The organism is Lysinibacillus sp. FSL M8-0355, assembly GCF_038008985.1.
Classification (GTDB): domain Bacteria; phylum Bacillota; class Bacilli; order Bacillales_A; family Planococcaceae; genus Lysinibacillus; species Lysinibacillus fusiformis_D.
Window position 1 is genome coordinate 4,496,435 of sequence record NZ_JBBPAI010000001.1, and the last position, 230,686, is coordinate 4,727,120.

227 protein-coding genes, 7 tRNA genes, 3 rRNA genes, 4 pseudogenes, 1 riboswitch and 2 other annotated features (2 of these 244 cut by a window edge) are annotated in these 230,686 nt (G+C 37.6%); of the genes and pseudogenes, 48 read left to right on the forward strand and 193 right to left on the reverse strand.

The annotated features are described in order from the left end of the window. From MKY46_RS21985 to MKY46_RS22015, 7 genes are all read right to left on the reverse strand, one after another. Positions 1 to 684, reverse strand: partial view of an erythromycin esterase family protein gene (locus MKY46_RS21985; RefSeq protein ID WP_230593982.1) — the 5' portion only. It extends 579 nt beyond the left edge of the window; only the first 684 of its 1,263 coding nucleotides appear in the window; it begins with the start codon at positions 682 to 684; the stop codon falls past the left edge of the window. 20 nt (positions 685 to 704) lie between these two features. Continuing rightward, positions 705 to 1,442, reverse strand: a complete 738-nt coding sequence (locus MKY46_RS21990; RefSeq protein WP_036128704.1) for an ABC transporter permease — start codon at positions 1,440 to 1,442, stop codon at positions 705 to 707. Further along, positions 1,442 to 2,152: an ABC transporter permease gene (locus MKY46_RS21995; RefSeq protein ID WP_036128706.1), complete on the reverse strand. Its 711-nt coding sequence runs from the start codon at positions 2,150 to 2,152 to the stop codon at positions 1,442 to 1,444. The genes MKY46_RS21990 and MKY46_RS21995 overlap by 1 nt, the downstream gene beginning before the upstream one ends. Further along, entirely contained in the window at positions 2,149 to 3,060 is a 912-nt protein-coding gene (locus tag MKY46_RS22000) for an ABC transporter ATP-binding protein (protein ID WP_036128707.1), read from the reverse strand. Before MKY46_RS22000 ends, MKY46_RS21995 begins: the two co-directional genes overlap by 4 nt. Positions 3,061 to 3,230: 170 nt before the next feature. Beyond that, entirely contained in the window at positions 3,231 to 4,613 is a 1,383-nt protein-coding gene (locus MKY46_RS22005) for a sensor histidine kinase (RefSeq protein ID WP_036128710.1), read from the reverse strand. Then, the gene (locus tag MKY46_RS22010) at positions 4,610 to 5,278 is read right to left on the reverse strand and encodes a response regulator transcription factor (RefSeq protein WP_036128711.1); all 669 of its coding nucleotides are present in this window, start codon (positions 5,276 to 5,278) and stop codon (positions 4,610 to 4,612) included. Before MKY46_RS22010 ends, MKY46_RS22005 begins: the two co-directional genes overlap by 4 nt. A 279-nt stretch (positions 5,279 to 5,557) precedes the next feature. Then, positions 5,558 to 5,998: a VOC family protein gene (locus MKY46_RS22015; RefSeq protein ID WP_036128713.1), complete on the reverse strand. Its 441-nt coding sequence runs from the start codon at positions 5,996 to 5,998 to the stop codon at positions 5,558 to 5,560. A gap of 351 nt (positions 5,999 to 6,349) precedes the next feature. On the opposite strand from MKY46_RS22015, the gene MKY46_RS22020 reads away from it, so the two are divergent. Further along, on the forward strand, positions 6,350 to 7,195 hold the full coding sequence (locus MKY46_RS22020; RefSeq protein WP_036128715.1) for an aldo/keto reductase: 846 nt from the start codon (positions 6,350 to 6,352) through the stop codon (positions 7,193 to 7,195). Positions 7,196 to 7,250: 55 nt separating this feature from the next. Here the strand turns inward: MKY46_RS22020 and MKY46_RS22025 are convergent, their stop codons facing one another. Continuing rightward, the gene (locus tag MKY46_RS22025; protein WP_036128717.1) at positions 7,251 to 7,634 is read right to left on the reverse strand and encodes a winged helix-turn-helix transcriptional regulator; all 384 of its coding nucleotides are present in this window, start codon (positions 7,632 to 7,634) and stop codon (positions 7,251 to 7,253) included. A gap of 109 nt (positions 7,635 to 7,743) precedes the next feature. Between MKY46_RS22025 and MKY46_RS22030 the strand changes: the two genes are divergently transcribed. The 5 genes from MKY46_RS22030 to MKY46_RS22050 all read left to right on the forward strand — a co-directional run bounded on the left by MKY46_RS22030 (position 7,744) and on the right by MKY46_RS22050 (position 13,811). Next, positions 7,744 to 8,928: an MFS transporter gene (locus tag MKY46_RS22030; RefSeq protein WP_141904202.1), complete on the forward strand. Its 1,185-nt coding sequence runs from the start codon at positions 7,744 to 7,746 to the stop codon at positions 8,926 to 8,928. A 159-nt stretch (positions 8,929 to 9,087) separates the two neighbouring features. Then, entirely contained in the window at positions 9,088 to 10,038 is a 951-nt protein-coding gene (locus MKY46_RS22035) for an ABC transporter substrate-binding protein (protein ID WP_340835391.1), read from the forward strand. A gap of 654 nt (positions 10,039 to 10,692) precedes the next feature. Next, a complete protein-coding gene (locus tag MKY46_RS22040) occupies positions 10,693 to 12,261 on the forward strand; it encodes a helix-turn-helix domain-containing protein (protein ID WP_036128726.1) in 1,569 nt (522 codons plus the stop codon). A 123-nt stretch (positions 12,262 to 12,384) separates the two neighbouring features. Further along, positions 12,385 to 12,783, forward strand: coding sequence for a hypothetical protein (locus tag MKY46_RS22045; RefSeq protein WP_036128728.1), 399 nt, complete (start codon positions 12,385 to 12,387; stop codon positions 12,781 to 12,783). A 95-nt stretch (positions 12,784 to 12,878) separates the two neighbouring features. Beyond that, positions 12,879 to 12,985, forward strand: a riboswitch (SAM riboswitch). Positions 12,986 to 13,073: 88 nt separating this feature from the next. Continuing rightward, a complete protein-coding gene (locus MKY46_RS22050) occupies positions 13,074 to 13,811 on the forward strand; it encodes a cyclase family protein (protein ID WP_036128730.1) in 738 nt (245 codons plus the stop codon). 42 nt (positions 13,812 to 13,853) lie between these two features. On the opposite strand, the gene MKY46_RS22055 is transcribed toward MKY46_RS22050, so the two are convergent. Both MKY46_RS22055 and MKY46_RS22060 read right to left on the reverse strand, forming a co-directional pair. Next, positions 13,854 to 14,450, reverse strand: a complete 597-nt coding sequence (locus MKY46_RS22055; protein WP_036128732.1) for a DedA family protein — start codon at positions 14,448 to 14,450, stop codon at positions 13,854 to 13,856. 100 nt (positions 14,451 to 14,550) lie between these two features. Beyond that, positions 14,551 to 15,324, reverse strand: coding sequence for a Cof-type HAD-IIB family hydrolase (locus tag MKY46_RS22060; RefSeq protein ID WP_340835393.1), 774 nt, complete (start codon positions 15,322 to 15,324; stop codon positions 14,551 to 14,553). A 336-nt stretch (positions 15,325 to 15,660) separates the two neighbouring features. Between MKY46_RS22060 and MKY46_RS22065 the strand changes: the two genes are divergently transcribed. The 3 genes from MKY46_RS22065 to MKY46_RS22075 all read left to right on the forward strand — a co-directional run bounded on the left by MKY46_RS22065 (position 15,661) and on the right by MKY46_RS22075 (position 18,281). Next, positions 15,661 to 16,344, forward strand: a complete 684-nt coding sequence (locus MKY46_RS22065) for a DUF2225 domain-containing protein (protein ID WP_036128736.1) — start codon at positions 15,661 to 15,663, stop codon at positions 16,342 to 16,344. Positions 16,345 to 16,366: 22 nt separating this feature from the next. Further along, positions 16,367 to 16,720: a hypothetical protein gene (locus MKY46_RS22070; RefSeq protein ID WP_036128737.1), complete on the forward strand. Its 354-nt coding sequence runs from the start codon at positions 16,367 to 16,369 to the stop codon at positions 16,718 to 16,720. Positions 16,721 to 16,862: 142 nt separating this feature from the next. After that, positions 16,863 to 18,281, forward strand: a complete 1,419-nt coding sequence (locus MKY46_RS22075; protein WP_340835394.1) for an erythromycin esterase family protein — start codon at positions 16,863 to 16,865, stop codon at positions 18,279 to 18,281. A gap of 49 nt (positions 18,282 to 18,330) precedes the next feature. Here MKY46_RS22075 and MKY46_RS22080 read toward each other — a convergent pair whose 3' ends face one another. From MKY46_RS22080 to MKY46_RS22095, 4 genes are all read right to left on the reverse strand, one after another. Then, positions 18,331 to 19,506, reverse strand: coding sequence for a DUF4272 domain-containing protein (locus tag MKY46_RS22080; protein ID WP_340835396.1), 1,176 nt, complete (start codon positions 19,504 to 19,506; stop codon positions 18,331 to 18,333). 1 nt (position 19,507) lies between these two features. Then, positions 19,508 to 20,176 carry a hypothetical protein gene (locus MKY46_RS22085; RefSeq protein WP_340835398.1) on the reverse strand — a complete coding sequence of 223 codons (669 nt, stop codon included), beginning with the start codon at positions 20,174 to 20,176 and terminating at the stop codon, positions 19,508 to 19,510. A gap of 78 nt (positions 20,177 to 20,254) precedes the next feature. Next, the gene (locus MKY46_RS22090; protein WP_340835716.1) at positions 20,255 to 20,677 is read right to left on the reverse strand and encodes an SMI1/KNR4 family protein; all 423 of its coding nucleotides are present in this window, start codon (positions 20,675 to 20,677) and stop codon (positions 20,255 to 20,257) included. Between the two features lie 315 nt (positions 20,678 to 20,992). Next, positions 20,993 to 21,823 (reverse strand): MerR family transcriptional regulator, encoded by an 831-nt coding sequence (locus tag MKY46_RS22095; protein ID WP_036128745.1) that lies wholly within the window; start codon positions 21,821 to 21,823, stop codon positions 20,993 to 20,995. A gap of 86 nt (positions 21,824 to 21,909) precedes the next feature. Between MKY46_RS22095 and MKY46_RS22100 the strand changes: the two genes are divergently transcribed. Both MKY46_RS22100 and MKY46_RS22105 read left to right on the forward strand, forming a co-directional pair. Then, a complete protein-coding gene (locus MKY46_RS22100) occupies positions 21,910 to 22,377 on the forward strand; it encodes a GNAT family N-acetyltransferase (protein ID WP_340835399.1) in 468 nt (155 codons plus the stop codon). Next, a complete protein-coding gene (locus MKY46_RS22105; protein ID WP_058845250.1) occupies positions 22,364 to 23,707 on the forward strand; it encodes an MATE family efflux transporter in 1,344 nt (447 codons plus the stop codon). Before MKY46_RS22100 ends, MKY46_RS22105 begins: the two co-directional genes overlap by 14 nt. Positions 23,708 to 23,737: 30 nt before the next feature. Here MKY46_RS22105 and MKY46_RS23855 read toward each other — a convergent pair. Both MKY46_RS23855 and MKY46_RS22120 read right to left on the reverse strand, forming a co-directional pair. Then, positions 23,738 to 24,262, reverse strand: a pseudogene (locus MKY46_RS23855) (GNAT family N-acetyltransferase). 73 nt (positions 24,263 to 24,335) lie between these two features. Then, positions 24,336 to 25,379 (reverse strand): AI-2E family transporter, encoded by a 1,044-nt coding sequence (locus MKY46_RS22120; protein WP_058845249.1) that lies wholly within the window; start codon positions 25,377 to 25,379, stop codon positions 24,336 to 24,338. A gap of 442 nt (positions 25,380 to 25,821) precedes the next feature. On the opposite strand from MKY46_RS22120, the pseudogene MKY46_RS22125 reads away from it, so the two are divergent. Continuing rightward, a pseudogene (locus MKY46_RS22125) lies at positions 25,822 to 26,210 on the forward strand (RidA family protein). 114 nt (positions 26,211 to 26,324) lie between these two features. On the opposite strand, the gene MKY46_RS22130 reads toward MKY46_RS22125, so the two are convergent. Further along, the gene (locus MKY46_RS22130) at positions 26,325 to 26,906 is read right to left on the reverse strand and encodes a TetR/AcrR family transcriptional regulator (RefSeq protein ID WP_036128759.1); all 582 of its coding nucleotides are present in this window, start codon (positions 26,904 to 26,906) and stop codon (positions 26,325 to 26,327) included. 295 nt (positions 26,907 to 27,201) lie between these two features. Between MKY46_RS22130 and MKY46_RS22135 the strand changes: the two genes are divergently transcribed. The 4 genes from MKY46_RS22135 to MKY46_RS22150 all read left to right on the forward strand — a co-directional run bounded on the left by MKY46_RS22135 (position 27,202) and on the right by MKY46_RS22150 (position 31,736). Beyond that, positions 27,202 to 28,362, forward strand: a complete 1,161-nt coding sequence (locus MKY46_RS22135) for an MFS transporter (RefSeq protein ID WP_445299965.1) — start codon at positions 27,202 to 27,204, stop codon at positions 28,360 to 28,362. A 22-nt stretch (positions 28,363 to 28,384) separates the two neighbouring features. After that, positions 28,385 to 29,458, forward strand: a complete 1,074-nt coding sequence (locus tag MKY46_RS22140) for an LLM class flavin-dependent oxidoreductase (RefSeq protein WP_340835402.1) — start codon at positions 28,385 to 28,387, stop codon at positions 29,456 to 29,458. Between the two features lie 29 nt (positions 29,459 to 29,487). After that, a complete protein-coding gene (locus MKY46_RS22145; protein WP_058845244.1) occupies positions 29,488 to 30,429 on the forward strand; it encodes an alpha/beta hydrolase in 942 nt (313 codons plus the stop codon). Between the two features lie 344 nt (positions 30,430 to 30,773). After that, complete coding sequence (locus MKY46_RS22150; protein WP_340835403.1) at positions 30,774 to 31,736, forward strand: MerR family transcriptional regulator; 963 nt, start codon at positions 30,774 to 30,776, stop codon at positions 31,734 to 31,736. A gap of 37 nt (positions 31,737 to 31,773) precedes the next feature. Here MKY46_RS22150 and MKY46_RS22155 read toward each other — a convergent pair whose 3' ends face one another. Continuing rightward, positions 31,774 to 33,207 (reverse strand): alpha/beta hydrolase family protein, encoded by a 1,434-nt coding sequence (locus MKY46_RS22155; RefSeq protein WP_340835405.1) that lies wholly within the window; start codon positions 33,205 to 33,207, stop codon positions 31,774 to 31,776. Between the two features lie 258 nt (positions 33,208 to 33,465). Between MKY46_RS22155 and MKY46_RS22160 the strand changes: the two genes are divergently transcribed. Both MKY46_RS22160 and MKY46_RS22165 read left to right on the forward strand, forming a co-directional pair. Further along, positions 33,466 to 34,218 (forward strand): IclR family transcriptional regulator, encoded by a 753-nt coding sequence (locus tag MKY46_RS22160; protein ID WP_340835406.1) that lies wholly within the window; start codon positions 33,466 to 33,468, stop codon positions 34,216 to 34,218. Between the two features lie 142 nt (positions 34,219 to 34,360). Further along, positions 34,361 to 35,293: an aldo/keto reductase gene (locus tag MKY46_RS22165; RefSeq protein WP_036128769.1), complete on the forward strand. Its 933-nt coding sequence runs from the start codon at positions 34,361 to 34,363 to the stop codon at positions 35,291 to 35,293. A gap of 162 nt (positions 35,294 to 35,455) precedes the next feature. Here the strand turns inward: MKY46_RS22165 and MKY46_RS22170 are convergent, their stop codons facing one another. From MKY46_RS22170 to MKY46_RS22190, 5 genes are all read right to left on the reverse strand, one after another. Further along, the gene (locus MKY46_RS22170) at positions 35,456 to 36,394 is read right to left on the reverse strand and encodes a ring-cleaving dioxygenase (protein WP_340835409.1); all 939 of its coding nucleotides are present in this window, start codon (positions 36,392 to 36,394) and stop codon (positions 35,456 to 35,458) included. 73 nt (positions 36,395 to 36,467) lie between these two features. After that, positions 36,468 to 37,061, reverse strand: a complete 594-nt coding sequence (locus MKY46_RS22175) for an NADPH-dependent FMN reductase (RefSeq protein WP_036128773.1) — start codon at positions 37,059 to 37,061, stop codon at positions 36,468 to 36,470. 138 nt (positions 37,062 to 37,199) lie between these two features. Beyond that, positions 37,200 to 37,544 carry a YunG family protein gene (locus MKY46_RS22180; protein ID WP_340835411.1) on the reverse strand — a complete coding sequence of 115 codons (345 nt, stop codon included), beginning with the start codon at positions 37,542 to 37,544 and terminating at the stop codon, positions 37,200 to 37,202. A gap of 22 nt (positions 37,545 to 37,566) precedes the next feature. Next, positions 37,567 to 38,091, reverse strand: a complete 525-nt coding sequence (locus tag MKY46_RS22185) for a GNAT family N-acetyltransferase (RefSeq protein WP_340835414.1) — start codon at positions 38,089 to 38,091, stop codon at positions 37,567 to 37,569. Between the two features lie 14 nt (positions 38,092 to 38,105). Further along, positions 38,106 to 38,525 carry an Lrp/AsnC family transcriptional regulator gene (locus tag MKY46_RS22190; RefSeq protein ID WP_036128778.1) on the reverse strand — a complete coding sequence of 140 codons (420 nt, stop codon included), beginning with the start codon at positions 38,523 to 38,525 and terminating at the stop codon, positions 38,106 to 38,108. 106 nt (positions 38,526 to 38,631) lie between these two features. On the opposite strand from MKY46_RS22190, the gene MKY46_RS22195 reads away from it, so the two are divergent. After that, on the forward strand, positions 38,632 to 39,036 hold the full coding sequence (locus MKY46_RS22195; protein WP_036128779.1) for a carboxymuconolactone decarboxylase family protein: 405 nt from the start codon (positions 38,632 to 38,634) through the stop codon (positions 39,034 to 39,036). A gap of 96 nt (positions 39,037 to 39,132) precedes the next feature. On the opposite strand, the gene MKY46_RS22200 is transcribed toward MKY46_RS22195, so the two are convergent. After that, positions 39,133 to 39,555, reverse strand: coding sequence for an Rrf2 family transcriptional regulator (locus tag MKY46_RS22200; protein WP_340835415.1), 423 nt, complete (start codon positions 39,553 to 39,555; stop codon positions 39,133 to 39,135). 102 nt (positions 39,556 to 39,657) lie between these two features. Next, positions 39,658 to 40,185, reverse strand: coding sequence for a cupin domain-containing protein (locus MKY46_RS22205; protein WP_445299956.1), 528 nt, complete (start codon positions 40,183 to 40,185; stop codon positions 39,658 to 39,660). A 121-nt stretch (positions 40,186 to 40,306) separates the two neighbouring features. Here MKY46_RS22205 and MKY46_RS22210 point away from each other — a divergent pair, with 121 nt between their 5' ends. Beyond that, the gene (locus tag MKY46_RS22210) at positions 40,307 to 40,765 is read left to right on the forward strand and encodes an SMI1/KNR4 family protein (protein WP_340835419.1); all 459 of its coding nucleotides are present in this window, start codon (positions 40,307 to 40,309) and stop codon (positions 40,763 to 40,765) included. Between the two features lie 31 nt (positions 40,766 to 40,796). Here MKY46_RS22210 and MKY46_RS22215 read toward each other — a convergent pair whose 3' ends face one another. The 7 genes from MKY46_RS22215 to MKY46_RS22245 all read right to left on the reverse strand — a co-directional run bounded on the left by MKY46_RS22215 (position 40,797) and on the right by MKY46_RS22245 (position 48,209). Continuing rightward, positions 40,797 to 41,918: a serine hydrolase gene (locus MKY46_RS22215; protein ID WP_340835420.1), complete on the reverse strand. Its 1,122-nt coding sequence runs from the start codon at positions 41,916 to 41,918 to the stop codon at positions 40,797 to 40,799. Positions 41,919 to 41,931: 13 nt separating this feature from the next. Continuing rightward, positions 41,932 to 42,450, reverse strand: coding sequence for a DUF4303 domain-containing protein (locus MKY46_RS22220; protein ID WP_340835717.1), 519 nt, complete (start codon positions 42,448 to 42,450; stop codon positions 41,932 to 41,934). A gap of 538 nt (positions 42,451 to 42,988) precedes the next feature. Then, positions 42,989 to 43,432, reverse strand: coding sequence for an SRPBCC family protein (locus tag MKY46_RS22225; protein ID WP_080717176.1), 444 nt, complete (start codon positions 43,430 to 43,432; stop codon positions 42,989 to 42,991). A 120-nt stretch (positions 43,433 to 43,552) separates the two neighbouring features. Continuing rightward, entirely contained in the window at positions 43,553 to 44,701 is a 1,149-nt protein-coding gene (locus MKY46_RS22230) for a sensor histidine kinase (protein ID WP_058845238.1), read from the reverse strand. Next, a complete protein-coding gene (locus MKY46_RS22235; protein ID WP_036128792.1) occupies positions 44,694 to 45,386 on the reverse strand; it encodes a response regulator transcription factor in 693 nt (230 codons plus the stop codon). Before MKY46_RS22235 ends, MKY46_RS22230 begins: the two co-directional genes overlap by 8 nt. Before the next feature lie 792 nt (positions 45,387 to 46,178). Further along, positions 46,179 to 46,496, reverse strand: a complete 318-nt coding sequence (locus MKY46_RS22240; RefSeq protein ID WP_340835422.1) for a hypothetical protein — start codon at positions 46,494 to 46,496, stop codon at positions 46,179 to 46,181. Positions 46,497 to 46,760: 264 nt separating this feature from the next. Then, positions 46,761 to 48,209 (reverse strand): Msr family ABC-F type ribosomal protection protein, encoded by a 1,449-nt coding sequence (locus tag MKY46_RS22245; protein ID WP_340835425.1) that lies wholly within the window; start codon positions 48,207 to 48,209, stop codon positions 46,761 to 46,763. A 538-nt stretch (positions 48,210 to 48,747) separates the two neighbouring features. On the opposite strand from MKY46_RS22245, the gene MKY46_RS22250 reads away from it, so the two are divergent. Further along, positions 48,748 to 49,587 carry a YitT family protein gene (locus tag MKY46_RS22250; RefSeq protein ID WP_036128798.1) on the forward strand — a complete coding sequence of 280 codons (840 nt, stop codon included), beginning with the start codon at positions 48,748 to 48,750 and terminating at the stop codon, positions 49,585 to 49,587. Between the two features lie 50 nt (positions 49,588 to 49,637). Here MKY46_RS22250 and MKY46_RS22255 read toward each other — a convergent pair whose 3' ends face one another. From MKY46_RS22255 to MKY46_RS22280, 6 genes are all read right to left on the reverse strand, one after another. Beyond that, on the reverse strand, positions 49,638 to 50,546 hold the full coding sequence (locus MKY46_RS22255; RefSeq protein ID WP_340835426.1) for a D-alanine--D-alanine ligase: 909 nt from the start codon (positions 50,544 to 50,546) through the stop codon (positions 49,638 to 49,640). 4 nt (positions 50,547 to 50,550) lie between these two features. Beyond that, positions 50,551 to 51,999: an aminotransferase-like domain-containing protein gene (locus MKY46_RS22260; RefSeq protein WP_036128802.1), complete on the reverse strand. Its 1,449-nt coding sequence runs from the start codon at positions 51,997 to 51,999 to the stop codon at positions 50,551 to 50,553. Between the two features lie 401 nt (positions 52,000 to 52,400). Beyond that, positions 52,401 to 52,616, reverse strand: a complete 216-nt coding sequence (locus MKY46_RS22265) for a GrpB family protein (protein WP_340835428.1) — start codon at positions 52,614 to 52,616, stop codon at positions 52,401 to 52,403. Further along, the gene (locus MKY46_RS22270; RefSeq protein ID WP_340835431.1) at positions 52,598 to 53,368 is read right to left on the reverse strand and encodes a class I SAM-dependent methyltransferase; all 771 of its coding nucleotides are present in this window, start codon (positions 53,366 to 53,368) and stop codon (positions 52,598 to 52,600) included. Before MKY46_RS22270 ends, MKY46_RS22265 begins: the two co-directional genes overlap by 19 nt. 138 nt (positions 53,369 to 53,506) lie before the next feature. Next, complete coding sequence (locus MKY46_RS22275) at positions 53,507 to 54,622, reverse strand: DUF4179 domain-containing protein (RefSeq protein ID WP_340835434.1); 1,116 nt, start codon at positions 54,620 to 54,622, stop codon at positions 53,507 to 53,509. Next, positions 54,594 to 55,184, reverse strand: coding sequence for an RNA polymerase sigma factor (locus tag MKY46_RS22280; protein ID WP_340835437.1), 591 nt, complete (start codon positions 55,182 to 55,184; stop codon positions 54,594 to 54,596). The genes MKY46_RS22275 and MKY46_RS22280 overlap by 29 nt, the downstream gene beginning before the upstream one ends. A gap of 222 nt (positions 55,185 to 55,406) precedes the next feature. Here MKY46_RS22280 and MKY46_RS22285 point away from each other — a divergent pair, with 222 nt between their 5' ends. Together MKY46_RS22285 and MKY46_RS22290 are read left to right on the forward strand one after the other, a co-directional pair. Continuing rightward, a complete protein-coding gene (locus tag MKY46_RS22285; protein ID WP_340809599.1) occupies positions 55,407 to 56,189 on the forward strand; it encodes an ABC transporter ATP-binding protein in 783 nt (260 codons plus the stop codon). Beyond that, positions 56,186 to 57,808, forward strand: coding sequence for a hypothetical protein (locus MKY46_RS22290; RefSeq protein WP_340835440.1), 1,623 nt, complete (start codon positions 56,186 to 56,188; stop codon positions 57,806 to 57,808). The genes MKY46_RS22285 and MKY46_RS22290 overlap by 4 nt, the downstream gene beginning before the upstream one ends. 46 nt (positions 57,809 to 57,854) lie before the next feature. Here the strand turns inward: MKY46_RS22290 and MKY46_RS22295 are convergent, their stop codons facing one another. The 8 genes from MKY46_RS22295 to MKY46_RS22330 form a co-directional block, all read right to left on the reverse strand. Then, positions 57,855 to 58,469: an ABC-2 transporter permease gene (locus MKY46_RS22295; protein WP_036128808.1), complete on the reverse strand. Its 615-nt coding sequence runs from the start codon at positions 58,467 to 58,469 to the stop codon at positions 57,855 to 57,857. 4 nt (positions 58,470 to 58,473) lie between these two features. Continuing rightward, positions 58,474 to 59,331 carry an ABC transporter ATP-binding protein gene (locus MKY46_RS22300; protein ID WP_340835441.1) on the reverse strand — a complete coding sequence of 286 codons (858 nt, stop codon included), beginning with the start codon at positions 59,329 to 59,331 and terminating at the stop codon, positions 58,474 to 58,476. Beyond that, positions 59,331 to 59,708, reverse strand: a complete 378-nt coding sequence (locus MKY46_RS22305) for a GntR family transcriptional regulator (protein ID WP_036128812.1) — start codon at positions 59,706 to 59,708, stop codon at positions 59,331 to 59,333. The genes MKY46_RS22300 and MKY46_RS22305 overlap by 1 nt, the downstream gene beginning before the upstream one ends. Positions 59,709 to 60,007: 299 nt before the next feature. After that, positions 60,008 to 60,439 (reverse strand): MarR family winged helix-turn-helix transcriptional regulator, encoded by a 432-nt coding sequence (locus MKY46_RS22310; RefSeq protein ID WP_036128813.1) that lies wholly within the window; start codon positions 60,437 to 60,439, stop codon positions 60,008 to 60,010. Then, the gene (locus MKY46_RS22315) at positions 60,429 to 60,710 is read right to left on the reverse strand and encodes a transporter suffix domain-containing protein (protein WP_036128815.1); all 282 of its coding nucleotides are present in this window, start codon (positions 60,708 to 60,710) and stop codon (positions 60,429 to 60,431) included. The genes MKY46_RS22310 and MKY46_RS22315 overlap by 11 nt, the downstream gene beginning before the upstream one ends. A 163-nt stretch (positions 60,711 to 60,873) precedes the next feature. Beyond that, positions 60,874 to 62,517 (reverse strand): DUF4179 domain-containing protein, encoded by a 1,644-nt coding sequence (locus tag MKY46_RS22320; RefSeq protein ID WP_340835444.1) that lies wholly within the window; start codon positions 62,515 to 62,517, stop codon positions 60,874 to 60,876. Further along, entirely contained in the window at positions 62,504 to 63,037 is a 534-nt protein-coding gene (locus MKY46_RS22325; protein WP_340835446.1) for an RNA polymerase sigma factor, read from the reverse strand. Before MKY46_RS22325 ends, MKY46_RS22320 begins: the two co-directional genes overlap by 14 nt. 178 nt (positions 63,038 to 63,215) lie before the next feature. Next, positions 63,216 to 63,761 carry a TetR/AcrR family transcriptional regulator gene (locus MKY46_RS22330; RefSeq protein ID WP_036128821.1) on the reverse strand — a complete coding sequence of 182 codons (546 nt, stop codon included), beginning with the start codon at positions 63,759 to 63,761 and terminating at the stop codon, positions 63,216 to 63,218. 164 nt (positions 63,762 to 63,925) lie between these two features. Here MKY46_RS22330 and MKY46_RS22335 point away from each other — a divergent pair, with 164 nt between their 5' ends. Beyond that, positions 63,926 to 64,843 carry an alpha/beta hydrolase gene (locus tag MKY46_RS22335; RefSeq protein WP_340835447.1) on the forward strand — a complete coding sequence of 306 codons (918 nt, stop codon included), beginning with the start codon at positions 63,926 to 63,928 and terminating at the stop codon, positions 64,841 to 64,843. Between the two features lie 102 nt (positions 64,844 to 64,945). On the opposite strand, the gene MKY46_RS22340 is transcribed toward MKY46_RS22335, so the two are convergent. From MKY46_RS22340 to MKY46_RS22370, 7 genes are all read right to left on the reverse strand, one after another. Beyond that, complete coding sequence (locus MKY46_RS22340) at positions 64,946 to 66,157, reverse strand: MFS transporter (protein ID WP_340835451.1); 1,212 nt, start codon at positions 66,155 to 66,157, stop codon at positions 64,946 to 64,948. A 155-nt stretch (positions 66,158 to 66,312) separates the two neighbouring features. Then, positions 66,313 to 67,674 carry a TraB/GumN family protein gene (locus tag MKY46_RS22345; protein WP_340835453.1) on the reverse strand — a complete coding sequence of 454 codons (1,362 nt, stop codon included), beginning with the start codon at positions 67,672 to 67,674 and terminating at the stop codon, positions 66,313 to 66,315. A 232-nt stretch (positions 67,675 to 67,906) separates the two neighbouring features. Continuing rightward, entirely contained in the window at positions 67,907 to 68,599 is a 693-nt protein-coding gene (locus MKY46_RS22350; RefSeq protein WP_340835454.1) for a stalk domain-containing protein, read from the reverse strand. A 210-nt stretch (positions 68,600 to 68,809) separates the two neighbouring features. Then, a complete protein-coding gene (locus MKY46_RS22355; protein WP_340835457.1) occupies positions 68,810 to 70,471 on the reverse strand; it encodes an AraC family transcriptional regulator in 1,662 nt (553 codons plus the stop codon). 137 nt (positions 70,472 to 70,608) lie between these two features. After that, complete coding sequence (locus MKY46_RS22360) at positions 70,609 to 71,607, reverse strand: ABC transporter substrate-binding protein (protein WP_340835458.1); 999 nt, start codon at positions 71,605 to 71,607, stop codon at positions 70,609 to 70,611. Between the two features lie 318 nt (positions 71,608 to 71,925). After that, positions 71,926 to 72,414, reverse strand: a complete 489-nt coding sequence (locus MKY46_RS22365; RefSeq protein WP_340835460.1) for a VOC family protein — start codon at positions 72,412 to 72,414, stop codon at positions 71,926 to 71,928. Between the two features lie 375 nt (positions 72,415 to 72,789). Continuing rightward, the gene (locus tag MKY46_RS22370) at positions 72,790 to 74,082 is read right to left on the reverse strand and encodes a CitMHS family transporter (RefSeq protein ID WP_058845225.1); all 1,293 of its coding nucleotides are present in this window, start codon (positions 74,080 to 74,082) and stop codon (positions 72,790 to 72,792) included. 363 nt (positions 74,083 to 74,445) lie between these two features. Here MKY46_RS22370 and MKY46_RS22375 point away from each other — a divergent pair, with 363 nt between their 5' ends. The 3 genes from MKY46_RS22375 (at position 74,446) to MKY46_RS22385 (ending at position 78,173) form a co-directional block, all read left to right on the forward strand. Further along, positions 74,446 to 76,050 carry an AraC family transcriptional regulator gene (locus MKY46_RS22375; protein ID WP_340835462.1) on the forward strand — a complete coding sequence of 535 codons (1,605 nt, stop codon included), beginning with the start codon at positions 74,446 to 74,448 and terminating at the stop codon, positions 76,048 to 76,050. A 98-nt stretch (positions 76,051 to 76,148) separates the two neighbouring features. Continuing rightward, complete coding sequence (locus MKY46_RS22380) at positions 76,149 to 77,126, forward strand: ABC transporter substrate-binding protein (RefSeq protein WP_340835465.1); 978 nt, start codon at positions 76,149 to 76,151, stop codon at positions 77,124 to 77,126. Next, the gene (locus MKY46_RS22385; RefSeq protein WP_036128836.1) at positions 77,127 to 78,173 is read left to right on the forward strand and encodes an NAD(P)/FAD-dependent oxidoreductase; all 1,047 of its coding nucleotides are present in this window, start codon (positions 77,127 to 77,129) and stop codon (positions 78,171 to 78,173) included. Between the two features lie 119 nt (positions 78,174 to 78,292). Here the strand turns inward: MKY46_RS22385 and MKY46_RS22390 are convergent, their stop codons facing one another. Continuing rightward, a complete protein-coding gene (locus tag MKY46_RS22390; protein WP_340812354.1) occupies positions 78,293 to 79,258 on the reverse strand; it encodes an ABC transporter substrate-binding protein in 966 nt (321 codons plus the stop codon). 340 nt (positions 79,259 to 79,598) lie between these two features. Between MKY46_RS22390 and MKY46_RS22395 the strand changes: the two genes are divergently transcribed. Next, positions 79,599 to 81,347 (forward strand): methyl-accepting chemotaxis protein, encoded by a 1,749-nt coding sequence (locus tag MKY46_RS22395; protein WP_340835466.1) that lies wholly within the window; start codon positions 79,599 to 79,601, stop codon positions 81,345 to 81,347. 774 nt (positions 81,348 to 82,121) lie between these two features. On the opposite strand, the gene MKY46_RS22405 is transcribed toward MKY46_RS22395, so the two are convergent. The 16 genes from MKY46_RS22405 to MKY46_RS22480 all read right to left on the reverse strand — a co-directional run bounded on the left by MKY46_RS22405 (position 82,122) and on the right by MKY46_RS22480 (position 93,894). Then, positions 82,122 to 82,514: a glyoxalase superfamily protein gene (locus tag MKY46_RS22405; RefSeq protein WP_170829929.1), complete on the reverse strand. Its 393-nt coding sequence runs from the start codon at positions 82,512 to 82,514 to the stop codon at positions 82,122 to 82,124. A gap of 245 nt (positions 82,515 to 82,759) precedes the next feature. Next, positions 82,760 to 83,686 carry a helix-turn-helix domain-containing protein gene (locus tag MKY46_RS22410; RefSeq protein WP_101967025.1) on the reverse strand — a complete coding sequence of 309 codons (927 nt, stop codon included), beginning with the start codon at positions 83,684 to 83,686 and terminating at the stop codon, positions 82,760 to 82,762. 423 nt (positions 83,687 to 84,109) lie between these two features. Next, positions 84,110 to 85,912 (reverse strand): glutamine--fructose-6-phosphate transaminase (isomerizing), encoded by a 1,803-nt coding sequence (gene glmS / locus MKY46_RS22415; protein WP_340835720.1) that lies wholly within the window; start codon positions 85,910 to 85,912, stop codon positions 84,110 to 84,112. Positions 85,913 to 86,524: 612 nt separating this feature from the next. Further along, positions 86,525 to 87,040 (reverse strand): type 1 glutamine amidotransferase domain-containing protein, encoded by a 516-nt coding sequence (locus MKY46_RS22420; protein WP_101967026.1) that lies wholly within the window; start codon positions 87,038 to 87,040, stop codon positions 86,525 to 86,527. A 122-nt stretch (positions 87,041 to 87,162) separates the two neighbouring features. Continuing rightward, positions 87,163 to 88,515: a phosphoglucosamine mutase gene (gene glmM / locus MKY46_RS22425; RefSeq protein WP_101967053.1), complete on the reverse strand. Its 1,353-nt coding sequence runs from the start codon at positions 88,513 to 88,515 to the stop codon at positions 87,163 to 87,165. Between the two features lie 226 nt (positions 88,516 to 88,741). After that, on the reverse strand, positions 88,742 to 89,818 hold the full coding sequence (locus MKY46_RS22430) for a CdaR family protein (protein ID WP_340835470.1): 1,077 nt from the start codon (positions 89,816 to 89,818) through the stop codon (positions 88,742 to 88,744). Then, positions 89,811 to 90,647, reverse strand: a complete 837-nt coding sequence (gene cdaA, locus MKY46_RS22435; protein ID WP_089935020.1) for a diadenylate cyclase CdaA — start codon at positions 90,645 to 90,647, stop codon at positions 89,811 to 89,813. The genes MKY46_RS22430 and cdaA overlap by 8 nt, the downstream gene beginning before the upstream one ends. A 149-nt stretch (positions 90,648 to 90,796) precedes the next feature. Further along, positions 90,797 to 91,423 (reverse strand): anti-sigma factor family protein, encoded by a 627-nt coding sequence (locus MKY46_RS22440; protein ID WP_058845282.1) that lies wholly within the window; start codon positions 91,421 to 91,423, stop codon positions 90,797 to 90,799. A 13-nt stretch (positions 91,424 to 91,436) separates the two neighbouring features. After that, complete coding sequence (sigW, locus tag MKY46_RS22445) at positions 91,437 to 92,000, reverse strand: RNA polymerase sigma factor SigW (RefSeq protein WP_004225410.1); 564 nt, start codon at positions 91,998 to 92,000, stop codon at positions 91,437 to 91,439. A 133-nt stretch (positions 92,001 to 92,133) separates the two neighbouring features. Further along, entirely contained in the window at positions 92,134 to 93,039 is a 906-nt protein-coding gene (gene rocF, locus MKY46_RS22450) for an arginase (RefSeq protein WP_058845283.1), read from the reverse strand. Between the two features lie 185 nt (positions 93,040 to 93,224). Next, positions 93,225 to 93,297: transfer RNA gene (locus MKY46_RS22455), tRNA-Lys, on the reverse strand. Between the two features lie 12 nt (positions 93,298 to 93,309). Continuing rightward, positions 93,310 to 93,384: transfer RNA gene (locus MKY46_RS22460), tRNA-Gln, on the reverse strand. A 14-nt stretch (positions 93,385 to 93,398) separates the two neighbouring features. Beyond that, positions 93,399 to 93,482 (reverse strand) — tRNA-Tyr (locus tag MKY46_RS22465). A gap of 15 nt (positions 93,483 to 93,497) precedes the next feature. Beyond that, positions 93,498 to 93,573, reverse strand: a tRNA-Val gene (locus MKY46_RS22470). A gap of 56 nt (positions 93,574 to 93,629) precedes the next feature. Continuing rightward, positions 93,630 to 93,704 (reverse strand) — tRNA-Glu (locus tag MKY46_RS22475). Positions 93,705 to 93,817: 113 nt separating this feature from the next. Beyond that, positions 93,818 to 93,894, reverse strand: a tRNA-Asn gene (locus tag MKY46_RS22480). 269 nt (positions 93,895 to 94,163) lie between these two features. On the opposite strand from MKY46_RS22480, the gene mbcS reads away from it, so the two are divergent. Beyond that, complete coding sequence (gene mbcS, locus MKY46_RS22485) at positions 94,164 to 95,750, forward strand: acyl-CoA synthetase MbcS (RefSeq protein ID WP_271911417.1); 1,587 nt, start codon at positions 94,164 to 94,166, stop codon at positions 95,748 to 95,750. Between the two features lie 127 nt (positions 95,751 to 95,877). Here the strand turns inward: mbcS and rrf are convergent. The 3 genes from rrf to MKY46_RS22500 all read right to left on the reverse strand — a co-directional run bounded on the left by rrf (position 95,878) and on the right by MKY46_RS22500 (position 100,903). Continuing rightward, positions 95,878 to 95,993, reverse strand: a 5S ribosomal RNA gene (rrf, locus tag MKY46_RS22490). Positions 95,994 to 96,183: 190 nt separating this feature from the next. Next, positions 96,184 to 99,111: ribosomal RNA gene (locus MKY46_RS22495) — 23S ribosomal RNA — on the reverse strand. A gap of 240 nt (positions 99,112 to 99,351) precedes the next feature. Continuing rightward, a 16S ribosomal RNA gene (locus MKY46_RS22500) occupies positions 99,352 to 100,903 on the reverse strand. The 16S, 23S and 5S rRNA genes sit together here, the layout of an rRNA operon. Positions 100,904 to 101,170: 267 nt before the next feature. On the opposite strand from MKY46_RS22500, the gene MKY46_RS22505 reads away from it, so the two are divergent. Beyond that, on the forward strand, positions 101,171 to 101,827 hold the full coding sequence (locus tag MKY46_RS22505) for a hypothetical protein (RefSeq protein ID WP_058845115.1): 657 nt from the start codon (positions 101,171 to 101,173) through the stop codon (positions 101,825 to 101,827). 35 nt (positions 101,828 to 101,862) lie between these two features. Here MKY46_RS22505 and MKY46_RS22510 read toward each other — a convergent pair whose 3' ends face one another. Beyond that, positions 101,863 to 102,537, reverse strand: coding sequence for a KinB-signaling pathway activation protein (locus tag MKY46_RS22510; protein WP_009374014.1), 675 nt, complete (start codon positions 102,535 to 102,537; stop codon positions 101,863 to 101,865). Positions 102,538 to 102,688: 151 nt separating this feature from the next. Between MKY46_RS22510 and gerD the strand changes: the two genes are divergently transcribed. After that, positions 102,689 to 103,297, forward strand: a complete 609-nt coding sequence (gene gerD, locus MKY46_RS22515) for a spore germination lipoprotein GerD (protein WP_036129059.1) — start codon at positions 102,689 to 102,691, stop codon at positions 103,295 to 103,297. A 54-nt stretch (positions 103,298 to 103,351) separates the two neighbouring features. Here the strand turns inward: gerD and MKY46_RS22520 are convergent, their stop codons facing one another. From MKY46_RS22520 to MKY46_RS22555, 9 genes and pseudogenes are all read right to left on the reverse strand, one after another. Beyond that, on the reverse strand, positions 103,352 to 104,407 hold the full coding sequence (locus MKY46_RS22520; protein ID WP_340835472.1) for a P-loop NTPase: 1,056 nt from the start codon (positions 104,405 to 104,407) through the stop codon (positions 103,352 to 103,354). 72 nt (positions 104,408 to 104,479) lie between these two features. Further along, positions 104,480 to 105,193 (reverse strand): N-acetylmuramoyl-L-alanine amidase, encoded by a 714-nt coding sequence (locus MKY46_RS22525; RefSeq protein ID WP_036129063.1) that lies wholly within the window; start codon positions 105,191 to 105,193, stop codon positions 104,480 to 104,482. Between the two features lie 131 nt (positions 105,194 to 105,324). Further along, positions 105,325 to 106,149 (reverse strand): annotated as a pseudogene (locus MKY46_RS22530) (DUF4822 domain-containing protein); the annotation flags it as partial. A gap of 526 nt (positions 106,150 to 106,675) precedes the next feature. After that, on the reverse strand, positions 106,676 to 106,765 hold the full coding sequence (rpsI, locus tag MKY46_RS23860) for a 30S ribosomal protein S9 (protein ID WP_445299957.1): 90 nt from the start codon (positions 106,763 to 106,765) through the stop codon (positions 106,676 to 106,678). 186 nt (positions 106,766 to 106,951) lie between these two features. Further along, positions 106,952 to 107,953, reverse strand: coding sequence for a hypothetical protein (locus tag MKY46_RS22535; protein WP_340835474.1), 1,002 nt, complete (start codon positions 107,951 to 107,953; stop codon positions 106,952 to 106,954). Next, positions 107,946 to 108,485 (reverse strand): hypothetical protein, encoded by a 540-nt coding sequence (locus MKY46_RS22540; protein ID WP_340835475.1) that lies wholly within the window; start codon positions 108,483 to 108,485, stop codon positions 107,946 to 107,948. Before MKY46_RS22540 ends, MKY46_RS22535 begins: the two co-directional genes overlap by 8 nt. A gap of 20 nt (positions 108,486 to 108,505) precedes the next feature. Continuing rightward, a complete protein-coding gene (locus tag MKY46_RS22545; protein WP_340835477.1) occupies positions 108,506 to 109,717 on the reverse strand; it encodes a hypothetical protein in 1,212 nt (403 codons plus the stop codon). Between the two features lie 182 nt (positions 109,718 to 109,899). Next, on the reverse strand, positions 109,900 to 112,521 hold the full coding sequence (locus MKY46_RS22550) for a Spaf_1101 family AAA-like ATPase (RefSeq protein WP_340835478.1): 2,622 nt from the start codon (positions 112,519 to 112,521) through the stop codon (positions 109,900 to 109,902). Positions 112,522 to 113,056: 535 nt separating this feature from the next. After that, positions 113,057 to 113,704, reverse strand: coding sequence for a GIY-YIG nuclease family protein (locus MKY46_RS22555; protein ID WP_340835480.1), 648 nt, complete (start codon positions 113,702 to 113,704; stop codon positions 113,057 to 113,059). A 306-nt stretch (positions 113,705 to 114,010) separates the two neighbouring features. On the opposite strand from MKY46_RS22555, the gene MKY46_RS22560 reads away from it, so the two are divergent. Continuing rightward, positions 114,011 to 114,631 (forward strand): hypothetical protein, encoded by a 621-nt coding sequence (locus tag MKY46_RS22560; protein ID WP_340835481.1) that lies wholly within the window; start codon positions 114,011 to 114,013, stop codon positions 114,629 to 114,631. Positions 114,632 to 114,950: 319 nt separating this feature from the next. Here MKY46_RS22560 and MKY46_RS22565 read toward each other — a convergent pair whose 3' ends face one another. The 6 genes from MKY46_RS22565 to MKY46_RS22590 all read right to left on the reverse strand — a co-directional run bounded on the left by MKY46_RS22565 (position 114,951) and on the right by MKY46_RS22590 (position 121,311). After that, positions 114,951 to 115,922: a transglutaminase-like domain-containing protein gene (locus MKY46_RS22565; protein WP_340835483.1), complete on the reverse strand. Its 972-nt coding sequence runs from the start codon at positions 115,920 to 115,922 to the stop codon at positions 114,951 to 114,953. 21 nt (positions 115,923 to 115,943) lie between these two features. Then, a complete protein-coding gene (locus MKY46_RS22570) occupies positions 115,944 to 118,061 on the reverse strand; it encodes an Ig-like domain-containing protein (RefSeq protein WP_340835485.1) in 2,118 nt (705 codons plus the stop codon). A 19-nt stretch (positions 118,062 to 118,080) separates the two neighbouring features. Next, on the reverse strand, positions 118,081 to 119,319 hold the full coding sequence (locus tag MKY46_RS22575; RefSeq protein WP_340835486.1) for an S-layer homology domain-containing protein: 1,239 nt from the start codon (positions 119,317 to 119,319) through the stop codon (positions 118,081 to 118,083). 14 nt (positions 119,320 to 119,333) lie between these two features. Further along, the gene (locus tag MKY46_RS22580; RefSeq protein WP_340835487.1) at positions 119,334 to 119,921 is read right to left on the reverse strand and encodes a hypothetical protein; all 588 of its coding nucleotides are present in this window, start codon (positions 119,919 to 119,921) and stop codon (positions 119,334 to 119,336) included. Positions 119,922 to 119,938: 17 nt separating this feature from the next. After that, complete coding sequence (locus MKY46_RS22585) at positions 119,939 to 120,871, reverse strand: phage replisome organizer N-terminal domain-containing protein (protein WP_340835489.1); 933 nt, start codon at positions 120,869 to 120,871, stop codon at positions 119,939 to 119,941. A gap of 170 nt (positions 120,872 to 121,041) precedes the next feature. Next, on the reverse strand, positions 121,042 to 121,311 hold the full coding sequence (locus MKY46_RS22590) for a helix-turn-helix domain-containing protein (RefSeq protein WP_036121575.1): 270 nt from the start codon (positions 121,309 to 121,311) through the stop codon (positions 121,042 to 121,044). A 146-nt stretch (positions 121,312 to 121,457) separates the two neighbouring features. Here MKY46_RS22590 and MKY46_RS22595 point away from each other — a divergent pair, with 146 nt between their 5' ends. Both MKY46_RS22595 and MKY46_RS22600 read left to right on the forward strand, forming a co-directional pair. After that, positions 121,458 to 122,162, forward strand: a complete 705-nt coding sequence (locus MKY46_RS22595) for a helix-turn-helix domain-containing protein (protein ID WP_340835492.1) — start codon at positions 121,458 to 121,460, stop codon at positions 122,160 to 122,162. 54 nt (positions 122,163 to 122,216) lie between these two features. After that, positions 122,217 to 123,425 (forward strand): tyrosine-type recombinase/integrase, encoded by a 1,209-nt coding sequence (locus MKY46_RS22600; RefSeq protein ID WP_340835494.1) that lies wholly within the window; start codon positions 122,217 to 122,219, stop codon positions 123,423 to 123,425. Positions 123,426 to 123,525: 100 nt separating this feature from the next. On the opposite strand, the gene rpsI (MKY46_RS22605) is transcribed toward MKY46_RS22600, so the two are convergent. The 72 genes and pseudogenes from rpsI (MKY46_RS22605) to MKY46_RS22960 form a co-directional block, all read right to left on the reverse strand. Beyond that, the gene (rpsI, locus tag MKY46_RS22605) at positions 123,526 to 123,918 is read right to left on the reverse strand and encodes a 30S ribosomal protein S9 (protein ID WP_004233744.1); all 393 of its coding nucleotides are present in this window, start codon (positions 123,916 to 123,918) and stop codon (positions 123,526 to 123,528) included. 25 nt (positions 123,919 to 123,943) lie between these two features. After that, entirely contained in the window at positions 123,944 to 124,381 is a 438-nt protein-coding gene (rplM, locus tag MKY46_RS22610) for a 50S ribosomal protein L13 (RefSeq protein ID WP_004233742.1), read from the reverse strand. Positions 124,382 to 124,559: 178 nt separating this feature from the next. Next, positions 124,560 to 125,300 carry a tRNA pseudouridine(38-40) synthase TruA gene (gene truA / locus MKY46_RS22615; protein WP_036129067.1) on the reverse strand — a complete coding sequence of 247 codons (741 nt, stop codon included), beginning with the start codon at positions 125,298 to 125,300 and terminating at the stop codon, positions 124,560 to 124,562. A 14-nt stretch (positions 125,301 to 125,314) separates the two neighbouring features. Continuing rightward, positions 125,315 to 126,112, reverse strand: a complete 798-nt coding sequence (locus tag MKY46_RS22620; RefSeq protein WP_036129069.1) for an energy-coupling factor transporter transmembrane component T family protein — start codon at positions 126,110 to 126,112, stop codon at positions 125,315 to 125,317. Continuing rightward, positions 126,109 to 126,981 carry an energy-coupling factor ABC transporter ATP-binding protein gene (locus MKY46_RS22625; RefSeq protein ID WP_036129071.1) on the reverse strand — a complete coding sequence of 291 codons (873 nt, stop codon included), beginning with the start codon at positions 126,979 to 126,981 and terminating at the stop codon, positions 126,109 to 126,111. The genes MKY46_RS22620 and MKY46_RS22625 overlap by 4 nt, the downstream gene beginning before the upstream one ends. Further along, the gene (locus MKY46_RS22630) at positions 126,957 to 127,802 is read right to left on the reverse strand and encodes an energy-coupling factor ABC transporter ATP-binding protein (RefSeq protein WP_340835496.1); all 846 of its coding nucleotides are present in this window, start codon (positions 127,800 to 127,802) and stop codon (positions 126,957 to 126,959) included. Before MKY46_RS22630 ends, MKY46_RS22625 begins: the two co-directional genes overlap by 25 nt. A gap of 426 nt (positions 127,803 to 128,228) precedes the next feature. Further along, positions 128,229 to 128,609 (reverse strand): 50S ribosomal protein L17, encoded by a 381-nt coding sequence (gene rplQ / locus MKY46_RS22635; RefSeq protein WP_012296051.1) that lies wholly within the window; start codon positions 128,607 to 128,609, stop codon positions 128,229 to 128,231. 56 nt (positions 128,610 to 128,665) lie between these two features. Further along, the gene (locus MKY46_RS22640) at positions 128,666 to 129,610 is read right to left on the reverse strand and encodes a DNA-directed RNA polymerase subunit alpha (RefSeq protein WP_004233733.1); all 945 of its coding nucleotides are present in this window, start codon (positions 129,608 to 129,610) and stop codon (positions 128,666 to 128,668) included. 139 nt (positions 129,611 to 129,749) lie between these two features. Beyond that, entirely contained in the window at positions 129,750 to 130,139 is a 390-nt protein-coding gene (gene rpsK, locus MKY46_RS22645) for a 30S ribosomal protein S11 (RefSeq protein ID WP_004233731.1), read from the reverse strand. A 25-nt stretch (positions 130,140 to 130,164) separates the two neighbouring features. Continuing rightward, entirely contained in the window at positions 130,165 to 130,530 is a 366-nt protein-coding gene (gene rpsM / locus MKY46_RS22650) for a 30S ribosomal protein S13 (protein ID WP_004233729.1), read from the reverse strand. 24 nt (positions 130,531 to 130,554) lie between these two features. Continuing rightward, on the reverse strand, positions 130,555 to 130,668 hold the full coding sequence (gene rpmJ / locus MKY46_RS22655) for a 50S ribosomal protein L36 (RefSeq protein ID WP_000868344.1): 114 nt from the start codon (positions 130,666 to 130,668) through the stop codon (positions 130,555 to 130,557). Positions 130,669 to 130,705: 37 nt separating this feature from the next. Then, on the reverse strand, positions 130,706 to 130,924 hold the full coding sequence (infA, locus tag MKY46_RS22660) for a translation initiation factor IF-1 (protein ID WP_004233690.1): 219 nt from the start codon (positions 130,922 to 130,924) through the stop codon (positions 130,706 to 130,708). Positions 130,925 to 131,010: 86 nt separating this feature from the next. Continuing rightward, positions 131,011 to 131,085, reverse strand: a pseudogene (locus MKY46_RS22665) (type I methionyl aminopeptidase); the annotation flags it as partial. Positions 131,086 to 131,337: 252 nt separating this feature from the next. Beyond that, positions 131,338 to 131,991 (reverse strand): adenylate kinase, encoded by a 654-nt coding sequence (locus MKY46_RS22670; RefSeq protein ID WP_036129077.1) that lies wholly within the window; start codon positions 131,989 to 131,991, stop codon positions 131,338 to 131,340. A 70-nt stretch (positions 131,992 to 132,061) separates the two neighbouring features. Next, on the reverse strand, positions 132,062 to 133,357 hold the full coding sequence (gene secY / locus MKY46_RS22675; protein ID WP_036129079.1) for a preprotein translocase subunit SecY: 1,296 nt from the start codon (positions 133,355 to 133,357) through the stop codon (positions 132,062 to 132,064). After that, positions 133,357 to 133,797, reverse strand: a complete 441-nt coding sequence (gene rplO, locus MKY46_RS22680) for a 50S ribosomal protein L15 (RefSeq protein WP_036129082.1) — start codon at positions 133,795 to 133,797, stop codon at positions 133,357 to 133,359. The genes secY and rplO overlap by 1 nt, the downstream gene beginning before the upstream one ends. Before the next feature lie 34 nt (positions 133,798 to 133,831). Continuing rightward, on the reverse strand, positions 133,832 to 134,014 hold the full coding sequence (gene rpmD / locus MKY46_RS22685) for a 50S ribosomal protein L30 (protein WP_004233668.1): 183 nt from the start codon (positions 134,012 to 134,014) through the stop codon (positions 133,832 to 133,834). A 13-nt stretch (positions 134,015 to 134,027) separates the two neighbouring features. Then, positions 134,028 to 134,531, reverse strand: a complete 504-nt coding sequence (gene rpsE, locus MKY46_RS22690) for a 30S ribosomal protein S5 (RefSeq protein ID WP_008181711.1) — start codon at positions 134,529 to 134,531, stop codon at positions 134,028 to 134,030. A gap of 21 nt (positions 134,532 to 134,552) precedes the next feature. Then, complete coding sequence (rplR, locus tag MKY46_RS22695) at positions 134,553 to 134,912, reverse strand: 50S ribosomal protein L18 (protein ID WP_036124657.1); 360 nt, start codon at positions 134,910 to 134,912, stop codon at positions 134,553 to 134,555. Between the two features lie 32 nt (positions 134,913 to 134,944). Then, positions 134,945 to 135,484, reverse strand: a complete 540-nt coding sequence (gene rplF, locus MKY46_RS22700; protein WP_008181715.1) for a 50S ribosomal protein L6 — start codon at positions 135,482 to 135,484, stop codon at positions 134,945 to 134,947. Between the two features lie 30 nt (positions 135,485 to 135,514). Further along, positions 135,515 to 135,913: a 30S ribosomal protein S8 gene (gene rpsH, locus MKY46_RS22705; RefSeq protein WP_008181717.1), complete on the reverse strand. Its 399-nt coding sequence runs from the start codon at positions 135,911 to 135,913 to the stop codon at positions 135,515 to 135,517. A 29-nt stretch (positions 135,914 to 135,942) separates the two neighbouring features. Further along, a complete protein-coding gene (locus MKY46_RS22710) occupies positions 135,943 to 136,128 on the reverse strand; it encodes a type Z 30S ribosomal protein S14 (protein WP_004233656.1) in 186 nt (61 codons plus the stop codon). Between the two features lie 22 nt (positions 136,129 to 136,150). Continuing rightward, entirely contained in the window at positions 136,151 to 136,690 is a 540-nt protein-coding gene (gene rplE / locus MKY46_RS22715; RefSeq protein WP_008181719.1) for a 50S ribosomal protein L5, read from the reverse strand. A 29-nt stretch (positions 136,691 to 136,719) separates the two neighbouring features. Next, the gene (rplX, locus tag MKY46_RS22720) at positions 136,720 to 137,028 is read right to left on the reverse strand and encodes a 50S ribosomal protein L24 (RefSeq protein WP_004233652.1); all 309 of its coding nucleotides are present in this window, start codon (positions 137,026 to 137,028) and stop codon (positions 136,720 to 136,722) included. Between the two features lie 35 nt (positions 137,029 to 137,063). Continuing rightward, positions 137,064 to 137,432 (reverse strand): 50S ribosomal protein L14, encoded by a 369-nt coding sequence (rplN, locus tag MKY46_RS22725; protein WP_004233650.1) that lies wholly within the window; start codon positions 137,430 to 137,432, stop codon positions 137,064 to 137,066. 42 nt (positions 137,433 to 137,474) lie between these two features. After that, on the reverse strand, positions 137,475 to 137,738 hold the full coding sequence (gene rpsQ / locus MKY46_RS22730; protein WP_008181723.1) for a 30S ribosomal protein S17: 264 nt from the start codon (positions 137,736 to 137,738) through the stop codon (positions 137,475 to 137,477). An 18-nt stretch (positions 137,739 to 137,756) separates the two neighbouring features. Beyond that, complete coding sequence (gene rpmC / locus MKY46_RS22735; RefSeq protein ID WP_004233646.1) at positions 137,757 to 137,957, reverse strand: 50S ribosomal protein L29; 201 nt, start codon at positions 137,955 to 137,957, stop codon at positions 137,757 to 137,759. After that, the gene (gene rplP / locus MKY46_RS22740) at positions 137,947 to 138,381 is read right to left on the reverse strand and encodes a 50S ribosomal protein L16 (protein ID WP_025116437.1); all 435 of its coding nucleotides are present in this window, start codon (positions 138,379 to 138,381) and stop codon (positions 137,947 to 137,949) included. Before rplP ends, rpmC begins: the two co-directional genes overlap by 11 nt. Before the next feature lies 1 nt (position 138,382). After that, positions 138,383 to 139,036, reverse strand: coding sequence for a 30S ribosomal protein S3 (gene rpsC, locus MKY46_RS22745; protein WP_025116438.1), 654 nt, complete (start codon positions 139,034 to 139,036; stop codon positions 138,383 to 138,385). A 3-nt stretch (positions 139,037 to 139,039) separates the two neighbouring features. Beyond that, positions 139,040 to 139,384 carry a 50S ribosomal protein L22 gene (gene rplV / locus MKY46_RS22750; RefSeq protein WP_004233639.1) on the reverse strand — a complete coding sequence of 115 codons (345 nt, stop codon included), beginning with the start codon at positions 139,382 to 139,384 and terminating at the stop codon, positions 139,040 to 139,042. Positions 139,385 to 139,406: 22 nt separating this feature from the next. Continuing rightward, entirely contained in the window at positions 139,407 to 139,685 is a 279-nt protein-coding gene (gene rpsS / locus MKY46_RS22755; RefSeq protein WP_008181911.1) for a 30S ribosomal protein S19, read from the reverse strand. 60 nt (positions 139,686 to 139,745) lie between these two features. Then, positions 139,746 to 140,576 carry a 50S ribosomal protein L2 gene (gene rplB / locus MKY46_RS22760; protein WP_036124661.1) on the reverse strand — a complete coding sequence of 277 codons (831 nt, stop codon included), beginning with the start codon at positions 140,574 to 140,576 and terminating at the stop codon, positions 139,746 to 139,748. A gap of 48 nt (positions 140,577 to 140,624) precedes the next feature. Continuing rightward, positions 140,625 to 140,909, reverse strand: a complete 285-nt coding sequence (gene rplW, locus MKY46_RS22765; RefSeq protein WP_036124663.1) for a 50S ribosomal protein L23 — start codon at positions 140,907 to 140,909, stop codon at positions 140,625 to 140,627. Then, the gene (rplD, locus tag MKY46_RS22770; RefSeq protein WP_004233626.1) at positions 140,909 to 141,532 is read right to left on the reverse strand and encodes a 50S ribosomal protein L4; all 624 of its coding nucleotides are present in this window, start codon (positions 141,530 to 141,532) and stop codon (positions 140,909 to 140,911) included. The genes rplW and rplD overlap by 1 nt, the downstream gene beginning before the upstream one ends. 26 nt (positions 141,533 to 141,558) lie before the next feature. Next, on the reverse strand, positions 141,559 to 142,188 hold the full coding sequence (rplC, locus tag MKY46_RS22775; RefSeq protein WP_036124665.1) for a 50S ribosomal protein L3: 630 nt from the start codon (positions 142,186 to 142,188) through the stop codon (positions 141,559 to 141,561). A 46-nt stretch (positions 142,189 to 142,234) separates the two neighbouring features. Further along, positions 142,235 to 142,543 (reverse strand): 30S ribosomal protein S10, encoded by a 309-nt coding sequence (gene rpsJ, locus MKY46_RS22780; protein ID WP_004233624.1) that lies wholly within the window; start codon positions 142,541 to 142,543, stop codon positions 142,235 to 142,237. 351 nt (positions 142,544 to 142,894) lie between these two features. Continuing rightward, on the reverse strand, positions 142,895 to 144,205 hold the full coding sequence (locus MKY46_RS22785; protein WP_340835499.1) for a Na+/H+ antiporter family protein: 1,311 nt from the start codon (positions 144,203 to 144,205) through the stop codon (positions 142,895 to 142,897). Positions 144,206 to 144,364: 159 nt separating this feature from the next. Further along, positions 144,365 to 146,344, reverse strand: coding sequence for an ABC transporter permease (locus tag MKY46_RS22790; RefSeq protein WP_340835502.1), 1,980 nt, complete (start codon positions 146,342 to 146,344; stop codon positions 144,365 to 144,367). Beyond that, the gene (locus tag MKY46_RS22795; RefSeq protein ID WP_036123701.1) at positions 146,334 to 147,095 is read right to left on the reverse strand and encodes an ABC transporter ATP-binding protein; all 762 of its coding nucleotides are present in this window, start codon (positions 147,093 to 147,095) and stop codon (positions 146,334 to 146,336) included. The genes MKY46_RS22790 and MKY46_RS22795 overlap by 11 nt, the downstream gene beginning before the upstream one ends. A gap of 96 nt (positions 147,096 to 147,191) precedes the next feature. Then, positions 147,192 to 148,208 (reverse strand): sensor histidine kinase, encoded by a 1,017-nt coding sequence (locus MKY46_RS22800; RefSeq protein WP_036123704.1) that lies wholly within the window; start codon positions 148,206 to 148,208, stop codon positions 147,192 to 147,194. Positions 148,209 to 148,213: 5 nt separating this feature from the next. Beyond that, positions 148,214 to 148,903, reverse strand: coding sequence for a response regulator transcription factor (locus MKY46_RS22805; protein WP_080717086.1), 690 nt, complete (start codon positions 148,901 to 148,903; stop codon positions 148,214 to 148,216). 155 nt (positions 148,904 to 149,058) lie between these two features. Further along, complete coding sequence (gene tuf, locus MKY46_RS22810) at positions 149,059 to 150,246, reverse strand: elongation factor Tu (RefSeq protein ID WP_036123706.1); 1,188 nt, start codon at positions 150,244 to 150,246, stop codon at positions 149,059 to 149,061. A 136-nt stretch (positions 150,247 to 150,382) separates the two neighbouring features. Then, positions 150,383 to 152,461 carry an elongation factor G gene (gene fusA / locus MKY46_RS22815; RefSeq protein ID WP_036123709.1) on the reverse strand — a complete coding sequence of 693 codons (2,079 nt, stop codon included), beginning with the start codon at positions 152,459 to 152,461 and terminating at the stop codon, positions 150,383 to 150,385. Positions 152,462 to 152,541: 80 nt separating this feature from the next. After that, positions 152,542 to 153,012, reverse strand: coding sequence for a 30S ribosomal protein S7 (gene rpsG, locus MKY46_RS22820; RefSeq protein WP_036123710.1), 471 nt, complete (start codon positions 153,010 to 153,012; stop codon positions 152,542 to 152,544). 149 nt (positions 153,013 to 153,161) lie between these two features. Continuing rightward, a complete protein-coding gene (gene rpsL, locus MKY46_RS22825) occupies positions 153,162 to 153,581 on the reverse strand; it encodes a 30S ribosomal protein S12 (RefSeq protein ID WP_010860613.1) in 420 nt (139 codons plus the stop codon). 98 nt (positions 153,582 to 153,679) lie between these two features. Next, positions 153,680 to 153,928, reverse strand: a complete 249-nt coding sequence (locus tag MKY46_RS22830; RefSeq protein WP_036123715.1) for a ribosomal L7Ae/L30e/S12e/Gadd45 family protein — start codon at positions 153,926 to 153,928, stop codon at positions 153,680 to 153,682. A 137-nt stretch (positions 153,929 to 154,065) separates the two neighbouring features. Beyond that, complete coding sequence (rpoC, locus tag MKY46_RS22835; RefSeq protein WP_036123718.1) at positions 154,066 to 157,749, reverse strand: DNA-directed RNA polymerase subunit beta'; 3,684 nt, start codon at positions 157,747 to 157,749, stop codon at positions 154,066 to 154,068. Positions 157,750 to 157,952: 203 nt separating this feature from the next. Next, a complete protein-coding gene (gene rpoB / locus MKY46_RS22840) occupies positions 157,953 to 161,528 on the reverse strand; it encodes a DNA-directed RNA polymerase subunit beta (RefSeq protein WP_170829859.1) in 3,576 nt (1,191 codons plus the stop codon). A gap of 241 nt (positions 161,529 to 161,769) precedes the next feature. Further along, positions 161,770 to 162,372 carry a class I SAM-dependent methyltransferase gene (locus tag MKY46_RS22845; protein WP_058845123.1) on the reverse strand — a complete coding sequence of 201 codons (603 nt, stop codon included), beginning with the start codon at positions 162,370 to 162,372 and terminating at the stop codon, positions 161,770 to 161,772. A 76-nt stretch (positions 162,373 to 162,448) separates the two neighbouring features. Next, entirely contained in the window at positions 162,449 to 162,808 is a 360-nt protein-coding gene (gene rplL, locus MKY46_RS22850; RefSeq protein WP_004233598.1) for a 50S ribosomal protein L7/L12, read from the reverse strand. Between the two features lie 74 nt (positions 162,809 to 162,882). Continuing rightward, positions 162,883 to 163,383, reverse strand: a complete 501-nt coding sequence (gene rplJ / locus MKY46_RS22855; RefSeq protein WP_004233596.1) for a 50S ribosomal protein L10 — start codon at positions 163,381 to 163,383, stop codon at positions 162,883 to 162,885. Positions 163,384 to 163,415: 32 nt separating this feature from the next. Next, positions 163,416 to 163,562 (reverse strand) — a sequence feature (ribosomal protein L10 leader region). Between the two features lie 53 nt (positions 163,563 to 163,615). Further along, positions 163,616 to 164,314, reverse strand: a complete 699-nt coding sequence (gene rplA / locus MKY46_RS22860) for a 50S ribosomal protein L1 (protein ID WP_036123728.1) — start codon at positions 164,312 to 164,314, stop codon at positions 163,616 to 163,618. Positions 164,315 to 164,430: 116 nt separating this feature from the next. Further along, positions 164,431 to 164,856 carry a 50S ribosomal protein L11 gene (gene rplK, locus MKY46_RS22865; protein ID WP_004233593.1) on the reverse strand — a complete coding sequence of 142 codons (426 nt, stop codon included), beginning with the start codon at positions 164,854 to 164,856 and terminating at the stop codon, positions 164,431 to 164,433. Positions 164,857 to 165,086: 230 nt separating this feature from the next. Beyond that, a complete protein-coding gene (gene nusG / locus MKY46_RS22870; protein ID WP_036123731.1) occupies positions 165,087 to 165,620 on the reverse strand; it encodes a transcription termination/antitermination protein NusG in 534 nt (177 codons plus the stop codon). Positions 165,621 to 165,969: 349 nt separating this feature from the next. Next, positions 165,970 to 166,155: a preprotein translocase subunit SecE gene (secE, locus tag MKY46_RS22875; RefSeq protein WP_036123733.1), complete on the reverse strand. Its 186-nt coding sequence runs from the start codon at positions 166,153 to 166,155 to the stop codon at positions 165,970 to 165,972. A 48-nt stretch (positions 166,156 to 166,203) separates the two neighbouring features. Continuing rightward, positions 166,204 to 166,350 (reverse strand): 50S ribosomal protein L33, encoded by a 147-nt coding sequence (rpmG, locus tag MKY46_RS22880; RefSeq protein ID WP_004233588.1) that lies wholly within the window; start codon positions 166,348 to 166,350, stop codon positions 166,204 to 166,206. 77 nt (positions 166,351 to 166,427) lie between these two features. Continuing rightward, positions 166,428 to 167,075: an RNA polymerase sporulation sigma factor SigH gene (sigH, locus tag MKY46_RS22885; protein ID WP_036123738.1), complete on the reverse strand. Its 648-nt coding sequence runs from the start codon at positions 167,073 to 167,075 to the stop codon at positions 166,428 to 166,430. A gap of 68 nt (positions 167,076 to 167,143) precedes the next feature. Beyond that, on the reverse strand, positions 167,144 to 167,656 hold the full coding sequence (locus MKY46_RS22890) for an NYN domain-containing protein (protein ID WP_036123742.1): 513 nt from the start codon (positions 167,654 to 167,656) through the stop codon (positions 167,144 to 167,146). 2 nt (positions 167,657 to 167,658) lie between these two features. Further along, the gene (gene rlmB / locus MKY46_RS22895; protein ID WP_036123745.1) at positions 167,659 to 168,411 is read right to left on the reverse strand and encodes a 23S rRNA (guanosine(2251)-2'-O)-methyltransferase RlmB; all 753 of its coding nucleotides are present in this window, start codon (positions 168,409 to 168,411) and stop codon (positions 167,659 to 167,661) included. Further along, the gene (locus MKY46_RS22900; protein WP_036123747.1) at positions 168,411 to 168,830 is read right to left on the reverse strand and encodes a Mini-ribonuclease 3; all 420 of its coding nucleotides are present in this window, start codon (positions 168,828 to 168,830) and stop codon (positions 168,411 to 168,413) included. The genes rlmB and MKY46_RS22900 overlap by 1 nt, the downstream gene beginning before the upstream one ends. Before the next feature lie 5 nt (positions 168,831 to 168,835). Continuing rightward, a complete protein-coding gene (gene cysS, locus MKY46_RS22905; RefSeq protein WP_036123749.1) occupies positions 168,836 to 170,236 on the reverse strand; it encodes a cysteine--tRNA ligase in 1,401 nt (466 codons plus the stop codon). Next, positions 170,233 to 170,883, reverse strand: coding sequence for a serine O-acetyltransferase EpsC (epsC, locus tag MKY46_RS22910; protein ID WP_036123753.1), 651 nt, complete (start codon positions 170,881 to 170,883; stop codon positions 170,233 to 170,235). The genes cysS and epsC overlap by 4 nt, the downstream gene beginning before the upstream one ends. A gap of 197 nt (positions 170,884 to 171,080) precedes the next feature. Further along, positions 171,081 to 171,300 (reverse strand) — a binding site (T-box leader). A gap of 50 nt (positions 171,301 to 171,350) precedes the next feature. Continuing rightward, a complete protein-coding gene (gene gltX / locus MKY46_RS22915; protein ID WP_340835504.1) occupies positions 171,351 to 172,811 on the reverse strand; it encodes a glutamate--tRNA ligase in 1,461 nt (486 codons plus the stop codon). Between the two features lie 90 nt (positions 172,812 to 172,901). Beyond that, positions 172,902 to 173,378 carry a 2-C-methyl-D-erythritol 2,4-cyclodiphosphate synthase gene (gene ispF, locus MKY46_RS22920; RefSeq protein WP_036123777.1) on the reverse strand — a complete coding sequence of 159 codons (477 nt, stop codon included), beginning with the start codon at positions 173,376 to 173,378 and terminating at the stop codon, positions 172,902 to 172,904. 272 nt (positions 173,379 to 173,650) lie between these two features. Next, a complete protein-coding gene (gene ispD, locus MKY46_RS22925; protein WP_036123781.1) occupies positions 173,651 to 174,346 on the reverse strand; it encodes a 2-C-methyl-D-erythritol 4-phosphate cytidylyltransferase in 696 nt (231 codons plus the stop codon). An 11-nt stretch (positions 174,347 to 174,357) separates the two neighbouring features. Next, positions 174,358 to 175,443 (reverse strand): PIN/TRAM domain-containing protein, encoded by a 1,086-nt coding sequence (locus MKY46_RS22930; protein ID WP_036123784.1) that lies wholly within the window; start codon positions 175,441 to 175,443, stop codon positions 174,358 to 174,360. A 285-nt stretch (positions 175,444 to 175,728) separates the two neighbouring features. Then, entirely contained in the window at positions 175,729 to 177,105 is a 1,377-nt protein-coding gene (gene radA / locus MKY46_RS22935) for a DNA repair protein RadA (RefSeq protein ID WP_036123854.1), read from the reverse strand. A 91-nt stretch (positions 177,106 to 177,196) separates the two neighbouring features. Then, a complete protein-coding gene (locus MKY46_RS22940) occupies positions 177,197 to 179,641 on the reverse strand; it encodes an ATP-dependent Clp protease ATP-binding subunit (RefSeq protein WP_036123786.1) in 2,445 nt (814 codons plus the stop codon). Beyond that, a complete protein-coding gene (locus tag MKY46_RS22945) occupies positions 179,631 to 180,740 on the reverse strand; it encodes a protein arginine kinase (RefSeq protein ID WP_036123789.1) in 1,110 nt (369 codons plus the stop codon). The genes MKY46_RS22940 and MKY46_RS22945 overlap by 11 nt, the downstream gene beginning before the upstream one ends. Further along, positions 180,737 to 181,279: a UvrB/UvrC motif-containing protein gene (locus MKY46_RS22950; protein WP_036123855.1), complete on the reverse strand. Its 543-nt coding sequence runs from the start codon at positions 181,277 to 181,279 to the stop codon at positions 180,737 to 180,739. Before MKY46_RS22950 ends, MKY46_RS22945 begins: the two co-directional genes overlap by 4 nt. A gap of 10 nt (positions 181,280 to 181,289) precedes the next feature. Next, entirely contained in the window at positions 181,290 to 181,763 is a 474-nt protein-coding gene (locus tag MKY46_RS22955; protein WP_036123793.1) for a CtsR family transcriptional regulator, read from the reverse strand. 265 nt (positions 181,764 to 182,028) lie between these two features. Next, the gene (locus MKY46_RS22960) at positions 182,029 to 182,334 is read right to left on the reverse strand and encodes a DUF4870 domain-containing protein (protein WP_036123796.1); all 306 of its coding nucleotides are present in this window, start codon (positions 182,332 to 182,334) and stop codon (positions 182,029 to 182,031) included. Between the two features lie 124 nt (positions 182,335 to 182,458). Between MKY46_RS22960 and MKY46_RS22965 the strand changes: the two genes are divergently transcribed. Both MKY46_RS22965 and corA read left to right on the forward strand, forming a co-directional pair. Further along, the gene (locus MKY46_RS22965; protein WP_036123799.1) at positions 182,459 to 183,142 is read left to right on the forward strand and encodes a class I SAM-dependent methyltransferase; all 684 of its coding nucleotides are present in this window, start codon (positions 182,459 to 182,461) and stop codon (positions 183,140 to 183,142) included. A gap of 37 nt (positions 183,143 to 183,179) precedes the next feature. Then, positions 183,180 to 184,142: a magnesium/cobalt transporter CorA gene (gene corA, locus MKY46_RS22970; RefSeq protein WP_036123803.1), complete on the forward strand. Its 963-nt coding sequence runs from the start codon at positions 183,180 to 183,182 to the stop codon at positions 184,140 to 184,142. A gap of 51 nt (positions 184,143 to 184,193) precedes the next feature. Here the strand turns inward: corA and MKY46_RS22975 are convergent, their stop codons facing one another. Next, on the reverse strand, positions 184,194 to 184,403 hold the full coding sequence (locus MKY46_RS22975; protein WP_036123806.1) for a hypothetical protein: 210 nt from the start codon (positions 184,401 to 184,403) through the stop codon (positions 184,194 to 184,196). Between the two features lie 283 nt (positions 184,404 to 184,686). Between MKY46_RS22975 and MKY46_RS22980 the strand changes: the two genes are divergently transcribed. Then, positions 184,687 to 185,997, forward strand: a complete 1,311-nt coding sequence (locus MKY46_RS22980) for a globin-coupled sensor protein (RefSeq protein WP_036123811.1) — start codon at positions 184,687 to 184,689, stop codon at positions 185,995 to 185,997. A 44-nt stretch (positions 185,998 to 186,041) separates the two neighbouring features. Here MKY46_RS22980 and MKY46_RS22985 read toward each other — a convergent pair whose 3' ends face one another. The 5 genes from MKY46_RS22985 to adh all read right to left on the reverse strand — a co-directional run bounded on the left by MKY46_RS22985 (position 186,042) and on the right by adh (position 191,264). Then, positions 186,042 to 186,521, reverse strand: a complete 480-nt coding sequence (locus MKY46_RS22985) for an acyl-CoA thioesterase (protein WP_016992152.1) — start codon at positions 186,519 to 186,521, stop codon at positions 186,042 to 186,044. Between the two features lie 69 nt (positions 186,522 to 186,590). Beyond that, positions 186,591 to 188,018: an aldehyde dehydrogenase family protein gene (locus MKY46_RS22990; protein ID WP_036123816.1), complete on the reverse strand. Its 1,428-nt coding sequence runs from the start codon at positions 188,016 to 188,018 to the stop codon at positions 186,591 to 186,593. Between the two features lie 43 nt (positions 188,019 to 188,061). Continuing rightward, on the reverse strand, positions 188,062 to 189,030 hold the full coding sequence (locus MKY46_RS22995; RefSeq protein WP_340809611.1) for a DUF4003 family protein: 969 nt from the start codon (positions 189,028 to 189,030) through the stop codon (positions 188,062 to 188,064). Between the two features lie 332 nt (positions 189,031 to 189,362). Continuing rightward, positions 189,363 to 189,722, reverse strand: a complete 360-nt coding sequence (locus MKY46_RS23000) for a DUF779 domain-containing protein (protein ID WP_036123819.1) — start codon at positions 189,720 to 189,722, stop codon at positions 189,363 to 189,365. 21 nt (positions 189,723 to 189,743) lie between these two features. Continuing rightward, on the reverse strand, positions 189,744 to 191,264 hold the full coding sequence (adh, locus tag MKY46_RS23005) for an aldehyde dehydrogenase (protein WP_036123825.1): 1,521 nt from the start codon (positions 191,262 to 191,264) through the stop codon (positions 189,744 to 189,746). Positions 191,265 to 191,504: 240 nt separating this feature from the next. On the opposite strand from adh, the gene rluF reads away from it, so the two are divergent. Continuing rightward, positions 191,505 to 192,206: a 23S rRNA pseudouridine(2604) synthase RluF gene (rluF, locus tag MKY46_RS23010; RefSeq protein ID WP_036123828.1), complete on the forward strand. Its 702-nt coding sequence runs from the start codon at positions 191,505 to 191,507 to the stop codon at positions 192,204 to 192,206. Positions 192,207 to 192,229: 23 nt separating this feature from the next. Beyond that, positions 192,230 to 192,949, forward strand: a complete 720-nt coding sequence (locus MKY46_RS23015; protein WP_036123832.1) for a DUF6904 family protein — start codon at positions 192,230 to 192,232, stop codon at positions 192,947 to 192,949. 41 nt (positions 192,950 to 192,990) lie between these two features. On the opposite strand, the gene MKY46_RS23020 is transcribed toward MKY46_RS23015, so the two are convergent. The 12 genes from MKY46_RS23020 to MKY46_RS23075 form a co-directional block, all read right to left on the reverse strand. Continuing rightward, positions 192,991 to 193,491, reverse strand: a complete 501-nt coding sequence (locus MKY46_RS23020; RefSeq protein ID WP_036123834.1) for a cupin domain-containing protein — start codon at positions 193,489 to 193,491, stop codon at positions 192,991 to 192,993. A 146-nt stretch (positions 193,492 to 193,637) separates the two neighbouring features. After that, on the reverse strand, positions 193,638 to 194,345 hold the full coding sequence (locus MKY46_RS23025; RefSeq protein WP_036123837.1) for an ABC transporter ATP-binding protein: 708 nt from the start codon (positions 194,343 to 194,345) through the stop codon (positions 193,638 to 193,640). After that, positions 194,345 to 195,124 (reverse strand): ABC transporter ATP-binding protein, encoded by a 780-nt coding sequence (locus MKY46_RS23030; RefSeq protein WP_036123840.1) that lies wholly within the window; start codon positions 195,122 to 195,124, stop codon positions 194,345 to 194,347. The genes MKY46_RS23025 and MKY46_RS23030 overlap by 1 nt, the downstream gene beginning before the upstream one ends. Continuing rightward, on the reverse strand, positions 195,124 to 196,059 hold the full coding sequence (locus tag MKY46_RS23035; protein WP_036123842.1) for a branched-chain amino acid ABC transporter permease: 936 nt from the start codon (positions 196,057 to 196,059) through the stop codon (positions 195,124 to 195,126). The genes MKY46_RS23030 and MKY46_RS23035 overlap by 1 nt, the downstream gene beginning before the upstream one ends. 12 nt (positions 196,060 to 196,071) lie before the next feature. After that, positions 196,072 to 196,947 carry a branched-chain amino acid ABC transporter permease gene (locus tag MKY46_RS23040; protein WP_036123845.1) on the reverse strand — a complete coding sequence of 292 codons (876 nt, stop codon included), beginning with the start codon at positions 196,945 to 196,947 and terminating at the stop codon, positions 196,072 to 196,074. A 146-nt stretch (positions 196,948 to 197,093) separates the two neighbouring features. Further along, the gene (locus MKY46_RS23045) at positions 197,094 to 198,314 is read right to left on the reverse strand and encodes an ABC transporter substrate-binding protein (RefSeq protein WP_036123848.1); all 1,221 of its coding nucleotides are present in this window, start codon (positions 198,312 to 198,314) and stop codon (positions 197,094 to 197,096) included. 366 nt (positions 198,315 to 198,680) lie between these two features. Beyond that, positions 198,681 to 199,283 (reverse strand): SAM-dependent methyltransferase, encoded by a 603-nt coding sequence (locus MKY46_RS23050; protein WP_036123850.1) that lies wholly within the window; start codon positions 199,281 to 199,283, stop codon positions 198,681 to 198,683. Between the two features lie 87 nt (positions 199,284 to 199,370). Beyond that, positions 199,371 to 201,164 carry a CotH kinase family protein gene (locus tag MKY46_RS23055; RefSeq protein ID WP_058845135.1) on the reverse strand — a complete coding sequence of 598 codons (1,794 nt, stop codon included), beginning with the start codon at positions 201,162 to 201,164 and terminating at the stop codon, positions 199,371 to 199,373. A 42-nt stretch (positions 201,165 to 201,206) separates the two neighbouring features. Beyond that, positions 201,207 to 201,890, reverse strand: a complete 684-nt coding sequence (locus tag MKY46_RS23060) for a DUF4956 domain-containing protein (protein ID WP_036123865.1) — start codon at positions 201,888 to 201,890, stop codon at positions 201,207 to 201,209. Positions 201,891 to 201,910: 20 nt separating this feature from the next. Continuing rightward, on the reverse strand, positions 201,911 to 202,612 hold the full coding sequence (locus tag MKY46_RS23065) for a polyphosphate polymerase domain-containing protein (RefSeq protein WP_271911903.1): 702 nt from the start codon (positions 202,610 to 202,612) through the stop codon (positions 201,911 to 201,913). A gap of 295 nt (positions 202,613 to 202,907) precedes the next feature. Continuing rightward, complete coding sequence (locus tag MKY46_RS23070) at positions 202,908 to 204,323, reverse strand: HAMP domain-containing sensor histidine kinase (protein WP_340835516.1); 1,416 nt, start codon at positions 204,321 to 204,323, stop codon at positions 202,908 to 202,910. Beyond that, on the reverse strand, positions 204,307 to 204,993 hold the full coding sequence (locus tag MKY46_RS23075) for a response regulator transcription factor (RefSeq protein ID WP_340835518.1): 687 nt from the start codon (positions 204,991 to 204,993) through the stop codon (positions 204,307 to 204,309). Before MKY46_RS23075 ends, MKY46_RS23070 begins: the two co-directional genes overlap by 17 nt. Before the next feature lie 220 nt (positions 204,994 to 205,213). Between MKY46_RS23075 and MKY46_RS23080 the strand changes: the two genes are divergently transcribed. Then, positions 205,214 to 205,546 carry a heme oxygenase gene (locus MKY46_RS23080; RefSeq protein WP_036123876.1) on the forward strand — a complete coding sequence of 111 codons (333 nt, stop codon included), beginning with the start codon at positions 205,214 to 205,216 and terminating at the stop codon, positions 205,544 to 205,546. A gap of 86 nt (positions 205,547 to 205,632) precedes the next feature. Here the strand turns inward: MKY46_RS23080 and MKY46_RS23085 are convergent, their stop codons facing one another. After that, positions 205,633 to 206,652, reverse strand: coding sequence for a YeiH family protein (locus MKY46_RS23085; RefSeq protein ID WP_058845139.1), 1,020 nt, complete (start codon positions 206,650 to 206,652; stop codon positions 205,633 to 205,635). A gap of 113 nt (positions 206,653 to 206,765) precedes the next feature. Between MKY46_RS23085 and MKY46_RS23090 the strand changes: the two genes are divergently transcribed. Then, complete coding sequence (locus MKY46_RS23090; protein ID WP_036123879.1) at positions 206,766 to 207,647, forward strand: LysR family transcriptional regulator; 882 nt, start codon at positions 206,766 to 206,768, stop codon at positions 207,645 to 207,647. Positions 207,648 to 207,664: 17 nt separating this feature from the next. Here MKY46_RS23090 and MKY46_RS23095 read toward each other — a convergent pair whose 3' ends face one another. Next, positions 207,665 to 208,582 carry a LysR family transcriptional regulator gene (locus tag MKY46_RS23095; protein WP_340835521.1) on the reverse strand — a complete coding sequence of 306 codons (918 nt, stop codon included), beginning with the start codon at positions 208,580 to 208,582 and terminating at the stop codon, positions 207,665 to 207,667. A gap of 122 nt (positions 208,583 to 208,704) precedes the next feature. Between MKY46_RS23095 and MKY46_RS23100 the strand changes: the two genes are divergently transcribed. Beyond that, positions 208,705 to 209,895: a coenzyme F420-0:L-glutamate ligase gene (locus MKY46_RS23100; protein ID WP_036123886.1), complete on the forward strand. Its 1,191-nt coding sequence runs from the start codon at positions 208,705 to 208,707 to the stop codon at positions 209,893 to 209,895. A 52-nt stretch (positions 209,896 to 209,947) separates the two neighbouring features. On the opposite strand, the gene MKY46_RS23105 is transcribed toward MKY46_RS23100, so the two are convergent. The 3 genes from MKY46_RS23105 to MKY46_RS23115 form a co-directional block, all read right to left on the reverse strand. Further along, a tRNA-Ser gene (locus MKY46_RS23105) sits at positions 209,948 to 210,015 on the reverse strand. 94 nt (positions 210,016 to 210,109) lie between these two features. After that, entirely contained in the window at positions 210,110 to 210,745 is a 636-nt protein-coding gene (locus MKY46_RS23110; protein WP_036123890.1) for an RNA ligase family protein, read from the reverse strand. A 20-nt stretch (positions 210,746 to 210,765) separates the two neighbouring features. Beyond that, entirely contained in the window at positions 210,766 to 211,722 is a 957-nt protein-coding gene (locus MKY46_RS23115) for an AAA family ATPase (RefSeq protein WP_058845143.1), read from the reverse strand. Between the two features lie 220 nt (positions 211,723 to 211,942). On the opposite strand from MKY46_RS23115, the gene MKY46_RS23120 reads away from it, so the two are divergent. Then, positions 211,943 to 213,403: an IS1182 family transposase gene (locus tag MKY46_RS23120; protein WP_340833939.1), complete on the forward strand. Its 1,461-nt coding sequence runs from the start codon at positions 211,943 to 211,945 to the stop codon at positions 213,401 to 213,403. A 156-nt stretch (positions 213,404 to 213,559) separates the two neighbouring features. On the opposite strand, the gene MKY46_RS23125 is transcribed toward MKY46_RS23120, so the two are convergent. Both MKY46_RS23125 and MKY46_RS23130 read right to left on the reverse strand, forming a co-directional pair. Further along, entirely contained in the window at positions 213,560 to 214,738 is a 1,179-nt protein-coding gene (locus MKY46_RS23125) for a M20 metallopeptidase family protein (protein ID WP_340835523.1), read from the reverse strand. A 22-nt stretch (positions 214,739 to 214,760) separates the two neighbouring features. After that, on the reverse strand, positions 214,761 to 216,173 hold the full coding sequence (locus tag MKY46_RS23130) for a YfcC family protein (protein ID WP_036123899.1): 1,413 nt from the start codon (positions 216,171 to 216,173) through the stop codon (positions 214,761 to 214,763). 580 nt (positions 216,174 to 216,753) lie between these two features. On the opposite strand from MKY46_RS23130, the gene helD reads away from it, so the two are divergent. Continuing rightward, on the forward strand, positions 216,754 to 219,057 hold the full coding sequence (gene helD, locus MKY46_RS23135; protein WP_340835525.1) for an RNA polymerase recycling motor HelD: 2,304 nt from the start codon (positions 216,754 to 216,756) through the stop codon (positions 219,055 to 219,057). 372 nt (positions 219,058 to 219,429) lie between these two features. Here helD and MKY46_RS23140 read toward each other — a convergent pair whose 3' ends face one another. The 5 genes from MKY46_RS23140 to MKY46_RS23160 all read right to left on the reverse strand — a co-directional run bounded on the left by MKY46_RS23140 (position 219,430) and on the right by MKY46_RS23160 (position 223,769). Next, entirely contained in the window at positions 219,430 to 220,185 is a 756-nt protein-coding gene (locus tag MKY46_RS23140; protein ID WP_036123911.1) for an amino acid ABC transporter ATP-binding protein, read from the reverse strand. Positions 220,186 to 220,198: 13 nt separating this feature from the next. After that, positions 220,199 to 220,900: an amino acid ABC transporter permease gene (locus MKY46_RS23145; protein ID WP_036123914.1), complete on the reverse strand. Its 702-nt coding sequence runs from the start codon at positions 220,898 to 220,900 to the stop codon at positions 220,199 to 220,201. A gap of 15 nt (positions 220,901 to 220,915) precedes the next feature. Continuing rightward, complete coding sequence (locus MKY46_RS23150; protein ID WP_036123917.1) at positions 220,916 to 221,623, reverse strand: amino acid ABC transporter permease; 708 nt, start codon at positions 221,621 to 221,623, stop codon at positions 220,916 to 220,918. 82 nt (positions 221,624 to 221,705) lie between these two features. Continuing rightward, positions 221,706 to 222,569, reverse strand: coding sequence for a transporter substrate-binding domain-containing protein (locus MKY46_RS23155; RefSeq protein ID WP_340835527.1), 864 nt, complete (start codon positions 222,567 to 222,569; stop codon positions 221,706 to 221,708). 30 nt (positions 222,570 to 222,599) lie between these two features. Further along, positions 222,600 to 223,769 (reverse strand): acyl-CoA dehydrogenase family protein, encoded by a 1,170-nt coding sequence (locus tag MKY46_RS23160; protein WP_340835529.1) that lies wholly within the window; start codon positions 223,767 to 223,769, stop codon positions 222,600 to 222,602. A 281-nt stretch (positions 223,770 to 224,050) separates the two neighbouring features. On the opposite strand from MKY46_RS23160, the gene MKY46_RS23165 reads away from it, so the two are divergent. Continuing rightward, positions 224,051 to 224,797: a hypothetical protein gene (locus tag MKY46_RS23165; protein ID WP_340835531.1), complete on the forward strand. Its 747-nt coding sequence runs from the start codon at positions 224,051 to 224,053 to the stop codon at positions 224,795 to 224,797. 87 nt (positions 224,798 to 224,884) lie between these two features. On the opposite strand, the gene MKY46_RS23170 is transcribed toward MKY46_RS23165, so the two are convergent. Next, positions 224,885 to 225,265: a VOC family protein gene (locus tag MKY46_RS23170; protein ID WP_089933349.1), complete on the reverse strand. Its 381-nt coding sequence runs from the start codon at positions 225,263 to 225,265 to the stop codon at positions 224,885 to 224,887. Between the two features lie 226 nt (positions 225,266 to 225,491). On the opposite strand from MKY46_RS23170, the gene MKY46_RS23175 reads away from it, so the two are divergent. Both MKY46_RS23175 and MKY46_RS23180 read left to right on the forward strand, forming a co-directional pair. Further along, positions 225,492 to 227,441 carry a methyl-accepting chemotaxis protein gene (locus tag MKY46_RS23175; protein ID WP_340835534.1) on the forward strand — a complete coding sequence of 650 codons (1,950 nt, stop codon included), beginning with the start codon at positions 225,492 to 225,494 and terminating at the stop codon, positions 227,439 to 227,441. 268 nt (positions 227,442 to 227,709) lie between these two features. Continuing rightward, entirely contained in the window at positions 227,710 to 229,659 is a 1,950-nt protein-coding gene (locus MKY46_RS23180; protein WP_340835535.1) for a methyl-accepting chemotaxis protein, read from the forward strand. Positions 229,660 to 229,760: 101 nt separating this feature from the next. On the opposite strand, the gene MKY46_RS23185 is transcribed toward MKY46_RS23180, so the two are convergent. Continuing rightward, positions 229,761 to 230,180, reverse strand: coding sequence for a VOC family protein (locus MKY46_RS23185; RefSeq protein ID WP_036119456.1), 420 nt, complete (start codon positions 230,178 to 230,180; stop codon positions 229,761 to 229,763). Positions 230,181 to 230,416: 236 nt separating this feature from the next. Between MKY46_RS23185 and guaC the strand changes: the two genes are divergently transcribed. Beyond that, a protein-coding gene (guaC, locus tag MKY46_RS23190) for a GMP reductase (RefSeq protein ID WP_340835537.1) crosses the window boundary here: on the forward strand, positions 230,417 to 230,686 show its 5' end (the start). 714 nt of this gene lie beyond the right edge of the window; the window shows 270 of its 984 coding nt (coding positions 1-270); its start codon is at positions 230,417 to 230,419; its stop codon lies beyond the right edge, outside the window.

Here is a 230,686-nt window from a genome sequence, read left to right on the forward strand (position 1 = left end):
AGCAAAGGAGAAGGCATCCTTTGATGATTTTTTCTCATATATCGCCTTGTTTGATTGTAAATCGTTGATGATTGTATCAATCGTTTTATCAAGCTCTATTAGCTGATTATTCGATAAATCTCTCATCGTTTTGTTGGAAACATGCTCTAGCTCAGTCGTAAATTTCTTAGCATTGTCAGCATGTACCTGTGCATAATAATCAAGCAATCCCTTTTTGCTATAATCATAGCGTTGCATATCATTTCCGTAAAAATAAATTTTATCTTGTTCATCGACTGTTAAGTTATAATCATGCATCCATTGAACAAGTTCAATCATTTGTTCTGTTTTATAAATGCCATAATCAAGAGCCTTTATAGCTTCCTCCGCCGTTCCAACACCGTTTAAAATAAATTGATTAATCTGCTGGGCTCCACCAAAATCTCCTTCTAAGACAAAAACATGGACATTTTCATTCTTAATCATCGCTTTAAATAGGTCTTTTTTTAATGTTTGAAATTCGATATTGCCATGTGTTGCTTCTCCAAACCCAATAATTTTTACATCATCAGGGATATTGATATCTTTTATTTCACTAGTATACTGCGAGACATTTTTTATAGACTCCCCCTGCCCACATCCAGCTAAAGCTACTAGTAGCATTGATGCAGTTAAAAATTGGAAGCTTTGTTTCATTATTCTCATGTCAATTCTCCTTTAAGATGTTAAATGGCTTTTCGTTGGAAATAGTAATATCCTCCGAGGAAAAATAGGATGAACCCACCACCTACTACTGTTAACAATTGCTCCCATGGCACAAAGAATATATCGTCTGTATTGCCACCTATGTACATCATTGAAAAAGGCTGTGCCCAGGGATAATATGGACCAATTCGTTCAGAGTTCACCGCTAAAATTGATGGCAGCGTAAATATGACATTGACAGCAAATGGAGCAGCAAAGCTTTTAAACATTATGGATAACCATAATTGAAGGGCCACTAAAGGCAATGTTGCTACCCATCCTCCAACAATACTTTTCCATACGATTCCCATTGGAAAAGGATCTGTATAGCCCTTCAGCATACCTACAGCAAAGATGGAGCCTAAATACAAGAGCTGCATCGCTAGAACAAGCAGCATAATTAACACATATTTTGCTACAAATACTTTCCCTCTCGTTACCGGTAATGCTAAAAGCTGCTTCCATCCGCCAGACTGATGTTCATATCTACAGATGAGACTCGCAAAAACGGCCGTAATAAGAGGTAAAAATAATAATGCGTATGTTAAATTCATTGAAAATAAGGCAATATACCATTCATTTATTTCCAGTCCCTGCATATTGTCCTCTAAATTTGCTGATAGTCCAATGAAAAGCCCAATCATGGGCCCCGCCAAAATAATAGGTACCATTTTTGATTTACGCAATTTAAACCATTCAGCTTGCAGTAAAGCGTTCATTATTTCACGTCCCTTCTTGCAAAATCGACCATGCCAGCAATATAGAGTAAAATACCAATCCCTACACCTAGCATGACATTGATTATCGGCTCATCCCAGTGGTTCATCAATGATGGCCATTTCCATATCATCCAGTCAGGTAGAACATAGGAGGAATAAGCAAATATCACCCCAAAAATGCCTACTGTAATAGGAATTCCTTGATTATGGCTTACACTCGCAATCCACAATTGAAGTGCCAAAATAGGCAATGCTGCAAGCGCAGGGAAGTAACTAAATTTAACTAACTCCATATAAGGAATAGATTCACCTAGATTTAAAAACAGCCCATAACTCAGCGTAAAAATCATGAGTAGTGTTGAAGACAAAAATAGTAGAATAGCTAACACAGTATATTTAGATAAATACACGGTTAATTTGGATACAGGTAATGCGATAAGCTGCTTCCAAGCGTTAGTCTCGTTTTCAATACTCGCCATGAAGGACGTTAAAATGGCAATGCCCAACACAATGGCAAGCGGTGTAAATGAATGAACATTTAGTAAATAATAGCCCCAATCATCTTCACTTTGCTGTAAGAGGTAATCCTTTCTTACTCCATAATTGACCATTTGTAGAGCGACAACACCTAAGGGACCTAAGAGCGTTAAAAACCATAATCCTTTGCGTTTGATTTTTAAAAAATCAGCAGTTAACAGCTTGCCCATCATATCGCCTGCTCTCCCATCGTCATTTGCAGGAATATATCCTCCAATGAGCGTTTCTCTTCCTCCACTCGGAATACTGAAATACCCTCCTGAACAAGAACATGGACAATATGAGCAACTTTTTCATCTGAGCATTCCTCTAATAAAATAACCCCATCTTGATAATCTGCTTTAATTCCATGGGCTAATAGAGAGCGCCATCCTTTTTCACCATCGTTCACTTTAAATAGAATCTTTGGTTGAGCAAACCTACGCATCGCCTCAATAGAATCTTGGAAAATCAATTTCCCCTTAGAAACAATCCCTACTTGAGTCGCCATTTGATCGATCTCTGATAATAAATGGCTGGAAATAATAATAGTCATGCCGTATTCCTTTGGTAGCCTTTTAATTAAATTGCGAATTTCAATAATTCCTGAAGGATCCAGACCATTGGTTGGTTCATCTAAAATAAGTAATTCAGGATTATGCAGTAGAGAAGCAGCAATACCTAGACGTTGCTTCATCCCTAACGAAAAGCCCTTTACCTTTTTATTAGCAGCTTCCTTCAAACGGACAATTTCGAGAACTTCATCGATTCGAGATTTCGGTACACCTACTATTTTTCTTAGTGCCTCCAAATTCTCGTATGCTGTTAAATGTGGGTAGTAGGAAGGATTCTCTACTAATGAACCTACATTGGCTAAGATTTGAATACGCTCCTTCGTAATGTCTTTTTGAAAAATTTTAATGGTACCTGTGGAAGGCTTCATTAAACCAAGAAGCATACGAATGGTAGTCGTTTTCCCTGCTCCATTTGGCCCTAAAAATCCGTATATTTCACCTTTTTGTATTTGTAAATTCATATTTGATACAGCTTGCTCTTTCCCAAAGTGTTTTGATAAGTTTTGTGTTTGTACGATATATTCCAATGTTCTCACCTCATTTACTATCATAAGAAGAAAAGGTTAAAAACAGGTATGGACCAAGTTTAAATTTTGTTTAAAAAACTTCTACTCTTTTTATAAGAGCCTTTCTTTTTCTGCTGCTATGCTTTCGATACAAAAAATTGTTGCATCAACATAAAAAAATCTGCGAGCTTTTACTTCTCAAGCTTCGCAGATTGAATCACATTTTTTATACTAATTTTTGTGCCCGAGTGATTGGAGTTTATGTCCCATTCTAAACCCATACCCTTTACCATTACATCAACAATGGATAAACCAATTCCTGCCCCCTTAGCATTCGATTCATTTTTCATCCCTTGACCATGGTCCTCAATCAGAAATGCTCTGTAGCTCTCCGTTGATTCCGTTGTCACCTTTATATATTTCCCACTGTTAGCGTGACGCAATACATTTTGGAATATATTATCAAATATTCGTCCTAACCATAATGGATCAACACGCCATTCATTAGGTTCAAATGCTTGCAGTTCAATGTCGATCGTAAAACCTTCTCGCTCAAAAACTGGATACCAGGTTGTTAGATGTTCCCGCACAAACCGAATAACATTGATGTTTTTCGGTTCGAAATTATATTTACTTGCCATTAACAATGTATAGGACATTAGATTTTCGATCAAAGCATCAATATTCACTATCGATGTTTCCATTGCCTTCAAAGCTTGTTTGCCTTCCTCTGACAAGGTTTCTTTGCTAATCGTATAGGACTGGGCTCTTACTTTTGTTAACGGTGTCCGTAAATCATGTGATAAATTGGCAATCAGTTCACGTCTTAGCTGTTCTTCCTTCTGTTGACGCTGTTTACTATCTCTCAGCTCGCAAACCATTCTGTTAAAGCTATGCTCTAATTGCCCAATTTCATCCCGCTTTTTCACATGAATCTCAATAGGTAGACCGTCTACATCACGTATCTCCATGGCCTCTTGGAGATGTAATAATCTTTTTCGGATTCCTTTGAAAAATAAAAGCGAAACGACAATAAAAAATAAAATAACGGCAATTACACCAAAAAGTAAGAAGCTACCATAGTTATCATAGACCTTAATAAGCGGTGGATTAAAGGCTTCCCTTGAAATCTCTAATACAATAAAGCCATTTGATACATCACCGCCTACGAAAGCCATAACAGTAAATGGATTACCTCCATAGCGTTCCTTTATAAATTGAGTTGTATAGGCTGGTGTCCATTTTGTTGGTAACTGCTCCTTCACATTGACAGAAGTCAGGAGATTGCCCTCTTCACTTACCCAAAACATAGAGGCTGTAGGATATTGCTCTTGCCATTTTTGAAAAAACTCGGCAACAGTATGATCTGAAGCTTGTTTTATGCTGTTGGCCTCTGTATGCCATTGCTCCTCGATTTCACTTTCCAGAAGAACATCACTTGAAAATTCTCCAGACGCTGTTTTTGTAATGCCTAACACGAAAATCGCAACACCCAGATAGGATATTTGCACAATTGATATGGCTAATAAAATAATTAGCATATATTTTGCTAATAGTGATCGGAAAAATTTCATAGTTTCACCCTATAGCCTATACCTCGAATTGTTTCGATAATCAGAGGCTTTGCAGGATTTACTTCAATCTTTTCTCTTAAGTAACGGATATGTACCATCAATGTTTTATCACCTTCTATATAACTCTCACCCCAAACACCCTCATAGAGTTGTTCCTTCGTTAAAATTTGATTGAGGTGACGTATAAAATACTGCAATAAATAAAATTGTTTACCAGTCAAAAGAATTTCTTCTTCATCCAATGTATTGATAATTCGCATATCTTTCGTATAAATTTTTAGGTGCTTCAATGCTAGGACATCATCATTTTTTTGATATCTTCTCAGTAATACTTCAAGCCTTGCTACTAGTTCATCGGGGTGGAATGGCTTTGTTACATAATCATCAGCGAAGTGGAGCCCTTCAATTTTATCCTCAATAGCCGTTCGAGCTGATAACATTAATATTGGCAAGTCCTTATTTTCTCGTTTAATTCTTTTGCCAATGGAGAAACCATCTAAGCCAGGTAGCATCACATCCAATATAGCAATATCCTTTGAGGCAATATGTTGCTCAAGATCTTCTCCAGACTCTAACCAGGTTACTTCATAGCCTCTTTCAGTTAATTCCTTACTGACCCATTGCCCTATTTCTTTTTCATCTTCTATGTACAATATACGAATCAATGGTCACCCTCCTTATTACTAATTAAAAATTATATTAAAATACCATATTTTGCATTATACATTTAATTAGAAATTAAAAACAATATAAATCCCATACATGGTTATTATAGGGTAAAATCTTATTAATTGTGGGAATAGGCAGGTATACATACAAAATCCTACTGCCCTGTGGATGAAAAGATTCTTTACTTGTCTAAAGCTGCTCAAAACTTAGGATATTTAACAGTTCATGCAAAAGAGAGCAAACTAATGTTTCTAGTTTGCTCTCTTTTTGGATTATTATTGAATAATCAGCATATCATTTTCATCAAACTGCCACATGTCACCATAGGCTACTTCCCAGTAGTAGCCATTTGGATCTTGGAAATAGCCACTATAGCCTCCCCAAAACACAGTTTCTGGCTCTTTCACAATTGTCGCTCCAGCCTCTTTTGCTAATGCAAATACACGATCTACTTCTTCTTTTGTTTTACCATTATAGGCAAGTGTAATTCCGCCAAAGCCACGGCTAATTTCTGGTGGGTTGGCTTCATTGATGTCTTTGACTAAGCGTTCAATTGGAAAAAGCGATATTTTCGTTCCTCCATTATTAAAGAACATCACATCTGGATTCGTTTCGTCTCCGTACACGACTACCTCAAAGCCAAGCCCCTCTCGATAAAATGCTAGTGATTTCACCATATCTATAACACCTAATGTGATTAAATTTAACCGATTCATCTTCCAATTCCCCTTTATAAAGTTTTACTATTTTTAATTTAAATTCGCTATCCAACAAAAATTCCCTTTATTACAGAAAAAAAGTCATTCGTTTACTTCAGTCCAAATACTCTTTGTACAGGCAATTGTCATTCCATAGCGCCCCATATTTTTCTGATTAGAAGATGCGTGACCAATTAGGGGCTTACCATTTTGTTTAATAGCAAAATTTTTTATTCCTCTAACCATTGTCAGCTCACAAAAGTTACCTCGACGTTTCTATGAAACAAAAATGTGCGTACTTTTTTTCACCTTATCGAAACATCATAATGAAAAAGCAATCAAGCAAACTCACATATTGGAGGAATAAAAATGATTACTCATTTACAAGATACAATCACATTAAATAATGGCTTACAAATGCCTGGTATGGGTTTAGGTGTTTTCCAAGTCGAGAATGGCGCTACTGCAGAAATGGTCAAAAACGCCATCGAGGTCGGCTATCGAAGCATCGATACAGCTGCTATTTATGGCAATGAAGAAGGTGTAGGAGAAGGTATTAAACAGGCACTAACATCCACTAGTTTACAACGTGAAGACCTGTTTATTACATCAAAAGTGTGGAACGATGGATTAAGCTATGAGGAAACTATTACAGCCTATGAAAAGAGTTTAGAAAAACTGGATTTAGATTATCTAGATCTTTATCTTATTCATTGGCCAGGTAAAGATAAATATACTGACTCTTGGAAGGCTCTAGAAGACTTATATGATCAAGGTAAGATAAAAGCAATTGGCGTATGTAATTTCACAGCCTCACACTTGCAAAACTTACTATCATTTGCTCGCATTAAACCTGTTATTAATCAAGTGGAATTTCATCCACGCTTACAGCAAGCTGAGCTTCATTCATTCTGTAATAACCACCAAATTCAACTGGAGGCTTGGGCACCTTTAATGCAAGGTGGGCTTCTTGAAGATGAAACGATTTCGAAAATCGCAATAAAATATGGAAAATCTAATGCTCAAGTTATTTTGCGCTGGGATGTACAAAACGGCATTATTGCGATTCCAAAATCTGTGCGTCGAGAACGCATGCTACAAAATGCTGATATCTTCGACTTCCTTCTAACAGACGAAGAAATGGCTACAATCAATGCGATGAATCTTGAACAGCGTGTCGGACCGAATCCAAATGAATTCGACTTTGCTCTATAAGCATAAAAAGAGGAAAAGAGACTGTCTTACATGTGACAGTCTCTTTCTCCCCTCATTACGATGTTTGCTGCATTGCGATATCTTCATCACGTTGTTTTAACAGTACATCTTCACCTTTATCCTGTAATAATTCAACATGCTTTTCGCCCCAAGTGCAAAGCATGTTCAGAATAGGTTCCATCCCTTGTCCATAGGTCGTTAATGAATATTCGACTTTTGGTGGTACTTGATTGAAGACCTTTCGATGAATTAATCCAGCCTGCTCTAACTCTCTTAATTGACTTGTAAGCATTTTTTGAGAAATACCCGGAATTAATCGGCGAAACTCATTTGTTCGAATTTTACCATGGTGGTTTAAATGACAAAGAATGACTGGTTTCCATTTACCGCCGATAACTTCAAGCGTAGCTTCAACACCAATATTATAAACTTTTTGCATTGTGACCCCCTGTAATATTCAAAAGTAACTAAAAGTACCGTACATATCTTTTAGGTATGTATGAATAGTACTACACACAATAAAAAAAATCAAAGGAGATTTTAATAGTATGTCAAAATCAAAAGAGTCAAGTGCTAAATTAACCTTACTAGCTCTTGCAATCAGTGCATTCGGTATAGGTTCCACTGAATTTATTAGCGTTGGACTTCTACCATTAATTACAGATGACTTTGGTATCTCTCTAAGCACAGCTGGCTTAACCGTTTCTATATATGCACTAGGGGTAACTGTTGGAGCTCCATTATTAACAGCCTTAACATCACGCCTTAGTCGAAAAACCGTATTATTGCTTGTCATGACCATCTTTATAGTAGGTAACTTAGCAGTCGCTTTAGCACCTAATTTCTCTTTATTATTAATCGGACGTATTATTTCAGCATTAGCACACGGTGTGTTTATGTCCATCGCTTCCGTTATAGCGGCTGATGTAGTGGAACCAAATAAACGAGCCAGTGCTATTGCCTTTATGTTTACAGGCTTAACTTTGGCTACTGTAACAGGTGTTCCACTTGGTACATTTATTGGTCAAGTAACAGACTGGCGGATGTCGTTCATCTTTATCGTCGTCATTGGGATTATCGGTTTAATTAGTAATGCGATCTTAGTACCTAACCAATTGTCGAAAGGCAATCCTATCTCTATTCGTGATATTGGCAAAGTATTAGGCAATATTCGCATGATTTTAATATTGTTCATTACCGCAATTGGATACGGTGGTGCCTTTGTTGTCTACACATATATTTCACCTATTTTAGAGCAATATATGGGGTATTCTCCTCATGCAGTAGTCATTATTTTAGTGGTCTATGGTATTTGCGTTGCGATCGGTAATACATTAGGTGGTCATTTTGCTAATCATAATCCGCTACGTTCTATCTTTATTATTTTTGTAGGACTTGCCTTGGCGTTGCTCGGCATTGGCTTCATGCTCGAATCACCTATTATCGGATTAATCATGGTATTAGTAATGGGCTTATTTATGTTTATGAATGTCCCAGGATTGCAGCTATATGCTGTTCTACTGTCTGAAAAATATGTACCATCAGCTATTTCTATGGCCTCAGCATTAAATATTTCTGCCTTCAACATTGGTATATTTTTAGGGTCCTATATTGGGGGCTTTATTATTCACCATCAATCATTAGCGCATACTCCCTTGTATGGATTTTTAATGGTTATGCTTGCAGCAATTGTTACATTAGTCTGGTACATTTTCGATAATAAAAAACAATAGGAAGTCAAATTTCATTTTGTATAAAAAAGAAGTAGAGAATGTGTATTGTTTGTTGATATGTTGTGTCCTATAATTTACTTGAATCAAACGAGAATGATTATCATTATAGGTTAAGATGACATTCTTACTGTTTTAGTAAATTAATAGGAGTGAATAGCAATGTGTAGAGGTCGATATTTTTCATTTGTCCTTTTACTTGCACTAATGTTCGTGTTAGGTGCCTGTGGCTCAAATGAAGTAAAAGAGGATACAGCGAAAGAAGATCAATCAACTAAAGATACAAGAATTGTAGAAGATGAGTTTGGAAAAGTAGAAATTCCTACAAACCCACAGCGTGTAGCTGCTATCTATATGGAAGATTATTTAACTGCCTTGGATGTAAAACCTGTTGTGCAATGGTATCACCCATCATGGGGTAAACAGGACTATTTAGGATTAGATGTTCCTGAGTTCGACATTACTGGTAGTATGGAAACATTACTACAAGCTAAGCCTGATTTAATCATTGTGGATGGCGCCGCGGATAAGGCAAAATATGAAGAATACTCAAAGATTGCACCTACTTACCGCTTAAAAGAAGATATTCTACAAAATCCACGTGAAATTGTAAAAACAATAGCTGATGTTTTAAATATTCCTGATAAAGCAAAGGAAATCGTTGATAAATATGAGCAACGTGTATCCGATTTAAAAGCAAAATTAGATGAATCAATTGGAGACGAAACAGTTGCTGTTGTACGTCTAAATGTCGCAGATAATACATTAGCTTTATTTGGCATTAAAAATCGCTACACTGGCTATATTTACACAGAAACGGGCTTGACACCACATCCGTTAGCACGTGATATGACAGAGTTTCATGAAGTCTTATCAGAAGAGGCTATTCCAGAGCTAGATGCGGATCATATCATCCTTTTCCCTTCAAATGGCACTTGGGATTCGAAAGAAAATCAAGAAGCGATTAAATGGTTAGATAGTACACTATGGAAAACAGTACCTGCTGTTAAAAATGGGCATGTCTATATTGCGGATCGAACATATTGGCAGTCTGGAGCTATCACAGCTAACCTGCTGAAATATGATGATCTTGAAAAATGGTTCGTGAAATAATTTTCAAAAGAAAGCTCTATGAGGGCTTTCTTTGCATAGCGTTGAAAAACAAAACCATCCATAAAATTTTTGTGAAAGATGAAAATGGATTTCTGTTGCAGGCTACTTGCTTTCCTGTGGGCGAGCGCTGAGCCGCTTCCTCCGTGCAGGGGCTCGCCTGTCTCGCTATCCCATGGGAGTCAAGTAGCCTTCCACTCCAACCCACAAAAATGGTACCTTTTTAGCAAAGGTTTTCAAATAAAGTGAAGGTGTTTGCTACTTATTTTATGGAGGATGATTGTCATTCATCACTTCTCCATATTGAAAATAAGAGCCTATCCCCTCTAAGAATACAGATAATGGGCTATTTGATCGCTATACTACTATGAAAAAAAGTAAAGACACTTTGCAGAATGGTTGATTGGAGTGGAGCCAGCGTCACTCCTAGAGGATTTAGCGTCACAGATGAGACCCTGGAGCGAGCGTAAGTGAGTGAAGCGGCTCATCGGACGCCCCCTGGAAAGGGCGCTGGCGGAACGGAAATCAACCTTTCACCTTGCAAATTTGCTTTTTCTGCCGTTGACATCATCTTTTTTCAACAACATGAAAGAAAGCTCTTCAGAGAGCTTTCTTTGTGTTGTTCTCCAAATTCAATTATAAAGGGGTGAATCATCAATGGGTAACTTAACACATGTCTATACGTTACAAACTATTTCTTATGTGATTCAATCAACGAACAAGCAGCAGTTTAATAGTGATTTCTATACACTTTTCATCGTAATGAGTGGCAGCGGAAAGCTAGAAATAGATCATAACACCATTCATCTTAGTGAAGAAAAGTGCATATCGATTCCTCCTAATAACACGGCTAATATACGCATTCAAAACGAGCACCTTTGTTTTTATCAATTACAGTTCAACATTGTCCATCTTAGCAATAAACAGACTACTAGCCCTTTTAAGCGTGTCAAAGAGCAACGTCTCCTCCCCTTTTCGCAATGTCGTAGACTGCTAGAAGCCATTTATCAGAACCGTCTAGCGGAGGATGAGCACACCATCTTTGAGCAGCATGTACACTTTCAAGAGCTGATGTTATTGCTCTTACATCAAACAATACCCAAGCTGGTGCAAAAAAATGATCGTCAATCTGTTGAGCAATCCATTAACTATTTGCATAAACATTTTGAAAAAGAGTGGACTGTCGAGCAGTTGGCAGAGCTAGCTGATGTTCCAAGATGGAATTATACCCGTATGTTCAAAGAGATTACAGGGCAAATCCCTCTTCACTATTTAAATAACATTCGCATTGAAAAAGCCAAGCAATTATTAATGACAACAAATGATCGGGTATTTGAAATTAGTCAGTCTATCGGATTTAATAATGAATATTATTTCAATCGTCGTTTTAAAGAACATGTCGGCATCTCTCCAGGACAATATAGAAGAAACCAAAGCAGCAATCTACGTGTATTTGCACCATTCTTAGAAGACTTCTTTGTCGCCCTTGGGATTACACCAATTGCTCAATTCAGTCATCCAAAATGGGGAAAACAAGACTATTTAGGTCTTCAAGAAGTGCCGGATATCGATGTACAAAATGGAGAAATGGATCGACTCCTTCACTATAAACCAACATTAATTATGCTAGATGCAGGTATAGAGCGATGGGAATCCTGTCATCATTTAAATGAAGTAGCTCCCATCTGTCATATCTCACATCCTGGAGAGAACTGGCAGTCTACTTTGTTTAAGATTGCTGATTTAACAGGAAAAACCGCCTTGATGCAAGACGTGATCCTACAATATGAGGATAAGGTACAGCAAGCAAAAGGAATTCTTAGTAAATCCGTTTATGGGCAAAGTGTGGCATTTCTCCGCATTTCAGCTATTGGCATTACTCTATATGCGGGTCCTGAATGTGGCTATACGGGGCCAATTTTATATCGTGACCTCGGTTTAATGCCACATCCACTTGTCTGGAGTATTCCGCACAATCAACGTAAAGCACCACTGACATTTGATCAATTGCTGCAATTAGATGCGGATCATTTATTTATTACTTTTGATAAACAACATTCCATTTACGAGAACGAGGAGCGTACGATTTTAAAAACTTCTATGTGGAAAAATCTAGCTGCAGTTAAAACCAACTGTGTATATGAAGTGGATTTTTTAACATGGATGAATTACGGTATTCTGTCTCATAGTAAAAAAATTGATGATGTCTTACATGTTCTCGGCTAAAAGAGGAAGCTCACTTTGGCTTCCTTTTTAAATGATTAGGACAGACATTGCACTGCAAAATAACACCTAAAGACGTTTAGCTACATAAGATAAGATATCAGCTATAGGATAGGAGGAATTACATTGTATTACAATCCTTATCCGTACTTTGTTCATCCTTATCATTACCCAACGTCGCCACTTGCCCAGCAGCTTGCCGTTAGACCTATTCCTCAACATTTAGCAATGCCGAACACTACCCCCTTTCCACCTGTCGACACACATAAATTAAAAATGTCAGCTACACGGATAAAGGCGATCATGCAACAGGCTCAATTGCTTACGGATAAAATTGATAGCTCTCAACAATTTGCACATGATCTAATGAATGCTGCACAGCTTTCAAATAAAACAGAGGTTGATAAATTAATCACATCAACAGGCATTACGATGAAATTTGATGCAAATTATACACCAGACAATTTCAGAATACGTCTTATGGATAATGGTTGTTGTGGCATAACCATAAATTTAAGTTGGTAAAAAAATTTACCCTTATATCTCTATCGAACTTGTAAACTATAAAATTCTATGCTAAAGTGTTTTTATTATTATTTCTGAAAATTCTTATATCACTTTTCTTATCAAGAGAGACGGAGGGATTGGCCCGATGAAGTCTCAGCAACCAGCTCAACAGTATGGTGCTAATTCCAATTGGCAAAATTTTAAGCCTGAAAGATGAGAAGAAGAACTACCGTTGCTTATTCTGGAGTCCTCTTCTAAGAGGACTCTTTTTTATGTTCTACTAATTTTAACAGAAAGCAGTGAAATCAATGTCAAACCAACTTTTACAAGCATTACAATTATTAAAATCAAAACAATGGGTTGATTTAACACATACATTCGGCCCTAATTCCCCACATTTTTTTATGTTTGAAGATGCTAAATTTGAAACATTATTCTCTCATGATGACGGGTTCTTCGCACAACAATTCACGTTCCCAGGACAATATGGCACACATATCGACCCACCCATTCATTTTGTGCGAGACTCCCGCTATCTAGAAGAATTAGAACTAAAAGAACTAGTTCTTCCTCTTGTCGTCATTGATAAATCACGAGAAGCTGCTAGCAATCATGACTTCTCGCTAAGTGTGCAAGATATTTTTGATTTTGAAGCACAACATGGAGTAATTGAAGCAGGTACCTTTGTAGCGCTACGTACGGATTGGAGTAAGCGCTGGCCAGATAAAGAGGCATTTAGTAACCAAGATATGGATGGACATAACCATATACCAGGCTGGGGCTTAGAGGCTTTACAATTTTTATTGAAGGAACGTCAAATAAGTGCACTTGGCCATGAAACATTTGATACTGATTCAGCCGCTGATTTTCACAAAAATGGTAAGCTAGATGGCGAATACTTCGTGCTTGAACAAAACATCTATCAAATTGAGTTGATGACTAACTTGGACAAGCTACCTGCGAAGGGGGCAATTATCTTCAATATCGTCCCTAAGCCTGAAAAGGCATCTGGATTCCCTGTACGCTCATTTGCTATTTTGCCATAACACAAAGGTCTGTACGATTCATATGTTGAATCATACAGACCTTTATTTTCGTATATTTCTTTTTTTGAATAGATAGTAAACGATGAGCATTACGAGGCCAAACAATAGGATGAGATAAATACTATAATGGGATAAATAATAACCAACAAACCGCCACTTCTCCCCAAGCATCCTCCCTAACGTTATAAATGTGAAAGTCCAGATAAATGCCCCTGTATAGGCAAAAAAAGCAAACTTTCTATATGGATAATTATTAATTGCCGCAATATAGGCTGTCAGATGCCGTACACCAGGTATAAAATAGCCTATTAATAATAAAGTTGGCCCAATTTTAGTAAACAGTTGTTTTGTAAAATCAATTTTTTGCTCCGTAATATGAATTTTGGGTCCATATTTCTGCAATAATGGTAAGCCAAAACGATAGCCGATATAGTAGCTTAAGGTAATACCGCCAACTGCACCAATCATTGCACTTACTAAAGCGGGAATGTGTTCAAGGCTTTCTATATAAACACTGTAGCCAACATATGTTAGAAAGACCTCATCAGGTAGTGGCAACCCAACAATGCCTCCAATTAGGATCACGATAATACCCAAATACCCGTAATGTTCAATTAGAGATTGCACATGATGTGCCATATAACATCCCACCCAAAATTTATTAAAACGCATTGATTAACAAGTTCCTTCAATAGATCTAAGAGAACCTGAAGCATCGACTTTAAGACCTTCAGCAGCTTTATATCATTTGAAACTGCCGTAAAGCAAAGTCAATACCACCTTCAGTGGAACTCTTTGTAACAAAATTCGCAACTGCTTTTAGAGCTGCGCTACCATTTCCCATAGCGATACCTAGCCCTACATGCTCTAACATATCAATATCATTATCCCCATCTCCAAAAGCAATAGCATTTTCAGGACCAATGTTAAAATAGTCTAGTACCGCTTTAACAGCTATCGATTTGGCAACATCCTGCTGTAATACATTCACAATATAAGGATGCCATCGCTGCCAAAATATATGCGGAAATTGGCTAGCATATCTTTTTTCAGCCTCCTCATCTGCATATAGACACATGAGAAAAACTTCTTCATCCACAATTTTTTCATTCACAACCGGAAAATTTCGTAAAGATAGAGTTGCCTGCATCGCATTGAAAGCAGCTGGATGCTGAATGCCATTCATCGATAGTTGCTCTGTAAAAAATGTGAGGCTATGCTGCTGTTCACGTGCAAAAGCTTGTACATTTTGAACAATATCTTTAGCAATAGGTGTTTTATGTATGATTAAATCCTTGTGTTTCACATATGCCCCATTTGCTGTAATAAAGGTTTCAATCCCCAGCGCTTGTATCTCCTGACACATCGATAAAGGTCTTCCTGTAGCCGCTACAAGGTGAATTCCTCTCTCCTGCAAAAGTTGAATGGCCTGCTTTGTGCTTTCTTCCACACAGCCATCCTCGTAATTAATCAGTGTTCCATCCACATCAAAAAATATGATATTATAATTCATCTTAAGCCGCCTTTATAAAACAGTACTTTAGAATCACAAACATTTAATTCATTCCTTATACTTAATGAAAAGTATGAAAGTATTTTGACAAACTTTCAGCAAACTCTACAACTTACATTAACAGCACCGATAAATACTATTACAAGCATAGATTTAATGACAATTAACTATAAAACAGATGAATATTTTTATTTTAATAATTCTAAAGGAGTATACCAAAGAACACAGAATTGTTAAAATAAAAGATATCTACTTAAATACATTGAACGATAAACATTTACGTATAAATAGAGCAAAAGAAACAAAATTTTAGATCCTGCAAAGGAGTTGATTCTTATGGCATTTAACATTTACTACTATGAAAGTAGTGTAGATTGTAAATTTTGCAAAAAGCATTTTACAACTTATAAAGTACGCCCGAATCGATATAAAATCATCGAGGAGCAAACAGATTTCATGCCTGTTTATGATGGCTTAAATCCTTTGCTGTATGAGGTTGCTGTTTGTCCCCATTGCGGCTATGCCTACCATAAGTCTATGACACGGACATATGGACCTTTCATGCAACTCATTGATGAAATTTACATTAAAGAGCTCCAGAAGCCGATGGATATTTGTCAGGAACGTACAATCGATGATGCCATTGTCAGTTTTAAGCTTGCTTATTTGGTATCACGTGCTTCCATGGAGGAATCCCTTTTAATGGCGAATTTCGCCTTGAAAATTGCTTGGCTTTATCGTTTAAAAACCGATGAGGAATCCGAAAAGCGTTACCTTTTTGCAGCTAGAGACTTTTATAGTAAATCCTTTGCATCCAATCAGGAGGGTGGAGAAAGAATCCAGTTTTTACATGCTGAATTAAGCCTTCGACTCGGTGATATTGTAGAAGCTAAAAAAGGATTCTCACGTTTAATTGCCGATCGAAATGTATCACCAAAATATCGAAAGCTTGCGCGTAATCGTTGGGAAAATTATAAATATGACGAACAACCTATAACAGTTAATGAAATCATTAATTGATTTGACGAGGAGAGGACTAGTTATGTTGCTATTCCATAAAAGAATTGATGTGAGAGAAGAGGACATATTTTCAGAGTTACATCATTTTTTATTAAGAAAAAATAATCGCTACTTAACAAACGATGAGATAGTCGCTTTAACAGGAGTGTCACCTGAACTCCTTTACAAATGGGTAAAAGCAGGAAAGTTAAAAAAGTCCATTTTCCCTAATTTAGGAGCGCCCTGTGAACGATGTGGACAAATTACACAAGCTAAAATTTGTGTGAGCTGCTCCTCCTCCATTGTTGGTACATTAAAGCAAGAAGAAAAGGATCGTGCATGGTTCAATCAAATTCAACGTAACCATGTTAGAGCAAGCACCTATCACTATAAATAATGATAAACATCTCCACTTTACAAATGGGGATGTTTTTTTGCCAATATAGGCAAATTTAAACAAAATTTAAACAAACTCTTCCTAAGCTTTAAACTTCGCTCCTTATAATAAGTATCAATATAAGAAGAAGGGCTGATTATTAATGAAAAAAGATAGGAAACGTAAGGTTTTATTAAGTATTGCACTGACAAGTTTAATGGCACTAAACGGAGTAACTAGTGTCTCTGCGGCTGTCACTGCAAATGAAGAACAGCTCAATATTGAACTTAATTCAACAGTCAAACAGGTTAGGTCTTCTAATGAAACGTTATTAGATTGGAAAAAATGGGTAAACGATCATGCCTATAGCCTGTCCTCCATTCAACCTGAAACATTTAATGGACAAAAAATTCCATCTAGTGAATTTGAGGATTTAGAGATGCTAAAGCCATTATTACATGATAAGCGCATTGTCTTTTTAGGAGAGAGCTCTCATGGTGTTGCACAATTTAATCTAGCTAAAACACGGTTAATACAATTTTTACATCAAGAAATGGGCTATAATGTTCTCGCTTTTGAAAGTGGCATGGGGAATGTGATGAACGCCCAAGGAAAAATTGACAAACAAGCGGCTCTACAAACAATGAAGGATGGTATTTTCGGTGTATGGTGGACAAAAGAAACCCTTCCTCTGTTTGAATACGCCAAAACAACTTATACAACAAAGCAACCCCTTGTTCTCACGGGCTTTGATATTCAACAGCAAGGGGCATTTACGAATGGAGATTGGCTGTACAATCCCCAATTAGCTCAACAATTCAGTGAAGCAGAGAAACAACTCGCTGAATGGAGCTCAGGAAAAGATTTAAAGGGCTATCAAAAAGAAAAGGCAACAATTATCAATGTGTATAAACAAGTAAAGGCACAAGTACAGTTAAAAGAAAAAGAGTTGCAAGCAGCATATCCAAATGAACCCCACATTGTAAAACTGATGGAGCGTACTTTAGCAGATCGTATTCGTTTAGCAAATGAATATGTTGAACTAACTATTCAGGCCAATATTGACCTTGAACAAAATAATATAGAGTCATTTTTACAAACAATGGAATGGCGAGATCAGGCAATGGGTGAAAACTTACTTTGGTTAGCTGAAAAGGTTTATCCAACAGAAAAGTTTATCGTGTGGGCACATAATGACCATATTCGTAAAGCACAATCGGATGTAATGGGTTCCCCTTATCCAGTCAAATTAATGGGCGAACGTTTACCAGACATCTACAAGAAATATAGCTATGTACTAGGCCTATACATGGGAAGTGGCGAGACAGCAAATAATATGGGTGAACCGATGGCTGTATTACCACCTATCAAGGGATCTATTGAGGATATTCTGTCTACAAAAAATAAACCATATACATTCATCGATATGCGCAATCGTCAAAATGAGCGAGGCAACTCATGGATGTTTGAGCCTCGCATAGGCTATAGCTGGGGCGTTATGCAGGAAAGCTTTGTTCCACGCGATCAATACGATGGTATTCTCTTGATCGATAAAGTAAGTAAACCGCATTATGTAAAATAACCTCCCTTATAAAATAATCGCAAACTAGATTCCCTAGTTTGCGATTACTTTATGTATCCATGGATATCGTATCCCATTCTTCGTCTTGATACCCAATCATCCAAAATAAGCCTCTGCGCCTTTCCATCACAACACTTTCATTTAACGCTAAAGGAGCTGTCTGTCCATTAATTCGACTATCTACACAAGCCCAATGCAATCTATAAATTTTATCAGCCTCGTCTAAAATTTCTTCCTTACTGCGCATAATTGTTTGTTGGTAAAACTGTTCAAACGTTTCGCAGCTTGAAACAGCTTGAATCGCATATTCACAATCACAAACATCTTCCGGAAAATCTAACTCTTCCACCATACCTAATGCCCAAATGAGTGTCCAATAGGCTTCATATTGCCATGAAATATTGACAGCCTCTTGCGTACTAGGATGCTGCGCCCCCAGAAAGAGCCTTTCTTGCTCCGTTAAGAATGGTTGTACTTTATATTTATGTAGCATATCGGTAAAGAATTCCCTAGACCCTTCAATATCGCCATTTTGTGCTACGTCACAGGCGAATTGAATAACAATCAATAGGGCAACTGCTCTTTTTGCGATATCCTCTTGACTTTTAAAGTGGAGATTTTCTAATGGTGATAGCTGAGGAAGAGAAGCAGCGTAAGGAATCTCTCGTTCTGTTAAAAAAGCGATCGTTTTATTTTTTCGCACTTCTCCCTGTGCTGATGCTACCTCATGCGTATTTATTTTTCTTGTACAAGCATGGGGTCTAAAGTCAGATGGACCCGATTCCCCGTTAGGATAAACAATCACGCTACCGTTTTGATCCAGCAAAGTACCGTCTGGTAGAAAACCAATACCGCCTATCCTTGTTAGTAGTCTTGTAAATAGCTGCATATGCTCGTCTGTCATAGCTCTATCCATCTCGATTGCAATGACTGTATTGAGCACAGCTATTTGAATCATTACTCGTTCTTTTAGCTGTTCATCTTTAAAGGGAATGGTATCGTAATAGCCCATCATCCCAGGGATATTTTTTGCAAAATAATCAGGGTTCATATCTTCAGTTAAAATGTTCATCGAGCATCTATATTTTTTAAAAAGCCCTTTAGATTTCAATAAATATCCGCTATCTTGTTTTTCAATAGCAAAGCCTTTGGCAAATACGTCGGCTATTTTAGCATGCATATCATCTAGATCATTTTTGGAAGCAAATATCGTAAAATGATTCAAACTACTCTCTCCTTTGTAACATATAGCATTTCAGTATCCAATTTTCCAAACCATTCAGTACTTGGCTAAATAATTGTTTATTTTTTCGTAATACCTCATGTTCCATCCAATAAGCCAGCAAAGAGCGCCATTCTTCCTCATTTATCATTGTTGTTGGTGTGATTCCCTGCTGCATCATATAGCAAACAGCTCGGATAGCTGTCAGTCTCTCTACTTCACTACCATCTAACCACTCAAATAGTGTCCCTGCACTTGGCTGTGATACTGCTAAAAGCGAGTCCCAGCCATCGATCGGAAATGCAACATAGGGCTTCATCCATGTAATAATGTTTGGGTGCTGGAAATGGCGTAATCGATGTAATGCCGTATAGGCATCCATGTTATCTTTTTCAATATCCTGTAGGATAAGAGCCAGCCCTTCGTCTACTGGTAAACAATGCGCCGTTAAATAATCACGTAGCCAGGCTGGAAGTTCAGCATTCCCTTGCCAAAGTTCCTTTACCCATCTTTCAGCCTCGTCAGCACACACCGTTACTAGAACTTCACCCCAAGCTTTTTGTTGTGCTGGAGTCTGTGCTTGTTCAACTCTTTGTTGAAGTGCCTCATATATCCTTACCTTATCAAATTGCCAAAAAGCCTCTTGAATGCTTGTTTCTCTTACGCCATGCATGGAAACATAATGAAGTAAAGATTCTAAGCTTGATTTAGCCTGCTGTAAATTAGAGCTTAAATATTGTTCCAGCCACGTTCACCATATTTGTGACCTAGTCAGATTAACACCCAATCCCTCCCCACTACAAAATTGTTGATGCTGTCCACAGTCTACACTAATACAGCCTAGCGTGGTCGCAATGTCGACATACGCAGGAAAGCTTAAGGCAAGCAAATTAAATTCATCTTCTTCATGACTCCAATACCAAATCGATTCGTCCTCAAGTTTGAGGAGAAGGGCATCTCCGTTACCTGCCGTAAAAAATTGTAAGTATTGCTGTTCATGCAATTCATCATCCCCTCCAAAATAGGGGAAATCCAAATCATTTAAGCTCCAGCCAAAATCTCCAGAAGGCGTATCCAGCAATTCTGTAGGCAAGATAGCTTCGTCAGGGAGAGACCAATAAATAGTTACTTGCTGCGAGCAATTTAGTAAGAGATGACGGAACTCATTAGGGATTTGTACGCCAAGTCGTGCCTCTACCTGCGTAAATCATGTTCAGTAGCGACTGCTCGTATTTCAATCGGATGTACATAAGCTCCTTGCCACTTCAATCGCTTTATTAAATGTTGCCAACGCTCAATCCACATTGCAGCTCACCTCCACATAGGCTAAAATGATTTCTTTCGTCTTATTTTTATCGTCAGAAAATCATCTACTGATTAGGTTCATTTCCAACGCAATAAAAAATGCTATTATTTTACTGATATATAAGCCTTCAAATATGCTAAATTACTTAACTCTATACGGTCTTTTTTAGTAAGTAACAGTGAATTATTTGACTTTCTTTACTTCCATCATAATTTTTGTCACATACTCTTCTTCTCGATTTTTTATAACAGCATCATAAACGTATTCCTCATAAACGTATTGACCAAGCTCATAGCCTTTTTCATGCATGACATTAAATAAACGTGTATAGGTCTCTCCAAGCTTCGCAGAGGGCCCAACATGATAACCAATAACGAATTCCCCCTCTATTGCTTTAAAGTAAGGATGACCTTCTCTTGGATTAGGCTGCTCAATATATAAATAGCTGTAATTATCGTAATTGCCAGCTAATACTTGTTCTCTCCTCGTAATCCCTCCGATTGGATAACCTGTATCTAATTGAGAGCGATCTAATTCCTCGATAAAATCCGATACAGCCTTCACAAACTGCTCTTCAGTAGAATCTTCGATATTTTTACTTAGGTATAATGTATCTTCAGGAAAGTACTCAATCGTGATGTCATCAAAATGTAGATGTAGAGCTTCCTCAGTCGTTTTGATTTTGACATCAATAATATTTTCAATCATTTCGAGCTCTCGACGTTTCTTCGCAACAATTTCTTTTTGTTGATGCATCAATTCTAAAAAATTCTCTGGTGATTTCTCTGCCATATACTGCTGAATATCCTTCAAGGACATTCCAACTGCTTTTAATAACTCAATAACACTAAAAAAATCATATTGAGCAAGTGAATAATACCGATAATCTTTACTATCCTTCATGATGGGAGATAATAATCCAATTTGATCGTAATAAATGAGTGTTTGCTTATTAACCTTACAAATTTTAGCAAATTCCCCAGTTGTAAAATATTTTACATTTTTATTAAGCATTTTTTGAGCTTCCTCCCTTGACTATATAGTAACTATATACTTTAAATTGTACCTATTCACAATAAAAATAGAAAGGTTTTGACATTATGTTCACGGAGATTCGTGACATTACAGCTTTCAACAAGAAAGAAATTTTAGCTTTACGCATCGCAGACAATCAGCAACATTTTATTGAAACGACAGACCAATGCTTAGCAGAGGCAGAAATGGATCGACGCTTTACTCCTTTAGGTCTGTATAAAGATAACACCGTTATAGGCTTCGCTATGTATGGATTATTCCCTCATGAAGATTACAGTCAACGCGTTTGGCTCGATCGCTATCTAATTGATGAACAATACCAAGGGCAAGGTTTAGGTAAACATTTTTTACAGCAACTTATTCATTACTTAACAGTAAAGTTCAACAGTTCACAAATATATTTAAGTGTTTATGACAATAATGCAGTAGCTATTCAGCTGTATAAACAATTTGGTTTTATATTTAATGGTGAACTAGACGACAAAGGGGAAAAAGTAATGGTGTTGGAGGTGTATGGACATGACAACCATTAATCCCATTGAAACAAGACCACTGAAACCATTATTTCTTTCATACTTATTCCCCGCAATGATCGGTATGCTTTTGATGTCCGTCAATATTTTGGTAGATGGTATTTTCGTTAGTCATGGCGTGGGTCCTACAGCGTTAGCTGGGGTTAATATAGCCGTTCCCATTTTCTCTATTTTACTTTCAATTTCTCTATGGATTGGTATGGGAGGAGCTACGCTTTTCTCAATTTCTCTCGGAGAGGGCAATAGGCAACGAGCTCATCAGCTCTTTACATTAGCGTTTATAATGATGTTACTAGTCGTGCTAACGATTATCGGATTCCTTGCGTTCAATTTAAAAGATATTTCTTATATATTTGGGGCAAGCGATGATACGTATCCCTATGTACAGGAATACTTACATGTTATTTTACTGTTTGGCGTGTTTTACACACTAGAAAATCTACTAAGTATTTTCATTCGAAATGATGGTAACCCAAAGCTTGCTATGCTGGGCTTAATTACAACATCAGTATTGAATATACTCTTAAATTATATCTTTATCTTCGTACTAGATTATGGTGTGACTGGCTGTGCCTTAGCAACAGCAATCGCCACTATTATAGGTACGTCTGTACTTTGTCTTCATTTTTTCCGTCCACAATCTGAGTTAAAGTTTGTCTCTTCATTTTTTAATCTATCAGATCTCAGAAAAATATTTGCTATTGGACTACCCAGCTTTATCGTTGAAGCTTCCGTAGCAGTTATCGTTATTTTGTATAATGTTACCTTCTTGCACTACTTAGGGGCAAATGGCGTAACAGCCTATGCAATGGTCAACTATATCCATACTGTATTGTTAACGATTTTCCTTGGCATCGGTATGGCACTACAACCATTAGTGAGCTATCACCATGGGGCGAGATTACTAGAACGATTAACAGCATTATTAAAAATAGGGCTAGCTACTGCATTTATTTTAGGGTTAACGACGGCACTTATCGCAATGCTTTTCCCTTCTCAATTAATGGCATTATTTGGAGATAGCTCCTTTGAAATTCGTAGTTTGGCAGCACAGGGCTTTGTTCACTTTGCCATTGGCTATGTATTTTTAGGAATCAATATGGTGTTCGCAGAATTTTTTCAATCCATTGAAAAAATTCGTATTGCCACAACCATTATGTTACTACGCAGTATTATTTTATTTATCCCTACCCTCATCGTACTACCCAAACTACTTGGCTCTCAGGCCATTTGGTGGACCTTCCCGGTAGCAGAGGGCATTACAGCATTGCTCATTTACTTGTATATTAAAAAAAATCCAAGAACCATTTCCTCTCTAAAAAATGCTTAAATAGAAAGGGGCCTCATCATGGCCCCTTTCTTACTTTTTATTCAAATATTCATCACGCAACATACTCATAATAATCCCATCCGAAAATGCATTGTTCATAAACAAAGCCTGTCTTAAAATAACTTCTGTATTTGAAACCGACCTTCTCATAGGATTTAATGGCTCTACTATTATGGAAATACACCTGTAATTCTAAGCGGTTCAGGTTTAGCTCCTCAAATATAAATTTTTGAGCAAGTTGTACGGCTTCAGAGCCATATCCCTCTACCGCACTTCTCGATACAATGTAAGGCTATACGAAACATTGCTTTTTTATTAGTTAAGTCGATCTCGATAATCGCCAATTACTTGATCGTTGTCAATTGAACAAATAGCAAAATCATAGCGCGAGGCATCTTCTTTAAAACGTTGAATCGCCTCTTTAATGTGTTCTTTTGTAAATATGTTACGCGTTCCTGTCATATACATGATTTCTTCATTTTGAAAGCACCTTGCAATACGATCGATATCATCCTCACGAATGGCTCTTAAATAGACTCTTTGACCTTTTATCATGATAGACTCCTCTTTCACATGAAATAAGGAACCATCTTGTACGTAGATGATTCCTTTGTCAAAACTATTCCATTTACTTTTCATTGGGTATTGGTACTGATTTCTTTACAGGCTCTTCCGAGGAGGTTACACCTAGAATATCGAGCAGGAACATAAACAGCGGAATACCAATGATTAATCCCCATACACCAAGGAAATGCTCTGAGAAGAGGATGACCATAAACGTATAGAAAATCGGTAAATCTGTCTTTGCGGACATCAGCTTTGGATTTAAGAAATAAGCTTCAATGGCATGTAATACCATGACAATGACTAAAATATAGACAATGTACATTAAGCCACCGATACTATATGCGATAATACTTAGTGGAATTAGTGAAATAATAACTCCTGCGACTGGCACTAAACCTAAAATAAAGAGCATAATCCCAAGAGCAATCAGATGTGGAAAGCCCATTATAGAAAGGGCAATCACTGATAACACACAGTTGACAGCAGCAATAATAAATTGAGCCTCAATTACTTTACCAAATGAGCGGATGAAAATTCTTGAAAAATAATGAAGTTCATCATAAAGTGGTCCAACTTTACTATCCTTAAACTTGGCTGTAAACTCAATAATGCGTTTCTTTTCCAACAAGATGAACAAGCTCAATATTAGAGAAATCAGAATTTGCATAATGATTTTACCAATATTCGTAATATTTTTAAGAGTTAAATCCACACCCTGCTCTAAATATTTTCCAAGTTCGATTTTCTCAAAAGTTGGCGCTAAATATCTGGCAATCTCATTGTCATCTGGATCGAGATTAAAGCTGGCAATAAGATCGAAAAGCTGGGTAATTTGCTGGGTTACAATCGGCAAATACTTGTAAATTACCGCAACAATACCTGCGACAAGTAAAAGGTACAATGTTACTGTAACAGCCTTTTCATTCATCGGTGTATATTTTCTTATGCTTTTCGTTGTCTTCGTAGTAAGCTGATTCATCAAATAGGTAATAATAAACGTCAGCAAAATTAAGTTGATCATACTACGCATTAAATACAATGCAACTGCAATCCCAACTAGAAGAATAATACGTTTAAATCCATTACTCCGAAAGAAATTACTCATTTATTCACTCCTTCTACAAAACGGCCTCGCTGCCTCTGCTACCTAGGGCTACACTATCAACTAAACATAAGCAGTATAAAATTGATTTACAACAATACGCATCATTCTTATGTAAAAATTTCCCTCTCATTTAATGAGTATAGCCATCTACCTTCAAAATAAGACGAAATTCATGTTTCTTTAGAAGTGTCTGTATAAAACCTTAGGCGTGGGTGAAGTGAATTGTATGTCTTGTCAAATTAAAAAATCAATACTTTTATCCTTTTTGAAAGCTTTATCAGCGTATAAGCCTAAATTCTATGAATCTATTATAACCCTATAAAACCAGCATATCCAATTTGAAAGTTCTTTTATAATGGTATTTGCATAGAACTTTTATCAGATGGTACATTATGCTATTTTGATTACAGAAACAAATTAAAAATAGACAAGGACTGATTCTATGAAAATTGCGAGGAATCCTGAGAACATTCACCCACCTGTTGCTCCTTATGTACATCAAATTGAAGTCACTGGCCCCCATAGGTGGTTAACCCTATCAGGTCAAATCGGTATGATGGCAGATGGGACTATCCCTGAAGATGCAGCAGTACAATTGAATGTAGCACTAGAAAATATAAAAAAAATTTAGAAAGCGCCAATACGGAGGTTCAAGATCTGACGAAGATCGTTTTCTATTTGGTAGGAGAAATGGATGCAAGTCAACGACAGCAAATCATCCATAACTTTTTTGGGGGACATCTTCCATGCACAACATTGATATATGTGGTTGCACTCGCTACTCCTGCCTTAAAGGTTGAGATAGACGCATGGGCTTGTAAGAAATTATAAATCATACTATGTTATATATAATCAAGATGTGCTGTAATTATGTATTTTTCTAGTACCCCTTTAACCCTTCTAAAGGGGTACAGTTTCATCTACTTTTACATAGATAGTAAAGTATTATTTAAGTAATGTGAGCGTTGTTGCAATTGCATTATCAACAAAGGCTTGTTGCGGCTGTGATTTCAGCATGACCGTTAATCCGATTAGTGCCACAAGTAGTGCTTGTGCTAAAGATTTCGCATCCGTGTCAGCATCTAACTCGCCTGATTGGATTCCTCGCTCAATCGTCTCCTGAAAAATAACAGCTAAATAAAGTTGATGCTCTCTCGTTAAAATTTCAAATCTCTCGTCATGAGGAGCTAATTCAACCATTGTATTGATACAAAAACAGCCGTTACTAAGATCTTTCGTATATTCAGCTGCAATCACTTCTTCAAAAAAAGTAGCAAATGCCTGCTTTACAGACGTATGGCTTTGGAGTCTTGCTCGTATATCAGCTGCACGAGATGTCGTATATCTTCGAAGTGCTGCTTCGAAAAGCTCTTTTTTGTCACCAAAGGTTGAATAAATACTAGGACGTTGAATGCCCATTCTAGCAGTGAGATCACTTAAAGAAGTAGCTTCATATCCCTTCTCCCAAAATAACTGCATGGCAGCCTCTAATACTTTTTCTTCATCAAATTCACGGGTTCTTGCCATAAAAAACCCACCTCCTTTATGTAAGGATTAATAAGCTGGTCACTACAATTTAAATACCAAACAGTATGTAATAATTGTATAACCTGCTCTTTATATTGTCAATTTCCGTTTTATTTATAAAAATAAATTCAAAAAATACATTGACACAGCAAATAAAACTAAGATATATTTACCAATAATTATTTCATACCGAACAGTAAGTTATAATGACAATTCAATTATGAATGGAGGATATCGTGTGGACAATGATCTGAAGCGAGAAAACGATGCGCCTACTATAAATCAACAGTCTTCCATGTCTCGAGCTATAACATTATTATTCGCAACAGCCTGTGGAATGTCTGTAGCCAATATTTATTTTGCACAGCCGCTGCTCGATCAATTGTCAAATGAGTTTACTATTGATCACTCGATTATTGGTGTTGTTATTACCATCACGCAAATCTTTTATGGCTTAGGTTTATTACTCTTAGTGCCTCTAGGGGATTTACTCAATCAGCGCCGATTGATTATTGGACAGATGCTACTGTCCATAACGGCTTTGGTTATAGTAGGCACTGCCTCCTATAGCGCAGTACTTTTCACAGGTATGGCTTTGGTAGGTCTACTTGCGGTTGTGACGCAGACACTTGTGGCATTTGCGGCTACTATGGCTTCCCCTACAGAACGAGGTCGTGTTGTTGGTATTGTCACGAGCGGAATCGTCATTGGCATACTGCTCGCTCGGACCTTCGCTGGTCTCTTAACTGATCTTGCTGGCTGGCGGTCCGTTTATCTAGTCTCTGCCACTCTTATGTTTTTAATGGTCTGTATATTTCTAAAAGTGTTACCTAAAGTGGAGCGTGAAGTAAAAGCCCTATCCTACTTTCAGCTAATTAAATCCGTATTTATGTTGTTCATTCAAGAAAGAACTTTACGTATCCGCTCGGTTTTAGCCATGCTAATTTTTGCTGATTTCAGTATTTTATGGACGCCACTTGTTCTGCCACTTAGTGCCCCACCGTTAACACTGTCACACAGTGTCATTGGTGCTTTTGGTCTTATTGGAGTGGCTGGTGCATTAGCTGCCGCACAGGCAGGGAAATTTGCTGACCGGGGTTATGGACAAAAAACAACAGGGATTGCTTTAGTGCTACTACTCATTTCATGGTTGTTTATAAATTATCTAGAAAAGTCGTTATTTGCATTAGTTGTTGGTATTATCTTGCTGGATTTGGCCGTACAGGCAATTCATGTCACTAATCAGACGATGATTCTTCCATTGCGTGCAGAAGCGCGAAGTCGACTTACCGCTGGTTACATGGTGTTCTACTCCATCGGCAGCGCTGGCGGTTCAATCGCTTCTACACAGACATATGCACACTTTGGCTGGGAAGGGGTTTGCTTACTTGGAGCTTTTATCAGTACAATTGCCCTTATTTTTTGGGTAATGACTAGACGATTCACAAAATATTGATTTAACTTAGGAGAGATAACAAATGGAAATAGGAATTACTTCTTTCGTAGAAACAAAACCAGATGTTCATAGTGGCGAGGTAATTAGTCATGCACAGCGTTTACGTGAAGTCGTGGAGGAAATCATTCTTGCAGATCAAGTAGGATTGGATGTGTTTGGCGTTGGCGAGCACCATCGAGAAGATTATGCTGCTTCCTCCCCAGCAATGGTGTTATCAGCTGCCGCTCCACAAACGAAAAAAATTCGATTAACAAGTGCCGTGACAGTTCTTTCTTCTGCCGATCCCGTACGTGTCTTTCAGGATTTTTCTACTTTAGACGGACTATCAAATGGGCGTGCGGAGATTATGGCTGGCCGTGGATCCTTTATCGAATCTTTCCCCCTATTTGGCTACAATTTAAATGATTATGATGAACTGTTTGAAGAACATTTGGACTTATTACTCAAAATTCGCGAGTCAGAAAAAGTAGGATGGGAAGGGAAGCATCGACCAGCCATCAACAATTTAGGTGTGTATCCAAGATCTGTTCAAAACTCCTTACCCATATGGATTGGAAGTGGAGGAAATCAACAATCTGCCATTCGGGCCGGACTTTTAGGATTACCCCTTATGCTAGCAATCATTGGAGGCAGTCCTATGCAGTTTGCTCCAATCGTACAACTTTATAAAAAAGCTGCTGCTCATGCAGGTCATGATTTATCTAAGCTTCGGGTAGGCTCCCATTCGATAGGTTTCGTTGGCCCGAATAACGAGTGGGCAGCAGATACATTTTTCCCATCTACACAGGCGGGCATGAATAAACTGGGCAAAGAACGGGGTTGGTCGTATTATGATCGTTCTAGCTATGATGCTGCACGTAGTTTTGAAGGGGCATTATATGTCGGTGATTCAGAGACAGTTGCTCAGAAAATCATTCATCTTCGTAAACATGTAGGGATCACACGATTTATGTTATACGTACCTTTAAGTACAATGCCACATGATCAAGTCATGCAAGCGATAGAACTTCTTGGAACAGAAGTGGCACCCCGTGTGCGTGAGGAAGTTGTTAAATGGGAGGCGGAAATGGCACTAGAAGGACATCCATTTATTTAAAAATTCATTACTTTACAGGGAGAATTTATATGACAATCAATGACCGAATCTTACCCGAATTAAGGCAGGCTTACTCGCAATTTCCAGGCTTTCGCCTAGACGAAGATTTAGAATGGAGTCGTCGTCTCTTAGCCCAATCACCATTAGAGGAGTCAGAACTTGTATTTACAACTAATCGTACAATTCCTAGAGGTGATGGAGGTGAAATGCTAGTTAAAATATATGAACCCGTTAAACGGAGCAACGATAAACTTCCAGCTATGCTTTGGATTCATGGTGGTGGTTTCGTTATGGGACACCCCGATATGGATGATCTTCTATGTGAACGTTTTGTTCAGACCGCTAACTGCGTTGTCGTTTCTGTTGATTATCGACTTGCTCCTGAGCATCCTTATCCAGCCGCGATTGAAGATTGTTATGCAGGGTTAGTATGGATGACAGCTGAGGCTCCATCACTAGGCATTGATGTTAAACGAGTGGCAATTGCTGGTGCAAGTGGTGGCGGAGGGCTAACAGCAGCACTAGCATTAATGGCTCGCGATAAGGGAGGGCCTTCAATTATATTTCAAATGCCATTATATCCAATGCTTGATAACCGAAATGAAACGCCATCTAGCTATGAGATTACCGATGCTCATGCAACATGGAGTAGATCAAATAATTTGACCGCTTGGCGTATGTACTTAGGAGAAGAAAAGGACACCAACGAACTTTCTCCGTATGCGGTTCCTTCAAGAGCAGATAATTTAGCAGGATTACCACCAACCTATACATGTATAGGTCAACTTGATTTATTTCGAGATGAAACCTTTGATTATGTAACACGTCTTGCCCAAGCAGGAGTAGATGTTGAAATAAATCTCTACCCTGGTAGCTTTCATTGCTTTGAAGTCTTTGTACCTGAAGCTGAGGTAAGTCAGCGTGCAAGTCAGAACTATTTAGATGCAATGGCTCGCGCTCTTCACCCTTAATCTACCTTACTGAGAATGTGAAATAGCCCTTATCATAGTCGTTAAGTAGTTCAGTTGCAATCATAATTGGCAGGAGCATAATTTTCTAAATGAAAGTTGCTGCTCTTGGAATGTTTGAATATGAAAATTTAAAATGCGAAAATGCTTTGACGGTATTTTCGCATTTTATAATTATAACAATTTAGTTATGATGACTTTGTTGATAAAAACTTCACAGCTATGCAAGTCCAATTCCTCAATTTATGGCAAGTTTATCGTAAAATAAAATAATGACTTTTTTTATCATCAAATGAACTATGATGTTAAAATTACTATAAAGTGATCCAATCAGGAGGTGTAATCATTTGGAAGAAAAATATACTATAGGTGAAACAGCTAAAATAATAGGTTCTACTATAAAAACAGTTCGTTACTATGATGAAATTGGGTTGCTAAAACCTACAAGTTATACTGATGGTGGACATCGATTATACACAGTGAAAGATATATGGCGTCTTGAAATGATTACAAACCTGCGTTATTTGGATTTTGGAATTGATGATATAAGCAAAATGATATCTGAGGAGCTATCAGTCACTAGAATACTTGATTGGCAGATTGAATCGATGGAAACACAGGTTAATACGCTTATGGATATGATATCAATTTTGCGTCAAGCAAAGGAACATAATGGGGATTCATTGCAGTGTATTCATGATTTAGTGAATGCACGAACAATTAAAGCTGAAAATAAAAAACAATTTATCGATAAAAAAGTGCAAGAAATACAATTCTTAAATGGCATTCCAAAAGAGTGGAAAGATTCGTTTTTTTATTATTTTGACAAATACATTATTAATCAGGTGAAAGGCTCCGCCAAACAAACCGCTGCTTGGCATGAGTTGCAGGAGCTCATAAATGATCCGCAGTTTATAAAAGACCTGAAAAATACTGAATTTCTGTACATGAATATTGTTCATCAGCCAAAATACAATGCTACAACACTGGTCAGAAAGCTCGAAAACATCCATGATCGATTGAATAAGGCGTTGAAACAAAAATCGCCTGCCAGCAGTCCGGTTGTACAGGCCATTGTCGATGATACTGCTAGGCTGTATGCGAACTCAGAGCATTTGGACAATAAAGAAGATTACTTCCATTACTTTGTAAAATATATTCAAAGAACCAAAACCAAACGACTCGAACGATGTGAAACGTTATGTGCCATTCTAAGCCCACAATACTACCAACTCTCAAAAGCTAATCAATTACTATTTCATGGAATAGAATGGCGACTTGAACATATGGAAAACTCAGAACGAGAATAATTGAGGGCTAAACACCCTCAACTATTCTCTTTAGCAGTCAACCTTTCTGCAACGTAAACTCTGGATAATCCCCAATATTTTGCTCTAATAGTTTAAATGGCTGATGCTTTAAATAATGATTAAAGAAATCCAATGAATAGTCGTTAATCAAACGGTAAGCCTTTTGGATGTCGCCCCCTTCCATCCGTTCATAAAGTGGTGAAAACAGATATAAATCAGAGAAGCCCATATGCTTCATATTTTTAATCTTCATCCAATAGTTCCCACCCACAGTTACATACTCATACCGTGGTAGAGTTTCGTTTACAAACTCAATGAACTCCTTACTATCCGTTTCCTTCGCTTCTCTGATTGAGTCATCCGCACTCATCATCATAAATGGCTTCTTCAGCCCATCTGCAGGAACTCGGAGTTTTCCATATAGAACGCCGTCCATATTAAGAGCTGCTTTTATTCTTGAATCTGTCATTAGCATTTGGGTGCTCGTTGCCCCACCAAAGGAATGGCCAAACATACCTATATTCTCCATATCCATTCGACCTGTAAAGCGGTTTTCAGAATCGTTTTGAGCCAACTGCTCTACTTGATCCAGCACAAATTTAGCATCTTCAACCCAACCCTCATTTGCTTTATCTAAATATGCGATTGATTCCGTTTTTTGTGGGACGTAATTTGCTATACGACCATCAGAAAAAACGGAAGTAGTGCTACTATAAGTATGATCTATACCTACCACGATGTAGCCTTGACTGACTAGTTGCTCAATTTGAAAAGTGTTCTGATTTTTATGCCCACTAAAGCCATGAGAGAAAAGGAGTACCGGATAGGTTGTTTCCTGATTAGAAATCTCAGCGTTCTCAATAGCATGTGTCTTGACATAACCAAAATTTGTGAATAAAAACTTCGGTAAATTTAGAATTTTACTATACCCCTCTGCAAAAACAGCAGCATCGGAAATATAAGGAGCCGTATTACCTTTAACATTCGTATCAGCAGGATACCAGATCTGTACCATTAATTCGCGTTTGTCGCCAAGCTCTGGTGTGAGAGTCTCTTCCCTCTTAGTATCTTCCCAATCGTAGGTGACTGTTCCAATTTGGTACGGACCCGCTGGTTTTTCAAAGGTAAATACCGGAAGAACGATAGGCAGACTAACTGCTATGGCAGAATAAAGTACAGCTAATGTTGAATTCAGAACAACGCGTAATCGGCGCATACTTGATTGTTGTTCTTTTTGAACTTTTGGGTTAAAAAAGGGCCTTATCACAACAACAACGAGAAAAAATAATGTCATCAAATAAGTCGGTATCATTTGCCACCGCATCCCTTCAATGATTCCATGGACAAGTAGAAATAGCATAGACATACCACCAGCTATCAGTATTCCTCGCTGTGACTTGTTTCTACCAAAAACTAACCAACCTAGTAAAACAATATTAAAGATGACATAAAACAATTCAATAGACCTCATAATAAAAACCTCCTTGTTTTTTTGATCTTGCTGATTCAAATCAAAGTGTATTACCTCCAGTAAGAGGAGAATCAACAATCAATACAAAAAAACACTGACATTTTTTATAATTGTCCACCATTTTACAAATTTGAGGTTGTATATTACTGAAATAAAAATTGAGCAGTTATAAAAAATTGTCTTTATAATATCAATAAAGAACTATGAATATTTCACAGGTACAGGTTAAATTATTTTAGAAGTTAGGAGAGGATAGAAATGGATTCCTATGAAGTATCGACATTAAAAAAGGGCCTTTTGATATTGGATATATTACGACAAAAGCATGCTCTTACATTGACTGAAATTATGGAAGAGTTATCACTGAATAAGACATCGGTTTTTCGCATGCTTTATACTTTGGAAAAAATGAATTATGTTAATAAATATAATAAATACTATCAATTAAATCCTCATATTTTTAGAGATGAACATCTATATTGGCATCAAGATATTGAATGGACTTCTCTTGTAGCACCCTATCAATTAGCCCGACAAGAAGAAATAACTACTTATATTGGTATTTTGGAAGATTGTGAAATGGTGATAAAAAATGTCATCAGGGAGCCATTTGAACAACCTTTTTTTCAAGCAATCGATACTCGAACACCCATGCATTCAAGTGCACTTGGAAAAGTAGTCTTAGCTCACCTCCCCACAGAAACGCAACATGACATGTTAAATAGTATAAGACTTCATCCACTTACAACAAAAACCTTCTATGATTATGGTTTATTAATTCCTCACTTACAGGTTATTAAAGCACAAGGATACGCTGTTGATAATGAAGAAACCAATCTAGGTAAATGTTGTATTGCAGTACCTATCTATGTCAATAAAGAAGTAATAGGTGCCATTGCCCTACACGGTTCGACGGAGCAAATAAAGAAAGCGGCCATTCGTTCTTTTGTAAAAAAATTAGTCGAGGCAAGTAAAAAATTAACAGCGGAAATTGATTATCTTTTAACATAGTTTTGTATCTTAGAAGATTAATAAGCTATGCTCCTTTGCAATAAAAATGCTTTTGTTTCTATATATGAAACTATTAGTATAGATGTTTGTAAAAATAGGTTTTTATCCTATTCTTGTTATAGAAAAACGAGGAGGTAAGAAGATGAAATTCCATACATTAAAGAAAACTAATATCCGTATTTCAGAAATTGGTCTTGGAACAAATGCTGTTGGTGGTCATAATTTATTTGAAAGCTTAAATGAACAAGATGGAAAGGAGCTAGTGACAACAGCCCTAGATCTTGGAATAACTTTTATTGATACAGCAGACATTTATGGTAAAGGGCGTTCAGAGGAAATCGTTGGGGATGTTTTGAAAAACTATCGTAGGGAAGATTTCGTTTTGGCAACAAAGGCAGCTAAACGTTGGTTTGAAGATGGTACAGTAACAGTAGATAATCATCCAAAATATCTACGACAAGCTTTTGAAAATAGCTTAAATCGCCTCCAATTGGATTATGTAGATCTATACTATTTGCACTTCCCTGATAACGAAACACCCCTTGTTGAATCGATTGGAGAATTATCGCGCTTAAAAGAAGAAGGTAAAATCGGAGCAATAGGAATTTCTAACGTAACATTAGATCAATTAATCGAAGCAAATATGCATAATGATATTTCAGTCTTACAATCTCCTTATAATATGTTAAACCGTTCAGCCGAACAAGATTTACTGCCATACTGTATAAAAAATGATATTTCATTTATTCCTTATGGACCACTCTCATATGGTCTACTTGGTGGCAAGTATACAAAAGATTTTAAACTAGGCGCAGGGGACTGGCGAGTTTCAAACCCCTTATTCCACGGTGAACTGTTTGAACAAACATTAGTTAAAGTAGAGGCGTTAAAGGAAGTAGCAGCAGAAAAACAAACAACATTACCAAATCTGGCTCTTGCTTGGTTATTAGCCCAAGACGGTGTTGATGCCGTTATCCCAGGAGGAAAGCATAAAAGCCAAGTAGCTATCAATGTGGAAGCAACGGATGTCCTGTTAACAAATGAAGATTTAATGAAAATAGAAGGAATTTTATAATAAAAAATGAGAAAAGAGAGGATTTTTGCAAATTCGCTCTTTTCTCATTTTTATTATATTTTAGCTTTGTGCTCTATCGCAATTTTAGCGTAGTTTGACTGTGCAATTCTGCTAACAGCCTGTCATTTTCTTGGATTATTGGAAATTAAGCGACCCCTCTTCTTAATCCAGTTTACGCACTTTAATCGGGATTAATGTTCTTTCTAATTGTTCACGATGCTGTTCGTACTGAAGTGGCAACATTAATTGGCTACCCATTGTCTCAGGTGTTTCGTCATGAGCAAATCCAGGAGGATCTGTAGCGATTTCAAATAGAATTTCGCCAGGCTCACGGAAATAAATCGCATTGAAATAATTACGATCTTTGACTTCCGTTACATGCTGTCCATGGTTCATCACATACTCTTGCCATTCTAAATGATCCGTATTATCTTGAGCTCTCCACGCAATATGGTGAACCGTTCCTACACCCATTTGACCACGTACACCTGCTACTGTTTTTAAATCTACAGTATTACCAATAGCTGCACTTGATTTATAACGAGTATAGTCACCCTCTGTCGCTACCTGTTCAAGGCCCATCACTTCTGTTAAAACTTTTGCCGTTTCTTCAGGATGACTTGAGTATAGTGTAGCTCCACCAAAACCTTTAATAGCAACCTCGGGTGTTACCTCACCAAATGTCCATTCATTGAGCTCGCCTTCCGCACGTGCAACGAGTTCAATATGCAAACCATGTGGGTCGTCCAATTGAATGACTTGCTCACCAAAGCGTTCAGCTTTTTGGAAGGGAACCGAGAATTTTGCTAAGCGATTAATCCAAAATGGAAGTGCCCCTTCTGGTACAACATACGTTGTAACGCCAACTTGGCCATCACCAATACGTCCTTGATAAGCATCTGCCCAAGGGAAGAAGGTAATGATTGTGCCTGGTTTTCCACCTTTATCGCCAAAATATAAATGATATGTGCCAGGATCATCAAAGTTTACAGTTTGCTTCACTAAACGTAAGCCCAACACACCTGCGTAAAAATCAATATTCTCTTGTGGATGCCCTACGATGGCTGTGATATGGTGAATACCTGCTGTATGTTTTTTCATGTTAACAAGCCCTTTCGACTATTTTTCTCACCTTTACTGTGCCCAACTACGTCCTACCTCAAACTGGATAAGCTTAGCGAATTGTATATAAAGCTTTAGACCATGGGATTAATTGATCTAACATTTGGTTCACTGAATCTGATTGTACTTCCTTTGGTTTAAAGTCTGTTCCATTTTCAAAATCTGTGAATAAGGATAATGCTGGGTGAACACGTACATCTGCAATTAATAGCTCTCCCATAATGCCACGTAGATGTTCTGCTGCACGAGCTCCACCTACAGAACCATATGACACGATTCCTGCTGCCTTGTTATTCCACTCAACACGTAAATAGTCTAGTGCATTTTTTAAGGCCCCTGTAATAGAGTGATTATATTCTTGTACGATAAACACAAATCCATCTTGTTTAGCAATAATTTCTGACCAAGCCTGTGCACCCGAAGCATCTTGCCCTGGTTCGCCTAATAATGGCAATTTATAATCAGCAATATCGATCACTGTATAGTTTGCGTCACCACGTAGATCTGCAATTTCCTTTACCCATTGTGCTACTTGAGGGCTTACACGTCCCTCACGTGTCGATCCAATAATAATGCCGATATTTAATTCTGCCATTGTTTGTTCCTCCTCTTTTTTTGAACTAAATAATTTATTCAAAAAACCCATAATTGTACCTCCTGACGAAAGCTAAAGGTTCGAATTCATTTATCTTGAAATTATTTATCTTGAATTCGAGATAATAATAACACGATATTTTTATCAACGTCAACAACTTTGTTTTTAAATTTAAAAAGGCAGAGAAAACTAACTCTCTACCTTCCCTAAAAGCTTATAAACCTGTGATTTTAAATAGCTATATTGCGCATCATTGGTATCATGTAAAGCCTCATTCCTATTTGAATCAATATCCTGATAGTCGATTATGTATGAAAATTGCTCCTCCGTAAAATCCATTTTTACGCCATTAATGACATTATAAAAGTGCCAGCCCTCCTTGAGAAAGGTCTTTCTAATTTCTCCGCCAAGAATATCCTGCACGACTAATGAAGTAACGCCACATTGCCCTTTTGCAAGGTTATCCAAGCTCCATTTAGAACTTGATTGGCTTGACCATAATTTTCTTAAAGCATTTAAAATGTCTTTTTTCATACTATAACTCCTCTCAAACACTTTAAAATGGGACTTCATCCATTTTTATTGGTGTTGAGTTCCCTGTAATCCAATCATCTTTAATAGCACTATAGACAATACTATCTGTCACGGTACCGTCCTCATTTTCCCAAGCATTTCTTAAATAGCCCTCTTTCACAAAGCCAGCTTTACTAAAGCATTTTCGCATCCCCATATTATCGGCTCTAGTATAGCCTTCAATACGAATCTTACCTTTTTCGCCAAATAGATAATCTTGTAACCAACGGAGGGCTTTGACCCCATAGCCTTTACCCCTACACTTTGCATCTAAGCGAATATCAAAAAGTGGAATCGTATCACTTATATCATGAATAAAGAGAATCCCGACTTTTTCCCCTTCCTCAAGTAGCCAATGTGTTTCACGATCGTTCTTATAGTAACCCTCCACATATGCAGCTCGAATGGACTCTTCTTTTACCAGTGGATTCGTGTGATACAACCATTTATTTTGAGTGAGTAACTGTACTAAATCATCAATTTCTTCTTCAAATAATTTGAATTCCATTAATAGCTCCTTTCTTAAATGTCCTCACATATATCAGAAAAAATAAAATTGGTTTTTGTATGTGCATATGGCTGTAATACATCAATAAACTGCTCAACATCAGAAAAAGTTTGAAAATGCCCTTTTAATAAAAAACATGCCTCACCTGATATTCGATAACAAAAATCTATCGTTGTATACGTCTTAATAAGATCTTTAAAATCTGCATAGCGGTTGTTTTTTATTGTCGCCTCAATGATAGCCTCAACTGGATAGCCTAATGCCTTTTTATTAATAGCCAAAGTATATTTTTTTATGACTTCCTGTTCCTCTAATTGCCTTACTCTTTCACGAACAGCTGGTGCCGATAAATGTACTCGTCTCCCTAATTCACTCATAGAAATACGACTATCCTCTTTTAATTCTTTCAGTATCCTTTCATTAATGAAATCCATTATGGCAATACCCCTTCTTTTTAAAAGGAAACGATTATAATTTCCTTCGAATTCGCATGTTAACTTCGTTATTCATATTTTACACTAATGAAAGGAGGGATGTTTGATGACACTTATTCATTTACACGACAAGGGCTTAACGCCATTTCAACAACTATTAGGCTATAACGAGGGAATTCAGCTGCACTGGCAACAGTTGGGGGAGGTACTCGAAAAAGACGGGCATCTATCCGCTTCATTAAAAGAAGAGGTTCGAAAAACATTAGCTCAAAAAAATGGCTGTCAGTATTGTAAGGCAAAAGGCAAACCAGATCCACAATACTATGATGAGAAAACAGCCGTATGTACAGGTTTTGCAGAAGCATTCTTAGCTTCAAAAGGTCACACTGCGGCCAATGTCACAGCTGTATTAAAGGATTATTTAACAGCAGCCGAGATTAGCGAGCTACTAGCATTTATTTGCTTCGCGACAGCACAGCAATATTTTGGTGCTCTTATGCAATTAAAATAACGGAACTAGGGGTCTTCCCTAGTTCCTATCCACCAATTTGAACGTTCTATCCATCACATTTAGTGCTGTATCCACCGCTTTTTGCATGCTATCCATCTAAATCGATTTTCTATCGATTTTATTAGCTATATCTATAATAAATTGCTTACTAAGCTCCTCTTTCATATTATTCTCAGCACCCACCATCACTTGTTCAATAAGACAGCCTTGATGATGAAAGACATCTTCATGATCTGAAGTACAACTAAATAATGAGGTTTGTCCTTCAATCGCATAAATCACATCTAAGAAAGAAATTTCTTGTGGACGCTTAGAAATACGGTAACCACCGTTGACACCTGGATTCGACTCAATTAAACCTGCCTTCACAAGCTTTGTTAATATTTTCGAAAGATAGGTTGGTGATAATTTCTGCATTTCTGCTAGAGACTCTACGCTCATTGATTTCCCTTTAGGATTGAGCGTTAAAAACACCATCGTATGTAACGCATAATTTGTTGCTTTTGAATATTTCATCATTAATCACCTCCATTCAGGACTATTACTATCTGTAATTAAAACACATTCTACCATATATCAAGAAAAAAGCATGTTTTGCAGAAAAACACGCTTTATGATTTCTTATTCACGCTGCCCATAGCCTTCTTCTTCAGCCATGGCATCAGCCTTTGTCATATGAACAGTTCCAAATGGATGGTTTGGTGGTGCATAAATTGTGTAAAGCTTTAGCGGTTTATTGCCTATATTCGTAACATTATGCCATGTCCCTGCTGGCACCATAATGGCCATATCTTCAGACACGTGTCTTTGGAAGTTTAAATAATCTTTACTTGGTCCCATCTGTGTAACGCCATGCCCTTCCTCAATACAAATAAATTGATCGACGTGAGGGTGTACTTCTAAGCCAATATCTTCCCCAACGTTAAGGCTCATCACAGTTACTTGTAAGTGTGGCCCTGTCCATAGTACTGTTCGATAATTTTTGTTGTGCTTTGTAGTCTCTTCAATGTTGACAACGAATGGTCCTGATCCAAAATCATTCTGGACATTACTTCTTGGCACTCGTTCTTCCTGATTTGGATAGGCCCAATAAACAGGTTGATAACCGTAATTATACAGTAGATAATTACCGTAATAAGGGTGGTACATGTAACTCAATCCTCTCATACATGATAACGCTATATTATGCAGTTGAATGAAAGAAGGTACTCCGTTTGCACGTTGAATTATTAATGGAGTGCTATTTATAAACAGATTGGAGGTAGCTGCCATGTACGCTAGATTAGCAGAAATGCTAGCAAGTACTACGGTGATTAAATGGTTTCCTGGACATGATGTTGAAGATGATTGGATTGTAGAAGCTGAAGTGGAATTAGGGTACAGCTTACCACCATCCTATTGCTGGTGGTTAAAAAATTATGGCAATGGGCAACTGAATGGTGGATCTATTCTCACAATCGGTCAACTAGCATACAGAGACATCGATCATACAGATATTCTTTATATACATCGTCTTAACTTGGCTGACAAGGATTGGTGTAAACAATATCCGAATAGGGTAGATCTATTTGTTCCAGACGCAGACGAACTATATTTTTTTAATACATCATCAAAAGATGAACATGGTGAGTTTTCAGTTATGTGCTTTGACTTATTGAATGACATGATTTATGAATATGCTTCTACTTTCTCAAAGTTTCTCGAAAAATTAATGGATGAACGGAGCTAATAATGTAAGTTGCCTTATCTATAGAGGCAACTCACAACTCAGAAAACTCTTTTTTAAGACGCTTGCGAAACTTATCATCTGTCAGAAATCTCAATTGAAAACTATTCATACTATTAGATAGTTTAATTTGTTCCAATGTATTTAAGTTGTTAGCAAAAAAGGCAATTTCCGTTTGATTCCCTTCTTTATCTTCCGCATAGGCTGCTAGTGTTAAGACAAATGCAGTCGATCCACCCTTTTGACCTGCATGTGTTAGCCATTCTTGATTTTTAGGATTCTGCATCAACTGTTCCATTACGGGATCTAAGTATTTATGTACCTCTGCACTGAAGAAATTTTTATTATTCAATTTTTCTAAAATAGAGATGTAATCGTTTGTAGTGGCCCTTATTAAACGGTCAGACCATATCTTTTGAAAATCCATATTGAGCAGTTTTTGTGCCTCTGCTTTCTCCTCGTAAGTCAAAGGTTGCTCTATCCAACTGGCGTGAATAGACGATGCACGCTCACGATATTCAGCCATATCCATTTCTTGCAAAGCCGCTAATGTTTCTTTTTTCGTTAAATTTTTTTCTTTCAAGACTTGAACCGGGATATGGAGTGCACTGACGATTGGATATAATGGTTCATGATCCTCTACATGTAGCTGTGTAAGCACATCATTAATCGCTTGAAAACCTAATACATGCATTAAATATTCCGTATTCGCATTGGAACTATAAGCAATCATACCACTTGCGACTTCACTTAAAGGCACATGATCCACACCCTGAAGGTTTAACTGCGCTAACCATGCTTCATGTGCACCTCCATCCGTTTTAGGAATATAAAATACCTCTAACTCCTTTAGATCAACCTGTTGCTGAGGATTAATGCGACCCTCTGCTGCTTGCTGTGCATAGGCTATAGCGACGATGATTTTAACTGTACTTGCTAATGGCAGCTGTTCCTTAGTGTTTAATTCCACCCAATATTGTTGATTGCGTTGAATGGCTACGGAAACATTTTTATCAGCTCTATGTTCCTTTATAAATTGAACAATATATTCTGGGTCGTCCTTCTTAATCTCTTTTTGAAACTTCCAAAAGACAATACCTATTACTAACCCTGCACAAATTAAAATGCCACCCATCATCCAATATAATTTTTTCACTTTCATCCCTCCATCACTCGTCTGCTTCCACCAACCATTGCTGCAATGCTGTAGACGACTGGTTTAATTGCAACGCTATTTCTATGTTTACTTCATCTGGGGGCATCACTTCCACGAGTATACAAATAGCGTCTCTTGTTTGATTCAAGGCAAATAGTCCCTCCTCATCAAGCTTTTTCATGGCTAATTCCATTGCTGTTAGCCGGAATGTCAATTCTTGCTGCCATTTTTCACCCCCAAGGACATTGATATTAGGTCGGTCATTCAAGTACTGACATACATTTGTAAAATACTCTTCACCGAAGCAACAATAAGGAGAATCTGCATAAGACCATTTGATAAGAGCAGCCTTTTCAGATTGAGAGTTGTTGCTATTTCTTGCCTGTTTAGTAGCTTCCCGCTCCAATGCTTCCCACGACCAAGCTGAAACGTTCGGAGCATGCCCTTCGCCAGTTGTATATAGCGTACAGTAATAGTCCCGCTCACCATTTTTAAATAAATTCGGAAATGATTTTCTTGCAGCATTAACAATTTCCTCTACTAAAGTCTCCGGTAGGCATCATAACTATGAATATCTCCTTTAACTTGCTTTAGGTATATAGAACGTGTTATCGACGGATAGCACCTTTTTCAATTTGATAGTAAGACACAAAAAACCATCTCTAATCTTCATTTAGGTGGTTTTAAATGTTTCAATTTAGTCATCGACCCTTCTTGAGAAATAAGACTAATGCTAATGAAGCCAAAAAGAATAAACTTAGATGGAAACTAACCAAATTAGCAATGTATTGAATGTAATAATGAGTATTAAGTATTGTACTTTGTTGTCGCATTAAAGTAGAAATAATTGTTGGACTAAATAACGAAATAACAGCGATAACAATTATACAACTTGAAAACATTTTCTTATCCAAAAAATCACCTACCAATTCTGTTCAGAAGTATCTATAGGTTTTTGAATAAGATGCTCCCACTAGTTTTCCTGCAACTCCACTCCCAAGACTCATCTCTCCTATAGTGGTAGCAGCATTTAATAAAGTTTAAGGTCATTGCATTGTAAGCTACATACACTAATGAATTAACGAAGCTCTTAAACTGCTAATGCCATTTTCTAAATATCCTTTGAGGCATGTTAACATATAAACCCAACCCTCTTTTTGCCCCATCATTTTTGCCATAATCTCTGGGTCATGGGCATTAAACCCTGACTCTACTACAGTAATAATGGTTTCGCCTTGTAATTCTTCAAGAGTGATGGTAACCATCGTCACTTCACCATGCTCTTCACCCCATACAAACATAATTTTTTCATTAGCCTCCATTTCCAGCACAGTGATTACACCCTCAGCATGATACTCATCATATCTAAGCGTAATCCTTTTACCCGCTCCCCATCTTTCAGAGCTATCAGAGAACCAATAATGCCCAATTTCAGTAGGAGAAATAATGGCTTCAAAAACTTTATGGACTGGCTGCCTGATTTTTAATTTCGTCGTCACATCCGTATTCATCATCGATCATCATCCTTTTTGTAATATTTATCTACACATTCTTCGCCAAATTTTCCCTTTTACCTCTCTAATAATAAAAATTAACTAAAAAAGTGTGATTCCCCTAATGGTAAAATCACACTTTTATATTGGTAAAATGATCTCAAATGTTGTACCGACATTTAATGTACTTTGGACGTTTACTTTCCCATGATGCTTTTCAACGATGGTTCTGACAATAGATAAACCTAACCCAGAGCCACCCAACTCACGGGCTCGGGAGTGATCGACACGGTAAAACGGCTCAAAAATATAGTGTAGCTGATCATTTGGTATCCCAATTCCTGAATCTGTAATTGTAATATGAGTAGCTCCATTCTTAACCTGTCCACGAACTTCAACCATTCCATTCTTGTGGTTGTACTTAATCGCATTTTCAATCATATTAGAAAAAACTCTATAGAGTAATGTTTGATTTCCCGTTATCGTTTTCACATCAATATCTACAGAAATAGCGATATTTTTTTCTATACATAAAGGCTGTAATTCTTGGGTAATCGTGTCTAACATTGCTTTGAGCTCAATATCATCAGAAAAATGTTCCGTTTGCTCATAAGCTAATGTTAACAGATCGTTCACAACCTGGATGAGCCTTTGTGTGCCTTGCTCTGTCACCTCTAAATTTTCCTTATAATCTTCTACTGTTGGTGATTTTTCCAGTTTTAAAACCTGGATACCTGCCTTCATGGTTGTTAGTGGTGTTTTCAATTCATGTGCTGCATTTGCGGCAAAGCTCTTTTGGTACAGAAACGATTTTTCTAGTCGATCTAGCATGTGATTAAATGAAGCTGTAAGATCCCCTATTTCATCTTTTGTAGAAATATGTTCGATACGTTGAGCTAAATTATGTTCGCTTATATTTCCGATTTTTTGACTAAGATCATGAACTGGCTTTAAAGCCCGACCAGCCACTACATAAATGGTAGCTATCCCTGCTACAATAATAATTAACATCCATATGACACTCTGATTGATAAATTTCTTTTTCGCTTCTCTTACATCCGTAATCTTTATTTGAGCAACGATATCATGATTCATCTTGGTTTCTACTGTCGCCTCATCTATGATTTCTTTGTGAAGCCTATTTTCTTGATTGAGTATCGTTGTCGTAATAGGTTGAACAATTTTTTCCTCGGCACTATAAATCGATAGGAACGTTAACAAAATTGTAACCACTACAAAAATACAGCCAGTTAAAAGGGTCAGCCTCATTCTTAATGTTAAGTTATTCATATGAACCTCTATCATTTTCTGCAATGATATAACCTTGTCCTCGGATTGTCTGAATCACTTCTATTTCCCCCAAAACATCTGCCATTTTTTTTCGTAATGAATGGATATGGAACTTGAGTGAATTTGAAAATAAATCCGTTTCACTGTCCCATACATGCTCTATCAACTCCTCTGAGCTAATGACTTTATTTTGATGTAGCATGAGATATTCTAGAATAGCATATTCCTTTTTGGTAACATGTATCATCTCACCATCCACTAAAACTATTTTCTTTGAGCTATCAAGTGTTATATTTTCAAAAGATATAATGGCGCTTTTTTGACTAAAAGACCGCCTTAATAAGTTGCGTATACGCGCATCCAACTCTTGAAAATCAAAGGGCTTTATTAAATAATCATTGGCTCCACAATCAAGACCCAATATTTTATCATGAATAGCTGAACGTGCTGAAAGGATAAGTATTTTCACATCCTCGCTCTGAACTCGAATCTGCTCTAACACCTCTATGCCATCCATTTTGGGTAGGTTTAAGTCCAATATAATAAGGTCATATTCATTGATTTCGAATAATTCTAATGCTTCCTTACCATCAAAAGCTGTATCAACGGCATAGCCAGATTTCTTTAACCCTTTAGAGATGATCCTGGATAAGACAGCCTCATCTTCGACCAATAAAAGTTTCATTCGTTCTATCCACCTTTAAAAATCAGACTTTTTTAACGAACCGTTAGTTTCATAAATTTTGCTAACAAACAAGTCCTACCCCTTTGTACTAGAATAGCCTACTTGAATTAGCTTTTAAAATAATTTAAGTCAACTAACACTTGTCTCTTTTACCTTTACATAGTAAGAAGCTAGTTTTGATTTTTCAAAACAAGCTTCTTCATAGTGTTGAAAAACAAAACAGTCAATTGAAAGGTAGAAATGGATTTCCGTTGCAGGCTACTTGCTTTCCTGTGGGCGAGCGCCGAGCCGCTTCCTCCGCTACCGCTCCGTGCAGGGGCTCGCCTGTCTCGCTAGCCCACGGGAGTCAAGTAGCCTTCCACTCCAATCCATAAAAATGTTTCTTTTGAGCAAAGGCAAATAAAGTGAAAGTATTCACTACTCTTTCTGGAGGGGTGTTGTCACTCACCACTTCTTCACGTTGAAAATAAGGAGCTATCCTTTCTCTCACCAGACAAATAAGGAGCGATTTTGATCGTGACGGCTCGTATGAAAGAGAAATAAAATCCACTTTTGCCAAATGGTTGATTGGAGTGGAGCCAGCGTCACTCCTAGGGGATCTAGCGTCATAGCTGAGACCCTGGAGCAAACGGAAGTGAGTGAAGCGGCTCAGCTGACGCCCCCTGGAAAGGACGCTGGCGGAACGGAAATCAACCCCTCACCTTGCAAAGTTGCTTTTTTTCCCTTTGACATTATCTTTTTTCAACAACATGAAGAAGCTTGTTTTGATTTTTCAAAACAAGCTTATTTTCATTACTTATCCTTTTCCCCGCCATCAACTATTGTTTTTGTCATCATCACAGCACCCTCAGGAATAGCTGGCATTTCACCAGGTTCAAAGGTTTTTACACCCATTTTGACTGATTCTTTTTCATTTAATTTTGCTTTTTTCATTAACAAGCCTTTAGGAACCTCCTTTTTCTCTCCAGGCTTAAGTATCTTCATATCAGCCTTGATTGATTGTGCCCCTTTTTCATTCTCATCATTTGAAGAAGCTAATGCAGAAAATGAAAAACCACCTGTTAATAAACCTAATGCTAGTGTTCCTACCCCTAATGCTCTTAATTTCATAAATATCCCTCCAAGAAAATGATTTGTAACAATGGTTACAGACCAAGTATATCGATTGCTAGGTTAGAGGAAGGTTAGATTTTATAATAATTGATGATTTCTTTTACATTCCTATAATGTTCAAAATTTCGCTGACACATTTGTTTTGAATATCGATCATCATTCCTTTTTATAGTGTATTGACGTTTTATATACTCTTCTTATGAATATAAATTCAATAAAAAAAGGTGCGATTCTCCTGCTGATAGAATCGCACCTTCCCATTTAAAATATTTTATTACTTTCTATAGTAAACTGTAAATCTGCTACATTTGCGATAAAATTCTTATCATGTGTCACGAAGATGATTGTTCCCTCATAAGCCATTATAAATTGCTCTAGCGCCTCTAATGCTTGAATATCTAAGAAGTTGGTTGGCTCATCCAGTAACAGTATATTAAAGTTCCCCAAAAACAGATAACAAAGCTGGAGTCGTATCGCTTCACCACCACTTAATAACTTCACACTTTTTTGTATATCATTTCCTACAAACTGCATGGAATTTAGAACACTTCGTAGAAAACCCTCATCGTAATCAGAGCGATTTTTTAAAAATTGGAGGACCGTTTCCTCACTTTTAAATTGGTAGCTCATCTGATGAAAATAGCCTATTTTGGCCTTAGGGGAAATGGTTAACCCATCCCCATAGTTTGCAATATGTTGTAGTAATGTACTTTTTCCACAACCGTTACTACCTGCAAGCGCAATCTTTTTACCTAATGGTATTTGGAAGTTTACTTTATTCAATAGTAGTTTCCCTGGTACGTGTAAAGTGAATTGCTCTGCCATAATCGGAAATTTATTGTGTAGTTCCAAAGCTTTCGATTGTCGAAAAACTATTTTTCTCTCTACCTGTACCGCATCTACTTTCTGAAGCTTCTCTATGCGATGTTCTATCGCTTTGGCTGCACGTTGTACGCTTTTTTGACTCGTACCTTTGGACTTTGTCATAAACATACGATTCGGTTTTGCATGAGCTTCTCTTTTTGACATGCTCCCTGCTTGGGTAATTTTTTCAGCTTTTCTCATTTTTTTATCAACAGCTCGTTCAAGACGACTTCTTTCCTTCAAGTATAAGTCATGCGCCTGACTTTGTTGATCTCGCTCTACCTGCTTTTGCTGAGCATAATTACTATAATTTCCAGAATAAATATTTATTCTGCCTCCATCAACCTCCCAGATCGTTGTGACCAATTCATCTAGTACAGCACGATCATGGCTAATTAGTACAAGCGCGCCATAATAATAACGCAATTCATCCAGTAAAAACGAAATACCCTCTTGATCTAAATGTGTTGTTGGTTCATCAATGAGCAGTGCTTCCTCATAAGAAGAAAGTAATTGTGCTAACTTCAATCTCGTTTGCTCCCCACCACTTAGTCCTTCAGAATATGGAGGAACAGCTAATTTTCCTAATAACTGTGCCTCTACCTCTACGAACGTTGGTGCTTCCATTTGTTCAAAATATCCAAAATGAACATGACTCTTTAACATCCCACTCGTCGGCTGAATTTTGCTAGCAAGTAACTTCATTAATGTACTTTTTCCAGCACCATTTTTCCCAACGATGCCGATCCAATCGAATTGGTGAATAGCTAATTTTTCAATGTTTAAAATTTCTTTATCTAAATAATTTACGATTACATGCTCTAATTCAAAGCAAATTTTCTCCATATTGCTACCTCCCGAAAATAAATCATTTCGTATCGATAGCTATGGTATCGATACGAGCTTTTAGTTAAAGCCCGTATCAAAAGAATAATAGCATATGCATTATATCTTCCCCCTTATTGGGTAAATAAAAAACACAGACAATGTGCCTGTGATCTAAGTAACTGAGATATATTAGGAAAGTTGGCTCACTAAATAAAGGCGTGAGCTCCCTTTGTTGTGTTATGAAAGATGATTAAAAAAGGACAGACTATCCCGTATACTCTGGTTTCACAAACAGAGTTATTGACCCTATTCAGTTATTGGTTCAAAACGGTAAAACGTAGTCTCATTGAATAGCCCATTTTTTTTAATCCTCCTTAAAAGTGTTATGATTATTATAAATATTTTTCCCAATTAGTCAAGGTCTCCCAGACTAAAGACATACAAAAAAAGGTCGATATATCATAAATGAACATTACAAAAAGTATATCATTTGGTGAAAACCTGATATAGTATGGATTTAAGAAAAAATCTAAATTGATATGGTGGTGTTATGTGAATGAAAAAATACGTAATGGATATTTTAATGATTATGCTTGGATCACTGCTCTTTGCCCTTGCAGTTAACTTATTTGTCATTCCGAATGATTTGGGTGAAGGCGGCGTAACAGGCTTAACAATTATTGCCTATTATCTTTTCGGATGGTCTCCGAGTATTGTCAGCTTTATCATGAATGCAGCTTTACTAATGGTTGGCTATAAATTCCTAAATAGACAAACAACAATCTATACTATCATTGCGGTCTCTTTCCATTCTTTATTCTTACATTTAACAGAATCTTGGTCTATTTCCTCAGATGAGATTATCGTAAATACGATTTTTGGTGGCGTATTTGCCGGGGTTGGTATCGGCTTAATTATTAGAGTTGGTGGTACAACAGCGGGTTCTACGATTTTAGCTAGAATTACCAACAAATACCTTGGCTGGAGTATTAGCTATGGACTTTTATTCTTTGATTTAATTGTTGCTTTTTCATCTTATTTTATCATCGGTGCAGAGGCATTAATGCTAACGATTATTATGCTCTATGTTGGTACAAAGGTGATGGAATTTGTGATTGAGGGCGTTAACCCTAAAAAAGCTGTTACCATTATCTCAAAGAAACCAGAAGACATTGCTGGACAGGTGACTGCTTATATGAACCGTGGAGTTACTGTTCTTTCAGGTCATGGCTATTATACAAAGGAACAAAAAGAAATTCTGTATATCGTCATTAGTAAACAAGAAGTTGTGAAGCTCAAAAAAATTGTCAAAGAAGTCGATAAAGATGCCTTTATTGCCATTCATGATGTAAGGGACGTTTTTGGAGAAGGCTTTATTGAACTAGCAAAATCTTAAGACAGTCAAAACACCTTTTGTAAGTTACAACAAAAAGGTGTTTTTTCTATTTACCTATTTCTATCGATCTGTAAGGAGCTTTCAATAATACTGTCCAATAGTGCTGGATAACTGATGCCAGCAGCCAGTGCACTTTTTGGTAGAAGGCTATTTTGCGTCATTCCAGGCAATGTATTAACCTCTAACACATAAGGGACGCCATCCTTAATTAACATATCTACTCTAGCATAAACACTGCATCTTAAAGTCTTGTAGCTTAGCATCGCAGCTTTTGCCACACGATCATGAATCGCAAGTGGGAGTTCCACAGGCTCCTCTATCGTAGAAGCATCATCATATTTCGCCTGGTAGTCAAAAAATACTGCCGTATGTTTGATTGAAAGGACTGGCAAAAGCTTCTCATTGAGGATTGGGCATGTTATTTCGTCACCAATCAAGTACTGCTCAATAATGATTTCGTTATCCCACCTAAATACCTCTGCTACAGCAGTCAATAAGGCACTCTGATTATGGACAATTTGAACACCTACACTAGAGCCACCAGCATTTGGTTTCACTACAAGCGGATAACCAATATGTTCTATATCCTGTAAGGGCAGCTCCTCTCCTTTGATGAGATGTATCCAATCTGGTGTTGCAACACCTTCATATCGCAATATTTTTTTAGCCATATTTTTATCCATGCACAAGCTACTTGCTAGAAGACCACTTCCTGTATAAGGAATACCCAATGTTTCTAGTACCCCTTGAATCGTACCATCCTCCCCAAACTTTCCATGCAGTGCTAACAAAGCGACATCAATGCCACCTAGCCTGTCAATTACCTCTTTGTTGTCATCTAAAGTAATGGCAACAACCTCATATTTTTGCTTATCTAATTGAGCGACCATTTCTTTACCTGTCATAATGGAAACCTCCTTTTCAGAGGAAGTACCTCCCATAATTACGCCAACCTTCATTTTCTCAACCCCTCATATCATTTTTCAATGTATCACCTATGATTTGAATACCACGAACAATATCGTCATCTGCTAAACGAGAAAAACCTAAACGAAATGTATTACTGCCTTTCCCATTTGTGAAAAATACATCTCCTGGGTAAAACACTACGCCCTTGTCATAGCACTTCTCCAGTAGCAGACGTGCATCAATTCCCTCTTCTAGCTCTATAAAAAGATGGAGCCCACCATCTCCTGTGATTCTACTAAACGGAATGAATTGCATACAGGCTTGACGAGCAAGCTCATATTTTTTTTTATAGACAGACCTTGCCTTCTTTAAATATTTTTCAAAATAGCCATCCTGCAAATATTGATATAATACCGCCTGATCAAGTGTTGACGTATGAATCGTTCGAGCTCTTTTCATGCTTTCTAAGCAGTCGATTAACGCCTTATCTGCTAAAATCCAGCCAACACGTAAGCCTGGGAAAAGTATTTTAGAAAAGCTGCCAATATAGACAATGTTATTACCTTTACCACTAAAAGCGATCAGCGGCGCCAAATGAGCGCTTAAATACCTTAATTCCTCATTAAAGCCATCCTCTACGACGGGAATTTGATATTTTGCAAAAAGCTGAAAAATAGCATTCCGTTTTTCTGAGGAAGTAACAATTCCAGTAGGATTATGATAAGACGGAATGAGATAGGCAAAATCAAATTCTTTTGCTGCTAAGGCTTTTTCCACCTGATCCATATCAATGCCATCATCTTTCATATCAATGCCATGTATCTCTAACCCATGCAAACGGAAAAGCTTTAATGCTGCGTGGTGTGTAGGATTTTCACATAGTACACGCCCTGATTTTTTAGCTAAAGAGGACAATAAAATATCTAGCCCCTCTGTAAAACCATTTGTAATGACAATATCTTTATTAGAAATGTCTACACCCTTCAATTCCATATAACTGAGAAGATAGTCAATTAAAGGCTTATAGCCCTTTGCATAGCCATAGTTTAAGACAACATCTCCTTCAATCGACATTCTTGTAAGAAACGCCCTTTTGAAATTTTCAACATCAAAAAGCTTTTCTTCCGGGGCAATACTAGTGAAGGAGATCATTCCTTTTTGCCACTGTATATCTTGTCGTAATAAATCAATTTCATCTGCTAATAAAGTGGTTGCATTCAGCCTTTGCTTCCAGTCCATTTCAATAGACGCTGTTTTCAATGGCGTGACCTTCCCTACAAAATGCCCTATTCCCTTCTTTGCATAGATGATGCCATCTAGCTCTAATTCGGCATATGCGTTCAAGACCGTATTTCTACTGATTGATAATAGCTTACTAAGTTCACGGGTAGATGGAAGCTTTTGATGTTCTAACAGATGCCCTTTGACAATCATATCTTGAACATAATCCTTCAATTGCACATAAACCGGACGTTCATCCATAAGCTTAAAATCACTAAACACTTCCTAACCCCCTTGCTTCATTTTTTCATAACCCTTGCCAACCTAAAAGGTCCACCTAATATGTAATTTCCAGTTAGAGTGGTTGCTCCTCTTTCTATCATATTTCAATAGTATAGCGAGCATAAAAAGAAAACTCCTATTCTATGTAGAATTGAATACAGGAGTTAAATTTTATATTGCCTAAGGGTACAATAAAAATTTAGAAGTGGTACAAAATCAGTTTATTTTACGTGAAGGACAGTGTCACTTTCAAATGAAAGAGTGATTGTCATGATTAATGGAGATAGACTTTTACAACAGCTTCAAGACTTGAGCCGAATTGGCCGCAATGAAGCAACAGGCGGCATTCATCGCTTTTCATTCACACAAGAAGAAAAGCAGACTATTGAATTAGTCACAACTTATATGGAACAGTCTGGAATGAGCGTAACCATCGATGTTGTTGGAAATCTTATTGGCCCTATGGTGATGGAAATGAAACGATTATGCTGGGTTCCCACATTAGGTTTTGCCTTTACACCTTTAATAGATGTACTGCCAATATGCTCAATCCCTAAAACAGCAAACCCGATTACTTCTAGAATTCTGTTTTTCTCATCTAAAATTGTTCTTTCCAATTTGAATTATACTCAGACAATACCACTTCAAAATTTTCCATCTGACGCTCACCTAGCTTTTTTTGGAATAAGCCTACTATAAATCCTTCTAATCCAAAATGCGGATCTACCGTAGACATAGGAAGCATTTTTCGTATTTCAATCTCTTCTAAAAAGTGAAATATTTCTTGTAGTTGGCTTTTGGTATAACCAAGCCCACCCTCTAAACTGCGCTTTAAATATACTTCTTCATCTGTCATGGTAGAGCCGCCATATGCTCCATTTTCCTCAAACGAACATAAGGCAAAATATCCTTCTGGCTTTAATAATTTATCAATCATAGCCGTATAATTGACACGACGATGTGGCGCTATATGATGAAAACATCCCGAATCATAAATAAAATCAAAGCTGTTCTCTTCAAAATCTGACTCGAAAATATTAGCACATACTAATTCTACATCTATGTTTTCTTCATCCGTTCGTTTTTTTGCCCATTCCAGTGCTTTATCTGATATGTCCACGCCAACCACTGAACATCCTTTTTTAGCTAAATAAATAGCATTGCGTCCAGCACCACAACCTAATTCTAAAACTCTACCAGGAAAAATCATTTCCTTTTCAAAATAGTTTACTAGATTTTCATCAGGCTTATTAACAAAGAAAGGAATATTTTTACATGTATCATCATAAAAATCATTCCAAAAGTTTTGTGGTTCTCGTAACAAATGATCTAATAAAATAAGCAAATCTTCATTGGATTTAATTAACATGCCACACCTCAATTCCTTCTTATTAGGGCGTTCATTCTAATTATATAAGAAATAATAAATACAATACTAACTTAAAAACAACTAAAATATTCCAATTAAAAAGTAGAGAAAAGGGGGATTTTCTCTACTTTTTATTAGTTATGATTGAACTGGTATTGTCACCTCTAGTTCAGGAATATATTGAATTATAGGTTCATTATTCTCATCCATTTGAAATTCTCCCTTTGGGTATTCTTTAAAAAGATGTATATAAGGCTTGATCGTAATGGATTCTGGTACGAATTCAAAAGGAGTAAAGCGCTGTTCCATAATTTGTTCACTACCATTGCTCTCATGCCAACCACTGCCATTAATTTGTTCAAGTTTATGCCCTAGCTCATCAAAAATATCTATCCCCATTGTTAACCAAGGATCTACGAAAGTTGAGTTGTCTGTCAATATGGTTCTTGTCGTGATATTGGTTGTAATAGGGGTAACCTTAATTTGTTCAACTGAAAAATGAACATTATTATAATGTCGACTTATATTTGGCTGTAAAGTCACAGAGCCTGCAATTTTATTTTTCACAGGAACATCAATTTTTATAGGGTCCTGTATGCCTGTTACGTGAGCGTATATAGTTAATTCAAATTGCTCTGGGAAGGGTAGCCCCCCCTGATTGCTCTTATCAGAAAACTCTATTATTGTAGAATCCTTATCTTTTCCTGGGTGCAAAAAAATTCCAATATGATTCGACTCACTAGGAGCAAAATCATTGATTGACGCACCATTAATAAACAATTCAATATTCCCGAGGCGCTCTTTTAGTGTCTCCATTTCATTAGCAGTTCGAGGTCGTTCTATCCCAATCGAGACACGTGTACCGTCATATGCTACCTCCGATACATTTAATGTAAATCCGTCATGAGTGACGCTTGTATTGGGTTTCGTAGAAAGTCCCTTTTCATCAGCCATTTTCAGACCAAGGTCACCAGCTAGGCTAAAAATAGAGGATAATATGGGAACTTGCTTTATTGTTGCAGCCATTGTAGGAGAAATGAAAGGTGTGATCAAAAGCAGATATACCATCATAACTGCCAGAGCTGTCACCATCACCATTTTATGAGGCTTCTTCTTATTAGTAATCAAACTTTTCGGGTTATGTTCGTATTTATGCATAATACTTCCCACTAAATCTATTTCTACAGGCGTTTCTCGAATAGACTTCTCTAGCTGTCTCATTTCTTCATCCTTCAGTTTTGAACGAGTGCTCATAAAACTTCCCTCCTAGCTTATATTCATGCGCCAATTTCTTCCTTAGTCGTTCATATTTTTTTCGTACAGTAGCTGCTTTCACATCCATAATTGAGGCAATTTCATCAAAGCTATATTCTTCAATGGAGCGAAGTAATAAAATTCTTTTTTCATCAGCATTCAATTTCTCTAATAACTGATGAATTGTATCTTCGTAGCAATAGGCTTTATTTGCATGCTCAACCATTTGCTCCTTCTTAAATCCTGTCCAAAATTGAAAACCCTTATTTTTCTTTTTTAGTAAGTCGATACAATGATGATGGGCAATTTTATAGAGCCATGCTGAAAATGATACCGTATAAGAAAATTGACGAATATTCTCTAAGCCTTTTATAAAAACATCTTGCGAGGCGTCCTCCGCTTCTTCTTTGCTTCCTAATAGATAGTAGCAATAAAGATAGATTTGCTTTTGAAAGCAACGGATAATTTCAGTATAGGCTTGGATATCCCCTGCTTGAACTTGCTCTACTATAGCTTTTATATCTCGGCTCTTATTCTTATTGGATTTACTTGGTATAGTCACAAGCTTCCCTCCTCTCTATCTGTATAACTAAATTCATTACTGTTTTGTGACAGTACAAAATAAAAAAATGAAAGAGAAATAAGGTTTCTTAAATATATTCATATACTGTTAGATAAGTTTCGAAACGAACTGTTTTCATTTTAACAAGAGGAATAACCTCCTGTTTATTATGCTATAGTGTATTTATGGGTAATTTTTCAAATATTAGAAAGGAGCTATGAAATGGATGAAATTTTAACGATTACGAATTTAACGAAGAGTTATGGAAACAAGGAAATCTTGAGGGGGATTGACCTTCATGCAGCTAGAGGGGAAATCATCGGTTACATTGGTCCTAATGGCGCTGGTAAAAGTACGACTGTAAAACTTATTCTAGGGCTAGAAGGTGATTATGGCGGAGAAATTAAGCTCTTTGGAAAAAGCATAGGGCAAGATCATATTGATTATAAACGAAAAATTGGCTACGTTCCCGAAATCGCTGATGTTTATGACAATTTAACAGGCTATGAGTATTTAACCTTTATTGGACAGCTTTATGGTTTAGAGCTAGAAGAGGCGGCTGACAAATCCAAATCACTAATGGAATTATTCGGGGTTGGTGAAGCATACCATTCTAGAATTTCCTCCTATTCAAAGGGGATGCGCCAAAAACTACTCATCATTGCAAGCCTTATACATAATCCAGACCTACTATTTTTAGACGAACCTATCAATGGCTTAGATGCAAACAGTGTCATGATTTTTAAAGAAATTTTAACGCAGCTGGCTGCCAACGGAAAAACCATATTTTACTCATCTCATATTATGGATGTGGTTGAAAAAATCAGTAGCCGTATCATTCTTCTGTATGATGGAAAAATTGCAGCAGACGGAACATTTGCCCAACTACAAGCAGATAATACCGAAGGAACATTAGAAAGAATTTTTAACCAGTTAACTGGATTTCATGAGCATCAGGAAATCGGAGAGAAATTTGTGTCCATCGTCCGAGGAGTTCAATCATGACAGATTTCAAAACGCTACAATTGCTTGATAAATTCCGACTGCTCTTTGTAAAAATGGGCATTGATTATGACGTGATGAGAAAAATCCTTCATATTAAATTAACGATGGATGAACGTAAAGTACCAACAATATTTAATCAGAATAAAAAGAAAGAGAACCAAAAATACGGCTATATTAAATCATTGTGGATTTATGTTTTATTTGGACTTGTACTCATCCCACTTATGGGATTTGGTGAAAACTTTCTTTTTCAACTGAGTATTGCCTATGCCATGATCATATTTTTAATTATGACATCCCTGATTTCTGATTTTTCTTCTGTACTTTTAGATGTACGGGATAAAAGCATACTTTCAACCAAGCCTATTTCAGCTAAAACAATCAATGCAGCTAAATTTATGCATATTTTTATTTACTTATCTTATTTAACACTTGCCTTAACAGCTATCCCACTGATAGTCAGCCTTTTTACTCAAGGAATTGTATTTTTTATTTTAACGGGTCTTGAGATTCTACTCATGAATTTACTGATTGTGGCATTCACAGCCATTTTATATATTGCTATTTTACGCTTCTTTGATGGCGAAAAACTGAAGGATATGATTAACTATGTACAAATTGCTTTGTCACTCATGCTGATGATTGGCTATCAGGTTCTTATTCGATCCTTTGAATTCGTCGATTTAAATATGACCGTAACATTTCATTGGTGGAGCCTCTTCCTTGTACCGATGTGGTTTGCCGCTCCATATGAATTAATACTACATGGTGATACATCCTTATTAACAGTCATATACAGTATTTTAGCACTGATTATTCCTATAATCTCAATTGGAATCTATATCAAGCTCATTCCAACCTTTGAACGCAATCTTCAAAAGCTACTTAGTACAAGTAAATCAAAAAAAGAGAAGAACAACCGACTTAAGTCCTTTCTATTAACACTCGTGTGTAGCACACATGAAGAACGAGCTTTCTATCGCTTTGCCACTCTTATGATGAAGCAGGAGCGAGAGTTTAAGCTAAAGGTCTATCCGTCTTTAGGTTTTTCATTTATTATTCCTTTTATTTTCATGTTTACGTTTAATAGGTCCGAAGAAGTTGATTATGCTATTAGTATGAGTTACTTAAATATTTACTTTAGTATGCTCATTATTCCTTCTGCTGTGCTTTTTCTTGGTCACTCTGCTAAATATAAAGCGGCGTGGATTTATAAAACACTCCCGCTTAAAGATTATACAGACTTACAAAAAGGTAGCTTGAAGGCATTTTTAATCAAATTGTATATTCCGTTATTTTTAGTACTAAGTGTAATCTTTAGCTATATTTACGGCATTCGAATTATCCCAGATTTACTAGTAGTTTTAGTAACAAGCTGGTTGTATACTATTATTTGTTTCGTCACGATGAGCAATAAAATACCTTTTACTAAACCATATGATGAAGTTGGAGATGCTCAAGGCTGGAAAACTATGTTGTTATTCATCCCTTTAGGTATGCTGGCAGGTCTACATTATTTAATTGCTAGTCAGGTACCATTCGGCTCTACTGTATATTTCATTGTGCTTCTCCTCATCAATATCGTGATATGGAAGCTGGTTTTTAAATCGGAAAAATAACTACAAAACGGCTTGAGTCCCTTAATAGGATTCAGCCGTTTTTTCATTAAAAAGCCTTTCGCTCATAAATACGTATAGACAGTAACCATGACCCCGTATATAAGATAATAATGATGACTGTTGCAATGAGATATAGTTGTAGTTCCTGTACCGCCATAAATTTTTGTACAAGTGCTCTTACTTGATTATTAAAGTCCGGAACAAAATAATTTACCATCACCATATAAATTCCAAATAAAGTTACACTAACAATAGCTAAGTGCTTTGTTTTAAATTGATAGGATATCGGCAGAATAAATGACATCGCAATCATGACTAATCCCATAATTAGTAGTATTTCTTTCCACAGTACTAATACTTCTTGCCCGTTCAAAAGAAAGTCGAGCAGATACGTATAGCACATAAATAACCCTGTAAAAATGAATGCCCCAATATATTTTGAACTAACAATTTCCTTCCTTGTATAGGGTAATGAATTCAGTAAAATATTAGCATTATCTTTTTCATCACTGGAAAATGCATTCATAATAAAAACAATACTATAAACAAATACGATAAATACTGGAGAAACACTGACCAATAAGTAAAGTATAATAGTAGCTATGTAGATGATGAGCATGTTTTTTTGAATTAAAATATCCTTCAGAATAAGGTTCACCATATCCTTATCTCCCCTTTTTTGTATAATACATAATGTCTTCAAGCGTAGGTTTTTCGACAACAACGGCATCACCAAATATTGTGTCCACTCTATGTTTATGAGCTGTCAGTGCTTCAAAACCTCTGTTTGTTTTGCGAATGGCCAAGAACTCCTGCTCTGTTTCACGATCTAATAGCTCAAGCGTTCCCTTGACGATAGCGTAATCCTCTTCAATTTTATAAAACTCCTTCGTGAAGATATGCTCGCCATTATGAATAAAGGTAATATAATCTGCAATACGATCTAAATCTGTTGTAATATGTGTAGAGAAAAATATAGTTTTGTGTTCATCTTGCATTAACTCATGTAAAATATTTAGAAGCTCTCTACGAAATATAGGATCAAGACCTGATGTTGGCTCATCCATAATGATTAATTCAGCATGATGAGCTAAAGCCATGGCTAATGATGCCTTCATCTTCATCCCCTTTGAGAATGTCTTCATATTTTTGTTCAATGGCAGTTCAAACTGATTAATATAATGTTGAAATGTTTTTTCATCCCAGTTTTTATAAGCTGGTTTAATGATCCTTTTCATATCCTTTAGCGTAATATTTTCATAAAAAATATTGTCATCATAGACAAAACCGATGCGTTCTTTTATTTCCTTTTCGTTTCCCTTATAGGGCTTACCAAAAATAGAGATAGTCCCGCTATCCTGCTGCATTAAATTCATAATCATTTTAATCGTCGTCGATTTTCCTGCCCCATTTCCACCAATAAACCCTGTCACAAAACCCTTTTTAACTTTGATCGAAAGATCTTTTATTTCAAACCCATTAAAGGATTTTTGTATATGCTGTAATTCAATAACATTTTCCATCACTCATCCTCCGTATACAATAAAGTAAGCATTTCCTTTAACTCTATTAAGCTAATATTCATTTCCTTCGCATTTTGAATCGCCACCAACAACTTTTCCTCAATGGCCTTCATTTTTCTTTCCTTCATCATTTCTGTATTTTGTTCAGAGATGAACGAGCCTTTCCCAACAATAGAGTAAATAAAGCCGTTTTTTTCAAGTTCTTCATAAGCACGCTTTGTTGTGATGACACTAATTTCCAAATCTTTTGCTAGTTGACGCATGGAGGGTAATGGTTGGCCCTCTTGTAATTCACCCGTTAAGATTCGTTTTTTGATTTGTGCATATATTTGTTCATAAATAGGCTCTTTTGAACTGTTAGAAATAATAATTTGCATGCAAATACCTCTTTTAAAATATTGTATATATACTTTATATACAATATATACACATTTACAGTTATTTGCAAGTAAAAATTTCCTTTTAGTTAACCTGAGAAGATAGTTACCTGCAAACACCAAAAAAGCATATAGCCTAATGAATGACTATATGCCCTAAAACTTAAAATATAAATGCTTTCATTTCTTCCTCGTCTTCTCATCTGCTAAAAAGATTTCATGAAGACTAATGGTCATGTTTATTCCCCCTTTAATATTAAGGGTTACTATAAACACGGGTGTTAAAATGTAACATTTCACTAAAATTTATGCAGTATTATGTTTAATTTTTCAAGAGTGTCTAACATTTCGGCTAGCTCGTCAGATGATAAATAGGCATGGTATTTTTCAGTAATCTGTTGGTTAAATGCTTCCACTTCTTGTTGATAAAGTAATCCCTTTTCACCTAATTCTATAGAAAATGCTCGCTTATCTTCAACATGCTGCTTTTTTGTAATGTAGCCATCCTTTTCAAGCTTTGCTAACTGCTGACTCACTGCACTTTTCGTAATTGCCATTTTTTCAGCTAGTTCCGAAGGTGAGCAGGATGGATGTCGAATCACTAATGTTAAAAGAACATATTGCTGATTATTTAAGGAGAATTTAGTATAGGCCCTTTCCATTTTCTCAAGGATGATCCAAATATCTTCTATCGTTTGATTAATTTGCTCCGCTACATTGTTAGTCTTCATTTTTTTGAGTATCACCTTTTTCACGCCATTTTTTAGGATTTAGATAGCTTTTAAATTTGTTCGCTACTTCTTTCCCAACAAGTAAAGCACCCAGCCAAAACATGATTTCAGCAACTATAATACTTCCTGGTATTATACCTGCTTTTACTTTTGTAGGTATCGGTGTGAATGGTGTAATGATTGGGATTAACCACAGTGAAAGGGAAAAAATAATAATGCCTATTCCAAGCTTATAAGCAAAGGATTTTTGTGTTTTTTCATTAGAGGTCATATGTCTTCTCCTGTATAATAATTTATTTAAGTTAACTAAACTATATGATAAATTTATTTTTATGTAAAGCCGTTTTATCTTTACAAGAAAATAAAAACCCCTATCTATTTGAATACTGATGAGCCAAATAGATGGGGTTAGACTATCATACTTTAAGTATTTATTATTTCCCAGATGTAAGCGGCACACGTAGCTCTGCATCTGGATCATTCGTAGTATATTTCCAAATATAAATATCGAGCTCTTTATCCTTGAAGTTCTTATACTCATCCACGTGCTTATTATTCCCATTACCAAGTATTTTAGCAATCAGAGGCATTCCATAGTTACGATCTTTATGATCTAGATAATAGGTTTGAGAGACACCACCAAATGCAGGATCAGTGCTAAAGGATTCAACGTAGAGGTTGCTATCTTTCTTATAGTAAGTCCACGTTATTGAATACTCTCCAATCGTAGATGTCTTACTTTGAGGTTTCTCTGATATGTCAGTTAACCGAATCGGTTGTTGATCACCGTCTTTTACATCAACACGATGTTTAGCTACCAATGTCACAGATTGATTCGACAACGAGGACACATCCACTCCCGTCAATTCAAAACGAAGCTCTGTTTTATACGGATCTTTTTCTATATCCCATCTCCCTCCATCCAAAAATACTCCTCCAATATCCAGCTGATAATCAATGTAAGGAATATGTGCATATTTCTCCTTATGTGTCAGTATTAAACGTACTTGTGTAGGAGTAACTTTCATTTCATGAATTTTGATCCCATCAGGTGCATTTTCTAAAGGAATATTGACTACTTTTTTAAATGATCCCTGCTTCAATTCTTCTTTGGATAACTTCATCTCTATATTCCAAGTATCCTTTGCAATATTTAATGTATGTTCATAAGTTAGTTGGAACTTTGTACCTTTCGCTCGTAAGTTGTGTGATGTGAAAATTTGCTGACTAAAGTATTCACCTGTTGCACCAGGAGTTCCAAATACAGGTGTTTCCTCTTCTTTAATAGGCTGATTTTTATCATCAATAGCCTTGATACGTACCCATTTGTTCTTCATTTCAGAATCTGTAAATTTAACCGCTGACTGAAGCATTACTTTCCCTTCTGATTGTTCAAAGGTTTGTAGAATTACATTGCCGATTCCATCCTTTTGAATAGCGAAATTCTGCGTATGAGAGTCATTAGGGTTGTAAGGAATAGGCAGTTCTTCATCACCTATGGAATGAATGTTCTTCATTAAAAATTTAATGTCTGATTTCTGATCATCTGCTACCCAGTCTGTCTCAAAATACCCTTGGAAAAGACCAAGATCTTCATTCCATCGATGTGAGTAATTCCCTTTAATAAAATCGTCATTAGAATCTTGAAGTCCAATTTGATCAAAGCTCACATTCTTTCCATCCCAAGATGCTTCAGGTTTCAAACTATATAGCAGAAATGTTCTGTTATCATCGATAAACGCTGTATGTACAGTTAGCGTGAACCCTTCCTTCGTAACAGATTGTTCAATCGTCTGCCCTAAGCCTTGTTCTAATGCAGACTGAATACCAGCTCTATAAGAAAGAATATTGGACCAATCATAATTCAGTGCTGCATAGACGGGTGTAGCCATTAAAGCGACAGCTAGTCCCGCAACCAAAACAAATCTTTTTCTTTTACGAGGTCGAAGTTCGATGGGTTCAGCTGCAATCTTTAACTTATCCTGCTGGATACTATTCCACATTTGATCAAAGTCAGGATACGACATGTTATGGTCTGCCTTCATTTCATTGTTAAGCTTCTTTTCAATGCGTTCCAAATTGTTTCTCTCCCTTCAACGATAGGTTTTGATTTTGTTCCAACTTTTTGCGCATTATTTTCAATGCCTTATGAAGTCTCGATTTCACTGTACCCACTGGAATCCCTAGAGCTTCAGCAATTTCAGCTAACGATAGCTCACCGATATAGCGAAGGGTGACGACAGCCATTAATTTTTCAGGTAATTGCTTAAATAGCCCCTCCCATTCTTCCTCCTCTACCTTTTCCAATACAATGGTGTCTACAGATTTAACTGATTCTGTAGTTTGCTCATGAAGCAATAGAATCTGACTTTGTTTTTTTAACTGTGCCTGTTTTCTTTTAAGCATATTTAAGCATTGATTCATTGCAATTCGTAAAATCCAAGCACGCGTATGCTCAACATCCCTCCAATCCTGACGAAAAACGGTGACAAATACGTCATGGCAGAAGTCCTCTGCATCTTGGGTGTTCCGTAGCATGTAATAGCAGGTACGGTAGACATCTTTGTTGTATGCATCGAATAATTCACGTTCTGTCAATCTAAGGCACTCCTTTCTGATTGTTCTACTTTATAAACAAATGACTACTAGAAAAGGTTCATCTTTTTGGAAAAAGCCGTTACTTCACTTTAAAGATCCAACACGATAACCCTGCTCTAATGAAAGAGCAGGGTTTATCTACTTGCATTGTTTCTTTTTTGAACAGTGAAACAGGCATTTATAAATTTCTTTTCACTAATCTTCCTACTTGTTTTGCTACTAATTCGATATCACCATCGACCTCTTCTAAAACATAAGACTCTAAAACACCTAAGACAGCTGTTCCTAAAAACTTTAAGATAATATGTTTATCAATCCCCTGATTTGAAGGAGCATTTACATCTAATTTCTTATCGATTTCTCCCATAATAAAGACTAATAATTTTTTTCGAAATGAGAGTGTACTTTCACTTCTAAATAACGATGCAAAAAAAAGCTTGTGCTGCTGAAAGTAGGTAAACCATATAACGGTTCCTTCTATAAAGCCCTTCTCTTTCTTCTGATCACATATTTCTCTCAGACATGCTAAATGATCCTCAACAATTTTGTCTAATAAATCATATTTATCTGTGTAATGAAGATAAAATGTTTTTCTTCCGATGTCCGCTTTTTCACTTATATTTTTTACAGTAATATCATCAAAACCTTCATTTATCAACATTGCTAAAAATGAGGATTGTATCGCCTGTTGAGATTTCGTTTTTCTTCTATCCATTTTTTCCACGTTAAAACCTCCACGTTTTAATACACAGTTTTCATTTTATGTGTCATAACACACAATTGCTTGAATATGGTCATTGTTGGGACTACCTGTCTTTATTATTATAAATATACACGAGTGTAATAAAACTCACAAGTGTATATAAAACGTATAAAGGTGGTCTTCATATGACAGTTACAAAGAATAATGTAAGATTCAATGCAAGGGGAATAAAGCTTGCTGGTATTTTATACTTACCGGGGAAAGCTAACGAAAAGGAATCAAACCCTGCCATCGTTTGTGTACATCCAGGTAGTAGCTGTAAAGATCAAACAGCAGGTCTCTATGCTGAGAAGCTAGCAGAGTTAGGCTATGTCACAATTGTATTTGATGCCTCCTATCAAGGAGAAAGTGAAGGAGAGCCTCGATATATAGAAGAACCAGCTGCACGTGTTGAAGATATTCGTTGTGCGGTAGATTACTTGACTACACTTGCGTATGTAGATAAAAACCGTATTGGTGTCTTAGGGGTTTGTGCTGGAGGAGGTTATGCAGTGAATGCAGCAATGACAGAACGCCGCATTAAATCGGTTGGTACAGTCGTTGGTGCAAATATTGGTCGATTAAATCGTGAAAGTGATCCTATTAAAGCGTTAGAGGCAATCGGTCAACAGCGTACTGCTGAAGCTCGGGGCGCCGAGTCCATGATAACAAATTGGATTCCTAAAAACCAAGCAGCGCTAGAGCAAGCTGGGATTACTGATATTGATATTATAGAAGCAGTTGATTATTACACAACCCCAAGAGGTCAAAGTCCAAACTCTCCGAATAAGTTAAACTTTACAAGTATGGGATCTGTCATTGGTTTTGATGCTTTTCATTTAGTTGAGGAATTACTAACTCAGCCGTTACAAATTATTGTTGGTAGTGTACAAGGGGCATTCGGGTCATATAAAGATGGTCATGAGCTATATAACAGAGCAGCTTCACAGAATAAAGATTTACTTGTCGTTGAAGGGGCAAGTCACTATGATTTATACGATCAACCAGAACCTGTTCAAATTGCTGTTGGAAAATTAGCCGCATTCTATAATGTATACCTTTAACTAATGATATTAATTGAACCGAACTTTATATAGTAAACACTATTAAAAGTGCTCCTATTCAAAGTTCGGTTCATCTATTATTTGAAATGAAGGGATAACATCCTAAACAATCTTTTCCTCCAAGCCCCCATAGGCTGATTTCGAATGCATAAATACATATAAAACGATAGAGATAAAAATAGCTATGATACCAAATACAATACATACCATCTGTAGCGAAAGCCAGTCCGCTAGCACTCCTAAAGCTAACGTAAAGACAATCTGTAGCACATTCATGACCATTGTTGAAACACTACCAAAGTGCCCCATAATGGCTGACGGTACACTCAATTGATAAAATGTACTATATCCCGCATTACAAAATGACATACATATCCCTAAGGCATTAAAACTAATAATCGCCATTGTAACATTCGGTGATAAATAAAATAAGGTGTAACAAATCGTTGTCAAAAGCAGACCATAAACAATATATTGTCTAGTTGAAAACCTTTTAGCATACCGAGCAGCCATTGCTCCACCGATAATCGCCCCAATCCCTGCAATACTAACCATTACACCATATAGGCTATCTGAGGCTTGTAAGTTCTGTTTAATAAATGTAGCTTCCTGTGAATCTAATGCAAAAGCAATCATTAAAGCACCTTGAAAATAGAGAAAAACTTTGGCAAAGGCTCGCTCCTTTTTAATATAGGCATAGACAACACCATAATCCTCTTTTAGCATCTGCCAGGTAATCGGTTGTCGGTGCATGTTCTGACGATCATCTACTGTGGGAAGCTTGAAAATGGACAATGCACATATAAAGAACGTTAAAGCATTAAACCAAATCGCTATGGATACATCTGATATAGCAATGATAAACCCAGCCAGGGCAGGTCCAATTAAAAATGAACCTGAGCTAAACATTCCTAAAATGGCATTAAAGGATTGTTTATCTTCGTCTGGCACATATTTTGAAATATAATAGGTACTGCTTGGTCCAAAAAAGCTACTCGCTATATTAGATAAAAATAATACGCCATAAATAAGCCAAATAGAAGATGTGAATGGTAACAATAAAATCAATATGCCGCGAATGATGTCACTATAGATCATTAATTTTTGTTTATTGGAACGATCAATAATAGAGCCTGCAAAAAAGCTTGTTAAAATACGAGCGATTGGCCCTACAATAAATATGCTAGCCATAGCAGTAGGTGACTCTGTTAAATGCCAAACTAATAAATTGAGCGCAACAAGATTTACCCAATTCCCTAAATATGAAAAACCAAAGCCAAACAGAATGAGACGATATTTCCTAATAATGCGCATAGGTCTCCCTTCTAGCTCTCAAAAATAGATTTTTGGTCATTTTTTACACAAAAGTATTCTTTTGGACAATCATATCTATTGAGGAATATTGGTGCAACTAAAAATAGCAACCCTTAGCTAGACTCATAGCTTTGGGTTGCCTTTTTAGTTTTTCTTTATTGATAAAATGGTTTTACATTGTATCCGCTTTTCTCCAAGTGATAACGAATATTTTTATCGACTAGGAAGTGACCAGAACCAACTACAACAAAGTACTTACCTTCTTTTTCTTCAAGTACATTCATGATTTTCTTTGCCATTTGTTCATCACGTAAACCAAATAGCATTTCATTGAACTCTGATGATGTACCTTCCATAGCTTGGAAGCTTTTTGCGAACTCTTCAACGTTCCCTTTATTCCAGCTTGTAAACCACTCTTTAAGAAGTTTTGATTGATTTTCATCAGATGGATTAATGATACTATCCAACACTGCGACTAATGACTGCTCCTGTGCTTCTGGTGATAATGCATCAAACATATCAACTTGTGCTTTTATTCCTTCTAATTCAATGACTGGCTTTTGTTGCAACTGTGCATTCAATAAGAAGTATACATCAATACCATGCATCGTCATCTCTTGTGGCGTCAATCCAAAGGAATCGTCCATTGCCAGCATTGATAATGCACTAGATAGCATCCAAGGCTTTTGCATTGTCAGCTGATCCATCGGAAGATCGTAAAGCTTTGCAACTTGCTCAAGCTTTGCATATGTTTCTGGTGCCACAGCATCTTTTAATGTTTTACCTTCTGTATACAGTGCCTTTTCTGAATAATATTCAAGTGCTTTTGTATCCAAAATATTTGCCTCAACTAATAGCGCATCCGATTCATTGAACGCTGTTACTAATTTTTTATCGAAAGGATATAAGTCTGGTGTACCTAAATGGATGGAGCCTAATAAGTACACAGTCGTATCCTCATCCTCTACTACCCAGGCTACTCCCTTCGATCCTTGTTCTGCAAGAGCATATGTACTATTAATGAAACGAACAGCTAGTATAACAGCCTGCTGTGTTGTTGCCTTTTTTTCTAAATGCAGTCCGTTTGGAGAACCTTGTAATATATTTTGTTCTTTCATAAATTGAATGGCATCTTTGCCAACTGGTAAATCATAGCGTGCTACGATATTGTACAGGCGCTTCACAATATCACCACGTGTATTATCGTTTTTTACACTCACTGGCTTGTATTGTTTATTTTCAGCTAAACCTAGAGTAGCAATTTTCTTTTCCGTCAAAGCTAGTAATTCATTTACTTTATCCACCGAGATTTCTTCAAGGAAACCATCGTAATACCATTCCATAGGGAAAATACCATATTTTTCTCCCTCATTTAATGTTTCAATGGCCCACGGACTAATCGATGGAACTTGAGGCTGTAATTGCTCTTCAGCATGAATCACAGGTACAACCGTTGTCAGCATTAACGAAGCACCAAGCAACACTGCACTTGTTCGTTTCATCATCTTTTTCATCATACTCTTTTCTCTCCTATCTCCTATTTTATGTATCAACACCGCTTGAAATTATACCATATAAATAACAACTATATTATACTTAAATGTGAAAAAATTAACAAAATTGTATTACCATTAAAGTTATGTCGAAATAGTTATCTATAAGCTACGTAATGGGACGCAGTGAATGCTGTTCACGCAAATAAATAAGACGATGACAGCTATTTATGTCATCGTCTTACTTGTGTATAGTTTATTGAATAAATTTAGGATCTAATATACCTAAACCACTACCTTCAAGTTCAAATTTCACTTTTGAAGCTCCATCTAAATTAACATGAACCTTTACCTTGTCTTTGATTGCTCCACTATCATAAATCAATTTACCATCTGCGTAAATTTTCAAGAAACCTACTCCGAAAGAGTTAGCTGCTAACTTTTTAATTGGTGCCAAATTGGTTTCGAATCCTTTGTAATTTCCATTGGCTAAGTATTCCACTGTATGGTCTTGAACAGCACCGCCCCCATGGTAACCACCAAGTTGATAAGAACGCTCGAACTTTTCACCTGTATGAATTACGATAGAACTTGGATTATGGAACAATGGGTCCTCATCACGCCCAATAGGTTTTACATCTTTCAAAGAGGTGAATTGGGGAACCTCACCAATATAAACGGATTTTGTTTTTCCGTCCCATGTTACCTTTTCACCTAAAGATTCCGCAACAAAGCGCATTGGAACATATATTGTACCTTGATAATTAAATCCAGATTGACCTTTTTGCGGCACTTTTTCAACCTTATTAACATAGTAATTGATTGGATCCTGATACACGCTGATCTTTTTCAAGTCGCTTGCCGCTTCCGTAGTTGTGAAGTACGTAAACGTCAAACCTCCTAATATAAAAAATCCTAAATAACTTGTTATTATCAATAACTTCTTCACAAAATCACTCCTTAAAATTAATATAGATATATGTAATTATACCAGAAATTTCATATAAATTTTATACCAGGATATTTTTAAACAAACTTTTTTCTAGTAGAATTATTTTTTCTGTACTAGTTTATTTGTACGCTATTTGAATATTAATGGAAAAAACTCGAACCATAGCTAATGGATCGAGTTTTACAGCAATTTTATTTCTTCTGCTTATCAAATAATGTTCTTTTTGAAAATAGATGGTAGCACATCTAACAACCGTTCACGTGTGATAGGGTCACAATGATTCCATGTAAAATCTACGAAATGAGTCTTACCAGGAGTTAACTTGGCTAAAGTGACGATCTGTGGACATTGAGTAATCGTTTGTAGTTCTTGAGGAGAAGCCAAGATAAAATTACGTTCTCCAGCATAGTGATTTATTTGATGCTGCTGGATTTCTATCCATGCTTGCCCTTGCTCAATTAGGTGCATTACTTTGGGAGTGGGACGGAAGCCAAGTGATTCATACAAGCTAGCAGCCAATCCTGTCTGACACATAACGTAAAATTTTACACCAAGCTTGAGATAAACCGTAGCCGTCTCTCCAGCAACATAAGCATCCACTAATTGCCTACGTACCATTCTTACTTTGTCCTCATATGTAGTAATCCACTTCTCCGCCGATTTACTCCGCTCAACTAGTTGAGCGATATATCGTAACCGCTCAAACAATCTAAACTTCTTGTCCAGTACAACAGTTGGAGCAAGCGCATCCAGTTCCTGCAAGTCTTGCGGATAATAGCTAAGCAATATGAACTCTGGTTGCAGCTGTGCTATTTTATCTGGATCTGCCCACTCCCCGATACTATGAATATTTCGCAACTTATTGTGATAAACCACGTTATCTCTCATGATGGAGATGGCTGCTCCTATAGGGGGTATGCCTAGAACGAGTAATTCCCCAAGTGTAAATTTTCCATCAGTCACAATACGTGTTGCACTTGTAGGAACAAGAACCCTTCTACCCAGTGAATCAATAACTGTTCTTTCTGGCGTATGAAGATGAATGTTTGCATATTCACGTGGGGTGTTTCCAGTTAATTTATGAAAGCACCGACTGAAGTAGTATTCATCTTTAAAACCAATTTGTCGAGCTATTTTGCTCAATGGATCGGTCGTATTACGTAGAAGTTCTTTTGCCTGATTTATACGTAAATGAGCCACATAATCAGTCGGCTTTTTGCCAGTCAACGTTTTAAACTTTTGACTATATTGCCATCTCACCATTCCAGCCATGTTAGCCAGTTGTTCTACTGTCAAGTCCTCATCATAGTGCTGTTCTATGTACTGTACAGTTTTTTGAACCAATTGTATCTTTTCTTCATTCAACAACTCGTTAGCTTGCTCATCTAACTGGACCATCATAGCTAGTATCTGCTGAAGTCTACCTTGCATCATCGCCATTTCTGATGTGGATAGAGAGGAACAAAACTGATTATCTATCCATGCTTCATTTCCTAATACTTGCTTGACTTGAGAAAATAACAGATTATAGGGATAACCACAAAGTAGGGGTGGATGGGCAACCTGATTCAACGTCATCCCTTCCACTTTAAAAGTTTCAAAGGTAAAGTGTGCCAGCTGTGCCTCTTTGTTACTTGATTCTACAGTGTAGCTTTGTGTAGGTAAAATTAGAATGCAGCTTCCTTGTCGTAGATCAATAGCCATTTTGTCTACATACAGCCGTATGCCATGACTCAGTGCTATTAATAATGCGCATACATTTATTTCATTATCCTTTATTCCCTCATTGTAGCTACTAGCTAGCATTATTTGATCAACTTGAAATCGTTCATAATGTTTTAGCCTAATATATAGGGGTGCTAGATTCATAAGCAACTCTCCAACCATTGAAAATGATTATCATTATCGTTATTGTAACATATAATGACCCTCTATCAACTATTGTTCGATTATGTACTATTTTAAAATACAAACAGTTTAAAAAATTGATTAGGTAAATACAATTTTTACTGTTTGTGCATCCATTCTGGTAACTTTTTATACAATTGCTCCAAAGCTAATAAATTATCTGTATTCCATTCATTAGGAACAACATAAACATTTCCCTTTTTGACTGCAGGTAAAGTTCCCCATATTGGGCTTTGTAGTAGTCGATCCGCCTCTGCTTCACTTTCACCATCCTCTTGTACAATGACAAACAAATGATCACCAGCAAACTCTGGAAGCACCTCTTCGGAAACCTCAAGGAAAGATACCCCTTCTACATCAATAATATTCTTCTGTACAGCTGGTGGGACGGCAAAACCGTTTTCTCCATATATAATGGCGCCAAAGTTACGATCGCCCATAACATAAAGTATTTTACCTAACTGGTAGAATACCGTTGCGGTCTCCCCTTTTGCTAATTGAAGCTTATCAAACATTTCTTTAGATTGCGTTTCAAACTTAGCAATCATTTTACCCACTTCTTCCTGTTTACCCGAGATATTGCCCATCTCCTTTACACGTTCTGTATAAGGAAGAGCTGGGTTAAAGGGAATAGTCGTTGCGATTTTTGACAATTCCTCGTTAAGATTTGGATCGGACTTGTAATAACCATTAATAATCAGATCAGGTTTTAAAGTCAGAATCGTCTCTAAGTTAGCAGGATTTCCAATATCAACGATGCCTTCAAGTTTATCTCCATAGTAACTTGCAGGATCTTGAGGAAGATTATTACCAACAAGGGGAATATCCATCGCCAAGAAATCACCCGTCGTCTGACCAATATAAACTACTCGTTTTGGATCTGCAGGTATTTCAACTTGTTCGCCTGTAATCGTTGTATATTGAACCGTTGTCTCACTTTCCTCTGCTTGCACATCAGATTGAGCTGTTTTCTCATTTTCCTTACCCTGCGCATCAGACGCACTGCCATTAGAATTACTGCATGCCGATAGCATCAACAGCAACAGAAGGAAACTCTCTCCCCATAGTATAAATTGCTTTCGTAGAAGCTTTTTCACATTTATTACCCCTTTCCTTTTTATCTTCAATTGAAAATGGTTATCATTTACAGCACTATTATAGTTTGTATGAAAAGGGTAAACAATGGAAAAAACGCAATGATTTATTTGGATAAATGTCAATAGCTTCCCCAAAAAAACGCACGTTCTCTTATTTCACTTATTAAGTAGCAGAAAGAAGTTTTACATTTATTTAATTATCTCTACACAGCCGTGTTTAATGACAATAACCCAGAAGAGTTTCAATAAAGTTGGATACTAATACGCAAACAGCAATAAGATTATTCAATTCAAATTTGATAAAAAATCTTAGGTTTTCTATTTAATTTCCTCAGCCAGCTCCAAAATAATTCCTTCTGGTCCGCGAACGTAGCATAATTTATAAGCATTTTCATAGTTAGATATCTCACCAATTAGTTCTGCGCCTTTCTTTGTCAATTTGGTAACAAGGGCTTCAATATCTTCAACAGCAAAGGCAATATGCTGGATACCCAGCGTATTTGCTAAAGGATGCCGTATCCCTATTTCATTTGTTGGCGCGTTAAATTTTACTAGTTCAATATTTGTATCACCATCTGGCGTTCGCAACATTACTATTTCTAAATTTGCGTCACTATCCGATCGTCGCCATATTGCCGTTTCCTCTTTAACGTCTTGAAGCCCTATTATCCGCTCCATCCTCTTTACCCACTCACCCTCCACTTTTCCTTCCCCTAGCATCTCAAGGCCAAATTCAAGGAAAAATGCTTTTGCTGCTGGAAGATCATTGACGATTATCCCCACATGATCGATCTTACGGATTTTCATATTTCATACCACCTTTCTCCTAATTTTAATAATTTCTTTTTGATTGTTGAATAGCTTTTCCCCTATACTCAACAAACTATCCACCATTGGCAAATATCTATAACTAACATGAACTAATAATCCTAAGTCTTAATCTTTTTCATCGTATATTTACGATAGTCCTTTTTACGAACAAAAACGTTTTTCTGAAACAACTCCATAGACCTTAAACATCTAATTTTTGATTAAGGGTGGTTTTAGACTCTTTTCATTTCCTCCAATATCAATCTACAAAAGAAGCCCATTACTTTTGTAGATTTAATACAGATAAACAATTTTTCACTTGATCATCTCTTTAACCCCATGGACAATAGATTTTAAACTTATTTTGTTAATTTAAAGAGGGAAAATCCCTAATACTACACAGACGATCATCATGACAATGGTAGAACCGAAAGCCCACTTTAAGAAGATACGTTGTAATGTGCCGAAATCCTCTCCAACCATACCTACTAATAAATAAGTAGATGGAACAAGTGGACTTAGAAGATGGACTGGCATCCCTAATAGAGAAGCTCTACCAATTAAGGCGGGATCGATGCCATATACTGCTCCTGCTTTGGCAAGTAATGGCAGCACTCCATAGTAAAAGGCATCGTTGGACATAAAAAATGTAAAAGGTGCGCTAAGGATGGCTGTAACTACTGCAAAATGAGAACCCATTGCATCTGGAATATAATGAATTACTGAGTTTGCCATCGCATCTACCATTGCTGTTCCTGAAAGAATCCCTGTAAAAATCCCAGCTGCAAAAACCATTGAAACAACTGATAATGCATTGTCAGCATAATTCGCAATACGTTCCTTTTGGTCTTTCAATTTTGGATAGTTTACAGTAATCGCAATCGCAAAACCAAGCATAAATAATGTAACAGGTGGTAATAGCTCCATAATTAACGCTATTAAAAGAATGATTGTTAGTGCATAGTTAAAGATAATTAGTTTTGGACGTTTCAAAGAGTCATCCTCGACTGTAGCAGCAGGCTGAACTGCAGTTTCATAATCATATTCTATAACACCAATTCGCTTCCGCTCCTGTCTTCCGAACATAAATGCCATGAGCAGAACAAAGATAGCGCCGCCAATCATCGCGGGAATCACGGGTGTAAAAACTTCAGACATTTCAAGATTCAATGCTGTCATAACCCTTGCAGTTGGCCCTCCCCAAGGTAGGAGGTTCATAACACCTGAGGCTGAAACGGCAATACCGGCTAATACAATTGGTCGCATGCCAATTCTTTTATAAAGCGGTAAAAATGCTGAAATAGTAATCATGTAGGTTGTTGTACCATCACCATCTAAAGAAATCAGAAGGGCTAATACGGCTGTTCCGATGGCAATTTTTACAGGATCACCTTTTACTAACCTAAGAATTGTTTGAATGATTGGATCAAATACTCCAGCATCAATCAAAATACCAAAGAAAAGAATGGCAAATAAAATCATAATCCCGGTTGGAGCCACACTTTTAATCCCATCCAACATCATAGGACCCATTTCACTTCCGAATCCACCAATAACTGCAAACGTAATGGGAACTACAATTAATGCAATCATTGCTGTAAGACGACCAGTCATAATCAAAATCATAAATACTATTATCATTAAAAAACCTAAAATTGCTAGCATTCTAATCCCCCCAATGACCCTTTTAAGTTATTTATCAATTCTATAAATAACTAATTTTCCGAATATTAAACCTTATAGTAAAACAACATCGAGCAAATGTAATCGTTTTCAAATTAATGTTTATTAATTTCTTTATATCTATTACATACATTTTGTTCACTAAAAGTAATACCTTCCATTTCAATAGCTTCTTAAGATGCCTATTGTACACATTAAAAATACCTCCCTTATCAAAGGGAGGCTATACATTTTGATGTTCTGTAAGGATTTTTTATTTCCTATGTTTGAACTTGTCTTTTTTATGCCGTCTGCTGTGATATTCCGTAGTATACTTTTATCACAACAAACTAAAGGAGTACATAAATGCTTGATTCTAATCCTAATTGGCTGGCACATTGCACAGAAATAAAAGATTTAGCCAAATCCTTATTTCAAAAGTCTACGATACATCTTGAAAGTGCGGCTCTCTTATTGATTACGGATGGCCAAACCACCCTGTCCATTAATGGGCACAAAGAGCATATTGTTTTTGGGCATTTGATTGCCCTCGAAAGTGATGCGGTTATCCAACTTACAAATACAAACCGTCTTGATTTTTCAGGCTATTTAATTAGCTTTGCACTGTATGATACAGCAATGAAATTAACCCGTAAATGGTCTATCAATACAATGAATGGTTACTATATTCAGCGAGTGCCTGAAACGATCATAGCTGATATTCGGATGTCGCTCGCTAAAAATATAGACCCTCTCCATAACACCATTAAACAATTTATTTTATACAGTTTGTTGAAGGAATTACAGCAAGAGCAATCAACAGATGAATACACACTTGAGGAAAGAATGGAACAGACAGTTATTTATATGCAAAAAAAATATAACCAAACAATGACAAGAGATGAACTAGCAGCCATCGCTGGATATAGCCCATGGTATTATTCGAGAAAGTTCATTGAGTTATATGATAAAACACCGATAGCTTATTTAATTAGTTATCGTATTTACCGTGCGCAAGAAATGCTATTAACAACAGATGATTTATCACAAAATGTCGCAAAAAAAGTTGGTTTTGATGATGTGCAGCACTTTAGTCGACAGTTTAAACGCATTGTAGGTCGTCCACCTAAGAAATTCAAAAAGACCGTTGGTGAATATCGTGTTTGCTTTCTATCACCTGCACACGCAGAAATTGCAATCGCATTAGGGGTTATACCAAATTGTGTTACTGTGACGAGCTCCCTCACTCCAAAATATCAAAAGAATCTTTTTCATGAAGTTGGTACAACCATCTTAGAAATGCCTCAATATGTGATTCAACAAGACATCATTGTACAACAGCAACCCGATTTAATTATCGGTGTCGACTTAACGGAAGAGACAAAACAACACTTCCAAACGATCGCACCTGTAATTACCGGGCTACCTTATGATTTAAATTCATCAATTCGTTACTTTGGTGAATTGTTTAATAAAGAGAATGAAGCTACACAAATTATTCACGAACTTACGACACATGTAGATGTTCTAAAAAATAAAATACAACACCATCTTGTAAAGAATGCTACTGTACTTTACTTACGTGTGGAGGAGTTGGGTTATCGCTATGTCGGTGAATCTTCTAGTGACTCCGCTACCCTTTTATATCAGGAACTTGGCTTAAAAATGCCTGAATCATTGCGCACAAATAAAAATAGTTTCAACATATGTTCTTTACAACAATTAGTGGTAGCCAATCCTACTTATTTGTTTATTGAAAAACGCATAATGGATTATTATACAGCCGACCTTAGCTTAGCTACTTTACAAAAAAGTGAGCAGTGGAAAAATTTAGATGCTGTGAAAAATAAGCATGTGTTTTATGTGGATACGGGTTTATGGATAAACAATTGCAGTGTGTTTGGCAAAAGAAAAATTATGCAACAGATTGAGCAGTCGATTTTGGATGGTGTTTGCCCTAAAACACAATAATCCAATTTTTAAGGCACTTTACGCTATAGTAGGCACTCTCATTCCCTGTTATTATTTGATAGTGATAATCATTATCAAATAAAAAGGAGCTATAATCAATGAAAAAAACGATGCAATATATACTTTTTATGTTAGTAGCTTTAACATTAGTTGCTTGCTCAAGCACTAATAAAGAGAGCGGAAATGAGACAAAGGATCAAGAAGAACAAAGTGAGCCTACAACGCGTATTGTAAAAGATGCCTATGGTGATGTCACGATCCCTACTGAACCTAAAAATATGTTAGTTCTTAGTTCTAACTATGCTGAAAACTTAATTGAAATCGGTGTAACGCCTCAAATGGTGACAGTTGTTGAAGAAATTGAACCTGAGTATCGCTTCAAATTATTCAATGACAACAATGTTAAAATTATTCCGACTGTGCAATATGAAGATAATTTAGAAGTTATTCTTGAAGCTGCACCAGATGTCATTATTGCTCAGGGTGCAGCGATTGATGCTAAAAAATACGAAGCTTTAAGTAAAATTGCTCCTACTGTTGCTGTTGAGGCAGGCGTTGCAATAGATGAATATGTTCCTGTGCTTGGTGAACTGTTCAAGAAAGAGAAAGAAGCTACACTTGCTCTCGAGAAGTATAGGGAAAAAATAGAAGAAACCAAAGAAAAACTACACGATGCTATAGGTGACGAAAAAATTCTTGTATTACGGGTAGAACAAAATCAATACCGTGTACTAGGCACTGAAAAAGGTAGCCCTGGTAGTGATATGCTATACACACAACTTGGGTTAAATATGCCAACTATGTTGAAAGATAATAATGAGTGGTTCACGCCCATTTCCTTAGAGGTTTTACCTGACATTGATGCAGACCATATTTTTGTCGAACAACGTCAAATGCAAAATTATAGTAGTGAACAATCTATGAAAGATTTAGAGAAGAGCCCGATGTGGCAAGCAATGGATGCTGTGAAAATCGGCAATGTTTATCCATTAAAAACAGCAGATTACGTTGTAGGTGAAGGTTTAATTGGCTCTCCACTATTCCTTGATTATTTAGTTGAAAAGTTGGTGCCTTAAATGGAACAAGAGATTTATGATGTAATTATAATCGGTGGTGGGCCGGCTGGCATGTATGCTGCCTTTTACAGTGGTATGCGTGAAATGAAAACGAAAATTATCGAAGTAAAACAGGAATTAGGTGGTTTTATGCGCACCTATCCTGAGAAATTGGTATGGGATGTCGGTGGTATTGAACCTATTCGCTGTGAAGAAATTATTCATTCCTTAATCAAGCAAGCTATGACATTTAATCCAACAATCGTATTTGGTCAAGAAGTTGTTGGCATGGAAAAACGCGACGATGGCATTTTCGTCTTAACAGCTAAAACAGGCGAGAAACATTATACGAAAACGATTATATTAGCTACAGGACGTGGTATTACACGCATTCAAAAATTAACGATTGAAGGCGCTGACCGTTATGAACTAAACAACCTTCACTATACGGTAACGAACATCAATAGGTTTAAAGATAAACGTGTACTCATTTCTGGTGGCGGCGACTCAGCTGTAGATTGGGCTATTGAAATGGCTCCTATTGCCAAAGAAGTATACGTTGTTCATAGACGAGATGACTTTAGTGCCTTTGAATCATCTGTAACACGTATGAAGTCTATCGCAACAACCTATGTTCCGTATACAGTTTCTCGTTTACATGGCAATGGCAATAAAATTGAACATGTCACATTACAGCATGTTGATTCTAATGATATGACAAAAATTGAAGTAGATGAAGTGCTTGTCAATCACGGATTTGACCGACACTTTGGCGGCGCCATTTTAGATTGGGGCTTGGCCTCTGAAGAATGGGGCATTTCCGTTACTCCCAAAATGGGTACAAGCATGCCAGGCATCTTTGGCGCAGGCGATATTGTAACGAATGAAGGGAAAATAAGACTGATTGCAGGCGCATTTAACGATGCTGTCCTCGCTGTCAATAGCGCCAAATTATACATTGACCCAACAGAATCAAAAATGGCGGGCGTTTCTTCTCATAATGACCGCTTCGCTGAAAAAAATGAAGCGTTACAACAAAAGAATAAAGCTGTAACTACACATAAGTAATCAGCTAATACCTTCCCCATTAGATAAACAAATCATCTGTTTATCTAATGGGGTTTTTTATTGAAGCAAGAAAGGTCTTCGTGGAGCTTAAGAAAAACGCAACTGCTTGAAGTTTTACTTTATTGTTTTTGTACTAATTCAATAATTTGTTCTGCCATGTGCTCTGCTTGATGGATAACAGAGATTGGATCTGCTGAGAAGAAGTACTTCCCATCGAATGTAATCACTTTATTATTTTTCACAACCTCTAAATTATCCCATGTAGAAGTCGTTTCGTATTTTTGACCATAATCTAAAACACCTACATAATCACCTACATAGTCACCTACCGTTTCCCATGAAATACGTTGCTTCTGCCAATCTCCCTTGCTATCTTCAATTAGCTTTTGTATAGATGTTGGTGCTGTAAGTTTTAACAAATCATACATCGCTTCACCACCTGAGTTACCACTAGGAATCACAACAATCTCTTTGTCTGTTAACGTAAAGAGTGAGAATGTTATGCCTTCTGGGATTACGGCTTTGATTTTTTCTTCAGCTACCTTTGCACGCGCCGTATAATCTGCCATAAACTTCTTCGCCTCTTCTTGGTGATTTAACATTTCGCCAATTGCTAAAATTTCTGCTTCCACACTATCGTAGCTATCCGTACTGAACACAATAGTAGGTGCAATTTTTTCATATTGTTTTATATTTTCCTCTGCAAACGTAATAATTAAATCTGGTTTTAGACTAGTAGCTGTTTCTAAAGATACAGTATCTTCATTCCCAAGATCTACAATGTCCTGCCCCTGATAGTAATCCTTTAAAAATTCACCATAATCAATGACCTTTGTCGTTGAAGCAACTGGTACAATGCCTACAGCTAATACGTGACCTAAATCCCAATCCACAATAACACGTTGTGGGTCTATGGGAACTTCTACTTCACGTCCTACCGAATCTGTTACAATACGTGTTGTTTCAGTCGTTGTAGATTCCTTGTCATCCTTTGTACCTTCTGTTTTACTACTACAAGCCGCTATTATTAGCAGTAGACTCATTACCAACATTACTAGAACGGCTTTTTTTATGTATTTATTCATAATCCTTCTCCTTTAAATACTAATTGTTCCCTATTATATTGAAAATGATAATCATTTTCAATTATTGTAGCTGTAAAAAAGTTTGCTCCAATAATATTCACCTATTAGACTTGATAAACAAGAATGATTAATCCAAACATGTTATATATGAATTTCTTTTCTTAACATCCTTTATCCAGTTTTTAATTTGGTTAATCATGTAATAATACCCACCCTAATAATAAGAAGAATTTGCTTCTAGCTTTTCATATACAGCGTAATATAAAAAATAATTCTGATACCATTGAATTATGTAGATTACTGTCGAAATATACCTATATATAGTTGTGGGAGGAAGCAAATGATGAAGAGAATTTTACAGTTACGAAGCATTTCAAGAAAGTTAATGCTACTAATCACAATTATTATACTTGTAACAGTTGTGATTATCGGCTCAACAAGTTATGTTGTTGCCAAAAATCAGCTCTTAGAATCCGGTCAAAGAGAACTACAAAGCATTGTCAAGGGGGCTTATACTTCATTAGAACTGATTAATGAAGAAGTGGAAATTGGCAAAATAACACTAGAGGAAGGTAAAGAACAAGCGAGAATTATTCTAAATGGGCCAGTAAATGAAAATGGAGAGTATGATTATCAAAAATCCCATTTTACTTACAAAGAAAATGGTTATATATTAGCTTTTGACGAGGATTTAGTGTTACAACTCCATCCCTCTAAAATAGGTGGAGCTCCTGTCGATGACCTCAACAGAAGTAATCGAGAAAAGATCGTTGCAGGCGGCAAGTCCCAAAATGAATCAGATCGCTATGTCGTTTATTCTGATAAACAGCCAGATGGTTCTTTTAAAGATAAAACAGCCTATACAGAATATTTTGAGCCTTGGGGTTGGACTCTTGGAATTGCTGTTTTTCAAGATGAATTTTATGAAGGATTAAACATCTTACAATATATTATCTTTGGTGCAACGATTGTACTCATTATTTTAAGTTCAATTGTGTTTTATTTAGGTATTCGGAGGAAATTAAATACACTAAAAGAAGTAGCTGAAGCATCAACAAAAATTGCTGATGGTCATATAATTGTTACCAATCTACCTGAATCAAGTGATGAAATTGGGCAACTTGCGACTGCTTTTAATAAAATGTCACAGCAATTACGTACACTCGTCGAAAAGACTAAAAATACTAGTGAACATTTATTGGATTCAGCGACCAACTTATCAGCAATTTCAGAAGAAACATCTGCTAGTAGTGATGAAGTTGGTAGAGCAGTTAACGAAATTGCTACTGGTACACAAGAACAAGCCCATGATTTGGACAAGATAAACCGAACAGTAGAGCTATTATCAAGTTCTATAGAAACTACGGAAAAACAAAGTAAAGTGATGTACGACATTACAAAACATGCTGAAAAAATATCAGCCGAGGGAATTGCAATAGTTCATCAATTACAACAATCCAATACTGATTCATTGGCAGCATCAGAAGAAGTCAGTTATGAGATTAAAAATTTAAATAGTAAAATCAATCAAATCACACAGGTAATGGAAACAATTGAAACAATCGCTGAACAGACGAATTTACTCGCTTTAAACGCAAGCATTGAAGCAGCAAGAGCTGGTGAATATGGTAGAGGTTTTTCAGTTGTTGCCGATGAAATAAGGAAACTAGCAGAACAATCGAAAAATGCTACTCACCAAGTACAAGGAGTGGTTTCATCCATTGTTTCAGAAACAACTAAAACAGTTGAAACTGTAGAAGGAACAATGGAGACTGCTAAAAAGTTAAATGATGATGTAGTGCTAACACAAAGTAAATTCAATCAAATGTCTGATTCTGTTAAGCAAATTGTGGAATCGATATTAGCAGTTAATAAAGAAATGGACGTTATGACCTCCTATAATAAGTTGATGAGTGAAGGAATCGAAAGTGCGTCCAGCGTATCAGAACAGACGGCCGCTTCCGTACAGGAAATTGCTGCTTCCATAGATGAGCACATTAAAGCAATTGCTGATGTTGCTAATGCTGCTGAAAAACTAACGGAATTAAATCGTGAATTAAATTCTTTAATGGAGCGATATACGTTATAAAAAGCTAACGATATTATGAATATGGTCTAAAATGACTACAAAAGATAACTGATTTCAAACTTTATAAGGTATTGAAGGTATTCCAGAGTTTTTGGAACTCTTGATGAAACATATAATAGATTATAATACCAAAGCATCGAATCAAATGATTCGATGCTTTTCATGTTGTTGAAAAAAGGTAATGTCAACGGCATAATAAGCAATTTTGCAAGGCGAGGGGTTGATTTCCGTTCCGCCAGCGTCCTTTCCAGGGGGCGTCCGATGAGCCGCTTCACTCACTGCGTTCGCTCCAGGGTCTCCTCTGTGACGCTAAATCCCCTAGGAGTGACGCTGGTTCCACTCCAATCAACCATTCTGCAAAAGTGTCTTTTCCTGAACAAAATAGCCCATTATTTATATTATAAGAGAGGATAGCCTCTTACTTTCAATTTGGAGAAGTGATGCGTGACAACACCCCTCCACAAAAGAGTAGTGAATACCTTCACTTTTTTATGGATTGGAGTGGAAGGCTACTTGACTCCCGTGGGAATAGCGAGACAGGCGAGCCTCTAAACGGAGTGGTAGCAGAGGAAGTGGCTCGGCGCTCGCCCACAGGAAAGCAAGTAGCCTGCAACGGAAATCCTTTTTCACCTTTCACATAAATTCTATGGATGGTTTTGTTTTTCAACACTATGCAAAGCCCAACCCTCTTGCTCGATTCCAAGTGCCTTCATCCATATTTAATGTATTTTTGAATACTTTTCTACTTGTATCATCAAAATAAGTTACCCAATGTTATTTTCGAAGGTTCTCAAAAAAAACAATTCTATTTCCAAATGGGTCTCCAATGCAAACTTCCTGAGAATTCCAAGGGGTTGTTTCGATGCCAGGACGCGTATATTTGTATTTCTTTGATATAAGGTTTGTATGGAGTAACTCTAGGTTTTCTACTTCAATTCTTATAGCACCCCCTGGACAGCAATCTCCATGATGCTCTGAAAGATGAATAATACAATTTCCATAAGAAATTTGCATGTATAAAGGTAGATCATCCTCAAATCGATGTTCCCAATCCAATGCAAACCCCAAAAATGTTAAATAAAATTCTTTCGCTTTCTCCTCATTAAAAATACGGAATATTGGTATGGTGCTTTTCATAAATATTTCAGATGTACTCATTACATACATCACCTTTCCTTAATTTTTTTCACTAAATGATACCATAAATATTCAATATTACTTGTGATTCTTCCTCCATTAAATGGCCCGATTGCGGTATAGTTAAGCAATATTTTCACCAAAACTTTAAGTAATGAACAAGCGTGTTAATTCCTACAAACTTTACAGCCATAATTGCAATTATAACTATAATACTTAATACTACCTCGGTATCTTTTATACCAAAATTAGCCATGTTATCACCCTTCCTTAAATCATATTTCCTCGTCAAACGATAAATTTATTGGCTCGTCCAGCAGTTCACCATGCATCTCTAAATTAGTTGTTGGAATACTTTCATTCACTTCTTCAAAAGTAAATTGATCTGCCCATACAGTTCCTTGTCCAGACAGGATGATACCAAACGAAATAACAGCACTTTGGGTTGGAACATCTAAAATAATAGAATAATGGTTCCAGTTTGTTGTTCCTTTAATGGGGCGATTACTCATATTATCAAATTGAAGAACATCTTCCATTGTGTCGTCTACTCGCATCCACATCCCAGCGTACGTATCTACCTCTTCTGTACGGATGAAACAAGAGAGTCTAATGCGCTTTCCAACAAACTGATTAGCCTTAAATGTTTGCATCATGGTAGCGAATTCAGTTGAATCTAACACTGTTTTGGATTTTAAATAACCTGATGCTTTCCCCTGATGAACAACTTCATGGTCAATTCCCATTTCGTAATTAAATGGATTTGATCCACTTAAAAACCAACCTTTCACCTTTGTATCCATATATGTTTCCTCCTTAATTTTAAGTACGTCTGACATCATTCTGCGATATTTGCCAGGTGGTAGCTTATAAATCTCTTTAAATGCTCTTGTAAATGATTCTTGTGATTCAAACTGATAATATAAAGCGATATCAAGAATGCGTTCACTTGTATAAAGTAAGGCGGAAGAAGCATTAGCCAATCTTCTTAACCGAATATATTCAGTTACTGTCATGCCAATCGTGGATTGGAATATTCGATGAAAGTGATACTTTGAAAAATTTGATTGTGCTGCTATATTTTCCAAAGTAAGTGGTTCGTATAGGTTTTCTTCCACATACAAAATGATTTTCTTAATTATAATTTCATGGTTATACAACGAAGGCACCTCCTTTAAATATAGGATATCAAGGTTCTTCATTCATTTTTTGATATATCTTGCGAAGTAATCGCTGCATCCTAAAAATCATTAAAAAGAGGTTGATGTAATATCAGCCTCTTTTTATATCTGCAACAATATTGGCCCGATTGTGGAATAAGAAAAGATCCTACGTATCAACACAGGATCTTTAATCAATCTTTATTTTAAATAAGCGAACTTTGTTATAAATGATCAATCTTTTTTATAAAATTACACCAAGAACCTTTTCCATATTAATGTTCTAACCAATTAAATTCATTCCTATAAAATTACCTTTTTCCAAAGAATCAAAAATGACCTCTTCTGGATACCAAATCCGAAGAGGTCATTTTTAACCAAACTTTATTTCAAATGGTCAAACTTTGTTATAAACAATCAATATTTTTTATTAGACTACACTAGCATAAATGCTTAAACCTAATCCTATTCAACAGTCACCGATTTAGCCAAGTTACGTGGTTTATCCACATCACAACGACGGTGAAGTGCTGCATAGTAGCTAATTAATTGTAATGGCACTACAGATACAAGTGGTGTTAGTAATTCGTGAACATGCGGAATGACTAGACGGTCACCATCTTCATCAATGCCTGCCATTGCAATGATACAAGGATATGCGCCACGCGCTGCTACTTCTTTGACATTACCACGGATATTTAATCCTACTGATGCTTGAGTGACAAGTGCAAACACTGGTGTACCTTCTTCGATTAAGGCAATTGTTCCGTGCTTCAGTTCGCCACCAGCAAAGCCTTCTGCTTGAATGTACGAGATTTCTTTCAGTTTTAAGGCCCCTTCTAGGCTGACATAGAAGTCCATATTACGGCCAATGAAGAATGCGTTACGCGCGATTTTTAAGTAGTCTTCTGCAATATCTTCTAACACATCTTTTGAATCGATAATTGTTTGGATTCCATTAGCGGCAATCGCAAGCTCTTGTTTTAAATCAAATTCTAAGCCTTTGCCATTTGCCTTTGCCGTTACATACGCTGCTAACGCAAGTACTGCTACTTGAGCAACATAAGCTTTTGTAGAAGCCACTGCAATTTCCGGGCCTGCATGTAATAACAATGTATAATCTGCTTCACGTGATAGCGTTGAGCCAGGTACGTTTGTAATCGTTAATGTTGGATAGCCAAGTTCTTTAATTTTTACAAGTACTTGACGGCTGTCAGCTGTTTCACCTGATTGTGTAATAAAGATAAATAAAGGCTTTTCTGATAGTAATGGCATGTTATAGCCGAATTCACTAGAAATATGAACCTCTACTGGGATACCCGCCATTTTTTCGAAATATTGTTTACCGATGAGACCTGCATGGTAGCTCGTGCCTGCCGCAATAATATATAAGCGATCCGCTGCTCTCAATGCCTCTAAAATCTCTGCGTCAATTGTTAAAACGCCATTGTCGCCTTCATATGCATGAATAATTTTACGAATTACAGTTGGCTGCTCATCCATTTCTTTTAACATATAGTGAGGATAAGTTCCTTTTTCAATATCGCTCATATCAAGCTCCGCTGTATATGGTGCACGCTCTACTACAGAACCATCTAATTTTGTAATTTCGACACTTGCTTTGTGTACAATTACAACCTCTTTGTCATGAAGCTCCACGTATTGATCCGTTACTTGTAGCATAGCCATTGCGTCCGAAGCAACAACATTGAAGCCTTCACCAATACCTACTAAAAGTGGTGATTTATTTTTTGCAACAAAAATAGTATCTGTCGCTTCAGCATCTAATAATGCAAGGGCATATGAGCCATGTAATAGAGATAAAGTTTTACGGAAAGCTTCTGCTGTGCTAAGACCTTCTTTCACAAATAACTCTACTAATTGCACGATAACCTCTGTATCTGTATCAGATTTCATCGGAATGCCTTTTAAATATGTTTTTTGTAATAAATGATAGTTTTCAATAACCCCATTATGCACAAGTGTAAAGCGTCCTGATGCACTTTGATGTGGGTGAGCATTTAAACGATTGGGTACACCGTGTGTTGCCCAACGTGTATGACCAATTCCAATTTTTGCTGCAACTTCCTCGTCCACCGCTTCACGTAAGTCTGCAATACGTCCTTTTTCTTTAAAAACTGTTACACCTTCTTCATTACGTACTGCAATACCAGCTGAGTCATAGCCGCGGTATTCAAGCTTCTCTAAACCCTTTAATAAAATTTCCTTTGCATCTGATTCACCAATATATCCTACAATTCCACACATAAATTCTCGTCCTCCGATATTGTCAATTTCATGCAATGACAAACTAGACCTCATCCTATCGAAGTTTTTTGAATGTACGAGCGATGCTTTATTTTATATTTAAAATAAGCACTCCCTTACATGCAAGCCACCCACTCATTCAGCCAACTGATTAGAGTTTTTTTCGATAGGTGAAGCTTCTTTGATTTATCTATTGCTTTTACTATACCTTCTCCATTTTCTGTACATTCAATCACTTAAATGCTTTCAAAATGAAAAATGACAATCGGGTATGTCGATTGGGAGGCATCCGCCGAATTTTCGATAAACCTCCACCTCGTCTGCTGAAGATCTTGTCGTCCGATTTCTTCAGCTCAGGCGCTATAATTGTTTTCCGATTTTGCGCTTTCTTTCCTCCTTAGCGCTCGTTAAAGGATAAGGTCGGACCTCGTCATCTTCAACTTCTCCATCATACTCAATCATATGCTATCCGTCAAATTTTCGTTATAAAAAACACCTAATCCCCATGCTTTTTCGTGACAAATATGTAGACAAATAATTAGTTGCTATGCTAAATAAAGCGGAGTAAATTCCACAAAAAGGCACAAGCAATTGACTGCTTGTGCCTATCTTTTATTTATTGTCTAATAATTTAACTATTTCTCTATTAAATGCTGGAAGATCGTCTGGCGTTCTACTTGTTACGAGCTGCTTTTGACAGACGAATACTTCTTCATCATGGAATATTGCCCCTGCATTTTCTAAATCCACTTGAATGGATTTATAGCCTGTGGCATCACGACCATTCAGTGTCTTAGCTGTAATTAGCAGCTGTGGTCCATGACAAATAGCAAAGGTCGGCTTCATGTCATCCATAAAGGATTTTACAAATGCCACTACACGATCATCTGCACGTAATATATCAGGTGAAAAACCACCAGGAATAAATAATGCATCAAATTCTGAGGCATTTACTTCCTCAATTCCTTTATCTATTTTCACTGGCTTTCCATGTTTCCCCTTAACTTCCTTACCTGCTTCGGTATCAATTGTTACGAGCTGATGCCCAGCTGCTCCTAGAGCTTCTTTGGGGCTTGTAAACTCAATGTCCTCAAACATATCGGTTATCACTGTAGCAATTTTAGCCATATCAATTAAACACTCCTTGTTATTGTGACTCCTTACTACTGTTCCCCATCTCATTCATTTCAAACATTCTTTTTAAACAAGAAAAACTCGATTTCCTGTTATGGAAATCGAGTTTCTATATATTATTCTGCTAAGCCCATTTCTGCACGTACTACGTCCGCAATACGCTCAACAAAACGCTCACAATCTGTTTCTGTTGCTGCTTCTACCATTACACGTACAAGTGGTTCAGTCCCTGAAGGGCGCACTAGAACACGACCATTGCCGGCCATTTCTGCTTCTACCTCTGCAATGACAGCAGCCACCTTCGCATTGTCAGTCACAGCATGCTTATCTGTTACACGTACATTAACAAGACGCTGAGGGAAGATTTTCATTTCAGCAGCAAGCTCTGAAAGCTTTTTACCAGTCGCTTTCATAATGTTGACAAGCTGAATGCCAGTAAGTAATCCATCACCTGTTGTATTAAAGTCTAGAAAAACAATATGCCCTGATTGTTCGCCACCTAAATTGTATTCTTTGGCACGCATTTCTTCTACAACATAACGATCACCAACAGCAGTTTGTACACTTTGCATACCGTTGTCAGCAACAGCTTTGTAGAAGCCCATATTGCTCATAACTGTTGAAACAATCGTTTGCTTTTTCAAGCGTCCTACCGCATTTAAATACTTACCAATGATAAACATAATTTGATCGCCATCAACAATCTTACCGTTCTCATCTACAGCAATTAATCGGTCACCATCTCCATCAAATGCTAAACCAACATCTGCACCCTTTTCAGTAACAAATTTAGCTAGTCCCTCTGGATGTGTAGAACCTACACCATCATTAATGTTTAAGCCTGTTGGAGAAGCTCCCATTGTAGAAATGTCAGCTTCTAGGTCCGCAAATAAATGTGTAGCCAATGCTGATGTAGCTCCATGAGCACAGTCTAGTGCTACCAGGATACCATCAAATTCCTCATCCACTGTTTGCTTTAAGTATTGAATATATTTTTGACCACCTTCGAAATAGTCACTTACAGATCCTAAATCGGCTCCAATTGGGCGTGGTAGTGTATCCTCTTGTGCATCAAGCAACACTTCAATTTCCGCTTCTTGAGCATCCGTTAACTTAAAACCATCGGGACCAAAAAATTTAATGCCATTATCAGCAACTGGGTTATGTGAAGCTGAAATCATAACGCCTGCATCTGCGCTCATAATTCGAGTAAGGTATGCCACACCTGGTGTTGAAATAATACCAAGACGCATTACTTCTACCCCAATCGATAAAAGACCAGCAACAAGTGCACCTTCAAGCATCTCACCTGAAATACGTGTGTCACGACCAATTAAAACCTTTGGACGATCAGTTGCATCTTTTGTTAAAACATAGCCACCGATACGACCTAGTTTAAATGCAAACTCTGGTGTTAATTCACTATTCGCGACTCCACGGACGCCATCTGTTCCAAAATATTTACCCATTCTACTTATTCTCTCCTTCAATGCAAGACTGTGTCTCATGAGTTACTATCGCCCAAAAGACACTTGTCCGCTTACTTTTGGAAAAGTCTGTTTTTATTCATTCATTCGGTAATTATTAATATCCCCTCAATCGATTTGTTGGTGACTCCTGTCCTTACTACTCACCAGCACAAACCACGATTGGATTTTGATTTAGAATCAAAATAAAATTATAGTCAGATATTGTTTAAGAATCAATATCTTCCGTTTCCTCAGATGATGTATTTTTATCAGTAGTAGTACTATCATCCGTCACATCTGGTTCTTCAGTTGGAGGTGGCGTTTCCTCTGTAGAAGCTGGCGTTTTCTGTTGTTCTTCTTGCTCTACTTTTGTAATATCTGCCTTCACTTTTATTTTCTTGTCAGATATTTTTGTCACACCATCTGGTAATTTTACATCAAATTCATAAGTTTGAGACTCAGTAATTTTTGACAGGTCAACTATAACTGGAATTTCTGACAAACCGTCAATAATTGATTTTCTACCATACACTTTTATCATTCTTGGCGCAAATGTTAACGAATTGATCGTAATGTCTTGTGCTGCTTGCCCTGTTTCTTTCAGGACCACTGGAATTTCTCGACTATATTCTGCTATATCAACTTGAACCTTCACAGTTTCAGGCTCTATCGTCACATCTAACTTGTTTAGATCTCGATCCAATACTTTTACTGCCGCATCCTGCGAGAAGGATTGCTTCAAGCCTTGCTCACCTGCAACAGTAGCTTTTACATAGCTAATGCTTTCAATAGCACTTTTTGCACCTGTTACGTAAACGGTTGGTGGATCAGCAGTCATATCTTTTAAAATATAACCTTCTTCGATTAGTCTATTATTCATTTCAGGGTCCACTCGGAACTCTTTCGTGACCTTTTCCTCAATATTCACATGAATAGTTGCAGGGTCTAATGTAACCTTTAACTTATCAGAAATATTTTCGTATTGTAGCTTTACATCATGCTCCCCAATCAATAGATTACTTAAATCGACAAATACAGAGAAATCTTTTGTAGCTCTTGTTTTTATAACAACAGGCATTGGCCCTTTTATCTTCACATCTACTGTTTCAGGTAAGCCTGTTACAATCAGATTTTCATTATCATAATAAACATCTACTGGTACATCACGAATAATATCCGTCTGTTCAGTCGTTGTTGTTGTATTGATTGGAGATAACTCGGTACGAACTGAGAAAAAAAGCAAAAATGCCAAAAATAGCGCTATGATTCTTAATACCCAAGGGCTATCCATCATTTTATCCATTCTTTTTCCCCCTCCAAGTCAACTTAGAGGCAGCATTTGACTCTTGTGCTGAACCGAACCACATTTTTCGTAATAGTGTTTCAAACTCCTCTAGAGAAAGATTACGGTGGAGATTACCATTTAACGTAATACTAATTGCACCTGTTTCTTCTGAGACAACAATTGTAATAGCATCCGTAACTTCACTTAAGCCAAGTGCAGCACGGTGACGTGTCCCTAACTCCTTTGAAATAAATGGACTTTCAGATAGGGGTAAATAACAAGCTGCTGCTGTAACTTTATCTTTTTGCATAATAACCGCTCCATCATGAAGTGGTGTATTCGGTATAAAGATATTAATCAGCAGTTCTGATGAGATTTCAGCATTTAGTCCTATACCCGTTTCAATATATTCATTAAGACCTGTTTCTTTTTCAATAGAAATTAACGCACCGATTCGACGTTTAGCCATGTAACTAACAGACTTCTTCATCGCCTCAATGAGCCTTGTTTGTTCTTCTTCTTCTTGACTTGATGAACGCTGGAATAGCTTTCCTCGCCCAATTTGTTCTAAACCACGTCTGATTTCTGGTTGGAATATGATAATAATCGCTAAGAAACCAAACTCAATGACCTGTTGTAACATCCAGCCTAGAGTTTGTAACCCTAAAAGGTCTGTTGCAAGTCGGGCAATAATAATGACAAATATTCCCTTAAGTAATTGGACAGCCTTCGTACCTTTAATGAGGGTTAAGACTTTATAAACAACGTACCACACGAGCAGTACATCAATGAAGTTAATAACAATATTCACAGGTGTTAAATCCGTGAAATGTTCGATAATTTGCACGTGGCATCCCCCACTTTTCATTGCGAATCCATACACATTCAAGTATATCACATTCTTAACAAATGTAACTTTTTTCAAATAAAAAGTCTACTCATAAGAGTAGACCTTTCAGCCTCTCACGTGCACTATTTTTTAGGACGTATAGAGTGTTATTTAGTTTCATCTTTTTCCTCAAATGTCATGGCCGTTTTTACAGAATTTTTAATCGTATACCATAACCATTCAAATACTTCGTCAATTTCCTCAATTTTGCCTGAAACTACCGCTGAAGATGCCATATATTGCCCGTTAATTACTGTGACATTGCCATCAACTTCACCTTCAACAACCAAATCACCATTTTTAACAACAATATCGCCCTTCACTACTTCTCCTTCAGGTACAATCACCGTTTGACCATCAACAACTAAGTTTGGTTGTTTGGTCACTGAAAAATGCTGGTCATCCATAAAGCTACCCATCAATGTAGCACTCATGAATAAGCAAAATACTGCTGCTGCCACAAAGAACGGATGCCGGCGTATCCATTTTTGTATACCTACTCGACTTTTTGGTTTTGGTAAACGAGCCATCACTGCTGCTTCAAAATCCGGAGGCGCTGTAATATGGGAAGCACTCTTCACAAAGGCGATTGTTTCACTCAATTCTTGCATCAACTGTTTACAATCATTACATGTATGCAAGTGTTGTTTCAACTCTTGCTCATGCTCACGACTAATGTCACCGTCTAAATAATCATGCATATAGTCTATAATATGCTCTGGACAAGTATTCATGACGCTCCCCCTCCTACAGATTGTTTAATTGCTTACGTAATGCCTCACGTCCGCGGTGAATCCTCGTTTTCACCGTTCCAAGCGGCATATCTAAAATCTCGCTAATCTCTTGTAACGATAACTCTTCTATATATTTCAATACTATAACCGAACGGTATTTATCCGGCAATCGTCCAATTTCATATTGAATGCGATCTTGCAGCTCCATTTGCTCTAACTGCTCCTCTGGTAGCTGGTCGTCTGCTGCGATTTGCGAATACATATCAAGCCCTTCTGTACCAGCTACTTCTGCATCTAAATAATAATCCGGTTTCTTTTTGCGAATACGGTCAATGCAGAGGTTTGTCGCTATGCGATAAAGCCACGTCGAAAACTTTCTTTTCTGATCAAAAGTATGCAAATTCATATAAGCACGCACAAAAGCTTCTTGAGCAATGTCTTCAGACTCTTGTTTGTTGCCTAACATTCGATAGCATACTTGGTACAGTTTGTGCTGATAGAGACTCACAATATCGGCAAATGCGTTTTGATCGCCTTTAAGCACTTGTTTTATTCTCTTGTTTACTAACGCATCCATTGTGTTGACTTCTCCACCTTTACAACTGTCTTATACTATACGACCCATCGATAAGAAAAGTTTCGTTTTAATTCAATTATAACAAAAGATTTTTATGCAATGTGGCAACAGGCAATTTTTTGTCAAATTTTCTTTAAACCAGTGTCTCTCCGAATAAAGATCCCATTAATGCAACAGCCACATTTGCTGTTGTATTCTTTTCATCTAAAATCGGGTTTACTTCTACAAACTCTGCTGATGTTAGCATCCCTGATTCTTGTAACATTTCCATTGCTAAATGACTTTCTCGATACGTAATTCCTCCAGGAACGGGTGTACCAACTCCTGGCGTGTAAAGCGGATCTAAGCCATCTAAATCAAGTGATAGATGTAATCCATCAACATTACGTTCTTTCAAGTAAGCAAGTGCATCTTCCATGACACGCGTCATACCAAGTCGATCAATCTCGTGCATTGTATATACTTTAATCCCCTGTTGACGAATTAACTCACGCTCACCAGGATCTACTGAACGAGCTCCGATAATAATAACGTTCTCTGGTTTAATTTTCGGTGCATAATTACGAATTTGCACTAAGCGCTCATGACCTAGTCCAATACTAACTGCTAATGGCATCCCATGGATGTTGCCAGATGGTGTTGTTTCAGGTGTATTTAAATCTGCATGAGCATCATACCAAATAACGCCAAGATTTTTATAATGCTCACCTAATCCAGCTAGTGTGCCAATAGCAATACTATGGTCTCCACCAAATACAAGTGGGAACTTATTTTGTTCTACTACTTCATGCACGCTATTAGCTAAAGCCGTGCTAACATCTACAACTTCCTCTAAATTCAGTAATTTCTCATCGACAGGTGCGTCTGCAAGTTTTTGACTGACACGAATATCCCCTTGGTCTTGTACTTCATGTCCAATAGCCTCCAAACGTTCCACAACGCCTGCATAGCGAATCGCGCTTGGCCCCATATCTACGCCACGACGTGTTTGTCCATAGTCTGTTGGTACTCCAATAATAGAAATATTAAGTTTATTCATGTTTTTATACCCCCTAAAAGTTATAATATTATTGTAAAGCCTAGATACCACTTGGCTCAACTAGACAAAAAAGTGCATATTTATTCAATTTTTGATAACATAAAAAAATCTCCTACTGTTTTCAGTAAGAGATTAGTTATCTATAGTTATTATAACACTTTTGAATATACTTTATTCTAAAAAAGTGAGCCATGAAGGACTCGAACCTTCGACCCTCTGATTAAAAGTCAGATGCTCTACCAACTGAGCTAATGGCTCATCAAAGAAAAATGGCTGGGGTACTAGGATTCGAACCTAGGCATGACGGAATCAAAATCCGTTGCCTTACCGCTTGGCTATACCCCAATCATTTATAAAACTGGTGGAGGGGGACGGATTCGAACCGCCGAACCCTAAGGAGCGGATTTACAGTCCGCCGCGTTTAGCCACTTCGCTACCCCTCCGAAATAACACAATAATGGTGGAGGATGACGGGCTCGAACCGCCGACCCTCTGCTTGTAAGGCAGATGCTCTCCCAGCTGAGCTAATCCTCCATAGAAACAGGTGTTATATCACAGTTTATTTTTCTTTATAAAGCCTATGTTTTAAATGGTGACCCCTACGGGATTCGAACCCGTGTTACCGCCGTGAAAGGGCGGTGTCTTAACCACTTGACCAAGGGGCCAGTATCACGTCTCAAACAAGACAATACTTATAATAACATCATTTCTTAATAGTTGCAATACTTTTTTATAACTTTTTTTATGTATAACAGCTTCTTAAAAATGGGCAAAAAAATGGCTCCGAAGGCAGGACTCGAACCTGCGACAACCTGATTAACAGTCAGGTGCTACTACCAACTGAGCTACTTCGGAACGATACTATTCACTTCGGTTTTAGACAACCTCTTAAGTACATTTATTATTATAGCAAGCATTATAAATTATGCAACATATTTTATGAAAATTTTTATATTTTTTGTCGAAGTAGGTTTAAAAATTAATCCAAAAGCATAATAGTTCTCTATTAAATCTAATATTTCTATTTTGCGTGCTAAATATTCTTGCCGTATATTATTGCAATTGTTAAAATAAAAATAGTTTTAAGAATTTTCTATCAAATTTCCTGAGGGAGGAATATTCGGATGGTAACAAATGATTTAATTGCACCTGAATTTTATAATATCACAGAGGAATTAGAAAAGTTTTCACAAGATAGTGATCGCCAAGCAATACGCTGGTTAAATACGCAACAAGAGAGACGAACAGTTTCCTATGTAGAGCTTGTCCAAAAAATGAATCAATACGCAAATGCTTTTACAGAGACAGGACTTCGAAAGGGAGATCGCGTTCTAGTTATTATTCCTCGCCTACCAGAAGCCTATTTTGTTTTTCTTGGCTGTTTAAAGGCTGGCATCGTGCCTATTTCATGTTCAGAAATGCTACGTGCAAGTGACTTAGAATATCGCATGGAGCACTCTTCTGCTAGTGCAGTTATTGCCTATGAAGCATTTACAGGTGAGGTTGACCAAATTTCTTCTACTGTAGACACATTAAAGAACAAATTAGTTATTGGTACTGCAAAAGGCGATTGGGCTTCTTTAGATGTACTGGCAAGCACACAGCCAACTACATTTACAGCAGTAGCTACTAAACGTGATGACATGGCGTTCCTTTCCTATACATCTGGGACAACTGGGAAACCTAAAGGTGTAGTACATTCACATGGCTGGGGATATGCGCATATTCGAACAGCTGCTTCAAAATGGCTCTGCGTACGTGAAGGCGACTTAGTATGGGCTACAGCAGCTCCTGGCTGGCAAAAATGGATTTGGAGCCCTTTCTTATCTACAATCATGCTCGGTGCTACTGCATTTGTTTATCATGGTGGATTCGATGCAAAAACGTACCTTCAGCTCATACAAGATGAAAAAATAAATGTCCTTTGCTGCACACCAACTGAATATCGTATTATGGCGAAAATTGATAATTTGCAAGACTATAATCTTTCATCCCTCCGTAGTGCAGTCTCTGCTGGTGAACCGTTAAATCGCCCAGTCATTGAAACATTTATGAATCGTTTCAGGCTAAAAGTACGTGATGGCTATGGACAGACAGAGAATACATTATTAATTGGTACACTCGAAAACACTGAATTACGCCCTGGATCCATGGGTGTTCCAACTCCAGGTAATATTGTACGTATTATCGACAATGAAGGAAATGAAGCACCTGTAGGAGAGGTTGGCGATATTGCCATCCACAAATCCTCACCAGCTCTATTTAAGGAGTATTACAAAGAGCCAGAACGAACGCAAGCTGCATTTCGCGGTGATTGGTATATTACTGGCGATCAAGCTAAATGTGATGAAGATGGTTATTTCTGGTTTGAAGGTCGTGGAGATGACATTATTATATCTTCTGGTTATACGATCGGTCCATTCGAAGTTGAAGATGCATTAAACAAACATGAAGCTGTACAAGAATGTGCAGTTGTTGCTGCACCAGATGAAATTAGAGGCCATATTGTGAAGGCTTTTGTTATCTTACGAGAGAGCTTCAAAGAGCGAGATGAAGCCGAGTTAACAAAGGAGTTACAAGAGCATGTAAAGGCGTTAACAGCACCGTATAAATACCCTCGTAGTATTGTTTTTATTGATGAGTTACCAAAAACAACATCCGGAAAAATTCGCCGCATTGAACTACGAGCTGCCACTGTTCAAACACATTAAATATCAAAAAAGAAGGCATTCCACTTAAGGCATGCCTTCTTTTTTATATTTTTATAAATCATCTCAATTTATTAGTTAGCTTAAGTAAAAAAAGCCACTACTGAGTGTATCAGCAGCGACTTTTTGCGCCTAGCGACGTCCTACTCTCACAGGGGGAAGCCCCCAACTACCATCGGCGCTAAAGAGCTTAACTTCCGTGTTCGGTATGGGAACGGGTGTGACCTCTTTGCCATCATCACTAGACTATGGTCGACCTTCAATACACGGCGTATTACTGCGTCAGCTGCTCTCGTTCAATCAGTCACGTACAGAAGTACGCTCCTTCAATCACTCGTTTGCTTCCTTGTTCTACTTGTGTCTTGAAGCTCTTTTTTTATTGAAAGTTTTGTTCTTTCAAAACTGGATAAACGGTTCATTGAATGGTTCAAACGTTTTGGTTAAGTCCTCGATCGATTAGTATTCGTCAGCTCCATGTGTCACCACACTTCCACCTCGAACCTATCTACCTCATCGTCTTTGAGGGATCTTACTTACTTGCGTAATGGGAAATCTCATCTTGAGGGGGGCTTCATGCTTAGATGCTTTCAGCACTTATCCCGTCCACACATAGCTACCCAGCGATGCCTTTGGCAAGACAACTGGTACACCAGCGGTGTGTCCATCCCGGTCCTCTCGTACTAAGGACAGCTCCTCTCAAATTTCCTACGCCCACGACGGATAGGGACCGAACTGTCTCACGACGTTCTGAACCCAGCTCGCGTACCGCTTTAATGGGCGAACAGCCCAACCCTTGGGACCGACTACAGCCCCAGGATGCGATGAGCCGACATCGAGGTGCCAAACCTCCCCGTCGATGTGGACTCTTGGGGGAGATAAGCCTGTTATCCCCGGGGTAGCTTTTATCCGTTGAGCGATGGCCCTTCCATGCGGAACCACCGGATCACTAAGCCCGTCTTTCGACCCTGCTCGACTTGTAGGTCTCGCAGTCAAGCTCCCTTGTGCCTTTACACTCTACGAATGATTTCCAACCATTCTGAGGGAACCTTTGGGCGCCTCCGTTACCTTTTAGGAGGCGACCGCCCCAGTCAAACTGTCCGCCTGACACTGTCTCCTGCCCCGCTAAGGGGCATGGGTTAGAATTTCAATACAACCAGGGTAGTATCCCACCGACGCCTCCTTCGAAGCTGGCGCTCCGAGATCTCTGGCTCCTACCTATCCTGTACAAGTTGTACCAAAATTCAATATCAGGCTACAGTAAAGCTCCACGGGGTCTTTCCGTCCTGTCGCGGGTAACCTGCATCTTCACAGGTACTATAATTTCACCGAGTCTCTCGTTGAGACAGTGCCCAGATCGTTACGCCTTTCGTGCGGGTCGGAACTTACCCGACAAGGAATTTCGCTACCTTAGGACCGTTATAGTTACGGCCGCCGTTTACTGGGGCTTCAATTCGCAGCTTCGCTTGCGCTAACCACTCCTCTTAACCTTCCAGCACCGGGCAGGCGTCAGCCCCTATACGTCACCTTACGGTTTTGCAGAGACCTGTGTTTTTGCTAAACAGTCGCCTGGGCCTATTCACTGCGGCTCTCATGCGCTTGCACGCTCAAGAGCACCCCTTCTCCCGAAGTTACGGGGTCATTTTGCCGAGTTCCTTAACGAGAGTTCTCTCGCACACCTTAGGATTCTCTCCTCGACTACCTGTGTCGGTTTGCGGTACGGGCACCTCTCACCTCGATAGAGGCTTTTCTTGGCAGTGTGAAATCAGGAACTTCGTCCATACGGACTCGCCATCACAGCTCAACGTTACAGTGTGCGGATTTGCCTACACACACGCCTTACTGCTTGGACGCGCATAACCAACAGCGCGCTTACCCTATCCTACTGCGTCCCCCCATTTCTCAAACGGTGAGGAGGTGGTACAGGAATATCAACCTGTTGTCCATCGCCTACGCCTATCGGCCTCGGCTTAGGTCCCGACTAACCCTGAGCGGACGAGCCTTCCTCAGGAAACCTTAGTCATACGGTGGACGGGATTCTCACCCGTCTTTCGCTACTCATACCGGCATTCTCACTTCTAAGCGCTCCACCAGTCCTTCCGGTCTGACTTCAACGCACTTAGAACGCTCTCCTACCACTGACATCGTAGATGTCAATCCACAGCTTCGGTGAATCGTTTAGCCCCGATACATTTTCGGCGCAGCGTCACTCGACCAGTGAGCTATTACGCACTCTTTAAATGATGGCTGCTTCTAAGCCAACATCCTGGTTGTCTGTGCAACGCCACATCCTTTTCCACTTAACGATTACTTTGGGACCTTAGCTGGTGGTCTGGGCTGTTTCCCTTTTGACTACGGATCTTATCACTCGCAGTCTGACTCCCGTGTATAAATATCTGGCATTCGGAGTTTGTCTGAATTCGGTAAACCGGGATGGCCCCCTAGTCCAAACAGTGCTCTACCTCCAGTATTCTCATCACGAGGCTAGCCCTAAAGCTATTTCGGAGAGAACCAGCTATCTCCAAGTTCGATTGGAATTTCTCCGCTACCCACACCTCATCCCCGCACTTTTCAACGTGCGTGGGTTCGGGCCTCCAGTAAGTGTTACCTTACCTTCACCCTGGACATGGGTAGATCACCTGGTTTCGGGTCTACGACCACGTACTATTTCGCCCTATTCAGACTCGCTTTCGCTGCGGCTCCGCCTTCTAAAGCTTAACCTCGCACGTAATCGTAACTCGCCGGTTCATTCTACAAAAGGCACGCTATCACCCATTAACGGGCTCTAACTACTTGTAGGCACACGGTTTCAGGATCTCTTTCACTCCCCTTCCGGGGTGCTTTTCACCTTTCCCTCACGGTACTGGTTCACTATCGGTCACTAGGTAGTATTTAGCCTTGGGAGATGGTCCTCCCGGATTCCGACGGAATTTCACGTGTTCCGCCGTACTCAGGATCCACTCAGGAGAGAACGAACTTTCGACTACAGGGCTTTTACCTGCTCTGGCGGACCTTTCCAAGTCGCTTCATCTAACTCGCTCTTTTGTAACTCCGTATTGAGTGTCCTACAACCCCAAGAGGCAAGCCTCTTGGTTTGGGCTCTTCCCGTTTCGCTCGCCGCTACTCAGGGAATCGATTTTTCTTTCTCTTCCTCCAGGTACTTAGATGTTTCAGTTCCCTGGGTCTGCCTTCAAGACGCTATGTATTCACGTCAAGATACTACGCGATTAAACGTAGTGGGTTCCCCCATTCGGAAATCTCCGGATCAAAGCTCACTTACAGCTCCCCGAAGCATATCGGTGTTAGTGCCGTCCTTCTTCGGCTCCTAGTGCCAAGGCATTCGCCGTGCGCCCTTAATAACTTAACCAAGTTATTAAGCCTATAAAAAACTTAAAAATAAATGTGTTTGTTACAATTTCAATGTCGTTTTATCCAGTTTTCAAAGAACAAAGCTACTGCCTGCTTCTACATCTCGCAGCTTTGCGACGAAAGCGTAGCGACAGGAGCACATAATTAGAAGTAATTCATTCAGAAGAATGAACCTTCAAAACTGAACGCAAAACGTAATCTTACAAACCCTAGGTTTGTATTCCGAAATAATCCTTAGAAAGGAGGTGATCCAGCCGCACCTTCCGATACGGCTACCTTGTTACGACTTCACCCCAATCATCTATCCCACCTTCGGCGGCTGGCTCCAAAAGGTTACCTCACCGACTTCGGGTGTTACAAACTCTCGTGGTGTGACGGGCGGTGTGTACAAGGCCCGGGAACGTATTCACCGCGGCATGCTGATCCGCGATTACTAGCGATTCCGGCTTCATGTAGGCGAGTTGCAGCCTACAATCCGAACTGAGAACGACTTTATCGGATTAGCTCCCTCTCGCGAGTTGGCAACCGTTTGTATCGTCCATTGTAGCACGTGTGTAGCCCAGGTCATAAGGGGCATGATGATTTGACGTCATCCCCACCTTCCTCCGGTTTGTCACCGGCAGTCACCTTAGAGTGCCCAACTAAATGATGGCAACTAAGATCAAGGGTTGCGCTCGTTGCGGGACTTAACCCAACATCTCACGACACGAGCTGACGACAACCATGCACCACCTGTCACCGTTGCCCCCGAAGGGGAAACTATATCTCTACAGTGGTCAACGGGATGTCAAGACCTGGTAAGGTTCTTCGCGTTGCTTCGAATTAAACCACATGCTCCACCGCTTGTGCGGGCCCCCGTCAATTCCTTTGAGTTTCAGTCTTGCGACCGTACTCCCCAGGCGGAGTGCTTAATGCGTTAGCTGCAGCACTAAGGGGCGGAAACCCCCTAACACTTAGCACTCATCGTTTACGGCGTGGACTACCAGGGTATCTAATCCTGTTTGCTCCCCACGCTTTCGCGCCTCAGTGTCAGTTACAGACCAGATAGTCGCCTTCGCCACTGGTGTTCCTCCAAATCTCTACGCATTTCACCGCTACACTTGGAATTCCACTATCCTCTTCTGCACTCAAGTCTCCCAGTTTCCAATGACCCTCCACGGTTGAGCCGTGGGCTTTCACATCAGACTTAAGAAACCACCTGCGCGCGCTTTACGCCCAATAATTCCGGACAACGCTTGCCACCTACGTATTACCGCGGCTGCTGGCACGTAGTTAGCCGTGGCTTTCTAATAAGGTACCGTCAAGGTACAGCCAGTTACTACTGTACTTGTTCTTCCCTTACAACAGAGTTTTACGAACCGAAATCCTTCTTCACTCACGCGGCGTTGCTCCATCAGGCTTTCGCCCATTGTGGAAGATTCCCTACTGCTGCCTCCCGTAGGAGTCTGGGCCGTGTCTCAGTCCCAGTGTGGCCGATCACCCTCTCAGGTCGGCTACGCATCGTCGCCTTGGTGAGCCGTTACCTCACCAACTAGCTAATGCGCCGCGGGCCCATCCTATAGCGACAGCCGAAACCGTCTTTTAGTGTTTCACCATGAGGTGAAACAGATTATTCGGTATTAGCCCCGGTTTCCCGGAGTTATCCCAAACTATAAGGTAGGTTGCCCACGTGTTACTCACCCGTCCGCCGCTAACGTCAAAGGAGCAAGCTCCTTCTCTGTTCGCTCGACTTGCATGTATTAGGCACGCCGCCAGCGTTCGTCCTGAGCCAGGATCAAACTCTCCATAAAAGAAATTTGAATAGCTCAATTTGTTTTGCTGGCATCATTTTGATGTCCAAAATTTTGTTTTGTTCACTAACCAAGGTTAGTTACTAAAAACTTTGTTGATTACGTTTTGCTTGTTCAGTTTTCAAGGTTCATGTTTTTTGTTTCACTGTCACCTCTTGGCGACTTATACATAATAACATCGATTATTCATGAAAGTCAACACTAAATCATAAGTTTTTTTAAAGAGATTCATTTTTTATTTAAAATCTTAGAAATGAGGTTATTATTATGGTCCGCAAAACGTTGATTTCACTGCTTTTAATCGTAATCCTTTTTGCTTTTCTAAAGCCTATAAACTCAACGATGATTTCTGTATTTAATATTGCGAATGCACCAGTAGTGGTCACGAAAGGACATTATGGCACATCTCTTATAGTAGAGATTTCTTTCTCTGATGACTCTCTATTAGAATGGCTTCAAACGGTGAAAGAGCCTTATCCTCTTCTACTTTTAGATACCGACTGGATTAAACGTTCACCCGAACATTTAAAAATTATACAACAACGAAAATTGCCTACAGGACTACTTGGTCCAGATGATTCAATAGAAGAACCCGTTGACATTGCGCTCATTCAAAAAGATATTGATATCTATGAAAAGTATTTAAAGGAAAAACCTTTATGGTTTGCTACCCGAAATCATCAATATTCGCAGGATTTACAGAAATCTTTATTCCAACAACAAATGAATTTACTGTCGCCTTCTCTTATTTGGCAGGGTGAGAAAACACCTAAATTACAAAAAGGTGATTTTGTATTTTTCCCACTCCATCAAAATAATCAAATATCCTTTAAAGAGCTTAACGCCCTAATACAACAACATAAGTTTATGTCAATTGAAGAAAATATATTTGGTTATAAAGTTCAAACTAAAAAAGCCCCATAAAAAAATTGCCTCCACTAAAGTGAGGCAATTTTTTCTTATGCATTTTTAGCCTGTTCACGACGAGCTTTGCGGCGTGCTTCTAATTTTTGACGATCTTCATCGGATTTTGCATTATATTTAGGCAATACTAATAGTTGATACGCATTAACAGCCAATAATGGGAATAATAAAAGCGCAACATATTCATTAATATTTTCATCACGACCCATTAATGCAATTGTCCATTCCAGCGTTGTAATGACAATCATAAAGAATAGAGCCGAAATCATTACATGCTTTTTCCCCGTTAATTTTACTTTTTGAACAGCTGTTGCTATTGCACCAAATATTAGAACAATTAATAATCCAACGTAGAACAACCAGCTTTGTCCATCCTTCACACCAGGAATAAAGCGGAAGAATATAATATCGAAAATCGTTATGGCAATTAATAATAGCTGTACCCAATTCCATAATGTCAGTGTTCTAAAAATATTAACACCTACTTGATGAAGTGTTAAATAAGCAAAAAAACCAGCTTGTGCTATAACACTCATGGTAAACCCTAAGAAAACCATCCATAAAAGTCCAGCGAAAAATTCGCCCCATTGACCATTTGCTATGTATGGTTGGAAAAATTCCCAGCGAATAAATAAACTAAAAACTCCGTTGACTGCACCACCAACGAGCATTGCAAAGAAGAAAAACTTTGCCCAATTTCGTATCGTCACAACTAAAAGTCCCCCAATTTCTCAATATATCTGTCCTTATTTTATCAATGCCTTGTTAAAAAAGCTATTTCTCATCCTAACCAATACATAAAGTCCCGAGAAATGTGAACAATAATTGAAAGAGTCTATCTAGAGAAAGGACTGATTGTCGATGCGAAAATTCACCTTATTATTGATTCTAATGCTTTTTCTTTCTGCCTGTTCACAAGATAAAACCTCTACCATGTCCTATGATGAAATAAAAAAAATCATGATTGACTCTTTGCAAACAGAGGATGGTAAAAAGGCATTGCGACAGCTTTTGGAGGAGCCAAGTTTCCGTGAGCTTTTGATTTTAGAGCATGATGAAGTGAAAAAGGCTACTGAGGAAACATTACTTTCCAAGGAAGCAGAAGACTTTTGGAAGAAAACCTTTGAAGATCCAAAATTTAAAGAAACTGTTGCAAAAAGCATGCAAAAACAGCAACAGGATATTATGAAGGACTTAATAAAAGATCCGACTTTCCAAAAGGATATGGAGGCCTTTTTTGGGCAACCCGATATGCAAAAGCAGCTAGAGACCATCCTAAAATCATCCAATATGCGCAAGCAAATGGAGCAAGTGGTAAAGGAAACGATCGAAAGCCCTTTAATGCAATCTAAATGGCAGGAACTTATTAAAAAGAGTGGCGAAACAGGTTCATCAGGAAGTGGCGATAAGAAAGAAGCTAGTGGTGAAAGTGATGGCGGATCGGATAAGGAGCAAAAAAGTACTGAGTAACCATAGCAATTTAAAAACGGATTTCCCCATAAAAGGTGGAAATCCGTTTTTTATTTATTTACTTAATTTATCAATGATTTTCGTCGCGATGTCTAAATAAATTTGTCCTGTCGTATGTTTCTCAGCATAAACAGACGGAGCAAAATCTTCTTCTGTCCAATCGGGTTGACCAAGCGGGATCTGCCCAAGCAGCTCTGTACGTAATTCATCAGCTAGCTTAGGTCCGCCTCCTTGTCCAAAGACAAATTCTCGATCACCTGATTTAGATTCAAACCAAGCCATATTTTCGATAACACCTAAAATTTCATGGTCTGTTTGAAGAGCCATTGCTCCTGCACGAGCTGCAACAAATGCTGCTGTCGGATGCGGTGTTGTGACAACAATTTCTTTTGATGATGGTAGCATTTGATGGATATCTAATGCTACGTCACCTGTGCCTGGAGGTAAATCTAATAGTAGATAGTCTAGCTCTCCCCATTCAACATCACGGAAAAACTGATCTAATACTTTACCTAGCATTGGACCACGCCATACAATCGGTGCGTTGTTTTCCACAAAGAAGCCCATTGAAATCATTTTTACACCCAAGCGATCTACGGGGAAAATACGATTGTCAACTACTTTAGGCATATCCGTCACACCCATCATATCGGGCACACTAAAGCCATAAATATCGGCGTCGATTAATCCGACCTTCTTTCCTAGACGAGCTAAAGCAACAGCTAAGTTAACTGATACTGTAGATTTACCTACTCCCCCTTTACCAGAAGCAATTGAAATCACTTGTACTGTGCTTAGTGGAGATAAAATATCTTGTGCTTCTGACTCTGTTGCAGTGCCACGGAAGCTTTGTAATTTTTCTGTTGATAGTTCTTCAAAACGAATGCCAACCGTATTTGCACCCGCTTCTTTCAACACCTCAACAACCTTCATTTGTAGCTGTAGCTGTTCAGGTGTATTTAATTTAGCGATCGCAATTTTTACACTGACATGATTTTTTTCTTCTTTTATTGCTACGTTTGTAATACCATCTGTTTCTGCAAGCGATTTATGTAAAAATGGATCTTGTAGTTGTCCTAGTATTTCTTGTACTTGTTGTTCAGTAATCACGACGAACACTCCCCTTATATTGTCTCAATGTTAGTATATCATACTGATATGGTTTACGTTGTAGATGTTGCTCTACTCAATTTTAGCTAATAAATACTCTTCTATACCTTCAACTATGGCATCTGCCATTTTTTCCTGGTAGTTCTTATCGATTAATAATGCTCGTTCTTCATCATTACTGATAAAACCAGTCTCTACTAATGCTGCAGGGACTTCTACTTTCTTCAGTAAATAAATTTGCTTAATAGACAAAGCTTCTCGGTCTGTATTTTTTAGATTAGTGCGAATGGATTGTTGAATACTCTTGGCAAGAATTTCGCCATCGGCATGTCCTTCCTTATGATAAAACACCTGTGCACCACGCCATTTTGTTTCGGGTATAGCATTTGCATGAATTGTAATAAATACATCAGGCTTTTCTTTTTCAACGATATCCTTTCTTAAGAAAATATCCTGCTTTTTCCGCTCTCTTAAAGTTCCATATTTTTCCGACGGCGCATGCTCATCAATCACATCCCCATTTTTTGTTCGCGTCATTACGACTGTTGCGCCTTTTTTCTTTAATTTCTTCTCCACATGCTGAGCAATTGCAAGTGTAATTTCCTTTTCAATTACTTCGCCCTTTGAAGCTCCTCCGTCCTCACCACCATGCCCTGCATCAATGACAATTTTGATGCCACCAAGTGGGTCTGGTAAGAAGAAGTTACGGTCCGAAGCATTTGTTTCATATGCCACGACCACTATACTCATAAGCATAATTACTCCTAGTGCAAGCCAGCGCTTCACCCATATCCACCACCCTTTTACATTTAGTGTACGAAATTAGTAGATGAACTATGCCAGAAAGTAAAAAAAACTCCCAAGTAATAAACTTAAGAGTTTTGATTTTCTTCTATAATAAAGGAGGAAGTATCATTTTATTGCATTGTAAATACAGGATTTAATTCACCTTCATAAGGTTCATGCTCAACAAATACAGTTATATCATTACCGTCTTTGTCTTTACCTGTACGTTTATACGTAAATTTCTTGTCATTGATTTCAGTAATTTCAAGGGCAACGCCATACTTATTATCACCGATTGAAACATGAGCTCTTATTTTATTGCCATGAATGACATTAAAATAACCATAGTCGCCACGACTCTCACCTGTTTCAGGGTTGAAGAACTCATATTTATTTGTATTTGCGTCATATTTTGCAATGCTGATAAAATTTGAATTAAACTCTGTTAAATCATTACCTGCTTCATCTAATACAACAGTTCCGTGCCATAATGTATCAGCTAAAATCTTATCTCCGTCAACGTCTGTAACAATATTACCTGTTGAAACATTCAGCGTTTTATTTGAATCGGTAAATGCCAGTTCATTTTCTTTATATGGAATATGCTCAACGAACACTTCTACCTCATTGCCAGCAGCATCTTTGCCCATTCTTTTATAAGTAAAGATACTATCGTTTAGCTCTGTAATTTCTACAATAGCTTGATAATCCTTGGATTCAGAAATTAAAATTCTTTGTGTCCCATCATTTGTGATAAAGAACGTCCCTTTATCATCACGGCTTTCACCAGTAGCAACGTCAAAGAATTCATAATGACCTGCCTCAGCATCATATTTTGCTAAGCCAATAAAGTTAGAATTCTCCGCAGTTAAATCATTGTTGTCTTTATCATATACTTTTGTGCCTTGCCAATTCGTACTACTTAATATATTGGCCATTTCTTCACCCTTCGTTAATTGCTCCTTTGTTTGATCCTTCGTTGTAGCAGCACTTTCTGTTTTTATTTCCTCACTATTGCCTTTCTCAGGCTCCTTATCTTGACATGCTGCAAGTAGTGCCATTGCCGCAACCGATACTATCAATAATTTTTTCATACCTACTTACCTCCATCGCTACATTCTATTTTTGAGTTACGCCAAACCCATAATGACAAATTTCAAGAAAATGCATGGTTTGTAGTACCTTCAAGAACTATATTAAAGTGGAATGTTAAACTCCCTCTAAATAATTTCTTAAAAAAACATAAACTTATGCGAAAATATTTTTAATATATCTTAAATCTGTGCGGAAATAGTAATGATTATGTAAAAGGGACAGCTACATACTGGTTCACGCTAGTTATTGGCAGTGTTACATCGCATCTAGAATTTGCAATCATCCGCTTTATAAGAAATAAGAGTAAGCAACCTTTAGTCTAATGACTAAATAACAAAAAGACTCTTTCCACAAAAGTAGAAAGAGTCTTTGTATAGAACGCTGATATTAACGTTTTGAGAACTGAGGTGCACGACGAGCGCCGCGTAGACCTGGTTTTTTACGTTCTAAAATAACTGCTATTTCAAAGGATTTCATACAATAGAAGAAAGTCGCAATATCAACTGTTTAGTAACAAAACGATTTCATGCTATTTCACACAATTTCAATAACACATAGTTATTTCATAGTTAATACAAAGTATGCTGGCGGGCAAATTGTAAAATAAATATGAAAAATATATTAGAATTTGTTGTCACATTGTCACCATAACATATAATTTACTTATTTTAATTTATATTCAAAGGGGTCTTCTCCTTGTTTTGTAAATACTAATGAATTTTCGGTTTCTTTCAATGCACTTTCTAAACTATCGCTACTCTTAGAAATAGGTACAAATACTATTTCATCTTCAATAACTTTAATTTGACCTTTATAGGAAAAAATATCTTCAGACTTCAAAGGTAGGATATGCATAGTAAATGATCTGGCATTCAGCTTTTTTATTTCACCAAATAAACCCCTATTTATTTCTTTCTTTTGGTTATTTACATTTTCAAGTCCATATGTATTAATAAAATCATCATTCCGCTCTAAATATCTAATAACAATTTTCTTCCCATTGTGATACCCAGAAATAACCACATAAAAATCTTGCAGAGAAAGATCTTTAGAAAAATTAAAATGCATTTCTTTATCAATTAATTTAAGCTTTACACATGGTGTTAGAATATCTGTGATAAAATCTACATTATCTATCGAAAGGCTTCTCCAGTAATTATTCATCGTATTAAAATCCAAGTTGCCATTTTTATTTAAGACAAGTTTTGAATTATTCCTGTTAAAGAGTTTGAGTATATCCGGCAGATATATAAATGGGATTGTCAATAAAATTGTGGATAAAAAAATTATTACTTTATCCGCAAGTGTTTTGGCATCATCCATATAACCAAAAATAGAAATCCACCATAAAAAAACAATAAAATAAGAAACAACGTTAAATAGTTTTAATGTTTTATGATAGATTTCTGTATTAGCTAAAAGATGGATTATTTGGTTTATATCTTCTTTAATTAAGTCCGGATGAATATTTCCCTTATATTTAGTTTTCTTTAATTCATATGTCAGTTCATTTATTTTTTGAACCACTCTTTCGTTAAATTGACTAAAGATAATAGAAGTTAGTGCTAATATAGCTGCAACTACAGCTGAGACCCACCCTAGATGTTGTACAGAGTAGACAGAAACACCATTAAGAAAATCACAAATACATCCTAATTCATTCATTTTGCTTAACCACACCATCCAACAAAGCTTTACATATGCTAATAATCTCATCAATTAATTGTCTATTGTCATTCATTTTATACGTAATTAATCCGTTTGAATAAAACTTTAGAAGGCTGGACCAATTTTCTATTTTTAAATTTGCCGAGAAGCCAAAATTTTCATCATATTTAATGTCACATACTCTATTATCATTAATATCAACAAATTTAGATTTTCTTGGTACTTTTAGCAATTCTATATTTATTTCTCCTTGAAATAAATGAGTCAAAATTTTTTTTAAAATGTTAAAATGTTCTGGCGTTGAAGTAAATAGATAAAAGAAATTTTCTTGTCTTAAAAAATATACGATATTCATTTTTCCAAATTGATAAGACGTAGTCCAATGAATTTCTCCAACATCTTTTTGTTTTGACTCAAAAGAAAGAGAATAGAATGTTTTTTCTTCTTCAAAAAATAAATCTCCTTGAAGTTCACCAAAATTTAAATAATTATTTACTTTTATCATTATCAAGCTAGATGACATAATCATTCTATTCCCTCCTCTCGAATTTAACTTTTCCCTTTAAAATATTGTTCAATTTCTTTAATTTTGTCCGGTAATAGCTGTATTAATTCATTCTTAATCTGATCTTTATATACTTCTATAGCAGGGTTTGGGGTACTATTTGCTAAAATTCTTTGTTCAAATAACTCTCTGCCTTGTTCCACTTCTTCTTCTTTACCAATCATGTTACTTAATATTTCATAAATTTCATAAGCTACATCGTTCAAATCATTACCATCAATATTATTACCGGTTATTTCATCAATTAGAACTTTTAAAGTACCTCTAAAATCGACTGTTAATAAGGCTTCCATTTTTTTATCAGCACTTATTGTTTTTTCTATTTTAATAGCAAATGAAGTGATTCTGTCCTTATTATGAATCCGGGCTACGATATCCAAATCTTGGAACAAATCTACTCCACCTAGCTTAGCGTTCTTAATTCTAGGTGCACCATTATTATTAAACGACAAAGATATTACATTTAAAACACTATAATCAAATTGTACTAATTTATCATAAATTAAGTTAATTGTAATTAAACTTAATATATCATAATCTTGGATTGACTTATTCCCACGCACTTTATTTTGGACATAATAAGGTTTTATTCTGCCCAACGATACTATAACTGCATCAATAAAACCAATAATTTGATTAACCGCTTTATTATAACTTGATTTTGTAACAACTGCTACTGAATTATCAAAGTCTATATTAATAACTAAATTACCACTGTACAGCTTCTTTTCACGTTCTATTTCTTCAGTAAGAATATGCTTGTAGTATTCTGTAAACCTACAAGTAATTTCAACTCTTTTACTTACTTGATCTGCACTAACATTAAACTCGTTGAAAGAGAAACTTTCCCTCACTACTTCATCCCTAAGTTGTTCTTCTAGCAACTCAAACAATTCTTCAAAAGTAGTCGTTGTCCCTAATTCAATTAAGGATACATAGAATGGCTCTCCAATTGAGTATCTATCTTCTAAAATATTTAAAATATCACTGAAAATTTCATCTTCTGAAGGACCTTCTTCATCGATAGCATATTGTAAAATAAAGTCTAAACATTTTTGTTCATCTGCTTCAAAATTCACTTCAATATCATGTTTGTCGAAAAAATAATCTTCAATAGCTTCAATTCTTTTGTTTTTATTTTTAGGATACATTTTTCTTTTAAATGCATCTTCAAAACGACCAATACCTATTGACATTCTTTACCCTCTTTCTAATGCTTATACTTCCATTTTTAATTTTAATTCTATAGTTGTTATATTCCATAAAGGATTTTAAATCTCCTTCTAAAATTATACATTTTTTAAAAATACATAGGAGAAAAATTCTATCGCTTTGCGTGATATGCTAGGACAATTGAATAATAGGATTTTAAAAGGACTTAGCTATTTAGAAGTAAATTATATTCTTTAATCTTACGTTGAAATGCTTCATTTCCACCCTCTAAATAATTAATAATATGTTCAATGATTTTTTTATTTCCTGTATAACCTTGTGCTTTTAAATGACTATGGAATCCATCCCTAGTCTCTAGAACAATAATTTGCTCGGCACCTGTATTTATAACTAATGTAGAATTGTGTGTAACTATTATTACTTGGCGCTGGTTTTTAATCTTTTGTAAACTCTTAACCAATGTCTTATAAATATATTGGTTATCTAAATTATCCTCCGGTTGGTCGATAATTAACGGTGTACCATCATTCGAATATTTACCATAATTAATTATAAATGTTAGTATTGCTACAACCTTTTGACCTAACGAAAGTTCTTCTATGTTCTTCATATTAACTTTTGCTGACGGTCCAATATCTTCGCGGGCATTTACATTAAATTTCATTGAAAACTTACCGTTATCCATATAGGCTTTCACAATAATTAGAGCAAGATCTCTTCGTGAATTTGCTAAGTGGTTCCTAATAGAAGTATATAGCCTTTCAATTCTCACTTTATTAGCATCTTCTAAACCATGTGTAATAGTTTTTTCCGAAATTTTAGTAGTAATAAATTTTTTAATGGGATAATTTTCTTCTAAAAATTTATTTTCTTTTAAGTAAAGAGCTTCTAAGAAACGTAAAGCTCCAAGTTTTCCTATTTGGGCTTTAATAAATTCGTATACATCGAACCATTTTAATGTAGTAGAGTCTACGAAATGATTTTTATAGATATTATCTTCTTCAAGTTTATCAAGAAATTCACCGAATATAATATCTAAATAATTTTCTTGGATACCATAAGTATTTTCTAAATTTATCGATAGAATGTCTTTATTGTCCAAGTTGAAATTTTGAAGCAAGGATGTAATATTTGTACTCCATTCATGTAAAATTGATTGAATAGAAGATATTTTTTTACCGGCATTTCTTAAAAAATCCGTTTTGTTACTGTAATATAGTTCATTTTTGATTTTATCTATTTCAATTTGACTTTCGCCACTAAACATAAGATCTTTAATAAAATTTGAAAAGTCGTTACTTTCGATTGAAGAAATAATTGTTGAAATTGAAAAGTGTTTTCTATAAATCTGGGAGAGTATGATTTCCTTATCGACTTGTTTTTGAATTTCAGCAAATAAATATTGACCTTTATTTTCTCCTGTTTTAATTTTATATAATTTGAACCAAAAATCATTTAATTTTAGTGTTGAATTATTAGTTCGTTTGAAGGCATCCGGGGCATAATAGTACAAACTGCCTTCGGAATACTCAGGGTTTATTTGTGGAATAAATCTTAAAATGTAATCCTGACCTTTAAGTCGAAAAAGTAGATAAATCATACCGTGCTTACTAATAAAATTGAGAGTTTTTTTATTTTCAACTTCTTGTGAAAATAAAATATCTAAAATCTTTAGTATGGTACTTTTTCCGGTTCCTCTCCCACCTACTATACAAGTTAAATCTTTTGAAAAATTAAAATAAAATGGGGAGGTTGTATTGTTTAAGAATCCAGTATCATTCTCTGGTATATATATACCTTTGATAAAGGTAGGTGCAATTATAGGTTTATGAAAAGGATATACACTAATTTGGTGACTGAAAATCGCTTTCAATAAATTCCCATAAGAAACTCCTTGCATTTTTATCCAAGTATTTCTAACTCCCAAAGTATTAATGCCATGTGAATCACTTTCATAGAATACACAGATATCCGAGCTAGTTCTTTTACTAAATACTCTAATTGTGCTTTCAATTCTATAAGTTTGAGTGGTAACACCGATTAAATCAAAAAATGAGGAATTAAATAATTCATTTTTATAGGTACCTGTTAAAGATTTAAAATTAGATGAGTTAATATGAGCTATATATGCTTTACCACCAATATCATGAATTTTTCTTAGAACAGTTAAACTGTGTTCTATGGTTCCACAATATTTAGATTCTTGATCAGATACAATATTATCTTCGATAAATCGTTCAAGTGCTTTTCTATTATTTTCATCAATAATAGCTACAACATGATTTTTGTCAGAACATGAAATTTCAATACCCAAAATAACCCAAATATCTTTTTTCGGCAGATGAGGAAAAGCATATTTATAACAATAAGAAATCATGTTTTTTAATTTATCGTACCCCTCGATAGTATTATGATCAGATATGATGACTCCTTCAATTTCTTCTTTATATAATTTGTAAGCTATCATATAGTATGTAAAGTATTCTTTGAAATCTAAATAATCAAGCCCTCGTTCTCTTAACTTCCCCATATATTCTTGACCATATAGACCTGCCTTAAAGTTATTCAGATAATCATGAAATTCTTGTTGTGTTAGCATACCTATTTTCAAGGCATAGTTCAAAATCCATTCCACGCTGTGATCCTTATAATAGACTTTTTTATCATCTTCTTTAACTTCATGTATTTGATAGTCAGATGAAGCAGGTGTATGTATATGTATTTCAAATTTATATAGTCGCCCGTACCTTTTTCTAGAATTCTCTAACTTACGGCAAACCTCTTGTAAAACATTATTATTTTTAAAGCTATATTTGTAAGACTCCATAGTCCACCTCTGATTTTAAAAATACTCAAAATTTCCACTAAACGAACATCGGAATATTCATTCTTTAATTATAACGAGAAACAGAAAAAGGTGGTAGGAAATCAAATTCTAAGACTCTCATTCTTCTCACCTCATTTTTTCTAGAAACAATTACTGCAAACTCTCGAATCCTAATGAAGTACAAAAATTCAAGTGAGACTCAATAAATAGCTAGAAAGAGCATAAGGAAAAACTGATATCACTGAGCGTGATATACTAGGCAGAGCCTAGTGTTTTAATGATATCAAAGAAAAATACGAAAGTACCCACAAATGACCCCCATAAAGGCACACCATAGACCCCCTTTAAAAATAAAAAAAGAGAATTTTTGCATTTGCAAAAACCCTCTTTCAAATAAATTATGATTTAGCTTTAGAATAAAAGATTGTTAATTAAGAAAAACAGCGACGCTTATTTCTGTTTTCTCTATATGAATTGCCATTAGCTTTAACTGCTTGTGTTACAATCGACAGTAATAAAAAACTCTCAAAACACCTCATTCTATAAAGTCAAAAAGTGTTTTTGGAATTTCGATATTTTTATATTCGTTTCTCAATGTATCCAATCTTTTATGATAATATCTTGGATAAAGTTCAAACATAATGAACTCAAGCTCTTCAAGGTTTAATTTATGTAAAGTGTTCTTGCCTTCTCTACTTTGAAAATCTGCTTCAAAATGTTTCTCCACTTTTTTATAAAGATTGCTTAGTATGAAAGAGCCGTTTTTATGCTTTGTATTTACGGTGGAAAGAATATAAGCCATATGTTTAACCGCTTTTCTATACCGTCCCAAAAGTTTTTCAGAAGTTAATTCACAATCACTATAACTTCTATTAGGATTATAGCGAACTGACGATAAAACATCCCATCCTTTTTGGATGTAAAAATTTTGTGCGTCATACTCAAATTTATAAAAATCTTTGGTAGAATGCTCATCACTATCCATCTTCTTCAACACAATGAATTTCGTAGCTTGATTTAGATAAAGGTGAATACGTTTAGGTTGATCCTCGTATTTAGTAATACTCATTAAATGTTCAACCCATCGTATGAGAAAATTTCGTTGCGTTTCTCCTACATAAACCATGTTAAGTTGCTTATTAATGATTGCATAAATACCTCTGTTTAATAATTCATGTTCCATTTAATTTACCCCACTTATAGATTTTACCCTCGATTAAAACTTCATGTACGTTAATTCCCTGCCCTAAAAAAGTACCCACATAAATTCAAACATTTCTTGATTATCATAACGAATCACATCTGGTACTTCACTTCACCTAGATCAATTGTTGGGAGAAGAACCGAATTTAAAATAAAATATATTAATTCTAAAAAATCCAGTTTTTTCAGAGACAGCTGTTGTTATTTAAATATGAAGGGGTTAGAATTTATTGTAAATCAAACTTAATATTGGTGCATGGTTTTAAAAGGTAGGGGGATGGGAAGGTTGGAAAATATAAAAGCTTTAACATTTAAATATGTTTTAGAATACAATGAAATGTTGATTACTCCCGATAATGTGCAGGGTGTTATTTTGCTGAAAGAAAAGAAAAAAGAGCATTATTATTTTAAAGGTTATAAAGTGGATGATTTAATGCTAGATGATTCAGACATTTGTTACTATATGCTCTCAGCAGTATTAAAAGAAAGTAAAATTAGATTGGAGAAAATAGATTTTAATGCAATTTTAAAAGGATTACATTTTAAATTTATTGAAAAGTCTAATGATGATAATAAAATAATAGTTAATCGTGCTATAAAGCATATTGTAGATCGGCCAGATTTTGAGGATATTATATGTAACATTGATATAGTCAAAGAATTATTACCGTTGGTGATCCTTCATGTAAATGACATTCTAAAAATCAAAAAATCATTTATAGAAGCATATGTAGTTTCCTTAGAAACATTATCTAAAGAAATAGAAACTTTAAGTATTAATAAAAGTGAATATACTCTTTCTAAACCGTTAATTGGTATATTATTAAAAAATAAAAACAAAAGGTTTTCACTTAATATTGAAAATCAACTAATTCATAAGCTAAATAAAATTTCAAAAAATTTATAAAAGTTTTGTCTCTTATAATTACATAGTTCTTACCAGGTCTATAAGTAAGGCCTGGCCTCCCTTAGAAATCAGTTTGTTCAAGCTATTAAATTTGTTATTTGACATGTGATAGAGAAATTTAAAACACTTTTATTATTTCTAGAAACAATTCAACATAACATTATCCGCTAGTATATATAAAACACTCAAATAGTTGTTAATTCATAATAAAAAAATCCTGCATATTAAATACAGGATTTTTCTATATATCTCCTCAAGTTTTGTTATATATGATTATTCATTTTATAAAACTCCACATTGATTATCATTGCTTCTTAGATTAAACACTGGAGTAATGAGAAACGAAATAATTTTCATATGTCCCTCCACTACCAAACCCATTACCAGTTGTATCAACTGAAATCCATTCACCATTTATTTTTACTTCATTCCAAACGTGATCCACTTTGCCTTCTATACCTTTAAAATTGCCAAACGCTAGACGATTTTCAATTTCATGATAGTCTAAATATAATTTATAAAGGTATGCAAATTGATTGCAAATTCCTTCTTTTCCATCAATAAATTCTTCTAAGGAGCTGTAACTTTCATCAAACCTTTGATTGTTGTCGAATTTATAATTACTAACAATATGCTCATAGCCTTCCCTTGATATTTCTAGGGGTTCATCACCAGAACCTATTGGAGCTAATTCTTCAAATATTGCATCTTTTTGCAATGCAGCTATATTCATTTCATAAAGTTTTTGGCTTATCCATGTCGTTGTGGCTTCATCATTAAAATCCACTGTATTTAGATTAAAAAATTCAGTTTCTCCTGTATAATGATTTAATAAAACAACATCAATTGGACGTTCTACTAATGCACTGTGTTCGATATTTGCATTAGTATAAATAACACTAATCTCATGGAAATATAAACCTATTTGACTTGATTTACTAAGATCTATTCTTTCAACTGGTGCATTATCCAAGTTAATAAAGGTATCTTTATTTTTAGTTTCGTAACTGCCTGTTGGAACTTCGATTTTTACATTTTCGAAAGAAAAATTATCTGACCAATCTTTTGAAGCTCCTTCTAAATGGAGGCTAGTGAACATGGATTTAATTTCATTTTCGGAATAGCTGAGCTTAACTGCTCCACTGTTGCTAACAATTGGTACTTTTATAGTGATCGCTTTATTAGATACATCTTGTTTAGCTTGCACATTTTTTGTTTCATTTGTGCAAGCTGTTAAAATAAGACTAAACGCAGCAAGTATCATTATTTTAAAAATGTTTTTAATCTTCATAAGCATCTCCTAATCAATCTATTATTTTTTTATTGGGTATTTAGAACAACTATCACCGAAACATTCCCAACCTTCAAGTTCAAGTCGATACTTCCCAACAAAAGGCGTTATGACTTCTAAATTGTATTCCTCATCTATTTTGATTTTATATTGATTATCACTTGTAGCATTAGAAATTGTGTAGTATTTATTTGGTTCATAATCCGCTGATTTTATTGAAAAAGTATCTTTAAACGAATCATCATTGCTGCTGTCAAAAGATAAATCGTATACAAAATAATTCAGCGGATCTCCATCTAGCGAATAAGAATTATTCTGAATAACAATCTTTGCTTTTGCATATTCTCCTAGGTTTTCTGAAGGTTCACGATAAATTAATGTAACGGTATCAAAATTGACAACTGGAGGTAAATCAGGTTGAATTGTAAAAGTAGTTGACATTGTATCAGATAATCCAGCTTCATTTTCCACATATATGGTTGCTTCATATCTACCTGGTTGTTTAAATAGGGCATCCTTAGTTGACACTCCTGTTAAACTACCTTTGTATTTAATAGTTGCTACATCTTGACCATCTAGAGGTTTTATTTCTATATTTGTTTTACTTGGTATAAGAGGGAAATAACGAGGGCTGTTACTCGCAGCACCGTCAATAATTACCTTTCTGTTTTGTTTAAGTGTTCCGGTGATTCGAATATTAGCAACAGGTGTTGGTGGCGTAACTTCTATTATGTGATCGTCATGCGCCCAACGATTTTGATTATCTTCTACAGATACAGTTACGTATTTTTCTCCCTCTTCCAAATAATAAAGACCGTTTAAATTTGCATCCTTTGGCTCTCCTCCGTCAGCACCATGAAAATCCCATTCATATCTATCTATCGTTCCACCTTCTACTTTAGCACTAGCATATAATTGAAATTCTTCTCCCGCCTTTACTTTAGTTGGCCCGTATATTGTAACGGTTGGAGGATTAGGATCTTCTTCGACAGGTGGAACTGAACAGTCTGATACAGTAAGCTCTAACACATCGAACATATTTGAACTTGTAGCTTTAATCATTGTTGAACCAACTTTCTTAAACGTTACAACCCCTTTTGAAACGGTTGCTACTTTACTGTCCGAGCTTGACCAAGCAGCCGTACTTGTTACATCTGATACTACTCCGTCTTTATATAGTGTTGCTTTCAGAGTTGTTGAACCATCTTGAAAACATGCATTTGATGCTCCTGTTACAGCTAATCCATTATCACCAACTACTTTAATATTCGCACTTGCCTGTAAGTGGAAATTATCATCTTTCCAAGTGGCTGTTATTTTCGCGTTACCTATTTTTTTCGTGGTAACTTCTCCAACACTAGATACAGTGGCTACTTCTGACGAGTCAGAAGTCCATTGATACGCCGAAACATCCTTCCATGTTGACCAGCCGTTATCATCATTATTTGTACGAACTTGCGCTTTGTATGCCTTTTTTGCTCCCACTGGTAGAGTCGAATCCTCTACAACACGCATTTCAGCTTGTTTATCAATTTCACCGTACCAAATGACATCAATAGGGGTATCATAACGTACTGAGTATTTTGGCTTACCATCTGAATTTTGCCCATACTGTTTCTTAGTAGTAGGCTTATTTGGTGAACCAGTTTCAGTTAAAAACGTGAATTTTGTATCGCTTGCCTTTTTTAGGCTAATTCCTTTGAAAGATTGCGCATCTTTAAATTTAACGCTGTCGTCTTTAAGATATACTCTTGTTAATTCTGATCTTGAATAACTTTTATTAGTAGAAGAATCTTTAAAAGTTGTTGGCATAGAGTAATTGGTTAAATCCAGTGTATTTTTTACTTTTGTCGCTACTGGCTCGTTATTGCCAGAGTTTATTGCTGGGGTTGTCCCCCCGTCCGAAACAGCAGTGAAACTTAAATCATCAATTTGTGTCCAATAAACTGATGGATTGGCTTTAACCGATTTTGCTTCTACATCTATTTTATATGAACCACTAGAGCCAGTTGGTTTACTTGGTGCAGCTTGTACATTATTTTCTACATCATCATTCCACATTATGCTAGGTGGAATATTTGCTAATAAAAGTAAAATTGCTATTGTGATAATAGCAACCTTTTTCGAAAGTTCCTTCATTTACTTATTACCCCCTCAATTATTTTCTTAGTAACCAAAATTGAGAACCATCATCTGAATCAAATCCATCTAATGAACCAATTGAATAATCTAACCAAGATTCTGTCCAAAATTTAACCTTTTGGTCTTTTTTAAAAATGACGCCCCAATTCTCCGGATCTAAAGTAGTTAAACCATAATTCATGATTTTTGTTTTATCACTTACACCTATATTAGAGATAAACGAACTTGTATTTCCATTTGTATAAGCATCAATAGTTGTTTTATCATGATTAGAAGTAAAACTTGTTTCTATAAACATAGTAATAAGTGAATTATCACGAGCTAACCATGTGTCTTTTCCAACAAACATTTTGGCATAGATACTATTTTTCAAAGCAGCTTCTTGTGTTGTTCCTTCCACAAAAATCATGCGCTCTAAAGTACCAATACCTGAATTATTTCTAGAAAATGAATGATTCTTTCCGATTACATTTATAAATGATTCTTCGCTTGGTGATTTAAATTTCGTAGCCGATAACATATTCGTTCCTGTTGTAGCTACTTCGACAAGTTCATTTAATCCTTTATATTCTGCCGGTTTTTTCTTCATGGCTTCATCGAAACGAATAAGAATCGTTGCAACTTCAGCGCGATTTGTATTTCCTAATGCCTTGAATGATCCATCTTCAAAACCACTCATGATCCCCGTACCAAGCATTAAACCAACATTGCCATACTCAGACTTGCTTAATCCGCCCTTGTAGTACTCTGCTACTGGTAATAACGTGTACTTCCCTTCTTGAATTGTCGAAGCAATTTCTCCATATTGAGAATTCGATGCTGTTAAACCATTCGCTAACCATTTAGCAATCTCTTGTCGAGTCATTGCTTTATTAGGATCAAATTTATTGTTTTTAAAATCGTTCTCTTGAATAAATCCTAAAGCTAAACCTTCATTAATCGCAGCTTTAGCCCAATGTGTATCAGTTATATCTGTAAATGACTCGTTTTTACGATCAGTCCCATCAAACATACGAGACAAGAATGTTGCGAACTCAGCACGTGTCACATTGTTTGAAGGCTTAAATGTGCCATCTTGATACCCTGTCACTAACTTCTGACTTGCTACTTTTTCTACATTTTGATACGCCCAATGTTTGGAATCCACGTCTTTAAATGTAGCTGCACTCGCTAAAGCGTGATTTCCAAATAAAATTGGTAAACTTAACCCAGCAACTAACGTTACTTTCGCAAATGACTTCAATAGATTTTTCATAATATCCCTCCAATTTAATTTGCTATTGAATAACTTTGTTTTTTATTATTTATAAGATTATCTAAAACCCTCTCCATTTTTAAAATCTCCTTTTCGATTTCTTTTTTTATAGAAAATAAATTTTGGGTGCTAACAGTTCGATAATCTTTTATCAATAAAATGAATAAATCGATATCTAACTCATCTTCAGAGAGAGTCATCAACTTGTTTACACTTTCTAAAGAACCCTGTAGTTCATCTAAATATTCTCGAAGTAGCCGAACCTTAACTCCCTCTATAGATTTTTGAATTTCACCGTTTATATCTGAAAAGACTTTGTTTCTTTCTAAAAAGTCCGCAAGTGTTTCAAAATTATACCAATCTAATTCCTCATTGTTTTTAGGGACTAGAATCCAACCTGCTGATAAAACCCAAGTTAATAACCCACATTCTGTATTAATAGATTGTGAAACTGGTAATGAAAATAAATCATCTACTGACAATAAATCATCTAGTTTTACATAATCTAGTTCAAAACCAATTAGTGAACCCTTATATTTACATCGAAGTAAATCCTGCTTAGTCAGATTTCTTTCTAATAACTCTTTTTTTGATTTATACATTTACATCCGCCGTCCTCTCAATATTTTTTTAATTCTTCTAATTCTTCTAGTATTTTTTTCCTTTCTTTTTCAAAATCAACAGTTTGTTCTGGTACACACTCTGGTTCAGTTTCATAAAACCAATTAGGAACTATTTCTTTTCGTCTGGCATATTTTGCGGATTTATATGCAACACTTTGCTCTTTAAAATCTACGTAAGTATTAATGTGTTTCTCTGTTCTCCAGTTGTGCAATACACCAAGTATATAAGTAAATGTTTTAGCCTTTTTAGAAACTTTAACGGCTTCCAGTATCAAATCAGGCTCATAGTATTGTAATGCCTCTTCCATAGCTGCTACATCCCTAACACTAATTTCTTTACCTATTTGATTTTTGAAAAACTGTTTTAACAAAGATAAATTATTATTGTTTAGATAATCGACAGACGACTGAATGACATTCTTTTCTCTGTCTGTCTCTTTATCTTTATCTTTATCTTTATCTTTATCTTTATCTTTATCTTTATCTGTGTCTGTCTCTGTGTTACAGTTTGTTACAATAGCGTTACTATACGTTTCATCAATGTTACATTGTAACGCTTTTTGGCTCTCCCTATGTTTACGAACCCTTGCGGCACTTGAACTTTCACTACCTATAGACTTAATTGTTTCAGGAAGTATAAATTTGTCTTTTTCGACTTCTTCAAGTAATCCATTATTATGTAAAAATAATATTGTCATTTTTACATTTCCAGGCTCTTCATCAATTTCGAGAGCGACTTCTTCGTAAAATTCATCTTCGACACCTTCGAAAAATAAAACTCCGCTATCTTTTAAACTCAGCAACTGCATTTTTAGATAAATAATGGTATAAATATCACCACCAGCGATTTTACGAAGCTTTTTAATTCGCTTGTCACGAAAGAAGTCGTCTTTTAGTTTGAGCCAGTAGTATTTCTTACTGTCTGCCATGCAATTGCCCTCCTAAATGATTTAGGCACACTTTGCTTTTAACTTAATAATCAGGTAAAATTCTAGTGCTATACTCCGCTAAATCATTTATTGATTTGGTAATCTCGAGACCTCTAATGGCCCACATTAGAGGTCTTTTTTTTATCTCTAAACATATTGCCCGCCATTTTCTATTGTTTCTTTTTTTCTAAAAACTCATCAATATCTCTTTTGCTAATTAACTTCACTCCATCAACTTCAATAACTGGCATTCCTTTATCAATAAATTTTTGAAGCGTATTAAAGCTAACACCAATATACAAAGCAGCTTCTTTTTTATTCATATATGGCTTATATCGATCCATTGAGTTAGCTTTATCCATCACTTCTTTTACCATACTTAATAATGTTTGCTCGTACACTTCAACAAATTTTTCTGAAATTTGGACTGTCGCACCCATAATATACCCCTCCTTCCATACATCCTTAGATACAATTTTTATACATCTATAGATGTTATTGAACTTTATGATATTACTTGATATCATTTAAGTCAAGAATATATTTATACATGTAGGGAAATAACATCTGTAAAAGGAGGGACATTATGCTGAAAATTAATTTAAAAGAGGTATTAAAAGAAAAAGGGATGTCTCTTAGTGACCTTTCAAGGGCTACAGGTATTTCTTTAAATGCTATAAGTGCCTTTGCTAACGCCAAAAGTACTGCTGTTCAATTTGGAACATTAGAAAAAATATTAAAGGTTTTAGAAGTTGATGCTAGTGAGTTATTTCAAGTTATAAAATCACTCGCATCTTTAAGAATTGAAAGCCTGCCTTCTAATAATTCCATATGGAAAAACTCATACAGCTTTAAAGTAATTGCCTATTATTTTGATACTGAAGAAATAGAGGAAGTGCTTTTAGATGTAGTAATAAATTCAACCTTTAATGTAACTAGAATTTTTCACTCCATCTCTTACTTAGCTATTCACGAAGATGTAGAAGTGAATTATTTAGCGTTGAATATTAACAACAATAATTCATCTATTCTAAAAGCAATTGATTTTTTGATAGTTCACCATTTAATAGAAAATGATTTATTAGAAAAAAACGACCAAAGAGATTTATTTGTGTTTGATTATAGCGACTTGATCAAAAATGCAGAATATGGGAGTTTTAGAACTAGTGTTACTGGGGCTGATTCGAATTACAAGCTCTTAGAGTTAATAGAGTATATTGCTGACCCAGGAATTGATGAAATAATTCTTAACGAGGATAATACATTCCAATCTATTCACGTTTATTTGTAATTTCATTCCCCTTCACATATATTGCCCGCCAGCGTATGCAATGGAGGTATTCAAATGTCCAAAGAAACTATTACAAAGTACAAAGATATCAAAATCATGCCTTATCAAAAGAAAGATGGAAAAACGTATTATAAATTTCAAATTTCACTCGGCTTTGATCCTTTTAAAAACAAACATGTTAACACAACTAAAAGCGGTTTTGAATCAATAAAAGATGCAAAACAAGCTATTAATAAAATGCTGGTAGAACGCGAAACAAAAGAAATTCATCACCTAAAAACTTATACGTTCAAACAAGTTTATGAAATGTGGTTATCGCAGCATAAACAAGAAATAAAACCAACTACGCTTGAAAGTAAAGAAAGCAAGTTTAACGCTAAAATACTGCCGAAATTCGGCCATTTAAACATTACAGATATTACGAGCTTCTATTGCCAAGAAGTTATTAATGGGTGGGCAAATGAAATGTCTGCATTTAATGATTACAAGATCCAAACAAATCTCGTTTTCAAGTTTGCATTTATGCATGGAATCATTGAAATGAATCCTTTTGACAAAGTGGTAACACCAAAAAAACGGAATACACTTGTATTTAATGAAGCTGAGGAAGAAGCAATTAACTTCTATACAAAAAAGGAGTTGCAGCTGTTTTTAGAACTTCTATTTAAGGAACGTCCATTCAAATACTATCTAATGTATCGAATTTTAGCATTTACTGGACTTCGTAAAGGAGAATTACTAGCTCTGTATTGGTCAGATATAGATTTCTCTCAAAAGACGCTACGAGTGCGTAAAACGCTTGCCGAGCCAAAAGGTGGACGTATACTTCAAACACCCAAATCTATCGCCTCTAGACGCATTATAAGCCTTGATGAACAAACACTTTCTTTTCTAGCAACATGGAAAGAAGAACAAGTAAAAGAATATGCTACGTTTTCGCAAAATATAGAAGCTGATGTTAAACAATTAATCTTTTCTCGTTACTATCCAAAAAATAAAGAGTTCGATTTCTTACGTTTAGCCCATTTAAATGACAAACTCTTTCACTTCCTCATTCATCATCCAGAACTACCAAACATCACAGTACACGCTTTACGTCATACACATGCTTCTTTGCTCTTTGAAGCTGGTGTGACAATCAAGGATGTTCAAGCTCGTCTGGGACATAGTGACATTAAAACAACAATGGATATCTATACCCATGTTACAAATTCTGCAAAAGAAAGAGCAGCTAAAGCATTCGAGGATTTCATGAAGTTTTAATTCGTATAGTTTTTTCATAGTTAGTTCGTTTTCAAACATGAAAAAACCCTTTCTCGAAAATTCGAGAAAGGGTTTTGAAAACGCTGATATAACAACGATATTAACGTTTTGAGAACTGAGGTGCACGACGAGCGCCGCGAAGACCTGGTTTTTTACGTTCTTTCATGCGTGAATCACGAGTAAGTAATCCAGCTGATTTTAATGCAGCACGGAAATCTGGGTCTACTTGAAGTAGAGCACGAGCGATACCGTGACGAACAGCACCAGCTTGACCAGTGTATCCACCACCGTTAACGTTTACGTGGATATCATAGCTTCCTGTAGTTTCAGTAGCTACTAATGGTTGTTTAATTACTTCGCGTAATGCAGCGAATGGTACGTATTCTTCGATTTCACGTTTATTGATAACAATTTTACCTGTACCTGGTACTAAACGTACGCGAGCTACAGAGCTTTTACGGCGACCAGTGCCGATGTATTGAACTTGTGCCAAAGTAATATCCTCCTCTTAATTTATATTATCCGCGAAGCTCGTATGCTTCTGGTTTTTGTGCAGCATGTGGATGCTCTGTTCCAGTATAAACGTTAAGTTTAGTGAACATTTTGCGACCTAAAGAGTTTTTAGGAAGCATTCCTTTAACTGCTAATTCGATCATTCTTGTTGGGTACTTATCTAGCATTTCACCAGCAGTACGCGTTTTTAAACCACCTGCAAATTGAGTATGGTGACGGTAAAGTTTACCCTCTAATTTGTTACCAGTTAAATGGATTTTGTCAGCGTTGATGATGATTACGTGATCACCTGTGTCAACGTTTGGTGTGAATGTTGGTTTATGTTTACCACGTAAGATTGCAGCTACTTCAGAAGCTAAACGTCCAAGAGTTTGGCCTTCTGCATCAACTACTAACCATTTACGGTCTACTTCGTGACCTTTAGCCATGAATGTTGTACGCATGTATATATCCTCCTAATCGATTCGATTACCGTTATTTTTCATTAGACTACACTATAAGTTTCGGGGCTTATTTGTGGTGGTAATGAAAATACCATCTGTTATCATATAATGAATGACTTTTAAAGTCAAGCAATTTCATTAAACGCCTGGTAAAGTTGTTCAGAATTCTAAAACGTCACTAATAGAACACTTTTTCTAAGTATAACCCTTGTGGTGGCGCGGTTTTTCCTGCTTTATCGCGATCTTCAGAGGCGACTACAAGTGCTACATTATCAATCGTGCGGCGACCTACGCCAACCTCCCAAAGTGTACCTGCAATAATACGCACCATATTATATAAGAAACCATTGCCTTCAATCACCATATGAAGTTCTTCTCCATGCCATTCAAATTGCAGTGTCGTGACAGTACGTACTTTATCCTTCACACTTGTATTCGCTGCACAAAAGCATGAAAAGTCATGTGTACCAACGATAGCCTTAGCTGCTTCTTGCATCCCCTCTACATTAGGTTTGACGCCACCTGTCTCGACTGTGTAATATCTGCGAAATGGGCTTTGGATAGGCTCACAAGACCAAATATAGCGATAACGCTTCCCCGTCACACTATAGCGCGCATGAAAGTCATGTGCCACTTCCTCTACCGATAATACGCGAATATCTCTTGGTAGTTGCACATTCAAAGCCTTGCTATACTTGTCAACTGGAATGGCAAGAGGTGTATCGAAATGCAATGTTTGTCCTGTAGCATGAACTCTTGCATCTGTACGTCCACTTGCAGTTACCTTAATCTTTTCTCCTTTATGCATAATGGACAGTACACGCTCAAGCTCAGCCTGTACTGTGCGCTCTCCAGGCTGTACTTGATAGCCAGAAAAAAGCGTTCCATCATAGCTTATAATTACTTTTAATCGTCGCATCAAGCCTACTCCTTTTAACTTCTATAAAAGAATAGCAATACGCCTATTGCTACTAGTAACACAAGTGCAAATGTGTCACCCATATCCCATTTTAGCCTACGGTACCTTGTACGACCTTCACCACCACGATAGCCTCTTACTTCCATCGCAGTTGCTAGATCCTCAGCTCTTTTAAATGCACTGACAAAAAGTGGTACTAACAATGGCACTACTGCCTTTATACGATCTTTTATTGGTCCAGAGGATAAATCTGAGCCTCGGGCCATTTGTGCCTTCATAATCTTATCTGTCTCATCCATTAAAGTTGGTATGAAACGTAAGGAAATGGACATCATCAAAGCCAATTCATGAACTGGTACTTTTATTGCTTTTAATGGATTTAAAAGAACCTCAATACCATCTGTAATGGAGATCGGTGATGTCGTTAACGTTAAGATAGATGTCATAAATACTAATACTAGAAAACGTACCGAAATAAATATTCCTCGCCTAATTCCTTCATCGTATATCGTGATAAACTTTGACTCGAAAACAGGGACGCCTTCCTTCGTCATAAATATATGAAGAAGAAATGTGAAAGCCATTAAAAAGAGAACAGGTTTGAGACCATTAATTAAAAAATACAGACGAATACGTGATACTAATACAATCAAGAGCGTAAATGCTAGTAGCATAGCATAGGTCACTGTATTGTTGGCCAAAAACACAATAATAATAAAGGCAAACACAAAGATTAGTTTTGATCGTGGATCTAGTTTATGCACAGGTGAGTCACCTGGTAGGAAGCGTCCAAAGATCATTTTTTCCATCATGGCTCTGCACGCTCCTCTCTAAGCATTTGAGCAATTTCAGCAGCGAGTTCCTCTTCCGTCAAGCAAACCTTTGACAAGGACCGACCCATCATGTGCTCAATCTTCTGCTGAAAGCGGACAATACGTGGTGGCTCTAAGCGGAAACTCTTTAATGTTTCACCATCTTTAAAAATAGTTTGTGGTGGTCCACTTAAGACATTTTTTCCTTCATGCATGATTACAATATTATCTGCATATCGAGCCGCATCCTCCATACTATGTGTGACAAGAATCGTTGTAAGGCGACGATCTTGATGGAGTTGATAAAACATATCCATGATCTCTTTTTGACCTCGTGGATCAAGTCCAGCTGTTGGTTCATCCAACACAATTACCTCTGGATCCATCGCCAAAACACCCGCAATTGCCACTCGGCGCATTTGACCACCTGATAAATCAAACGGAGACTTCTCAAGCACGTTGTTCGGTAACCCAACTAAGCTGACAAGTTCTCTTGCACGCGCTTCAGCCTCCTTCTCTGATACACCAAAGTTCATTGGCCCAAACATAATATCCTTTAACACTGTTTCTTCAAATAGTTGATGCTCAGGGAATTGAAAGACAATACCGACCTTTTGTCTTACAGCTTTTAAATCCTTTGCTTTTTTCCCAGCTACAATCAGGCGATCCCCTATATGTACTTCTCCTGAAGTAGGTCTTAGAAGTGCATTAAAATGCTGAAGTATGGTTGATTTCCCAGAACCCGTATGACCTATAATTGCCTGATAAGTATGGGATGGAATGTCAAAGTCTACATCGAATAATGCCCGTTTTTCAAAAGGTGTCCCCTGTGCATAGGCATAGCTTATTTGTTGAAGTTTGATGTCCATAAATCATTCACCAACTCTTCTTCTGTCATATGTTGTCCCATTAATGGAACACCTTCCTTTTGCAATAGCTTTGATAACTTCAAGGCAAATGGTAAATCTAGTCCAAACTCAACTAGCTTGTCCCCAAGTGCAAAGATTTCAGCAGGTGTACCTTCCGCAAACTTCTTACCATCATTCATAAAAAGAACTCGATCTGCTAACATGGCTTCTTCTAAATCATGTGTTATGGATATTACTGTTAATCCCGTTTCTGCACGTAATGTTTGGACAGTCTGTAACACCTCTGCACGGCCCTGAGGATCTAACATCGATGTAGCCTCATCTAAAATGAGGAGCTTTGGCTTTAGTGCAAGTGCACCAGCAATGGCAACGCGTTGTTTCTGTCCTCCAGATAAGTGATGTGGCTCATGATCTAAAAACGTGTCCATTTTTACTTGCTCTAGTGCCGCGTGTACACGTTTCACCATTTCTTCAAAAGGCACACCATTGTTTTCTAAGGCAAATGCAACATCATCCTGTACAGTGGCACCTACAAACTGATTATCAGGGTTTTGAAAAACCATACCAATTAAGGAGCGAGATTCCCAAAGGTTTTCTTCACTTAAGGGTTCTCGTAATATTCGCACATCCCCCTGCTGAGGGAATAACAAGCCGTTCATCAGCTTGGCAATAGTGGATTTACCTGAACCATTATGTCCAACTATGGCAATCCATTCGCCTTCTTCAACAGCGAAACTAACATGTTCTACAGCATTACGACTGTCTTGAATTTCTGGTGTATATGAAAAAGTCACATTATTTAAAGATAAAATTTCAGGCATTTCTAGAACTCCTCTCTACATGCTCAGCTCTACTAACTAACTTACACTTTTTTATGTATGAATTCTACTACAATCCGTATGTCAATAAAAGAAAAATACTACTATAACAACTCAATTTGATGGTGCACTTTTGAGCGTCTAAAGAAAACCCATATATTAAAAAAAGCACCACAAATTGGCGCTATCCCACATAATAAAAAAGCGCGCACCTCATTCGATAGAAATGCGCTTGTCGTTACATTTACAAGAAATACGGGTGCTCAAGCCCTTATTTCTCCTGAATGAGGTGCGGAGAGCTAAACGAGACGCCACACCCTAAAGTGCCCGCTCATCATAACGCTCAGCTTAATTATTTGTCGTATAAATCATTTATAAAGAAAGAGGGTGGTGATTCCCACCCTCTTCACCACAAGTCTTCTCTTATGATTAAACTAGTTCAATCACAACAACAGGTGCACCGTCACCACGACGAGGACCTACTTTAAGAATACGAGTGTAACCACCTTGACGCTCTGCATAACGTGGTGCAACATCATCAAATAACTTTTGAAGTGCAAATGATGTTGTTTCGTTACCTTCAGCATCAGTCGTTGTTACTAGTTCGCGACGGATGAATGCAGCAGCTTGACGGCGTGCGTGTAAATCTCCGCGTTTACCTAAAGTAATCATTTTTTCAACAGCTTTACGTACTTCTTTAGCGCGAGCCTCAGTAGTTTCGATACGCTCGTTGATGATTAAATCAGTAGCTAAGTCACGTAACATCGCTTTACGTTGAGAACTTGTACGACCAAGTTTTCTGTAACCCATGGATGTTTCCCTCCTTTATAGAAAAAATCTGATCTTATTAGTGTTGTTTAAATCGCTTAGTCTTCTTTGCGTAATCCTAAACCAAGCTCTTCTAACTTCGCTTTTACTTCTTCTAGTGACTTACGTCCAAGGTTACGAACTTTCATCATATCGTCTTCTGATTTATTCGCAAGTTCTAGTACTGTATTAATACCAGCGCGTTTTAAACAGTTATAAGAACGAACAGAAAGATCAAGTTCTTCGATAGTCATCTCTAAAACTTTTTCTTTTTGATCTTCTTCTTTTTCGACCATGATTTCAGCAGTCTGTGCCTCATCCGTCATGCCAACGAAGATGTTAAGATGCTCGGTTAAAATTTTTGCTCCGAGCGAAATCGCCTCTTTCGGACCGATGCTACCATCTGTCCACACATCAAGAGAAAGTTTGTCGTAGTCAGAAGACTGACCTACACGAGTATTTTCCACTTGGAAATTGACGCGTGATACTGGAGTGTAAATAGAGTCGATCGGGATCACGCCGATAGGAAGATCCTCACGTTTGTTTTGATCAGCAGGAGTGTAACCACGGCCGCGTTGTGCATACATACGCATACGTAAATGACCGTTTTTAGCGATTGTTGCAATATATAGATCTGGGTTTAAAATTTCTACGTCACTGTCATGTGTAATGTCAGCAGCCGTAACTGTACCATCGCCTTTTACATCAATCTCAATAACTTTTTCTTCGTCAGAGTAGATTTTAAGAGCTAGTTTTTTCACGTTCAAAATGATTGAAGCTACATCTTCTACTACGCCTTCTACAGTCGAGAATTCGTGAAGAACACCATCAATTTGAATTGAAGTGACAGCAGCTCCTGGTAATGAAGACAGAAGGATACGACGTAAAGAATTACCCAAAGTGTTTCCATATCCGCGTTCAAGCGGTTCTACAACAAACTTTCCATATTTGGAATCTTCGCTGATCTCCACCGTTTCAATCTTTGGTTTTTCAATTTCGATCATTTTATTTACCCTCCTTCAAAACATCGAATGTATAGGTTCTTTCCATCATAGATTCGATCGTCAATGACGTATCGTTTATTATCTGCACAAGACAGTCTGTACAAAAAATGATGTTCTCATACAATATGAGACGCACCCATTACACGCGACGACGTTTTGGCGGACGGCAACCATTATGAGGAACTGGAGTAACGTCTTTAATAGCAGTTACTTCTAAACCAGCAGCTTGAAGTGCACGAATAGCAGCTTCACGACCAGCACCAGGACCTTTAACAGTTACTTCCAACGTTTTCAGACCATGTTCAAGGGATGTTTTAGCAGCAGTTTCTGCAGCCATTTGAGCAGCGAATGGTGTAGATTTACGTGAACCACGGAAACCAAGAGCACCAGCACTTGACCAAGATACAGCGTTACCTTGCATATCTGTAATCGTTACAATTGTATTGTTAAATGTAGAACGAATGTGTGCAATACCAGATTCGATATTCTTTTTCACACGACGTTTACGAGTTTGTTGTTTACGAGCCATGTTAAGAAGGAACCTCCTTTACCAATTATTTTTTCTTGTTCGCAACAGTTTTACGAGGACCTTTACGCGTACGCGCATTGTTCTTCGTATTTTGACCACGAACAGGTAAGCCACGACGGTGACGGATACCACGGAATGAACCGATTTCCATCAGACGTTTAATATTTAATGAAGTTTCGCGACGTAAGTCACCTTCAAGTTTGTATGAATCTAATTGTTCACGGATTTTGTTTAACTCATCTTCAGTTAAGTCGCGTACGCGTGTATCTTCTGAAATACCTGCATCAGCTAGTACTTTCTGAGCTGTAGTTTTACCAATACCGAAAATGTACGTTAATGAAATTACCACGCGTTTGTCGCGAGGAATATCAACACCAGCAATACGTGCCATGTACGTTGTGCACCTCCTTTAGAATTAACCTTGTTTTTGTTTATGTTTAGGATTTTCACAGATTACCATTACTTTACCGCGTCGGCGAATTACTTTACATTTTTCGCAGATCGGTTTCACAGATGGTCTCACTTTCATCTAACCTAACCTCCTTAGTAGTCCGGAGCGCAAAAGATTATTTAAAACGGTATGTGATACGACCGCGAGTTAAATCATAAGGAGATAACTCGATAGTAACCTTATCTCCAGGTAGAATACGGATAAAGTGCATACGAATCTTACCAGATACGTGTGCTAGAATCACATGTCCATTTTCTAATTCTACCTTAAACATCGCGTTTGGCAAAGTCTCAACAACTGTCCCTTCGACTTCAATTACATCATCTTTCGCCATCTACTCTGTCTCCTCTCTATATGCAAATTAAAGTTCTCATCGTTACATCAAACGGATATCTGCTGCAACTTTAGAAGCAACCTCGTTTCAACATATGTTTGGATTGTATGAGAGATGTTTGAAAGACGCTCGTCTGGTTTCGCTTCACACAATCCACGGAATTTACAGAACCAATAAGGGCACTGAACCTCCCATGTTTACACGAATACCGGAATGTCTTTGATGAGATATTCATACCCGTTACACAGATGCTTCCACGAAACCCATTATACTCCTCCAAAAGGTATGTTGCACTCTTTAGAAGAAATATATACCGGGCACAATATGCTTTTGCAACTCTCAAAAAAATTATGTTTCGTTGTTGCTCCCGCATGCCTCCCGCGGAAGCAGTACTCTGCGCCCGGAGCCGGGTATCAGCTGCGGCTGCCCTGTAATAGAGCATCAAGATCAGCAAACACTTTGTTAATATCTTGCTGTCCATCAATGTTAGTTAACACACCTTTAGCTTGATAGAAATCAAGTAGAGGTTGTGCTTGATTCATATTTACTTCCAGACGGTTTGCAACCGTTTCAGGATTATCATCTGCGCGTGTATAAAGCTCGCCACCATCTTTATCACATTTTCCTTCCACCGTAGGAGGATTGAAAATTAAATGATATGATGTACCACAAGTTTTACAAATACGTCGACCTGAAAGACGAGCAATTAACTCATCCTTTTCAACTTGAATGTTTAATGTATGCTCAATCGCTTTACCTAGATCAGCAAGAATGCTATCCAATGCTTCAGCTTGAGGAACAGTACGTGGGAATCCATCTAATAAGAAGCCCTTTTCACAATCAGGTTTAGCCAGTCGCTCACGAACAATACCAATCGTTACTTCATCAGGTACTAGTGCACCTTGATCCATAAACGATTTCGCTTGTAAGCCTAGTTCAGTACCTTCTTTAATTGCAGCACGGAACATATCGCCTGTAGAAATATGAGGAATCGCGTACTTCTCAACAATTTTATCTGCCTGAGTACCTTTACCAGCACCTGGCAGACCCATTAAAACGATATTCATTAGGAAATATTCCTCCCACAAAAGGTTTGCTGATTTAAGGAAACGATGGAACGTTCCCTAAAAACCAACATTATTTCATAAAGCCTTTGTAGTGACGTTTAACAAGTTGAGATTCTAGCTGCTTCATCGTTTCCAGCGCTACACCGACTACGATAATAATACTAGTACCACCGATCTGCACTGAGGCAGGTAAATTCATGAAATTAATGAATAAAATCGGCATTACAGCAATAACAGTTAAGAATATCGCACCAACAAAAGTTAGACGATATAACACGCTTGTTAAATACGTTTGAGTGTTTTCACCAGGACGAATACCTGGAATGTAAGCACCTTGTTTTTTCAAGTTGTCTGCCACATTTTCTGGATTCACTTGAACGAATGCATAGAAATATGTGAACGCGACGATCAAAATAATATAAATTGTCATACCGATAGGCTGCGTATACTGCAGATTTTTCGTAATCCAATTTGTAACACTATTTTCACCAAAGAACACAGCAAGCGTTTGAGGTGTTACAAGAAACGCTACTGAAAAGATTACCGGAATAACCCCTGCAGCATTTACTTTTAACGGTAGATGCGTTTGTTGACCACCAGTTTGCTGACTACGTCCAGTAACTCGTTTCGCATATTGAATTGGAATTTTACGAAGTGCTTGTTGCACGTATATAACCCCAACTACAACTGCTAATAAAATTAATACAAGCAATGCAAGGACAATGATGTTGATAAATAATTTATCTCCAGCACCCTCGATTTGCTGTGCAAAAATTTGGTTGATCCCTGTAGGCAATGCTGCTACGATACCTGCGAAAATGACAACAGAAATACCATTACCAACACCGTGAGCAGTAATTTGCTCAGCAAGCCATACTAGGAATGCTGTTCCCGCTGTCAATACTATAGCAATTGTAACATAAGTTAGAACGCCCTCTTCTTTAATCAAAGATCCACCATACATTCTATTAAAACCGAATGACATTGCGAATGATTGGATAAAAGCAAGAATAATAGTAAAGTAGCGAGTAAATTGTGCAAGTTTACGTCTTCCGACTTCACCTTGCTTTGCCCACTCAGCAAATTTCGGTACTACGTCCATTTGCAATAACTGAACAATGATTGAGGCTGTGATGTAAGGCATAATTCCCATCGCGAAGATGGAGAAGTTCTTTAAAGCACCACCGCCAAAAGTATTCAGGAAACCAACGAGGTTAAACTCATCAGTTGCCTTTAATACATCAGCGTCAACGTTTGGTACTGGAATGAAAGTTCCAATACGAAAAACGATTAACATTAAAAGTGTGAAAATGATTTTATTTCTTATATCTCGAACACGCATAAAGTTAGAGATTGTCTGAAACATTAAATCACCTCAGTAGTTCCGCCGGCATTCTCGATTGCTTCTTTCGCTGAAGCTGAGAATTTATGAGCTTTAACAGTAAGCTTTTTATTAAGAGCTCCGTTGCCAAGAACTTTAATTCCAGCTTTCTCGTTGCTCACTATACCAGTTTCAAGTAATAATGCAGCAGTAACTTCTGCACCGTCTTCGAAACGGTTTAAAGCATCAAGGTTAACAATCGCGTATTCTTTACGATTAATGTTCGTAAATCCACGTTTTGGTAAACGACGGAATAATGGGTTTTGACCGCCCTCAAATCCTGGGCGTACACCGCCACCAGAACGAGCGTTTTGACCTTTATGACCTTTACCTGCTGTTTTACCGTTACCAGAACCGATACCACGACCAACGCGATTGCGTTGCTTACGAGAACCTTCTGCTGGTTTTAACTCATGCAGTTTCATAGTGGGTGGCACCTCCTTGTTCAATTATTGAAAATTAAATTTCTTTTACAGTAACTAAGTGTGCTACTTTATCAAGCATACCGCGAGTAGCTGCATTATCAGCTTTCTCTACAGTTTGGTGTAATTTACGTAAACCTAAAGCTTCAACAGTTTTGCGTTGTGCAGGTTTAGTACCAATCACAGATTTAGTAAGGGTGATTTCTAATTTGTTAGCCATTATCTTTCCCCCCTTATCCTAATATTTCTTCCACTGATTTACCACGTAATTTAGCTACGTCCTCTACGCGTTTTAATTCAGTTAAACCTTGAACAGTTGCACGTACCATGTTGATTGGTGTGTTAGATCCAAGAGATTTTGAAAGAATATCAGTAATACCAGCAAGTTCTAGTACAGCACGTACTGGACCACCAGCGATAACTCCTGTACCAGGAGCAGCAGGTTTAATTAAGATTTCTCCTGCACCGAAGCGACCAAGCACTAAGTGTGGAGTTGTTCCACCAACACGTGGCACTTCTACTAAGTTTTTCTTCGCATCTTCAACAGCTTTACGGATAGCATCTGGAACCTCTTGAGCTTTACCAGTACCGAAACCTACATGACCGTTTCTATCGCCAACAACAACTAGTGCTGTGAAGCGGAAGCGACGTCCACCTTTAACAACTTTAGCAACACGGTTAATAGTAACTACGCGTTCTTCAAGTTCTCCAAGTTTGTTTGCGTCAATTCGACTCATGAAATGTGTCCCTCCTTCTTATTAAAATTCTAAACCATTCTCACGTGCAGCTTCAGCTAAAGCTTTCACGCGTCCATGATATAAGTAACCACCACGGTCAAAAACTACAGCAGTAATATTTTTTTCCGCAGCGCGTTTCGCGATTGTTTCACCGATTTTTGATGCAGTTGCAACATTGCTACCAGTGCCTTCAAAATCTTTTTCTTGAGAAGATGCGCTAACAATTGTTACGCCTGCTACGTCATCGATAAGTTGAGCGTAGATGTTCTTGTTAGAACGGAATACATTTAAGCGTGGACGCTCAGCAGTACCCGAAATTTTAGAACGAACTCGCGCATGACGTTTTTTACGAACTTGATTTTTATCCTGTTTCGTAATCACAAGGGTCACTCCTTTCTAATGCTTAGGCAGCATTATTTACCTGTTTTACCTTCTTTACGACGAACGTATTCGCCTTCGTAACGGATACCTTTACCTTTATATGGCTCTGGTGGACGAACGTCACGGATGTTAGATGCAAGAGCACCAACGCGCTCTTTGCTAATACCTTTAATGATGATTTTAGTGTTAGAAGGAACTTCAATTTCAAGACCATCTTCAGGTGTGAACTCTACTGGATGAGAGTAACCTACGTTAAGTACAAGTTTTTTGCCTTGTAATTGCGCACGGTAACCAACACCGATAAGTTCTAAAGCTTTTTCGAAACCTGCAGAAACACCAGTAACCATGTTCGCTAGAAGCGCACGAGTAGTACCGTGGTTTGTGCGGTGTTCTTTTGATTCAGAAGGACGTGATACAGAGATTACGTTACCCTCTTGCTCAATTTTCATATCTTGGTGGAAAGAACGAACAAGTTCGCCTTTAGGACCTTTAACAGTAACAGTGTTGTCAGCTGCAACAGTAACAGTTACGTTAGCTGGTACCTCGATAATTTTTTTACCTACACGAGACATTTAGTTGCACCTCCATTCATTTATTGCTAATTACCAAACGTATGCTAGAACTTCGCCGCCAACTTGTTTAGCGCGAGCTTCTTTATCTGTTAATAAACCTTGTGAAGTTGACACTAAAGCGATACCAAGACCGTTCAGTACTTTAGGCACTTCATTTGTTTTAGCATATACACGTAGACCAGGTTTAGAAATACGTTTTAAGCCAGTGATAACACGCTCGTTATCTTTACCGTATTTTAAGAAGATACGGATAATACCTTGCTTGTTGTCTTCCACGTATTCTACGTCACGTACGAAACCTTCACGCTTTAAAATTTCAGCGATTTCTTTTTTCACGTTGGAAGCTGGTACTTCTAACTTCTCGTGACGAACCATGTTCGCATTACGAATGCGAGTAAGCATATCTGCAATCGGATCAGTCATTGTCATTACATTTACCTCCTTCCCAAATTAGGGGATTACCAGCTGGCTTTTTTCACGCCAGGAATTTGTCCCTTATATGCAAGTTCTCGGAAACAAATACGGCAAAGTTTGAATTTGCGATATACAGAGTGTGGACGGCCACAGCGTTCACAACGTGTATATTCTTGCACTTTAAACTTTTGCTTACGTTGTTGTTTAACGATCATAGATTTTTTAGCCACGTTTTCGCCCTCCTTGTTTAAATTACTTTTGGAACGGCATACCGAATTGTGTCAATAACTCGCGAGCTTCTTCGTCAGAGTTCGCTGTCGTTACGATCACGATGTCCATACCGCGTACTTTTGAAACTTTATCGTAATCGATTTCTGGGAAAATTAGTTGCTCTTTAACACCTAGAGTGTAGTTACCGCGACCATCGAATGCTTTTTTAGAAACACCACGGAAGTCACGTACACGAGGAAGTGAGATTGAGATTAATTTGTCCAAGAATTCATACATACGCTCACCGCGTAATGTAACTTTAGCACCGATTGGCATACCTTCACGTAAACGGAAACCTGCGATCGATTTTTTCGCTTTAGTTACAACTGGTTTTTGACCAGTGATAATTGTTAATTCTTCTACAGCTGCATCTAATGCTTTAGAGTTTTGAACAGCATCACCAACACCCATGTTGATAACGATTTTGTCAACTTTCGGCAACTGCATAACTGATTTATATCCAAACTTGCTCATAAGAGCAGGAGAAACTTCATTTAAATATTTTTCTTTTAGGCGGCTCATGTGTGTACCTCCCTTCTTTTATTTACTAGTTAGTCGATTACTGCACCTGATTTTTTTGCAACACGAACTTTTTTACCGTTTTCGATTTTATAACCTACACGAGTCGGCTCGCCAGATTTAGGATCGATTAGCATTACGTTCGAAACGTGAATTGCAGCCTCTTGGCTTACAATCCCACCTTGTGGATTCAATTGGTTAGGTTTAACGTGCTTTTTCACGATATTAACGCCTTCAACAAGAACGCGGTCTTGTTTAGGGAAAGCAGCTAGGATTACTCCTTCTTTGCCTTTGTCCTTACCAGTGATAACCTTAACCTTGTCACCTTTTTTTACATGCATGCTGTCGCACCTCCTTGATTGGCACTATCATGAAATTAAAGAACTTCTGGAGCTAGAGAAACGATTTTCATGAAGTTGCTGTCACGTAATTCACGTGCAACAGGTCCGAAAATACGAGTTCCGCGTGGTGATTTATCATCACGAATAATTACACAAGCATTTTCATCAAATTTGATGTACGTACCGTCTTTACGACGTACGCCTGATTTAGTACGAACGATAACAGCTTTAACAACGTCACCCTTCTTGACAACGCCACCTGGTGTTGCTTTCTTAACTGTACAAACAACGATATCACCGATGTTAGCAGTTTTACGGCCAGAGCCACCAAGCACTTTAATTGTAAGAACTTCACGTGCACCTGAGTTGTCAGCAACTTTCATACGACTTTCTTGTTGGATCACTTAGGTTACCTCCCTTCGGAAATGGTTGTTCCGAAATAGTTATTAAATAATAACCGCTTTTTCTACAACTTCAACTAGACGGAAACGTTTAGTAGCTGATAGCGGGCGAGTCTCCATGATACGTACGATATCACCGATTTTCGCTTGGTTTTGCTCATCATGAGCTTTAAACTTTTTAGAGTATTTTACACGTTTACCGTAAAGCTTGTGCTTTTTGTGAGTTTCAACTAAAACAGTAACAGTTTTGTCCATTTTATCTGAAACAACGCGGCCCGTGTAAACTTTGCGTTGATTACGCTCAGTCATACTTGAAAACCTCCTTTATCAGTTATTTGCACTGATTTCTCTTTCACGAATAACAGTTTTCATACGCGCGATTGCTTTACGCACTTCACGAATACGAGCTGTGTTTTCTAATTGACCAGTCGCCAATTGGAAGCGAAGGTTGAAAAGCTCTTCTTTCAGTGATTTCACTTTTAATTCAATTTCAGAAGTGGCAAGGTCACGGATTTCATTAGCTTTCATTAGATTCACCACCAGTTTCTTGACGTTTTACGATCTTACATTTAACAGGAAGCTTATGTGATGCTAAACGAAGTGCTTCACGTGCAATCTCTTCAGATACACCAGCAATTTCGAACATAATTTTTCCTGGTTTTACTACTGCTACCCAACCTTCAGGAGAACCTTTACCAGAACCCATGCGGACTTCTAGAGGTTTTTTAGTGTAAGGTTTGTGTGGGAAGATTTTAATCCAAACTTTACCGCCACGTTTCATGTAACGAGTCATCGCGATACGTGCAGATTCGATTTGACGGTTAGTAATCCAGCTAGCAGTTTGAGCTTGTAAGCCCCACTCGCCGAATGATACTTCTTTGCCGCCTTTCGCTTCGCCACGCATGTTGCCGCGGTGTTCACGACGGTATTTTACGCGTTTAGGCAATAACATATTATTTGCCTCCTTCCACAGATTTCTTCGTAGGAAGAACTTCACCACGGTAGATCCATACTTTAACGCCTAATTTACCGTAAGTAGTGTCAGCTTCTGCGTGTGCATAGTCAATGTCAGCACGTAGAGTATGAAGTGGAACAGTTCCTTCACTATAGTGTTCAGCACGCGCGATATCAGCGCCACCTAAACGACCAGATACTTGTGTTTTAATTCCTTTTGCACCAGCACGGATTGTGCGTTGGATCGCTTGCTTTTGCGCACGACGGAATGATACACGGTTTTCTAATTGACGAGCGATGTTTTCAGCTACTAGACGAGCGTCAAGATCTGCACGTTTAATTTCAATGATGTTGATGTGTACGCGTTTACCAGTTAACTCGCTAAGGTATTTACGAAGGTTTTCAACTTCAGTACCACCTTTACCGATTACCATACCTGGTTTCGCAGTGTGAATTGTAATGTTTACACGGTTTGCAGCACGTTCGATTTCTACTTTAGAAACAGAAGCGTCTTTAAGAGCCGTTTCAATATATTTACGCACTTTGATGTCTTCGTGAAGTAGAGTTGCATAGTCTTTTTCAGCGTACCATTTTGACTCCCAGTCACGAATAATACCAACGCGCAGTCCTATTGGATGTACTTTTTGACCCACGGATTAACCCTCCTTCTTCTCAGATACCACTAGAGTGATGTGGCTTGTGCGTTTGTTAATTGCGCTTGCACGTCCTTGCGCACGTGGACGGAAACGTTTTAAAGTTGGACCTTCATCAACGAACACTTCAGAAACTACTAAAGAGTTGATGTCAAGATCGTAGTTGTGCTCAGCATTAGCAACTGCAGATTTTAATACTTTCTCAACGACTGGAGACGCCGCTTTTGGAGTATGACGTAAAATTGCAACTGCTTCACCAACTTGCTTACCTCGGATTAAGTCTACAACTAGACGTACTTTACGAGGAGCAATACGTACTGTGCGAGCGATAGCTTTAGCTTGTGTCATTAGGATTTACCTCCTCTCAAAATTAGCGTCTTGTTTTCTTGTCGTCTGCACCGTGACCTTTGTAAGTACGTGTCGGTGCGAACTCACCAAGTTTATGGCCTACCATATCTTCTGTTACGTATACAGGAACATGTTTACGTCCATCATATACAGCAATCGTTAAACCGATGAAGTTCGGGAAGATTGTAGAACGGCGTGACCAAGTTTTGATAACTTGTTTTTTCTCAGAAGCCTCTTGTACTTCCACTTTTTTCATTAAGTGGTCATCAACAAAAGGTCCTTTTTTCAAGCTGCGACCCATGTAGGAACCTCCCTCCGTGATTCCACCACGGCTCTCACATAGAACCGTAGTTTAACCACTTTATTTTTTACGACTACGGATGATAAATTTATCCGATTTGTTTTTCTTCTTACGAGTTTTGTAACCAAGTGCTGGTTTACCCCAAGGAGTCATTGGTGATTTACGTCCGATTGGAGAACGTCCTTCACCACCACCGTGTGGGTGATCGTTAGGGTTCATTACAGAACCACGAACTTCTGGGCGTTTACCTAACCAACGGCTACGACCTGCTTTACCGATGTGTACAAGTTCGTGTTGTTCGTTACCAACTTGACCGATTGTAGCGCGGCAAGTAGCTAACACTAAACGTACTTCACCAGATTGAAGACGAACGATTACGTACTTATCTTCACGACCAAGTACTTGAGCAGAAGTACCAGCAGAACGTACTAATTGTCCACCTTTTCCAGGTTTTAACTCGATGTTATGGATTGTAGTACCCATTGGAATGTTTGCTAATGGTAATGCATTACCTACTTTAATATCAGCATCTGGACCAGAAACGATTGTTTGACCAACCTCTAGACCTTTTGGTGCTAAGATGTAAGCTTTTGCTCCATCAGCGTAGTTGATTAATGCGATATTCGCAGAACGGTTTGGATCATATTCAATAGTAGCAACTTTTGCCGGAATGCCATCTTTAACACGTTTGAAATCGATAACACGGTATTGCTTCTTATGACCACCACCATGATGACGAACAGTGATTTTACCTTGGTTGTTACGACCAGCTTTGCGTTTAGTTGGTTCAAGCAATGATTTCTCAGGCTTGTTAGTTGTAATTTCCGCAAAGTCTAATGACGTCATGTTACGACGACCATTAGAGGTAGGTTTATACTTTTTAATCGCCATTGTGTTTTCCCTCCTTCTTGAGTGTTCAAATCATAAATCCATTAAGGATTACACTTCGAATAATTCAATTTCTTTGCTATCAGCAGTTAATTTAACAATCGCTTTACGACGTTTGTTAGTGTAACCACCGTAACGGCCAACACGCTTGAATTTACCTTTGTAGTTAAGAACGTTTACTTTCTCAACTTTTACGCCAAAGATTTCTTCTACAGCGTCTTTTACTTGAGTTTTGTTAGCGCGAGTGTCTACTTCGAAAGTATACTTTTTCTCTGCCATAAGTTCTGAAGAACGCTCAGTAATGACCGGACGTTTTAAAATATCACGTGCTTCCATTATCCAAGCACCTCCTCAACTTTTTCTACTGCAGATTTAGTGAATACAACTTTGTCGTGACCTAATAGATCAAGAACGTTGATTCCATTTGCAGTTAAAACTGTTACACCTGGGATGTTACGAGCAGATAATGCTACGTTTTCATCTAGGTCAGCAGTTACGAATAAAGATTTTTTCTCTAAAGAAAGATCTTTAAGAATTTTTGTGAATTCTTTTGTTTTTGGTGCTGCTAGAGTTAGAGCATCAAGAACTAAGAAGTTTTGTTCTACTACTTTAGCTGATAAAGCAGATTTAAGAGCTAAGCGGCGAACTTTTTTAGGTAATTTATAAGAATAGCTACGTGGAGTAGGACCGAATACGATACCACCGCCGCGCCATTGTGGAGAACGGATAGAACCTTGACGAGCACGACCAGTTCCTTTTTGACGCCATGGTTTACGACCACCACCAGCAACCTCAGAACGGTTTTTAACCTTGTGATTACCTTGACGAAGAGAAGCACGTTGAGCTACTACTGCGTCGAATAATACTGCTTCATTTGGCTCGATTCCGAAGATCGCATCGTTTAATTCGATTTCACCAACTGAAGCACCTGTTTGACTAAGTACAGATACTTTTGTCATTCCTGTTTCCTCCTTTCTTGAAGTGATTACTTAGCTTTAATTGCAGTTTTTACTGTAACTAGAGCTTTTTTAGAACCAGGAACATTACCTTTAACAAGTAGTAAGTTACGATCAGCATCAACTTTCACGATTTCTAAGTTTTGGATTGTAACTACATTGCCACCCATTTGACCAGGTAATTTCTTTTGTTTAAATACGCGGTTCGGAGCAACTGGACCCATTGAACCAGGACGACGGTGGTAACGAGAACCGTGGGCCATAGGACCACGAGATTGTCCGTGGCGTTTAATAACACCTTGGAAACCTTTACCTTTAGTAACACCTGTTACATCAATTACATCGCCTTCTGCGAAAATTTCTACTTTGACTTCTTGACCAACTTCGTATTCTCCAACGTTCACGTTGCGGAATTCACGAATGAAGCGCTTAGGAGCAGTGTTCGCTTTTGCTACGTGACCTTGTTCAGGTTTGTTAGAAAGCTTAACGCGCTTGTCTTCGAAACCAACTTGAATTGCTTCGTAGCCGTCTGTTTCAACAGTTTTCTTTTGAAGAACTACGTTTGGCGCAGCTTCGATAACTGTTACCGGGATTAAATCGCCGTTTTCAGCGAAAACTTGTGTCATACCAATTTTTCTACCTAAGATTCCTTTAGCCATTTGTCACACCTCCTGTAAGTTTTGAAAAGTTATATTATTTTTACCATTAAAGTTTGATTTCGATATCAACGCCAGATGGTAAATCAAGTTTCATTAACGCATCAACAGTTTGTGGTGTTGGGTTAACGATATCGATCAGACGTTTATGCGTACGCATCTCGAATTGTTCACGAGAATCTTTGTACTTGTGAACCGCACGAAGAATTGTGTACACAGACTTCTCAGTTGGAAGTGGAATCGGACCTGATACACTTGCACCTGAACGTTTTGCAGTTTCCACAATTTTCTCAGCAGACTGATCTAAAATACGGTGATCATACGCTTTTAAACGAATACGAATCTTTTGTTTTGCCATTATTTTCCCTCCTTCTCGCCTATTTTCTAGACATTCTCCACGAAAATTTTCCCACACACCGCCATGGCAAAGCGGCCGGGTGTGTCGGCAACCTCTCGCTTCATCGCAGTCAAAGACCAACATTCAACATTATATACAATAAAAAAAGAATAAGCAAGTCTTTTCGCTAAATTCTTTTAAATGTTGTAGATATTCTTAGTACTACTACTTCTTCGCTTTATTAAGCCGTTTATTAGTATATAAAATTTTATTACATATTGCAATAGTTAAGGTTGTCATATCAACATTTCCGTACTTTTCAAACAATTCTTTAAGAAAGTAGTTTCTATAGATAAGAAACTACTTCTTATTTTATAGAAAGAATACACATGCCATCCAACCAAACAGGATCAAAGGGATATTAATAAAAACAAATGTCGGTACACAAGTATCCCAAATATGATGATGTTGTCCATCTACATTTAAGCCTGCTGTTGGTCCTAACGTAGAATCTGAAGCTGGAGAGCCTGCATCGCCTAAAGCACCTGCTGTACCAATTAAACAAAGAATCGCTAATGGACTCAATCCCAACCCTTGTGCAAGAGGAACAAATAACGTAGCAATAATAGGTACTGTAGCAAAAGATGAACCAATACCCATCGTCACAACTAATCCAATGACTAGCATGATAAAGACAGCGAGACTTCTATTACCTTTCAGCACAGCGATTGAGCTTGTAATTAAGCTATCCACATCCCCAGTAGCATTAATAACGGCTGCGAAGCCATTGGCCGCAATCATGACAAAGCCAATAAAGGCCATCATCTTCATCCCTTCAGAGAGAATGTCATCTGCCTCTTTCCATTTAAGCGCACCTGTAAAATACATCAACATAATCCCTGTAAACGAACCGACAATCATTGAATCTGTTAATACTTGAGCACAAAGTGATGCGACTAATGCAAGAACTGTAGAAAACATCACAAACTTACTGACGTTCACGTTTAAAGATTCCGTCTCTACTTCATTGTGCTTATACTGTCTTGGCTTGCGGTATACAACAAAGGCGACAAGCAGCCCAATCAGCATTCCTAGCACCGGAATCGCCATTGCTGCCGGTACATCACGTGAAGATACAGCCATTCCAGCCTCTGACACTTGTGTAGCAACGATATCTTGAAAAATGGCTCCGAAACCAGCTGGCACGAAACTATAAGTACCGATTAAGCCTACTGCAATTAGGACCGCAATGATACGTCGATCAACCTCCAACATATTTAATATTTTTAAAATAGGAGGAATCAATAATGGAATGAAGGCAATATGAATAGGAATAACATTTTGAGATAAAATAGACATCACGAAAATAAGGAAAAAAATTAAAACCTTCACTAAGCCTTTTCTATTACTTTCGCCATTTAAAATTTTTAACATCCCTGCAATCATCAATTCTGGTATTCTAGTTTTGGCAATAGCAATAGCAAAGCCACCAAGGAGACCATAACTCAATGCAATAGTGGCCCCTGCGCCTAACCCTTCTGTAAATGATTGTACTGTTGCCTCAATGCCCATTCCACTTGTAAGACCACCTACAAAAGCTCCTAGTACTAAGGAAAGAACGACATTGATGCGAAGCAAGCTTAATATCAACATAACGGCTACCGCCGCAATTACTGCATTCATTGTTACACTTCACTTTCATACACTAAATTACTAACATGTTAAACTTTATTATTCTGATATTTGAAAGTCAATAGTTTTCACAATTTCAATATGTTTATATAAAAAACAGTGTAAAGGATTAATCATTACACTGTTTTTGAGTTTCTTCATATTTAATTGTTACAACGATTCACGAACAACTTTTTTATAATAGCCAACCGAAAGTATGCCAAAGATCGTATATAACGCTACGTAACAGCACATCGCAATCCACAAGGGAGCCGTTAACTCTGTACCAAATAAGAACCATCCTGACTTAACAGCAAAGTAGCTATGCAATAATCCAATAACTAATGGGACACCAAAATTAAAGGCCTGTTTCATATAAATGCCTTTCATGATGTCTTTCTCGGCAAAACCAATTTTTCTGAGTATTGTATAGGAACTTCTTTCTTCCCCTGCCTCAGACATTTGTTTAAAGTATAGAATACTACCAGTTGTCATTAGAAATGCTAATCCTAAAAATGCTGTTGTAAAAATCGTAAGACCTAATGTTTCAATATTATCTTTACGTTTTTCTTCAAAGGAAGATTGTGTATATTGCTGTGTCTTACCATCACCTTCTACAGCCGTAATAACTCCTGCATTTGTTTGAATATATAATTTCTCTGCTGTTTCTAATTCTTCTTTTGCTGTTATTGTAATGGTCGTTTGTTGATGCCAAGGATAAAGCGCTGCTTGCGTAGTTAAACTTGTAAACATGTCATCTGTCACAACAAAGATAGGTCCGCCACCTCCAGCCGTGACAATACCACTTATAACACTTTTATCATGAACATCTACTACATGGAAAGTTTCTTCAAGCTCTCCTGCAGATACCACTACATCACGATCTTTTTCTAATGGAAACATTTCAGCCATATAACCGCCATAGTTGGTTAAGATAACATCGTTGCCTGATAGCGATGCTTCAGGAACGCTTTGCTGATAATCAGAAAGCGGGATAGTATAGATTGTTCCTTCCATATCATATAAAGGATTGTCCTGCTGCTTTTTAGACATTAATTGACCTACAGAGGCTGTTACTCCTTGTAAACGATAATCTACTTTATCATACGTAATGTTATTTTTCTCTAACTCCTCTAAGAAGGTCTGACCCTGCTCTTCTAGCAATATGAAATCACCAGGTACTTGGCTATAAGCCGATGCCTCTGAGGAATAGTAGGCGATATAGGATAGCGTCGTTACACCTAGAGACACACCTGTTAATACAGTGATAAGTGTTAATGACTTTGCGTTGCTCTTCATGCGATGCATAATCGGTGTTAATGCTAATACATCCTTGATAGATAAATGCCCTTTTTTCTTCAAGCGAATAGTATTCATAATAAAGGCTACGGAGAAACGAAAGACAAGAAATGTACCACCAATAGTCGTAGCTAAAATTATCATCATATTGATAAATAAATGACCAGCTGAATCAATATCAAATAGCTTTGTTGACGCATAGTAGCCGTAAGCAATCAGCACAAGACCCATAAAGCCAATTGCCATTTGTAATGCACTAAAACGTCTCACACGCTCGTCTGCTTGTTTTGCCGCGCTAAACAGTGATAATAATGAAACACGATGAATCATCCAAGCCATCTGTACAAGAACAATAACCAAAAGAATAGCAAACACGATCATCGACTGCTGTAATGCCTGTGTACTAAATGTCATGGTTACAAGAGCTTCTTTTTCAAGGACACGTAGTAAAATCATAGCAAATACGCGTGAGCTAAAGAAACCTACCAGCATCCCTAGAATAACAGCACCAATAAATAAGAGAATGTTTTCAATCGCTAGTAAACGCACGATTAGCCCCTTTGTCATGCCTATCAATTGGTACAAGCCTATTTCCTTACTACGACGTTTCATAAATAAATGATTTGCATATAGGACGAAGAATAAAACGATAAAATAGAGAATATAAGTGGCTGCTTTAAATCCTGCCGTAGCCGTTCCACTCATTTGAACAGCATCCCATACCTCAGAATTATTTTGCAATGTAACAAAGGAAAAATACAAAGTAACACTAAAAATAAGAGCAAAGAAATATAGATAGTAGTGCTTCATATTTTTCTTCATGCTTCTAATCACTAGCTTACTAAGACTCATACCCGTCACCGCCTAGCACACTTTGCGTATGCATGATTTCTTGGAAAAATGCCTGCCTTGTTTTATCACCCTTATAAAGTTCACTATAGATCAGGCCATCCTTTAAAAATAAAACACGTGTGCAGAAGCTTGCAGCTACTGCATCATGTGTAACCATCATTATTGTCGCTTCTTTCGTCTCATTAATGTTTTGGAGATTTTGGAGCAAGGCTGTAGCCGATTTAGAATCCAATGCACCAGTAGGCTCATCTGCAAATACCAACGATGGGGTCGTAATAAGTGCACGTGCAGCAGAGGTACGCTGCTTTTGTCCACCAGATATTTCATTGGGATATTTATTTAAAATTTCTGTGATACCCAATAGGGATGTTAGCTCTTTCACTCGACTTTCCGCAACAGCTTTTGGTAACTTACTGATAGCTAATGGCAGAAGGATATTTTCCTTTACTGTGAGGGTATCCAGTAAATTATAATCTTGAAATATGAATCCTAGCTGCTCTCGTCGAAAATTCGCTAATGCCTTTTCTTTCATATCACGCAAATTATGACCGTTTATTTCAATTACACCTTCTGTTGCGAAATCTATAGAACACAAGACATTTAAAAGTGTTGTTTTACCTGAACCTGAAGGTCCCATAATGCCTACAAACTCACCTTTATTTACTTCTAAATCAATACCCTTTAGCACTTCTTGAGCCGTTGATTTTTTGCCATATACTTTCTTTATTTTACGACCAATTAAAACTGTCACGTGATAACGCCCCTTTCTATAATCCAAGTGTACCCTGTCATAGCTATTCATTCGTGCGTTTTACATGACAATATAAAAAGGTAGGTGACAATTTCGTCATCTACCTGTTAGTTTGACATATTCATTTTGTAAGGGAAAACGCAGTGTAAATAATGAGCCGTCTCCAACATTCGATTGAACATAGATGCGAATCCCGATTTTTCGGGCTGCATTGGATGCCAAATAAAGACCCATTCCTGTAGATTGTGAGGATTCTCTTCCCGCTGTTCCCGTATACGATTTTTGAAAAATTCGAGGTAAATCCTCTAAAGGAATACCTATACCTACATCTTTTATATGTAATAATGTCGCACCTGTTGGGTCATGTTCAGTGAAAATTGTGACCTCAGAATTTACTGGACTATATTTTATGGCATTTGAGAGAATTTGCCGAACAATAAACGCCAGCCACTTGCCATCAGTCAGAACCGTATCTGTAAGCTCAGCGACTTCAAAGCCAATACCTTTTTCAATACACCAAGCCTGCATACCCCTGATTTCTTTATAGACAATCGGTTTCAGCTCGACCTCATTTAAATAGTTGTCCTTTTCAATAGAGGCTAATCTTGTTTGATGTAGCTGTTGATCGACTAAAAGATGTAGTCTCAGCCATTCATTCTCTAACTTTCGGCGCAGTGATACATCCTCAATATGCTCTAACAATAAATTAATCGTTGTTAAAGGGGCCTTTACTTCATGAACCCAAGCCAACAGCTCATCCGAATACTCTTGTAGTTGCACTTTAGCTTGATTTAACTCCATGTTCTTCTCATAAAAGACACTTTCTATTTTTTGAAAGCATGCTTCCTGAAAAGGAGTTAAAACTAGTCTGTTTTTATGTGCTTCATCAAGGTAGCCGTCCATATTTCCCAGGAAATCTTTTAATTTCCCAACTTCATTGACATAACGCCACACAAAAAAGAGCGTAAAACTAACAAGCAAACTAATGTTTACATACCATATTGAAATACTATTTAAACCAACATCTAAAGAAAATAGAACATTTAGAAGTGTAAAAATGAAAATAAAAAAACCAATCCATGCAAAGCGTTCTCTTATAAATAATAATAGCATGTTTTTCACGTCCTCTGGCTGACTGCCATATATCCAAGTCCTTTTTTAGTTAGAATCACTTCTGGTAAACCAATATCCTCTAGCTTTGTACGTAATCGATTAACATTTACCGACAAAGTATTATCATTGACAAAACGTTCATCATCCCAAAGCTTTCTCATTAATTCGTCTCTTGAAACAATCTGATTAACCTGTTCCACTAAAATTCGTAAAATGAAGAGCTCGTTTTTCGTTAAGGAAGCAGTAGCCCCATTAAACACAATCTCACTCCTTGTATAATCAATAACGGCATTATTAAAACGAGTAACGTCCATTTTCTCCTCAACATAGTCATAGGTTCTTCGTAAAATCGCCTGTGTTTTCGCGAGTAGCACTTCCATATGGAATGGCTTTTGTATAAAATCATCTGCTCCCATTTGCATAGCCATCACCATATCCATTGGATGATCTCGAGACGAGAGAAAAAGGATGGGTACTTTGGATAAATGACGTATTTCTCGACACCAATGAAAGCCATCATAGGCAGGTAATTGAATATCAATCAGCACAAGGTGTGGTTTCTCCTCTATAAAATTGTCCATCACCTTTTGAAAATTTTTAGGACCAACCACTTGTAATGACCAATGTGCAAAACGTTCTTGAATCATGTTAAAAATGGATGGATCATCTTCAATGAGCAAGATTTTCATGTCCATGTTCAATTCCCCTTTTCTTTATTTCTCCTAGATGACATGCTAGCTGTTATGTATACATACACTAATTAAAATCATTTGATTTCCCTTATTTTAACACAAAAAACCAATCTGTAAGCGTCCCTACAGATTGGTTTGATAATTAGCGAAAGCTAAAATTATTTTTGGATAGAAGCAACTACGCCAGCGCCTACAGTACGGCCACCCTCACGGATAGAGAATTTAGTACCTTCTTCAAGAGCGATTGGAGCGATAAGTTCAACTGTCATTTCGATGTTATCACCAGGCATTACCATTTCAACGCCTTCTGGTAAGTTACAGATACCTGTTACGTCAGTTGTACGGAAGTAGAACTGAGGACGGTAGTTAGAGAAGAATGGAGTATGACGGCCACCCTCTTCTTTTGATAAAACGTAAACTTCAGCTTTGAAGTTTGTGTGTGGAGTGATTGAACCTGGTTTAGCTAATACTTGACCACGTTGGATTTCTTCACGAGCAACACCACGTAGTAAAGCACCGATGTTGTCACCAGCTTCAGCATAGTCTAATAATTTACGGAACATTTCTACACCAGTTACAGTAGTAGATTTAGCTTCTTCAGCGATACCGATGATTTCAATTACGTCACCAACTTTAACTTGACCACGTTCAACACGGCCAGTTGCAACTGTACCACGACCAGTGATAGAGAATACGTCCTCTACTGGCATCATGAATGGTTTGTCAGTTTGACGTTCTGGAGTTGGGATGTAAGAATCTACAGCGTCCATTAATTCAACGATTTTTTCTTCCCATTCTGGTTCACCTTCAAGAGCTTTAAGAGCAGAACCTTTGATTACAGGAATATCGTCACCTGGGAAGTCATATTCAGATAGTAGATCACGGATTTCCATTTCTACTAATTCTAATAATTCTTCGTCATCAACCATATCACATTTGTTCATGAATACTACTAAGTATGGAACACCTACTTGACGAGATAAAAGGATGTGTTCACGAGTTTGTGGCATTGGGCCATCAGCAGCAGATACTACTAAGATACCGCCGTCCATTTGTGCAGCACCAGTGATCATGTTTTTAACATAGTCAGCGTGTCCTGGGCAGTCAACGTGTGCATAGTGACGAGTTTCTGTTTCATATTCTACGTGAGAAGTGTTGATTGTGATACCACGCTCTTTTTCTTCTGGAGCGTTATCGATGTCAGCGTATGATTTAGCTGTACCACCCATTTTTTTAGAAAGAACTGTAGCGATTGCAGCAGTTAAAGTAGTTTTACCATGGTCAACGTGTCCGATTGTACCAATGTTAGCATGCGTTTTAGAACGGTCAAATTTTTCTTTAGCCATTAGAGATTGCCTCCTCAAAATTATATGTTTTATTTTTGAAATTTATAGAATGAATGCCGATAGAGAACGGGCCCATCCCCTATCCTGCAATCATAGCTTACAAATTAGTTATACTTTATGCAAGATGAAAATTCAATTATTCACCTTTATTTTTTTTGATGATTTCAGCAGCAATTGATTTTGGTACTTCTTCATAATGATCGAATGTCATTGAGAATACACCACGACCTTGTGTTGCAGAACGAAGTGTTGTTGCATAACCAAACATTTCTGCTAAAGGAACCATCGCACGAACAACTTGTGAGTTACCACGAGCATCCATACCCTCAACGCGTCCGCGACGAGAAGTAATGTTACCCATGATATCGCCAAGGTATTCTTCTGGAATTACAACTTCTACTTTCATCATTGGTTCTAAGATAACAGCGTCACATTGTTTCGAAGCTTCTTTAAGAGCCATAGATGCAGCAATTTTGAACGCCATCTCATTCGAGTCAACGTCATGGTAAGAACCGAATACTAATTTCGCTTTAATGTCGATTAGAGGGTAACCAGCTACTACACCGCGGTCAAGAGAGTCACGAAGACCTGCTTCAACTGCAGGAATGTATTCACGAGGAATTACACCACCAACGATAGCGTTTTCGAATTCAAATCCTTTACCTTCTTCATTTGGAGAGAACTCAATCGTTACGTCTCCGTATTGTCCACGACCACCAGATTGGCGAGTGAATTTACCTTGAACTTTTGCAGAGCTACGGAATGTTTCACGGTAAGATACCATTGGAGCACCTACGTTAGCTTCTACTTTAAATTCACGGCGCATACGGTCAACTAAGATATCAAGGTGAAGTTCACCCATACCTGAGATGATTGTTTGTCCAGTTTCTGTGTCAGTATGAGCACGGAAAGTTGGATCCTCTTCTTGAAGTTTTTGTAAAGCTTGACCCATTTTATCTTGGTCAGCTTTTGATTTTGGTTCTACAGAAAGAGAAATTACTGGCTCAGGGAACTCCATTGATTCAAGAATAACTAGGTTCTTCTCGTCACAAAGAGTATCACCAGTAGTAGTGTCTTTAAGACCTACTGCTGCTGCGATGTCTCCAGCAAATACTTTTGAGATCTCTTCACGAGAGTTAGCGTGCATTTGTAGGATACGACCTACACGCTCACGTTTACCTTTAGAAGAGTTTTGCACGTATGAACCTGAATCTAATGTTCCAGAGTACACACGGAAGAAAGTTAATTTACCTACGAATGGGTCAGTCATAACTTTGAATGCAAGAGCTGAGAATGGCTCTGCATCAGAAGATTTACGTTCTAACTCTTCGTCACCATCTACTGAAGTACCTTTGATTGCTGGTACATCAACTGGAGATGGTAAGTAATCGATAACGGCATTTAACATTGGACGTACGCCTTTGTGTTTGAATGCTGTACCACAGATTACTGGGTAGAATTCTACTGCGATTGTAGCACGACGGATCGCCGCTTTAAGTTCCGCAACAGTAATTTCTTCGCCTTCTAAATATTTTTCCATGATTTCTTCATCAACACTTGCAACAGCGTCGATTAGTTTTTCACGGTATTCTTCAGCTTGTGCGCGGTATTCTTCAGGAATTTCTCCTTCAGTTACTGCTGTACCTTTTTCGTCGCCATAGAAAGTAGCTTTCATCTCAACTAGGTCGATGATTGCTGAGAATTGATCTTCAGCTCCGATAGGTAATTGGATAGGGTGAGCGTTTGCTTGTAAACGATCATGTAGAGTTCCTACAGAATATAAGAAATCTGCTCCTGTTTTATCCATTTTGTTAATGAATACAATACGTGGAACACCATAAGTTGTAGCTTGACGCCATACAGTTTCAGTTTGAGGCTCAACACCAGATTGAGCATCTAGTACTGTAACAGCACCGTCAAGTACACGTAATGAACGTTCTACTTCTACAGTGAAGTCTACGTGTCCAGGAGTATCGATGATGTTTACACGATGGCCTGCCCATTGGGCTGTTGTTGCAGCAGAAGTGATTGTAATACCACGCTCTTGCTCTTGCTCCATCCAGTCCATTTGAGAAGCGCCTTCATGAGTTTCACCGATTTTGTGAATCTTACCAGTGTAATAAAGGATACGCTCAGTTGTTGTTGTTTTACCAGCATCAATGTGAGCCATGATCCCAATATTACGAGTATTCTCAAGTGAGAATTCGCGTTTCATAGGAAATTTCTCCTTCCATATTGGGGTAAAGACTGTATAAGAGACCTTGTGTTAGCTAACTGGCTAACACATAGGTTAAATTACCAACGGTAGTGAGCGAATGCTTTGTTCGCTTCTGCCATTTTGTGCATGTCTTCACGTTTCTTAACTGATGCACCAGTGTTGTTAGAAGCATCAAGAATTTCGTTAGCTAAACGTTCTTCCATAGTTTTTTCACCACGAAGACGAGCATAGTTAACTAGGTAACGAAGACCTAAAGTTGTACGACGTTCTGGACGTACTTCAACCGGTACTTGGTAGTTTGAACCACCAACACGGCGAGCACGAACTTCAAGAACTGGCATTACGTTGTTTAGAGCGGCTTCGAATACTTCAATTGGATTTTCACCAGAACGTTCTTTAACAAGTTCGAACGCACCGTATAAAATCTTTTGAGAAGTACCTCTTTTACCATCAACCATCATTTTATTGATTAAACGAGTTACTAGTTTTGAACTATAAATTGGATCTGGTAACACGTCACGTTTGGAAACAGGACCTTTACGAGGCATGTGTTTTCCTCCTTTCGAATAGTTATCGATTATTTTATAAAGTTGGCCTTTTCGTATTTGTCGATCAAATATCAAATCTGCTAGCAAGATTCGATATTTGTGACAATTAGTATGAGGCTCAGTATTAAATAACGTTATTTAACGTTAAATTATTTTTTTTCTTTAGGGCGTTTTGTTCCGTATTTAGAACGTGATTGTAAACGACCGTTTACACCAGCTGTATCAAGAGCTCCACGTACGATATGGTAACGAACACCCGCTAAGTCTTTTACGCGTCCGCCACGGATAAGAACAACACTGTGCTCTTGTAAGTTGTGGCCTTCACCTGGGATATAAGCTGTAACCTCAATTTGGTTAGTTAAACGTACACGAGCGTATTTACGTAACGCTGAGTTCGGTTTACGAGGTGTCATTGTACCAACACGAGTACAAACACCGCGTTTTTGTGGTGATTTAACATCAGTTAAAGATTTTTTAAATGAGTTATATCCTTTGTTTAACGCTGGTGATTTTGATTTCGTGATTTTAGATTGACGAGGCTTACGTACTAATTGGTTAATTGTAGGCATCGATATTTCCTCCCTTCATTTATTCCTTGTTAATACCACACATCCAGGTGGTTCATTTTTTGGGTAAAAACAAAGTCTTTGTGTTTAATACACAAAAACTACTCTACAGTAATCGCAACTACCGCAGCTCCAACATGGATTCCACAGGCCTTGCCCAGTTCCTTTTTCGACTCAACAAGAATAACTGGTATACCGATTTCTCTCGCGAAAGATATGGCCGAATCGGTTACCCAATTGTCTGCATCAAGTGCCACAAGAAGTTCTTTCACTGAACCGGCTCGCATTGCTTTTACTGCTTGCTTTGTACCTATGATTGTTTGACTAGCCCTTACTTTATCATAAGACATTTTCATATCCTCCGAAGTACAGACAGTTAACTATCAACCTTCAATATATTATCATTACCAATTTACACTGTCAACTAATATCTTTAAAAAGTCCGAAGAGACGGTGAAATTCCATCTCTTCGGTCCTATTTTAATGTCTATTCGGCAGAAACAACTTCTGTGTCAAGCTCATCTTTTTCGATGCGGATTTGACGGTAACGTTGCATACCAGTACCTGCTGGAACAAGTTTACCGATAATTACGTTCTCTTTTAATCCAAGAAGCTCGTCACGTTTACCCTTAATTGCTGCATCTGTTAACACACGTGTTGTTTCTTGGAACGATGCTGCAGATAAGAATGATTCTGTTTCAAGAGAAGCTTTTGTAATACCCAGGATAACAGGACGACAAGTTGCAGGATTTTTGCCATTCATAACAGCATCTGCATTTGCCTCTGCAAATTGGTGGATATCTAGTAATGAACCTGGTAATAAATCTGTATCTCCAGCTTCAATTACACGTACTTTACGAAGCATTTGGCGAACCATTACCTCGATATGTTTATCACCAATTTCTACCCCTTGCATACGGTATACTTTTTGAACTTCTTTTAATAAATATTCTTGAACAGTTGAAACATCTTTGACTTTTAACAATTGTTTTGGATCGATAGAACCCTCTGTTAAAACTTGACCACGCTCTACATTATCACCTTCGATAACTTTTAAACGTGCATTATAAGGTGCTTGATACTTACGCGTTTCTACGTCACCTTGAATAGTAATTTCTTTTAAGCCTTCACGAATTTCTGTGATATCTGAAACAGTACCTGTGATTTCTGAAATAACAGATTGACCTTTTGGATTACGTGCTTCAAAGATCTCTTGGATACGTGGAAGACCTTGTGTAATATCATCTCCGGCAACCCCACCTGTATGGAATGTACGCATTGTTAATTGTGTACCTGGTTCACCGATTGATTGAGCTGCAATAATACCAACTGCCTCTCCAACCTCAACCTTTTCACCTGTTGCCAAGTTCATGCCGTAACATTTTTTACATACGCCATGTTTTGTATTACATGTAAATGCTGAACGGATTGTCACTTCCTCGATACCTGCTTCAATAATTGCACGAGCAACATCTTGGTCGATTAAACCATCTCTTCCTAAAATAACTTCACCCGTTTCAGGATGTACGATTGTTTTCTTCGTATGACGACCAACAATACGTTCATCTAGAGCTTCAATCAGTTCTGTGCCTTCCATTAATGCACCAATTGTTAAGCCACGGTCAGTACCACAGTCATCTTCACGTACAATAACATCCTGTGCAACGTCAACAAGACGACGTGTTAAGTAACCTGAATCGGCAGTTTTAAGGGCTGTATCGGCAAGACCTTTACGAGCACCGTGAGTAGAGATGAAGTACTCTAATACTGTTAAACCTTCACGGAATGAAGATTTAATTGGAAGTTCAATAATACGACCAGCCGGGTTGGCCATCAGACCACGCATACCAGCTAACTGCGTAAAGTTAGATGCGTTACCACGGGCACCTGAATCAGACATCATGAAAATTGGGTTTGTTTTCTCAAGTGACTTCATCAGTTTCGCTTGAATTTCGTCTTTCGCAGCACTCCAGCTTGAGATAACACGATCATAACGTTCATCCTCTGTAATGAAACCACGACGGAATTGCGCTTGAACTTTATCCACTTTTTCTTGAGCTACAGCTAAAATTTCACCTTTATCAGGTAATACCACGATGTCAGATACACCTACAGTAATACCAGCACGTGTTGAATATTTAAATCCTAGGTTTTTCATGCGGTCAAGCATTTTAGATGTTTCAGTAATGTGGAAACGTTTAAACACTTCAGCAATGATATTTCCTAAGAATTTTTTACGGAATGGATTTACAACTGGTACTGATGCAAAATATTTACGCAATACAGCTGTACGTTGTGCATCAATTTTCCCTTTTTCATCTAAATTATTATAAGCGCTATCTGATTCAAGCTCTTTCAGAGTATCTTCGTCAATTATTAATTTAGCGAAGTATTTCTCTGGTGTTACTTGCTCTAAGTTGAAATCAGTTGGCTCATTAATATAAGGAAATGATTTTGGCAAGATTTCGTTAAAGATTACTTTACCAACAGTTGTCAATAGGAACATATTATTTTGTTCTTCTGTGAATGTTGGGTTATTTAACGAACTTGCTTTAATCGCGATACGTGTATGCAAATGTACATGACCTGTATCATATGCAATTAAGACTTCATTTGGACCATAGAAAACAGTACCTTCACCACGAGCATCTTCACGTTCAAGTGTTAGGTAGTAGTTTCCTAATACCATATCTTGAGAAGGTGTTACAACAGGTTTACCATCTTTTGGATTCAAGATGTTTTGTGCTGCAAGCATTAGAAGACGAGCTTCTGCTTGAGCTTCTGCTGATAACGGTACGTGAACCGCCATTTGGTCACCATCGAAGTCAGCGTTATACGCTGTACATACTAATGGGTGAAGACGAATAGCACGACCTTCAACTAGTGTTGGTTCAAATGCTTGAATACCAAGACGGTGAAGCGTTGGTGCACGGTTTAGTAATACCGGATGCTCACGAATAACATCTTCTAAAACGTCCCAAACGTCATTGTTTAAACGTTCAATTTTACGCTTAGCAGATTTAATGTTATGAGCAAGACCACGCTCTACTAACTCTTTCATTACGAATGGCTTGAATAATTCGATAGCCATTTCTTTTGGTAAACCACATTGGTACATTTTTAAGTTTGGACCTACTACGATAACGGAACGACCAGAATAGTCAACACGTTTACCAAGTAAGTTTTGACGGAAACGACCTTGTTTACCTTTCAGCATATGTGAAAGTGATTTTAGTGGACGGTTACCAGGACCTGTTACAGGACGTCCGCGACGACCATTATCAATTAATGCGTCAACAGCTTCTTGTAGCATACGCTTTTCGTTTTGTACGATGATGCTTGGCGCACCTAAATCTAATAAACGTTTTAAACGATTATTACGGTTAATTACACGACGGTATAAATCGTTTAAATCGGAAGTTGCAAAACGACCACCATCTAATTGCACCATTGGACGAAGCTCTGGTGGAATAACAGGTAGAACATCTAGAATCATCCATTCAGGTGAGTTACCTGAGTTACGGAAAGATTCAACAACTTCTAGACGTTTGATAGCACGAGTACGTCTTTGACCTTGTGCAGATTTTAACTCTTCTTTTAAAGAATGTGTTTCATCCTCTAAGTCAATTTTGCTTAATAGTTTTTTGATTGCTTCTGCACCCATTGCAGCTTCGAATGTGTTGCCGAATTTTTCACGGTATGCACGGTACTCTTTTTCAGAAAGTAATTGTTTGCTTTCTAAATTAGTAGCACCCGCATCAATCACAACATATGAAGCAAAATAAATAACTTCTTCTAATGCACGTGGTGACATATCTAGGATTAGACCCATACGGCTTGGAATACCTTTGAAGTACCAGATATGAGAAACTGGTGCTGCTAATTCGATGTGTCCCATACGTTCACGACGAACTTTAGCGCGTGTTACTTCAACGCCACAACGGTCACAAACTACGCCTTTATAGCGTACACGTTTATATTTACCACAATGACATTCCCAATCTTTAGTTGGACCAAAGATACGTTCACAGAATAAACCATCTTTTTCTGGTTTTAATGTACGGTAGTTAATTGTTTCAGGCTTTTTAACCTCACCATATGACCAAGAACGAATCTTGTCAGGGGATGCTAAACCGATTTTCATATATTCAAATTCATTAACGTCTATCAAGGAGCCTACCTCCCTCTAGTATAGGTCTTTATAAAGACTCTTTTACGCAGCTCGATAATCGCTTGCAAAGAATTGCCTCTTTGGCAAAGGATTAGAAATAGAATGATTTATTAAAAGAAAAAGCCAGGCAGGGCGTTAAATCCTGCCCGGCTAATTTGAAAAATAAGTTTGACCTTATTCACCATTGTGAATTTGGGTTTCCATTATTCAAAAGACTCTACTGGCTCTTCTTCTGTATCTGGCTGTGGTGCAATGTTAAGTGCATCAGCTGGTTGAAGATCTTCTTCTTCGTCTAAATCGCGAAGCTCTACTTCTTCATCATTAACTGTTAACATCTTAACATCCATACCAAGAGATTGAAGTTCTTTAATCAATACTTTGAATGATTCAGGAACACCTGGCTCTGGTACACTTTCACCTTTAACGATGGCTTCATATGTTTTCACACGACCAACAACGTCATCGGATTTAACCGTTAAGATTTCTTGAAGTGTATATGCAGCACCGTATGCTTCAAGTGCCCATACCTCCATCTCACCAAAACGTTGTCCACCAAATTGCGCTTTACCACCAAGTGGTTGCTGCGTAACAAGTGAATAAGGACCAGTTGAACGTGCGTGAAGTTTATCATCAACCATGTGAGCAAGTTTGATCATGTACATGATCCCAACAGATACACGGTTATCAAATGGTTCACCAGAACGTCCATCATACAGGATTGTTTTACCGTCACGGTTCATCCCTGCTTCTTCCATTGTTTCCCAAACGTCTTCTTCATTAGCACCATCAAATACTGGTGTTGCCATGTGGACGCCTAGGTAGCGGGAAGCCATACCTAAGTGTAACTCTAAAACTTGTCCGATATTCATACGAGAAGGTACACCAAGTGGATTTAACATGATATCAACAGGCGTGCCATCTGGCATGAACGGCATATCTTCTTCCGGTAAGATACGAGAGATAACCCCTTTGTTACCATGACGTCCGGCCATTTTGTCCCCAACGCGAATTTTACGTTTTTGAACAATATAAGCACGAACTAATTGGTTAACGCCTGGTGGTAATTCATCGCCATCTTCACGGTTAAATACTTTAACGTCAAGAATGATACCGCCAGCACCGTGTGGTACACGTAATGAAGTATCACGAACCTCACGAGCCTTTTCACCGAAGATTGCATGTAATAAACGCTCTTCCGCAGTTAATTCTGTAACCCCTTTAGGTGTTACTTTCCCTACCAGAATATCGCCATCACGTACTTCCGCACCAATACGGATAATACCACGTTCGTCTAGGTTACGAAGTGCATCTTCCCCAACGTTCGGAATATCGCGAGTGATTTCTTCAGGCCCAAGCTTTGTATCACGAGATTCTGATTCATATTCTTCAATATGAACAGATGTATAGACATCGTCTTTTACAAGGCGCTCGCTCATAATAACAGCATCCTCATAGTTAAAGCCGTTCCAAGTCATGAATGCAACAAGTACGTTACGTCCAAGAGCCAGTTCGCCTCTTTCCATTGATGGACCGTCTGCTAAAATATCACGAGGTTTCACACGCTCGCCAACTTTTACAAGTGGACGTTGGTTATATGAAGTACCTTGGTTTGAACGAATGAATTTTTGTAATTTATATTTTGTTAAATCGCCTTTAACCTCTTTGCCGTCTACAACTTCAATGCGACGAACATGGATAGAGCGAGCCTCTACGTGCTCAACAATACCATCGTATTTCGCTACAACAGCTGCACCTGAATCACGCGCATCAACATGTTCCATACCCGTACCAACGAATGGTGCTTCTGGGTTAAGAAGTGGAACTGCTTGACGTTGCATGTTGGCACCCATAAGTGCACGGTTAGAGTCATCGTTTTCTAAGAACGGGATACATGCAGTCGCAGCAGAAACTACTTGTTTAGGAGATACGTCCATGTAGTCCATTTGAGCTTTATTGAATACTGTGTTATCCCCACGGAAACGACCTACTACTTCTTCATTAGTAAATGTACCATCTGGATTTAATAGCGAGTTTGCTTGTGCTACATAGTAGTTATCTTCTTCATCAGCTGTTAAATAATCAATTTGATCCGTTACTCGGCCTGTTTCGTGATCAATACGACGATAAGGCGTTTCGATGAATCCAAATTTATTGACTTTGGCAAATGAAGATAATGAGTTGATTAAACCAATGTTTGGACCCTCAGGTGTCTCGATTGGACACATACGACCGTAGTGAGAGTAGTGAACGTCACGCACTTCAAAACCAGCACGCTCACGTGTTAAACCACCAGGCCCTAATGCAGATAAACGACGTTTATGTGTTAACTCTGCTAGAGGGTTTGTTTGGTCCATGAATTGAGATAATTGAGAGCTACCGAAGAACTCTTTAATAGACGCAATTACAGGGCGAATATTAATTAATTGTTGCGGTACGATTGCAGCTGTGTCGTTAATGGACATACGCTCACGTACTACACGTTCCATACGAGATAAACCGATACGGAATTGGTTTTGTAGTAACTCACCTACTGAACGTAGACGACGGTTACCTAAATGGTCAATATCATCTGTTGCGCCTACTTGGTAAAGTAAGTTGAAGAAATAGCTTACTGAAGATAAAACGTCAGCTGGTGTAATATTCTTCACTTCTTCATCAATGTACGCATTACTGATGATATTAATTTCTTTTTGTGCTTCATCTTTCGGTGCATAAATCTTAATAGATTGGATTGTTACATCGTCCTCAAGCACGCCACCAACTTGCGATAAAGTACGGTAACCAATACCTTTTGATGAATCTTCTAGGTAAGGTAGAATTTTATCTAAAGTACGACGGTCAAGCACTGTACCTTTTTCTACTAAAATTTCGCCTGTTTCAGGATCTACAAGCGTTTCAGCAATCGTTTGGTTAAATAAACGATTTTTAATATGAAGCTTTTTATTCATTTTGTAGCGACCAACATTCGCTAAATCATAACGTTTTGCATCGAAGAAACGAGAGTACAATAAACTCTTCGCACTTTCTACTGTTGGAGGCTCACCTGGACGTAAACGTTCATAGATTTCTAAAAGTGCTTTTTCTGTACTTTCAGAGTTATCTTTTTCTAACGTATTACGTAAATACTCGTTATCACCGATAATATCGATAATTTCTTGGTCTGAACCGAAGCCTAGCGCACGTAGTAACACTGTTACTGGTAGCTTACGAGTACGATCGATACGCACATAAACTACGTCTTTTGCATCAGTTTCATACTCTAACCATGCACCACGGTTTGGAATCACCGTTGCGCCGAAACCTTTTTTACCGTTTTTATCAGTTTTATCATGGAAATACACACTTGGTGAACGAACTAATTGTGAAACGATAACACGTTCAGCACCATTGATAATGAACGTACCTGTTTCTGTCATTAATGGGAAGTCACCCATGAAGACATCTTGTTCTTTCACTTCGTCTGTTTCTTTGTTGTAAAGACGTACTTTCACACGTAATGGAGCTGCGTAAGTAACATCTCGCTCTTTACATTCATCAACATCATACTTAGGCTCACCTAATGAATAATCGATGAATTCTAATGAAAGATTACCTGTAAAGTCCTCGATCGGCGAAATGTCACGGAACATTTCACGTAAACCTTCTTCAAGGAACCACTCGTAAGACGCCGTTTGAATCTCAATCAGATTTGGAAGCTCAAGCACCTCTTTAATACGCGCAAAGCTTCTACGCTGGCGGTGTTGTCCGTACTGAACTAGTTGACCTGTCAACTCATTCACCCCTCAATAAAGCGATATTAGGTCTTTGCAAAATCATACAAATAGTGTATGATTTCGAAAGACAAAAAGAAAACGAGTCTTCAAAAAGATCTCATTTTCGGTTAACTAAACTTATCTTGGCAAGTATACCCATATAAAAACATTTCTATACAAAAGGGCATACGACCTCAAAATAATATTTTTGCATTGTATCATATTATCATAGCCGATTTGTCAAGTCAATAAATTATACATATTTCATTTATTTTTTTGCGCGTACTATCCAGTACCCTTTTTTCTTCTCTACAATATCGACTTCTGAAAATTTTTCTTCTAGGTAACTTACTGTCGATGGTGCTCCTTGTTTCTTCTGGATGACTACCCAAAGCTCACCCGAAGGCACTAGTCGATCATAAGCTCCATCGTAAAAGCGGAAAATCGTTTCCTTCCCTGCACGAATTGGTGGATTCGTTAAGATAGCTGCAGCTTCTACATCTGTATCAACCATCGATAGGCCGTCACTCACAAATATTCGCACATTTTGAACACCGTTCACTTGCGCATTTTTTTGCGAAAGTGTAACTGCGCGTTCATTTATATCCATCATATAAACGGTACGGTCTGGATTCGCTTTGGCAATCGATAATCCTATCGGCCCATATCCACAACCTACATCCAATATCGCACCATTAATATTAGGCATTTTAAAAGCGTCTATTAAAACACGGGATCCAAAATCTACTTCGCTTTTACTAAATACACCTGCATCCGTTTCAAACGAAAACGAATGCCCTAGTAACTTGAATGTCCAGTGACGAGGTTTACTCTCAGTTTGAGGCTTACTTGTATAATAATGATCTGACATTTTCATGCCTCCTCAGAATGAAGAAAAAAGCTCGCCAAAATGACGAGCTTTCCTTTTGTTAAAAAGTAATACGAGATTACTTAACTTCTACAGATGCGCCAACTTCTTCAAGTTTAGCTTTGATTTCTTCAGCTTCATCTTTAGAAACGCCTTCTTTAAGAGCTTTAGGAGCGTTATCTACTACTTCTTTAGCTTCTTTAAGACCTAAACCAGTGATTTCACGAACCACTTTGATTACTTTGATTTTTTCTGCACCAGCAGATGCTAATACTACGTCAAATTCAGTTTTTTCTTCAGCTGCAGCAGCACCGCCAGCAACTACTGCTACAGGAGCAGCAGCTGTTACACCGAATTCTTCTTCGATTGCTTTTACTAAATCGTTTAATTCAAGAACTGTCATAGCTTTGATAGCTTCTAAGATTTGCTCTTTATTCATTATAATTTCCTCCTAATTGGATAATGTTTTATTTTTTTTGCGATCAGGCCGCAGAAGTCTGAGTGCGTATTAAATTACGCGCCTTGTTCTTCTTTTTGTTCTGCAACAGCTTTTGTTGCAAGTGCGAAGTTACGCACTGGAGCTTGAAGTACAGATAAAAGCATAGAAAGTAGACCTTCGCGTGATGGAAGTTCTGCAAGTGCTTTAACATCTTCAACAGAAGAGATTGTACCTTCAATAATACCCGCTTTAATTTCTAAAGCTTCGTTTTTCTTAGCGAACTCGTTGATGATTTTAGCAGGCGCTACAACATCTTCATTTGAGAACGCAATTGCGTTAGGACCAACTAATACGTCGTTGATTCCTTCAAGACCAGCAGCCTCAGCAGCACGACGAGTTAAAGTATTTTTGTAAACTTTGAACTCAACGCCAGCTTCACGAAGTTGTTTACGAAGCTCAGTTACTTGTGCAACATTAAGACCACGGTAATCCACAACTACTACAGAAGCAGCGCCTTGGAATTTTTCAGTAATCTCTTGAACTTGTACTTGTTTGTTTTCGATTGCTTTGCTCATGATGACACCTCCTATTAGAATGGGTCATTTATACCGACAAAAGAAAAGCCTCTGGGTCAAATAGACGCAGAGGCTGAAAGTCATCATCTTTAAAATAAGAATCTGAATTCCGATGTCCTCGGTAGGATCATTAAGTGACAAGTCACCCCTACTGTCTACGGTACAAATGGATAATTCACAACAGCAACTATAATATCATGTATACTCACTGTCGTCAACGCATATATATAAATTATTTTACTACTACGTTAGAAGCGTCAACTTTAATAGCTGGGCCCATTGTAGTTGTAACATTTACAGATTTCATGTAAGTACCTTTAGCTGCAGCAGGTTTTGCTTTTTGCACTACATCAAAAACAGCTAAGAAGTTTTCTACTAATTTTTCTGCTGAGAAAGAAACTTTACCGATAGGAGCGTGGATGATACCAGCTTTATCAGCACGGTATTCTACTTTACCAGCTTTGATTTCTTCGATCGCTTTTGTTACATCGAAAGTAACTGTACCAGTTTTAGGGTTTGGCATTAAACCTTTAGGTCCTAATACACGACCAAGTTTACCAACTTCGCCCATCATGTCAGGAGTTGCTACGATTACATCGAAATCAAACCAACCTTGTTGGATTTTTTGGATGTATTCTGCATCACCTACATAGTCAGCACCAGCTGCTTCAGCTTCTTTAAGTTTCTCACCTTTTGCGAATACTAATACACGTTGAGTTTTACCAGTACCATTTGGTAGCACTACTGCACCACGGATTTGTTGGTCGTTTTTACGAGTATCAATACCTAGACGGAAAGCAACTTCTACAGTAGCGTCGAAGTTAACTGTGCTAGTTTTTTGAGCAAGTTCGATTGCTTCTTGTGCACTATATAGTGAGTTACGATCAATTAATTTTACTGCATCTTGCAGTTTTTTACCTTTTTTAGCCATTATATATTTCCTCCTTGATTGTGGTTATAGCGGATTTTACCTCCCACGAATAAAGGTTGCGTGTTCACAAAGAAACTTCGCAACCTTCCAAAAAACAAAACATCAAGTAAATGGGATTAGTCTTCGATAACAATACCCATGCTTCGTGCAGTACCTTCAACCATTAACATAGCAGCTTCCACTGAAGCAGCGTTAAGGTCTGGCATTTTAGTTTCAGCGATTTCGCGAACTTTATCACGCTTAACCGTTGCCACTTTTTTACGATTTGGTTCACCAGATCCTGATTGGATACCAGCTGCTACTTTAAGTAACACTGCTGCAGGTGGAGTTTTTGTAATGAAAGTGAAAGAACGGTCCTCGAATACTGAAATTTCAACTGGAATAATAAGACCAGCTTGATCAGCAGTACGCGCATTGAATTCTTTACAGAATCCCATGATGTTCACACCCGCTTGACCTAATGCAGGACCAACCGGTGGAGCTGGGTTAGCTTTACCAGCAGGGATTTGAAGTTTTACAACTTTAATAACTTTTTTAGCCACGAGACACACCTCCTTAAGTCCGTGATGTGGTAATTGGGTTGCCCCTCCCACTCAATATCTGTCTGTCAGCTAAGTGCCGATAACATTAAAATTATCAATACAGACGTCAACTAAAAGTATGACAGTCTGACCTATGAAATGATACCACTTTTAATTTTTTTAAGCAAGTAGTAATTAACAAAATCTGCGAAACATCTACCAATTGACATGTCATAGATCAATTACTGGAACTATAATTTTTGAATTTGTTCGAAATCTAGCTCCATAATTGTTTCGCGACCAAACATATCAACCGACACTTTTATTTTTCCTTTTTCCGTGTCAATTTCCTCAACACGCCCTTGGAAATGAGCGAACGGCCCTTCTAATACTTCAACAGCCTCACCAACAGTTATATCAACTTCTACAACCTTATCAGTCATACCCATTTGTTGTAGTAGACGATCTGCTTCCTCTGGTAGTAAAGGTGTTGGTTTTGCTCCTCCACCTGATGAGCCGATAAAGCCAGTAACGCCTGGCGTATTTCGTACTACATACCAAGAATCGTCTGTCATAATTAACTCAACTAACACATAACCAGGGAAAACTTTACGCATCATCGTGCGCTTTTTCCCATCTTTCATTTCTGTTTCCTCGTGCTCAGGAACAATTACACGGAAGATTTTATCTTGCATTCCCATTGTTTCTACACGTTTTTCTAGGTTTGCTTTTACACGGTTTTCATACCCTGAATACGTATGAACAACATACCAATTTTTCTCCATAACTACTAGGACTCCTCGTCCGTCCCTCCCTTACAAATAAAAGTGAAAATGAATCGCGATATGCTAAACGCATTCTTACTCTTTTCACAAACATCTCATTAGAAAAATATAGCTTTCGCTAATAGCCAGCGAAAGCCCGATGATATATACCGAAACTAGCATAGTCATCAATCACTACTATCATACTCTCCTAGTAGCATCCTTATCATCATGAGCGTATTTTACTGACCTTCACTTCACCATGTCATCAAACCAATAGATAAAGTTTTCTGCTGAATGAAGATAAAACAAACGAAAAAACCCGTTATTACAATGGACGGGCTATTTCAAAAATATGCTATTTACTAAATTATAAATCTAAGTACCAGCGGAATAATGATGAAACACCTAAGTCAACTAATACAAAAAATAAAGCCATAATGACAACAGTTGAAATTACAACGACTGTATATTTCGTTAGTTCTTTACTTTTTGGCCAGCTTGTTTTGCGCATTTCAGACATTACATCACTTAAAAAGCCTTTGATCTTGCCCATTCTAGCTTAACCTCCGAATCAATCATATCTGTCTATTTACATATCATTTTATAGCGTTTGTTTATGCATTGTATGTTCATTGCAATGCGAGCAAAATTTCTTTAATTCGAGACGTACAGTTGAACCTTCTTTAGCTGGGAACGTGTAATTTCTCGACCCGCATTTCTCGCAATTTAGCACGACTTTTTTTGCCATATACTCACCTTTTTCGGCACTTTGTCTTTTTAAGACTAACACCTATATTTGTCAATGTCAATAAAGGCCTATATGGACTAAGACATTTCCTCAAGGACCAAATGTCGCTCTAATTTACGCTTGACCCGCTGCAATGCATTATCAATCGATTTCACATGGCGATTTAATTTCTCAGAAATTTCATGATAAGACTGACCATCTAAATATAAAGCTAAAACTTGTAGTTCTAATTCACTTAAAATCTCACTCATTTTTTCTTCTAAATAGCCGAACTCTTCTCTATGAATCATCAATTCTTCTGGATCGTCCATAATAGCACCTGTTAGCACATCCATTAACGTTCGGTCTGACTCTTCATCAAATATAGGCTTGTCCAAAGAGATATAGGAGTTTAGTGGAATATGCTTTTGCCTAGTAGCTGTTTTAATCGCCGTGATGATCTGCCTTGTAATACACAGCTCTGCAAAAGCCCTAAAAGAAGCCAGTTTATCGCCTTTAAAATCACGAATCGCTTTATATAAACCGATCATACCCTCTTGCACGATGTCTTCCTTATCTGCTCCAATTAAGAAATAGGACCTTGCCTTTGCTCTTACTAACAAACGGTATTTCGTAATTAAGTAATCCAACGCATCTGTATTACCTTGATGCACCATTTCAATAAGTTCTTCATCATTGAATCGTTCAAAATCTTGTGTCACTTGTACAATGCTATTTTTAAACATGGTATCACCTCAGCCACAACAGATAATTAGGAACAGTATAACGGAATTGGAAAATATGCGTCAATCTATCATTTCAATCCTCGTCGCCATTTTTCAAAAGCAAGTGCAACATCTGGCTTTAATTCTATACGAGAAGGCGGCTTGCTTTCTTGTTTGCGCCTCACGTCATGTGAAATTTTATGTTGGATAATGCTTGTATCAATTTCTAGCTCTCTAGCCGATTTCCTTAGAGCACCATTACCAAAGATAACGCTTTGCTCTGCCATATCGGACGTTGCTACATGTATCTGTACATTTCTAGCCTTTAGTTCACGCGTCATTTTTTCTATTCGTTCATCTGCCGTTTCATTTTTACGGGTATAAATGACTTCTACACCATTTTCTATATAAGATTGCTCAACTCCTGGTACAAGATGTGCGTCAAAAACAATAATTACGCGCCAGTCCATAGCCGCTTTATATTCAGCCATAACTTCTATCAGCTTTCTGCGCGCATCCTCAAAATTTGTATCACGCAATGGCCGCAGCTCTTTCCAAGATCCAATCATATTATAGCCATCAACAAGCAAAATGTTTTTCATTGTTACTCATTCGCTTCTTGACGTTTACGATACACTTCATACATTAAAAGCGCTGCAGCAACTGATGCGTTTAATGATGTAACATGCCCAACCATTGGTAAGTGATATAAAAAATCGCATTTTTCTTTTAATAAACGACCCATTCCCTTGCCCTCACTGCCAATAATGATGGCTAACGGTAATGTGGCATCCATTTTTCGATAATCCACCGAGCCCTTCGCATCTGTACCAGCGATCCATACACCTCGTTCTTTTAGTTCATCAACCGTTTGAGCAAGATTGTTCACACGTACAACTGGAACATGTTCAATAGCACCTGTGGATGCTTTTGCCACTACAGCTGTTAAACTAACAGATCGACGCTTTGGAATAATAATACCATGTGCTCCGATAGCATCAGCCGTTCGCATAATAGACCCTAGATTATGAGGATCCTCTAGCTCGTCTAAAATTAGGAAAAAAGGATCTTCCTGTTTATTGGCTGCAGCTGCAAATAAATCCTCAAGTTCAGCATACTTATAAGCGGCAACAGATGCAACAATTCCTTGATGATTAGCACTCGATAATTGATCGACTTTCTTTTTTGGGACAAACTGAACTATTACACCACGTTCTCGGGCTAAATCTAGCAATTCATTCACACCAGATTTTTTGACACCTTCTGCAATCCATACTTTATTCATATCGCGGCCTGAACGAAGTGCTTCTAACACTGGGTTTTTACCGGCAATAATTTCACCATTTTGTTCTGCCATTATTTAGACACTCCCTTTGATTCCTCGATTATTTGAATAGCATATGCAATGATTTCATACACGCGTTCTAGTTCATTTAATAAATATAAACTACCAAGCACTGCCTCAAAGCCTGAGCTATTACGATAGGTTTGGACATCTGTATTTTTTGGTACAGAGCCGGATTTGGCATTGCGTCCACGACGGAACACAGCCAATTCCTCCTCTGTTAAATAATTTTCATCCATCATGCGATGAACGATCTTAGATTGCGCTTTTGCTGAAACATAACGAGTTGCCTCTCGATGCAGCGTATTCGGCTTAACACGGCCAGAACGTAGCAAATGCTCACGTATTTTTTGTTCTAATACGGCATCCCCCATATAGGCTAATGCCAGCGCATTTAATTGCTTAACATCTTCATTGCGAAGTTTATCCAACTTTATTACCCTCGTTTCCATCTAGTTCCTTGTCGTGTATCTTCTAAAATGATACCCTGGGCTTGCAAATGGTCACGGATCTCATCAGAACGAGCAAAGTCACGGTTTTTACGTGCCTCTACGCGCTCTTGTAGCAATGCTTCAATTTCTTCGTCTAATAGCTCTTCTTCTTTTACAAATTCAATACCTAAGACGTCGCCTACTACTTCAAAAGTTTCCATAAATGTTTCTAAAACTTTTTTGCAAGTATTTGCTTCATTTAAGTAAATATTAGCAATACGTGCTACCTCGAATAATACTGAAATAGCGTTTGCAGTATTAAAGTCATCATCCATTGCCTCTTCAAACTGTGCTTTTTGTTCAGCAATTTTGCTCAGCCATTCTTCCGAGTGATCACCTAAGCTTGCTGTAGTTGTAAGACGATGCTTCACATTATTGTAAGCTGTACGAATGCGTTCTAAGCCCGTTGCAGCAGCTTCTACTAAATCTTTAGCAAAGTTAATTGGGTGACGATAATGAACCGATAGCATAAAGAAACGTAGTATCTGTGGATCAATTTGTTTACGAATATCATTAACAAGAATGAAATTGCCAAGAGATTTAGACATCTTTTCATTATCGATATTAATATACCCGTTATGCATCCAATAACGTGCAAATGTTTTATCGTTATGTGCTTCTGATTGAGCAATTTCATTTTCATGGTGAGGGAAAGTTAAATCTTGCCCACCAGCATGAATATCAATAGTATCTCCTAAATGCTCACGAGCCATTACAGAACATTCAATATGCCAGCCTGGACGACCATCTCCCCATGGACTTTCCCAGAAGATCTCACCCGGCTTCGCAGCTTTCCATAAAGCAAAATCTAATGCATCATCTTTTTTCTCGCCTGCTTCAATACGAGCACCGATTTTTAAATCGTCTACTGATTGATGCGATAATTTACCATAACCATCAAACTTACGTGTACGATAATACACATCCCCAGCAGATTCATAAGCATAGCCTTTATCAATTAATACTTGAATAAATTGAATGATATCGTCCATATGCTCTGTTACACGTGGATGAACATCCGCTTTTTTGCACCCTAGTGCTGTAACATCCTGGAAGTACGCAGCAATAAAGCGCTCTGTTAATTCATGCACTTCTTCGCCTAACTCATTTGCTGCCTTAATGATTTTATCGTCTACATCCGTAAAATTGGATACGAATTTTACATCATAGCCTTTATATTGAAAATAACGGCGAACTGTATCATACACAATGACAGGACGTGAATTTCCAATATGGATATAGTTATAAACAGTCGGACCGCAGACATACATTTTAACTTTTCCTTCTTCTAGCGGTACGAAGGTTTCCTTTTGTCTTGTTAATGAGTTAAATATTTGAATACTCATTGTGTTTCTCTCTCCTTTTGTAAGCGTTCGATTTCCTGCTGCAATTCAGTGATTTGCTTCTCGAAAACTTGACAACGTTCTTCCACAGGATCAGGTATATTTTGATGATCTAGTTTTTTCTCTAGACGAACTCCATCCTTAATTACTATTTTACCAGGAATACCGACAACTGTAGCGTTTGGCGGTACTTCTTTTAAAACAACTGATCCCGCACCAATTTTACTATTCTCACCAATTGTGATAGAGCCTAATACTTTCGCGCCCGTTGCAACAAGCACATTGTCCTCTAACGTAGGGTGTCGTTTTCCTTTTTCTTTCCCTGTACCACCTAATGTTACACCTTGATACAAAGTAACATTATTACCAATTTCACATGTTTCACCAATAACAACACCCATACCATGGTCTATAAAGAAACGACGACCAATTTTTGCACCTGGGTGAATTTCAATCCCCGTAAAGAAACGGCTAATTTGCGAAATGGCACGAGCTATAAAATAAAAACGTCTTTTAAAGAACCAATGCGCCACTCGATGCGCCCATGTCGCATGCAAACCAGAATAGGTTAACACCACTTCAAATACACTACGCGCTGCTGGATCATTCTCAAAAATTGTTTCCACATCTTCCTTCATTCTTTTAAACACAAAAACTCCCCCTTTTCATGTTGGTCTTGCTCAAATCCTTTGAAATCCTACACACTAAAACGATAGCAATTGCCAATTTCCTTCAGATTCCCTGCGTAGATGATGTGGTATTGACGCCTCCTTGTAAATTAATGAAGCCTGCATCATTGCCTTTTTCTAAAAAATAAAAAGCGCCCCTATCATCCCCAAAAGGGAATGACAGAGACGCTTAAAATGCGTGGTTCCACTCTGTTTGAAGGCAAAGATGCCTTCCACTCTGGACGTTCTTTAACGGGAACGACTCGATAAAGCCTACTATAGTTCAGCTCTATGCTCAAAGGTGCATTTCAGTTTTGCCTGGGCTCAGACCACTTTCAGCCGGTGATGGTCCTCTCTTAAGAGCATGCGCCACTTACTTCTCCTTATCAACGCTTTTTCAATGTAAATACATTTTACAACGAAAGAATGGATTGTCAATAAATTTCTCTTTATTGGGCAAATTTTTCTACGCGGTCAATTGTTTTCTCTTTACCAATTAAACAAATCGCATTTGGTAACTCTGGTCCATGCGTTTCACCTGTTGTTACAACACGAATTGGCATAAATAGATTTTTACCTTTATGACCTGTTGCTTTTTGCACAGCCTTAATAGCAGCTTTTACTGCATCTGGTGTAAATTCTTCTAATTGCTCAAGCTCTGCTTTAAATGCTGCCATTACTTCAGGCACTTGCTCTCCCGCTAAAACCTCTTTTGCTTCTTCATCATATTCAATATGGTCGTTAAAGAATAGGCTAGATAACTCCACAATCTCTGCCCCAAAGCTCATTTGATCGTGATAAAGTGCGATTAAATCCGTCGCCCATGCATGTTGCTCTGTCGTAAGTTCTTCAGGTAATAGCTCTGCTTTTTGCAAGTGTGGTAAAGACAATGCTACGACTTCTTCTAAAGATAGTTTTTTAATATATTGATTATTCATCCATGTCAGCTTTTGCTTATCGAACATAGATGGTGATTTAGAAAGACGTTTTTCATCAAAGATTTTAATAAACTCTTCTTTCGAGAAAATCTCTTCTTCCCCTTCTGGAGACCATCCAAGTAGCGCAAAGAAGTTGAACATTGCTTCAGGAAGATATCCTAAATCTTTATATTGCGTGACAAATTGAATAATTGATTCATCACGTTTAGATAGCTTTTTACGATTTTCATTAATAATTAATGTCATATGACCGAAGCGTGGATATTCCCAGCCAAATGCATCAAAAATCATCATTTGCTTTGGCGTATTCGATAAATGCTCTTCTCCACGGAAAACATGCGAGATTTCCATAAAGTGATCGTCTAGCACAACCGCATAGTTATATGTTGGAATACCATTTGCTTTTACAAGTACCCAATCACCAATGTCTTTAGATTCAAATGTAACTGGTCCACGAACTAAATCTTCAAACTCATAAGTTACATTTTCAGGAACACGCATACGGATTGTATATGGCTCGCCCGCTGCTTCTTTAGCTGCAACTTCCTCTGCTGATAAGTGACGACATATCCCATCATAAGTAGGGGCCGCTACACCCCTTGCTTTTTGTTCTTCACGTGATGCTTCAAGCTTTTCTGATGAGCAGAAACATTTGTAAGCGACACCTTGTTCTAATAATTTCTCAGCGTGCTCTTTATAAATATCAAGACGTTCCATTTGACGATAAGGCGCATAAGGTCCACCAATATCAATGGACTCATCATATTCAATACCTAACCATTTTAGGTTATCTAGCTGAGATGCTTCTCCGCCCTCTACATTACGTTCAATATCCGTATCTTCAATACGTACAATGAATTTACCGTTATGATGTTTTGCATATAAATAATTGAATAATGCTGTACGCGCTCCACCGATATGTAAAAAACCTGTTGGAGATGGCGCGTATCGAACGCGAACTTCTTTCGTCATATTAAAAGCCTCCTAAATTTTCGATCAAAAAATTGACTTTGTTCATTTTACCACTCTGTTACAGGAAATAAAAGCGGAGTTCATCCGCATTTATTTCTTCATCAATAGAATTGTGGCCATAGCCGCTATACCTTCCTCACGACCTGTAAAACCTAAACGTTCAGTTGTCGTTGCCTTTACATTGACTTGAGACGGCTCTGCATGAAGCAATTCAGCGATGCGATTTTGCATCTGTTCAATATAAGGCGCCATTTTGGGACGCTGTGCCATAATTGTACAATCTACATTCCCTAGCACATAGCCTTTGTCCTCAACAATTTTCCAAATATACGCTAATAGTTTTGCTGAATCAGCGTCTTTAAAGGCTGGGTCCGTATCTGGAAAATGGCGGCCGATATCTCCTTCTCCAATTGCCCCTAGAGCTGCATCCGTAACCGTGTGTAAAAGAACATCTGCATCAGAATGCCCTACTAGCCCTTTTTCATGTGGAATCGTAATACCACCAATAATTAATGGACGACCTTCTTCAAATGCATGTACATCAAAACCTTGTCCAATTCGAAACATATGATAGAGAGACTACTTTAGCAAAACATGTGGATCAAACCAGCTCTTTGCCTGCTGTAAGCGCAGTCTCATTCACCTTCTTTCACTTTTATATTTACTCACTATTATACCCTCACATTTTAACATATTTCCTAGGAAATTGAGCTGATAGCAAATAGTGAGCCTTTCCCCTCACTTACATCTCAGCATAAGTTTGCGTCTTGCTCTATAAACAATGGTTAAATCAAGATAAAATCCCATTAGCAACAATCGCCAATGAGATTTTTAGATTACTATTCGTTTATTTGCAATGCTCGTTTACGTAAAATAGCTTCACCAAATATTAAATCTTCCTGTGTCGTCATTTTGACATTTTCATAGCTACTTTCTACAATATGCACTGCATGACCTAAGCGTTCAACTAGCATAGCTTCATCTGTACCAAGAAAGCCTACCTTCTCAGCAATATCCTCTGCCTCCACAATTAAATCAAATTGGAAGGCTTGTGGCGTTTGAATCATCCATAAGCTATCACGATCGACTGTTTCTTCGATAATACCATTGCGAACCCTTTTCATTGTATCCTTCGCTCGAACCCCTGCAATAGCTGCACCTGACTCATGAGCACTTTGTACAAGGCTAGCGATAATATCATGTGTAATAAAAGGTCGCGCTGCATCGTGAACAAGCACAATGTCTACCTGCTGCATCTCTTTCATACATGAATGGACTGAATGCTGTCGCTCAGCACCGCCATCAGGTAAGCCCTTCACTTTTGTAATTTCAAATTGCTCTAGCAATTCTCGAATATAAGTACGTTCTTCTGGTTTTACAGCCAGCCAAATACCAGTGCAAAAAGGATCTTGTTGAAACACTTCTAGCGTGTGGATCAGAATAGGTTTCTCCAAAAGTTTTAAAAACAATTTATTTTGTCCCGCACCCATGCGTTTTCCGCTTCCTGCCGCAGGTAGTACTACTTCATATTGCATTTTTCCACATCCTAATCGTCCTTCGGTTTGGCAAATATCATTCGACCCGCTGATGTTTGTAGCACACTCGTTACTGTCACAGTAATGGCCTGTCCGATATAGCTACGGCCACCTTCAACAACAATCATTGTCCCATCATCTAAATAGGCAACCCCTTGATTATGCTCTTTACCATCCTTAATGACCACAACCTGCATATCTTCACCTGGGATTACAACAGGCTTCACCGCATTCGCTAAATCATTAATATTTAATACTTTCACATGATGGAGCTCACAGACTTTATTCAAGTTAAAATCATTTGTGACAATCTGTGTGTCATTCCCCATTTTCTTTGCAAGACGTACAAGCTTTAAATCCACCTCTTGTACATCCTCAAAATCCTCATCCGTAATTTCCACTTTTGTCTTACGTTCATCTTGTAATTTTCTTAAAATATCTAATCCACGACGTCCTCTTGTACGTTTTAACGTATCGGAAGAATCGGCAATATGCTGCAGCTCTGTAAGGACAAATTGAGGTACGACTAAGACTCCTTCTATGAAGCCAGTTCCAGAAATATCAGCAATACGACCATCAATAATAACGCTCGTATCTAACAGCTTATAACTCCCACGTATTTCTTGAATTTCAGCACCTTCAGCAGCCTTTTTCTTGGTATTATTACTACGTAAAGTAAAAAGCTGTATTAATTCATCTCTTTTTCTAAAACCTAAACGGAACCCTAAATAACCTAATACAAATGACAGAATAATAGGGAGTACTTCTGTAATTACAGGGAATTGCACACTATCGATGGCGAAGCCTAAAAAATAAGCTACAATCAGTCCCATGATTAAACCAAGCGTACCAAAAAATAAATCACCGATAGGCACCTTAAACAGGACCTCTTCCATCCAGCTAATGAGCTTCACAAAATAATCGGAAAATGCAAAAGACAGTGTAAATAGTAAAAGCGCGCCTAATGCTACTGATACGTAAGGATTATCTAGCCAAGGATTAGATGATAAATGAAGCAATTCGTATAATGGCGGTAAGAAAACAAGGCCCAATGCTCCTCCAATCAGTAAAAAGGCAATTTGAACAAATTTTTTCACAAGCTGTCACCTCCTATTGTTAGTTAAGATTATACATAGTTTACTGTAGAAAATCCTTCATGAGCTCATCAAATTATCATTATTTTTGATGTTCATTCACAGGGACAAATCATTTAGACATCATTCTTTCCAACCTCTATCTTACTGTGTTTTCGATGACACTCTTGCATGACTTTATCCTGCTATTATCTAGGACGCCTATCCCCTTACTTGAGTTTCCGATTTTAACGTTAAAAATGACGGAAAATGCATGTCAGAATGGTATCCAACATGCACAATTTCCCTTTACAACTCTCTAAAGCATGCATTTAATGCATCTTTGATCGTTTCTACTCCAACTATTTCTATTCCCTGTGGAAAATCCCAACCACCAATATTGGAGGCAGGTATGAAAGCTCTTTTAAACCCAAGCTTTGCCGCTTCAATAACACGCTGTTCAATCCGCGATACTCGACGTACCTCACCTGTCAGCCCTACTTCACCAATAAAGCAGTCCGTTGCTCGCACAGCTTGATCTTTAAAGCTTGAGACAATACTTGTCAACACCGCTAAATCAATTGCTGGCTCATCCAATTTGACACCACCAGCCACTTTAATATATGCGTCCTGGGCTTGTAGCATGAGACCCATCCGTTTTTCTAGCACTGCCATTAGCAATTGCACTCGGTTTTGATCGACACCCGTTGCCATGCGTTTAGGGTAATTGAAGCTTGTAGGTGTTACTAAAGATTGAATTTCGACAAGGATGGGTCTTGTCCCCTCCATGGATGCAACAATAGTGGAGCCCGCTGCTCCTTGTGACCGCTCCTGCAAAAATAATTCAGAAGGATTCAGCACTTCCTTTAATCCCCCTTGAAGCATTTCAAATATCGCAATTTCATTGGTAGAGCCGAAGCGGTTTTTTTGGCTGCGTAGAATACGATGATTATGATGTCTTTCTCCTTCAAAATATAACACTGTATCAACCATATGCTCTAAAATACGAGGTCCGGCAATTTGCCCCTCTTTTGTTACATGCCCGACCAAGAAAATAGCAATGCCTTTTGTCTTGGCGATTCGCATCAGTTCTGCCGTACATTCACGAACTTGCGATACACTACCTGGTGCACTTGTTACTTCTGGATGAAAGACGGTTTGTATGGAATCGACAATGACAAATTTCGGTTGTACTTCATCAATGGTTTGGTTTAAAAATTCGAGATTCGTCTCAGAATATATGTAAAGCTCTTGAGAAACCACTCCTAGACGCTCTGCTCGTAATTTTGTTTGACGAATGGATTCCTCTCCAGAAATATAAAGCACACGATGCCCTTTATTCGAAAGTAATGCTGAAACTTGTAGTAATAGTGTAGATTTCCCAATCCCCGGATCTCCCCCGATTAATACGAGCGAACCGGGTACAATACCACCACCCAATACGCGATTCAGTTCGCCCATTTCCGTCGCTACACGGGATTCTTCAGTCGCTTCGACCTGAATAATTGGGAGAGCCTTTTGGGTAACTGTAGCAGAATGCTGGAATGCTCCTCGTGGTCCCTTTGCGACCATCTCAACTTCTTCCACCATCTTATTCCATTCTCCACACCCTGGACATCTTCCCATCCATTTTGCAGTTTCATAGCCACAGCCTGAACATACAAACTTTGTTTTTTTCTTTGCCAAATTGCTTTCACCTCGAATATTTGTTCTTATCATTAATTGTACAGAAAAAAAGACAGCTTGGCACTTAAAGCCTCGCTGTCTTTGCATAAAATTATTTAGAGATGGATACTCCCTCTTTTTTCTTTACAATAAACTCACCGTCTACATAATCAATGATTACCTGATTACCCTTCTCTACATTACCTTTCAGTAATTCTTCTGATAATCGATCCTCTACTTGTTTTTGTAATGCACGGCGTAACGGACGAGCACCATATTGAGGGTCATAGCCTTCCTCAGCAATTTTCTCAAGTGCTGCATCAGTTAGCTCCAACGAAATATCTTGCTCTTTTAAGCGTTTTGTTAGTGCATTGCCCATCATTGCAATGATTTCTTTTAAATGCTCTTTATCTAATGCGTGGAAGACAATCATTTCATCGATACGGTTTAAGAACTCTGGACGGAATGCCTTTTTCAATTCTTCTAGCATCGTACCCTTCATATCTTTATGCTTAGATTCTGCTCCACCTACATTGAAACCAAGGCTCTTTTGATATTTTAAAGCATCGGCACCAACGTTTGAAGTCATAATGACTACTGTATTACGGAAGTCTACTACACGGCCCTTAGAATCTGTTAAACGGCCATCTTCAAGAACTTGCAGTAGAATATTGAAAACATCTGGATGTGCTTTTTCAATTTCATCTAATAATACAACCGAGTATGGTTTACGGCGAACCTTTTCAGTCAATTGACCACCATCATCAAAGCCCACATAGCCTGGAGGTGAACCTACTAAACGAGAAGTCGAATGCTTCTCCATGTACTCAGACATATCGACACGAATCATCGCATCTTCATCGCCAAACATCACTTCAGCAAGTGCTCTTGCCAACTCTGTTTTACCAACACCTGTAGGTCCTAAGAAAATGAATGAGCCGATTGGACGTTTTGGATCTTTTAAGCCTGCTCTTGCACGACGGATCGCACGAGAAATCGCTTCTACCGCTTCTCCTTGCCCTACTACACGTTTGTGTAACTCTTCTTCAAGTTGTAATAACTTTGAAGATTCCTCGGAAGCAATTTTAGCTACTGGGATTCCTGTCCACATTGATACAACTGCTGCAACATCATCCACAGTCACTTTAGATTCCGCTTTGCCTTGCTCTTCTTTCCAATTTTTTCGTGTAGCTTCAATTTCATCTTTCAGCTTTTGCTCTGTATCTCTTAGAGAGGCTGCCTTTTCAAATTCTTGGCCTGATACGGCTGCATTTTTTTCAGAGCGCACATTTTCAAGTTTATCTTCAAGTGCCTTTAAGTTTGGTGGCACTGCAAATGAACGTAAGCGGACTTTAGAACCTGCCTCGTCGATTAAGTCAATTGCTTTATCTGGTAAGAATCGGTCTGAAATATATCTGTCACTCATTTTAGCCGCTGCTTCAATCGCTTCATCTGTAATTTTTACACGGTGATGCGCTTCATAACGGTCACGTAAGCCTTGAATAATTAGAATCGCTTCTTCCACTGTTGGTTCATCCACTTGGATTGGTTGGAAGCGACGCTCTAATGCTGCATCCTTTTCAATATATTTGCGGTACTCATCTAATGTTGTTGCACCAATACATTGAAGCTCACCGCGTGCTAAAGATGGTTTTAAAATATTGGAGGCATCAATTGCACCTTCTGCACCACCTGCACCGATTAATGTATGCAATTCATCGATGAATAAAATGATGTTGCCGGCTTGGCGAATTTCATCCATCACCTTTTTCAAACGATCTTCAAATTCACCACGATATTTAGTACCTGCAACAACCGTCCCCATATCTAAAGTCATGACACGTTTGTCACGTAGAATTTCCGGTACTTCATTATGGATAATTTGCTGTGCTAACCCTTCAGCAATCGCTGTTTTACCAACACCTGGCTCACCAATCAATACAGGGTTATTTTTCGTACGACGCGATAACACTTCAATCACACGTGTAATTTCCTTGCTTCGACCAATAACAGGGTCCAATGTGCCTTCACGTGCAATTTGTGTTAAATCACGTGCTAGGCTATCTAAAGTTGGGGTATTGGCAGCTTGAGCTGCTTGTTGCCCAGATTGTGCATTATCGTTGTTACCTAATAGCAATAATACTTGCTGACGTGCTTTATTTAAGCCGACACCCGCATTGTTTAAGACGCGAGCTGCCACGCCTTCACCTTCACGAATAAGCGCTAATAATAAGTGCTCTGTGCCGATATACGAGTGACCTAGTTTACGTGATTCATCCACAGATAGTTCAATTACTTTCTTAGCTCTTGGCGTATAGTGAACAATTGGGCCGACATCTTCTTTACCTTTACCAACTAATTCCTCAATACCAGCTTCAATCATTTGAGGACTAATATCAATGGCTTCTAACGCTTTCGCAGCAATACCGCCGCCTTCACGTATAAGCCCTAATAGAATGTGCTCTGTTCCAATAGATTCGTGCTTCCAACGAATAGCCTCTTCCTGAGCAAGCTGTAATACTTTTTGCGCGCGTTGTGTAAAACGATTAAACATCATATAAATCCTCTCCTTTTTCCCCATTTATAGGCTTATTCGCATATTCTTGAGATAATGCCTCACGGAGCATTTCCGCTCGGACACGATCCCGTTCAGCAGGGGGCAGTGCCTCACCTGCATAGTGCTGTAAAAAACCTGGTTGCATACTAACAACACATTCATTTAAGGTTGTTGCTTGAATCCCATCAATTAACTGTAGATCTACTCCTAAACGAACATTAGATAGACAGGTAGCGGCTTCCTCACTTGTTAGAATTCTCGCATGTGTAAGGGTACCTAAAGCCCGATATACTCTATCTTCTAGAGCAAGCTCTGCCTTTTCCATCAACTTCCCTCTTGCGTGTCGCTCTTTTTGGATAATCTTTTCAGCGACACTTTGTATGTCTGCTAAAATGTCTTCTTCTGTCTTCCCAAGTGTAATTTGATTCGACACTTGATAAACATTTCCTAAATTTTCGCTGCCTTCTCCATATATACCTCTTACAGTCATTCCTAAGCGAGTCATGGCATTAATAATTTGATTCATTTGCCCGGTTAATGTCAGTGCGGGTAGATGCATCATGACCGATGCGCGAAGACCCGTGCCAATATTCGTCGGACAACTTGTTAAATAGCCAAAAGTATCTCGAAAGGCATACGGTAATACTTTCTCTAGGATACGATCAATTTTATTTGCTTGTTCATAGGCACTTTGAAGTTGAAAGCTTGCTGTCATACATTGAATGCGTAAATGATCCTCTTCATTCACCATAATGCTAACGGATTCATCTTCAGAAAGAAGTATAGAACCTACTTGCTCTTTTTTAGCCAGCTGTGGACTAATCAAATGCTTTTCTACAAGAATTTGACGCTGTAGAGGCGTTAAATCCTTAATAGCAAAATAAGCATAATCATTTTGAAGCGTTGGGCTATCACTTAGTGCATGTGTAACTGCCTGTTCCACCTGCAGTGCCTCATTCTCTGAGAAAGCTAATGGAAATCGATAGCCATCTAAATTTCGAGCAAGGCGAATACGTGTACTAATGACAATATCTGAATAATCATCCTTGATATGCATCCACGTTGGGGTCGCACGCTCTAAAAATGAATCAATCATCATGACACATCACCACCTTCAAATTGTAGATGCTTCTCTAGCTCTTTAACTTCATCACGGAGCTTCGCCGCCTCCTCAAATTGTTCTTCTGCTACAGCGGCCTTCATACGCTTGCGGATATCCTCTATTTGCTTTTTAATGACATACACATTACTGCGAGCACCAGGCATTTTACCAATGTGTTGAGGGCCTGCCTGTATGCGATTAAAGAGCTTAGGCAAATGCTCACTAAAGGTGTCATAACAGCTCGGGCATCCAAATTTACCTTCTTTTAAAAATTGTTTATACGAAAATCCACATTGTGGGCATGTTTGCTGTTGTGGTTGAACTTGTTGTTTTTCCCCCACCTTTTGCCATGTAGGCGAGCCGAACCAGTTTGACAATAGTTGTTGAATAGACACAGGCTCTTGTTTAAACTCTGCATGAAATGGATGGAACTGTGAGGCGCAGACGTCACAATAATGGTGCTCCACCTTTTGCCCATTTTGAACTTGTGTTACTGTAACTGTCGCATTACGTTGTTTACAATGTTCGCATATCATTTCCATCACCTCACTCTTTTTGCTGTTCATATTTGATTGTTGTCAGCATTGCTCGCAAGATCTTTGCTCGAATAGTATCTCTTAAAGGGAGATGTAAATCGATTGTGGAGCGATCAATTGCTGCTAACATTAATTTCGCTTCTCGTTTTGAAATTACCTGCTCATCGATGAGCCGATATACTAAATCTTCTGCCATCGTTTGAGATGCTCCACCTTCTATTTGTCTGAGAACATCGTCGATTAAATCAATCTGTGAATGCGCGCGGACACGTAAAATTCGTATGTACCCACCACCACCACGTTTGCTCTCAACAAGGTAACCTCGCTCGGCAGTAAATCTTGTATTAATTACATAATTTATTTGTGATGGCACACATTGAAATTTATCAGCAATCTCACTCCGTTTAATTTCAATATGCCCTTCTCCACCTAATTCAAGTACTTGCTTTAAGTAACCTTCTATGATGTCTGATATATTACGCATTTTAGGAATACACCTCGCTTGCTTCACTGACTTTGACTATCTTTGACTTTCTTTTAGTATATTATACAAAACGCTTCAAAAAAATTGCAATGATTTCGCCCATAGAAAAGTGAAAAGTCTTAAAATGCCTATTTTAGTACGAAAAACAGCACTTTTTCAGTTAAAACTGCGCGGGTTATAATTTGCTCATATACCTAATGTACCCTTATTAGTCATAGAAAAAACGCAAGCATATGCAACTAGCATATACTTGCGTCTATGAAAATTATACCCAACGACCAACAATTGGATAACGCCAAGGCTCATCAGACAATGCTTTTACGATACCGATAATTGGTACAACAAATAACATGATGCCGAAAATGATTAAAAACGGTAACCCAATAAGAACAAAACTTAAAACAACTGAGATAGCGATTAAAATACCCATAACAATTTGGAAGAGCAATGCTTGAATAGAAATCGCCTTCACTTCCTCATCCGAACTAATTAAGAAGAAAATAATAGGTACTAACCATGGCGCAAAAAATGCACTTGCGTGTATGATTACTTTAGACCATTTAGTCTCCATATATATCAACCCTTTCTTTGTACTTTGTCTATGTTTTATGTACTACTATTTACGGAACTATACCCGTAATAGTTTCACATTAAATAAGATTTATTAAAATTTTTTTGGAAGGCTGTGATGAGAGATGGAATTTAACAACACATTAGCAAACGAATATGAAAAGGGTATTCGTCGTACATTGCCAAGCTATGATGCCATGCTACGTTTAATACAAACCTTTTATCATTCCACACTGCCAGATAAAGCTGATATGTTAATTGTGGGTGCAGGAAGCGGCAATGAAATTTTACAGCTTGCAGATGGAAGGCCCGACTGGTCATTCACAGGTATTGATCCATCAGAGTCCATGCTCAGCATAGCAAAGGAACGTCTACACACTCTACCCAATACGCTGTCTTTCCACCAAGGGACAATACTAGATACTCAATTACCCTCCATAAAATACGATGCAGCAAGTTGTGTTCTCGTTCTGCATTTTATTCTGGGTTATGAAGAAAAGCTATCTACATTAGAAGAAATCGCAAGACATTTAAAGCCTGGAGCACCGTTTGTCCTTGTCTCAAAATATGGTCAGCCCGGCTCTTTAGAAACTGAACTACAATTTGATTTATGGCGTTCCTATTGGCTACAACATACAAAGCTTTCTGCATCTGATGTAGCAGAGATGGAAAAATCCATTCGCTCCCTTTCGTTTATGTGTGAAGAGGATATTTTAACACTGCTACAAAAGGCGGGCTTTACAAAACCTTCTAGATTTTTTGCCACTACTTTATTTGCTGGTTGGGTATGCTTTAAAGAGGGGCACTAAATAAATATTTTGTAGTAAATAATTTGAGGTGAAAACCGTGATAAGCACCATTGGTATTACAAAACAACAACAATTACTAAAAGATTTTCCATTGGAAGTTATACATCAGCAAGAATTTGAATGGTATTGGGTTGATTTTAATTGCCCTACAGCCGAAGAAGAATCATTATTAGATACATTTTTCCATTTCCATCCGCTTGCTATTGAAGATTGCTTAATGCGATTACAGCGCCCAAAGCTCGATTTCTATGATGATTTTCATTTCTTTGTTATTCATCGAGTAAATGAAGAGAACCTTGCTGCAGAAGAGGTTAATATTTTTGCCTCCAATAAATTTATTGTGACGTTCCATAAAAACCCTGTTCCTGAAATAGATAAGGTACAAAAGATACTAGCAAGCCAACCAAAGAATTGGGAACGGGGGACGGTTTATTTAACATATCAAACAATTGATAAAATCGTGGATAGCTATTTCCCTCTTGTTTATAAAATTGAAGATCATCTTAATGCACTTGAAGGCGAACTTACATACCAAAGCAACGTAAATGCCATGAAGATTGTCTTCGAATTCCGTAGCGATTTGCTTGACCTTAGACGCACTATTTTACCGATGCGAGATCTTTTATATCGAATTCTTAATTCTTACCGTTTTTCTTTAAACAAATCAGAAAGAGCTTATTTCGGGGATATATACGACCATCTCATTAAACTAACTGAAATGGTTGAATCCAATCGAGAACTGACAGCGGATATGCGTGATAGCTATATGGCTATGAGCTCAAGTCGCATGAACGGTATTATGATGACTTTAACCATTGTATCAACTATCTTTATCCCGCTTACTTTTATTGCTGGTGTATATGGTATGAACTTTGATAACATGCCTGAGCTTCATGGCCATTACAGCTATTTTATTGTACTAGGCTCCATGATTATTATTGCGATCTTTATGCTAGCTATCTTTAAACATAAAGGCTGGTTTAAATTATTTAAACCATAAAAAAAAGCTGCTCGTTTTGTCATGAAACGAGCAGTCTCCTTTTTCAAGAAGTTAATAGGGTCCCCTATCATCAATTTTATTATCACCTTGCTGCGGAAATAAAAAGTATGCTAGTACGCCTGATCCCAAAGTTGCACAGATTGTAATTAATAATCGCTCAACAGAGGGTACCTCAGCATAATAGTTTCGTAACATATAAACAGAGCCAATTGCGACAATAACCATGACTGGGATGACAAATTTAAAACGCTTTTTCTCCATATAATACCTCCTCTACTCCCTTTTTACGTACAGTCTCTATCTTGCTAAACAGTTCGTATTTTACAGGTTTCCTATTTTAAATTCAAATTTACTTCGCTTCACTAATTGAACTGACAATAAAGTAAAAAAATAAAGAAATAACCAAATTTTTAACCAAATATTCAGCAAATAATAGTAAAATAGATTTAATACCAATTATTTATCAAATTTACAAACCTAACAAATTTCAAAAGGCTTTTTTACTTACAATTTATTATGGATATTAGGAATGGAGCAAATAATAATGAGTTGGTTTTCCAAAAACAGTAGTGCTAACTATTCAATTACATTAACACCTGAAAATTTTAAGAATGATGTTCGACTAGATGTATCGAACTACCCGAATCTTCAAAAACAATTGCAACTTTTAAATTTAACAGTAGACGATTTAGCAATCATAAAACAACTACAACCGCTTGCAAAGGATCTCATCCCTGCAATGGTGGAGCAATTTTATGCTGCCATTAGTTTGAGCCAAGATCTAATCGATATTATTAATAGAACATCACATATTGACCGTTTGAAAATTACATTACATAAACATTTAAGTGATATTTTTGAGAGTCATATAAATGATGCCTACATTGCCGAAAGAAAGGCAATTGCCGAGACTCACGTGCGAATTGGTTTACAATCCAAATGGTATATTGCCTCATTCCAATCACTCACTTCTACATTCACAAATTTTGTGAGCGAAGTGGACATCTCAAAACAAGATGCCATTCGTGCCATAAATGCTTTTTGTAAAATCATTAATTTCGAGCAACAGCTTGTGATTGAGGCCTATGAAAATGAAGAAGAACGCATTCGCTCAGTGGCTGATGCAACAAAAAACTCTCTTGTTACAACCATTCAGAGTACAGCAGAGGAGCTCAACTCTATTAGTGAAGAAACAGCAGCATCACTATTGGTTATTTCCTCGCAGACAGATGATATTGCTGTGGCGACAAAGCAAGGATTAAGCTTCGTAGCAGATACCCAAGAAAAATCAAGACGTGGTCAACTGCAGCTTAAAGAACAAAATGATTTAATCCAAGTCATTTTACAAAGTGTCAACAGTCTGGAGGTAACGATGAATCAGCTACGTACCTCTTCTCAGAAAATTTCTGAGATTGTTGGACTTGTTACAGGTATTGCTGATCAAACCAATTTATTAGCCTTAAATGCTTCCATCGAGGCTGCTCGAGCTGGAGAACATGGGAAAGGTTTCGCGGTGGTGGCTGAGGAAGTACGCAAGCTTGCTGAGGAAACAAAAAATGCCGTACAAAATGTTTCACACCTCATTAAAGAAACAGAAAGCAATATTACAACGATGGCCAATTCCGTTCTTAATGTGGATCAAAAAATTCAGCACAGTGTCAATACACAAGAGAATTTATCCAAGTCATTTAATGATATTGCCGATGCTGTTTCTGGCATTCAACAGCAATATGTCAACACATCAAGAGATATTTCAGCCATCTCTAATCTAATTACTGAATTATCACAGGGAGCTACGCTCGTTTCTTCTTCTTCTGACTCTCTTATTAATGTAGTTAATGAACTAAATATGTAAAATGAAAGGGAAATTCACTTTTAAAAGCGAATTTCCCTTTCTCCTTAATGTGGTAATGCACGTTTTTGCTTACGGTGCTCTCGTCTTGCTGGCCCTGTTTCAAACAAACGTTTTTCTTCATCTGTTTCAGGATAAATCGCAGGAACTGGTACTGGTTTCCCTTCCTCATTTACTGCAACCATCGTAACAAAGGATTCTGTCGTTAATTTTTCCTCGCCAGTCTCAATATTACGAGAAACAACACGAACGTAAACTTCCATAGAAGAACGTCCTGTAGACGAAACAATACTCTCGATTTCAAGAATATCCCCTACATGTGCAGCCGATAAAAAATCAACCGAATCAATAGATGCTGTAACTACGAGTCCCTTCGCATGTTTCATTGCTGTAATAGCAGCGATTTCATCAATATAAGCTAACACTCTTCCACCGAAAATAGAATTGTGATTATTTGTGTCTGGGGGTAATACGAGACGCGATTGAACCGTACGTGATTGGCTCATTGGTACAGCGTTGTTTGGCATAATACTTGCAACTTCCCTTCATGTAATGTTCTTTCGTCATCGTATCGCAGAAGAAGAGCTGATGCAAATTTAGAATGATTTTTTCATCGAAATAAATTTCATATCGCTCATTTCCTCAATGGCCCACTTAATTCCTTCTCGTCCATAACCACTCATCTTCACACCACCATATGGCATGTTATCTACCCTGAATGTCGGAATATCATTAATAATGACAGCACCAGCCTGTAATTCGTCTGCTGCATATAAGGCATCTGACAATATATTCGTGTAAATACCCGCATTTAGACCAAGGTCCGACTCGTTCACAAGTCGAATCGCGTCGTCTAATGTTTCATATGAAACAATTGAGACGATTGGTGCGAATGTTTCCTGACAGACAATTTTCATGTCAGCTGTTACATTCGTCATAACTGTTGGTGTTAGAGTACGTTCTGTAAATTCGCCACCTGTTGCAATAACTGCCCCTTGTTCTTGCGCTTCCTCAACCCACGCTCGGATACGTTCTACCTCATTTGAATTAATCATGGCACTGACATCTGTCTTTGTATCTAACGGGTCTCCTACTATAAGTTTTTTCGTTTCTTCAACGAATGCTTCAGTAAATTCATCAATGATGGACGAATGCACATAAATACGTTGTAACGAAATACATACTTGTCCAGCAAAGTTGAAAGCACCGCTTACGCAACGACTAACAATTTTATGAATTGGCGTCGATGGTTCGACAATTACGGCTGCATTAGAACCTAGTTCTAACGTTATTTTACGCAAACCGACCTTTTCTTTAATGCTCAAACCAACTTTACTACTGCCTGTAAAGGTTACTTTTTTGACGTATGGATGCGTAACAAGTGTATCACTAAGCTCGCCACCACTTCCTGTTACGATCTGCAACGCGCCATCAGGTAATCCTGCTTCACGAAAAATTTCAGCCATCACAATAGCACTTAACGGCGTTTGTGTTGCTGGCTTTAATACAACCGTATTACCTACTGCAAATGCTGGGCCTAATTTATGTGCCACTAAATTGAATGGAAAATTAAACGGCGTAATGGCTGAGATTACACCTAATGGTTCTCGTTTTGTCCAGCCTATACGATCTCCAGCTCCAGGTGCTGCATCCATCGGAACAGTCTCACCCTTAGACTGTTTAGCTCCCTCTGCCGCAAATTGATAGGTTGCGATTGTACGGTCAATTTCGGCTAATCCTGCTACTATAGGCTTCCCTGCCTCTAATGCTAAAATTTCAGCAAATTCTTCTTTACGTTGTCGCATAATCTCAACAACTTTATATAATATTTCGGCACGTTCGTAGGCTGTAGTCTTTTTAAACGATTGGAATGCCTGCTGTGCACCTTCGATAGCTCTCTCTACATCTTGTATCGATGCTTTTGCTACCTGAGCAATAACCTCACCACTATACGGAGATGTTAGCTCATAGCTTTCCTTAGCATCTTGCCACTGACCATTCATCCATAGTTTTGTTTCCTTCATCCTTCAAATGCACCTCCAAATAATCAAGTTCTCCTTTATTCTATCATGAAGAACTTGAACTTGATGCAATAGCAGCTGCACTAACCGCAGCTATCATCGCTGCTTGCTGTGCTTGGATTAATAATTCAATGGAAGACATAATGGTCATGGACAAAGAATTTTGCACCTTCGCCATATCATAAATAGCGATTTGTACAGCCATAAAGAGAACAAATTCACGGTGCCATTTTAATAATTTCAAGTCCTTTAATTCTTGATATAAATCAATAATATCTTGAAGCTGTGCTTTAGTAAGACTTAGTATGGCTAAAAAGCCGAGTAAAGGATAATGCATAGCCTTGACCTTTACATTTTGCTTTTTGAGTGTATCACGGAGTGCCACAACATTTGGTGCTAGATTAACATCAAATTGTGGGGATAAAAATGTTAATACCTGTGATAGCCACTGTAGTTCATTACCAGCATTAAAATTATATGTTCGTAATTCTTTATAATATTGATTCATTGTTTCCGCCCGTAGCTCAACATCATCAGATGGACTACTCAATAACACTGCATAAGGAATGTCCTCATAAGATGTTAAAAATGGATGATGTTTACGAATAGCATCGAATAAAGTTCTAGCTGCCTGTGCATGTGCTTTTTTATTTTGTTCATCCTCAGTCAAAAACTGTGCTCCGATATAGCTGAAATTGCCGCTTCTAAATTTGGCTTCCTTCAAGATACTCACGTTTGTAAGTAAATTCTCGACTGCCTTTTCAGTATCTTCTTGCTCCAATAAATTGGCGGCAATACTATACCCAACTGTTGTTCGTAAAGGGGACATCCACGAGGATTGCTTCTTCATCTCTTGCAGAACATTTTTATATCTTATTGCATCAAAAGTTTTTCCTGACGCTACAAATTTACTAGCAATCGCTAAAACAATTTTACGATCGACTGTCCAACCAGCAGCCTTTGATACATCCTCAACTGTATTTGTAAGTTCATTTTCAATCAGCGCGTAATCCATATTTAGCACACTCCTTTACCCATTTTACGTGACAATCTGTGCGAAAGATTCAATCCTCTTTGTAACAATTAACATAAAAAGTAAACTTAATTTAATGTATGTTACTTCATTTATCTGATTTAATAGGAAATATTAACAACTATAAAAGGAGGTCTTGAGGATGATAGCAAAAACCACAAGAAAACTATTATTTACCGTCACCTTAAAGGATCGATTAAATTTATTCCTATTTTTAAGAAATTCATCAACTAATATCGCTTTACATACTCTATTCCACAAAAATTAATATAAAAAACAGCGGCAAATTTTTCTGCCGCTGTACTATCCTTCATTTAAATTAACCCTAGTTCTCGTAACTCCTCAGATGTGAAGGCTCTTGACCTTGTTAGGAAACGTTTTCCCTCTACGCCCTCTAATGAGAACATGCCTCCTCTGCCCGCAACAACATCCAATATGATTTGTGTATGCTTCCAGTAATCATATTGATTTTTGTGCATGTAGAAAGGCGCACCACCAATCTCTCCAAGGCACACATCCTGATCTCCTAATAGCAAATCACCTTCTGGATAGCACATTGGCGAGGAGCCATCACAGCATCCGCCGGACTGATGAAACATCACAGGTCCATGTTTATCTTTTAATAGATTGATTAGTGCCAGCGCTTCTTCTGTAGCTAGTACACGTTCAACCACGCTCATGCACCTCCCTACGAATTAGAAGAAACCAAGTTTGTTTTCGCTGTAGCTAACTAATAGGTTTTTCGTTTGTTGGTAATGTGCTAACATCATTTTGTGATTTTCACGACCAACACCTGACATTTTATAGCCGCCAAATGCAGCATGTGCCGGATAAGCATGGTAACAGTTTGTCCAAACACGACCTGCTTGAATTTCACGACCGAAGCGATAAGCTGTATTAATATCTCTCGTCCAAACGCCAGAACCTAAGCCATATAATGTATCATTAGCAATTTCTAGTGCTTCCTCTTTTGTTTTAAACGTTGTTACAGCAACAACTGGTCCGAAAATTTCCTCTTGGAAAATACGCATTTTATTATTTCCCTTGAAGACTGTCGGTTTAATGTAGTAGCCATTTTCGAAGCCCTCGCCTACATTATTTTTCTCGCCACCAATTAGGCATTGTGCACCCTCTTGCTTACCAATATCTAAATAAGAAAGAATTTTTTCCATTTGCTCACTTGAAGCCTGCGCACCCATCATTGTGTTTGGATCAAGCGGATTGCCCACTTTAATGGCTTCTACACGCTGTAGTACACGCTCCATAAATTTATCGTATATAGATTCCTGGATCAGTGCACGTGAAGGACATGTACATACTTCTCCTTGATTGAGAGCAAATAGTACGAAGCCCTCTACTGCTTTATCTAAAAAGGCATCATCTTTATCCATAATATCTTCAAAGAAGATATTTGGTGATTTACCGCCCAATTCTAATGTAACGGGAATAAGATTTTGAGATGCATATTGCATAATTAAACGACCTGTCGTCGTCTCACCTGTAAAGGCAATTTTACCAATGCGAGGATTGGATGCAAGCGGTTTCCCTGCTTCTAAGCCAAATCCATTCACAACATTAATAACTCCTGGTGGTAATAAATCTTCTATTAATTCCACAAGCACCATAATAGATGCTGGTGTTTGCTCTGCAGGTTTTAATACGACACAGTTCCCAGCTGCAAGTGCTGGTGCGAGCTTCCATACTGCCATTAATAGTGGGAAGTTCCAAGGGATGATTTGACCCACTACACCAATCGGCTCATGGAAGTGATAAGCAACTGTATCGTTATCAATTTGGCTAACGGAACCTTCTTGAGCACGTAAGACTCCAGCAAAATAACGGAAATGATCAATTGCAAGAGGGATATCTGCATTTAATGTTTCGCGCACCGCTTTACCGTTATCCCATGTTTCAGCAACGGCTAGCTTTTCTAGATTTTCCTCAATACGGTCCGCAATTTTAAGTAAAATGTTTGCACGTTCTGTTGGTGATGTTTTGCCCCATGCATCTTTAGCAGCATGTGCTGCATCGAGTGCATGTTCAATATCCTCAGCTGTGGAACGTGCTACTTGTGTAAAAACTTGTCCAGTAACAGGAGTGACGTTATCAAAGTATTGACCTTTCACTGGGGGTGTCCATTCGCCACCAATATAATTATCATATTTCTGTTTGAATTGAACTACCGATCCTTCAGTGTTTGGAAATGCATAAACCATTTTACTTCTCCCCTTTACACAATTTAATGAGAACTATCTAGAAAAAACGTTATTTTATATCGGAATAACACTATTTTCATAGAAACCCTCTCAACTACTATATTGTCAGAAACGTAAAATAATTTCAACTTTTTCAAAAACTTTTCCATTTAATTTATTTTTGCTAGAAAAGCTTCTAGAATTCACGGCATGTACACGTTAAGGTATACTTAAAAATAATATAAAATATAGGAGAACAATATGCGTATTAATAAATATTTAAGTGAAACAGGCATCATATCCCGTCGTGGTGCTGATAAATGGGTTGCTGAAGGAAAAGTAACCATTAATGGTCAGTTGGCGACTGTCGGTAGTCAGGTTGAAACGGGTGATATAGTTTGCGTTGATGGAAAAGAGGTAAAGAAAGAACAACAGCTTGTCTATATTGCTCTGAATAAACCTGTCGGCATTACAAGTACAACAGAGCGTCATATAAAAGGCAATGTCGTTGATTTCGTCAATCATCCCTTACGTATTTTTCATATCGGACGTCTCGATAAGGAATCAGAGGGATTATTGTTATTAACTAATGATGGCGATATCGTCAATAAAATTCTGCGTGCAGAAAACCATCATGAAAAAGAATACATCGTTCAAGTTGATCAGCCTATAACAGCGCAATTTATTAAAAAAATGGGAGCCGGTGTTGATATTCTAGATACAACAACCTTACCTTGTCGTGTAGAAAAGATTTCGGACAAAGTTTTTAAAATCATTTTAGAGCAAGGCTTAAATCGTCAAATCCGCCGAATGTGCTCAGCGCTAGGTTATTCCGTTAAGCGCCTACAGCGTATTCGTATTATGAATATTAAGCTTGGTAATTTAAAAGTGGGCCAATGGCGTGATTTAACAGATAAGGAACGAACAGAACTATTCAAACTACTCAACTACACACCTAAATAAGCACTTAAAGGAGGGCGAGGACTATGATATCTATTCAAAGCACAGAGCAACTAACAGGGGTACGGGTTAGCGGGGATTATTGGGATTTAGATGAACTAATCAATGCGATCTATAAAGTAACTGGTGATGAAAATAAATACTATGATTATCAAGGTCCTCGACTACGTATTTTAAGCGTATGCTATAAACTAAGACATGCTATGCTCGGGGAACATCACCTTGATTTTGTGAGTAACGGACTTAATAAAAATGTCCTGACACAACATGAACTGATCTTTCCTAATAAAAATGTTTATTTTGCCACAGAAATTCTTTGGCCAGAAATAATATTTAGTGCGATTGCTTTAAATGATTTTATTGATTTGCATCAGCAGTTAAACAATGCGTCCATGTGGAATTATGAAATTGCCATTTTACGCAAGTTTCAAGCGGCTATTGCCGATTGTTTGGAACAGGAGATTGATGAGGAGGATTATGTTATGTTTGTCCGAATGCTACATGCTAAAAATCCATTCACTTTCCGTTTTGCTACGCAATATGTTGATGTTCTGAATCTAGAATATATTCAATTAAGTAAAGAGGAGCGAAAAGCACATTTAGCGGCATTTGCGGTGCGATTAATGGTAGAGGATCATGAATATTTGGCATTAAAATCAACTCTAATGGAAGCAGCTATTACGACTAAGCAAGCATTACATGATATCCAAATACAACTGAATTATCCTGAAGAAATACTATGGTGAACAAATCATGCCGTCTCAAAAACTTTGAGACGGCTACTTTTCTATTTAATGGTTTTGTAAGTCATTTTACGAATAACTCCCTCGTGCTGAGGATAGTCTGCTAAAAGCTCTTCCTGTGTAAACAATTCAAAATCTGCAAAGTCAAATCCTGGTGCAACCATACACCCGACTAGACTAAACGACTCGGAATCCTCCACCGATGAGCCGAAAATGGTATTTTTCGGAACTGCAATTTGTGGTACCTCACCAGCTTCTACATTCAAACCAAGCTTTTTCGCCTCATAGGTACCATCGGGGAAAATCATATGAACTGTTAGTGGACTTCCCGCATGGTAATACCATAGCTCATCTGATTGCAATCGATGTAAATGTGAGATATCTTGTGAGCGTAATAAGAAATAAATACTCGTATAAATAGGTCTCTGAACATCTCTCACTGCTAGCTCGTCTGTGGCACGAAATGATGAAATGTAATAGCCTCCTTCTGGATGTTCGGCTAAATTTAATTGTTTAATAAAATATTGTGCTGAAAACTTCAACATGTATCACTCCTTTTTTCCACCTTACCAAAAAATAAAGTAAAAAGGCTACCTTTGATTTTTCAAGGGATCAGCTTTATCAAGAGGTAATCTTGATATATCGAAGATCAACTGAAAGGGCATCTCTTTGTTGAGATGCCCTTCAAATTCTATAATCCGCCTAAATAAGCTGCTTTTACTTGCTCGCTCTCTTGAAGCTCTTTTGCTGAACCAGCTAAAACAATACGTCCTGTTTCAAGTACATACGCACGATTAGCAACAGATAAAGCCATATTAGCATTTTGCTCAACAAGCAATACAGTTGTACCTTCTTTATTGACCTGTTCAATAATATTAAAGATGTTTTTAACCATTAGCGGTGCAAGACCCATCGAAGGTTCATCCATTAATAACAGTTTTGGTTTTGCCATTAACGCACGCCCCATCGCAAGCATCTGCTGTTCCCCACCAGATAATGTACCTGACTGCTGCTTGCGACGCTCTAATAAGCGCGGAAATAGCTCGAAAACATGATCCATATCTTTTTTAATACCAGCTTTATCATTACGTAGATAGGCACCAAGCTCTAAGTTTTCTTCTACTGACATATTGGCAAAAACACGACGACCCTCCGGAACGTGGGAAATTCCTGATTTAACAATAGTTTGTGCTGCCTTCCCAGCAATAGAGAAGCCCTCGTATTCAATAATGCCACCTTTTGGCTTCAGTAAACCAGATAATGTCTTTAACAATGTACTTTTTCCAGCACCATTTGCACCGATTAACGTTACAATTTCACCCTCGTTTACTTCTAAAGAGAGGCCCTTTAATGCTTGGATGTTGCCATAATAAACATCGATATTTTGTACTTTTAGCATTAGCCGATAACCTCCTCACCAAGGTACGCTTCAATTACCTTAGGATTGTTGCGAATTTCTTCTGGTGTCCCGTCAGCGATTAATTGTCCATGATCGAGTACATAAATGCGTTCACAAATACCCATAACTAAGCTCATATCATGCTCAATTAACAAAATGGTTAAGCCAAATTCTTTACGAATAAATGCAATTAACTCCATTAAATCATGTGTTTCCTGCGGGTTCATCCCTGCTGCTGGCTCATCCAATAATAGTAGCTTGGGATTCGCTGCTAAAGCACGAGCAATCTCTAAACGACGCTGCATTCCATATGGTAAATTTTTCGCTAGTTCATCCTTATAGACATCTAAGCCAAAGATTTTTAAGAATTCAATTGATTGATGCTCCATTGCTGCCTCACCCTTGAAATGAGTTGGCAAACGGAAAATAGAAGACCACATGGAATGCTTAGCAAGAGAATGATTGGCTACCTTAACATTGTCTAGAACAGATAGCTCTTTAAATAAGCGAATATTTTGGAACGTACGGCTAATACCCTTTTGCGTCACCTGATATGGTGCAAGTCCATTTAATCTCATACCATCAAAAGTAATTATACCTTCCGTTGGGGTATAAACCCCTGTCAGCATATTAAAGCTGGTTGTTTTCCCAGCACCATTAGGTCCAATTAGCCCTACTAATTCACCTTGATTAAGGTACATATTCACACCCTGTACCGCCTTTAAACCACCGAATTGAATCCCCATGTTTTCAACTTTTATAAGAAGGTTTCCAGTCATTATTTTGTACCTCCTTTTTTACCAAACTTAAATAACTGCGTAATTTCCTTTGTTCCCATTAAGCCGGTTGGACGATAAAGCATGACAATAATTAATACTAAACTATAAATAATCATACGAGTTTCAGGGAAGTTTGCTAGATAAGTTGATACAAAAGTTAAGAAAATCGCTGCAATCACTGAACCAGAAAGACTCCCTAAGCCACCGAGTACAACATAAATTAAAATATCAAATGATTTTAAGAAACCAAATGTTGTCGGTTGGATAATATAAAAGTTATGTGCGAAAATAGCTCCAGCTAGACCTGCAAAGAAAGACCCAATCGCGAATGCAACAACTTTATAATAGGTCGTATTAATACCCATAGCATCCGCTGCAATTTCATCCTCACGAATGGAAATACACGCACGACCATGACGAGAATTTGTAAAGTTCGAGATAACGAGAATCGTTAACACAACACCAAAAAATGCATATGTCCAGTTAGATAAATATTTAACCTGCATCCCCGCTGCGCCACCAACATAATCCGTATTTAAAAAGATAATACGAATAATTTCAGCAAAGCCTAGTGTCGCAATTGCTAAATAATCTCCTTTTAAACGCAGAGTGGGAATCCCTACTATTAGACCAGCAACCGCTGCTGCGACTGCCCCTAAAAGGATAGCCAATGGGAATGGCAGCATTAATTTTGTGGTAATGATAGCGGACACATATGCACCAACTGCTAGGAACCCAGCATGCCCAATTGAGAATTGTCCAGTAACCCCAATAACAATATGCAAGCTGACAGCCAGCATGATGTTAATACACATTGTGATTAACATATTTTTGTAGTACAAATCAATTACTTCTGTTGTAATCAATAATTGCACAACTGCATAGATGACTAGCGCTATTACGGCATAGCCCCAAAAAATTTTAGACTTTTTCATAAAACCGCTCACCTACACTTTCTCACGGGCATTTTTACCAAAGATACCCGATGGTCTGAAGATTAAAATTAAAATTAAAATTACGAATGCCGCTGCATCACGCCATAATGAGAAGCCAAGCGCACTTACTAAGGACTCTACAACGCCTAGTAACATACCACCAACCATAGCGCCCGGAATGATACCAATACCACCAAGAACAGCTGCGATAAATGCTTTAACGCCAGGAATAACACCCATTAAAGGATCAATCTTTGTATAATAAACACCGAAGATAACACCCGCTGCACCAGCTAAAGCTGAACCAATAGCAAATGTTGCAGAGATTGTATTATCAACGTTTATACCCATTAAGCGAGCTGCATCTGCATCGTGAGAAACGGCACGCATCGCTTTACCGATTTTTGTTTTATGTACGATGAATTGTAAAAGAATCATCAGTACAACTGCGACTGATAAAATTAAAATGGATGTACTGCTAATTTGTACACCAAAAATATCAAATGATTTATTTTTGAAAACTTCAGGATAAGCTGCTGGTTGAGCACCTCTGAAGAAAATAGTAGTGTATTCAATTAACAATGACACACCAATCGCTGTAATTAATGCTGCGATACGTGTTGCATTTCGTAAACGTTTATAGGCAATACGTTCAATTAAAACACCAAAGATCGCACAAACGGTCATTGCCAATAATAGAGCCGGGAAGAAACCAAGCTCCCATTTAGCAATTGCGTAAAAGCCAATAAATGACCCGATCATGAAAACATCACCATGAGCAAAGTTAATCAGCTTGATAATACCGTATACCATCGTATACCCTAACGCTATTAACGCGTAGATACTTCCAAGTGAAATACCGTTCACAAGTTGCTGTATCCATTCCATGCGCATTCACTCCTTTGAATTTTCTGAAAAACGAGAAATCTGTACATGCATCTATACTAGAAAGTTATGAATTACGTTAGCATTCTAGTTATCTAAAACATAAAAAGGAAGGCGTGTTTACCCGCCTCCCCCTTGCTTACAAAACATTAAGGATTAACTTTAGAGTTGAACACTTGTTTACCGTCTTTGAATTCAAGAACTGTTGCTGTTTTAATTGGGTTATGGTTTTCGTCAACTGAGAAAGTACCTGTTACTAAAGAAAGATCTTTTGTTGCAGCTAATTCATTTTTAATTGCTTCACCATCCGTAGAGCCTGCACGTTTAATCGCATCTGCAATGTAGTAAATTGAGTCATAACCAAGTGCATTAAATGCGTCAGGTGCTTTGTCACCATTTGCCGCTTTAAATGCCTTTACGAAATCTTGAATTTTTTGGTCTGGGTCTTCAGCAGAATAGTGGTTTGTGATGTATGTGTTATTCAATGCATCCGCACCAGCTAAATCTATTAAAGTTGGAGAATCCCAACCATCAGCACCCATTAAAGGTACATCAATACCCATTTCACGTGCTTGTTTAACGATTAAACCAACTTCTTCATAGTATCCTGGGATAAAAATGAAATCTGGATTTGATGCTTTAATATTTGTTAACTGTGTACGGAAGTCTGTATCCTTGGCTACATAAGCTTCTTCTTTCACAACTTTTCCGCCACTCTTAGTAATTGTTTCTTTAAAGGATTTTGCCAAACCTTTTGCATAGTCTGATGCATTATCTGCGAAAATAGCTACATTTTTCGCATCTAGCTCGCCTGAGGCAAAGTTAGCCGCTACAATTCCTTGGAATGGATCGATAAAGCATGTACGGAATGCATATTCATTCACACTGCCATCTTCGTTTACTGTAATATTTGGCGCTGTACCAGAACCAGTTACAATTGGAATTTTATTATCATTGGCTATTTGAACCGTTGCTACTGTATTTCCTGAAGTTGCAGGCGCTAGCATTGCTACTACTTTATCTTGCGTTGCTAGTTTAATAGCAGCTGAGGTTGCCTCAGAGTTCTCTGATTTATTATCTACTTTAATCAGTTCAATTTTCTTACCGTCAATACCGCCAGCATCATTAATTTCTTTTACAGCCAGTTCTGCACCTAGCCCAATAGAGGAACCATAAGATGCTACATTCCCCGAAAGCTCTAAGTTGGCACCAATTTTAATTGTATCGCCATCAGATGAACCTCCGCCTGATGATGAGCCTCCGCCAGAACTTGAATCGTCTCCGTTACCACAACCTGCAAGAACACCAGCAAGTAATGAAGATGCTACTAAAAGTGAACCGAACTTCTTAAGCTTTTTGCTCTCTCTCATAATTAAATTCCCCCTGAAAATTTCTAAAATATTAGATATTTCTGATAATTATAAACAATTAAATTCATTTACTCAATAGCAAAAATAATTATTTATAACTATCTAAAACGAATGAAAAATATTATTCATATAAGCCTTTTACATTGTAAAACATTCTTTATATTTAGTCTAGAGTGATTTTTCAGTATAATTAGTTATTTGTGAATTATCTTTTAATTTTACATAAAGACTAGTACAAAACTAGTAGATGAAATTACTTTTTTACAATAAAGTCTACGTAAGAGCGTTCATTTTCTTATATCATTATTTCCCTGAAAATAATTACTTTATTTAAATTAGAAAAGCTTAGAGTTGGTTTCCCAAGCTCTAAGCTCTTTTTAAGACAAACACACAAAGACGTTCATTAATATTGGTTTCATTTTCTAAATGAACCTCATGAAGTAATTCAAATGATGTTCCGTGATGTAAAAATTGTAAATAATCATAAGGCGGATAATATAAAATTAAATGAATATCTCGCATTCGCTGTTCATAGGATTTCCAAATATTATGAATGACTGTACGAAAAATGTGAATTGAAAAAGGGTTGAAGAAGAAGAACACATTATCACGTGACTTTATTTCATAAGCCTCAGCTATTGTATGAATAAACGAAATGGGTGCATGTGCTTTCATTTTTTGGAGATAACTACGTTTATTTTCTTCAGCCTCTGCATAAAATCCTGCATCCATTTCTATCCCAATAGTCGGAATACGGAACTTATGATGCACATAAATGGGTACTCTTCCTTTTCCACATCCCATATCAATGAATACTGGATTGTCCGGCATCTCGTACGCTTCAAACAATTGTTCCAACCCGCTATATGGTGTTGGCTCATATCGGTGATAGTGTGCGAGTTTTGGGAAACCGTATTGTTCTCCCACTGTGTTAATATGCAAATATTTATCAAACTGCTGTTCATTCATATGAAAAGACTCCTCAGAAAAGAATGCTTTATTTTAACACGATAAAATGCAAAAACCATACCCAAACATGTTGGATATGGTTATTTTTCAACGACCTCTGCGTTTAAATTTAACAACAAAGAGAAGTGCTAAGAGAAGCAATACAAGGCAGGCTGCGGCTGTAAACACTGTATTTTTATCAATTACAGTTGCTTGATTAGACGCTCCATCATTTTCACCTGGCATACTGATTGGGCCTCCGCTTCCATCAGGACGTTGCATTGATTCGCCATTTTGTCCTTCTCGTGGGCCATTGCCTTCTCTATTAAACGGTGGGCTCTGTGATGGATCAAAATCCTCTGGTAGCTGACTCGGGTCAAAATTCTCTGGCATTGAATTCATCTCACCATTTTCATTTGGAGTTGGTACGCCCATATTTCCTTGTGATGTCGTAGACGCTTCTACAACCAGCTCTCCAGATAGCTGCTTTAAAATAGATTGGGAGCGCTGTTTAGCGAATTCAGGTAAGCTATTTTCACCTTCAACTGCCTCTAAGAATTGCTCTGTAGTAGAGAATTTTGTGGGATCTGCCTCCACATAGGTCGTTATTAATAGTGCTAAGTTTTTAGTAATAGCTTGTACATAATCCTCTGTTAAATAGGTTGTCGCTAGCTCTTCTAGATAACCTTCATATTTAGCACGGTACTCTTCATTAGTAAGCAAGGCATTCAGCAGTGGCCGCTCCTCTAACGTTGTGCCAGAAACAGGGGTTTTCACACTAAAATTAATAGCACTCTCGGCTAACAGGTTGCTTGACATCCCCATTTCCATTCCCCTATTGAAGCCTCCATCTGGCTGTTGTAACCTCCCCCCACCTGCCTGATTAAGTTGTTCATTGTTTTGTGCTCCTGATTCTTCTAAAGTTGTCGGAGCATCAGCTGGATTTTGACTGTTTTCTCCACCCATTCTACCGCCTCCACCGCCAACACCAAAGCCGCCGAAGGACATATTGTAATCCCATGGAATAATTGAAAACACACCATTCTGTTCATACAAATAATAGTTATGTTTCATATTCCCCTGGTAACTATCTAAATTGACAAGTGCTGTATTGACAGCGAAATAACGTAACATTTCATCGACATCAAGGTATTTTTCGATGTCTCCACCGTTATTAATAGCATTTAGCATCTCCACAAGCTTGGATTGATCCATATGACCTTCATTTGTTTTTAATCCCATGCCTGTATAGTCTGCAATATCATCACTAATATATTTCAAATCACTGCCAGTTCCGTCTGGCTTAAATAAAAAGCCATCATTGGAACCATAGTTATTGGCTAGGAATGTCTCATCTACTGCTTCCACTCCTAAAAACAAGCCCCGTTCCTCACCATTTACTGTGACATACATATAGGAGTGTGCTGGTGTTGGTAAGCCCATTTGCTCCATCATTTCATAGGAGATATATTCCCGCATCAATGTAGCATCACTATAATTATTATTTAAATTTAATTTTTTCAAACCATATAAGCTTTGAGTATCATCATAGTAATCAAAATCGATTTTTAAACTATAACGATCCGAGTCACTATTGACAACTGATCGTAATGATAAATTGCCTTTTGTGCGAATAGCAACATTCTCAATTTTCTTGCCGTTTACTGTAATATCCGCCTGTTTTAATTCCTCGTCCGCTGCATTTTCAAGCATGTCAGTCCAATCTTCCTCAGCAATCTCGATATCGACAGTGGTTACTTTATTGCTATTAAATACCATATCCTCATAGGAGAACTCGGAATTTTTCGTTTCAATTCCTGCATTTGGAAGTACAGCATATATCACGACAAAGAGAAGGAGTAAAATTGCCATGCACAGGTAGACAATTCGTGTTTTAATCATAGCCATCACCTCTCATCGTAGTCCTTTTTGTTAATGAGGTCATTACGCTGTGAAATTCCCATCGTAGCTAAGCATAATGGCTGATTTAACACCAGCAACTTTTGTTAGTTCATCCATCAGCTTCGCATCATTTTGCTTTACACGAATTTCGTAAGTTGTTTCAATTTCATCATTATGCATAATGGATTTTGATTTGAGTGCGAATTTTTTTGTTTGTGCAGCAATAATTCGCTCCACCTCAGCATTTGCTAGCTCTTCTTCAAACTTTACAATCAATAAATAAGGATTCTCTACCGTAATTTTATTCACGAACACTAGTAGTACAAGACCGATTAACACAGCACCGATAATTACTAATGGAATAAACCCTGCTCCACATAAAATACCAGAAACAATTGCCCAGAAAATATAGACTAAATCCATTGGATCTTTAATAGGTGTTCTGAAACGTACGATGGATAAAGCACCAACCATACCAAGTGATAACAGAACATTTGAACTAATCCCCATAATTACAAGTGCAGTTGCCATTGTCATAATAAGTAATGAGATATTGAATGAATGAGAGTAAATGACACCATTAAAAGTTTTCTTATAAACGGCGTAAATGAAAAGCCCTATAAAAAATGCCACTACTAAGCCAATAATAGAATCGATTAATGAAAATGATGTTGTTTTTTCTAAAAAGTTGGATTTAAATATATCGCTAAATTTAATTGTATCCATTTGTTCATTCTCCTTTGTATTTAGCCGTACATACGACTAAGCTGATATTTGGAATAGGCCTCTGCACGTGTATCTACAGATTGTAGTAAATACTTGATAATGTCTGGTAAATATTCATCATACTTTACCTCTAAAACCACAAGGTTCGGCTCCAGTACATCTACCATCGGCAGGTTTTGATTAAACATATCTGTGTTGCGTAGACTCGATTGGACCTTACTATCAAACGTTACGCGGACATTTCCGAACGGATAAATGTACGCCTCTCGCTCATAGTCTACTACCGTTGTAGGTCTAAGCTGGCTATAATTCATTTCTTGATATAAGTCTCGAATTAGCACTCGGTCGTCATTCTCCATCCAGGATATATCCCCGACACGCATTTGTTCATACTCAGCCTGAGATATCTTACACTTCGATTTAAAAGTGACATTGTTACGCTTACTTTTTCGCTCTAAATTAATAATGGCACTAGATTTCCCGTATATGCGTACCCGATATTTATCCCGATTGATATAGCCCTCTTTTTTCTCATTTAGCACTTTATTGGCCAAATTATCGAAATACGTACTACGGATCAAATATTTACCGTCCTTGCCCGCATGCTGGTCTAGCTGCATAACATGCTGAAGCTTAGCTTTTAATAAAGCATAATCTGGGTAGGATATCGCTTGTTTAATCTCTTGGCGACCATTTGGATTAAATGAAGTTACTATCGGCATCTCATCACGCTCCCTTGTCTTAGTGTTATACTGACAGCTGCTTTCCCATTTGAATGGTTTACCAACTAGTACATGAAGATGACAAAACCTTCATAAGGCTCGTACTCGTCGTCTACACCATTTACTATAAAGAGCTTTTGTGTCAGGCAGATGTCGGCTTTACATATTCTTCAACTATTTTTTACAATTCAATGCTCACCACCATCTCTATGAGAAATGCAAAAAAATAACTATCGTCTTCCTCTACTCTCGGTACAATGATTGGCTGCATCAACATAAAAAAGCTACCACGCTCTTACAGCGTAGTAGCCTTTTGTAATACTAATTCAAAGGATGTACCAGAGGTCTTGCTTTCGATTAATCGTAAATCACCCCCGACAGATTGTGCCATCATTTTACTAAGTGGTAGTCCTAAACCCAAGCCTCGAACTGTATATTTTTTATTTTCTCCTCTATAAAAACGCTCAAAAATAAATGCCTGTTCCTCCAGAGGGATACCGCGCCCTGTATCTTTGACTATCATCGATAACGTATCCCCTTGATCTGTCAGCGTTAAGGTGATTGTTCCTTTGTCCATCGCCTGTTTGGCATTCGTTAAAAGGTTTGTCATGATTTGTTGGATACGAACAATATCAGCCTCTACCAGTACAGGTTGATCTAATAAGTGCAAATTCACACTTACAAGCTCATCATCCTGCATGACTTCCCACTGAGCCACTGCATCACGCAATAACTGATTAACATCTACAGATTCGATCTTCACGGGGATAGCATCCACAGCAAAGTGGTTAAAGGCAAGTAAATCACCAACCATTGTTTTCATTTTTGTTGTTTCAACCATCGCCATTTCAATGAACTCTATCGCATCCTGCCCTGTTACAACGCCATCTTTTACAGCTTGTAATAGACCACTTATCGAGGTAACAGGTGTTTTCAACTCATGAGTGACACCTGCTAATAATTCCGTTCGCGTTTTCTCCAGTTGTTCTAGCTTACTCGCCATATTTTTAAAGGATGTAACAAGCTCATAGACCTCTTTTTCTTTACTATCTTGAGGTAAATCAACAGCATAATGACCTTCCTGGACATGCTTGGCTGCCTCTGCTACTTGCTTGATTGGACGGGCTAAACGCTTTGATAAAAAGTAAATGGCTATCCAGCCTAATAAAGCCAATGCTCCAATCAATAAGGCAAGCTGTCCATATGCTTGGTTAACCCTTGTTAAATTTACCTTCTTCTCCATCACGAGAACCCAGCCCAATAACTGATCATTATTTTCTATCTTTCTTATAACCACATATTCGGGCTCTCTTCCCCCAGTTACTTCCTTCGTCCCTTCTTCTCCATCCAACAAACCAGTCACATTTTTGGCACTGCCAGGAGGCACAGGGCGGTTACTCGTCAGTATATTGCCTTCTGTGTCAACAACATACAAAATCGGATCAATCTCTCTCATATTGAAGCGCTCACGATCCCCAATAAAGCCTGGAATACCATTTATCGGCCCATTATTAGGATTTGTTGTATCAGTTAAACGATAGACCGTCTCGTCTGCTAAAAACGCCATCAATTCTAATCGATTTTCAAATATTGTATGACGAATCCACGCAGCCGAGATGAAGGAAATTATAGCTAAGCCAATAAAAAGTGTTAATAAATAACGGCTCGTCCAATATTGGAGTAAAGATATTCGCTTATTTTTTTTGAACACTTAGCTGATACCCCAATCCACGTAGTGTCTTTATTTCTCCTTCTGCCCCATCCCATTCCTTTAATGCCCTTCTAAGCCTCTTTATAGCTAAATCTACTGCTCGATCACTACCTTCATACTCCCAACCCCAAACTTGATCTATGAGCTGATCACGGGTAAATGTTTGATTGGAATGGTCTGCTAAAAACATAAGCACTGATAAATCTCTTGGCGTTAATACAATCTCTTCTTCACCAAGAAATACCCTATGTGCTTTACTATCAATGGTTAAAGAACCATAACGTTTTATAACGGATGAATCTGTGCTTCCTTCAGCACGTCTTAAAACAGCCCTCACCCTTGCAACAACTTCATCTGCAATAAAAGGCTTAGCAATATAATCGTCTGCCCCATGGTCAAACCCTTCTAAGCGGTAGTTTACTTCACCTAATGCTGTCAACATAATAACAGGGCAAGTACTTAGCTCTCTAATTTCCTTTAAAATGGACCAGCCGTTTTTCTCTGGCAACATAATATCTAATAACACTAGGTCTGGCTGTATTTCCCGAAACATGTCCAAGGCTTCACCACCATTGAAACATTGTGTCACATCATAACCCACTTTTTGTAAATATACCTTTAACACCTGACTTATTGCATATTCATCTTCTACTACTAAAATATTTGCCATAGGCATTCACCTCGATACTAGTTCGCTCTTACATTCATTATAGCACCAGATTATGTCAGTTAAATGTCAGCCTATATACAGCCCATAAACTGCTATGAGATAATATATAGAGGGGCATCTATTGACAATGTCTTCCTAAGCCACTTATCATTGATTGCGAATGATAATCAATGATAATTCATTCAAAATTTAAATAAATGAAATTAAGGGGGGTAAAAGCATGATTATTGTAACTAATCGTATTCAAGTGAAACCTGGTTTTGCTGCGAAAATGGCACCTAACTTTACAAAGCCAGGTCCACTACAACAATTTGAAGGCTTCCATAAAGTAGAGGTGTTAATTTCGACCGACGATCCTACTTATGACGAGATGAGTGTTAATATGTATTGGGAATCCAAAGAGCATTTCCAAGCATGGCGTAATAGCGATGCATTCGCAGCAGCCCATCAGCGTCCAAGTTCGGGTTCTGAGGGAGAAAAAGCGGACAGCCCAATGATTGGCAGCAAAATTGTGGTGGCTGAATTAGCATCTTCCATCGAAGCTTTACGTTAATGAACGACAATTAAATTATTTATACATTATCTTCTGATTCTATCTAAAAAGCCCTGCATGTTGAACCGACTATGCAGGGTCTTTTTTTAAGATAAAATAATGACTAGTATATAACCCAAAACGGATAAACAAACAGAGCCAATTAAACCAGCAATAAATGCCTTTACACCAAGCTCCTTAAAGGTTTTAATCTCCACATTTAACCCAAGGCCAGCCATGGCCATAGCGATTAAAATATACGCAATATTGACAAATGCTTGTGCTACATTAGCTGGTATAATCCCCAATGAATTAATAGCACTCATCGCTAAAAACCCTAAAATAAACCACGGAATGATGGAGAAGGAAAATGCCTTTTTCTCTTTATTTTTGTCTATTCTTCGATAGAAAATACCGATCATAATTGCTACTGGTACAAGTAGGGCAACACGTGTTAATTTCACAATAACCGCTATATCAATGGCTTCATTTCCACCAGCAGACGCTGCTGCAATAACATGGGCAATTTCATGTAATGTACCACCTGCAAAAATACCGTACTCTGTTGGCGTTAAGTCGATGATGGAATAGATAACCGTATAAATAAGCGTAAATATAGTCCCTAATAAGGCAACAATTGCTGCCCCTACTGCCGTTTCTTTTTCATTTGCTTTTATTTGAGGTGCGATTGCCACTACAGCAGCAGCCCCACAAATTGCTGTCCCACAAGCCGTTAATATCCCTAGCTTCTGTTCCACTTTAAACATTTTTGTTAATCCGTACACAACTAGTAAAGCAAATACTAAATTAATGACTGCAATCAAAAAAACATTTGCCCCTGCATGATAAATGTCTGCCAAATTTAAGCGCATGCCCAATAAAATAATGCCAAGCCGTAATAGCTTCTTACTAGAGAAGGCAATACCCACTTGCCATGAATCTTGTACTTTAAAAGCTGCTCTCCAAGCCATTCCTAATATAATGGCAATAACCAACTGACCTAATATTGAAAAGAAAGGAAATGTGGCAATATATTTCGCTACTAAAGCAATAAGGAGTGTTAACAATACTCCTTTCAAGAAATTAGGATTAAGGGTGGATTTCACTTTATTCTGTCTATTAACCATGTTGTTCACTTCTTTCTCCCTTGTTGATTATTACTTTAATAAAAAGCGAACTATTAGTAAAATACATATATATAATCATTATCATTAACATTTCTAATAATAGAGGTGAAAGTATGCAATACGAAGCTTTAAAAACGTTCGTCACACTAGTTGAGGTCAATAATTTTACGAAAACCTCTGAAATACTTCATATTTCACAGCCAAGTGTTAGCTTACACATTAAAAACCTAGAACAGGAATTACAAACAACCTTATTTATTCGCTCACCAAAATCCGTGCAAATTACACCAACTGGTGAAATTCTTTATAAACGAGCGAAGCAAATCATGGCTATAACTGAAGCGGCGAAAGAGGATATTGCGGCCTATCATCAAGAGGTACAAGGTACATTAGTCATTGGAGCAAGCTTTACGATCGGCGAATATATATTGCCCCCCATCATAGCAAGCTTGCAGCAACAGTTCCCACAACTTGAGCTTCAAATTATTATTGGCAATACGAAAGAAATCATTCAATATACAAAATTATTGCAAGTTGATATTGGTCTGATAGAAGGGCAAGCACAGGATAATGAACTGGTAATTAAACCATTTATGCAGGATGAACTATTTATTGTCAGTGCCAGTAATCATCCACTGACAAAGCAACAACCCATTACCCCTGATAAACTTCAACAGCAAAACTGGGTTGCCCGTGAAGAAGGCTCTGGGACACGTTATTATTTAGATCATTTATTCAGAGCAAACGGTCTACAAATCCAATCACTTTTGACGATTAGTAGTAATCAGGGGGTCAAAGAGAGCGTTATGCAGGGACTTGGTCTTTCCTTACTATCCGCTTGTGTTATTGAACGTGAATTAAAAAATGAAGATATGACCATTTTGCCCCTTGAAGGACAGCATTTTCTGCGGACATTTTCTTATCTTTGCTCACCAACGATGAAAAATAAGCGCAATGTCGACATACTCATAGATATATTAATAAAGAAAGCTTAGCTGACTTTTTCTCGTCGCTAAGCTTTCTTTATGGTTCTTCTCGTATTCAAACGCTTAGTTTCAATGATTTCCACAAATTTTGTCGCTGCTCTAGAAAGAGGTACTGTTTTCAAATAACACATACCAATACTCCTTGTTGGAATACTTTCCATTAAGGTTAATTCATAGAGAAGACCTCGCTGGAGATAGTCCTTTGAAAATTCCTTGGTTACACACGCAATACCGAGATTACTACGAGCAAACTCTAACACCAAATCATGTGAACCTAGCTCAAATTCGGGTTCAATATGGATACCTCTTGCAAAGAGATAGTCTTCCACATACTTTCGTGAATTCGATTTTTTCTCTAGAAAGATAAGTGGAAATTTCAAAAGATCCTCATAGCTTAAACTTTTAGACGCAAGTGTCTTGTATTTCTCCCCACACACGAAGATATCTTGAATATCCGTGCATACGGTTAACTGTAAAGTTGAATCCTCTATTGGAAAATTGCAAAATCCGATATCAACCTCACCCGATTTAATAAAATTGCATATTTCAGATGTTGTACCATTTAACATTTGTAATTTGATATTCGGATACATTGTATGGAATGCTTCTAAATAAGGCATTAAAAAGAAGCGTGAAATGGTATCCCCTACTCCTAGTTTTAATTGCCCTGTTGTTAAATTTTTAAATTCTAGCAACTTTTCTTCACCGGCATCTAAAAGCCCTAAAGCTGAATTCGTATATTCAAAGAGAAGACTACCCTCTGTTGTCAGCGTCACACCTTTTGGAGTTCGATTAAAAAGACGTGTTCCAAGCTCCTTCTCCAATTGCATCATTGCCTGACTAACAGCAGGCTGTGTCATATATAAATCCTTAGCCGCACTCGAAAAGCTATTATTTTTTGCTACAACACTAAAAATACGATATAAATCTAATTTCCCTATCATATAAGCACCTCTTATAGCTATTATATGAACTATTAATTTTACTTATATCATTACTGGAGCGTATAGTAAAATCATATGGATTTTATTTCACTTTACGATTGATAGAATGAGGAGAGATTAAGTTGGAACGTGTAATCGGTACAGTTGTAAGAGGTCTTCGTGGTCCTATTATTAACGAAGGCGATAATATTGAACAAATCGTTGTAGATACAGTGTTAAATGCTGCAACAATTGAAGGCTATGCAATCGAGGATCGTGATATTGTCACAGTAACTGAATCTGTTGTAGCACGTGCACAAGGTAACTATGCGTCAATAGATGATATCGCTGTAGATGTGGCAGCTAAGTTCGGCGATGATACTGTCGGCGTTATTTTCCCGATTTTAAGTCGAAACCGCTTTGCCAACTGTTTACGTGGTATTGCCAAAGGTGTTAAAAAGGTTGTACTAATGCTAAGCTACCCATCCGATGAAGTAGGTAATCACCTTGTAGATATTGATGAGTTAGATGTAAAAGGCATTAACCCTTGGACAGATACATTAAATGAGGTTGAATTCCGTGAACATTTTGGCTACCAAAAACATACATTCACGGGTGTAGATTATATCGAATACTATAAAGAGTTAATTGAAGCAGAAGGCGCTAAATGTGATGTCATCTTCTCTAATAACCCAAAAACAATTTTAAATTATACAAAGAGTGTATTAACATGTGATATTCATACACGCTTCCGTACAAAGCGCATTTTAACAGCAAACGGTGCTGATAAAGTTTACAGCCTTGATAATATTTTAGCTGAGTCTATTAATGGGTCTGGCTTCAATGCAGAATATGGTCTTCTTGGCTCTAACAAAGCGACAGAGGATAGTGTAAAACTATTCCCCCATACTTGTCAGCCGATTGTTGATGGAATCCAAGCAAAAATTAAAGAGGCAACAGGCAAAACGGTAGAAGTCATGATTTATGGTGACGGTGCATTTAAAGATCCAGTGGGTAAAATTTGGGAGCTTGCAGACCCTGTTGTTTCACCAGCGTTTACGGCTGGATTGCATGGGACACCAAACGAGGTTAAATTGAAATACTTAGCAGATAACGACTTTGCTAACCTTCGAGGTGAAGAATTAAAAGCCGCTATTTCTGAATACATTCAAAATAAAGATGAAGATTTAACGGGTCAAATGGCTGCACAAGGAACAACACCTCGTCGCTTAACAGACCTAATCGGTTCGCTATCTGATCTAACATCTGGCTCAGGTGACAAAGGAACACCTATGATTTATATTCAAGGTTACTTCGATAACTATACTAAATAAAAAAAATGAACTCTCGTGTAGAAATGAGAGTTCATTTTTATTTACCTTTGCGTGAGGATGACAGGAATCGAACCTGTAAGCCCTTTTCAAAAGGGATATGCATTCCTTGCACACTTCCTCATATTATATATTTTTGGAGTAATTGATTTAGTATTACATTTTTCTCAGTCCTTTTTATTTAATCTTTAATCAAAGTAATTTTGTTAGATCCATTTTATTTTAAGCCATTTGGAATCATTTCTTCCTGTAGCCAATGATCGCTTGTTTGAACATGTTGCGGTCTCACAAATTTTCCTAAATTATAGCGAAAATCATCATAATGGAATGAGGCAGCGTTTCTAATCACATACCCCTCTTGTTCACCATCAAAAATGGATTTACCAGTAAATGTCCGTTTTATTTGTTCTTCATCAAAAATACCCCGATATAAAACGGGTACTGTTTCAATACCTAACTCAGCTGCAAAAGCGACCGTTTCATCCCAACTTAAACAAATATTATCTTCATTCCAAATACTAAATAAATAAAAATAACTTGTTAAGGCTTGATAATAAATGGAATGCTTCGCATACATATTTTCTCCACATAAGCGCCAATCATTAGGAATTCGATACGCAAAACTTGCATGAAATGTTTTTATCCAATGTCTAGAAGGATGATTGGCTGAATGGATGCTTCTGGCATGCATATAGTCTTTGTAAAGCGTAGTGCCTTCCCCATCTAGTTTTTCAGTGACCACCACTTCTTTTCCTATAAAATGATTCACATTTTTAGCAACTTTATCATCATGGGTATAGCCCCTGCTCCAGGGTAAATGAAAGCTTCTTGGGTATTTCATTAATTTCGTCATAGTTCCACTTCCTTTCCTTTTTATTTAGCAAATTGATCTGCCTCTCGGAAGAAATAAAGTCTTGTTAATAAATCACCATCTAATAAGTGATAAATTTGGCTTCCGCCTTTATCGCCCCCATACTGGATTAACATATGAAATTGCACTAAATGAACAACCTTCAACACAAAATCCTCTTCAAAGCCCAACTCTACGAGAAAATGACAAACCAATTGGGCAGATACATTTTCATGCCCATAATAGCCATATCGTTGTTGCAATGGTTTATATTTTTTGCAAAATGGTTTGCCGACATCATGGAACAATGCAGCCAATTGTAGTGCCAGTTTATCGCTTTCCAAGTAGTATTCATTGATATAGGCAAACACGAAATACGTATGCTGACATAGTAAAAATTGATGGTATGGATTTTCTTGATTGAAATGATAAATTTCTTTAAAAAGTGGGACTGATCGAAGTGTTTGAAACAGTTCTTCATAAGTGGGTTGGCTTTGTATAAGTGAGACAAATTGCTGTCGAGAGATATCATAGGGACTTGATTCATGTACAATATGCACTTCATCAAACCCTTCTCCTGCTGTAGGAAACTCTAGATGCTTTCTCATTTTTTCCATCACCAATAATGGTACATGCCGCTTCCGCCGTTGGTTTCTGGCTACACAGATTGAATAAGGGGTATCAAAGTAATAGCATTCCTTCTTAACCGCACTCGACAATTTGCGGAGTGCAAACATTCTGCGCTCCCGCTCTATATTGGTGGCATCTACAATGACAGAATAACCTTTTGCCACTAAATCATTCAGACGCTCATATAACGTGCGAAAGACTACACGTGATTTTTGCTTGGTGGCATCACCAAACAATTCTTGACGTATTGCATCACTGGAAAGAATAATCGCATTTTCACTTTTCGCTAGCTGTTTCACAAATGTACTTTTTCCACTTCCAGGCAACCCCACTGTAAAGATTACCTTCATCCTCTGCACCTCCCTTCAAGTTTCTATATCGTATTAAAAGAACAATCCTTTAGTTTTCAATACATACTGTAAGCAATTTAAAAGGCATGAGCCATTACCACACCGAGGCCACTGAAAAACTTCATCTGGTTCCACTTAGCGAGGTATTCGACGATTGAATCGTCGAATACCTCGCCTTTTTAATTTATAATTGAGTGACTAAATGCAGGTGGTGTTCCCAATGATTTCAAACCAAGAGACTTTCAACTTAAGTCCATATATGGCCATTTACGATATTGTCGTGCCAAAAGATAATATGCTTCGTCAAATTAACGAACTAGTGGATTTCTCATTCATTTTAGAAGAATTGAAAACAAAATATTGTTTAGACAATGGAAGAAATGCGATTCCTCCGATTCGAATGTTTAAGTACTTATTGTTAAAAGCCATTTTTAATGTATCTGATGTAGACCTTGTCGAACGTTCAAAATATGACATGTCTTTCAAGTATTTTTTAGGTATGGCGCCAGAAGATGACGTGATTGATTCAAGTTCACTCACAAAATTCCGAAGACTGCGTCTTCAAAATGTAAGTTTATTAGATATGCTCATTGGAAAAACAGTTGAAATCGCACTCGAAAAGAACATTATCAAAAGTAAAACAATCATTGTGGACGCAACACATACCAAAGCACGTTATAACCAAAAATCACCGAAAGAATTTTTACAAGAAAAATCAAAATATACCCGCAAAGCAGTGTATCAATTTGATAAATCCATGAAAGAAAAATTTCCAAAGAAGAATACTTCTAACGAAGTAAAAGATGAATTAACTTACTGTGAAAGATTGATTGCCATTATTGAAAATAAACCACAAATCGCTCATCTACCAGCTGTAAAGGAAAAATTGAACGTGTTAAAAGAAGCTGTAGAAGATACGCAAGAACATCTAAATTATTCAACAGACACCGATGCACGAGTAGGACATAAAACAGCAGACAGTTCTTTCTTTGGTTATAAAACACATTTAGCAATTAGTGATGAACGTATAATTACAGCAGCAGTCGTTACAACAGGTGAAAAATCAGATGGACATTATCTACAAGAACTGATTGAAAAAAGTAAAGTAACAGGAATGGAAGTTGAAACAGTCATCGCTGACACAGCTTATTCAGGGAAAAACAATTTACTTTATACAAAAGAACAAAGCATTCAACTGATTTCTAAGTTAAATCCAATGATTACTCAAAATGGGCGAGGAAACGGAAAAGGATTTGACTTTAATAAAGATGCAGGTTTATTTGTATGTCCAGCAGGACATTTAGCAAATAGAAAAAGTAAAAAACCAGATTCACACCCAGGAGCAAGTGCAAGAATGGTTTATTTTTTTGACATTGAAAAATGTAAGGTCTGTCCACTCCGAGAAGGGTGTTTTAAAGAAGGTGCAAAAACTAAGACCTATTCTGTTGCCATTAAATCAGAAGAACATTTAGACCAACAAGCTTTTCAAGAAACAGAAGAATTTAAACGCTTAGCTCGAGAACGTTATAAAATCGAAGCAAAAAATAGTGAGTTAAAAAATAAACACGGGTACGATCAAGCATCGGCTGCGGGTTCATTTGGCATGCAAATTCAGGGAGCAACGACGATATTCGCTGTCAATCTAAAAAGAATCTTAAAGCTTCTGAATGGAAAAGGGTAATAAATAGGTGAAAAAGATAGGGCGTTTCCTGTTCAAAATTGAACAAGAAGCGCCCTATCTTTTTCTAAAACGAATTTATTTATAAAAAACGCAAGTTTTTCAGTGGCCTCTACCACACCAATACTCATGCCTTCATTATTTTTTAGCTTACGTCACTTATGGGCAAAGTGTCCGTGCTATATTTTCAAAGTAACGAACACCATATATAAGAGCTTCTTCATCTACTTTAAAACGAGGATGGTGCAATGGGTACGCTTCACCAAACTCTACGTTATGTACCCCGATAAATTGCATAGATGAGGGAACAACTTCTGAAAAATCGGCAAAATCCTCTGTGCCAAATATAGGTTCAGGCAATACCTTCACACCTGTAGCACCAACAATCTCTCCAGCTATACGACGAGATAATGCCGTTAATTCCTTATCATTTGTGACGGAAGGGCAACCTAGCTCCCAATTAATGTCTACTTTTGCACCGTGCATAGTTGCAATACCTGTCACTATCTTTTCTAAATGTTCTCGTGTATCCACACGAATTTTCGCATCTAGGGAACGGATTGTTCCTCCAAGCTCTGCTGTATCTGCAATAATATTTAATGCCGTTCCACAGTGAAATTTTGCAACAGTTAAAACAGGTGCATGTGTACTTGGCACTTTACGTGACACTATTGTTTGTAAAGCTACAACTATTTCAGAACCAATTATTAAAGGATCTATAGCGACCTCTGGTGTTGATGCATGACCGCCGCGACCATAAATTTTAATTTCAAAATCATCTGCTGCTGCAGTAAATTTACCATCTTTCATAGCAAATTGCCCTACTTCATAATCAGGGCTCACGTGTAAAGCGAAAGCATAATCGACATTCTCTACTATTCCTAGTGCAACTAGTTGAGCAGCCCCCCCTGGTGTCACCTCTTCAGCATGCTGAAAAACAAAACGAATTTCTCCATTAAAATTGGTCCCACGCTCAGCCAATGCCTTTGCTGCACCAAGTAACATGGCTGGATGAGCATCATGTCCACACGCATGCATGACCCCTGGATTTATTGATTTGAATGGTAGATCCGTTTCTTCTTCAATCGGCAATGCGTCAATATCAGCTCGTAGTAAAATGGTATGTCCTTTATCTTCTGTTTTTGTACCTCTTAAAAAGGCACATACACTTGTTTCTGTTAAACGTCTTACTTCTAAATGAGGAAACGTTATTAATTGATCATAAATATATTGAGCTGTCTTATGCTCTTGATGTGATAATTCAGGATGCATATGCAAATGCCGACGCCATTCAACAACCTGTTGTTTTAAATTAGCCGTTTCTATCAATCTAACCACTCCTAATTTATTATTTATTTTATTAAAATGGTCCATAATTTATGAGATGCGCAATGACTAATAAGACAATCGCTAAGCCTGTCTGTATAAGGAAGTAAGGAAATACCCATCTGAACCATTTTGAAAATGGAATACCTGCTATTGCTAGTCCCGCTAATAAAACACCACTTGTTGGAATGACCATATTTGAAATACCATCACCAAACTGGAAAGCCAGTACGGCTGTTTGCCTAGTTACACCAATTAAATCGGCTAAAGGCGTCATGATCGGCATCGTTAACGCAGCTTGTCCACTTCCAGAAGGTACTAAGAAATTTAAGCAGAGCTGAAGCAAAAACATTCCTATCGCATTGATAGAAGCAGGTAATACACTTACAGTATTTGAAACAAAATGAAGAATAGTATCAATTAATCCTCCATTTGTAGTAATAACTAAAATGGTTTGGGCAAATCCGATAATTAATGCCCCTTCTACCATATCCCGGGCACCAGAAATAAACCCTTCAGCCATTTTATTTGGTCCAATCTTACAAATAATAGACATAATAATGCTGCTTAATAGAAAGACACCGGCAATTTCACTTATATACCATTGATACTTTATTACCCCTACAATCAATGCAACAAAATTTCCCAATAATACGAATAGTGCTATCAAATGACGTGGGCTCATCTTAAAGTCTAAATCAATTTTGATGCTCTCTTCTCTTTTAAACTTTCCGTAAATCCCTTTCGATGGGTCACTCTTCACTTTTTTTGCATGCCTATATATATAAAGTACTGTCAAACTATAAAAAACGATGAACACAATGATTCGATATGACATTCCTGAATACATTGGAAGCTCTGCAATAGTTTGAGCTACACCAATGTTAAATGGGTTCGTAATGCCTGAAGTAAAGCCAGTTGCTAATGTACCTAGCATGACGATCGCAAAGCCTGTAATCGCATCCATTCCGAGTGCCATCGTTAACGGGATAATAATCGCTATATAGACAAGCGTATCCTCTGCTGAGCCAATTAGTGTCCCTAAACTAGCAAATATTAAAACTAGAATAGGGATTAATACGTACTCTTGTTTTCCAAATTTCGAGGCCATAACTTTAATAAAGGAATCAATAGCTCCAGTCTTTTGCATTACCCCTAAAGCGCCTCCAAATAAAAAGACAAATAAAATAATAGAAGCACCCTCAAGCATTCCCAGATGCACACTATTGAATATTTCTAGAAAGCCAATAGGATTTGACTTGATATACTGAAAGGATTCTGGATCTACTATCATTCTGCCATTACTCTCAACTCTTTCATATTGTCCAGCTGGTAAAATATAGGTCAGTAACGACATGACTAAAATAATAATAAACATTAATACAAATGCATTAATTCCCTTTATCCGTGGTTCATCTTCTTTTTTATCTTGCTGTAGGTTTACCATAACCGTCTCCCCCTAATAATTTTTTCTTTAGCTTTGAACTGAGGCACAGACAACGTATCCATTAAGCATTTCTTACACACCTACAAGTTTCCACCAAACGGAAAAACATTCCGATTAACGGAAACTTTATACACAAGAATAAAAAACAGAAGATGAAATGTCAATATATTTCGACAATTCAGTAAAATTTATTTTTACTTCTAGGACAAATAAAAACTAAATATTAATAACAAATTCTTAAAAAACAGGCATAATGTTAGACTTTCCTACATATAAAAAAGACTGCTCCACTTATTTGTGGAACAGCCTTTATCGTTAAACGCTAGGTTTCTTTATAATTTTATTATAGCATAAATTTACAATAATTATTAGACTATACTTCATTGCGGAGTAGATGTATGATAAATTTCCTGATTCAATCACCCTACATTTCCTCTTAGGTTATATACGTTTATATACTAAAAAAGGTGTTTGGACAACCATTTAAAGGAGAATCACAATTATTTTCTTTTCACCATATTTATAGGTGAGGATTACTACTAACAGAAGAGAAAAATATGGAGAGGAATGTGAGTAAACGTTGGAAAATCAAAATGACTGGCTAGAAGAAAAACATCATCTTGAGCAAAGTTTAAACCTCATTGATCACAAAAAGAACGAATTATTGCTAAAAGAAAAGAGCTTCAAGGAAAATGCTGTCGCTCTGAAGAAAACTTTTTGGAACGATGTCAGAGTCAATTTAGACACTGCTGAAGATGTTGACGAAACCTTTTTCGCGATTAAGCAACAGGTAGAGCTTCTCTCTGACTCAGAGCTTGCACAGCAGCGTGCAATTCAGAATGTAAAGGTATACGAACGTTTACAACAGTCACCCTATTTTGCTCGTATTGACTTTTTACAAGATGGGCAGCAAGATCCATTAAAAATTTATATAGGTGTTGCCACTTTATTGGACGAACAAGATGAAAATATAGTTATTTATGATTGGCGTGCACCTATATCAAGTATGTACTATGATTGCACACCAGGTAAAGCCTCCTACGACACAACAGCAGAAGAGATTCATGGTGAAATGCTACTGAAACGGCAATTTATTATTAAAAACGGGCAGCTACAATCGATGTTTAATACTGGTCTTACCATTGGGGATGATTTATTGCTTGATATCCTTGCACAAAATGCAAACGAGCATATTCGTAGTATCGTTGCAACGATTCAAGCTGAGCAAAATAAAATTATTCGCCATGTTCAATCACGCTATCTTATTGTAGAGGGTGTTGCGGGTAGTGGTAAAACAGCTGTGGCTTTACAACGAGTCGCTTATCTATTGTATCGCTATCGCAATGAAATGACGGCCGATCAAATTTTACTGATTACACCTAATCAACTTTTTAACCAATATGTCCATACGGTCTTACCTGATTTAGGCGAGGACAATATGCAGCAATTAACGTTTATAGAGTATGTAGAAAAGCGATTAGGTCGACAGTTTAAATTGGAATATCCGTACGAGCAATTGGAGGACCTTTTAACAGAAAAGGATGAAGCTCATTATCAAACAAAATTAAGTAGTATATCTTATAAAGCGAGCCTTGCTTACAAGCATTTGATGGATCAATATGTAAGCTATTTATCCAATAAGGGCTTATTATTTAAAAATATCGTATTTCGTGGGGAACGAATTATTACAGCACAGGAAATTACTGAATACTTCTATTCTTTCCCTTCCACTATGTCGATACCAAATCGCCTACAATTCGTAAAAGAATGGGTATTGCAACAACTGACGAAATTTGAAAAGGCTGAGCGTACAAAAGAATGGGTAGAAGAAGCGACTGAACTATTAGATAAAGAGGACTACTCCAAGTCTTACAGTGAGCTTTTATACGAAGGGCGCTATACTGATAATTCATTCGATGATTTAGATCAAGAACGACAAAAATTAGCGAGACAAATTGTTAAAAAATACTTTAAACCATTACGCAATTCCGTTCACCAATTAAAGTTTGTGCATATGTTAGGCACGTATCGCCAACTCTTTGATTTGAATAATCCCATTACTAGAGATTTACAGCATTTTATGCCAAACGATTGGGAGGATATTTGCCAGCAGACACTTCCAAATTTAGCAAAACGTTTTATAGCTTATGAGGATGCAGCACCATTTTTATATTTACAGGACAAAATTGAAGGGCAGCAGACTAATACGATGATCCATCATGTATTGATTGATGAAGCGCAAGATTATTCTCCATTCCAACTAACTGTATTACAGCAGTTATTCCCAAAAGCACGTATGACTATTTTAGGAGATGGACATCAAACGATTCATCCACATACCTTCGATAACCCTTCCCTGCTCGACCCTCAATTATATGGTGAGCAGGCTGAAAAAATGATTTTAACGAAAAGCTATCGTTCGACAAAACAAATCATTCAACTTACTGCAAAAATTTTAAATGATGGTAGCGAAGTTGAGGCATTTAACCGAACTGGTCCAGAACCATCAATTACTGTCGTTCCTAATGAATTGGAACTGATAGATGAAATTACCCAAAACATCCATCACCTCTCTGCTAAATTTGAAACCATTGCTGTCATTTGTAAAACTGCTGCTGAATGCTCCGCAGTATATGGGCAATTAAGTAATCAAGTAGATATTCAATTGATTAACCATAATACGAAGCAGTTTAAAAAGGGTATTTTATTACTTCCAGCTTATATGGCGAAAGGTATCGAATTTGATGCTGTGCTTATTTATAATGCATCTGCTGCTAATTACGCAAAGGAAAACGAACGGTACTATTTTTATACAGCCTGCACGAGGGCTATGCATGAGCTACACATTTATTCCATCAACAAATTAACGCATTTCCTTCAATGATAGCTAACAGATCCTCCTGTCATAGTGCTGAAAAACAAAACTATCAATAGAATTCTTGTGAAAGGTGAAAATGGATTTCCGTTGCAGGCTACTTGCTTTCCTGTGGGCGTGCGCCGAGCCCACTACGTCTAGTATGAAAGAGAAGGAAAAGACACTTTTGCACATGGTTGATTGGAGTGGAGCCAGCGTCACAGCTGAGACCCTAGAGCGAACGGAATGCGTGAAGCGGCTCATCGGACGCCCCCTGGAAAGGATGCTGGCGGAACGGAAATCAACCTCTCGCCTTGCCAAAAAGTCTTTTTCTGCTATTTACTTCGTCTTTCTTCAACAACATAACAGGAGGATCTGTTACTGACAGATCCTCCTGTGTTTTTATATATAGAAAGTGTAATCTTCTGGAATGACACGTTTTAAAAATTTCTTTGTGCGCTCCTCTTTTGGGCTTACGAAAATATCATGAGGGCTCCCCTCTTCTACGACAACGCCTCCATCCATGAAAATCACACGATTAGCAACATCTTTGGCGAATCCCATTTCATGTGTCACCACAAGCATTGTTGTGCCTTCAGCTGCAATATTTTTCATGACCTGTAGGACCTCACCTACTAATTCAGGATCAAGTGCGGACGTTGGTTCGTCAAATAAAATAATATCTGGGTTCAATGCTACTGCACGTGCAATTCCTACTCGCTGCTGCTGACCGCCTGACAGCTGACTTGGATAGGCATCATACTTTTCCGATAAACCTACTTTATCAAGTGCCTTTTTACCAATGTCCACAGCCTGTGCTTTAGGAATTTTACGTCCAATGATTAAACCTTCCGTCACATTTTCTAATGCCGTTTTATTAGTGAAAAGATTATAATTTTGGAAGACAAATGCGACACGTTGGCGAATTGCATGTACGTCTTTTTTCTTCACATGTTGAAAATCCACTTGAATATCTCCAAATGTCGCATGTCCTTGATCCGCTTTTTCTAAAAAATTGATGCAACGTAATAATGTTGTTTTTCCCGAGCCACTAGGGCCTAAAATAACAACAACATCGCCTTTATCAATCGCTAAATCAACACCCTTTAAAATTTCATTACCACCAAATGATTTATGAATATTTTTAATTTCTAACATGCTCATTCACCCCTTAGGCATTTGCCACTTTATATTTGCTTAAATATTTTTCATAGCGCTTAAACAAGTACTCCACCGTACTACATAATATTAAGTACACGATAAAGATATCCAGATAGGCTTCCACGTAATTGTAGCCAACATTTGCAGCTACTTTTGCCTTCAGTGTAATTTCAGGAAGTGACATTGCGTAGCCTAACGAGGTAGCTTTAATAAGATTGACGGTAGCTGTACAAATATTCGGTAGCGCAACTACTAATGCTTGTGGAATGATAATTCGAGTATAAGCTTGGAATGTTGTCAAACCTACTGAGTGTGCAGCCTCTAATTGCCCCTTTTCAATAGTGCTTAACGCAGAACGAAAGACCTCTATTAAAATGGCTGTTGAGCTGAATGCAAACACGATAAACGCATACCAAATTGGATTGATTTTATAAATATCATACGCAATATTATATTTTTCAAAAATAATTTTTAACATTAACGGGATACTACTATAGATAATAAAGATTTGTATAATGATTGGCGTTCCTCGCACGAATGAAACGTAAATTTTTGCTAGATGATGAATAACTGGAATTTTATTAATTCTAGTGAGTGCCAACAAAAAACCAAGTGGCAGAGCTATCAATAAAGCAACAACTGTGACAAGGAGTGCAATGGGAACACCAGATAATGCAATGAAAAATGTTTCAAGTAAAAATGGATAATTCACGTTCACGCCTCCTCCTTAAGTTGTTTCTAAAGTTTTCTTACCCTTCCCAAATATCTTTTCTAATATAGTAAATATTTTTTCTATAATAATTGATAACACCCAATAAATAATGGCTAATGCAATATAAATTTCTAAGGCATGAGCATTGATGTTACTGGCAATAATTAAATTTGCCTTGCCCACAATGTCAATTAGACCAATTGTATAAGCTAGTGCACCTTCTTGTAGCAAAGCAATCATACCATTCCCAAAGTTCGGCAAAGCAACGACAAGTGCCTGTGGGAAAATAATTCGACAGTATGCCTGAAATGGTGTTAAGCCCACACTAACCGCTGCTTCAAACTGACCTTTTGGAATAGCTAAATAGGCTGATCTTATCACCTCAGACATGATTGCAGCAAATTGTAAGGTGAATGTTACGACAACGAATATAGCTGTTTCAATTGAATGGAGGTTAAGACCAACATTTTCTGCTAATGCTGGCACACCATAATAGACAAGAAATAACAAAACGATGGATGGCGTACAACGCATAATCGTTGTATATAAATTTGCGAATTTTTGTAACCACTTTATTGAAGATAGCTTAGCTGCCGCCAACAATAAACCAAATAGTGTGCCTAAGATAATCGAGGACCCTGCAACTAAGAACGTCATTTTTAAAAATGGTAATAACATTGGGATTGCGTTCCAAATGTAGGTTGCATCAAAATATTTATCCATTTCCTCACCAACTTTTCCTTTTATGAATAAAGACTGCTGAGCATTAAAGACTCAACAGCCTTATTATTCGTTCCGTTTCAAACTAACGATTAACATTTTCTAGCACTTCAAATAAATCGCGACCATAGAACTTGGTGCTTAATTCATTTGGTTTTTTCTGCTCTTTAATTTGAGCTATCGCTTTATCGTAGGCATCAGCAAATTCTTGCTCTTTTTTATTGAACAGAGGCCATGTTTTAATGACAGCAAATTCGTTATAGACAACCTCATCTTTTAAGTTGTAATAAGGGCCATCCTCAGCAAGCACTTGTTGTTTAAATGGTCCCTCAATCATGACGCCACCATCAACACGACCTTCATTTACCCACTGCACAACGTCTACGGTAAATGCATCACCAGCTTGAAGTTGTACTTTATTATCTGGATTTGCCGTATTATACTCATCGATAATTGTATATTGCGCGTTATTAGCAGCAATCGGTGCTAAAGAATAACCTTTTTTTGCAAAATCGGCTAATGTTTTCACACCTTCATCCTCTTTACGTAAAACGAGCCCCGCACTACTTAACCCTAAAAATTCCTTCGGGAAAATAAATTTCTCTGTACGCTCCTGTGTAAAGAAGGCATTTTTAACCCCTACTTGATATTTCCCTTGCTCAACACCAATCAACAAATCATCACTTGTTGTACCTACGTATTCAAATTGATAGTCAGGTAATAATTCATCTACTAATTTCATTACTTCTACATCATACCCTGTTGGATTTCCATTATCGTCGATATAGCTAATAGGCTTGGAGGCTTGATCGTAGGCGACCTTTACTGTACGAACCTGTTCACCATCACCTGAATCCTTATCTGCTGATTCCCCTGAATTACACCCCGTCAAAAGTGCTATAGAAGCCAAACCAATTGCGGCAAATTGAAATAATCTATTCTTTTTCATCTGTCATTTCTCCTTATTTCCATGTAATCATTATGAATTTCCATTTAATCTTTGTTGTTCAATAGCGGCAGTCGCTAACTTTATAATCGTCATATCATCCATGGGCGGATTATGAAGTCCTGCACGGACGTTACGATAATAGCGTTGTAATGGATTGGATAGCTGCAAGCTTTTCGCTCCCACTACACGCATTGCCTTATCGACTATATCTATTGCCATGTTTGTTACTGTATGTTTAGCAACAGCCATTTCATTTGTTAATAAACTACGTCTAGCTGGATCATCATAAGCCTCAGCCACGCCATACAAGACAAAACGTGCTTGATGAAGCTTTAATTCAATATCTCCTAAAAGCTGTTGTACATTTGGCAACGTACTAATCGGAGCATTCAAGCTATTCGGTTGATGATGATTGGCAAAATGGATCGCATAGTCACGGGCAGCCTGTGCAATACCTAAGTATGTTGCTGGGATATGGAGTATCCAGCCATTTATCTTGCCACCACTAGGATGACTTGGTAACTCTACTAAATGCTCTGTTGCCACTATGACATCTTTTAACACAAGATCATGGCTACTAGTACCTCGCATCGCAGACATTTCCCAATTTTCTTCAATCGTTAGTCCTACAGAATCTTTATGAATAAGGAAGAAACCAATTTGTTGCTTTTCCTCAATCCAAGCAGAAGTAAGGAAATAATCGAGCACCGGTGACGCAGTCGTAAAGATTTTGCGTCCATTTAATAGCCAGCCCTCTTTTGTCGAAACAGCATATGTTCCAGGTCGACCACCACGTGTTGGACTACCCGTTGCTGCCTCACTAACTGCTCTATTAATGATGGCACCGCTCTTTATTTCTTGAGCGAATGCTGTTAATACATCCTCAGTCCATAAGTGGGTTTCATATATTTCACCGACAACGCCTAATGTCCAGCCAAGGGAAAGAGATGCATTTTCGTCATAGCTTGCTAATGTTTCTTGCACAAGGACCATATCATAGACTGATAAGCCCTCTCCGCCATATTGTTTCGGTAAAGTTAGTTGTGGATAGCCAATTTGCAAAAGCAATTGATGTGCTTTAAACGGGAAACGAGATTGTTCGTCTACCTCAACAGCCTCAGCCTTAATTGGCTCTGCAATAGCTGCTAGCTGATCTAACCAAAACCGTTGTCGCTCTGTTTTTACAAATAAATCCTTCAAGTAAATCTCCTTCTTCCCAATATATATAAATCATATAAAATTACTAAGAATTAATAGTGAAAAAAAATCTCTGCCTACATATTGTAGTGAGACACTATTCGGTACTGAATTTTCTGATTCGTTGACATTTATAATACTTTTCACATTTGAAAATGTCAATGGGTGAAACTCAAGTTTTTTTGTTAGTTTAATATGAATTACAATGTTTCAATTTTACCCTTTAATTTATGCACCATGCTTTGTTTACAACATATGCTAAGACTAATGAAAGAGGTGTATACATGACTAATCATTTTAATTCGCCACAAAGTGCTGGCACCTTATCCTATTTGGCTCCACAAGTAATTCAAACTAAGTTTGGAGATATTAATGGCGATGGTTTTTTGGAAACAATTTTTTTAGTGGGCGTTCAACAACCGGATAGCCCTCTGTGGAAAAATATCACACTCACTATTTTTTATGTGCAAACACAACAAATGCAACAATTTCCCTTGAAACAGAATTTGGGCTATAATCCGACTATTTTTCTAGGCGATTTTACTGGTAATCATATTGAGGATATACTGGTTGTCTCTGATACTGGGGGTAGCGGAGGAATTATAAACGGTGAAATATTTTCATCCATCAACAATCAAGTTCGTTCTATTTTTGACGCAGAGTCTTTTAATAATAAACTCAAATATAGCGTTAATTATGTAGATCACTACAAGGCTGTAGTTCAAAGTTCGAATCCCGCTAAAAGATACACAATCGATTTACAGTATAAAGGAGCGGACTACTTAGCAGAAATTTATAATCCAGACGGTACATTAAAGCAACCTATAGAAGGCTGGGTAGACCCTTTTAGCGGACTATATCCCATTGATTTTGATCGAGATGGAACCTATGAAATTTTAGGGTATCAAGGAATTGCAGGTAGGTATCATGCCGATGGACTAGGCTATGTAGAAAATGTTTTAAAATGGAATGGTCATGAATTTATGATAGATCGACAAACGGTTAGTATTTTTGGAGAGGATTTATCATAGAAGACTCTCTCTATTAAATAAGATGAAAAACAGGAATCTGTTCATTTTTGCTTAAAAACAAAGCAAAATACGAGCAGATTCCATCATTTATATTTGTTTTTCAACCAAGGCAAAATAGTTATTTTCAGGATCAGCAAAATTAAATACCCTACCCATTGGCATCATAACTAAATCGCCCACTTTAATGCCCTTTGCCTGAAAATCTTGGTACATTTCTTCAATTTTATCAGCATAAAACATGATAGACGGAGTTCCTAAGTTTAGCTCCGGCTGCATTTTAGCTATGATCTCTTTATTGTGCAACACAAATGATGTTTGTGCATCCTTCGTTGGCGCAATTTCAATCCAGCGCATCCCTGCTTCTTCCTGATCAGCAACGACAACAAACCCCACTTTTTCTGTCCAAAACTTTACTGCTACCTCTTGGTCATTAACATATAGCATTACCTGCCCAATTTGATGAATCATAACCTATTTCCCTCCTCTTTTGAGCATTAGTATATATCAAACTGTAGCTTTATATAGCTTCTAACGATTTCAATTTAGCGAAATTTCGAATAATTGACCATAATATATATAACTTGTAAATTATTATTCCAAAGTACTTAACTTTTATTTTATTTCTGATAGAATGAGAATTATTTACCTTCTAGGGAAAAGTTTAGACTAAAAAAATTATGTGAGGATAATACAAGTGAAACAACTAAGTTTAAGAAAAAAGCTTATTTTTTCGTTTTTAGCAATGCTTCTCATCCCAACCCTGTTGATTGGAATTGTTTCCTACCAAAGTGCAGAAAAGCAAATTTCCGAAGAACAACATGCAAGTGCAACTGAAAGTGTACGTATTCTTAATACTAATATTACGAATACCATTGAACCCAAACTAAAAGATGTGCAATATTTTTCAAAAAAATTTAGTAAAACCTACTTTCAAGATCATAACATTCCGAAACTTCAATCATTACTAAGCGAATACATTAATATGCACCCTGAAGTAGAGCTGATTTATATTGGTACTGCCGATGGCAAACTACTTGACGAGCCTGCTCAAGACTATCCTGATGGCTTCGATCCTCGTACAAGACCTTGGTATAAGCAAGCTTTAGATAATAATGGAGAGGTCTCCATCACTGCCCCTTATGTTACACAATCAACGGGTGACATTGTCATTACAATTACGCAGGCTTTACCAGATGGTTCTGGAGTCATAGGATTAGATCTTAACATTTCTACATTAAGTGATATTACGAATAATATCCGCATTGGAGAGACTGGTTTTGCCTCTCTTCTAGATAGCAATAAGCTCTATATCGCACAGCCTGAAAAAGAAAGTGGTACTGAGGCAACAGAAAACTATATCACTAAAATTTATGAGCAAGAAAGCGGCACAATTATTGAAAGAGACCGTCATTTACAGTTTGCTACAAATGAACTTACTGGCTGGAAGATAATAGGCACAATGTTTACTGCAGAAGCTGCAAAGGCTGCTGCCTCCACTTTAAATATCAACTTGATCATTATTGTTGTGTCCATTCTAGTTGGTATTATGTTTATGCTCTTCATGATTAAGTCTGTAGTTAATCCAATTAATCGACTTAAGCAAAGCGCGTTGAAAATTAGTGAAGGTAATTTAACAGAGTTTATTGAAATTCATTCTAAAGATGAAATTGGACAACTTGGGGAAGCTTTTATCTCCATGAAGGTTAGCTTGAAAAAACTAATTCGCAACGTGGACCAAAGCTCCCAGCATGTTCAAAAGTCTGCTCAAGATTTATCTGCCAATGCAGAACAAAATATTGCTGCCTCTGAACAGGTTGCGGATGCTATGCAACAAATGGCAGTCAGCACGGAAAAGCAAACAACAGGTATTGACCAAAATGCTATCTCCATTGAGGAAATTGCTAAAGGGGTTGTTGAGGTCGCAGACAGCTCTGTGCAGGTATCAGACCTTTCTAGCCATGCTATCCAACTGGCAGATGAAGGTGGACAAGCAGTCGAGCAAACTGTACAACAAATGAACTCTATTCATGAATCTGTTACACAATCAGATACAATGATTAAAACTCTATATGATCGCACGAAAGAAATCGGTTCCATTTTAGAGATGATTAGTGCCATTTCAGACCAAACAAATTTACTAGCCCTCAATGCTGCTATCGAGGCAGCAAGAGCTGGAGAACATGGCAAAGGCTTTGCCGTAGTAGCCGATGAAGTACGAAAATTAGCAGAGCAATCTCACCAATCAGCAGAGCAAATTGCTGCGCTCATTACGAGTATTCAGCAGGATACGGCTAAATCTGTGCAGACTATGGTCAAGGCTTCAGCAGATGTTCAGGATGGCTTACAATTGACAGAATCAACAAGTAAGAAATTCGCCAGCATTATTGAAAGTCTACGAAACATTGCGCCAAAGATGGAGGATATCTCTGCCTCTGCACAAGAAATGTCTGCAGTCGTGGAAGAAGTCTCCGCTACAGCTATTGAATTATCAGATCACGCCAAATTAAATGCTGCAGCTACAGAGGAAGTTGCTGCTTCTACTGAGCAAACTTTATCCTCTATGCAGGACATGGCATCCTCTGCCAAAACGTTACTTGATATGGCGGATGAATTGCAAGGTTACGTAAATCGTTTTGAATATTAAATTATCCTTTCAGAATCTGAGTTCTATTATGGAGCTCAGATTTTTTCTGTACTAATTTGACATATAAAAACAGGGGAAATTACAAAATAAAATATTTTTCTACAAAAAGTACTATAGTATAACTTTATTTTCCAGATTTTTCAGAAAATTATGTTGATTATTATTCATTTTCCTCTTAGAATCAGATTAAACATTGGAATGACTTGTCTATTGAACCAGTTATCAAATTATGACAATTAACTAATGTCATTTTAAGGAGGAATACTATATGAAACAGATTAGCTTAAGAAAGAAACTCATTTTTGCATTTTTAATGATACTCCTCATTCCCGCACTTTTAATCGGGTATACCTCCTTTAAAAGTACTAAAAATCAGATTTTAGAAGAGCAACAAGCAAGCGCTAAGGAAAGTGTGCGTATGCTTAACAGCAATATTACAAATACAATTGCGCCAAAAGTTCATGACATTGGATATTTTTCCAAAAAAATAAATCAATCTTATTTACAAGAAGATAAAAAAATTGAATTAAAAAAACTTTTTCAAGAATATATTAATACTCACCCTGAAGTAGAGCTGTTATATATTGGAACAGCAGATGGTCAAATAATTGATGAACCTGTCCATGATTATGCAAGTGATTATGATCCACGTAAACGACCTTGGTACGTAGAAGCAATTGAGAACAAAGGGCAAGTATCCATTACTTCACCATATATCTCAAAATCAACAAATAATGTAGTAGTGACTGTCATGCAAGCTCTTCCAGATAATTCTGGTGTGATGGCCTTAGATGTAAATATCTCGGTTCTTAGTGCACTGACAGACGAAACACGTATAGGAGAAACTGGGTTTGCATCCTTACTAGATCGTAATCAGCTATATATTGCGCAAAAAGATAAAGAAAGCGGCTCACAAGCAACAGAAGAATATATAGCAAAAGTTTACGAACAACAGGAAGGTATGATTACGGAAGATGATCGCCAGTTACGTTTTGAAACCAATGAACTTACAGGGTGGAAAATAGTTGGTACAATGTTCATCGCAGAGGCTACAGAGGCAGCTACTGCTTCATTTACTATCACATTGCTCATCATTGGTATTTCTATTATTGTAGGAATTATTTTTATGCTCTCTATGATTAAATCTATTGTGAACCCTATTAAACGACTTCAACAAAGTGCATTAAAAATTAGTGATGGCGATTTAACGGAGTTTATTGATATTCATACAAAGGATGAAATTGGACAGCTTGGTGAGGCATTTGTCTCGATGAAAGTTAGCTTAAAAAAACTGATACGCAATGTTGACCAAAGCTCTCAGCATGTTCAAACCTCTGCCCAAGGACTTTCAGCTAATGCTGAACAAAACATAGCTGCATCTGAACAGGTAACAGAGGCTATGCAGCAGGTAGCGATCAGCACCGAAAAACAAACAACTGGAATCGATCAAAATGCTGTTTCCATTGAGGAAATTGCTAAAGGTGTTGTAGAAGTGGCAGATAGTGCCCTACAAGTTTCAGACCTGTCCAGTCAGGCTATCCAATTAGCAGAGGAAGGCGGACAATCTGTTGAACAAACTGTGAATCAAATGGTTTCCATCCATGAATCTGTGACACAGTCCGACACAATGATTAAATCACTGTTTGATCGAACAAAAGAAATTGGTTCCATTATAGAAATTATTAGTGCCATTTCTGACCAAACGAACCTTCTTGCTCTGAATGCTGCTATTGAAGCAGCCCGAGCTGGTGAACAAGGCAAAGGCTTTGCGGTTGTAGCAGATGAAGTACGTAAATTAGCGGAACAATCCCATCAATCAGCAGAACAAATTTCTACGCTTATTACAGGCATACAACAGGACACGGCTAAATCTGTGCAAACGATGATGAAAGCTTCATCAGATGTCCAAGAAGGGTTACAGCAATCTGAGGATACGAAAAAGAAATTTACAAGTATCGTTGAAAGTCTTCGAGAGATTGCACCGAAAATGGAGGATATATCAGCTTCGGCACAAGAAATGTCTGCCGTTGTAGAAGAAGTATCCGCAACAGCCATTGAGCTATCAGACCATGCAAAACTAAATGCAGCAGCCTCTGAAGAAGTTGCCGCTTCAACGGAACAAACATTGTCCTCCATGCAGGAAATCGCTTCTTCGGCTAAAACTTTACTTGATATGGCGGACGAATTACAAGGCTATGTAGACCGATTTAATTACTAATTATCCATAACGCTTGGCTTTCGACAAAAGACATGGATGAATTAAAATAAAGCACGATGATCTTTGGACTTTCCAAGATCATCGTGCTTTTAATTAGCTATTTATTCATTTGCCTCATGGCTAAATTGCCATTCAATACCGAATTTATCTGTCAGCGAACCGTAACATTTACTCCAAAATGTTTCTTGTAACTCCATCGTTACTTTTCCGCCGTCTTTCAGCTTATCAAATGCTGCTCGCATTTGCTCTTCGTCATCGGAAACAACCGCTAATGTAACATTATTCCCAACGGAGAACGGTGAGCCTGGAAATGTATCTGAGAACATAATTCTACTACCAAATACAGAAAGTCTTGTATGCATCACAAGATCTTTCGCTTCCTCTGGTAGTGGGTAATCAGGATTTTGAGGTGAATCTCCAAACGTCATAATTTCAGCCTTGTCCGTATTAAAAGCATTTTCGTAAAACGCAACAGCCTCTCGACAATTTCCATTAAAGATCAAATACACTTCTACTGCCATTTCCAACACTCCCTTGTCATTTTTTGAAACAATTCTATTGTAAATGGATTACAAAACATAGCACAAATTATAAATGGAATCATTCATCTACAAATAAATTTATTCCCCCTTATTTTTAAATTTTTCATTTATTTTCGTAAAAGCTTTGACATTTACTCAAAAATCATGTAAATTACCAAATGGCGAACAATTTAAAATAAATCTTTAAAAATATTCGTATTTTAGGAGTGTATATAATGGATAACGTATTTGACTATGAGGATATTCAACTAATTCCCGCAAAATGTATTGTAGAAAGTCGTTCAGAGTGTGATACTTCGGTTACTTTAGGTGGACATACTTTTAAGCTTCCTGTAGTACCTGCAAATATGCAAACAATTATTGACGAAAATCTTGCTAAGAAACTTGCTGAAAACGGTTACTTTTATATTATGCACCGTTTCCAACCAGAAACTCGTATAAACTTCATTGAAGAAATGCAAGGAAAGGGCTTAATTGCCTCGATC

Coding starts and splice junctions, on each gene's coding strand:
- MKY46_RS23085 (WP_058845139.1), bottom strand. CDS start 206,652: ATGGTTAATAGACAGAATAAAGTGAAATCCACCCTTAATCCTAATTTC.
- rocF (WP_058845283.1), bottom strand. CDS start 93,039: ATGAATAAACTTAATATTTCTATTATTGGAGTACCAACAGACTATGGA.
- MKY46_RS23030 (WP_036123840.1), bottom strand. CDS start 195,124: ATGACTGGAAACCTTCTTATAAAAGTTGAAAACATGGGGATTCAATTC.
- MKY46_RS22370 (WP_058845225.1), bottom strand. CDS start 74,082: ATGCTAGCAATTTTAGGTTTTTTAATGATAATAGTATTTATGATTTTG.
- MKY46_RS22790 (WP_340835502.1), bottom strand. CDS start 146,344: ATGAGTCTTAGTAAGCTAGTGATTAGAAGCATGAAGAAAAATATGAAG.
- rplO (WP_036129082.1), bottom strand. CDS start 133,797: ATGAAACTGCATGAGTTAAAACCAGCAGAAGGTTCTCGTAAGCAACGC.
- MKY46_RS23090 (WP_036123879.1), top strand. CDS start 206,766: ATGCAATACGAAGCTTTAAAAACGTTCGTCACACTAGTTGAGGTCAAT.
- MKY46_RS22300 (WP_340835441.1), bottom strand. CDS start 59,331: ATGGAAAATGTTATTGAATTACAGCATATACAAAAATCCTTTAATGGG.
- MKY46_RS22945 (WP_036123789.1), bottom strand. CDS start 180,740: ATGATGATTGATTCATTTTTAGAGCGTGCGACCCCAACGTGGATGCAT.
- MKY46_RS23150 (WP_036123917.1), bottom strand. CDS start 221,623: ATGGATAAATATTTTGATGCAACCTACATTTGGAACGCAATCCCAATG.
- MKY46_RS22380 (WP_340835465.1), top strand. CDS start 76,149: ATGAAAAAAACGATGCAATATATACTTTTTATGTTAGTAGCTTTAACA.
- gerD (WP_036129059.1), top strand. CDS start 102,689: ATGCGAAAATTCACCTTATTATTGATTCTAATGCTTTTTCTTTCTGCC.
- MKY46_RS22005 (WP_036128710.1), bottom strand. CDS start 4,613: ATGAAATTTTTCCGATCACTATTAGCAAAATATATGCTAATTATTTTA.
- cysS (WP_036123749.1), bottom strand. CDS start 170,236: ATGAGTATTCAAATATTTAACTCATTAACAAGACAAAAGGAAACCTTC.
- MKY46_RS22955 (WP_036123793.1), bottom strand. CDS start 181,763: ATGCGTAATATATCAGACATCATAGAAGGTTACTTAAAGCAAGTACTT.
- MKY46_RS22245 (WP_340835425.1), bottom strand. CDS start 48,209: ATGGAGAAAATTTGCTTTGAATTAGAGCATGTAATCGTAAATTATTTA.
- MKY46_RS22585 (WP_340835489.1), bottom strand. CDS start 120,871: ATGGCAGACAGTAAGAAATACTACTGGCTCAAACTAAAAGACGACTTC.
- MKY46_RS22580 (WP_340835487.1), bottom strand. CDS start 119,921: ATGTATAAATCAAAAAAAGAGTTATTAGAAAGAAATCTGACTAAGCAG.
- MKY46_RS22410 (WP_101967025.1), bottom strand. CDS start 83,686: ATGAAGAACCTTGATATCCTATATTTAAAGGAGGTGCCTTCGTTGTAT.
- MKY46_RS22430 (WP_340835470.1), bottom strand. CDS start 89,818: ATGGATAAAATGATGGATAGCCCTTGGGTATTAAGAATCATAGCGCTA.
- sigH (WP_036123738.1), bottom strand. CDS start 167,075: ATGTTTAAAAATAGCATTGTACAAGTGACACAAGATTTTGAACGATTC.
- rpsQ (WP_008181723.1), bottom strand. CDS start 137,738: ATGACTGAGCGTAATCAACGCAAAGTTTACACGGGCCGCGTTGTTTCA.
- MKY46_RS22420 (WP_101967026.1), bottom strand. CDS start 87,040: ATGGCTAAAATTGCTACAGTGATAACCGATATGTTTGAGGACATTGAG.
- MKY46_RS22155 (WP_340835405.1), bottom strand. CDS start 33,207: ATGAGGTCTATTGAATTGTTTTATGTCATCTTTAATATTGTTTTACTA.
- MKY46_RS22190 (WP_036128778.1), bottom strand. CDS start 38,525: ATGGATTTCATTAATGAAAGGATACTGAAAGAATTAAAAGAGGATAGT.
- MKY46_RS22590 (WP_036121575.1), bottom strand. CDS start 121,311: ATGGGTGCGACAGTCCAAATTTCAGAAAAATTTGTTGAAGTGTACGAG.
- MKY46_RS22290 (WP_340835440.1), top strand. CDS start 56,186: ATGACAGATTTCAAAACGCTACAATTGCTTGATAAATTCCGACTGCTC.
- MKY46_RS22060 (WP_340835393.1), bottom strand. CDS start 15,324: ATGAATTATAATATCATATTTTTTGATGTGGATGGAACACTGATTAAT.
- MKY46_RS22630 (WP_340835496.1), bottom strand. CDS start 127,802: ATGCCTGAAATTTTATCTTTAAATAATGTGACTTTTTCATATACACCA.
- MKY46_RS22120 (WP_058845249.1), bottom strand. CDS start 25,379: ATGAGTAATTTCTTTCGGAGTAATGGATTTAAACGTATTATTCTTCTA.
- MKY46_RS22980 (WP_036123811.1), top strand. CDS start 184,687: ATGAGTTGGTTTTCCAAAAACAGTAGTGCTAACTATTCAATTACATTA.
- MKY46_RS22205 (WP_445299956.1), bottom strand. CDS start 40,185: ATGTACCACCCTTATTACGGTAATTATCTACTGTATAATTACGGTTAT.
- rplL (WP_004233598.1), bottom strand. CDS start 162,808: ATGAATAAAGAGCAAATCTTAGAAGCTATCAAAGCTATGACAGTTCTT.
- MKY46_RS23080 (WP_036123876.1), top strand. CDS start 205,214: ATGATTATTGTAACTAATCGTATTCAAGTGAAACCTGGTTTTGCTGCG.
- MKY46_RS22235 (WP_036128792.1), bottom strand. CDS start 45,386: ATGAAACTTTTATTGGTCGAAGATGAGGCTGTCTTATCCAGGATCATC.
- MKY46_RS22210 (WP_340835419.1), top strand. CDS start 40,307: ATGTACGCTAGATTAGCAGAAATGCTAGCAAGTACTACGGTGATTAAA.
- MKY46_RS23040 (WP_036123845.1), bottom strand. CDS start 196,947: ATGGAATGGATACAGCAACTTGTGAACGGTATTTCACTTGGAAGTATC.
- MKY46_RS22095 (WP_036128745.1), bottom strand. CDS start 21,823: ATGCTTAATAAAAATGTAAAATATTTTACAACTGGGGAATTTGCTAAA.
- glmM (WP_101967053.1), bottom strand. CDS start 88,515: ATGGGTAAATATTTTGGAACAGATGGCGTCCGTGGAGTCGCGAATAGT.
- MKY46_RS23180 (WP_340835535.1), top strand. CDS start 227,710: ATGAAACAGATTAGCTTAAGAAAGAAACTCATTTTTGCATTTTTAATG.
- rpsM (WP_004233729.1), bottom strand. CDS start 130,530: ATGGCACGTATTGCTGGTGTTGATATTCCTCGCGACAAACGCGTGGTA.
- rplJ (WP_004233596.1), bottom strand. CDS start 163,383: ATGAGCAAAGCAATCGAAAACAAACAAGTACAAGTTCAAGAGATTACT.
- secE (WP_036123733.1), bottom strand. CDS start 166,155: ATGGGCAAGATCAAAGGCTTTTTAAGTGATGTAATGTCTGAAATGCGC.
- rlmB (WP_036123745.1), bottom strand. CDS start 168,411: ATGGCAGAACAAAATGGTGAAATTATTGCCGGTAAAAACCCAGTGTTA.
- MKY46_RS22250 (WP_036128798.1), top strand. CDS start 48,748: ATGAAAAAATACGTAATGGATATTTTAATGATTATGCTTGGATCACTG.
- rplA (WP_036123728.1), bottom strand. CDS start 164,314: ATGGCTAAAAAAGGTAAAAAACTGCAAGATGCAGTAAAATTAATTGAT.
- rpmD (WP_004233668.1), bottom strand. CDS start 134,014: ATGGCTAACAAATTAGAAATCACCCTTACTAAATCTGTGATTGGTACT.
- rplD (WP_004233626.1), bottom strand. CDS start 141,532: ATGACAAAAGTATCTGTACTTAGTCAAACAGGTGCTTCAGTTGGTGAA.
- MKY46_RS22295 (WP_036128808.1), bottom strand. CDS start 58,469: ATGGTGAACCTTATTCTGAAGGATATTTTAATTCAAAAAAACATGCTC.
- rplV (WP_004233639.1), bottom strand. CDS start 139,384: ATGACACAAGCTAAAGCTATCGCTCGCACAGTACGTATTGCTCCTCGT.
- MKY46_RS22365 (WP_340835460.1), bottom strand. CDS start 72,414: ATGAAAATCCGTAAGATCGATCATGTGGGGATAATCGTCAATGATCTT.
- fusA (WP_036123709.1), bottom strand. CDS start 152,461: ATGAAACGCGAATTCTCACTTGAGAATACTCGTAATATTGGGATCATG.
- MKY46_RS22170 (WP_340835409.1), bottom strand. CDS start 36,394: ATGAAAAAACATACAGCAGGTATTCACCATATCACAGCCATCGTAGGG.
- MKY46_RS22890 (WP_036123742.1), bottom strand. CDS start 167,656: ATGAAAAACATTTTGCTTGTTGATGGCTATAATATGATTGGATCTTGG.
- MKY46_RS22385 (WP_036128836.1), top strand. CDS start 77,127: ATGGAACAAGAGATTTATGATGTAATTATAATCGGTGGTGGGCCGGCT.
- secY (WP_036129079.1), bottom strand. CDS start 133,357: ATGTTTCAGACAATCTCTAACTTTATGCGTGTTCGAGATATAAGAAAT.
- tuf (WP_036123706.1), bottom strand. CDS start 150,246: ATGGCTAAAGAAAAATTTGACCGTTCTAAAACGCATGCTAACATTGGT.
- MKY46_RS22535 (WP_340835474.1), bottom strand. CDS start 107,953: ATGAATGAATTAGGATGTATTTGTGATTTTCTTAATGGTGTTTCTGTC.
- MKY46_RS23155 (WP_340835527.1), bottom strand. CDS start 222,569: ATGAAAAAGAATAGATTATTTCAATTTGCCGCAATTGGTTTGGCTTCT.
- MKY46_RS22640 (WP_004233733.1), bottom strand. CDS start 129,610: ATGATCGAAATTGAAAAACCAAAGATTGAAACGGTGGAGATCAGCGAA.
- glmS (WP_340835720.1), bottom strand. CDS start 85,912: ATGTGTGGAATTGTAGGATATATTGGTGAATCAGATGCAAAGGAAATT.
- MKY46_RS22165 (WP_036128769.1), top strand. CDS start 34,361: ATGAAATTCCATACATTAAAGAAAACTAATATCCGTATTTCAGAAATT.
- MKY46_RS23140 (WP_036123911.1), bottom strand. CDS start 220,185: ATGTTAGAAATTAAAAATATTCATAAATCATTTGGTGGTAATGAAATT.
- MKY46_RS22940 (WP_036123786.1), bottom strand. CDS start 179,641: ATGATGTTTAATCGTTTTACACAACGCGCGCAAAAAGTATTACAGCTT.
- MKY46_RS22595 (WP_340835492.1), top strand. CDS start 121,458: ATGCTGAAAATTAATTTAAAAGAGGTATTAAAAGAAAAAGGGATGTCT.
- rplQ (WP_012296051.1), bottom strand. CDS start 128,609: ATGGGTTACAGAAAACTTGGTCGTACAAGTTCTCAACGTAAAGCGATG.
- truA (WP_036129067.1), bottom strand. CDS start 125,300: ATGCGACGATTAAAAGTAATTATAAGCTATGATGGAACGCTTTTTTCT.
- MKY46_RS23060 (WP_036123865.1), bottom strand. CDS start 201,890: ATGGATACAATTAAATTTAGCGATATATTTAAATCCAACTTTTTAGAA.
- MKY46_RS23165 (WP_340835531.1), top strand. CDS start 224,051: ATGACTAATCATTTTAATTCGCCACAAAGTGCTGGCACCTTATCCTAT.
- MKY46_RS22240 (WP_340835422.1), bottom strand. CDS start 46,496: ATGAAATTAAGAGCATTAGGGGTAGGAACACTAGCATTAGGTTTATTA.
- MKY46_RS23035 (WP_036123842.1), bottom strand. CDS start 196,059: ATGAAAAAGTCTAAAATTTTTTGGGGCTATGCCGTAATAGCGCTAGTC.
- MKY46_RS22185 (WP_340835414.1), bottom strand. CDS start 38,091: ATGGAATTCAAATTATTTGAAGAAGAAATTGATGATTTAGTACAGTTA.
- MKY46_RS23170 (WP_089933349.1), bottom strand. CDS start 225,265: ATGATTCATCAAATTGGGCAGGTAATGCTATATGTTAATGACCAAGAG.
- MKY46_RS23110 (WP_036123890.1), bottom strand. CDS start 210,745: ATGACGAAATTAATGAAATACCCAAGAAGCTTTCATTTACCCTGGAGC.
- MKY46_RS22100 (WP_340835399.1), top strand. CDS start 21,910: ATGTTCACGGAGATTCGTGACATTACAGCTTTCAACAAGAAAGAAATT.
- MKY46_RS22965 (WP_036123799.1), top strand. CDS start 182,459: ATGGAATTTAACAACACATTAGCAAACGAATATGAAAAGGGTATTCGT.
- MKY46_RS22050 (WP_036128730.1), top strand. CDS start 13,074: ATGTCAAACCAACTTTTACAAGCATTACAATTATTAAAATCAAAACAA.
- MKY46_RS22570 (WP_340835485.1), bottom strand. CDS start 118,061: ATGAAGGAACTTTCGAAAAAGGTTGCTATTATCACAATAGCAATTTTA.
- MKY46_RS22950 (WP_036123855.1), bottom strand. CDS start 181,279: ATGATATGCGAACATTGTAAACAACGTAATGCGACAGTTACAGTAACA.
- rplM (WP_004233742.1), bottom strand. CDS start 124,381: ATGCGTACAACATTCATGGCTAAAGGTCACGAAGTAGACCGTAAATGG.
- MKY46_RS22800 (WP_036123704.1), bottom strand. CDS start 148,208: ATGCTATTATTATTTATAAGAGAACGCTTTGCATGGATTGGTTTTTTT.
- MKY46_RS22625 (WP_036129071.1), bottom strand. CDS start 126,981: ATGGACATCAAACTTCAACAAATAAGCTATGCCTATGCACAGGGGACA.
- MKY46_RS22995 (WP_340809611.1), bottom strand. CDS start 189,030: ATGGATTACGCGCTGATTGAAAATGAACTTACAAATACAGTTGAGGAT.
- MKY46_RS22340 (WP_340835451.1), bottom strand. CDS start 66,157: ATGCGCATTATTAGGAAATATCGTCTCATTCTGTTTGGCTTTGGTTTT.
- ispD (WP_036123781.1), bottom strand. CDS start 174,346: ATGCAATATGAAGTAGTACTACCTGCGGCAGGAAGCGGAAAACGCATG.
- rpsG (WP_036123710.1), bottom strand. CDS start 153,012: ATGCCTCGTAAAGGTCCTGTTTCCAAACGTGACGTGTTACCAGATCCA.
- MKY46_RS22200 (WP_340835415.1), bottom strand. CDS start 39,555: ATGATGAAATATTCAAAAGCAACAAATTATGCGTTACATACGATGGTG.
- MKY46_RS22040 (WP_036128726.1), top strand. CDS start 10,693: ATGGGTAACTTAACACATGTCTATACGTTACAAACTATTTCTTATGTG.
- MKY46_RS22310 (WP_036128813.1), bottom strand. CDS start 60,439: ATGAAGACTAACAATGTAGCGGAGCAAATTAATCAAACGATAGAAGAT.
- MKY46_RS23015 (WP_036123832.1), top strand. CDS start 192,230: ATGATATCTATTCAAAGCACAGAGCAACTAACAGGGGTACGGGTTAGC.
- MKY46_RS22805 (WP_080717086.1), bottom strand. CDS start 148,903: ATGGACATGAAAATCTTGCTCATTGAAGATGATCCATCCATTTTTAAC.
- MKY46_RS23025 (WP_036123837.1), bottom strand. CDS start 194,345: ATGCTAAAAGTACAAAATATCGATGTTTATTATGGCAACATCCAAGCA.
- MKY46_RS22055 (WP_036128732.1), bottom strand. CDS start 14,450: ATGGCACATCATGTGCAATCTCTAATTGAACATTACGGGTATTTGGGT.
- MKY46_RS22105 (WP_058845250.1), top strand. CDS start 22,364: ATGACAACCATTAATCCCATTGAAACAAGACCACTGAAACCATTATTT.
- MKY46_RS22130 (WP_036128759.1), bottom strand. CDS start 26,906: ATGGCAAGAACCCGTGAATTTGATGAAGAAAAAGTATTAGAGGCTGCC.
- rpmJ (WP_000868344.1), bottom strand. CDS start 130,668: ATGAAAGTGAGACCATCTGTGAAACCGATCTGCGAAAAATGTAAAGTA.
- MKY46_RS22565 (WP_340835483.1), bottom strand. CDS start 115,922: ATGAAGATTAAAAACATTTTTAAAATAATGATACTTGCTGCGTTTAGT.
- rpsH (WP_008181717.1), bottom strand. CDS start 135,913: ATGACAATGACTGATCCGATTGCAGATATGCTTACTCGCATTCGTAAT.
- MKY46_RS23045 (WP_036123848.1), bottom strand. CDS start 198,314: ATGAGAGAGAGCAAAAAGCTTAAGAAGTTCGGTTCACTTTTAGTAGCA.
- MKY46_RS22195 (WP_036128779.1), top strand. CDS start 38,632: ATGACACTTATTCATTTACACGACAAGGGCTTAACGCCATTTCAACAA.
- MKY46_RS22960 (WP_036123796.1), bottom strand. CDS start 182,334: ATGGAGACTAAATGGTCTAAAGTAATCATACACGCAAGTGCATTTTTT.
- rpsK (WP_004233731.1), bottom strand. CDS start 130,139: ATGGCTCGTAAACAACAAACTCGTAAACGTCGTGTGAAAAAGAATATC.
- rpsS (WP_008181911.1), bottom strand. CDS start 139,685: ATGGGTCGCAGCTTGAAAAAAGGACCTTTTGTTGATGACCACTTAATG.
- rplF (WP_008181715.1), bottom strand. CDS start 135,484: ATGTCTCGTGTAGGTAAAAAAATTATCGAGGTACCAGCTAACGTAACT.
- rpmG (WP_004233588.1), bottom strand. CDS start 166,350: ATGGCAAAAAAAGTCGTGCTAAATTGCGAGAAATGCGGGTCGAGAAAT.
- infA (WP_004233690.1), bottom strand. CDS start 130,924: ATGGCGAAAGATGATGTAATTGAAGTCGAAGGGACAGTTGTTGAGACT.
- MKY46_RS21995 (WP_036128706.1), bottom strand. CDS start 2,152: ATGATGGGCAAGCTGTTAACTGCTGATTTTTTAAAAATCAAACGCAAA.
- MKY46_RS23185 (WP_036119456.1), bottom strand. CDS start 230,180: ATGGCAGTAGAAGTGTATTTGATCTTTAATGGAAATTGTCGAGAGGCT.
- MKY46_RS22225 (WP_080717176.1), bottom strand. CDS start 43,432: ATGATGAATACGGATGTGACGACGAAATTAAAAATCAGGCAGCCAGTC.
- MKY46_RS23115 (WP_058845143.1), bottom strand. CDS start 211,722: ATGAAGGTAATCTTTACAGTGGGGTTGCCTGGAAGTGGAAAAAGTACA.
- MKY46_RS22275 (WP_340835434.1), bottom strand. CDS start 54,622: ATGAGCACTCGTTCAAAACTGAAGGATGAAGAAATGAGACAGCTAGAG.
- MKY46_RS22575 (WP_340835486.1), bottom strand. CDS start 119,319: ATGAAAAATCTATTGAAGTCATTTGCGAAAGTAACGTTAGTTGCTGGG.
- MKY46_RS22230 (WP_058845238.1), bottom strand. CDS start 44,701: ATGAATAACTTAACATTAAGAATGAGGCTGACCCTTTTAACTGGCTGT.
- MKY46_RS22160 (WP_340835406.1), top strand. CDS start 33,466: ATGGATTCCTATGAAGTATCGACATTAAAAAAGGGCCTTTTGATATTG.
- MKY46_RS22975 (WP_036123806.1), bottom strand. CDS start 184,403: ATGGAGAAAAAGCGTTTTAAATTTGTCATCCCAGTCATGGTTATTGTC.
- gltX (WP_340835504.1), bottom strand. CDS start 172,811: ATGACGAAAGAAGTTCGCGTTCGATACGCGCCATCTCCAACAGGTTTT.
- rpsL (WP_010860613.1), bottom strand. CDS start 153,581: ATGCCTACAATTAACCAATTAGTACGTAAGCCTCGTCAATCTAAAATC.
- MKY46_RS22845 (WP_058845123.1), bottom strand. CDS start 162,372: ATGTCAGATCATTATTATACAAGTAAGCCTCAAACTGAGAGTAAACCT.
- MKY46_RS22270 (WP_340835431.1), bottom strand. CDS start 53,368: ATGTTAATTAAATCCAATGAAGATTTGCTTATTTTATTAGATCATTTG.
- MKY46_RS23055 (WP_058845135.1), bottom strand. CDS start 201,164: ATGATTAAAACACGAATTGTCTACCTGTGCATGGCAATTTTACTCCTT.
- ispF (WP_036123777.1), bottom strand. CDS start 173,378: ATGTTTCGAATTGGACAAGGTTTTGATGTACATGCATTTGAAGAAGGT.
- MKY46_RS23075 (WP_340835518.1), bottom strand. CDS start 204,993: ATGGCAAATATTTTAGTAGTAGAAGATGAATATGCAATAAGTCAGGTG.
- MKY46_RS22065 (WP_036128736.1), top strand. CDS start 15,661: ATGGCATTTAACATTTACTACTATGAAAGTAGTGTAGATTGTAAATTT.
- MKY46_RS22985 (WP_016992152.1), bottom strand. CDS start 186,521: ATGCCAAACAACGCTGTACCAATGAGCCAATCACGTACGGTTCAATCG.
- MKY46_RS22990 (WP_036123816.1), bottom strand. CDS start 188,018: ATGAAGGAAACAAAACTATGGATGAATGGTCAGTGGCAAGATGCTAAG.
- MKY46_RS22255 (WP_340835426.1), bottom strand. CDS start 50,546: ATGAAGGTTGGCGTAATTATGGGAGGTACTTCCTCTGAAAAGGAGGTT.
- MKY46_RS22670 (WP_036129077.1), bottom strand. CDS start 131,991: ATGAATATCGTTTTAATGGGTCTGCCAGGTGCTGGTAAAGGTACTCAG.
- MKY46_RS22085 (WP_340835398.1), bottom strand. CDS start 20,176: ATGCATGGCGTAAGAGAAACAAGCATTCAAGAGGCTTTTTGGCAATTT.
- MKY46_RS22345 (WP_340835453.1), bottom strand. CDS start 67,674: ATGATGAAAAAGATGATGAAACGAACAAGTGCAGTGTTGCTTGGTGCT.
- rpsI (WP_445299957.1), bottom strand. CDS start 106,765: ATGAAATCCTTTGAAATAGCAGTTATTTTAGAACGTAAAAAACCAGGT.
- MKY46_RS22555 (WP_340835480.1), bottom strand. CDS start 113,704: ATGGAACATGAATTATTAAACAGAGGTATTTATGCAATCATTAATAAG.
- MKY46_RS23130 (WP_036123899.1), bottom strand. CDS start 216,173: ATGGTAAACCTACAGCAAGATAAAAAAGAAGATGAACCACGGATAAAG.
- rpsE (WP_008181711.1), bottom strand. CDS start 134,531: ATGAGTCGAATTGACGCAAACAAACTTGGAGAACTTGAAGAACGCGTA.
- MKY46_RS22180 (WP_340835411.1), bottom strand. CDS start 37,544: ATGAAAAAAGACATTTTAAATGCTTTAAGAAAATTATGGTCAAGCCAA.
- MKY46_RS22620 (WP_036129069.1), bottom strand. CDS start 126,112: ATGATGGAAAAAATGATCTTTGGACGCTTCCTACCAGGTGACTCACCT.
- sigW (WP_004225410.1), bottom strand. CDS start 92,000: ATGGATGCGTTAGTAAACAAGAGAATAAAACAAGTGCTTAAAGGCGAT.
- adh (WP_036123825.1), bottom strand. CDS start 191,264: ATGGTTTATGCATTTCCAAACACTGAAGGATCGGTAGTTCAATTCAAA.
- MKY46_RS22540 (WP_340835475.1), bottom strand. CDS start 108,485: ATGATTATGTCATCTAGCTTGATAATGATAAAAGTAAATAATTATTTA.
- MKY46_RS22390 (WP_340812354.1), bottom strand. CDS start 79,258: ATGAATAAATACATAAAAAAAGCCGTTCTAGTAATGTTGGTAATGAGT.
- rplW (WP_036124663.1), bottom strand. CDS start 140,909: ATGGAAGCACGTGATATTTTAAAACGTCCGGTCATTACTGAGCGTTCT.
- MKY46_RS22030 (WP_141904202.1), top strand. CDS start 7,744: ATGTCAAAATCAAAAGAGTCAAGTGCTAAATTAACCTTACTAGCTCTT.
- MKY46_RS21990 (WP_036128704.1), bottom strand. CDS start 1,442: ATGAACGCTTTACTGCAAGCTGAATGGTTTAAATTGCGTAAATCAAAA.
- rluF (WP_036123828.1), top strand. CDS start 191,505: ATGCGTATTAATAAATATTTAAGTGAAACAGGCATCATATCCCGTCGT.
- MKY46_RS22600 (WP_340835494.1), top strand. CDS start 122,217: ATGTCCAAAGAAACTATTACAAAGTACAAAGATATCAAAATCATGCCT.
- MKY46_RS22285 (WP_340809599.1), top strand. CDS start 55,407: ATGGATGAAATTTTAACGATTACGAATTTAACGAAGAGTTATGGAAAC.
- MKY46_RS22015 (WP_036128713.1), bottom strand. CDS start 5,998: ATGAATCGGTTAAATTTAATCACATTAGGTGTTATAGATATGGTGAAA.
- rplC (WP_036124665.1), bottom strand. CDS start 142,188: ATGGCTAAAGGAATCTTAGGTAGAAAAATTGGTATGACACAAGTTTTC.
- MKY46_RS23120 (WP_340833939.1), top strand. CDS start 211,943: ATGATTTCAAACCAAGAGACTTTCAACTTAAGTCCATATATGGCCATT.
- MKY46_RS22140 (WP_340835402.1), top strand. CDS start 28,385: ATGGAAATAGGAATTACTTCTTTCGTAGAAACAAAACCAGATGTTCAT.
- rpmC (WP_004233646.1), bottom strand. CDS start 137,957: ATGAAAGCTAATGAAATCCGTGACCTTGCCACTTCTGAAATTGAATTA.
- mbcS (WP_271911417.1), top strand. CDS start 94,164: ATGGTAACAAATGATTTAATTGCACCTGAATTTTATAATATCACAGAG.
- MKY46_RS22070 (WP_036128737.1), top strand. CDS start 16,367: ATGTTGCTATTCCATAAAAGAATTGATGTGAGAGAAGAGGACATATTT.
- MKY46_RS22395 (WP_340835466.1), top strand. CDS start 79,599: ATGATGAAGAGAATTTTACAGTTACGAAGCATTTCAAGAAAGTTAATG.
- MKY46_RS22785 (WP_340835499.1), bottom strand. CDS start 144,205: ATGAATGCAGTAATTGCGGCGGTAGCCGTTATGTTGATATTAAGCTTG.
- MKY46_RS22335 (WP_340835447.1), top strand. CDS start 63,926: ATGACAGTTACAAAGAATAATGTAAGATTCAATGCAAGGGGAATAAAG.
- MKY46_RS23095 (WP_340835521.1), bottom strand. CDS start 208,582: ATGATAGGGAAATTAGATTTATATCGTATTTTTAGTGTTGTAGCAAAA.
- MKY46_RS22505 (WP_058845115.1), top strand. CDS start 101,171: ATGGTCCGCAAAACGTTGATTTCACTGCTTTTAATCGTAATCCTTTTT.
- MKY46_RS22440 (WP_058845282.1), bottom strand. CDS start 91,423: ATGAATACTTGTCCAGAGCATATTATAGACTATATGCATGATTATTTA.
- MKY46_RS22035 (WP_340835391.1), top strand. CDS start 9,088: ATGTGTAGAGGTCGATATTTTTCATTTGTCCTTTTACTTGCACTAATG.
- MKY46_RS22135 (WP_445299965.1), top strand. CDS start 27,202: ATGTCTCGAGCTATAACATTATTATTCGCAACAGCCTGTGGAATGTCT.
- nusG (WP_036123731.1), bottom strand. CDS start 165,620: ATGGAGAAAAATTGGTATGTTGTTCATACGTATTCAGGGTATGAAAAC.
- rplE (WP_008181719.1), bottom strand. CDS start 136,690: ATGAGCCGCCTAAAAGAAAAATATTTAAATGAAGTTTCTCCTGCTCTT.
- rpsJ (WP_004233624.1), bottom strand. CDS start 142,543: ATGGCAAAACAAAAGATTCGTATTCGTTTAAAAGCGTATGATCACCGT.
- MKY46_RS22305 (WP_036128812.1), bottom strand. CDS start 59,708: ATGCAAATTATTATTTCTAACAGTTCAAAAGAGCCTATTTATGAACAA.
- rplX (WP_004233652.1), bottom strand. CDS start 137,028: ATGCATGTAAAAAAAGGTGACAAGGTTAAGGTTATCACTGGTAAGGAC.
- MKY46_RS22175 (WP_036128773.1), bottom strand. CDS start 37,061: ATGGGTTTTTTGAATAAATTATTTAGTTCAAAAAAAGAGGAGGAACAA.
- MKY46_RS23065 (WP_271911903.1), bottom strand. CDS start 202,612: ATGCCGATAGTAACTTCATTTAATCCAAATGGTCGCCAAGAGATTAAA.
- MKY46_RS22405 (WP_170829929.1), bottom strand. CDS start 82,514: ATGTATGTAATGAGTACATCTGAAATATTTATGAAAAGCACCATACCA.
- MKY46_RS22375 (WP_340835462.1), top strand. CDS start 74,446: ATGCTTGATTCTAATCCTAATTGGCTGGCACATTGCACAGAAATAAAA.
- MKY46_RS23050 (WP_036123850.1), bottom strand. CDS start 199,283: ATGAATGAACAGCAGTTTGATAAATATTTGCATATTAACACAGTGGGA.
- MKY46_RS22830 (WP_036123715.1), bottom strand. CDS start 153,928: ATGTCTTATGATAAAGTAAGGGCTAGTCAAACAATCATAGGTACAAAG.
- MKY46_RS22315 (WP_036128815.1), bottom strand. CDS start 60,710: ATGACCTCTAATGAAAAAACACAAAAATCCTTTGCTTATAAGCTTGGA.
- MKY46_RS23020 (WP_036123834.1), bottom strand. CDS start 193,491: ATGTTGAAGTTTTCAGCACAATATTTTATTAAACAATTAAATTTAGCC.
- MKY46_RS22020 (WP_036128715.1), top strand. CDS start 6,350: ATGATTACTCATTTACAAGATACAATCACATTAAATAATGGCTTACAA.
- MKY46_RS22145 (WP_058845244.1), top strand. CDS start 29,488: ATGACAATCAATGACCGAATCTTACCCGAATTAAGGCAGGCTTACTCG.
- rplB (WP_036124661.1), bottom strand. CDS start 140,576: ATGGCGATTAAAAAGTATAAACCTACCTCTAATGGTCGTCGTAACATG.
- MKY46_RS22545 (WP_340835477.1), bottom strand. CDS start 109,717: ATGTCAATAGGTATTGGTCGTTTTGAAGATGCATTTAAAAGAAAAATG.
- MKY46_RS22355 (WP_340835457.1), bottom strand. CDS start 70,471: ATGAATCTAGCACCCCTATATATTAGGCTAAAACATTATGAACGATTT.
- MKY46_RS22550 (WP_340835478.1), bottom strand. CDS start 112,521: ATGGAGTCTTACAAATATAGCTTTAAAAATAATAATGTTTTACAAGAG.
- rplP (WP_025116437.1), bottom strand. CDS start 138,381: ATGTTATTGCCTAAACGCGTAAAATACCGTCGTGAACACCGCGGCAAC.
- MKY46_RS22075 (WP_340835394.1), top strand. CDS start 16,863: ATGAAAAAAGATAGGAAACGTAAGGTTTTATTAAGTATTGCACTGACA.
- MKY46_RS22025 (WP_036128717.1), bottom strand. CDS start 7,634: ATGCAAAAAGTTTATAATATTGGTGTTGAAGCTACGCTTGAAGTTATC.